This is a genomic window from Rhizobium indigoferae (genome assembly GCF_034554815.1).
Lineage (GTDB): Bacteria > Pseudomonadota > Alphaproteobacteria > Rhizobiales > Rhizobiaceae > Rhizobium > Rhizobium leguminosarum.
The window spans coordinates 2,520,981-2,745,435 of the sequence record NZ_CP140635.1 but is presented as its reverse complement, the minus strand read 5'-3'; the positions used below and the strand labels follow the sequence as shown (position 1 = coordinate 2,745,435).

The following is a 224,455-nucleotide window of genomic DNA, read 5'->3' as shown; positions in this document are numbered from 1 at the left end:
CGTTGCTCACAAGCCATGGCGAACAGCGTCAGGCGACCAGCAGCTGAAGAACGGGGCAAAAGCCGCGAGCGCGGCACTGCTCGCCGACGCACGCCCAACGGAGCAAAATCGCTTCAAGGTGACGCTCGTGGAACGAACGATCGGCTCGGTGATCGCAGAGGCAAGGGGATAACGACCATGAAATTCGACACACCAGCAGTCAACAATCCCATCGATCAAATGAAGGTCGTCGGACAGCCCATCCCCCGCATTGACGGGCAACTGAAGACGACCGGCCGAGCGATGTATGCCTATGAGTGGCATGATCCGAAGGTCCCCTATGCCTACGGTTATCCAGTCGGTTCGTCGATCGCTAAGGGCCGTATCCGGTCAATGAACACCGATGCCGCAAAGCGGTCCCCCGGCGTTCTGGCGGTTGTGACCACTTTGGACGTGGGAAAGCGCGAAAAGGGCAAGTTCAACACGGCCAATCTCTTCGGAGGCGATGAAGTCCAGCACTATCATCAGGCGGTGGCGGTGGTGGTCGCCGAAACCTTTGAGCAGGCGCGCTTTGCCGCTTCGCTCATCAAGATCGATTACGAAACCGCGATGGGGAGTTTCGACCTGGCGAAGGCCAAGGACAGCGCCGTCAAGCCCGACGAGAAGCAGCAGCCCGACACAGCCGTCGGCGATTTCGAGGGGGCCTTCAAGAACGCCTCCGTGACCTTGGACCAGTCCTACACGACCCCCGACCAGTCCCACTCGATGATGGAGCCGCACGCTTCGATCGCCGCTTGGGACGGCGAGAAGGTGACCGTGTGGACTTCCAGCCAGATGATTGATTGGTGGCGATCCGATCTGGCGACCACTCTTGGCATAGACAAGGACAATATTCATCTGATGTCGCCGTTCATCGGCGGCGGGTTCGGGGGCAAGCTGTTTCTGCGAGCCGATGCCGTGCTGGCCGCCTTCGGAGCAAAGGCCGCAGGCAGACCGGTCAAGGTCGCGCTGCCGCGTCCTTTCATGCCGAACAACACGACCCATCGGCCAGCGACCATCCAGCGTATCCGCATCGGCGCGTCTCGGGATGGAAAGATCACCGCGATTGCCCATGAAAGCTGGTCTGGCGACCAGAAGGGAGGCCAGCTGGAAACTGCTGTCAATCAAACCCGGCTGCTTTACGCCGGCGAGAATCGCATGACGGCGATGAGGTTGGCGACACTTGATCTGCCGGAAGGCAATGCGATGCGAGCGCCGGGCGAAGCACCCGGATTGATGGCGCTCGAGATCGCAATCGACGAGATCGCCGAAAAGGTGGGCGTCGATCCTGTCGAATTCCGCATTCTCAACGATACTCAGGTCGATCCTGAGAAGCCCGAACGACCATTCACACAGCGGAACCTGGTCGGTTGTCTAAAGCTTGGCGCGGAACGCTTCGGTTGGAGCCAACGCGGGAAGCCAGGTTCGCGTCGGGAAGGAAGTTGGCTCATCGGCCTCGGTGTCGCAGCGGCATTCCGGAACAATCTTCTACTTCCTTCTGCTGCCCGGGTTCGACTCGGCGCGGACGGGGTTGCAACGGTCGAAACTGATATGACGGATATCGGCACAGGCAGTTACACCATCATTGCGCAGACGGCTGCCGAGATGCTGGGTCTCCCGGTAGATCGGGTGGCCGTTCAGCTCGGCGACTCACGCTTTCCTGTTTCCGCAGGTTCAGGCGGCCAATTCGGGGCGAACTGTTCCACCTCGGGCGTCTATGCCGCGTGTGTGAAGCTCCGTGAGGCGGTGGCACAGAAACTCGGCTTCAACACCGACGAAGTGGTGTTTGAGAATGGACAGGTACGATCGGGCAACCGTTCGGTCGCGCTCGCCGAAGCAGCCGGTCCCGACGGGTTAATTGGCGAAGACAATATGGAATGGGGTGATCTGGCTGACACGCATCAACAGTCGACCTTTGGTGCGCACTTCGTTGAAGTCGGCGTCGATGTCGCCACGGGTGAAACGCGCATTCGGCGTATGCTGGCAGTTTGCGCCGCCGGCCGAATCCTCAACCCCATCACGGCGCGCAGCCAGGTCATCGGTGCCATGACGATGGGGGTAGGTGGAGCCCTGTCAGAGGAGCTGGCGGTCGACACCAAACAAGGTTTCTTCGTCAACCACGATCTCGCGGGCTACGAGGTTCCCGTGCACGCCGACATTCCCCACCAAGAGGTGGTGTTCATGGATGAGGCAGATCCAATGTCGTCGCCGATGAAGGCTAAAGGCGTTGGCGAACTTGGACTTTGTGGTGTTTCGGCCGCCGTCGCGAACGCGATCTATAACGCTAGCGGGGTGAGAGTGCGTCACTATCCTATGACCCTCGACAAAATCATAGGCGGGTTGCCGGATGTTGCATGAGAATATCACCGCACTCTCGGACAGCAATCCGCACGAGGTCGGCGAGGCTACGGTAAGGCCGACGCCGGTTCGATCGTTGCTCACTGATGATGTGGAAGAGATATTTCGCTTTGCGATCAGGGAGCTTGCTCGGGGCAGGGTGGCGCTTGCCACCCTGGTCGAAATCCGGGGAGGAGCCGCGCGCGCACTTGGCTCCCATGTCGTCATTGCGGCCGATGGCCGTTTCTGTGGCTATGTATCTGGCGGCTGCATTGAGGCGGCGATTGCTTTTGAGGCGCTCGACGCGCTCAGCGAAGACAAAGACCGCGAGGTAAAATACGGAGAAGGCTCGTCCTTTTTCGATATTGTCCTGCCATGCGGCGGCGGGATCACGGTGTCGATTCACGTGCTGCGCGACGCTCAAGTGCTAAGCCAGGTACTCACGGAGCTTGGTCACCGCCGGAGCGCGGGCCTTCGCTACTCGAGGTCACTAAAACAGCTTGAGATGGTTGAACCACCGGAAAGGGCCGGCTGTGTTGATGGCGGCTTCGAAACAATTTATCGGCCACGCACGCGCGTTGTGATCTCCGGTCAGAGCGTTGAGGCCGAGCGGGTTGCCGCTATCTCCAATTCATCCGGGTATGAGGTCGTCACACACACGAAGAGAGAAAGAGACCTGCCCGATATCGATCAGTACACCGCGGTAGTTCTTCTCCACCATGACCTCGATGCGGAGCAGGCGGTGCTGCATGCAGCACTGCGCTCGAACGCGTTTTACATCGGTGCGTTGGGCAGTACTCGCACCCACCGCAAAAGAGTAGATAGGCTCGACAGTTCCGGGTTCTCGAAGGCGCAAATCCGTCGGATAAAAGCGCCGATCGGTGTGTTCGGACCAACTCGTGACGCCAACTCACTTGGCCTGTCCGTCTTGGCCGATGTTGCAGCTACGCGCTTGTCCATCTACGCGTGAGGCACCATGGCACCGCTCCAGAATGCGCTGATTTCGGTTGCGGTCGTTGTCCTAGCGGCAGGGAGATCGAGCAGAATGGAGCGCTCCGGACACAAGCTCCTGGCGCGATTTCGTGGCGTGACCCTAGTTCGCTTGGCTGCTTTGGCCGCGACCGGTTGCGAGAGTGGCTCGGTCGTGATGGTGACCGGATATCGAGGTACTGACATCGAGGCCGAAATTGCGGGGCTCGAACTGAGCGTTGTAAGAAATTTCTACTACGCTGATGGCATGGCAAGTTCGATCGTGCTCGGCGTCGGGCGCGCCGCCGATTTCGATCCCGATGGCATCATGATCATGCTTGCAGACATGCCGCTACTCAAAACAAAGGACCTCGATACGCTCATTGGTGTTTTTCGGACGAGCAGTGCCAAGGCCATCGTCCGAGCGGCATGCGACGGGGTCCCGGGCAATCCTGTTATTTTCCCACGCTCGGCCTTTGCGGCACTCCAAGGTCTTCGTGGTGACAACGGCGCTCGTGCGATAATTTCGCAGTCTGCTCTCGACGTAATCGACGTTGAGATCGGCGTGAGCGCAAAGATGGACATCGACACCACAGAGCAACTATTTGCTTTTGGCGCGCAGCCGGAAGCCAACTGATGGACGAGATTTCTTCTCGTCCGAGCGCCTCTGCGTATTCTCTGCCGATTGATGAAATACCCTCATAACGTCAAACGGTTGTGGGCTCTAATCCCAGCCTGTTGTCTTTGCTATTTGTTGTCTGGCCGCCTCCGGATCGCACCGGAGCGAGCGGTTTTTAGTTTTGGGATCTCGTTCGGTGGGGAGGACCGGTAACGAAAGGATTTATTGAATGCCACGTAAGACTTTTGCGGGCTTGGTCTGTGCTGTTGCTGTCGGTTTCGTCGTTTTAGCAGTAGTCTGTATCTCCGGCCCCGCCCTCAATGAAACCACGCCAGCTTCCGCGGCGGAAAACGCCGTCACCTTTCCTCCAGTTGATCAACTGATCCATTACACGACCGTGCGGCGCGGAGTGACAAGAGAACACATGCTCACAAACCCTCAGGCTCTCGCTGCAATCAAGGCTGGCCAGCCGGTGGCGGTCGGGACGCACGTGGTATTGGTCGATTACCAGAGTGATGTGCTGCACCGCTATCTCGTCGCGCAGAAAGTGGGCGAGGGCTCTGCCGATTGGGCGTATCAATGGTTCTGGCCGGACAAGTCCATCAAGGCCGACGAGAACGTAGCACAGTGCTACTCGTGCCATCGTTCGCGCGAGGATCGCCATTTCATGTTCACGTTCACCGACGCGCTGTCGTTCAAGTGATCAGGCACAGAGGCGCTTCATTCTCCATGGTCCAAAGCTTTCTTTTGCAACGTGTGATGCTGCCGTCGTTGATGCTCGCGTTGTTGCTTCTCTCGCTTGCTTACTGGTGGCTGGACAACGTGCCCCACGAAGTCTTTGGAACCGGGCTCTTTGCGTTGCTCTGCTGGCACATCTACGCAAACCGCACTTGGTTCAAGAACCTGACGCGTGGGAAATACGATGCGATGCGAGCAGTCCGCGTATTCCTCCACGCCGGTCTCATGGCGAACATGCTCGTGCTGCTCGTCACCAGTGTGGTTATTTCGAAGTCGGTCTTTGCCGGGCTGCCTATACCGGATTCTGTCTATCTGAGAGAAATACACTGGTTCGCTTCCTACTGGGTCATCATCGTTACCGGCATCCACGTGGGTCTGCATTGGGAGCGTTTGCGAACGAGCTTATTAAACCATTTGGGTTTCAGGCAGACGACTCCGGCACTGCGATTTGTCTTCCTAGCAATGGGCGCTGCCTTTGCCTTGCAGGGGCTGGCGAGTTTTGAGACGCTTGGCGTCTGGACGAAGCTGACGTTCAATTACAGCTTGGATTTTTGGGACTTTACCGCCTCCGTCACGCCGTTCTTCGGCCATTGGCTGGCAGTGTTTATGCTGCCAGCCACTATCACTCACATGCTGATGGCGATCTGGAGAAGGTCGGGCAGAAGAACCTCAACCTCGGTTAGGGGAGCCTCGGTCGATCAGGAAACTTCATGATCGATGGCGCAATGCATCGAGCAGCGCGGCGAACGCGGGTGAGGACTGCCGGCGGCTTGGATAATAGAGGTAGTAGCCATCCCACGGGGGAGAGAACTCTTGAAGGACATGTTCAAGTTTTCCGTCTTTGACGAGAGGCTGCACGATTTCCAAGGGGATGTACGACAAACCGAACCCGTCCAGCGTCGCCTCTAGTGCATTGAATGTGTTGTTGAACACAAGCTGCCCGTCGACCTTAATCCTGATTTCTTGGCCGTCCTCCTCGAATTCCCATGCGTAAAGGCCTCCTGAACTGGGAAGGCGAAAGTTTATGCAGGTGTGGTCCACTAGGTCTTTGGGGTGCGCGGGTACTCCATGCTTCTCGAAATAGGAAGGGGAACCAACCACGGCCAAGCTGAAATCCGGACCGATCCGCGCGGAGATCATGTCTTTCGCAAGATGCTCCCCCATGCGGACGCCCGCGTCGTAGCGCTCGTTGACGATGTCCGTGAGGCCGTTGTCGAGGATCAGTTCAACCTTGATGTCAGGGTAATGCGGTAGGAAAGTCCTTAGCTTGGGCCAGAGAACGTGGGTAATTGCATAATCAGACGCTGAAATACGGATCGTTCCGGCAGGTTTGTCTCGAAGATCACTCAATGCCTCGACCTGAGCATCGATTTCGTCTAGGTGCGGTCCTATGCCGTCGAGAAGCCTCTCTCCGGCCTCCGTAAGGGAAACCGCCCGGGTTGTACGGGTCAACAATCGTACGCCAAGCCTGGTTTCAAGTTGTCGAATGGTATGGCTGAGTGCAGACTGTGACACTCCGACTTTCGCTGCTGCACGGGTAAAACTGCGCTCACGCGCAACCTCTGCAAACGCATTCAAATCACTGATAGACTCGCGAGCCACTCATGAATCCTTCTCATACTACAAGGAGGATTATATCGCGTTATTTCTGAAAATTTCCACTGAACTCATTTCACGCATGCGTGATGACTCATGTTTTCGCCGCGCGACACCACACAGCAATTGGAGTTGTTCGGCCACGGACGCGACGCGAAGTGTCGGGGTATAGCCCGGGCATAATGTCGGTTGCGTCCGCCCCCCGCGAGTTGACCGCCGACACGAGATCGTTGCTGACCATCACATGGGACGGCGTTCCCCTCGTGAGGCGTTCCAGTCTGCTCGCGACATTCACGGTGTCGCCGAGAACAGTGTATTCCAGGCGACGGGTGTGACCAGTGTTGCCGACAACGACCTCTCCATAGTGCAGGCCGATACCGATCTGAATGGGCGCTAGACCTTCGACTTTCCGTTCCTCGTTCCACTTTTCGATCTCGCCGACCATCGCCTCCGCGCAAGCCAACGCCCGGACAGGGTCGTCGTTTCGCGGTTCGGGAGTGCCGAAGTGAACCATGATCGAGTCACCGATATATTTGTCGACGGTGCCGCCGTGTTGAAAGGTCACTTTGGCAAGACGGCTGTGGAACGCCCTGAGCAGCAACATGATCTCGTTTGGCGAAGACTTCTCGGAGATCGAGGTGAAACCAACCATGTCAGCGAATAGGACGGCTGCGTACTGGGTGTTCGATTCGTCGAGATCGGAATGATCGTTGGAAAGTTCGTCGACGATATTAGGTGAAAAATATCTGGCCAGATTGGAGCGCTCCCTCTCGACGGCAACCTGCTTTCTGACAAGCTGCCGTGATCGCCAGACCGTCACGGTCAGCATCACCGTCACCAGAAAAATGAACAGTAGCTGATTGTACCAAATCGTGAGGCTGACGGTATTCCGATCGAGGAAGCTTGCTATCACGGCCTCGGACGACATGCCGGTATCAAGGGTCTTTCTCGAGCTGGACAGCACGGACGCGGGGAGTGAGGCGACCCAAGCGAAGCCGATGCTCCAGGCCACCGCCGCCATGAAACCCGAAAGCAGCACTAACCATGGCGAATAGCTGAGGGCCATACCGATAATGTAAATGCCAACGTAGAGGAAGTTCGGCAGGCGCAGATTTATCTGAGGCGTCCAGTCGTCGACGTAGAATGGGGGAGGCACGATTAGTAGGAACGTCAGGACAGAGACATCTAGAAGGACGAATAAGGCGAGGATGATTTTCTGCTTCAGCCCGTGCTTCACAAGGAGGCGCGGCAATGCACCAAGAAGGCCGAAAAGCAACAATGCCAATAGATAGCCGCCTGAACGCTCGAAGGGTAGGGTCAATGCCCAAAGAGAAAGAATGGCAAGGACTGTCGATCTTCCCAAGAAAATGGTTGTAAGTCCACGCAGCTCTTCCCGGGTGAGTTCGTCTTCGATGGATTGGGCGGTCGGCTCGCTGGCATGGGGAGTCGAGATGTCTTCAATGCGCGGGAAGGGGCTCGCGCGCAACAGAGGTGCCAGCATATTCCGAAATCTCGCCATGTGGATCGCGGCTCCTTGGTGATCGTTCGGCATGGCCGGCGGCTGCTACGTGCTGATCGTCCGCCATCCAGCTCGGGCGAGGACCAAGAAAGATATAAGTACGGCATTTTCCCCGTATTAGGTCGGCTTTTCCGTTAGCTGTTATTGGGATGGCTCATGAATAGGTGGCGCTCTTGGCTACCTGAGAGCGTGCCGGACTCGAAAGACTGTCAGCGCCACTGCCGCTACAACGACTGGGATAGACACCAGCATAGTGAATGGTCCGAGATGTACGCCAGCATGGTCCAGGGTCTCCGCGGTCATCTTCAGCAAACTCAGCAAGTAGTAGCTTATCGCTATGATGGAGAATCCTTCCACCGCGCGCTGGATTTTCAGTTGAACAGCGGCCCGTTCCGCCATCGCGCGTATCTGGACGGTGTTCTGGTATTCGATCTCGAGCTGAATGCGCGTTTGAAGCAAGTCAAGAAGGTGCATCGTGGCATGCGACAGCTGTTCCAGTCGCAGTGCCGTCGCAGCACAAGTTCGAACCGCCGGCTTGAATCTCCTTGCAACGAAGACACCGAACCGCTGAAAGCCGGGGACATGGGATTCGCGCAGCTCGGCTATGCGCTCTTCCACGATGGTTGCGTACGCCGCTGTCGCCCCGAAGCGATTTCGCGTCTCCGCGGTCGCGGAGATCACGTGCGCTGACAGCGTGGAAATCTCGTCGAGGAGCCTCTTGTGCTCGTCGGCGGGAGTGTTCAGATGACGGTTTGTAAGATCGGTTAGCTTCTCGTCGAAGTACTTCAGCACCGGTGCGAGGCGTCGGGCCTCTGGTAGGCCCAACAGGGCCATCGACCGATAGGTTTCAATCTCGCAAATCCGCCGTACCATTCGACCCAGCCGATAAGCGTTGAGTTCGGCGTTGAACAAAAGGATTCGGCTGCTCTCGCCGGGGCCCACGAGGAAATCCGAGCAAACCTGCGCCGCGCTACCACCAATGGCAGATGCGGCCGTGTCGCCGAACCCATACTGTCTGAGGGTCGGAGAGAGATCTTCAGGCGGCGCATCGAGAACCAACACCGAGATCCTACAGATCAATTGAGAGGGTGTAGTGGTAACGCCAAAGTCCTTATGGAAACGCGTTTCCTGCGGCCATGCCTGCACTGGCAGTTTGAGCGGCGTGACCCTCGTCACTGTCGTGAATTCTGTGTGGTGCTCGATTTGCACCCTAATTCCGTCATCGCTCGTCGCGTTCTTCTGCTGGATTTCGACGATTCCTTGCGTCTGCGTTGAAGCGGGCATGAACGCAACATGCTCAACGAGAGAAGGTCCGCTGAAGTAAATTGAGGGGCGCGCATGAAGTTCGGCATTGAAATTCGTCGAAGCACTCACCTTTAGCTCCCCGTCGAGGGTTGTCGTCAATCGTTTCCTTGATAGCTATTTAGCTGCCCTTTCGGAACTCGTTGCTCGGCGGGCGTCCGAGGCTCGCGACGCGACGTCTCTCGTGGTTTGATCTCCGTCGCAGCGCGGACTGCCATAATTCCCACAGGCTTGTATCTCTCGACGAGATTGATTTCCGAATTCTCTTTCCGTTGTGAAGGGGGCACTTTTTCCTCGCTTTGCCGACAGAGAGTTGGGGTTCCGGTCGAGTTAGATTTCGGCCACCCATCATGGCGGCTATCACGTTTGACGATTTCCGTTGTCTGCCAGGGCGGCTGATTGCTCCAGCGTCCTTGCCGGTTGGTCGGTGTCTATTCATATACTTGATGGGCAGCAGACCAGACATACTGTTCAGACATCGGGTATAACCTGTGGCTATTGCTTGGAGACCCGACATCCGCGTTATGGCCAATGCCGATCATCGTTTTTTTCTGAAGCAGGCGAAGGCGCTGCTCAGGCATCACCCGGCACGACCGATCGAAGCAATAAGGGCCTGGAGCCTGTTCCAGGTGCGCGCCCAACCATGAGCGCTGAAATCGCGAGCCAATTAGAGGAGGGGTTGGAGGACGCTTTCTGATTATCGACCCTGTCACGGCGACATTTACGAGCATTCGAGGGGCCGGCCAGCGTGATCAGAAGGATGGCGGCGTCAGTTAGCTCTTCTCAGCGATTGAAATCGACCTGTCGGCGCGAATGACAGGAGTAATGCTTGTGTAGTCGGGGATCGAATAATTGGCAGCCGTCTCTAACTTGTGCCCCGCGTGCTCAATAATCACCACAGCCGATCCGGCGGCGATACCTGCGTTGACACCAGCTTCCACATCTTCGAAGACAAGACATCCGGAGGACGCAACGCCGAGCCGCTCTGCGCCCAAGAGATAGCCCTGCGGATTGGGCTTGCCAATCTTAACATCTTCGCCAGTGACCATGAACCGGGGTACGACAAGCCCCGCGGCCTCCAAGCGACGAAGTGCAAGTGCTTTGCTCGAAGAGGTGACGATGGCCCAGTTGTCGGACGGCAAAGCAGCGAGGAACTCCTGTGCCCCGGGAATAGCGACAACGCCGTCCACATCTTCGATCTCGGCTCGTTCGATCGACGCAGCTTCTTCAATGGGGTTAACGCCCGGAAGCCCCAACTGGCTGATGGTGTCAACGCCGCGCCTTCCATGCATTGTCGGCAGAAATTCCGCGGGAACCAAACCATGGCGCTGCGCCCAAGCTCCCCAAACCCGCTCAGCGGCGGCGGCGGAACTCAAAATAGTGCCGTCCATATCGAAGAGGAACGCTGAGTATCGAACAGAAGGATTAATGGGCACCAGACACCTTTTTTAGGAAGACGGTTTCTTACTGGAGGGGACGCAACTGACCCCGACGCGCGTAGTCGTTGAGGTTCACGATGTCCACCATCCTGTCGGCTTCGTGGGCATCTAGCGTATCGAGGACGATACCATGATATTCCGCAGGCCAACCGGTAAAAAACATCGACGACCGACCAATACTTGTCGGCGGCATTCTTCAGGACCTGGTAGCGAAGATGATGCATCCCAGAGAGGGTAAAGCGTGGATGCGGCAAAACAAGGGAAGGATTGAACCCGCAGCGAAAGTCTCTGTTGTGCGAAACCGACGGACAAAACTCTTTCTTATGCGAAACTGGCAGACATTTAGGTTGATAGTTGTGTTCTTATGCGAAACTGACGGACAAAACTCGCCGAGAACAAAGCCGCCCTCACGTTTGTGGAGGGCAGCTTTACATCAATGTGTGCAACGATTATGGGGTCGGCGGAAACCCGGGGCAGGCGATCGGGTGGAAATCACCGGCGGCCGACAGCAACGAACGTCTTCACCATTCGGGCGGGCAATTTCTCAATGTTTCCTTTGTGATGACCGCGCTGTCGTAGGTTACGAACTGCGCCTTCTGTGATTTCGGATTTGTTGCCGCCTCGTAAAGCACCTTAAAAGTTAGCCGTCCCAAAAGCTCCGGACGCGTACAGACCGAGCCGTCCAGGTCGCCATTGGCGATGGCATTGTTGCCTTCGAGCGATCCACCGCCGGTCGAGACTAACTTTGCGCTTGAACCCGACATGTGCAACGCTTTAGCGCATCCAATCGCCATCGGATCAGCCTGGCTGAATATCAGGTCCAGATCGGGTGTTGTCGACAGCATGTCGTTGCACACAGCCATTCCCTGCGCGGGTGTCCAGTCGGTTTCCTGCGACGCTACGATCTGATATTGGATTCCCGCTTTATCCAGTGCTGTGCGGAAACCTTCAGTTCTTTGAGTGACGGCCGAATAGCCGTGAGCGCCTTCGACAACTGCGATTTTTGCGGAATGGGTTTTAGGCAGGAGCGTCGTCGCCAGTTCGCCCGCGCGTTCACCGATGGCCACATCGTCAGTGGTCACCAGGGCAGACAGACTCGGAAACACGTCTCTCATCTCCCGAGTTTTGCTATCGCCAACCTGGACCGCTACTGAGACGCTCGGGATATTTCGAGCGGCGCTCTTGTCGGCAAAGGTTTCGGCCAATCTCGAATCCATTGGGAGGAAACCAATTCCGTTTACGCCCTGGGAAATGAGGTCGTTGATCGCTGCTGCTTGCTTCCCAGCATTTCCTTCCGGATCCAGGACGATCGTCTTGACACCGGCCTCCGCGGCCGCCTCCTCGAAACCCTTTTTGGTGGCGGCGTTGAAAGGAATTTTGAGGCTCGCCACGACATAGCCCAAGGTCAACTGGCTGGCCGATGAGGAGGTTTCCATAGCAACCAAGAGGCCCATTGATGCGGCTGCTCCGATGGCGGCCTTTTGAAGTCGGATGTTCATAATATTTACCTTTCCGCTAGTGTCGTCTGGCCGCTAGGCTGCGTGAAATCTTGTGTCCGTTGCGCGCCCATGCACACTCACGGTGTTGCGCTTTGGGAGTTGGAACTTCTCGACTTCTTCTGAGAGAACGGTGGCCTGATCCCGCAGCGCGTTACTCATCGCGGCGGTCTCTTCAGCCATGGCTGCGTTTTGCTGAGTGGTGCTGTCGAGAGAATGAATTGCGGCGGAGGTTTCGCGCAGGCCGGTGGACTGCTCTTTAATCCCGACAACAATATCATCGACCTTGATGTCGATAGAGGCGACGAACGAACTGATTTCGGTAAGAGCCTTCCCGGTCTCCCCAACGTGCTTTACGCCTTGACTAACTTCCAGCGTCGAGTTGTCGATCAGGAGCTTGATCTGTTTAGCAGCGCTGGCGGAACGCTGGGCGAGTTCGCGAACTTCGCTCGCGACAACCGCAAACCCCTTGCCGCTTTCTCCTGCGCGTGCGGCTTCCACTCCTGCGTTCAGGGCCAACAGATTTGTCTGGAAGGCGATCTCATCGATTACACTAATGATTTGCGCGATCTCGTTGGCTGAACGCTCGATACGATTCATCGCTTCAACTGCATTCCTCGTGACTTCGGTCGAGGCCTCCGCACGGGCGCGCGCTTGGCCAACGAGTTGACGTGTCGCTTCCGTGCTTTTCGTAAGTTGTCCTATTGTAGCGGTAATCTGCTCGAGTGCCGCGGACGCTTCCTCGAGGGCAGCAGCCTGCTGTTCCGTGCGCCTTGACATTTGAGCTGCGCCGGAACTGAGTTCGCCGCTAGCCCTTCGAACGTCGCTGGTTCCCTCCATTACCCTTTCAAGCGTTACCTGAAGCGTTTCAACCGACCGATTGAAATCATGTCGGATCTGATCGAATTCGGGGCTGAATGCCTCGGAGATTTGTACCTCCAGATTGCTGTTGGCGAGGCCCTCTAAGGCCGCCCCCAGCCGCCCAACGGCCGCGGCGGTATCATTGGCACGCCTCATGGCGTCCGCCTCACGAGCCTGCTGCTCTCTCATCCGCTCGACGCTTGCAGCCTCCACTTCGATTTCGAGGTTTGCCTTTTGAATTCCAGCCAACCGGAAGACCTCTAGAGCCTTCGCAATCATCCCAATCTCGTCGACACGACTTTTGAAGGGGACAGCAACCTGACTCTCCCCGGCTGCAAGTCTTTCCATGTAGGCAGTTATCGACGAGAGCGGTGCAATTGCGCGGATTCGAATGAAGATAACGCCCGCGACGAAGATCAGAACCGCCAGAAGGCCGCCATAGAGTGCGCTCGTGCCCAGCCAATTGGCCTCGTCAACCGCGGTACGTTCGTTGGATGCCGATATCCGAGACACAAGGCCGCTTAGTTCGAGGACAGCCTGTCGCTGATCCTGATAGGCGCGAGCTAAGTCATCCATGATGGCCATCATAGTGTCGTAGCGTTTCCCGACCGCCGGCACGAATTGCTCGAGTGTGACAAACCAAAACCTGTCAGATGCCGGTATTAGTTTTTCATTGAGAATTGCAGCTTCTGAAGGCGGAATGGATGCCGATGTCCAAACCGATTTCCGTTCATCGTAAAGTTTTTTTAGCTCGTAGATTCGAGCGATCGCTCTAGCGCGGCGGTCAGGATGGAAGTTTGCTTCATAAACTGCTGCGTAAGCTTCCACTTCGAACAGCGGAGGCGGGAGGAGATCCGCCAGCAAATCTCTCTGGATCGCTATTTCTTGATAGAGCGGACCTTCAATTTGACCCCGTTTCATCGCGTATGTCTGGACACACAGAGCTACGACGAGGCCTGCGGTGACCAGAAGAGCAAAAAGGAAAAGCAGACGGCTGATTGTCAGTTGTGGCATTTTATGACCCACAGATATTCGGACTAAGACGATCAGAAGTCATTTCCGCTAAACTATTGTCATAATAGTTGTCTTCCGCCGGCCGAGACGATGGAAGGGCAATTTTGGAAATATTGCCCGGAACATTTCTTGTTCCTTAATTCCGGACAGGCAGGCGTCCAATGGGTAAACTGCTTATAATCCTGTCTAATAGGCGGCGTTGCGGACGCCGTAGTTATTCTGTTGTCCGTCTTCTCTTAAATATTGATTTAATCTTTTGCTTTGCGCGAATCGGACGCAAACATGCAAAGCGTTATGCCTTTTCCTGGAAATGCGGCCTGCTTGATAGACGGGCCTTCAGATGGCTCGATGAATAACAGGCGAGAATGAAAGACCATCCTGGCAAGCGCTGCCAGAGCGGACGTGAGGGGTTCGCCTTTCGCGCTTCGCGCAGCGCGGTTTTCGTGGGCCCTACGCACCGGCGGCTAACAACACCCTTATCCGTGCGTTAAAGCGCCAGCGGCAATACCATCCAACGCCTCCTGCAGGGCATCGTACACTTTGGACAGTTGACGACCCGAGAATGCCGGGATCGCGGCTCGCGATGCACTGTAGCTGGAACGCGCCACGTACATCCGCCCCTTCTTCTTGTACACGTATTCCATTTCAGTACCGCTTTCAGAGCCGTTGACGTATTCGAACTTCAGGAGCCAAGCATCCTCGTGGGGAACAAGCGTCACGTTCGATATCGATACGTCTGGAACCTGGAGTTCAGCGCGGCTAATAAATGGCGTCCAGTCGCGATCTTCGAAGAGATCATCCAAGCCTTTCTCGATATCGAGGGAGGCCTTGGGGTCCCAAAGGAGAAGGTTGTCGAATGCCTCCACATATCTCTGAACGCCGTCCTGGATAGTCGCAAGCGACTTCTCGTCGTCGCCAAGTTCCTGCGCGCGATAGCGTAGGGCCGCTTCAGCAGTGTCAAGTTCTTCGGTCGCATCGAATATCTCGATCTCATCATCGAAGCTGAGCGATCTCCGAACGCCCCATTCCCTGTAGCCGTCTGTCGGTCGCTCGTCTTCGCCTGGAAACTCTACCTCGAGACTTCCGTATGACCTCCCGGATTCTGGGATTCGGCGCGCGCCGAAGACTGCCCGCGAGTGAGCCACGCCCCGCGCTATAGCGGGTAGGATTTCGGTGATTGCCATCGAAAGCGTCGGGCCAGCGGCGTCCTTCTCGCCCTCGTCGTACTTGCCGGAGAAGAATAGGGAGAAAGCACATTCCGTTGGAGTTTGGCCGACGGTTGGAACGTTGATAGACGGTTGGACGGCGGTATCGGTCACTGGGCGCTCCTTAGACTTGGTCTAAGAAGATGGTCATTCGGAAAATTTTCGGCCGCAAGTGCCTTTTTCCCGGGAGGAGGTAGTTGACGTTGCCACTCCCGCTCTTGAGGTAGAATGCAGCTGGCCGGCGAGCCCATTTGCCCTGGCCCTTGAGGGAGCGCCGGTAGGCTTGATGAATAACGCGGACCGACAAGTCGCAAGAATAAGGGAGATGATGGCGTCGCTTTCGCCAGGAGTCATTTCAGCGAAACGTCGCCAAGGACAGCAACCTTCCTCCTCAGGCGGTCGGCTGTGGGAGGCCGTCAACCCCGTAGCCCCTGAAGGGGCCTCGAAGCCCATCGTGGCCTATCGAGGGCATTCCCAATGATCGCACATACCAACGGGCTCTCGCTCGACGACTACACATGTGATGCTTCGCCAAGTGCGCTGAATCAGTCGAAATCGTGAAAAAAGAAAGATTCCGCTGCGTCAATTCAAAGACTTCGGGTCTTGCAATACTTTATGTTTCACCCGTGTCGGCTGAGAAGTTGAGAAAAATATCGAAGGTATATTAAAAGAACTCGCATTTTGTTTTGTATCGTCAATGTTAACACGAATACTGCGAAAATTATACTTGACGAATCAGGCGGTGGCGACGATTTTTCTGTGGCCGAGTGAAACTCACTCGGAGGCCATTCACAGATCGACCGCGATGGAGCAGGCGAACCCAGCGAGATCCATGGCAAAAGAAGGGGATGTGTGGCAAATGCTGAAACTTTTTTCTCCATCGGGTGATGGTGTAATGGCTCATTCTTCGCTTGGTCTGTGGCTTGACTCTCGCGTTCCTCCCACCGGTTGGAAGTGCCATGCGATCAAAGACGCAGGCGATGAAGGAGTTGTTTGCGGAATGTGCCAATCCGCAACTGTCCGATTCACGCATCTCATGACACATCCTCAAGTACCTGAAGTCCTTTCGGTTGGTGCGCCGTGCGCTGAGAGGATGGAAGATGACTATTATACGGCATTGAAGCGCGAACGAGTGTTCAGAGACGATATCCGGATCATCAGGGGCTGGCCGCAGCGGCAGTGGAAACAGTCCCAATTGGGAAATCACTACGTCAACGCACGCGGCTTCAATATCACGATATGGAACAAAGGCGGAGCGGGCTTTGGTATCACCATCAAGCTCCAAAACAAGTTTGATCGTAAATTTGAGCTGAACGGCAAAAAGCTCTTCAAGACGGTTGAAGAGGCGAAAGGAGAGGCGTTAACGGCGCTATTGTACGCCCGAAGAAGGCTTCGAGAAGGATTAATATGACATCCGGTTCCGTCCCGTTCTGTTCGGCGGCTTGTAGCGACTCCCGTCGCCTTCGCCACAGCGTTAGCCGATACAAGAGCGTCGGACCTACGGCCGGTTAGAGCGGCACAGCCGACTATCGTGAAACAACCTGGAGGCCCGGTGTTATCAGGCAATGTCCAGGTGACCAAATCAAACGCTGGGTGACATCTCCAGCAGACTCAAGTATTCCGGACACTCAGCAAGCCCCGGACCTAACGTCCGGGGAAAGCGACGCTGTCGATCCTCTTGTCGCGTCAGGACAAGCTTATTTCGACGTGTAGTTTGAGGGCATAGCCGAAATAAGCTTGTCAACGAGATGTCACTGATGATACCGAAATTGCGAATGAGCTTACATTCCGGGAAACCGTTCAATATCGCTTCCTATGCGCTGCTGACGATGATGGTGGCTCAGGTGACCGGACTGAAGCCTGGCGATTTCGTCCACACGCTCGGCGACACCCATCTCTATCACAACCATTTCGACCAGGCGAAACTGCAGCTTGCACGCCGGCCGAAGCCGCTGCCGTTCATGCGCATCAATCCTGAGGTGAAGGACATTTTCGGCTTCACCTTCGACGATTTCGAGCTGATCGGCTACGAGGCCGATGCCAGCATCAAGGCGCCGATCGCTGTCTGATCCAGGATATTCCATGGCCGACATCCGCAGGACCATTATCGCCGCCGTTGCCCGCAACGGCATTATCGGCCGCGACGGCGACATGCCGTGGCGGCTTTCGAGCGACCTCAAGCGCTTCAAGGCGCTGACATTGGGCAAGCCTGTGGTGATGGGCCGCAAGACCTACGATTCGATCGGCAAGCCGCTGCCGGGACGGCCGAACGTCGTCATCTCGCGGCAGGCGGCGATAGACCATCCTGATGTCTCCATGGCCCACTCGCTGCCGGAGGCGATGACGGCGGCCGAAAGGCTGGCGCTCGAAATCGGCGTCGACGAAATCTGCATTCTGGGCGGCGGGCAGGTCTATGCCCAGGCGATCGGCCTTGCCGACCGGATGTGCATCACGCATGTCGAGGCTGATCTCGACGGAGACGCGTCGTTTCCCGTGATCGATCCCGACACCTGGCAGGCGGGGGAGGCGATCGCGGTTCCGGCCGGCGAAAAGGACAGCTATCCCACGCGTTTCATCGTCTACGAACGCCGTCACGCCTGAAAATGAACTATTTTCCAATTAAATTGACCAAGTTTCTCACGCTGCGTTGAAAGCCGATGCGGCGATACCTATAACGGTCACCAACGCGTCCGCCGGTCAGCCCCCACGGTTTCGGATGCGTGGAGACTTAACGAACAACGAGGTTTTGATGCCCTGGAGCAATCAGAATGGCGGCGGCGGCCCTTGGGGCGGCGGCGGCGGTAATAATCAGGGACCATGGGGACAGGGGCCGAACCGGCCGCGCGGTGGCGGCGGCAAGGGCGGACCGCCTGATCTGGAAGATATCATCCGGCGCGGCCAGGACCAACTGCGCAACATCATTCCCGGCGGCTTCAACGGCGGCGTGGCGGTGATCGTCGTGGCGATCGTCGCCGTCTTCTGGCTGATCCAGTGCATCTATGTCGTGCAGCCGGACGAACGCGGCGTCGAACTGCGGTTCGGCAAGCCGAAGGCCGAGATTTCCATGCCGGGCCTGCATTTCCACCTGTGGCCGATGGAGACCGTGGAGACGGTCAAGGTGACCGTGCAGCAATTGAACATCGGGGCGACTTCGGCATCGTCTTCGAACGGCCTGATGCTGTCCAGCGACAAGAGCGTCATCAACGTGCAGTTCGCTGTCTTCTACACCGTCAGCGATCCCAAGGCCTATCTCTTCAACGTCGAAAATCCGGCAGAGACGCTGCAGCAGGTTTCCGACAGTGCCATGCGTGAAATCGTTGGCCGGCGTCCGGCGCAGGACGCCTTCCGCAGTAATCGTCAGCCGATCGAAGTGGATGTGCTCAATATCCTGCAGGACACGATGAACCGCTATGGCGCGGGCGTGACCGTGACCGGCGTGACGATCCAGAACGTGGCGCCGCCGCGGGAAGTCGCCGATGCTTTCGAAGAAGTGCAGCGTGCCGGCCGTGACCGCGATAGCACGATCGAAGAGGCTAATCGCTACACGAACCAAAAGCTCGGCCAGGCGCGAGGCGATGCGGCCAGAATCCGCGAAGATTCAGCCGCCTACAAGGACCGTGTCGTGAAGGAGGCGGAAGGTGAAGCGCAGCGCTTCACGGCGATCAACGACGAATATTCCAAGGCGCCTGACGTGACCCGCAAGCGGTTGTACCTCGAAACGATGGAGCAGGTGCTGAAGAACTCCCGGAAGGTCATCATCGACGAGAAGCAGGGCGTCCTGCCCTATCTGCCGCTCAATGAGCTCGGCAAACCGGCGCAACAGGGAGGTTGAGTCATGACATCGAACAGACTTCCCATCATTCTCCTCATCCTCGCCATTGTGCTGGTCGGGCTTTATTCGTCCATCTTCGTGGTGAATGCACGTGAGCAGGCCATCGTCGTCCGCTTCGGCCAGATCCAGTCGGTCAAGACCGAGCCTGGGATTTATTTCAAGCTGCCTTTCGGCTTCATGGATGCCGACCGCGTTCAGTTGGTCGAAAAGCAGGCGCTGAGGCTCGATCTCGACAATATCCGCGTTCAGGTCCAGGACGGCCAGACCTTCGACGTCGATGCCTTCGTGATCTATAACATCTCGGATGTTCGCCGTTTCCGCGAGACGGTATCGGGCGATCGCGAAGCCGCAGAAGCGCGGTTGAGGGCGCAGCTCGATTCATCGCTTCGCCGGGTCTACGGTCTGCGTGACTACAATGCCGCGCTCTCGGAAGAGCGTGTCGCAATGATGCTGGAGATTCGCGACGATCTGCGCACGGATGCCGAAAATCTCGGCCTGCATATAGACGACGTTCGCATCCGCCGCACCGACCTTTCGCCGGAGGTTGCGCCGAACACATATAATGCCATGCGTTCGGAACGCCTTGCCGAGGCGGAGCGCATCCGTGCTGAGGGCAATGAGGAAGGCCAAAGGCGGCGCGCCATCGCCGACCGTCAGGTTGTCGAGCTCACCGCGGGCGCCCAGCGCGATGCGGAAATCCTTCGAGGCCAGGGCGATGCGGAACGCAACCGCGTCTTCGCCGAAGTCTTCAGCAAGGATCCAGCCTTCTTTGAGTTCTATCGCTCGATGGCGGCCTATTCCTCCGCTCTCTCGTCGCAGGATACGACGCTGGTGCTGTCGCCGAATTCGGAATTCTTCCGCTATTTCGACAATGCCGCCGGCACTCTGCAGCCGTCGCCAGCAAGCCCGGCAGTGCCGGCTCCGGCAGCGCCTGGGGCACCTGCCCAGCCGACGAATTGAAGCAGGGGATACCCCGATAATCCTGGAAGGGCCGGCCCGAGTGCCGGCCCTTTTTTCGTGGAATGGTCGCGATAATTGGGCTTTTGCGAGGCCACGTCACATTGCACGGGGATTTCGCGAAAAGGTGATTTCGCCCTCCATCATTCCGCCTTATGCTGGTGCTCAATGTGCGCATGACCCCTTATGAGGAAGCTTGATGGCCCCCACGATTCGCTCGCCCTTCAGACGAACGCTCGCGCTTATGGCCAGCGCTGCAATTCTTGCGCATGCCGGCATGAACGGGGTCGCCTACGCCCAAACCGCGCCTGAGACGACAGCACCCGGCGTTGCGACGCCCGCTCCGGTTACTCCTGAGCCGGCTGCTCCCGCACCCACACCACCGGCCGCGGCTGCACCGGGAACAGCTGCTCCCGCTCCTACGCCTCCCGTACCCGCCGCACCGCAGCAGGCCGCCGCGAGCCAGGCCGTCGTGCCGAATAACGGCCCGGCTTCGGTCGCCGATCTTGCCGAGGGGCTGCTCGACGCGGTGGTCAACATCTCGACCTCGCAGAATGTGAAGGACGACGAGGGTGCAGGCCCGGCGCCGCGCGCCCCCGACGGCTCGCCTTTCCAGGAATTCTTCAACGATTTCTTCAACAAGCAGCAGGGCAACAAGGGCGGCAACCACAATGTCAGCTCGCTCGGCTCCGGCTTCGTTATCGATCCGGCCGGCTATATCGTCACCAATAACCACGTGATCGAGGGCGCCGACGACATCGAGATCAATTTCGCCAACGGTTCGAAGCTCAAGGCGAAGCTGATCGGCACCGATACGAAGACCGATCTTTCGGTGCTGAAGGTCGAGCCGAAGGCACCGCTGAAGTCCGTGAAATTCGGCGATTCCAGCAAGATGCGCATCGGCGACTGGGTGATGGCGATCGGCAATCCGTTCGGCTTCGGCGGTTCGGTGACGGTCGGCATCATTTCCGGGCGCGGCCGCAACATCAATGCCGGCCCCTACGACAACTTCATCCAGACGGATGCGGCGATCAACAAGGGCAATTCCGGCGGCCCGCTCTTCAACATGAAGGGTGAAGTGATCGGCATCAACACGGCGATCATTTCGCCGAGCGGTGGCTCGATCGGCATCGGTTTCTCGGTGCCGTCGGAGCTTGCCTCCGGCGTTGTCGACCAGTTGCGCGAATATGGCGAGACGCGGCGCGGCTGGCTCGGCGTGCGCATCCAGCCGGTGACTGACGATATCGCCGACAGCCTCGGGCTCGACACTGCAAAGGGCGCGCTGGTCGCCGGCGTCATCAAGGGTGGCCCAGTCGACGACGGCTCGATCAAGGCGGGTGACGTCATTTTGAAATTCGACGGCAAGACCGTCAGCGAAATGCGCGACCTGCCGCGTGTCGTGGCGGAAAGCACAGTCGGCAAGGAAGTCGATGTGGTGGTGCTGCGCGACGGCAAGGAGCAGACCGTCAAGGTGAAGCTTGGCCGGCTTGAGGACAGCGATCAGGCGGCTGCATCCGATGATGCGGCGCCTGATGGTTCGCAGGATGACGGCGTGATCACCCCGGACCCCGGCGAGAACAACGACATGGACCAGCCGGATACCGGCGATCAGGCCCAACCCGCACCTGATACACCCGACCAGCATAAGGGCCAGGTGTCGCCGGATGCGGCGACGCCGAAGAACGTGCTCGGGCTGTCGCTGTCGCTGTTGAGCGCCGAGACGCGCAAGGCCTTCGGCATCGCCGAGAGCGTCGACGGCGTCGTCGTCACAGAGGTGACGCCCGGCTCCGCCTCCGCCGAAAAGGGGTTGAAGCCCGGCGACGTGATCGTCGAGGTGGCGCAGGAGTTCATGAAGTCGCCGGATGCGGTCGCCGCCAAGGTGCAGGCGCTGAAACAGGAGGGCCGCCGCAACGCCCAGCTGATGATCGCATCGGCGAATGGTGATCTGCGGTTCGTGGCGGTGCCGATGGAATAAGGGAGCTACGGCGGTAGTGAATTAGCCGCCGTACTCTCCAACTCTCCCTCATTCCTCTGCTTGTCATAGGAATCCAGTGCGCCTAAGTCCTTGGGCGCAGAAAACTCTTCTCTCCTGACGTAAGTCACTCACCGCGCAGACGCGCGGTGGCTGGTTTCCTGTGACGAGCACAGGAATGAGGGCGGAGAGGGTGTGCCGGGGGGCCTTTCGAAACGGAATCGGTGGCCTAACGGTCCGGAGGTGACAGGCTATTTGGCGGGTTTACGGAGGTTGCCTTCCGTACGAGCCACCAGCGATCAGCCCCGATTGGGAATGTCGCTGGTATCGCGCTCATACCGTCACGAAATCCGTCTTCCGGTAGCCCTGGATGTAGAGCAGTGCGGTCAGGTCGCCGTGGTTGATGCGCATCTGCGCTTCGGCAGCGACTGCCGGCTTGGCGTGGAGGGCGACGCCGGAGCCTGCAAGGTGCAACATGCCGAGATCGTTGGCGCCGTCACCAACGGCGATCGCTTCTTCCGGCGAAATGCCGAGGCGAGCCGAAATCTCGTTCAGCGCATCGACCTTCGCCTGCTTGCCGAGGATTGGTTCGGCGACGAAGCCGGAGAGAATGCCGCCGTCTTCGAGCAGTGTGTTGGCGCGGTTCTCGTCGAAGCCGAGAGTGGCGGCGATGCGGCTGGTGAAGACGGTGAAGCCGCCGGAGACAAGCGCGGTGTAATGGCCTTTCGACTTCATGGTGGCAAGCAGTTCCGGGCCGCCCGGGGTGAGCGTGATGCGCTTGGCGATCACCTCGTCGACGACCGATATCGGCAGGCCCTTCAGCAGCGCGACACGCTCACGCAGGGCAGGCTCGAAGGCGATCTCGCCGTTCATGGCGCGGGCGGTAATGGTCGCGACCTTGTCTTTCAGGCCGACTTCGGCGGCGAGTTCATCGATGCATTCCTGGCCGATCATCGTCGAATCCATGTCGGCGATCAGCAGCTTCTTGCGGCGGGTTTCCTGCTCCTGGATGACGAGATCGATCGGTGCGTTTGATATGACGGCAAGGATATTGGCCTCGGCCGCTTGCGCATCGGTGCCGTCGCGCAGCGCGATGTCGCAGGCAACGCCATCGGCCAGCCAGTAGAGACCGGAAGCTTTCACGGCCTCGGCCGCCTGCTCGGCGATTTCGGGTGTCAGCACGGGATTTGACGGATTGGCAACAAGCGTGGCAACGAGGGCCATGATGGAAAACCTTCTGAGCACAGTGAACGCGATCCTGATAACCGGGCCGACCGCCAGCGGCAAGTCCGCGCTCGCCGTCGAATTGGCCAAGCGCCATGATGGCGTGGTCGTCAACGCCGACAGCATGCAGGTCTACGACACGCTGCGGGTGCTGACTGCGCGCCCGTCGGAAGAGGAGATGCAGGGCGTGCCGCATCATCTCTACGGCCACGTGCCGGCCGGTGCGGCCTATTCCACAGGCGGCTGGCTACGGGATGTCTCGGCATTGCTGCCGACGCTCAGGGCCGCAGGGCGGCTGCCGGTCTTCGTCGGCGGCACGGGGCTTTATTTCAAGGCGTTGACCGGTGGTCTCTCAGATATGCCCGAGATACCGGAGGCCCTGCGGAAGGCACTCAGGTCGCGGCTGCTGGAGGAGGGCACCGACGGGCTCTATGCCGAACTCGCGGTGGCCGATCCCGCCATGGCGGCAAGCCTCAACCGCCAGGATGGGCAGCGGATCGTGCGGGCGCTGGAGGTGATGAAGGCGACGGGGCGGTCGATCGTCGATTTCCAGGGCCAGTCGGGACCGGTGATCATCGACGCCGATGAGGCCCGCAAGATCGTCGTGCTGCCGGATAGGGCGGTGCTGCATCAGCGCATCAACGGGCGTTTCGAAAAGATGCTGCAGCAAGGCGCGGAAGACGAAGTAAGGACGCTGCTTGCGCTCGACCTGCCGGCCGAGGCGCCTGTGATGAAGGCAATCGGCGTGTCGCAGATTACGGCGATGGTCAGGGGTGAGATGACGCGCGACGAGGTGCTGGAGAAGGGGGCTGCGGCGACGCGGCAATATGCCAAGCGGCAAATGACATGGTTCCGCAACCAGATGGACGATAGCTGGGAACGGCTGACAGTTTAGGTTTCAGTTTGTTGCGGGCCTCCCGCTTGAGACATCTGCTGGCTCAACAGTTCGACGAGTTCGCCAACCGCCGCCTGTAGCTGGTCCGCCAGAAATCCGCCGAAGCCCAGCATCAGGCCGGGGCGTGCCGGCCGCGCGGAATACATCGGGGAGATCGCGCGCACGGCAAGGCCGGCCGACAGGGCACGGGCTGCGAGTTGCACGTCATCGACCTCCTCGGGCAGCCATAGAAGAATATGCATGCCCTGGTCGCTCTGCTGGACGCAGCACCCCTCCGGCAAGGCCCGCTCGAGCGCCGAGAGCAGAACAGCGCGGCGTTCGGCATAGAGGCCACGGATGCGCCGGATATGCGCTTCGAAATAGCCTTCCCGCATGTAGGCCGCCAGAACGTGCTGTTCGGCGATCGGCGAATGCCGGTCGAGAATGGCACGGGCGCCGGCAAAGGCTTCTGCGAGTGGAGGAGGGGCGATGACGTAGCCGAGGCGCAGGGAGGGAAAGAGCACCTTGCTAAACGTGCCGAGATAGATGACGCGTGACGGACGCAATCCCTGCATTGAGGGAAATGGGTGTCCGGCATAACGCAGCTCGCTGTCGTAGTCGTCCTCGACGATCCAGGCACGATTTTGGTCGGCCCAGGCTATCAGGGCATTGCGTCGGGCCATGCTGAGCGGCATGCCGATCGGATATTGGTGCGAAGGGGTCACGAATGCGGCGCGCGCCTGGGGACATAGCTCGAGGCCGCGTTCCACGTTCATTCCCTGTGCATCGACCGGCAGGCGGTGCGTCCGGACGCCGAGATCGTCGAGCACTGCCGTCAGGCCGGGATAGGCCGGGTCCTCGGCCCATACCGGATCGTCACGCGAGAGAAGGACCCGCCCCGCCATATAGAGACCTTGCTGAGTGCCTGATGTGACGATGACCTGTTCCGGCTCGCAATGAACGGCCCGCGCACGGCGGACGTGGTCGGCAATGGCAAGCCTGAGTTCGAGCAGACCCATCGGGTCGTGGTAACCCGAGGGTGCGGCCTGTCTCGACGCGCGCACGCGGTTGCCGAGACGGCGCCAGTTGTCGTCGGGCGCAATGCCGGAAGCCGGGACGGCGATGGCAAAGGGAACGGGCGGGTGCGGGGTGAGCGCACGGGCGATGGCGATCAGCCGAGCAGCCTGGGAAGGCAGATCGACGGCATCCACGGCAGACGGCACCGCCGGTGCAGGCGGGGGCGCCGGCGTGGTGTCAATCAGATCAGCGGCAACACGGGTTCCGGCTCCGACCCGCGCTTCGAGATAGCCTTCGGCGGTCAACTGATCGAACACCTCGACGACAGTGCCGCGCGCGATCTTCAGCGAAGCTGCAAGGCTACGCGTCGAAGGAAGGCGTTCGCCTGGCCTCAGATCACTGCAGGCGATTGCGTTCCGCAGGGCCTGCGCAAGCTGGCGACCGACATTGTCCGTTCGGTCGATTGCGTTGAGCGATGGGATTTCGATAGTGCTGCGCCGTTTGGACATCGCAAAATGGTCCATAGAGATTCTTCAAAAATGGCGCTTCATGGTGAACCAATTTTCGAAGAAAAGGAAGCAGATCGTCGGCTTCCCGATGGCGCATTCTTCGTCTTCGCGGTCGTGCCGTGCGCGGGCGCAAACTTCTGGAAAAACGCAAATGCAGGATCTTCTCGTCGTCTACATCGCCTACGCAATCGCTGCAGGCAGTCCCGGACCAAGCAACATGGCCATCATGAACGTGGCGATGCGGCAAGGGCGTCGACCGGCGCTCGCCCTTGCTGCCGGGGTTATAACGATGTCGACATGCTGGGGGCTGGTCGCTGTCACCGGCATTTCCACACTCCTGGTCCGCTATGCCCATGCGCTGCTGTTCCTCAAAGTCGCAGGCGGGCTTTACCTCCTCTGGCTCGCCTGGAGGGCGGCCCGCTCGGCAGCCACCCCGGATAGGCCGGCAAGCGAGGCCGTCCAACCTGCCGCGCAACTCGGCGCGCTCTATCGTCGTGGTATTCTGATGCATCTCGGCAATCCGAAGGCGGTTCTGGCCTGGGTCGCGATCATGTCTCTCGGCCTCAAGCCCGGCGCTTCACCGGAGATGGCCGTCACAGCTTTCGGCGGCTGCGTGCTGTTCGGGATCTCGATATTTACCGGCTATGCCGTGCTCTTCTCGACGGCACCGATGGTGCGCGGCTACGCCCGTGCGCGGCGGTGGATCGAGGGAAGTCTCGCCGTCTTCTTCGCGGGCGCCGGATCGCGCCTGCTGTTCTCACATTGACCGGATTTTCAGGATCGCATCATGTCTGTCGCTTCTCCGTTTCATGGTCTTTCGGCCTTTCCGCCAACGCCCGCCGATAGGGATGGCCGGGTCGACACGGATGCCCTCTGCCGCCTGCTGGAACGCTTGTGTGATGCCGGCGTCGCTTCGATAGGCCTTCTTGGCAGCACCGGGATCTACGCCTTTCTCACACGCGAGGAGCGACGGCGAGCCGTCGAGGCCGCCGTCGAGTGCGTGCGCGGTCGTGTTCCGATCGTCGTCGGTGTCGGTGCTCTGAGGACAGACCACGCCCAGGCCCTGGCGAGGGATGCGGAGGCCGCTGGTGCAGATGCGCTTCTGCTTGCGCCGGTGTCCTACACGCCGCTTACTCAGGAGGAGGCCTATCAGCATTTCCTTGCCGTCACGGAGGCGGCGAAGCTGCCGCTTTGTATTTACAACAATCCCGGCACGACCCACTTCACCTTCAGCCGGGATCTTCTGCAGCGCCTGTCGGACATCGAGACGATCAGGGCGGTGAAGATGCCTCTGCCAGTTGACGGCGATTTCGCAGGCGAACTGGCGGCATTGCGTGAGAGGAGCAAGCTTGCGATCGGCTATAGCGGCGACTGGGGCGCTGGCGAAGCACTGCTTTCAGGTGCCGACGCCTGGTACAGCGTCATCGGCGGCTTGCTTCCGCGCATCGCTTTTGCCCTGACCAAGGCCGCGATTGCAGGCGAGGACGGCGAAGTGCGTCGGCTCGATGGTCTTCTCCAGCCGCTCTGGCAAACGTTCAAGGCGTTCGGAAGCCTTCGCGTGATCTATACGCTGATCGACCTTCTCTCACTCGCCAAGGCCGAGCTCCCACGCCCTCTCTTGCCGCTCGGACCGATGGATCGGCAGCGTGTACTCGAGGCCGTCGAGCCTCTGATCGCACTGGAGAGCGAGTGGAAGGCTTATTCCTTGTTGTAAAGGCTGCTCAGCGGTTTTTTCAAAATGCTTTCGCGCAGCGACGTGCCGGGCTCGCGGCGGGAGATCGCAGGCTGATCCGTCGCCGGTGCCGGCCGGGGAAAGACCGGCTCCTCGCGGCGCATTTCGCGACGCAGCGCGTCCAACCGGGGATCGATCGCCGGCACCGCAGCCGGGTCCAGCCGCGGCGTTTGCGGCAGCAGTTCCCGCCGATAGGTTTCGAGCGGTGCAGCGGAGGAGGCGGGCGGCGCGTACGGCTTGGCGTCGCGATCCTCGTCGGCCGCATCAGCCTCGTCCAAGCTTGCCACGGACGCGGCATAGCTCTGCTGAAAATTCGAAATGTCGGGTCCGACCGTCACCGCCCGCATGCGGGTGACGATCTTGCGCAGATCGACCGTATCCGGATCTTCCTCGCTCTGCTTGCTGTTGGCGCTGCTGGCCTTCGGTAGGAGGTTTTCGTCGACGCGGGAAAAGCGCATGCGCATCGGCACGCTGATCGCTTCGCCGAAAGCGATCGCCTCGCCGTTGCCGATCGAGGAGATAAAGCTCGTCGTCGAGATCGACGAATTCGGAATGGCCGAGCGGATGATTTCCTGGTCTCGGTCGTTGGCGAGGCGCATGGCAAAGAGCGTCGAACACTGCGACAGGATCGTCTGGTCGAGTTCGCCCGGCCGCTGGGTGATGATGCCGAGCGAGACGCCGTATTTGCGGCCTTCCTTGGCGATGCGGGCGATCGCCTGGCGCGTCGGCACGAAGCCGAGGCTCGGATCGGAGGGGATGTAGCGGTGCGCTTCCTCGCAGACGACGAGCATGTGGATGGCGCCCTCGCTCCACAGCGCCACCTCGAAGGCCATGCGGCAGAGCACGGAGGCGACCGAATTGACGACTTCTGAGGGGATGCCGGCAAGCTGGAAGGTGCAGATCGGCCGGTTCTCGCCGGGGATGCGGAAGATCTGCGCGATGGTTTCGGTGATCGTGTCGCTGATCGTGTTGTTGGAGAACATGAAGTGATAGCGCGGATCGTTGATCGCAGCGATGAGGCGCATCTTCAGCGACCGCAGGAAGGGCTTTTCCGAGCGGCCTTCCAGGCGGCCGATGCGCTCGTCGATCAACGCCAGCAAATCGGCCATACGGTAGGGGACCGGCGTATCGGCAGTGATCGAACTCTTTTCGGTCGTGCGGCGCACCAGCGAGTTGTCGCTGCCGCGGAAGGCGCGTTTGGCCTCCGGCAGGATGTCGCGCAACATGTCGAGCTCTTCGGGCACCGGCGGGCGGCCGCGAAACACGACCTCGGCAAATTCCTCCAGCCGCATCAACCAGAAGGGCAGGTCGAGCGTATCGGTATCGATGGTGACGGCGTGCTCGGGAAAGGCGGCAGCGAATTCATTATGCGGATCGAGGATCAGCACGCGCAGCTTCGGATCCGCCGAGATCGCCTTGTGCAGGAGCAGCGACACGGCCGTCGACTTGCCGACGCCGGTGGAACCGACGACGGCGAAATGCTTGGAGAGCATTGAGGGGATGTGGATCGCCGCATCGATGCTTTCGTCCTGCGTCAGCTTGCCGATAACGGCGGTCGTACCCTCGCCGGCGTCGTAGATGCGCATCAGGTCGGCGGATCGGATGCGGTGGGCGATGGCGCCGAGATAGGGATAACGCGAGATGCCGGTCGAGAATTCCTCGCGCCCGTCCTCGTCGACACGGACTTCGCCGAGCAGTTCCGTCTCGATCCTGAACGTATTGTCTTCGCCTTCGCCCCAGGCATGGCTGCCGGTGTTCATCTGATAGACGAGGGCGACGACGCGGTTGCGGCCGACGCTGATCGAAATCAACCGGCCCACGGACCACAGTTCCGTCAGATCGGTGCCGCCCTGTTCGGCGACGGCGGCGATGGTCGCCCGCGAACCGCTGCATGCAACGACGCGGCCGAGAAAGCGGTTCCCCGGTGTATGGCCATCGCGGCGATCCTGTTCACCCGCCTTACCAGGCGCGTGCAAGTCGTTGTTAAGCAAAGGGCCTACTCCTGCAATGGGAAGCGAGAATAAAGCCCTTCCTTTAACAAATCCTTCCGGCCATGGATTTTAGGGATGCGGGGAGCCGGGAGTTTTTTATTGCGGCATGCGTTGACGCTGCGAAATTTTCTGTCTATCACTTCCGACCATGAAAATCGCAACGGCTCTTATCGTGGTGGGAAAGCGCATGGGCAGGATGGTGTAACCATCCGGCGATAGCCACCCATGCGCTAGATGACAGGCTCCTCCGGGGCCTTTTTTTATGCCCGAAATTCGGGCTTCCGGCCACAAACGCAATCCCAGCATCAAACGGAACAGACAGATGAGCACGGACAATCAGGCGGCAGGCAATCGGATGACGGGAGCGGAGATCGTTCTCAAGGCGCTGAAGGACAACGGCGTCGAACATATCTTCGGCTATCCCGGCGGCGCGGTCCTGCCGATCTATGACGAGATCTTCCAGCAGGAGGATGTCAAGCACATCCTCGTCCGCCACGAGCAGGGGGCAGGCCATGCGGCCGAAGGTTACGCCCGCTCCACCGGCAAGGTCGGCGTCATGCTGGTGACCTCGGGTCCGGGCGCCACCAATGCCGTCACACCGCTGCAGGATGCGCTGATGGATTCGATCCCGCTCGTCTGCCTGACCGGCCAGGTTCCAACCTCGCTGATTGGCTCCGACGCTTTCCAGGAATGTGACACGGTCGGCATCACCCGGCCCTGCACCAAGCACAACTGGCTGGTCAAGGACGTCAACGAGCTCGCCGCCGTCATTCACGAGGCCTTCCGCATCGCCCAGTCCGGCCGTCCGGGACCTGTCGTCGTCGATATTCCGAAGGACGTGCAGTTTGCGACCGGTACCTACACGCCGCCCGCCGACTACACGATCCAGAAGAGCTACCAGCCGAAGATCCAGGGCGACCTCAACCAGATCCATGCGGCGATCGAGCTGATGGCGAATGCGCGCCGTCCAGTCATCTATTCCGGCGGCGGCGTCGTCAATTCCGGCCCCGAGGCTTCCAAGCTGCTGCGTGAGCTGGTCGAGCTCACCGATTTCCCGATCACCTCGACGCTGATGGGCCTCGGTGCCTATCCGGCTTCCGGCAAGAACTGGCTGAAGATGCTCGGCATGCACGGCTCCTACGAGGCCAACATGGCGATGCATGACTGCGACGTCATGGTCTGCATCGGCGCCCGTTTTGACGACCGCATCACCGGCCGTCTCAATGCCTTTTCGCCGAACTCGAAGAAGATCCATATCGATATCGATCCATCCTCGATCAACAAGAATGTCCGCGTCGATATCGGCATCCGCGGCGATGTCGGCCATGTCCTCGAAGACATGGTCCGCCTGTGGCGGGCGCTGCCGAAGAAGCCGGAAAAGGGTCGCCTGGACGACTGGTGGACCGATATCGCCCGCTGGCGGGCACGCAACTCCTTCGCCTATACGAAGAGCAATGACGTCATCATGCCGCAATATGCGCTGGAGCGGCTCTTCGCCCACACCAAGGACCGCGATACCTACATCACCACCGAGGTCGGCCAGCACCAGATGTGGGCGGCGCAGTTCTTCGGTTTCGAGCAGCCGAACCGCTGGATGACCTCGGGCGGCCTCGGCACGATGGGCTACGGCCTGCCGGCGGCGCTTGGCGTGCAGATCGCCCATCCCGACAGCCTCGTCATCGACATTGCCGGCGATGCCTCGATCCAGATGTGCATCCAGGAAATGTCGGCGGCGATCCAGCACGATGCGCCGATCAAGATCTTCATCATGAATAACCAGTATATGGGCATGGTGCGCCAGTGGCAGCAGCTGCTGCATGGCAACCGCCTGTCGAACTCCTATACCGAGGCGATGCCCGACTTCGTCAAGCTGGCGGAGGCCTATGGCGCCGTCGGCCTGCGCTGCGAAAAGCCGGATGCGCTCGATGACACCATTCTGGAGATGATCGAGGTCAGAAAGCCTGTCATCTTCGATTGCCGCGTCGCCAATCTCGCCAATTGCTTCCCGATGATCCCCTCGGGCAAGGCCCATAACGAAATGCTGTTGCCGGACGAAGCCACCGACGAAGCGGTCGCCAATGCGATCGACGCCAAGGGCCGCGCGCTCGTCTAAAAAGGGAAGAGGAACCAGGATAATGAACGCTCACCTACAGCCCACGGGCTCCGCTTACTTCATTTCGCCGGAAACGGCGGCCGTCGAAAGCCACACGCTTTCGGTTCTCGTCGACAACGAGCCGGGGGTTCTTGCCCGGGTCATCGGCCTGTTTTCTGGCCGCGGCTACAATATCGAGAGCCTGACGGTCTCTGAGACCGAGCATCAGGCGCATCTTTCCCGCATCACCGTCGTCACACGCGGCACGCCGCAGGTGCTGGAGCAGATCAAGGCGCAGCTCGAGCGCATCGTGCCGGTGCATCGCGTCGTCGACCTGACGGTGCGTGCCCGCGAACTCGGCCAGGACCGGCCGATCGAGCGCGAAGTGGCACTGGTCAAGGTGATCGGCGAGGGCGAAATGCGCGCCGAGACCCTGCGCCTTGCCGATGCCTTCCATGCCAAGGTGGTGGATGCGACGGTCGGTCACTTCATTCTGGAGATCACCGGCAAATCGTCGAAGATCGACCAGTTCGTAGCGATCATGAAGCCGCTTGGCCTCATCGAGGTGTGCCGTACCGGTATCGCGGCGATGAATCGCGGCGTGCAGGGCATGTAAAGATTACAGGCCGGGCATGTAAGGCAGATGCTGTAATCATTGGGAAAGCCGCTGAAGGTCAGAGCATCTCCAGCGGTATTTTCGTTGTAGGCGGCGGAAAGGCGGCGTCGAGGGCATCCCAGTCGTCGTCGGTGATATCGAGCGAGACGCAGTCGCGGTTTTCTGCCGCGCGTTCGGCATTCGAGGTCTTCGGGATGACGATGACGCCGTCGCGTTCCAGCAGGAAGGCGAGCGCCAGCTGGGCGGGTGTCGCCTGATAGGCCTTGGCGATGCGGATCAGTTCGGGATGGTGCAGGATATTTCCCTGTTCGATCGGCGAATAGGCCATGACGGGAATGCCGCGGCTCTGGCACCAGGGCAGCAGATCGAATTCGATGCCACGGCGGGAAAGGTTATAGAGCACCTGGTTGGCGGCGACCTTGGCGCCGTCGGGCACTCTAAGCAGTTCCTCCATGTCGTCGGTGTCGAAGTTAGAGACGCCCCAAGCGCTGATCTTGCCCGATGCCTTCAACGTTTCGAAGGCCGCGACGGTCTCAGTGAGCGGATAGTTGCCGCGCCAGTGCAGCAGATAGAGATCGATGCGTTCGGTGCCCAGCCGTTCGAGACTGCGCTCGCAGGCTTCGACCGTGCCTTTCAGGCTGGCATTCCAGGGATAGACTTTGCTGACGATGAAGACCTCGTCGCGCCGTCCCCTGATCGCCTGACCGACGATCTCCTCGGCGCCGCCGTCGCCGTACATTTCAGCGGTGTCGATCAACGTCATGCCGAGATCTATGCCGGCCTTGAGGCTTTCGATCTCGGCCTTGGCATGGCCGGCATCCTCGCCCATGGCCCAGGTGCCCTGGCCGAGGGCCGGCACCTCGGTGCCGTTCGGAAATGTGATCGATGGAATCGGGTCGTTCTGCATGGGTTTCTTCCTACAGCGCCGCGCGTCCTTGAGATGGACGCTGTAGCACTTTGAATTGCTGCATGATTTTATCCTTAAATCGATGCCGATTTAAGGAATTATACAGTCGGCAAGAGATTGGGCCGGGTCGCCATCTTTCAAGTAATCCTGTCACCATGACAATGATGCAATGGAATCGGCGGTTTAGGACAGTTATGCTGACCTAAATAATGCAGGCCGCGGAAAAGCTGGCTTCGGGAGGTCGCATGCCGCTGGATACATTTCTCGCCCTCGTTCTGTTTGCCTTCACGACCTCGATCACGCCGGGGCCGAACAATATGATGCTCTTCGCATCGGGCGTGAATTTCGGCTTCCGCAGGACGATCCCGCATATGTTCGGCATCGGCGTCGGTTTCTTCTCGCTGCTCATCGGCGTCGGCCTTGGGCTCGGCGCGCTGCTGCACACGGTGCCTGTGGTCTATACCGCGCTGAAATTTGCGGGCGGCGTCTATCTCGTCTGGATCGCTTGGAAGATCGCCGCGTCGCGCTCGCTCAGCGAAGGCAGGAGCGGCGTCGAGCCGATGTCCTTCCTGTCGGCCGCTGCCTTCCAGTGGGTCAATCCGAAAGCCTGGGTGATGGCGGTCACGGCGATGGCCACCTATACCAATCCGCAACTCTACCTCGTGAGCGTGCTGATCGTCGGTCTCGCCTTCGCGGCGGTCAATGTGCCCAGCGTTTCGACCTGGGCAGGCTTCGGCTCGGCGCTGCGGGAATGGCTTTCCGATCCGGTGCGGTTGAAGTGGTTCAATATCAGCATGGCGATACTCTTGGTGCTAAGCCTCTGGCCGATGCTAAAATAGAGTGATCGTCGGCTTCGTCAGCATCAGCCAGAAAATGCCGAGGACGGCTGAGAAGGCTGGAAATCCGAAAGCAAACCAGATGCGGTAGAGGCTGAAATAGGCTGGCGGGAGGGCTTTTCCCGCCGCTGCTGCGGCGCGGGCGAGGTCGCGTAGCCGGATCTGGATCCAGACGACCGGCAGCCAGAACAGGCCGGTGACGACATAGAGCAGCAGCGACAGCGCAATCCAGCCCTCCGACAGGTCCCAGCCGATCGATCGGGCCAGCAGATAGCCGGTCACCGGCTGGAGGATGGCCGCGGTCGCGGTGAAGATCGTGTCGGCGATGACGACGGTGCCGGCGACATGGGCAATCAGTCTGGGATCGCGCGTCCGGTGCGCCATCACCATGAAGAAGGCGATGCCGGCGCCGGTGCCGAAGAGTACGGTCGCGCCAATGACATGGGCGAGCAGTAGCCATTCTTCAAGCATCAGCGTTCATCCAGGGTGGCAAGGGCTACGAGCGTCAACAGGATCGACGGCAGCACCTTGACGAGGACCCCGAGCGGATCAAGCCACAGCGCGGGTTCGAGTAGGCTGGCGCCGGCGAGATAGGCGAGCGATACGGCCAGCATGCCGAGAAGGGCGCGTTTCGCCAGGGGACGGACAAGGACGGCGGCACCGAGGACGACGTCGGTCAGGCAGGTCGCAAGCGTCAGCGCCGTTGCCGAGGCCTCAGGCATGAACGGCAAGAAGTGAGCAGACGTCTTCTCCAGTGCCAGCAGCGGGATCAGACCGGACAGCAGCCAGAAGACGGATAGGCCCGATATGACGAGTGGCTTCAGGAGATAGAGCCTGGCAAACCAGAGATCCTGCACGCCGGAGGGATTGGCCGAGAGCGCTGCGGCCGCGGATGTCGCAGCAAGGCGGCTTCCTGATTTCGAGCTTTGCACGCCTTCCGACATCACTGTCATCGCTGTCGAGCGCAGCGGCGAACGCCAGCCGAGCAGGCCCGATAGATCGGCGAACCACGTCACTGGGCGGGCAAGCCAGGGGGCAAGTGAAAACACGCGGGCGGGCGGCAGGCCCAGCCACTGCCGGTGCAGGCGAACGAGATCGGCGAGCGTCAGGACTTCATTGGCGGCGAGATCGATATCCTTTGAAGGAAGGCCGCCGGAGACTGCCCGCGACACGGCTTCCGCCACATCGTCCACCGAAAGTGTTTCGACCGGGCTTTCGGCATGGATCAGTGGCAGCACCAGGGGAAAGGCGGCAAGCGCCCGTAGCAGCGCCGAGCCGCCGTGGGCATTGCGGCCGAGCACGAGGGCAGGGCGCAGGATGAGGTAAGGCAGGCCGCTTGCCGCGAGCGCCTCGTCGGCGCGGCGCTTGGTGGCGAGAAAGGGAAGGTCGCCGGCCGCTCCTGCCGTCCCTGCCGATATCTGCACGATGAGCGGGCGCGACGAGCACTTTGCAGCAGCATAGAGCGCCAGCATCGCCTCTGCCTGGGTGGCCGCCAGATCGTCCGACAGGCCGTCCTGCAGGGCGCCGGCGCAATTGACGACGACATGCTGGTCCTTGAGGATATCGTCCCAATCCGCGGGTTTCGTCATGCGCGATAGATCTGCGCGCCGCCATTCGATCGCCCGCTGTTTCAAACGGGCACGTACGGGATTGCGGCCGAGCCCGGTTACGACGTGGCCGTCGGCAACGAGCCGGGCCGCGACGACGGAGCCTATAAAGCCGGTTGCGCCGAGAATCAGGATATTCATGGCAGGAGATTAGCGGAAAAGCGCATGAGACATAGAAGGGCTTGGCGGGCCTGCGGCATATGTTAGAAAGAGCGGGCAGTTTCGGGAGGGCATCGCCTTGCACGACCATGACGACGACCATGCTCACGGAGATGAGCACGCCCACGGGCACGATCATGACAATCATTATTCCGACATGCAGGCGCGCGTGAAGGCGCTGGAAACGCTGCTGACGGAGAAGGGGCTGATCGATCCGGCGGCGATCGATGCGATCGTCGATACCTACGAGACCAAGGTGGGACCGAGAAACGGCGCCCATGTCGTCGCCAGGGCTTGGAGCGATGCCGATTTCGCCGACTGGCTGAAGCGCGATGCGACGGCGGCGATATCAAGCCTCGGTTACACCGGCCGGCAGGGCGAGCACATGCGTGCCGTCTTCAACACGGCCGAGACCCATAACCTCGTCGTCTGCACGCTTTGCTCCTGTTATCCCTGGTCGGTGCTCGGCCTGCCGCCGGTCTGGTACAAGGCGCCGGCCTATCGCTCGCGCGCCGTCATCGATCCGCGCGGCGTGCTGACCGAATTCGGGCTGATGCTGCCTGAGAACCAGAAGATCCGCGTTTGGGATTCGACGGCGGAGCTGCGTTATCTCGTCATCCCGGAGCGGCCCGAAGGTACGGAAGGCATGGACGAGCAGTCGCTTGCCGAGCTCGTCAGCCGCGATGCGATGATCGGCACGGCCGTTGCCCGCAAGCCGGAGAGCGCCACATGAACGGACCGCACGATCTCGGCGGGCAGATGGGCTTCGGGCCTGTCGCGCCCGAAAAGGACGAGCCCTATTTCCATGCCGATTGGGAAAAGCGGGCACTCGGCATCACGCTTTCCTGCGGCGCTTTCGGCGCCTGGACGATCGATGAAAGCCGGCATGCGCGCGAGAATATTCCGCCGGCCGATTACCTCGCCGCCAGCTATTACGAGATCTGGATCCGCGGCATCGACAAGCTGATCGAACGGCATGGCTTTGCGACGCGTGCGGAATTGCTGTCCGGTCATGCGCAGCAGGCAGGAGCGGTTCCAAAACGCGTGCTGAAGGCGGACATGGTGCCCACCGTGCTGGCCAAGGGTGGGCCTTGTGATCGTCCTGTCGAGACCGCGCCGCTCTTCGTGGTCGGTGAGACGGTGAGGACGAAGAACTTCAATCCGGCGACGCATACGCGCCTGCCGCGTTATGCCCGCGCCAGGACCGGTGTGGTCGAGGCGGTGCAGGGTTCGTTCGTCTTTCCCGACGACAATGCGCATGGCAAGGGCGAGAACCCGCAATGGCTCTATACGGTCGTTTTCGACGGTGCGGAGATCTGGGGCGAGGATGCCGATCCAACGCTGACGGTGTCGATCGATGCCTGGGAGGGCTATCTTGAGCCGGCATGAGACATCGCCGCTGACGCAATCGTCCGGGCTGCCGAGGTCGCCGAAGGGCGAGCCGGTCTTTCCCGAGCCGTGGGCGGCGGAAGCTTTTGCCATGACCGTGCACCTGCACGCAAAAGGCCTGTTCAGTTGGAGCGAATGGGCTGAAACGCTTTCCGCGCAACTGCACAAGCCTGGCCGGGCCGAAGATGGCAGCGACTATTTTGACTGCTGGGTGGCTGCTCTCTCGGACCTCATCGTCAACCGCGGCATCGCCGATGCGGATACGATCCAGGCACTGCAACAGAGTTGGCAGCGGGCGGCGGAAGCGACGCCGCACGGCCGGCCGATCGAGCTCGGCAACGATCCCTCACGCTGATCCTCACGACGGGAATTGCTTGTAGCACTCTTCTGCTACCTCCCGCAGCGTCTCGCGGGAGATTTCGCCGGTGACGGCATAACCGAGTTCGCCGTCGATCCAGTAAAAGGTCTCGATATTGCCTGATGAGGCGAAGCGGAAGCTCGTCGTGCTATTTTCCGTGTTGCGGCCAACCAGGACAGTCAGGCGCTCGCCAGCCTGGTTCTCGTACATGAACATGGCGCCTGGCCGGCCATCGACCGGCAGCAAGCGGCCGCCAACCAGCTTGAAGCCGAGCGGCTGCAGGTTCGGGATCTTGAGATTCTGGATTGCCAGACGCTTGCCGAGCCAGGTGGCAAGATGAGCCTCCTCGTCGGCGAAGACCTCGACGGGGTGGCGAACCTCGGCGGCATAGACCGTGAAGGCGGTCTCAGCCTGTTTCGGCAGGGTTTCGGAGCCGGCAAGCTGCAGCTCCGGCTTTTCCAGAAGTGCCTGGCCATAATGGCCGCTGAGGGCGCCGAGCGTGAAGACGAGGAGGGCTGATGCGGCGATCGCCCAGCGTTTCGGCCCCGATGAGACGGCGCGCGGTGGGGCGACGAGCAGACGATCGGTGTCCTTCGCCTTCTCATAACCGGCAAACAGCGACCGGATGGCCCCATTCTGCGCCTGCCATTCGGCGAGCATGGCCGCCTCGTCGGGATTGTCGGCCAGGAAGGCCTCGATGCGGGCGCGCGCCGTTTCCGGCAGTTGGCCGTCGGCATAGGCGTGGAGGTCGGCTTCGGTGACGCTCGGATTGGTCTCGTTCATTTCGGTCTCCGAAGCCTAATGATGTTGTCGGCCTTCAATCGCTCGGCGACGCGCCGGCGGGCGCGTGACAGGCGGGACATGACGGTGCCGATCGGGATATCGAGCGCGGCGGCGACCTCGCCATAGGTGTATCCTTCGATGACCACGAGCATCAGCACGGCGCGGTGCTCCTCTGAAAGGCTGTTCAGCGCATCATCTAGGCGGGCGCGCTCGAGCGGATCGGCCGGCGGTTCGGACGCGGCCAGATCCTCTGCGGCGTCAAGCTCGACGAGGCCGTCGCGCGCCTTGCCGCGTCGGCCGTTGCGGTAAAGATTGGTCATGATGGTCAGGACCCAGCCGCGCAGGTTGAGGCCGCGCCATTGGCCGCGGCGTGTGAGAACCTTCTCGACGCAATCCTGGAGCAGATCCTCGCCATCGGTATCCGAGCGTGTCAGGCTGCGCGAATAGCGCCTGAGCGAGGGCAGGAGGGCCAGGATCTGGCCCTCGAAGGTTTCGGGTGCGGGTGTTTTCACGCCGGCAGCTTTCTTGTGATCGGGGTCTTCGCGATCAAGGTTTGGCAAGATCCCAGTTGCCGCCGACGCCATCGCCGGTGATGTCGCCGGCCTTCTTGTCCTTGACCCAGAAATAGAGCGGCATGCCGTCCTTGGCCCATTGTTTCGTGCCATCCTTGCGATCGACGATCGAATATGCACCATCGGCCTTGGCATCACCAGCGGCCATCAGCGGCGGCCAGTTCTTGGCGCAGTCGTCGTTGCAATTGGAAACGCCCTTGACGTCCTTCTTGAAGGTGTAGAGCGTCATGCCGTTTTCGCCAGCAAGCACCTTGCCCTTTTCGGATTCGACTGTTTTGACAGGAGGCGCGGCGAAAGCAGCGGTCGCGGCAAAGGTGGCAGCCGCCACGACGGACAGAAATTTCACGGATTTCATGGTGTCTCTCCTCAGATTGGGCACGCAGTCTTGCGATACCTGAGATGAGACACGAGGCGAGGCGGTTTTATTCCATAGCGCCGGAAAAGTTTTGATGGCGGGCGTGGTAGGCCGAAGCCGGTTTCGTCGCGCACGTCGCGCCCGGCGCCTTGTTGGCTACTCTCCGGTGGCGGCCGCCGCCGCCATGTCGACCCACACTGCTTCGAATATATGGCCATCGGGATCCTCGAAGGCGCGATTATAGAGCCAGCCCATGTCCGTCGGCGCGCGCGGATCGGCCCTGCCGCCGGCCACTCCGGCCGCCTCGACGATGGCGTCCACCTGTTCACGGCTGTCCATCGTCAGCGCGATCAGCATCTCGCTCGCCTTCTGCGCTTCGGCAACGGGTTTCGGCGTGAAGCTCGCGAAGAAATCGCGCGTCAGCAAGTGGAAGATAATTGCCTCGGACCAGACCATGTTCGACGCCTGGTGATCGCTGAACTGGTCGTTCTTGCTGCACCCGATCGCTTCATAGAAGCGGGTGGCAGCGGCAAGGTCTTTCACCGGCAGGTTCACGAAGATCATTTTGGGCATGGCAGTTTCCTCCTCTTCCTTCCCCTTTCGGGGCGACGGTTTCTTCTCACACAAACTCCTGCACGATCGTATCGCTGGCATGAATGCAGACGATTTCGAGCCGTCCCGTGCCGACATTCTCGAAACGGTGAGGAATGTTGGCGGCTACGACGACGATATCGCCGGGAAAGGCGCGGGTTTTGGCGTCGCCTACGGTGAACTCGGCTTCGCCCTTCCTGACCGCCCATGTCTCGGAATAGGGATGGACGTGCAGGTCGGGCCCCTGGCCGGGCTCGTTGTCGACGAGAAAGAGCGATATCTCGCCGCCATAGTCGCGGCCTTCGAAGCGGACAGTGCGGCTCTGATTGGGTCGCACTTCCCGGTGGCGAAGAATCCTGAGCATCACGTGCCTCCCGCTCGTTCTGTCTATGAACACAAAACTATCTTCGCGAGAAGATATATTCTTAAAACTATCTTCTTGTCAAGATATCTTCCGTGACTCGGGTGGAAGGTGTATGTCTCGCGTGTGTCGATATGAGGCAGAGAATGATGAATGGAACTGAAGGGGACCGCGATCGCCCTGGGGACGAGGACCGCCCCGGGGATGACCATGTCGACCGGCTGCGCCGGCAATGGGCGGTGGAACTGCCCGACCTCGACACGGAGCCGATGGCGATCCTGGGGCGGGCCTTTCGGCTGTCGAACCTGGTGCGCCCCAGCATCGAGGCGACCTTTGCCGATTTTGGCCTCGACCGTGGCGAATTCGACGTGATTGCAACGCTTCGCCGTTCCGGACCGCCTTACCGGCTGACCCCGACGGAGATGTATTCGGCGCTGATGATCTCCTCGGGAGGCCTGACCCACAGGCTTGACCGGCTGGAGAAGGCGGGGCTGATCCGCCGGGAGAAATCACCATGCGATGGGCGCAGCGTGCTGGTGGCATTGAGCGAAGCGGGTGCGGCACTCGCCGAAAAGGCTTTCCGCACCGACATGGCGAGCGAAGCTTCTTTTCTGCAGGCTCTTGACGGAAAGGAGCGCGAGGCGCTCGCTGCGCTGCTGCGCAAGCTGATCGCCGGAATTGAAAATGAGCAGGCGCGGGGAGAGGATGAGAACGCGGGCTGAGTGGAGATCGGAGCCCGCATCGCCGTTCAGGCAACAACACGCTGCTTTTGCGGCTCATTTACATCGTGTCGGTTTTCGGATATGATTTGTCCTTAATTCCATTGGCAGAGCCAGCCATCACACGAGTTGCTGAATGATCCTGAAAAGCCAGGTCGAGTGGGCGCTTCACTGCTGCGCCATTCTCGCGGGCCTGCCAGAGGGCAGGTATCTTTCCACCAAGGCGCTCGCCGAGCTTCATGGTCTGCCGAAGGAATATCTCTCCAAAGCACTGCAAAGCCTTTCGCAGGCATCGCTTGTCGAGACCACGCTCGGCCCGAGTGGCGGCTACAGGCTTGCCAAGACCCCCTCGGATATCAATTTTCTCGAGATCGTCGAGGCGGTCGAGGGGAAGGCCCGCAGCTTCACCTGTACGAACATCCGGGCGAACAATCCCTGCCGGCCGGAAGGATACTGCGACAGCAAGCCATGCGCGGTCGCGCGCATCATGTGGGAGGCCGACGAGGCCTGGCGGGATACGCTGAGGCGCGTCCGGCTTTCCGATCTGGTCGGCACCTTGTCCGAGGAAGTGCCGGCCGACATTTGGCGGAGCACGTTCGAATGGGTGCTCAAGCGCGCCGGCTGAGCGGGGGTGCCGATCTCTACGCCTTGAAGATGGTCCTGATGGTCTTCAGGATGGCATGCGCACTGCGGGCATGTTCCGGGGGCAAGGAGGCGCCGTTGCGGAAACGCTCGGCGCGGCTGGCGAGATGGTCGGCGACTTCTTCCGCCAGCGCCGGGCGTTCGCTTAGCAGCGGCGCGAAGGCCTCTTGATCAATCTCATACGCGGTCACGGAGGTCAGAGCTTCCAGGGTGCAGGCTTCCTGCATGCCGGCGAGCAGGCCGGTCTCTCCGAAAAAATCACCCGGAGCGAGGCGCCCGCGCTCCTCATCTCCGTGCCGCGCCGCGATGATGCCCGCCCGCACCATCATCAGCGACGGGAGCATTTCGCCCTCCCGCACGAGGACATCGCCCTTGCGGAATTCCCGCACGGCCGTGGTCTCGGCGAGTTTCTGCTTTTCATCTGATGTCAGCGTCGCAAAGATCGGAATGGCCTCGATCAGTTCGAGCGGCGTTACACGGGGCGGCCGTGCGCTTTCTTCGGTCGGCAGATCGCCCGTCAGGACTGAGGCCGCGGCCGGAACAGCCAAAAGCAGGCCGGCCGATTTGCAGTGACGATAGACGAGATCGAGCACCTCGTTTCGTGCCGGCACCCGTTGGCTCGGGCTCGTCACCCGGAACTGCAGCTCGACCTCCAGCGCCGTGGCATCCAGCCCCTTGAGCGCCACGACCGGCGGCGGCTCGCGCACGATCGAATTGCAGCTCGCCAGCGCCGTTGCCATGACTTGGCGGACCGATGCCGGCATCCGCGTCGGAGCGATGCGGATAGTGAGGACCAGGAGATGGGTCTCGTCCGGCCGGCTTACATTCGTGAGGCCGAGCTTTGCCAGAAAACTGTTCGGCAGAACGACAACATTGTTTGCGCTGGTCAGGATGTGTGTCGCGCGCCAGTTGCTTTCGACGACGCGCCCCTCCGTACCGTCGCTGAGAAGGATCCAGTCGCCGATGATGTAGGGCCGGCCGAGCGTCAGCGCGATGCCGGAGAAGACGTCGGCGAGCGTGTTCTGGAGCGCCAGGCCGAGAATAATGGCGACGACGCCCGAGGTCGCGACGAGCGTGCCGATCGGCACGCCGAAGACGAAAGCCAGAACTGACAGGGCCATGCCGATATAGACGACGCCGATGACGAGATCCTGGAGCAGGCGGGCCTCTCGCGGACTGCCCTCCAGCACCAGATACAGCCTGATGAAACCGATGACGGCCCATGCCAGATGGATCCACCAGAGCGATTTCGCGACGATGACGAGCAAAGCCTGCGGATCCTCGGACTCATACCCTTGAAACCGGTGTGGTTCGATGCCGCTGACGACGAGGATCAACGTCATCATCGCGAAGAAGAGGATTTGCACCACCAGTCGGGTCGTCGGCCGTTGGCGGGAGAGAAGATGCCAGACGACGATACCGGCCAAACCTATCGTAATGAGGGATATCAGAGGTTTACCGAAGAGCGCGTCGTCAATCATCTCTCTGTCTCCGGAATGGGGCGAGCCGCCCATGATTCAGCATCTCGACCGCTTGCGCAAGCATCGGGGCTTGCGCAGGCGGTATCGCATCGGCCCGAAAATCGGAACCGATTTTTGGAAAGCACGACGAGAGGGTTGAAAGTGTTACAGCGTCCTTTGCGCGTCTGAAAGACAGGCGGCGCTGTAATGCGGATCATTACTTCTTGAGCGGATAGGTCAGCTCTTTCTGCTTGGTATCGACGACAAAGACGGCGAGCAAGCGGGCTGGCTTCGTTTTGCTGCCGTTGGCGCTGACACCATGGCGGTCGCCCGGCATTTCGGAGAAGCTCTCTCCGGCCTGATAGACCTTGACGGGGCCGTCGTTGACCTGGCTGCGGATCGCTCCTTCGAGCACGGTGGCGTAGATGAAGGCCGTATCGGGATGGGTGTGGCCTTCGGAGAAGCCGCCTGGACCGTACTCGACCAGCACGCCCTTGATGCTCTTGCCCGGTACGTTTGGAAGTTCGTGTTCATAGACGAGCGTCACCTTGGCAGCTTTGCTGCCCTCATCGGCGCTAGCGCCCGTGGCTGCCAGAAGGGCGAGCGCACCGGCGAGGAATGATGTTCTGATCATCGGAATCTCCATGGTTGCAGGGTGGGGCAGGATGCGCCCGAGTGGCCGCGTCCTCAGGGCAAGTCGGATCGCTTTGGCTGGGCGGACTTTGCGAACCACTGCTCGAAGGTGATCGAGCCGAGCCGCGGGTTGTTGTCGGAAACGAGCGACTGATCGTTGAGTCTCGCGCCGAAATATTTCGCATCGGCATCGGCCTCGACGGTGCGCGGGTCCTTCATGGCCTTCAGATACCGGGCGACGAGTTCGCTGAGGCGCGCCCGTTCCGGACCTGATATCTCTATCGTCGCATTGGCGGGCGGTGCGAGAGCCACATCCGCCATGACATCGGCGACGTCGTCGGAAACGATCGGCTGCACATAGGCCGGCGACAGGCGGACCGTCTGGCCGACCGTCCCCGATTGGGCGATGCCGCCGAGGAATTCCATGAACTGCGTCGAATGCACGATGGTATAGGGAATGCCCGATGCCTTGATCAGCATTTCCTGAGCGAGCTTGCCGCGGAAATAGCCGCTTTCCTGCAGACGCTCGGTGCCGACGACGGAGAGGGCGATATGGTGCCTGACGCCGGCGAGTTTTTCGGCGGCGAGAAGATTGCGGCCCGAGGTCTCGAAGAATTCGAGCACGGCCTTGTCTTCGAAGGACGGCGAATTGGCGAGGTCGAGCACAACTTCGGCGCCCGAGAGCGCCTCCGCCAATCCTTCCCCGGTGATTGTGTTGACGCCGGAGTTCGGCGATGCGGCAATCACGTCATGTCCGCGCTTGCGCAGGCGTTCGACAGTCTTCGAACCGATGAGGCCGGTTCCGCCGATGACAACGATTTTCATAATGGATCTCCGTTCGCCGCCGGGGTGCGGCAGCGTCAAGGTGAATCTTCTCAAGGAATTGCGCGGTTTAGTTCAGGCCGGCCTTATCGAGGCCGTAGGCCTTGTCGGCCGTGCCGGGCACGGTCTTGAAACCGACATTGACGCGGTTCCAGGCATTGATGGCCATGACGACAAAGGTCAGGTCCGAGATTTCCTTCTCGGAAAGCTGGCCGCGAACCCGTTCGTAAATCTCGTCTGGAATGCCGCCCTCGGGAAGGTTCGTCAGCGCTTCGGTCCAGGCAAGGGCTGCACGCTCGCGGGGAACGAACAGGTTCGATTCCCGCCAGATGGCGACGTGATAGAGACGCAGTTCGGTCTCGCCGTGGATCTTTGCCTGCTTGACATGCATGTCGAGGCAAAAGCCGCATCCATTGATCTGCGAGGCGCGGATTTCGACGAGGGCCTGCAGCTTCTCGTCGATCACGCTGCTGCGCAGAGCCATGCTGAATTCCATGAACTTCTTGAAAAGCTCGGGGGACTGCTGGGCGTAGTTCAATCGCTGGGTCATGTCATTTCTCCTCTAATTAAGGATATTAGATATCCTTATGGATAAAAGATATCCTTAATTGCTGGACTGTAAAGCCATTCTCGCATAGTCTGGCGGCATAAAGCCTATGCGCAGAAGTATGAGGGGGCAGGCATGGATATCGTTTCGGCATTGCGGACCTTTCAGCGCGTCGTCGAGACGGGCTCGTTTTCGGCGGCGGCGCACGATCTCGATGTGACGCAGCCGGCGGTCTCGCGACAGGTCGCGGCCCTCGAGGGCCATTTCAACATCCGCCTCCTGCATCGCACGACGAGCGGCCTGTCGCTGACGGCGGAGGGGGAGCGCATGCTGCCGATGGCGCTCCGGATTCTCGAAGCCGTGGAGGAGCTTGGCGATGCCGCCGGATCGGATGGAGCCGTGGCTTCGGGAAAGGTGAGGCTGAGCGTTCCCGCACCGCTCGGCCTCTATCTCAGCGAACGGCTGGGCGATCTTCTTGCCGCCCATCCGAAACTCTCTGTGGAACTGCTCCTCAGGGAACAAAGCTCCGATATGATCGAGGAACGCCTCGACGTCGAAGTGCGTCTGGGTTCCGTCGCAGACAGCAGCCTCGTTTGCCGGCGCATCGGCTGGACGACGGCATTCCTCGTCGCCTCGCCCGCCTATCTCGCGCGCAAGGCGTCTCCGAGGACACCGAAGGACATCAAGGACCATGAATGCCTGTGCTACAGCAGAGCCGGCGATGCCTGTTCATGGTCGTTCTCGAACGGCTCGGAAGACATATCCGTCAGGATCTCGCCGCGGCTGACCGCGTGCAGCGCCGTCGCCATTCACAGGGCGGCCCTTGCCGGCGCAGGACTGGCGGTGCTCTCCCACATCGTCGCCGTGCCGGATATCGTCGCGGGCCGGCTGATCCCTGTCATGAACGACTTTCAACCGACCCGGCTGCCGATCTATGTCGTCTATCCCTCACGAAGAAACATACCGTTGCGCGTCAAAGCGGTTCTGGACTTTCTGACCGATGCCATCGGGCAGGACCCGTCAATGTGCGCGAGCAGCGCGGGCCGGCGGTGGGAGGGATGACTGTCGGCGGGCGGCTTATCGTGCACGGCGGAAGCTGCAGCGGGTTTGGCGCCGGGCGGATTTGCCGTCATTGGCCTTGCCTCGCCAGTTTCCGCCTTGCCTAAAGGCCGCGAATCCTGCCAAGTCCTGCGATCATGCAATTTGCGCCGCAACAAGACGAAGCCCTGAAGGCTGTTTCGAAATGGCTGAAGGAAGGGCGCTCGCCGCTCTTTCGCCTGTTCGGCTACGCCGGGACAGGGAAGACGACGCTTGCCAAGCATTTCGCCGAGAATGTCGATGGCGACGTGCTCTTTGCCGCCTTTACCGGCAAGGCGGCGCAGGTGCTGCGCTCGCGCGGCGCCTCCAACGCCCGGACGATCCATTCGCTGATCTATCGGCCGCGCGGCGAGGAGGCGGTGGAAGACGAGGAAACAGGCAAGACCTCGATCGCGCCGATGTTTTCGATCAACCGGCAGAGCCCGGTCGCGAAGGCGGCGCTAATCATCGTCGACGAATGCTCGATGGTCGACGAGGCGCTCGGCAAGGATCTGATGAGCTTCGGCACGCCGATCCTTGTGCTCGGTGATCCCGGCCAGTTGCCGCCGGTTACCGGTGGCGGCTACTTCACCAATCAGGAGCCGGACTACCTGCTCACCGATATCCACCGCCAGGCGCGCGACAATCCGATCATCAAGCTCGCCATGCAGGTGCGCGAAGGCAATGAGGTGATGTACGGTGACTACGGCACGGCCAAGGTGATCTCGAAGAACGAGGTGACGCAGCAATTGGTCCTCGACGCCGACCAGGTGCTCGTCGGCACCAATAGGACGCGTCGGCGCTACAATCAGCGCCTGCGCGAGCTGAAAGGCTTCAATGCCGATTATCCCCAGACCGGCGACAAGCTCGTCTGCCTGCGGAATGATCCAGCCAAGGGCCTGCTCAACGGTTCGCTCTGGCAGGTAATGACCTCGTCCAAGGAAACGACGAAGCCCGGCATCAATCTGCTCGTCCGCCCCGAAGACGATGACATGGACCGCGGGGCTGCCAAGATCAAGCTGCTGAAACAGGCCTTCGAGGACGTCGAGGGCGAGATCCCCTGGAACACCCGCAAGCGCTATGACGAGTTCGACTACGGCTATGCGCTCACCGTTCACAAGGCGCAGGGTTCTCAATGGAATGATGTCGTGCTCTTCGACGAGAGCTGGGCGTTTCGCGACACGCGGGAACGCTGGCTCTATACCGCGATCACCCGCGCGGCGGAGACGCTGACGATCGTTCGCTGATCCCATCGCACCCGCAGGTCGCATCTGCTGATCGGACAGAAGAAAGAGGAGACGGTGGCGGCCGTCGGGGCGTGATTCAGGCCTGCACGATGCCGAGCAGAACTGCCTTGGCGATAGCCTGGAAGCGGTTGTTGGCGCGGAATTTAAGGATGATTCCGGCCTCCAGGTCACGGGTTTCGTCATGCTTCAGGTCGAGCGCCCGGGCGATGCGTTGGGTGGAATAACCCTCCGCCATCAGTTCCAGGCAACGCCGCTCCTCTGCGGTCAGGCTTGCACTGTCCTGATTGTCGTTTAACGGCGGCTCCTCGACGCTGCCGTCGTAATCCAGGAGGTCGCCGACCTGCTGGAGCTGGCGGTGCAGCGTCGACATCTCCGCCGTCAGTTCGCGCTTGCGTACCTGCAAGGCCTCGCGGAACATCGCCTCGGCCGTTTCCTGCGAATCAGCGTTGCGGAGTTCGTCCATCAGTTCCTGGATGACGGCGATCGGCATGCCTGTATCGCGGCAGACTGTGATGACGGCCATGCGCATCACATCATCCTGGCCGTAGACCCGCATCAGGCCGATGCGGTTGGCTGAAATCAACCCTTTCTCTTCATAGAAATGCAGTGTCCTGTGCGTGACGCCGAATGCGTTTGCCATGTCGGCAATGGGCACCGGACCGTCCGGTAGATCCGGCGGTAGCGCGGCTGAAGGCAGGAACCGATATTTCGATCGGGCCTCCGAAGCGATACCGGCGGTGGCAAACAGGCGTTTGGAACCGTCTGGCATGAACCCTCCTGGGCATGTTGTTGCACCTCATGCGGTTTTGCCAGTTGCTTCCCATGCGCGGCGAGTGGGGTTTCCTCTAGGCGTTCTTCTCAGTGGGAAAGAAGCAGTACGCGGCGTACTCTACGCGATACGATGTCCACGTTATGCGTGAACGATCTTTTTTATAAGTGCTAAAAATAATCTCTTTTAAATGGGATAGCAACTTTACCGGCATATTTTGCCGGGTTCTTGGGTGTGTTGCACAAAAACATGTGCTGCACTGCGGGATCTGGCGGTCCTCTTCAAAGCCGACGGGATTTACTATCTGCGGTACGCGCGCGGCAAATGCTCAGCGTAATTTCGGTGCCCATCAGCGATTGGCATCGCATCCATTTGTGAATCTCGTTGGCCATCGCGGAGCAGTTGGCTTAAAAGCAGGGGCCTCCCATTTCCGTGACCGATGGATCTCGCCATGTCCGCCAAGCTCTCCGTGAACCTCAACGCCGTCGCCATGCTGCGCAACCGGCGCGACCTGCCCTGGCCGAGCGTCGAAGCGCTCGGGCGTATCGCGCTGAAATCTGGTGCGAGCGGCCTGACGGTGCATCCGCGCCCCGACCAGCGGCACATCCGCTTTTCCGACCTGCCTGTGATCCGCAACCTGATCGACGACGAATTCCCCAAGGCCGAGTTCAATATCGAGGGCTATCCCACAGAGGAATTCTTCGAACTCTGCGCCGGGGCGGCACCCGAGCAGGTGACGCTGGTGCCTGACGATCCCGCCCAGGCGACCTCCGATCACGGCTGGGATTTCCGCAAGCACCAGGCGTTCCTGACCGATGCCGTCGCGCGGCTGAAGACGATGGGATGCCGGGTGTCGCTGTTTGCCGATGGTGACGGGGACGCACAGGCGGTTGAGATCGCCAAGGCGGTCGGCGCCGATCGGATCGAACTCTATACCGGCCCCTATGGCGGTTGCTTCGACGCGCCGGAGCGGGCAGGCCCGATTCTTGAAGCGCTTGGACGGACGGCCGATGCAGCCGTCGCAATCGGCCTCGCCGTCAATGCCGGCCACGATTTGACAGTGGAAAACCTGCCAGCGCTGGTGAAGCGCATTCCCGCTCTTGCCGAGGTTTCGATCGGTCACGGGCTGACCGCCGATGCGCTGGAATACGGCATGGCGGAAACGGTGCGGCGCTTTTGCCGGGCCTGCGGGCAGGTGGTCTGATCAGGGCGTCTCTTTCAGTGCTCTGACTGGAATCGAACCGCGACGCTTCTGATCGCGATTCACACAATGCGCCGCGCAGGAAGAGTCTGAAATGAAGAAGTTTTTCGCGTCTAAAGTCCGGTGGCGCTGCATCCCTGCAGCAAGCGCAGGGATGCAGCGAAAGGCTCAATGGGCGGCATAGCCTCAGGCGGTCAGGGCCGCCGTGTGTTCGACGAAGAAATCCTTCAGCGGCTGCGGCTGTTTGCCGGTCAGCTTGGTGAAGTCTTCGGTGACGATGTCGAACTTGCCGGCGCGGGTGTTGGCGTCGGCAGAAACCAGCATGTCGGCGACGAAACCGGGAAGGCCGGCGCCGCGCATGCCCTGGCCGAGTTGTTCATCATTGACGTCGATCACCTCTAGCGGCTTGCCGGCGACCTCGGAAACGATGGCGGCGATCTGTCGGTTGTTCAGCGATTGCGCGCCGGTCAGCGTATAGGTGGCGCTCTCCGAGGTGCCAGAGGCAAGGGCTGCGGCAATCGCCCGCGCGCAGTCGTCACGCGAGATGGTCGAGACCTTGCCGTCGCCCGTGGCGCTATACCATTTGCCACCCTGCAGGTTGTGCGGCATGCCGTGCAGGTAATTGTCGTGATACCAGGCGTCGCGGATGATCGTATGGGCGATGCCGCTTGCCTCGATGGCGTTTTCACTGCCGAGATGATCGGGCGCGAAGGTGACAAGCGAATCCTCGGGCGCCGGCATAGAGGTGTAGGCGATGTGCTTGACGCCAGCCTTGACGGCCGCTGCAACGGCGCCCTTGTGCTGGGCGAGGCGCTTGCCGGGAGTGTCCAGCGCATCGGTGCTGATGATCAGCAGCCGGTCGACGCCGGCGAAAGCCTTCTCCAGGCCTGCCGCGTCATCGAAATCGGCCTTGCGGGTGACGACGCCCTTCTTTTCGAGTTCGGAGAGCTTTTCCGGGCTGCGCGTCGCCGCGACAATGTTGCCGGGAGCGACCTTGTAGGTCTCGATGAGGTGATGGATGACACGCTGGCCGAGCTGCCCGGCAGCGCCGGTGACCAGGATGATTTCGCTCATACGTCGTTTCCTTCTGTGTTGTGCTGGCTGTGTTGTGTAGGTGGTCTCAAAAAGAGAGTAACACTAGAATAGGAATTGACTTAGCGATGTAAAGGAGGCAGTTTTTCGGCTCTACGTTACCAAAAGGGAACCAGCAGATGAGCGGTGCGGTCGTCAGTCTGAAGAACAGGATGCCGGGCGCGCGGCGCGAGATCGATCTCGCCGGCCTCGATTTCGGCAATTGCCCGGTCAGGGACATGATGCAGCAGATCGGCGGCAAATGGTCGACGCTGCTGCTCGAGGTGCTGGCGGATCGGCCTTATCGCTTCGGCGAGCTGCGGCGGATGATCCCCGATATTTCGCAGCGCATGCTGACGCAGACGCTGCGCGACCTGCAGAGGGATGGTTATATCGACCGCGAGGTATTCCCGACCAAGCCGCCGAGCGTCGAATATTCGATGACCGAACTCGGACGCTCCCTCTACCAGCCGCTGTCGCAGCTTCTGAACTGGGCGGAAGCGAACCATGATGCCGTTCGCGCCGCCCGTTCTCAATTTGATTCCGCTGACAAATAGGCCGCTTTCCTCTACTTGCCGCGTCCTTCCGTCAGGAACAGCAGGAAGGCCAACGCCGGGAAGCAGAAGCCGATCCAGGCCGTCATTGTCCAGCCTCCGGTCGCATAGGCCCAGCCGCCGAGCGCCGAGCCGAGCGCGCCGCCGGCAAAGAAGGTTGCCATGAAGAGGCCGTTGAGCCGGCTGCGGTGTTCCGGGTTCAGCGCATAGATGGCGCGCTGGCCGCAGACGAGATTGGTCGTCACGCCGAAATCGAGAAGGATTGCCGCTGCCGTCAAGAGCAGCAAAGCACCAAGCGAGCCATCGCTGGCGAAATGGCCGATCAGGAAGGCAGCCATGCCGAGCAGCATGGCAAGCGTCGAGGCGATCTTCGTCATGCCGCGGTCGGCAAGCCGGCCGGCGATCGGCGAAGCGACGGCGCCGGCCGCACCTGCAAGTGCGAAGAGGGCAATGCCGTTCTGCGTCAGGCCGAAGGCCGGGCTTGCGAGCAGCAGCGGCGTCGTCGTCCAGAACAGGCTGAAGGCGCCGAACATGCCGGCCTGATAGAGCGCCCGGCGCTGCAGGACGCGCGAGGTGAGCGCCAGATGGCCCATGGAGGCGAGCAGTTCGCCATAGCGCAGCTTCGTTTTCGGCACGCGAACCGGCAGGTTGATGCGCAAGACGACGGCGAGCACGAGCATGAGCGCTGCGGTGACGTAATAGACCACGTGCCAGGAGGAGGCCTCGGCGACGAAGCTTGCGAAGGGGCGGGCGAGCATGATGCCGCAGAGCAGGCCGCTCATGACGTTGCCGACGACCTGGCCGCGCGTTGCATCCGGCGCCATGTTGGCGGCGAAGGGAACCAGGACCTGAACTGCGACCGATGAAAGACCGATAGAGAGCGAGGCGATGAGGAAGGTCGTGGGCGTCGACGACAGCGCCGCGCCGATGAGCGCAACGGCGGAGACGGCGATCAGCGTCAACACCAGACGACGGTTTTCGGTGAGGTCGCCGAGCGGCACGATCAGCAGCAGGCCGAGGCCGTAGCCGATCTGCGTCAGCGTGACGATCAGACCGGTAGCGGCAGGCGTGAAGCCGAGATCGGCACTGATCGGGCCGGCCAGCGGCTGGCCGTAATAGAGATTGGCGGCCACCAGCCCGCAGGCGGCGGCGAAAAGGAAGGTTAGCCAGGGGGATAGCGCCCTGGGAATGGCCTCATCCGGCGTGGTGGCTGAAATGCTCATCAGAAACTCCGGTATTCAAAGATTGAAAGGATTGAATGCAAAAGTGCTGGCTGCGGCCACGCGATCCTTGACCGAATGCCGGTATTTCTCTCGTCCACGGTGTGGACTGTTCAGGTCACGAGCTTCATCGCGGCCTCGGCCGCAGACATCATCTCTTCCCTGCTGCGTCCTGTTTTGCCGATGACGCGCAGGCCCTTGGTAAAGCAGAGAAAGGCGAGGGCGGCGGCATCCGGGTCTACTGTCTTCGTAATGGTGCCATCTGCCTGGCCGATGCGGATGAGATCGGCCATCAGCTTTTCGTCCGCGGCAAAGGCCGTCACGACGTGGGCAGCGGCTTCTTCGTCAAGCAGGGCGAAGTCGTTGGCGCCGCCAACGACGAGACAGCCTTTGCGGCCGGCTTCGCCATAGGAGAGTTCGGTATAATACATCACCATCTGGAAGACCTTCTCGCGACCGGTCTTCGCAGACGCGATCATCGCTTCCAGCCGCCGTCGGCCGAGTTTTCGATAATGGGCGAAAGCAGCGAGAAAGATGCCGCGCTTATCTTTGAATGCTTTGTAGATGCTCCCGGAAGCAAGACCCATTGCTTCGGTCAATTCGCTGATGGAGGCGGCATGGTAGCCGCGTTCGGAAAAGACGCGCAGCGCTGCATCGAGTGCTGCGTCCATATCGAACTCACGCGGACGGCCACGGCTGCGGGTCTTTGCTTCTGGTGTGAGAGTGGCAACGGTCATCGCGCTTAATTAGGGAATGAACGTTTCCAAATCAAGTGAAATTTCTGCGACGCAGCAAATTCAGAGATCGAGCACCCAGTTCTGGCCGTTCGCCTCGGGGCCGAACATCTTATGTCTCTCCTCGGAGACAAGACGAAAGCCCGCCTTGACGTAGATGGCGCGGGCGGTCTCCAGCATGTCGTTGGTCCAGAGCGAGAGTTCGCGGTAGCCCTTCTGCCGGGAGAAGTGGATGCATTCGTCGACCAGCAGTTTGCCGAGCCCGAGACCGCGGGCTGATTTGTCGACATAGAGCAGGCGAAGCTTGGCGATGCCGTCGCCGCCATTGGTGACGAGGACCGAACCGACATTGATGCCGCCGCGTTCGGCGATCCAGCAATATTCTTTGGCCGGATCGAAATTGGCGAGGAATTTTCCGGCGACCTCGGCGACCAGCGCCTCGAAGCGCAGATCCCAGCCATACTCTTCTGCGTAGAAGCGGCCCTGGCTCTGAACGATCCAGCCGATATCGCCGGCGCGGTGGGCGCGGATGATGGCCGGCGCGGGCTTCGCCGCCGGGTCGAGCAGCGCGCGGATCGTGTGCATGGCGGAGACGGCGGCCTCCGGTTCGCCAGTCGCCAAGCGATCGAAACGAGCGGCGATCTGCGCATTGGAGCGTCGGCCGAGTTCCTCGAACGTCTCTCGTCCCTGATCGGTGACAATGATGACCTGGCTGCGAAGATCTGCCGGGTCGCGGTTGGTTTCGATCAGCCCTTCGGCGCGAAAACGCTTTAGGATGCGGCTGAGATAGGCCGGGTCGAGCTGCAGGTCGCGGGCAAGCGCTACAGCACTGATGCCCCCATGCGAGCCGATCTCGAAGAGGATGCGGGCATCGGTCAGCGTGAAGGGCGTGTCGAGATAGGCCTTGTTCAAGAGGCCGAGGAAGTTCGTATAGAAGCGGTTGAAATCGCGGGCGGTTTCAATGAGCGATAGGTTAGACATGATGATCTCCAAATGGAGATCTTGTCAGACCGCCGATAAAGTCGGCCAACATCCTCGGGATGAGGCCGAGTCAAGAACGAGGTTTGTCAACAAGCTGACAAGAATCTCCAGATGGAGATCTTGTCCCGCATTTAATGGACTGAGTCAACTAATTCGCTGATGTCAGGCCGCTTCTTCTTCCGCGGTCTCGTCTGCACCGAGCGCGAAATCGACCGCCGCTCGCGCATGGATCGCTGTGGTGTCGAAGCCCGGCAGCGGCAAATGGTCGGGATCGAGGATCAGGCAGATCTCGGTGCAGCCGAGGATGATGCTGTCGGCGCCGTTGTCGATGGAGTGTGCAATCACCGCCATGAGCTTGTCGCGAGAGCTGTCGAGCACCTTGCCGGCGCAGAGTTCGTTGAAGATGATGTCGTGCACGGTCGTGCGGTCGCTAGCATCTGGCACCATGATATCAACACCAAGGCTCTTCATGCGGTCGCTGTAGAAGCCGTGCTCCATCGTGTAGCGAGTGGCGAGCAGCAGCGGGCGCTTCCGGCCGGCCGCATGCAGCGATTTCGCCGTCTCGTCGATGATATGAATCAGTGGCACAGAGATCTTCTCCGCGACCTTGTCGGCAATCAGATGCATGGTGTTGGTGCAGATGAGGATGCAGCCGGCGCCGGCGATCTGCAGGCGCAGAGCCACGTCGGCGAGGCGACGGGCAGCCATATCCCAGTCGCCGGCCTTCTGAAGGGCGACGATCTCCTCGAAGTTGACCGAATGCAAGATGAGTTCGGCCGAGGCGAGGCCACCCTTGCGGTCACGCACCATCTCGTTGACGAGGCGGTAATAGACCGCCGAACTTTCGAAACTCATGCCGCCGATCAGGCCGATCGTTTCCATTTCTTCATGCTCTCCATGCTTCTGAACTTCGAAATGATGCCGCAATCCCGGCGCGGCGTGTTTGCGTTGTTTGTCTCTCGTTTCAGATTGGTGATGGGATTTTGCGTGATTTTATGAAATCATGCAAAAAAGAGGCGAGAGGTTTATGTTTGACACATGCTTGATGATCGCGACAGACGCATTCTGGACATGCTGCAGAAGGATGCGGGCATATCCGTGACCGATCTTGCCGAGCGCGTGGCGCTTTCGGTGTCGGCGTGTTCGCGGCGCATCCAGCGGCTGGAGGAGAGCGGCCATATTGCCCGGCGCATCGTCGTGCTCGATCGGGACAAGATGGGCGTGCCGACAACGGTCTTCGCGCTGGTCAAGACGGCACATCATTCCGACGAATGGACGGAGACCTTCCGCAGGATCATTAGTGACATTCCCGAGATCGTCGAAGCGCACCGGCTGACCGGCAACCACGATTACATCCTGAAGATCGTGCTGCCGCGCGTCGAGCATTACGATGTGATCTACAAGCAGATTGTGCGCAAGATCGAGCTCTTCGACGTCTCGGCCTCGATCTCGATGGAGCTTCTGAAGGGCGGCACGGCAATCCCTGTGGGGTACGCCGATTGAGGCAGCTCCACCGACCGGGATGCAGGGGAGGTATGCCGAAACGGCAGTTGCAACCTTTGCGGCGAAGGCCACATTGGCTTTGAGCGAAATGGCGCAAAGGGGCATGTCATGAGCGATCATCATGTCGTCGTTGTCGGCGGCGGTTTCGGCGGGCTGCAGCTCGTCAACGGGTTGAAGGGTGCCGGCGTCAGGATCACGCTGGTCGATCGGCGCAATCACCATCTCTTCCAGCCGCTGCTCTATCAGGTGGCGACCACCATTCTCTCCACCTCCGAGATCGCCTGGCCGATCCGCCGCCTCTATGCCGACCGGCCTGACGTGACGGTGCTGCTCGGCGAGGTCACGGGCGTCGACAGTGGCGCGAAGACTGTTTCCTTACGCAACGGCATGACTCTTGGTTACGATACGCTGGTGCTGGCTACCGGAGCGACGCATGCCTATTTCGGCCATGACGAATGGGAGCCGGTGGCGCCCGGCCTGAAGACGCTGGAGGATGCGACGACGATCCGCCGGCGGGTGCTGCTTGCCTTCGAGAAGGCGGAGATGGAGAGCGATCCTGCCGTGCGCGATGCGCTTTTGACCTTCACCATCGTCGGGGCCGGGCCGACCGGTGTCGAGTTGGCCGGCATCATTGCCGAGCTTGCCCATTTCACGCTGCCCAAGGAATTCCGCAACATCGATACGCGCAAGACCCGCGTCGTGCTGGTCGAGGCTGGCCCGCGGGTGCTGCCGACCTTCGCCGAAGAGCTTTCGGCCTATGCTCAGAAGGCGCTGGAGAAACTCGGGGTCGAGATCCATCTCGGCAAGCCGGTGACCGAATGCAACGCCGACGGCGTGAAGATCGGCGAGACCTTCGTTGCCAGCCGGACGATCGTCTGGGCAGCCGGGGTCACCGCCTCGCCGGCGGCGCGGTGGCTTGGTGTTGCAGCCGACCGGGCAGGGCGCGTCGTGGTCGAGAAGGATCTGAGTGCGCCGGGGCTACCCGACGTCTTCGTTGTCGGCGATACCGCGTCGGTCATACGTGAGGACGGCAAGCCGGTGCCGGGCATTGCGCCCGCCGCCAAGCAGCAGGGCGGTTACGTCGCCAAGGTCATCCGCGCCCGCATATCCGGCAAACTGGCGCCGGCGCCTTTCAAATATTGGCACCAGGGGAGCCTGGCGACAATCGGCAAGAGTGCGGCGATCATCGATTTCGGCCGGATCAAGCTCAAGGGCTGGATCGCCTGGTGGATCTGGGGCATCGCCCATATCTACTTCCTCATCGGCACCCGCTCGCGCTTCTCCGTCGCCTGGAGCTGGCTGTGGATCTATCTCAGCGGCCAGCACAGCGCCCGGCTGATCACCCAGCGGGAGACGATGCGGGAGGAGGGGTAGACGGGAGATTTTCATTCGCCGTGCAAATACGGTGTTGGATTCCTGTGACATATCTTGGGCAAGCCTTAAGGGCGCGGGCATGACAAAGCAGAGGGGGTATCCCACGGCCCCCCCCCGACACAGGAAACTACTCCCGGCGCGCCCGCATCGTAAATGCAATACACCCAACCTTGACATATCTCCGCACACACATTTAGCATTCCACCCGCGTCTCCCAACCACCGGGAGTTACGCATCCAGCCGTAACAACGGGTAGAGGTTCCAATGCGCCGATTCACTTCTCACGAAAATCACATCCGAATTTCCGAGAAGTTGGTGGTTCATGCGCACTTTGAATCTGGGCATCCTCGCCCATGTGGATGCAGGCAAGACTAGCCTTACCGAAAGACTGCTTTTTAACGCCGGGGTGATCGACAAGCTTGGCAGCGTCGATACCGGCAATACACAGACGGACACTCTCGAACTCGAGCGGCAACGCGGCATCACGATCAGGGCCGCGGTGGTGTCGTTCACGATCGGCGACAGGATCGTCAATCTCATCGACACACCTGGGCATCCCGATTTCATCGCCGAGGTCGAGAGGGTGCTCGGATTGCTGGATGCTGCGGTCGTCGTCGTTTCGGCGGTCGAAGGCGTGCAGGCGCAGACGCGCGTGCTGGTCCGGGCGCTGCGGCGGCTCGGCGTTCCCTTCATCTTCTTCGTCAACAAGGTCGATCGTCCCGGCGCGCGCTATCGGGATGTGATGGAGGCTCTTGCCGCGCAGCTGTCGGTCCGCCCCATCGCCATGTCCTCGGTGATCGACGCCGGAGCCAAGCTTGCCCGCGTGGAGGCGCTCGCTCCGGGAGACGAGCCGCTGTTTTCGGCGCTCGGCGAGACGCTCGGGGAAAATGACGAGGCGCTGCTCGATGACTATGTCGTCGCTCCCGATCGGCTGACGGAGGCAAGGCTCTGGCGCTGCCTGGCTGACCAGGTAGCGAGAGGCCTCGTGCATCCCGTCTTCGCGGGCGCCGCGATGACCGGCGCCGGCATCCCCGCTTTGGCATCGGCCATTGCGACGATCCTGCCCGAGCGGCGCCCCGATCCGGATGGTCCGGTGGCGGGCAAGATCTTCAAGATCGAACGCGGCTGGGGCGGGGAAAAGCTCTCCTACATCTACCTGAACTCCGGCACGGTGCGGCTCCGGCAATCTCTGGGCCTGCCCAAAGGCCTGGAACGGGTTACCGCGATCCATGTGTTCGAGGCCGGCCGGGTTCATGGCGCCGAGAGCCTCCGCGCCGGGCAGATCGCGCGCGTCAGCGGCCTTGCCGGCGCCCGCATCGGTGATGCTGTAGGCGGAAATCCTTTGGGCGAGTGGGCTCACTTCGCGCCGCCCGCGCTCGAAACCCGCGTTCTTGCCCATCGGCCTTCCGACAAGGCGGCGCTCTGGCTGGCGCTTAACCAGATGGCCGAACAGGATCCCTTGATCAATCTGCGCCGGAACGAGGAGGCGGACGAAGTCTACGTGTCGCTTTACGGCGAGGTGCAGAAGGAGGTTATCCAATCGACCCTGCTGACGGATTTCGGCCTCGAGGCAAGGTTCGAGGAGAGCACGGTCATCCTGGTCGAGAGGCCATTAGGGACCGGGAGCGGCCTGCAGATCCTCTTCAAGGAGCCCAATCCTCTTCTCGCGACCGTCGGCCTGCGCGTCGAGCCGCGCGCCCCTGGAGCAGGCAACAGCTTCGCGCTCGAAGTAGATGTCGGCCAGATGCCGGTCGCCTTTTACCGGGCGGTCGAGGAAACCGTGTTTGAGACGTTGAAGCAGGGGATTTTCGGCTGGCAGGTCATCGATTGCCACGTGGCGATGACGGCAGCCCGCCACAGCTCGCCCGCAAGCACCGCTGCCGATTTCCGGCAGCTGACGCCGTGGGTGCTGGCAACGGCGTTATCGGCCGCACAGACCGTCCTCTGCGAGCCGGTCGACCGCTTTCATCTCGTCGCGCCCATGGAGAACTTGAGCGGCGTGCTCACCCTGCTTGCAAAATCGGCGGCGGCGACGACGGATTCGGTGATCGCCGATGGCGTCGCACGGCTCGAGGGCACCATGGCGTCTCAGATGGTCCAAAGCGTCCAGCAGCAATTGCCGGGCCTGACGAGCGGGGCGGGGACCATGGAAACCTCTTTCGATCACTACGCCCCGATCGCCGGCCCGCCGCGCCTGCGGCGGCGTTCGGGGCCAGATCCGTTCAACGGCACCGAATATCTGCTGCGCCTAAGGGTTGTTCCCATTTAAGTACAGTAGTCTGGCGACGCATAGAGAACGTAGATGTAGGGCTATTCCCTCGCCAAAGGTCTCTACATCGAATAACCATAGCTCGCTGGCCGGGAAGAGAGCGTGAGATCTTTGCATGACAAGCGACGTATCTGCTGACGGAAAGCATCGTTTCTGGATGCTCGACTTGTTGCGTGGAGCGTCCGCAATACTCGTGCTTATCTATCACTCCAGCAGTGCGTTTCCCGTCGCTTATGCTGCCGTCGATCTTTTCTTCATGTTAAGCGGCTTCGTTTTGGCGGAAAGATACGGCGAGAGCCTGTTGCAGGCGGACGGCTGCCGAAACTTCATTAGCCACCGTATTGCGCGATTGTACCCCGTCTACCTGGTTTGCACATTGCTGGGCGCTGCTTCGGTTTTCCCACTGATTGGTCATCTTGAAAACTGGAGCTTCAGCACTTTTGCCGTTTCCTCCGTCGCCAGCCTGCTCATGCTTCCCGCGCCGTCGGACACTGTTCTCGGCATTCTGCCCTTGAACGGCCCGGCGTGGTCGTTGTTCTTTGAAGTCGTGGCCAACGCAGTCTTTTTATTCACTGCGGCTCGTCTCCGAGTGGCCGTTTCTATTGTCGCGTTATCGGCGCCGGCGTTCGTCGTTGCGCTGTGGTACTTTCGGTACCCGCCGGGCTCTGTTTGGGGTGATATTGTCGGGGGCTTTCCCCGGGTTCTGGCATCTTTCTATGGCGGAGTGCTTCTCAGTTGTCTTTGGCGACGAGGCTTCCGCATCAGGCTTGCAGCCTGGCCTGGCTGGATTTTGGTGGCTGCTCTTGCGGTGCTTTATTCGGGATTCGTCCTCACCGAGAGAAAATACTATCTGCTCCTGACATTTGCCGCTCACCCAATGATCATATGATTTGGCTTGTGTCTGGCAAGAAATGCACGGTTTGAACGCATCGCCACCTGGATGGGCGAGATATCCTACCCTCTCTATCTCGTGCACGTACCGCTGCTCATTCTTCTCGCAACGTACGGAGTGGGCGATTGTTTTGCTTTGCGCAATTATCTCGGGCTCGGAAACACCTCCTGGGGCGGCGAATGCCATCGAGACGCAATTCCCCTGGTGGCATTCCTTTTACCCCTGTCATCGTTGATGGCGTACCTCATTGCTATCTCGATACAGACCCCTGGTCGAAAATTGTGGCTTCGTTGGAGGCCTATCTAGCCGTCCAGAATTGACGACCTACACTTCGAGACGGCCGTTTGCAGGCAGTCCGGGCCGGATGGACAGGCGGCCCCCGCGGGAGCCGCCCCTCGTTCCTCAAGCCGCCAGCGAGGCGATGTCGATGACGAAGCGGTAGCGGACGTCGCTCTTCAGAACGCGTTCATAGGCTTCGTTGACCTGCTGGATGTTGATCTTCTCGATCTCGGAGACAATGTTGTGCTCGCCGCAGAAGTCGAGCATTTCCTGGGTTTCCTTGATCGAGCCGATCATCGAGCCCGAAATGCTCTTGCGGCCGGGGATGATCGAGAAGGCATGCACGGGGATCGGGTTTTCCGGCGCGCCGACTACCACGAAGGAACCATCCACCTTCAGGAGGCCGAGATAGGCATTCCAGTCGATCTCGGCGCTGACGGTGCAGATGATCAGGTCGAACGTGCCGGCAAGCTTCGTGAAGGTTTCCGGGTCGTTGGTGGCGTAATATTCCTTGGCGCCGAGCTTCAGCCCATCTTCCTTCTTGGAAAGGCTCTGGGAGAGAACGGTGATATCGGCGCCCATGGCGGCGCCGAGCTTGACGCCCATATGGCCGAGGCCGCCCATGCCGACGATCGCGACCTTCTTGCCGGGGCCGGCATTCCAGTGGCGCAGCGGCGAATAGAGCGTGATGCCGGCGCAGAGCAGCGGCGCGGAGGCATCGAGCGGCAGATTGTCCGGAATGGACATGACATAGCCTTCCCTGACGACGATCGAGTCGGAATAGCCGCCCTGGGTGCGTGTCTTGCGGTCGGCTTCGAAGTCATTGTAGGTGCCGGCGAGCCCGGGCATATACTGTTCCCGATCGAGGTCGCGCTCGGCGCAGCCGATGCAGGAATCGACGAAGCAACCGACGCCGACGCGATCGCCGACCTTGAACTTGGTCACATCAGGGCCGACGGCCGAGACGATGCCGGCGATCTCATGGCCCGGCACGATCGGATAGACGGCGTTCTTCCATTCGTTCCGGACAGTGTGGATGTCCGAATGGCAGATGCCGGCAAACTTGATGTCGATAACGACGTCATCGGGGTTCGGATCGCGGCGTTCGAAGGTGAAAGGGGTCAGCGGCTTGGAAGCGTCGGTCGCGGCGTAGCCTCTTGCAATAGGCATGGGAACCATCCTTTTCGATTGTGGGTGGGGGTTGAAAGAGATGGTGGACTATTGCCCGGAACGGCGGCAGAAGGTTAGAGCGATCCTCTCAGCTTTTTGCACGATCCTGCAAAAGTGGGGCGCCAGCCTGTTTGCGAAATGGCGAAGGCACTCTAGATAAGAGCGGTATCGCCGGCGTCAGAGAGTTGACAGAAAGAGTTGCCGCATGACCTTGCCCTTCAGCCCCTATCAGGAAATTGTCGATATCGCGATGCGCTTCGCGACCGGTGACGGCGAGTTCGCGACTGATATCGGCAATCTTCACATCAGCCGTCGGTCCAAGCCCAGCGATCCGCTGCACAGCAGCTATCGGCCCTGTTTTGCCTTTGTCCTGCAGGGGGCCAAGAGCCTACGCCTCGGCGCGGAACTTATCAGCTATGGGACTGGCGACTATCTGCTGACCTCGCTCGATCTGCCGGTCGCCTGGCGCGTCACGGAGGCGAGCCCTGAGGTTCCGCATCTCTGCATGGGGCTGGCAATCGATTCCGAAAAGCTGCTGGAGTTGCTCAGCCGCATCGATATTCCGCGCCCAGCCGCCGATACCGACGGGCAGCGCGGGATGGCGGTGAACGTCGCTCCGCCTGAGCTCCTGGATGCTGCCGTCCGCCTGTTGCGCTTGCTCGATCGTCCAGGCGACATTCCTGCCATGGCGCCGCTGATCGAACAGGAAATCCTCTACCGGGTGCTGACCGGGCCGGATGGCGCGCGGCTGATCAACATCGCCACTGCAGACAGCCACAGCAATAGGGTTGCGCGCGCCGTCGCATGGCTGAAGGAGAATTTCGCGCGGCCACTGCGCATCGAAGACCTTGCCGAGCGCGTCAGCATGAGCGTGTCGTCTTTCCATCATCACTTCAAGTCGGTCACGGCGATGACGCCGGTGCAGTATCAGAAGCAGCTTCGACTGCACGAGGCGCGCCGTCTGATGCTCGTGGAGCGCCTCGATGCGGGCACGGCCGGCCACCGCGTCGGTTACCAAAGCCCGTCGCAGTTCAGCCGCGAATACAGCCGCCTCTACGGCGCCTCGCCGGCTCGCGATGTCGACGGCGCTCGCGACATCATGGCGGCGGAGTAGCGCGGCGGGCGTCTGGAAGCCATGTATTGTCGAGATTTGTCGTCCGATCGGTCGAAGCAAAGCGACTTCCCGCTGGCTGCGGACAGGATAGCCCTGCGACAGGCATCCAATCGTTAAAGGATGTTTGACCTTTCGTCGCTAGTCTGGCGCCACCATCAAGCAGGCGCCGATGTCCGCATGACGCAAATACCATTTCTTTCCATCGTCGCGCCTTGTCATAACGAGGAAGAGGGCCTGCGCGAGTTCTGCCGCCGCGCCGCGGCCGCTGCTCACAGCGTTGCCGGCGACGCCTTCGAGCTCATTCTCGTCGACGACGGCTCGTCCGACCGCACCTGGGAGATCATTTCCAGTCTGGCGGCTGATGTGCCGCAGGTGCTCGGTATACGTCTTCTGCGCAATCACGGCCACCAGTTGGCGTCGACGGCTGGTCTTTCCGCGTCGCGGGGCGAGCGCGTGCTTTTGATCGATGCCGATCTTCAAGATCCGCCTGAGCTGCTTTTGATGATGATACCGATCATGGAGCGCGGCGCCGACGTCGTTTACGGCCAGCGCACGCGCCGCCAGGGCGAAACCTGGTTCAAACTCGCCTCCGCTTCGCTTTTCTATCGCGCTTTGTCCAAGCTCGCTTCCGTGACCATCCCCCGTGATACCGGTGATTTTCGGCTGATGCGCCGTCGCGTCGTCGATATCCTGCTGGCGATGCCGGAGCGCGATCGCTTTATCCGTGGCATGGTCAGCTGGATCGGCGGCAGGCAGGTGGCGCTTCCCTACGAGCGCGACGCCCGTTTTGCCGGCACGACGAAATATCCGCTGCGCAAGATGATCAATTTCGCGCTGGATGCGATCACCAGCTTTTCGACGACGCCGCTGCGCATCAGCACATGGCTTGGCATGATGAGCGCCGGCGTCGCGATCGCCTTGCTTATCTACACCTTCGTTCGCTGGCTCGAAGGCGAAACGGTCACCGGCTGGTCGTCGATCATGGCCGCGGTCAGCGCCTTCAGTGCCATCCAGTTGATCTGCATCGGCATCATCGGCGAGTATCTCGGCCGGCTGGTACAGGAGAGCAAGAAGCGGCCGATGTTCATGGTCGAGACGATCGTGCGCGGCAGTGAACACGCAGAACTGTCGATCGCTTTCTCGGAGATGAGCGCCAGCGACCGGCGCACGGCGCTGGATGCGGCCTTTGCATCCGGTGAGCCGCGGTCGCAAAGGAGCGGTCGGATCGGATAATGGACCGGATTGCTGTGCCTGCCTTGGCCGCTGCCGGGCCTGAGAAATTGATTGCCAGGCAGGATTCCACCGTTGCGATCGTTGCTTTCGTCGGGCTTGCCGCGGCTTTGGTCCTCCTGTTTCCTTTTCCGCCAGTTCTCGATTACGCCAATCACTACGCCCGTATCTGGCTCCTTTCGGGCGGGATAGGCGAGCAACCGTTTCCCAAGATCTATGCGGTCGATTGGAACCGCACCTTCACCAATGTCGGGATCGATGTTCTGGCCACCTGGCTGGGGCCGCTTGTCGGCGCCGACAGGCTTGCGCGGGCTTTGCTTTTCCTGGCGATCGTGCTGCCGCCACTCGGGGCGATCGGCCTGCACCGCGCGCTTTTCGGTGGCCGGTACCACTGGCAGACCGCGATGCTGTCGCTCGGCTGGTGTGCCACCATGATCGGCGGCTTCATCAACTTCCAGATCGGCCTCGGCATGGCGCTCGGCTTTGCCTGCGTCGATCTCCGTCTGCAGGGCGGAAATCCCACGCTGCTTTTTGCCTGGCGGCTCGCCGCCGCGCTGCTGCTGACAGTGATGCACATCTTTGCGCTTGCCTTCTATATGGCGATCGTCTGCGGCCTCGAATATTCCTGGCGCATCGACATAGTGCGATCGAAGGCGGGTCTGATGAGGCTCGCCGGCCGGTTGGTGTTGGCGCTTGGCGCCTGCGTCCTGCCGCCGCTTGCGCTCTACCTTCATACGGCAGCTCTGCCCAACGCCGGCGGCAACGGCCTTGGGCTTGCCTGGAATGACGACGTTGTCCTGATCGTCATGAATCTGCTCTCCGCCATCACAACCTATGTCCCGGTGGTGGATGTCGTTCTGGTTCTGCCGCTGATCCTCATCTGCACACGCGCCATACGTGCGGGCGATATCCGCATGCATGCGGGGCTTGCCGTCGCCGCCTGCGGCCTGCTGCTGCTCTCCTGTGTTTCACCGCGCCACATGCTGGGCACCGGATGGATCAGTTGGCGCTTTCCGATCATGATGGCGCTGGTCGCCATGGCGATGGTGTGCCCCTTTGCCAATCTCACGCGCCGCCATGCGCTGCTGCTAGCGCTGGTCATCAATCTCGCGGTCTTCGGCCGCACCGGCTGGGTCGGCTGGAACTGGTGGCTGGCACAGGAGGACGTTGCTGCCCTCGAGACCGCGCTCAAAAGGGTTCCGGCCGGTGCCGCCGTGCTGCCTTTGGGACACGAACCCGAGAGGGTGAACGGTCTTTCCCATTCCAACCGGCATTTTGCCTGGGGACTGGATACTTTCCGGCACCTGCCGACGCTTGCCGTGCCCTTCTCGCATGCTTTCGTTCCGACGCTCTTCACGGCAAAGGGCAAACAGCCGCTTTCCGTTCTGTCGCCATGGTCCGAGATCGCGGTTCCCGAGGGCAATCTGCTGTCGATTGGTGTGCTTTCATGCCCGACAATGATGCAGCAATATCGAGACTTCACGCCCTATCTGTCGGATTGGCGCAGTCGATTCGATTTCGTCCTCGTCGCCAATGCCGATATTCCCGACCGCTATGTCGGCACCGTCATGCCGGCCGGCCTGACGCAGGTCGAAGATGCGGGTTTCGCGAAGCTTTACGCGATCGACAAGGCGGTGCCGGCAGAGCCTTTCGCCATCCCGGCAGGTTGCGCCACGGCGTTATAAGCTGCGGCTCATCAGCCGGGAAATTTCAGCGCCTTGTCGGCACGGCATTTGGCGAGCTTTAGCTGGCGGAAGGAGAGGATTTTCGTGATGCGCTCCTTGCCATCAGTCTCCACACTCATGCAGGCGCAGGCGTAGCCGTAATTGCCGTTGGTTCTCACATACTCATGTTCGGAGATGTCGGAGATCAGCTCCATGCCTTCCACCTCGCCGGCATCGTCACCCTGGGTCATGATCGTCCAGGTGTTCTCCGCATCCTCCAGCCACCAGTTGGCGGGCGTCGGATTCTCAATCCAGCCGCAGCGCGTTTCGGCGGCCTGTGCGTTTGCGGCGATCGTGAGAGCTGCGGTGATGACTGCTGCTGTTATCTGGTATTTCATCGGCTTTCCCTCATCGCCAGGTTTCAGTTGTTGATCGCGATGATCGCCCAATGGCTCGCCTCGCAGGCGGTGTCGTCGCAGACCGCGCCCATCCAAACGGCGCCGCCGGCCATCATGACGCCGTCGCTGTTGACGAAGAGATCCTCGTATTGCTGGCGTCCGACGGCGCGGCGGGTCTCGGGCGTCACGAGATCGTCGAAATTGTCGATGAAATCCTCAGCGTTCTCGACGTCGTAGGTCTCGCCGTTGGCCTTGACCGTGAGCGGGTATTCGGCAAGGCCGGCGATGGTCTCGGCGTCGCCTGAGCGCATCGCCCGAACAAGTTGGCGCAGCGGCCGGTCGAAGCTTGCGGCATCGCCGTGCAGTTCCTCGATGCGGTTATAGACGTCGCTGTCGGACTGCGCGACAGCGCTTGAGCCGCCAAGGAGGATTGCTCCGAGCAGAAGAGCTGCAGACAGGCGTGACATCGAAGCCTCCGGGCAAATGGTATAGCGCGACATTATGCGGTCGCCGAGGATTCGCGCCTATCCAATTCTGGTGTTTCATCGCGGTTTCCCGTATTAAAAAAATCTATCTGGACTTCTTGACGACCTGATCGGTTTATCGCATAAACCTCGCGAACCGTACCGTACGGTACGTATATGGGAGTCATGACCGTGTCTGTCGATACCGCAGAGCCGAGCGAATTTTCGCCGCGCCAGAACGCCGTTCTGGAGCAGGCGCTGCGATTGCTCGTCGATGGAGGCGAGAAGGCGCTGACGACTTCGGGCGTCGCGCGCGCCGCCAATTGCTCGAAGGAAAGCCTCTACAAGTGGTTCGGCGATCGCGACGGTCTGCTATCGGCGATGATTGCCTATCAGGCGAGCAAGGTGCGCACCTTCGAGCGCAATGGAGAGCGGCTGACGGCGGCGAGCCTGCACGACCATGTCGTCATTTTCGCGCGTGACCTGCTCGAGGTGCTCGCCGGCGACGTCTCGCTGGCACTGAACCGGTTGGCGATCGGCCAGTCGAACCGTGACGGCTCGAAGCTCGGCAAGCTGCTGCTCGAGCGCGGCCGTCGCCAGATCGACCGGCGCGCCATGGCGCTGATCGATGCCGGGAAGAGGGCAGGGCTCCTGCGTTTTTCCGATGCCGACGAGGCTTATCACACGCTTTACGGCTTGATCGTTTCCGACCTGCATGTGCGCATGCTGCTCGGTGAGCCAGGCCTCAAGGATACCGCGCGCCAGGCGGAGAGGGCGGTCACCGCCTTCCTCAGGCTTTATGGCACGGACAAGGTTCTGGCGGAGATGCCGGTTCTCGGTTGATTCCGCTTTAATGACAGTCAACAAGACAAGCAAAGGGAAGGAACTTCAAATGCGCGTCTATTACGATCGTGATGCCGATCTCAACCTCATCAAGTCCAAGAACGTCGTCATCGTCGGCTACGGCTCCCAGGGTCGCGCGCACGCGCTGAACCTCAAGGACAGCGGCCATGCAAACGTGGTCATCGCTCTCAAGGCCGGCTCGCCGACCATCAAGAAGGCAGAGGCCGACGGCTTCAAGGTCATGACCGTTGCCGACGCTGCCAAATGGGGTGACCTCCTGATGATGGCTACGCCTGACGAACTTCAGGCCGACATCTACAAGGCCGACATCGCCGGCAACATCCGCGACGGCGCTGCGATCGCTTTTGCACACGGCCTCAACGTTCATTTCGGCCTCATCGAGCCGAAGGCATCGCTCGACGTCGTCATGATCGCGCCGAAGGGTCCGGGCCATACGGTTCGCGGCGAATACCAGAAGGGCGGCGGCGTTCCCTGCCTCGTTGCCGTTCACCAGAACGCGTCCGGCAATGCGCTTGAACTGGCGCTCTCCTACGCCTGCGGCGTCGGCGGCGGTCGCTCGGGCATCATCGAAACCAACTTCCGCGAAGAATGCGAAACCGACCTCTTCGGCGAACAGGTCGTTCTCTGCGGCGGTCTGGTCGAGCTCATCCGCGCTGGCTTCGAAACGCTGGTTGAAGCCGGCTACGCGCCTGAAATGGCCTATTTCGAATGCCTGCACGAGGTGAAGCTGATCGTCGACCTGATCTATGAAGGCGGCATCGCCAACATGAACTACTCGATCTCGAACACGGCCGAGTGGGGCGAATACGTCTCCGGCCCGCGCATCATCACCGCCGAGACCAAGGCCGAGATGAAGCGCGTGCTCAAGGACATCCAGACCGGCAAGTTCACTTCCGATTGGATGCAGGAATACCGTGCCGGCGGCTCGCGCTTCAAGGGCATCCGCCGCATGAACGACAGCCACCAGATCGAGGAAGTCGGCGCCAAACTGCGCGGCATGATGCCCTGGATCGGCAAGAACAAGTTGGTCGACAAGTCGGTCAACTAAGCGGTTTCAAGATTCTGCGGTTGGAGGCCGGGGCGAAAGCTCCGGCCTTTACCGTTCTGCGCTCACGGTCAGCCAGCGGGTCGGCTTGCCGTCATAGCCGCCGCCGTCGCTCTCGCTGATGGCGATGTTCCCCCAGCCGCCGTTCGTCAAAAGCTCCGACAGCCATTCGGCGGAGGGATAGTTGTAATACCGCCCAAAGCCGTCATGGCCTTCCGCATCGCCTGCCTTGAAGGTCGCATGAATGATGCCGCCTGTCCTCAGGGCGCGCCGGATGCGGGCGAAGACATCGGGCAACTCGCGCCTCGGGACGTGGAGAAGGCTTGCCTGCGCCCAGACACCGTCGAAGGCGCTGTCGGCGTCGAGCTCTTGGAACAGCATGACCCTGACCGGTCTGCCGATCAGAACTTCCGCTTGTCTTGCAAGCTTGGCCGAGCCATCCGTCGGCATAACGTCGAAACCCTGCGACAGCATGTAGGCGCTGTCCTGCCCGCCGCCGCAGCCGAGTTCGAGGATTGCCGCACCGGGTGCAAGGCCAGCGAGGAAGGCATCGAGCCGCTGCTTTGGCAGGCTGCGCGCCCGGTTGACATACGTCTCGGCATTTTCCTCGTAGAAGGCGGAGGTGCAGTCAGGAGGCATGCTGTTCGGCCGATCGCGGGCGTCGGTTGGATTGAAGATGTTTTTCGGGAAGCCGGTCCGCGTCGATGATGTCAATGACGACAATCCCTTCCGATGCCACCCGGTAGAAGGCGACGTGGCGCATGTGGAGGAGCCGGCGAAGGCCAGCGCCGAGTTCGTCGCACTCTTCTCCCATGGAGGGAGCGTGGGAAAGAAGCACGAAAATCCTGTCCCAGTCGAGAAGATAGGCGTCTGCCTGCGCCTCGCCGAAGTTGAGGCAAGCATATTCGTCGATGCCTGATAGCACGGCGTCCGCGGTTCGGGTCAGCCTATAGGTTGTTGTCACGCAGCTTGGCCTTCGTTTCCGACAGGATGTCGGGAATGCGTCGATCGCTCGGGCCGCTTTCCTCAGCCTGCCTCAGGATGTTGCGCAGTTCTTCGTCGTCTAGTTTGTGATGGAGCTGATCCTTCAGAATGAGCTCCGCCAGGAATGCGCCGGCACTGCTGTATCTGCCGCTTGCGACACGATTTTCGACGTATTCCGCCAGATGATCCGGAAGCGAGATCGTCATTTTCGCCATTGGATTCGTGCCGCCCGCACATGCCGGTTTTCAGCCATTTCAGATGCCAGATTACCATTTTCCATTTTGTGATAGAAGCGTTGTGCTGCGCCGTCGAGGGCTTGGGTCACATGAGGATAAGTCTTTTTATCGATAGGGATGGCGCGTTCGAGATCCTTGAAATGGGCGTCGCACGTCAGGATATCGGCATCATGGCGTTCCGCGGTCGCATAAATGATCGCATCGACAGTGGCGAATTTATGAGTTGCCGATATTTCGGCAGCACGGCGGGCAAGTGTCGTGTCGAGCGAAACAACCATGCATGTCGCGGTATAGGCGATGAAGCTGTCGACGGCTTCTTCGTCCTTTTCGCGTGCCAGCCATTTGGAAAGCTCGCGCGGAATATATCGCCAGCCCGACGACTTTGCGGGCGAGGCGGAGAGCGGCGCCCACCATGTGGGTGTTGACGCCGCCGTTCGCGTGGAACGTCTGGAGTTCAGGTCGGGATGAGGCGGGCCCAGCCGTGCTCATCGTTCGTTACGCCCTTCTGCAGACTGACGAGCTGCTGGCGCAGTTCGCTGGTCAACTTGCCGGTCTGTCCGTCTCCGACCAGAAACTCGCCGCCGGCATGTCGAACCAGGCCGATGCCCGCCAGGACTGCGGCAGTGCCGCAAGCGAAGGCTTCGACGAGCCTGCCACTGGCAGCGTCTTCTTGCCATTCCGCGAACGAGTAGGGGCGCTGCTCGACGCGCAAGCCCCTTTCTTCGGCGAGCACGATCACGGAGGCCCGGGTGATGCCCGGCAGGATCGTGCCGCCAAGGGGCGGGGTCACCACTGATCCATCGTTCATCACGAAGAAGACATTCATGCCGCCGAGTTCTTCGACCCAGCGATGCTCTGCGGCGTCCAGGAAGACGACCTGATCGCAACCCTTCTTCGACGCCTCGGCTTGCGCCACGAGGCTGGCTGCGTAGTTTCCGCCGCATTTTGCAGCGCCAGTGCCGCCGCTGGCTGCACGGGTGTATTCGGTCTCGACCCAAAGGGAGACGGCCTTCGCGCCACCCTTGAAGTATGCGCCGACCGGAGAGGCGATGATGCAGAAGACATATTCCAGAGCCGGACGAACGCCGAGAAACGCCTCATTGGCGAACATGAAGGGGCGAAGGTACAGGCTGGCGTCGCCGGACGGAATCCAGGCCTTGTCAACGCGGACCAGTTCTTCGACCGCTTTCAGGAAGAGTTCTTCGGGCACAGGAGGCATCGCCATGCGGGTCGCCGACTGCGCGAAGCGGCGTGCGTTCTCTTCAGGCCGAAAGAGCAGGATCCGGCCATCGTCTGACTTGTAAGCTTTCATGCCCTCGAAGATTTCCTGAGCGTAGTGCAGCACGGCGCTCGCAGGATCGAGCTCCAGGGGCCGCCTGGGCGTAACCTTAGCATCGTGCCAGCCCTTGTCGGCAGTCCATCGTGCCAGGACCATATGATCCGTGAAGACCTTGCCGAAGCCGGGCGTCTCCAGTGCCTGGATGCGATCGGCTTCCGAGACGGGAGACTTGTGGAGTTCGATTTTGATTTCAGGAGAGGCCGACGTCACGGTCATTGCTGGCACCTTGATAGTAAATTGAATAGTGGCGGCGACACTACTGCCGCCGAGCTGGTCTTGGAAAGGTCTGAATCAGCCGGTTTCGGCTTTGACCCGAGGAATAATCACTTGATGCGGCTGACGTCGAGCAGCAAATTCGGGATCGAGCGCCGTCGCAAAGACGTTCGCCAATCTCGCACCAAAGCTTTGGAATATAAGATTTCCAACTTGTCACCATAATAAGAAAATAGGTCAGCATTATTGACATAATTTCCACCGCATGGTTTGTCGACGGTATAGAAAATACGAGGAAACCCCATGCTGAACTGGGACACCATGTTTGCGTCGCGCTCGTCGCGCATGCGCGCATCCGAAATCCGTGAACTCCTGAAGCTTCTCGACCGGCCCGACATCATCTCCTTTGCCGGCGGCATTCCGGATCCGGCGCTCTTTCCGGATCGGGAGTTCAAGCAGGCCTATGCCGATATCTTCGACGGCGCCGCCGTCAATTCGGCGCTGCAATATTCGGTCAGCGAAGGCTACAAGCCGCTGCGCGAATGGCTGGTCGGGCAGATGGCTGCTCTCGGCATTCCTTGCGAACTCGACAATGTCTTCATCGTCTCCGGTTCGCAGCAGGGCCTGGATTATCTCGGCAAGCTCTTCCTGTCACCAAACGACACCGCGCTCGTGACATGGCCGACCTATCTCGGCGCGCTGCAGGCCTTTAACGCCTATGAACCGGCCTACGACCAACTGACGCCGAACGGCAACCGGACGCCCGAGTCCTACCGCGCGGCCGCTTCCGCTGCCGGCGGCAAAGTGAAGTTCGCCTATCTCTCCGCCGACTTCTCCAATCCGACCGGCGAAACCGTCGATCTTGATGGCCGCAAGAAGGTCCTGGCGCTGGCGGAAGATCTCGACATCGCCGTCATCGAGGATGCGGCCTATCAGTCGCTGCGTTACGACGGCGATCCGATCCCGCCGATCCTGGCGCTCGAAAGCGCCGAGAAGGGCCATATCAACGATACGCGCACGATCTATTGCGGCAGCTTCTCGAAGACGCTGGCGCCCGGCCTTCGCGTCGGCTTCATCGTCGCCAATGCGCCCGTCATCCGCAAGCTGGTGCTGATGAAGCAGGCGGCCGACCTGCATTCTTCGACGATCAACCAGATGGCGATATCAGATGTCGCCGAGCGCGGCTTCGATGCGCAGGTCGCCAAGATCAAAACCGCCTACAGCCAACGCCGCGACTGCATGCTGGCCGCACTCGAAAAATACATGCCTGAAGGCATCAGTTGGACGAAGCCGGAAGGCGGCATGTTCATCTGGATTACGCTGCCGGAGGGCATGGACGGCGCCAAGCTGCTGGCGAAATCACTCGAAACCGCCAAGGTCGCCTTCGTGCCCGGCAAGGCTTTCTTCGCCGATGGTTCCGGCGCCAACACCTTCCGCGTCAGCTTCTCCTGCGCCAACGAGCAGATGATCGAGGACGGCATCGGCCGCTTGGGCGCGCTGATCTCAGCCGAAATCGGCGGCTGATCCAGGCTGTCAAGGGGCGGGCGCCGATCAGAAGATCGTCGTCCAGCCTTCGTTCGCCGTCTCGCTCTTGCCGTAGCCGACCCGGTCCGCTACGGCGCCGTCGGCATTGCGCAGGATGATGTCGCCGCCCCTGTTGGCAAGCTGCGGGCCGCCGGCTGCGGCATCGAGCGCTATGGTGCGCAGCTCGCCCGCGCTCAACGACCCCGATAGCGTCTGGGTCCTGCCGTTTTCGTCCTCCAGCTTCCAGCCGTCGAGCGACGCCTGCATGTCGGAGCGGTTGATGATCGTCACTGTTTCGGCCTCGGTGCCGCCTTCACCGTTCACCGGGTTGATCAGCGCGGCGACGATGCGCAACGACGAGGCTACGATCGGCTGCGGCCGGCGTGTGCCTTCGCCGCGGCCCTGGCCGCCGCGACTGTCGGAAACCGGATGGCCGGTCGCCGCATCGGTGTTCCAGTTCTGCGACTGGAAGCAGAGGAAGATCGCCGCCCATTCGTCGGTATCGTTGAAATGGACGAGCAGGGCGCCGTCCTGGTTCGGCCCGTTGGTGGCCTTGAAGCTGCCGCCGTCGCCCTGGTTCATGTGAATGTCGTGGATGCCGTTGCCCGGCTCGAAACGGAAATATTGGTCCGGCTTGTTGTTCTCAGGACCCCAGGCTTCGCCGAAGGCGTAGAAATGCACGTCGGAATCGGCAATGCCTTCCTGGACGATCGGCTCGATGAAGTCACGCAGGTCGTTCTTCAGCCCGGAGAGCTGGAAGGGCGCGACATTCATGTCCTCGCGCTCGATCAACCCGCCGCGGACATAATCGATGGCAAGCTCCGGACGGTCCTTGCGGATGTCGGTCAGGCCCATCGGCAGCGCCTCGAGTGCCTCCGTCAGCGACGAATGCTTGAAGTCGACGATATTGGCGTAGAGCAGGTCGTGCGGCGATTCCTTGGAGCGGACGTTGAGCGCGATACGGTAGCTGATGCCGTTCGCCTCAATGCGGATTTCGATATGGGGATCGTTGTCGTCGTCGAGGGCAAGGGCGCTCGCCGTACCCTTCAGGACCTTGTAATTCTTCAGCATGGAGAACCTCGCAGCGGGTGGCGGGGTTTTACGATAACACGGCGAAAGTGCATCTTTTGTGACGTCTGTCTTTCGCCGTGCAATGCTTGATCCATGATCGGCTATTGCTGGAGATGCGGACCGAAAAGCTCGAGATCGGCTTCACCAAGCCGGTCGCTAACCGTGTTCAGCTGGTGCCAATAGGGATAGATCACTGGCGGCAGGCTGACCGCGTCGAGGCGCTTGCGCTCCTCGTCCGTGAGTTTCAGCTCGGCGGCGGCGATGTTGTCGCGGAACTGGGCTTCCGTGCGGCCGCCGATGATGACCGAGGTGACCGCCTTGCGGCCGATCAGCCAGGCGAGCGCCACCTGTGCGGCCGAGACACCGCGCTCTTCGCCGATCGCGACCAGTGTCTCGACGATGTTCCAGAGGCGGTTCTCATCACGGATCGGCGGTTCGGTCCAACCGGCGAACTGGCGCGTGCCTTCTGGCGCTGCCTGGTTGCGGCGATGCTTGCCGGACAGCAGACCGCCGGCGAGCGGGCTCCAGACCAGTACGCCGAGGCCCTGGTCGATCGAGATCGGCAACAGCTCGTATTCGGCGTCGCGCGCTTCCAGCGTATAATGGATCTGCTGGCTGACGAAGCGTTGGTACCTGTGATCTTTGGCGATGCCGAGCGCTTTCATGATGTGCCAGCCGGAATAATTTGAGCAGCCGACGTAACGCACCTTGCCCTGCCTGATCAGGGTGTCGAGCGCTTCCATCGTCTCTTCCAGCGGCGTCTGGCCGTCCCATTCATGCACCTGGTAAAGGTCGATGACATCGGTCTTCAGACGCTTGAGGCTCGCCTCGCATTCGCGGATCAGGTGGTAGCGCGACAGGCCCTGGTCGTTCGGGCCGTCGCCCATGCCGAAGCGGGCTTTGGTGGCGAGCAGCACGCCCTGCGGCCGCTTGCCGGAGAGCACATCGCCGATGATGTTTTCGCATTCACCCGCTGAATAGGCATTGGCGGTGTCGATGAGGTTGATGCCGGCATCGATGCATATATCGATCATCTTGCGGGCCTCGGAGACGCCGAGGTCGCCGACGGTCTTCGCCCAGCCGACGCCTCCGAAGGTCATCGTGCCCATGGTCAAAGTCGAAATCTTCAGGCCGGAACGGCCGAGTAGACGATATTCCATTGAAATTCCTCCTTCATCGAAACGTGAGTGACGTAGCGCAAAGCCCGGCAATGGCAAATCGCCGGGTGTTCACGCCTGTGTGAGATCGCTTGCGCGCGAGGATACCAGATGATCGCCTCTTTCACAGGGTTGAAGACAACGCCGGCGAGATTGCGGGAAAGGCGATCGCCCCGATTGTGGGCACAGCCGGTGGACATCAACGAGGGTTGTGAAACCGGGGCCCGGTGGGCTGCGGCGCGCTGTCACATCTCTGTCAACGACCCCTAATAAGGGAGGGGTATCGAAATCGAGGATCCTTCCCATGAAAACGATCGTTTCCGCCGCAGCACTTGTCGCTGCGAGCCTCTTTGCCATTCCGGCTTCGGCCGCAAACCTCGTTCTCTATACTAGCCAGCCGAACGAGGACGCGCAGGCGACGGTCGACGGCTTCATGGCCGCCAATCCCGATATCAAGGTCGACTGGGTGCGCGACGGCACGCCGAAGATCATGGCGAAGCTCCAGGCCGAGATCCAGGCCGGCAACCCGGTCGCCGACGTCCTCCTCATCGCCGACGTGGTGACGCTGGAGCGCCTGAAGGAAGACGGCAAGCTCCTGGCCTACAAGTCGCCAGAAGCTGCCCAATACGACGCCGCCCTTTATGACACCGACGGCTATTACTACTCGACCAAGCTGATCACCACCGGCATCATCTATAACACCTCGGCCGCGATGAAGCCTGCGAGCTGGAAGGACCTGACGAAGCCGGAAGCCAAGGGCCTCGTCACCATGCCGAGCCCGCTTGCCTCGGGTGCGGCCCTGATCCACGCCCAGACGCTTGCCGCCGTTCCCGGCCTCGGTTGGGACTTCTACAAGTCGCTTGCCGAAAACGGTGCGATCGCGGCCGGCGGCAACGGCGCCGTGCTGAAGTCCGTCGCCTCGGGCGAAAAGGCCTACGGTATGGTCGTCGACTACCTGCCGATCCGCGAGAAGGCCAAGGGCGCGCCGGTCGAATTCGCGTTCCCGAGCGAAGGCGTTTCGGCCGTCACCGAGCCGGTCGGTATCCTTGCCAGCACCAAGAACGCCGATGCCGCCAAGAAATTCGTCGATTACGTGCTCTCCGAAAAGGGCCAGGAAGGCTTCCTGAAGCTCGGCTACATCCCGGCCCGCAACGGCATGAAGCTGCCGGAAAGCTTCCCCGCGCGCGACACCATCAAGGTCCTGCCGATCAAGGCCGCAGACGCTCTGAAGAATACCGATCAGGATCTCAAGACCTTCTCGGGCATCTACGGCTCGAACTGATCCTTTCATGCACGGATATATCAAAACCGGAAACAGCCAGCCCGCCTGGCTGTTTCCTTTTGTCGTCATCGTCGTCCTGATCCTCAGCGTGCTGCCGCTCGCCCGCCTCGCCATGGTCGGGATAGCGGCCTTTGCCGATGGCGGCGTGATGGCGGTTCTCGGCGACGCCTCGCTGTGGTCGGCGACCTATTACACGGTCGTCACCGCCATTCTGGGCACAATCATCTCGCTCATCATCGGCTGCCTCTTTGCCTTCCTGCTGACGCTGACCGATATCCGCGCCAAGGAGCTGCTCAGTTTCTGCTTCGTGCTGCCGATGATGATCCCGCCGCAAGTAACGGCGCTTGCCTGGGTGCTGATGTCCGGCCCATCCAGCCCGCTGTTGAAGGCGCTGCATATCGCCCCGCCGCTCGGCTCGCCGCAGCCGCTCTATTCGGTGGGTGGCATCGCGCTGCTTTATGGCGTGCAGCATGCGCCGCTGGTCTACCTGGCGCTTCGGGCCGGGCTGATGACGCTGCCCCGCGACGGCGTCGAAGCAGCACGGCTTTCCGGCGCCTCCAGCCTGCGGGTGTTTCGCGACATCATCCTGCCGCTGTCGCTGCCCGGTATCATCGCGGGAGCGGCGATCTCGTTCGTCTCCTGCACCGGCAATTTCGGTATTCCCGCCATTCTCGGCATTCCGGCCTCGATCTTCACGCTTCCGACGTTGATCTTCACCAAGTTTTCCGCCTTCACCAGCCGTACCTTCGGCGACGTCGCCGTGCTCTCGGCGATCATCGCCGTCATCTCGGTCGTCGGGCTGATGATCCAGGACCGGGCGCTGCGCGGCCGTGACTACCGCGTCATCGGGTTATCCGGGGCGAGTGCCGCCTTCGAACTCGGCATCTGGCGGTTTGCCTTCACGCCGCTCGTCTGGGTGATCCTGTTTTTCATGCTGGCCGCGCCGTTCTTCGCGCTCCTTGCCGGTGCGCTGGTGCCGGCCTATGGTGTGCCGCTCACCTTCAAGACGATGTCGCTGCATGCTTTTGAGGAGATCCTGTTCCGGCAGGCGGTGACGCGCACGGCTTTTATCAATTCGCTGTCGCTTGCCGGCGCCACTGCGCTTTGTCTCCTCGTGGTGACGGTGCTTGCGGCCTATGCGCTGACGCGGCGCAAGGATGTGGTTTCCCGTATCGTTTCCAGCCTGATCGAAATACCCTATTCGCTGCCCGGCATCGTCATGGCCGTTTCCTTCATTCTGGTGTTCGCTGCACCCATCCCGATCCTGCACGTCTCGCTTTACGGCACGATCTGGATCATCCTGATCGCCTATTTCTCCTCGTTCTTCGCCGTCAGCCTGAAACCCGTGGTCAGCGCCTTCCATCAGCTCGACCCGGCGCTCGAGGAGGCGGCGCGGCTTTCCGGCGCCGGCTTTTTCCGCCGGCTTGCCGATATCATCGTGCCGCTGATTGCGCCGGCCGCCGGCGCCTCGGTCATCCTGGTCTTCCTGATCGCCTGCAACGAGCTGACGATCTCGGCGCTGCTCTGGTCGGCCGGCACCCAGACGCTCGGCGTCGCCATCTACAATCTCGACGACAGCGGCAGTTCCGACCTTGCTTCGGCGCTCTCGGTGCTCGTCGTCGTCATGGTCGTCGTGCTGATGCTGCTACTTGAGCTTCTGGCCAAACGACTGCCGAAAGGAGTGGTCCCGTGGCGAGGCTGATCCTCAACCAGCTCGGCAAGGATTTTGGCAGCGGGCGGGCCGCCGTCAGCGGCTTTTCGCTGGAGGTGCGCGAGGGCGGCTTCCTGGCGCTGCTCGGGCCTTCCGGCTGCGGCAAGACGACGGTGCTGCGGATGATCGCCGGTTTCGAAACGCCGAGCGACGGCTCGATCCATCTCGGCGAGCGGTTGCTTGCCGATGCCGCGCAGTCGCTGCCGCCGGAAAAGCGCAACATGGCGATGGTCTTTCAGTCCTACGCGCTTTGGCCGCATATGAGTGTCGCCGACAATGTCGGCTACCCCCTCAAGGTGCGCGGCATTTCGGGCGAGGCCTACCGGACGAAGGTGGGCGACGCGCTCGGCACCGTGCGGCTTGCCGATTATGCCAAACGGCGGCCGGCCGATCTCTCCGGCGGCCAGCGTCAGCGCGTGGCGCTCGCCCGTTGCCTGGTGACGTCGCCTGACGTGGTGCTGCTCGACGAGCCGCTTGCCAATCTCGACCGGCACCTGAAACAGGAGATGGAGGAAACCTTCCGCGAATTCCACCAGCGCTCGGGCGCGACGATGATCTACGTCACCCATGACCAGAGCGAGGCGATGGCGCTTGCGACCGATGTCGCCGTCATGTCGGAGGGTCGGCTGTTGCAGGTGGCCCCGCCCGCTGAAATCTATGCCCGGCCGGAAGGCCGCGTCGTTGGCGGGCTGATCGGGCGAGGCGCGATCATGACGCTGCCGCGTCCCTTCGGCGATGGCAGGGCGCTCGACTGGCCTGCGCTGGAGCCGATGTTTGCTGCTGCTGCCGGGGCAGCCAGTGGCGACAGGGTGGATGTCCTCGTCCGGCCGGAGGATGTCGTCTCCGGCGAGAATATCGCCGCCGGCGAGGGGATCGCGGCGACGGTCGAGTCCGTTCTCTTCGAGGGTGAGCGTTACGCGCTGAAGCTGGTCCTCGCCGATAGTCAGGTGCTGCGGGCCTATACCCGCTTTCCCGTCCGAACGGGTGACAGCCTCCGGCTATCGGTGCGCGCGGCGTGGCGGCTTTGAGGCGCCGCACTCAACCAGAATCATTCGTTCTCCGAACATTGCCAGCGGATGACGCGGCAGCTGCCGGTTTGCTTTCGGCAGCTGCGGATTGCCTGACGCTGGGCCTCACGGTTGTCGTAACCCCAGCCGGAGCCCCAGCCGCCGCGATGGCCGACGGCCACCGCGCCGCAGGCATTGCGGAACCAGATGGCGATCCGGCAGTCATTGGCGCTGCTGTCGCAATTGCGCCGGGCAACGATTTCGGCGTCGCCGCGATTGTCATGGGCATAGGACCAGCCGAGAGCGCCTGTTGATGGCGAATAGGCGATGGCACCGTAGCTGTCGGCAAGTGCCGGGCCGGCGCCGGCGAGGACGGTCAGAATCGCCAGCGATGCAGAAATCCGTTTCATGAAATGCCTCCCGCCGGAACTGGTGAATGTCGTCCGGGACGAATTATTCGGGGCTTGCGGGAGAATGTCAGCGGCCTAAGTCACAGGCAATCGCGTCCGGGGCTGCAAGAGGGGTGGTTGTCCGCATATTTCTTGGCCTCGCCATCTTTTCCTGCGGCTTCTGCTGGTTAAGGTACTCCCCGCAACCGGATCCTTCCCATGTCGCTTCGCCTCGCCACCTTCAATGTCGAAAATCTCCTGACCCGTTTCGATTTCACCGGTTTCCGCAACCAGCTGCGCCAGGACCGGGTCATCAAGCTTTTCCAGGTGTCGAGCGAGGGCGTCTATCAGCAGCTCGAGCAGGCCCGCGTGATCGCGGCGACCGACGACACGCGGCAGATGACGGCGCTTGCGATCGCCGACGCGGATGCCGATATCCTCTGCCTGCAGGAAATCGACAATATGGCTGCCCTTCAGGCCTTCGAATACGGCTATCTCTTCCGGATGGTCGGAAATGGTTACCGGCAGAAATACCTCGTCGAAGGCAATGACAGCCGCGGCATCGATGTTGCTGTCCTGATGCGCGAGGAAACGCGCGACGGCCAGAAGATCGAGCTCAGGGACATCAAAAGCCATGCGATGACGACCTATCGCGATCTCGATCTTTTCGACGAGGAGCTGGCGCTCACCAACCGCATCGACGACAAGATCTTCAAGCGCGATTGCCTGGAGCTCGATCTTCTGATCGGCGGCCGGCCGTTTTCGCTCTACGTCGTGCATTTCAAGTCCATGGGCAATCCGCGCGACGGGCTGGACGGGCGGCAATCGACCATGCCGATCCGTCGCGCCGAGGCGCGCGCCGTTCGCCGCATCATCGAGGACCGCTTCGGGGCGGATCAAGCCGGCACGAAGAGCTTCGCTATCTGTGGCGACATGAACGATTATCAGGAGCGCGTCGATGTCATCGGCCGCCGGGGCGCTGGCTATCGTTTCGAGCATCAGGATGAGGCCGAAAGCGCACTCGACGTTTTCAGCCGCGATGGCTTTGCCGAAAATGTGGTGCGCCGTCGCACCGCCCTCGACCGCTGGACGCTCTATCACGCGCGCGGGCCGCAGGAGCAGTGGCTCTGCCAACTCGATTATCTCTGGCTCTCGCCAGCACTCGCCGCCCACAATGTCGGCCGCCTGCCGGAAATCATCCGCAGTGGCCAGCCTTACCGCACCATCTTCCCGCCGGGGCAGGAGGTGGAGCGTTATCCGCGTACCGGCTGGGACAGGCCGAAGGCGTCCGATCACTGCCCCGTCGTCATGACACTGGATCTCCCATGAATGCGAATTTGAACGCGAATTTCAACAACAGCAATATTTCCGATGATTTCGCCGGCTGGCCGCCGGAGGCGACGGTCTTCCCGATTGCCGGCGTGGATCTGCGCATCCTGCCCGGCCCCCATCCTTTGGTCGCCGCCGAGGAAGCAGCGATCCGCGAGAACTGGGCGCGGGAGACCGCCGCCAATCGGGCGCTGTTCGACGGGCGCATGGTGTTTCAGCAACGGCTCTCGCTCAGTGAAAACGGGATTGCGGGCGAGGGCCATGTCATTCCCTTTTCCGCCTTCATGTGGTGGCGCCGACAGCCGCGGCGTCAGGGCGGCGTTCACATCTTCGCCTATCCGGTGCTCGAAACCTCGGACGGCGCGCTGGTGGCGATCCGTATGGGCGCCCATACCGCCAATCCCGGCCAGGTCTATTTCGCCGCCGGCTCGCTGGAACCGGAGGATATCGTCGACGGGCGTTGCGACATCGAGGCGAACATGCGACGCGAGGTCCATGAAGAAACCGGATTGGATCTTGGCCGTTCGGTGGCGGGGCAAGGGCTCTTTGCCAGTCATTCCAACCGAACGGTGACGGTGTTGCGGCTCTTCCGTTTCAATATGACGGCGGACGAGATGGTCGAACGGATCGAGAGCCACATGCTCGTCGCCGAGGATAAGGAGATCGCGGGTGCAGCGGCGATCCGCTCGGCCGATCACTCGGCGCACCCCTATAATATCGCCATGCTGCCCGTGATCGACTGGTATTTCGGCAAGGTCGAGCGGAGTTGATCTATGCCGCCTAAAGCCGTGTAGCGTTTTGGGATAACGACATGCATCACGTAAAGATCGAAAGCGCGACATGTGAATCCGGTTGGCGTGACGCGTTTTAGCGCCTTGCACTCGCTCGTCCGGTCGGGCAGGTTGGCGTCGCGATGACGATTCAGGGAGGCCGATGTGGCGCGAAGCTACAGCGTCTATGACGTGTTCACCGATCGAAAGCTTGCGGGCAACCCGCTGGCGGTGATCTTCGACGGAGACGATCTCAGCGACGAGGCAATGCAGGCGATCACCCGGGAGATCAATCTCTCGGAGACGGTCTTCGTGCAGCCTTCAACCAACCCCGCCTATGCGGCGCGTCTGAGGATATTCACGCCTGGGCGCGAGCTGCCGTTTGCCGGCCATCCCACGGTCGGCACGGCGGTGGCGCTGGCCGAACGGGCGCACGGTGCCGCGACGCGCGATCTCGTCACGGTGCTCGAGGAAAATGTCGGGCCGGTGCGTTGCGCGGTGCGGCTGAGGGAGGGCGAGGCGAGCTTTGCCGAATTCGACCTGCCGCGCAAATCGCAGCCCGCCGTCATGCCGCTCGACAAGCTCGGCATCGCCGATGCGCTATCGCTGAAGGTGACCGAGATCGGCTTCGAAAATCACGTCCCGTCGATCTGGAGCGCCGGCGTTCCCTTCCTGCTCATTCCGGTGCACGATGTCGGAGCCACGCAGCGGGTGGAATTCGATCCGCAACTCTGGGAAAAGATCGTGCCCTTCGTCGATGGCGCCCTTGCCTCGGCTTATGTGTACTGCCGCGGCGGCGTCAACCACGTGGCAAAGTTCCATGCGCGCATGTTCGCAAGCGGCATGGGCATCGTCGAAGATCCGGCCACCGGCTCGGCGGCGGCCGCACTCTCCGGCGCGATCCACCATTTCGACCGGCTGACGGACGGGCATCACCCGATCATGATCGAGCAGGGCGTAGAGATGGGCCGGCCGTCCTTCATCCACCTGCATATCGATGTCGACGGCGGAGCGATCTCCAACGCGCGGATCGGCGGCCAGGCTGTGCGGCTGGCCAGCGGCACGCTCGACCTTTGATTTCACCAGACCGCCGCGCGTGCGATAGGCCGCGCGTCCGACAGGACGCGCTAAGGACGTTCTATCACTTTGAATCGGCGCATAATGCTTTCCGAAAATGGATTCGGATTTTCGGGGTTGTGCGCCGCATTTCAGCCATGCCGAAAAATCTTCGCGATTAACCAAAGAAATTTCGCCTATGCGCTGGACAAGCCTGCCGATCCTGTTTATACGCCCCGTCACACCGCGCAGCCAAGCGCGAACGGGTGATTAGCTCAGTTGGTAGAGCAGCTGACTCTTAATCAGCGGGTCGTAGGTTCGAGCCCTACATCACCCACCAAATGTCTTGAAAAGATTGACATATTTGAACACAGGCCGGATTTTCCGGTCTGCGGGAAACTGTCTCGAAGCAAGCGGCATGGTTCGCGTTGTCCGCAGGACTGGCCGCGTCGATCCGCGCGCCCTATCTCCCTCTCGCGTATCAGGAGGGGTCCATGAGAAGCGTTGTTTTTGCCGTCGCATTGTCTCTGCCGTTGCCTGCCTTTGCCGCAGGCGCAATGGAGGTCAAAGCGGGCGATCATAGCTGCGGCGAGCTCGCGCAGATCATTCGTCAGAATAAAAAGGTCTTTGTCCGCGTCGGCTTCGGCGGTCGCAGCTTCCGCTATCCGCCGGCCCAATGCAGCATGGGCGAAAAACGCACCACGACCAGTTTTCGCGATGCCGAGGGAAAGCAGTGCATTCTCGATTATGCCTGCGTTTTTGATCCTGCGTCGCCTTATAATTTTCCCTAGCGCATCGTCCTTTGTGCGTCCGAAAGGACGCACGGCGTTCTCGGCGCTTCCGGTTGAGACAGGGAGCGAGCGGTACGTGCATGCGGCGGAGCTCAGGCGAACAGTTCGGAGGGTTTCCGGACTGGCGGCATGGGGTGCGATGCCCTAACTTCGCTCTCTCACATTCAGGAGTTTCCATGAAAAGCGTAGTTCTGGCCGTCGCAGTGTTGTTTCCGTCCGCAGCTCTTGCCGTCGAGGCAGTAGAGGTCAATGCCAGGGATCACAGTTGCGAAGAGCTTGCGCAGATCATCCGCAAGGACAAGGCGGTTTTTGTGCGGATGGGCTTTGGCGGCCGCAGCTTCCGTTATCCGCCGGCCAGGTGCAATCTCGGCGACAAGTACGACACCGCACGGGTGAGGGATGCCAATGGCAAGCTTTGCCTCCTCGACTACGAGTGCGTGTACGATCCGCAGTCCTTCTATAACAGGATTCCCAAATAATGTCCCGATCCAGGCGTTGCCAACACGCTGTTTAGCATGGATGCGGGTCAAGAAAAAAGGCCGGGCGAAACTCGCACCGACCTTCCTCGACCGGTCTCGATAACGACTGCCAGTACCTCCGTGGTCAGCCGTCAGAGACAGATTCAATATCCCTTAAATAGGGTTTGCTTCAACATCTTCAAGAGCTCGCAGCAGAAAGGAAGCCGGCATCTGGCCGGCTTCTTTCGGCCGAGCAGGCGTTACTGCTGGGCAGGGGCAGCCGGCGGAGTGGCCGGTGCTGGTGCCGGTGCGGGCGTTGCGCTGTTGTCGGTCGGAGCGATCGGCTTGGCCGGTGCCGGCTCGGATTGGGTCGTGGAGGCTGTCGTATCCGGCGATGTGCCGGGGGTGCTCCACTGCGAATAGGCGAATGCAGCGACAGCGATCACGGCCAATGCAGCGACCCAGACAACCCACGTATTAGTGCTGCGCGCGCTCGGCGTGGTGCGCAGATCGAGATTTGGGTTCAGCGGGCGGTTGGGGTCGTTGGCATTATTGGGGTCGTACGTCATGGTACTTTCTCCTCTTTCGGTGAAACAATAATGGCGGAGCGGGCTTTTTGTTCCATATGGGTGCAGGGAAGCGGTTGTTATCAGGGATTTCCGGGCTGCAGCCGGCCAGAATCGGTAGCCAATGCGGCTCGGCTTCCCGAGGCGAAGGGCCTCCACGGAAGTTCATTTCGTCTCGACATGAACATTGTGTGTGCCCGTTCGATGCAAGCGCGCTTGACACGCCGGGGTCTGTTTGCGCATGATTTCTGCATGGGGTCGCGATCACCCCACGAGGCGTCATGCTGAAGAATCGCGTCCAGTAAAACCGATCAACGGAGGGACGCGTCATGCCGTCATTTCTCGAAATTTCTCCCGACAAGCTGAGCCGCCTCATCGGAACCCCCGGTGCGCCTTGCATTATCGACGTTCGCACTGAGGAGGACTTCGCGCTCGATCCGCGCTTGGTGCCGGGCTCGATCCGGCGCGCTCACGCCGACGTCGCGTCCTGGTGTGGCGGCGTCGATGCCGAAGCCGTCGTCGTGGTCTGCCAGAGAGGCGGCAAGCTCAGTCATGGTGTTGCCGCCTATCTCCGCCATGCCGGGATTGACGCGGAAAGCCTCGAAGGTGGCTTCGAGGCGTGGATCGCAGGCGGACAGGCCGTGCCCGATGCAAAGCTGCCGCAGCGCGACGCTGAAGAGCGCACCGTCTGGGTGACGCGGGCGCGGCCGAAGATCGATCGCATCGCCTGTCCCTGGCTGATCCGGCGCTTCGTCGATCCGAACGCCGTGTTCCTGTTCGTGCCTGCGCCCGAGGTTTTGGCCGTCGGCGAACGCTTCGGGGCGACGCCCTTCGATATCGAAGACGTGTTCTGGAGTCATCGCGGCGAATTCTGCACTTTCGACGTCATGATCGAAGAGTTCGGACTGGCGTCGGAACCGCTTCTGCGCCTGGCGCGGATCGTCAGGGCGGCAGATACAGCAAGGCTCGACCTCGCGCCTGAGGCAGCGGGGCTGCTTGCGGCATCGCTCGGCCTCTCCAGGATGTATTCCGACGATCTGGAGCAACTCGAGGCTGGGATGCTTCTCTACGACGCTTTTTTCCGCTGGTGCCGCGATGCGACCGAGGAAACCCACAATTGGCCCGCGCCAAAGAAGAGGGCATGAGATGGTCGAGATGACGGATAGTGCTCCCGGCGGCAAAATGGCGGAGGAAGACGCCGGAGAGGGGCATCATCACGGCGTTTCGTTCGGCGAGGCCTTCAGGGTCTGGCTGCGCGTTGCCGCCCTGAGTTTCGGCGGCCCCGCCGGCCAGATCGCCGTCATGCACCGGATCATCGTCGATGAGAAGCGATGGATCGGTGAGCACCGTTTTCTGCATGCGCTGAACTATTGCATGCTGCTTCCCGGACCCGAGGCGCAGCAGCTCGCCATCTATATTGGTTGGCTGATGCATCGAACAGTGGGCGGTCTCGTCGCCGGCCTGCTGTTCGTGTTGCCGGGCTTCCTGTCGATCCTCTGTCTCAGCTATATCTACGCGGCCTACGGCAACGTCGGCATCGTCGCCGGCCTCTTCTTCGGGCTGAAGGCGGCAGTGCTTGCTGTCGTCGCGCAGGCCGTCATCCGCATCGGCGGCCGTGCGCTCAAGAATCGCGTCATGGTCGGAATCGCGGCCGCGGCCTTCATCGCCATCTTCTTTCTCCATGTCCCGTTCCCGCTGATCGTGCTCGCGGCCGCCATTGCGGGCTTCCTCGGCGGCAGGTTCGGGCTTGCCGCCTTCCAGACGGGCGGCGGCCACAAGGCCGGGAGCGGCCCGGTGCTGTCGGATGCCGAGTCGGCGCTCGGCGAAGGCATACCGGCGCATGCGCGCCCGAATCTCGCCTGGTCGCTGCGTATGTCGGCCGTGCTGATCGCCCTTTGGCTAGCTCCACTTGCAGCGCTCTACGTAACCTTCGGTGCTGACAATGTCTTTACCGAGATCGGCCTGTTCTTCAGCAAGATGGCGGTCGTCACCTTCGGCGGGGCCTATGCCGTACTTGCCTATGTCGCGCAGGAGGCTGTGCAGCATTTCGGCTGGCTGAAACCCGGCGAGATGCTGGATGGTCTCGGCATGGCCGAGACGACGCCGGGGCCGCTGATCATGGTCGTCCAGTTCGTCGGCTTCATGGGCGCCTACCGGGATCCGGGAGCGCTGAACCCGATGCTTGCGGCAACCCTTGCGGCGATACTGACGAGCTGGGTCACCTTCGTGCCCTGTTTCCTCTGGATCTTCCTCGGCGCGCCGTTCATCGAAAAACTGCGCGGCAACATTGCGCTCGCCGGCGCGATGTCGGCCATAACCGCGGCGGTAGTCGGGGTCATCCTCAACCTCGCTATCTGGTTTGCCCTGCACACGCTGTTTGCCGAGGTTGCCACCGTCCGCCTTGGCGGCTTGCGGCTCGATATTCCCGTGCTGCAATCGGCCGTGCCGGCGGCAATGGCGCTGTCTGCCGCCGCCGCCGTCGCGATCTTCCGCTTCAAGGCTTCCGTGATCGCGACGCTGCTAGCCTGCGCAGCCGCAGGGATGATCTGGACGCTGGCAGTCGGCTAGGCCTCTGTCCCATCCGCGGGAATGCGCGTCGCGAGCATCTTGTCGATGCGCATGCCGTCCATGTCGAGCACCTCGAAGCGCCAATTGTCGAAGACGAAGGTTTCGCCGGCTTCGGGGATGTGCTGGAGCTGATGCAGCGCGAAGCCCGCCAGCGTATGGAAATCGGCATCCGGACGATCGCGCAGGCCCAGCCGTTCGAAGGCGTCGAAGGCCGGCATCATCGCATCGATCAGGAGCGACCCGTCTTCCCTGACGACGATATCGGGCTCTTCATTGGATCCCGGCAGATCGCCGGCGATGGCTTCGAGCAGGTCGGTCTGGGTGACGATGCCTTCGAGGCTGCCATATTCGTCGATGACGATGGCGAGGCGAACGGGTGAGGCCTTGAAACTGTCGAGCACGCGGACGACCGAGGTGCCCTCATGCAGCACCAGCGGCTGCTTGATCACCTCCATCGGCCGGACCTTGCCGCCGTCGAGAACCTGGTCGAGAAGGTCCTTCTTCAACACCATGCCGATCGGCTCGTCGATCGAGCCGCGGGCGACCAGCAATTGCTCGTGGCTGCATTCGCGGATGGTCTTCAGGATCTCGGTCTCGCTGTCGTCGGCATCAAACCATTCGATATCGAGACGCGGGGTCATGATGTCGGAGATCGGCCTGTCGCCGATGTTGAACACCCGCTCGACGAGCTGCTGCTGCACCTGGTTGAGAAGGCCGGCCTCCTGGCTCTCGGCGACCAGCAGCTTGAGCTCCTGCGGCGAATGAAACGACGATTCGCCGGTTCCGGCGCGGAGACCCACACCCCGCAGCACGAGGTTGCCCATGCCGTTCAGGGCAAAGATTGCCGGCTTGAACAGCACCAGGAAGAACCCGAGCGGACGCACCACGGCAAGCGAGGTGGCTTCGCTGCGCTGAAGCGCCAGGCTTTTCGGCGCGAGCTCGCCGAGCACGATGTGCAGCGCCGTGATGATGACGAAGGCAATGACGATGGCGACGGTATGCGCGCCTGTTGTCGCCCATTGCCCCGGCAGCCAGGACAGCAGAGGCTCGATAAGGTGGGCAAGCGCCGGTTCGCCGACCCAGCCGAGGGCGAGCGACGAGATGGTTATGCCGAGCTGGGTGGCTGCAAGGTTGGCGTCGAGATTGTCGACGGCGCGCTGAAGTGCGGAGGCATTCATCCGGCCTGCCGCGGCAAGTTCGGTAACACGGCTGCGTCTCACAGATACCAGCGCGAATTCGGCGGCGACGAAGAAGCCATTGGCGGCCACGAGAAGTAACACGGCTAGTATCCCGACATAGTCGAAGAGCCCGCCCGCGGATTCGGACATATTTCCCTACCTCTGAATTGATGCGAGTCCGACCCTACACGCTCGCACACCGGTGGCAAGGCGCAGCTGGTATTCTCGCGGCGGAGCCCGCCGTGATCGAGATCAAGGCACCGGTCTGCGGATGCGGAGCGCAGTTGTGTCGCGCACCGCATGATCGGGCTTATGCGCGTTGATGTGGAGCGCAAAAATGTGTGGCAAACGACGTGACCGGCGTCGCGCCATTCATCGCTTGGGCGCCTCGAAGAGCTCGATCGGGTTTCCGGCCGGATCGTCGAGCAGGATTTGCTTGCCGCCTATGCCCTGCACGATCTCGTTGCGGAAACGCGCGCCGGCCTGACGCAGCGCGACGACGTCTGCTTCCAAATCCTTGACCTCGATCTGGATGCGATTCCAACCGCCGGGCTCCGGCTTTCTCCCATCTGGCATTGCTTGAGATGCTCCGCCGGGTCCCGTCATGCCGCTGACGAACAGACGAAAACCGTCCCTGGTCAGGATGGCGAAACTCGGCGCGGGACGAAGTGCGACGGAGAAGCCGAGATGTCTCGTGTAGAATTCCACTGCGGCGTCGACGTCGTCGACGATGTAGCGCATGCTGATACCGGGCATGTTTTCCTCCATTGTGGTCTTCGTTGTCTTGATCTGATCGTCCCTTCGCAGGGGCGCATCCAGAACTCTCCTGTTCCTAGGATGTGTCGCTTCGAAACTCGATTATGCGCCCGTTTCAAGTTTTTTATGTATCTCGTTATGCCAAATCGCTGAGCACCTTTGGGGAGACGAGATTGAATGGAGAGCATGCCGCCTGCCGCAGGGCAACCCTCCACGACCGCGCCTTCTAGGCAATGAGCACAGAGGCCGAAGGGCTTCAGAGGAACGAAGCCGGCCGGCCGCGCTAAAACCCCGATCACCGTGTATAAGCTTAACCTAAAACATAAGCTTCGACCCATAGCTATTGGATTCCATTACAAAAGTTAAATTTTTATTTCAGTTTCAGTTCATCTTTTCGGCCCTAGTTTGGTCACGTGCCCAACACGAGGAACCCCACATGAAAAAGATTTTTGCAGCTCTTCTTTCCGCCTCCTTCCTTCTTTCCCCGATGGTTGTTTCCCAGGCCAGCGCCGACGATCATCGCCGTACCCACGTCGTGGTGCAGAAGAAGGTGGTCGTCCGGTCGCATTGGAAGAAGGGATACCGCGTCAATGCCAGCGAACGTCGCCGGTTCTCCGATGTCAACGACTACCGCCGCTACCGGCTGGCGCCTCCGCCCCGCGGTTATCGCTGGGTGCGGGCCGATAATGACTACCTGCTGATCGGCGTCACCAGCGGCATCATCTCCAGCATTATTGCCAGCCGCTGATCGGTCGACAAATGAGGAAAGGGCGGCTTTGGCCGCCTTTTTGACTCTGGGAGGGCGCGTAGCCGTTTCGCGCCCTTCTTCCTCCTTCATTCCTGTGACGAGTATAGGAATTAAAGGGAGGGGGAAGGGCCGGCGGCGGTTATGAACTGATTTAGGATTGCCTGCGTGAAGGCATGACCCGTTCAGCAATGACGCCGAGAAAACCTCTTGGTCTTCCGACTTCAGCGTCGGTGTCCTGCCCGTGCGTCAGCGGATGAAGCCCCTCGATCGGCGGTAGCGGCTCGCATTCGGTGCAGACGCAGAGATAGCGTTTGATTGCCTTCGCCTTCATGCCGCCCGCCGGTTCCAGCTGGCGAAAGGATCGGGCAGGTCGCGCCAGCGCTCGGGCGCGAAGGCATCTGTCCTGATAAGACAGGCGTCGAGTTGCTTCCTGATCCAGGTCTCGTCCATCGGATCGGCGCCGATAAACACGATTTCCTGGCGGCGGTCGCCCCAGACGGGGTCGAGATAGGGGCCGATGGCGCGCATGAAGGCCGGTTCCTCAGGCCATTGTTCGCGCGGCACTGCCGCCCACCAGAGGCCCATCTTGCCGGTGCGCACGATCGCGCCCGCCTGGCTGATCTCGCCGACATGGTGCGGGCGCGTCGCCAGCCAGAAGAAGCCCTTGGCGCGCACGACGCCCGGCCATACGCTATCGAGGAAGGCCTGCAGCTTTGCCGGATGGAAGGGCCGCTTCTCGCGATAGACGAAGGAGCGGATGCCGTATTCCTCGGTCTCCGGCAGGTGGTCGCGGAAGCCGTGCAGTTCCTTGTACCAGAGCGGATGGGTCTCGGCCTTGTCTATATCGAAGCGGCGAGTGCCGAGCACGTCTTTCAAGGCGACCTTGCCGAAATCCACCTCGATCAGGCGTGCATCCGGGTTGAGACCGGTGACGATCTTGCGCGCGGCGTCGCGCTCCTCCTTGGCTGCCGTGCCGATCTTGTTCAACACCACGACATCGGCGAATTCGATCTGCTCGACCAGCAGGTCGACGATGGTTCTGTTGTCGCCATCGCCTGCCGTTTCACCGCGGTCGGCAAGGAAATCGGCCGAAGCATAATCGGCAAGCAGATTGGCGGCGTCGACGACGGTCACCATGGTGTCGAGCCTTGCGACGTCGGAAAGGCTTTGGCCATTCTCGTCGCGAAATTCGAAGGTGGTGGCGACGGGCAGGGGCTCGGCGATGCCGGTCGATTCGATCAAGAGGTAATCGAAGCGGCCCTGATCGGCGAGTTGGCGCACCTCCTTCAGCAGATCGTCGCGCAGCGTGCAGCAGATGCAGCCATTGGTCATCTCGACGAGCTGTTCCTCGGTGCGGGAGAGATTGGCGCCGCCGTCGCGCACCAGGGTGGCATCGATATTCACCTCACTCATGTCGTTGACGATAACGGCGACGCGTAAGCCTTCGCGATTGGTCAACACATGGTTGAGCAGTGTCGTCTTGCCGGCGCCGAGGAAGCCTGAAAGCACCGTGACGGGAAGTCTGTTGTCCATGGGAACCTCATAAGATCATAGTTTATGTTATATCATTACCTTTGATGCCGAAAAAAGGCGGAACGGGGTTGTCCGCCTTTTTCCGGTCTCTCCGGAGCGGCGCGTGTCCGGCAGGACGCGCGGAGCGCGCATGAGAGTCATGTGCTCGAGAGGCAGTCCTTCATGCTGTCGGCGATGCCGCGCATGAGGGTGAAGTAAAGATCGGGGCCGGCCTTCAGTGTTGCCGCTTCGGGATCGAGCACGCCTGACTTGGCGCGTGTGCCTTCGATGACCACATTGACGAGGCGCGGCTCGAACTGCGGCTCGGCAAAGACGCAGGTGGCGCCGAGTTCACCGACCTTGTGGCGGATTTCCGAAACACGCTCGGCACCGGGAATGGTTTCGGGGCTGACGGTGATCGAGCCGGCGACGCGGATGCCATACCGGTGCTCGAAATACTGGTAGGCGTCATGGAAGACGATGAAGGGCTTGCCCTTGACGGGAGCGACGATACCCTTGATCTCGGCGTCGAGCGCATCCAGCCTGTCGTTTAGCGCCTTGGCGTTGCCCTGATAGGTCAGTGCATTGGCGGGATCGGCGGCAACCAGTGTCGTGGTGATCAGTGCCGCCATTGCCTTTGCATTCATCGGGTCGAGCCAGAGATGTGTGTCGAAGGCGTCGTGGTCGTGGTCAGCCTCGGCGTGATCGTGTTCGTGCTCCGGGGCGTCGGAAGCACTGTCGTGCTGACCGGAAGCACTTTCGTGCTCCGGGGCGTCATCATGCGGCTCGAAGGCGCCGCCTTCGCGGAACGGCAGCTTGACGAGGCCGGGGGCATTGTCGAGTTCGGCGATGCTGGCATCCCGACCCAGCGCCTGCAGCGGCTTTTCGAGAAAGGCCTCGAGGCCGGGACCGACCCAGAAAATCACCCTGGCATCCTGCAGGGCGCGGGCGTTGGACGGCTTGAGATTGTAGGTATGCGGGGAAGCGGCGCCGTCGACGATCAGCTTCGGTTCGCCGACACCCTGCATGATCGCCGAAACCAGCGAATGGATCGGTTTGATCGAGGTGACGATGACAGGCGCATCGGCTGCACGCATAGTGCTGCCGAAGAGCAGGACGGGGATCGCCAGGGCCGGGATTGCGAGGGTGGGCATTCTGAGGGCCAAAATTTTAAGGGCAGGCCCCAAGGCGCGTTTCATCAACATGCTCCGCTTGAATTGCAACTGTTATGTTATTACATCAATTGCGTTATGCTATAACGTGTGCAATAGCAGGACGCAACAGCACTTTCGGAAAATTTGATGCTCTCTCCCGCAAAGACCGCCGCTGGTATCAGGGCCGAACCGCTGGTTTCGCTTGAAAATGTCGGCATCCTGCGCAATGGCCGGTGGCTGGTGCGCGGCGTCGATTTTTCCGTCTCGCGGGGCGAAATCGTCACGCTTATCGGGCCGAACGGCTCGGGCAAGTCGACCAGTGCCAAGGCGGCGATCGGCGTGTTAAAGGCGGATGAGGGCAGGGTGGAGCGCAAGGCCGGCCTCAAGGTCGGCTATGTCCCGCAGAAGCTGTCGATCGACTGGACGCTGCCGCTTTCGGTGCGCCGGCTGATGACGCTGACAGGACCGCTGCCGGAGCGCGACATGCTCTCTGCGCTCGAATCCGCCGGCATTGCCCATATGCTCGATGCCGAGGTCCAGCACCTCTCCGGTGGGGAGTTCCAGCGGGCGCTGATGGCCCGGGCGATTGCCCGCAAACCCGATCTGCTGGTGCTCGACGAGCCGGTGCAGGGGGTCGACTTTTCCGGAGAGATCGCGCTCTACGACCTCATCAAATCGATCCGCAATGCGACTGGCTGCGGCATCCTGCTGATCTCGCACGATCTCCACGTCGTCATGGCCGAGACCGACACGGTCATCTGCCTCAACGGCCATGTCTGCTGCCGCGGCACGCCCGAAGCCGTCAGCCGCAGCCCGGAATATGTGCAGCTGTTCGGCAGCCGGGCGGCGCAAACACTTGCCGTCTATAGCCATCACCACGATCATACGCACCTGCCGGACGGCCGCGTGCAGCATGCCGACGGCACGGTGACCGATCATTGCCATCCCGATGATGGCCATCACGCGCACGGGGATGGGCATGATGGTCATGAACATGGTCACGATCATACCGACCATGCCCATCCGCACGCGCATGCAGCGGGAGAGCGCCATGCTTGATGATTTCTTCGTGCGCGCCATTCTTGCCGGCGTCGGCCTGGCGCTGACGACGGGGCCGCTCGGCTGCTTCATCATCTGGCGGCGCATGGCCTATTTCGGCGATACGATCGCCCATTCGGCGCTGCTCGGCGTCGCACTGTCGCTGCTCTTCGAACTCAATCTGACACTGGCTGTCTTTGCCGTCGCCGCCCTCGTGTCGGTGCTGCTGCTCTTCCTGCAGAAGCGCCAGGCGCTGTCGGCCGATGCTCTCCTTGGCATCCTCTCGCATGCCACGCTGGCGATCGGCCTCGTCATGGTCGCCTTCATGAGCTGGGTGCGGATCGATCTCATCGCCTTCCTGTTCGGCGATATTCTTGCTGTTTCCACGACCGACATAGCGCTGATCTGGGGAGGCGGGCTCTTCGTGCTCGTGGCAATGGTATGGCTCTGGCGGCCACTCTTGGCTGCGACCGTCAATGCCGAGCTCGCCGAGGCCGAGGGGCTGAAGCCAGAGCGGGCGCGGCTGTTCTTCATGCTGCTGATGGCCGTCGTCATCGCCATTGCCATGAAGATCGTCGGCATCATGCTGATCACCTCGCTGCTGATCATTCCGGCGGCTGCGGCCCGGCGCTTCTCGCCGACGCCGGAGATCATGGCGGTGCTCGCTTCGCTGATCGGGGCGGTCGCCGTCGTCGGCGGGCTGTTCGGCTCGCTTACCTACGACACGCCCTCGGGCCCCTCGATCGTGGTCGCGGCGCTGATCCTCTTCATGCTCAGCCTGCTTCCCGTCAGGCGCCACCGCGCGGTCATGCAAGGACAAGGCTCATGACGACACCGCAATTGACCAAGAACCAGTCGCTGGTCTTCGACGTGCTCGAAAAGGCCGAAGGGCCGCTCAGCGCCTACACCATCCTCGACAAGCTGCGCGACCACGGTTTTCGCGCGCCCCTGCAGGTCTACCGTGCACTGGAGAAGCTGCTTGAATACGGCGTCGTGCACCGGCTCGAAAGCATCAACTCCTTCGTCGCCTGCGCCCATCCGGGCGACGACTGCCACAGCCACGGCATCGTCGCCTTCGCCATCTGCGAAAGCTGCGGCCAGGTGACGGAGTTCCACGACCATGAGGTCGACCACAGGCTGATGGAATGGGTGCGCGGGCAGAAGTTCAAGCCTGAAAAGACGACGATCGAGATCCGCGGATTGTGCGAGGCCTGCGCGGCGTAAGCTTCCTCGCGTTCGCTAGGCGATCGCCTCGGGTCTATTGAGATGGCAGAGCCCGCCGGGTCCCGACGGTATTAGAGGCGATCAAAAAGCGATCGGGTTAGTCCGGCTTAGATTCAGAGCCGCCCTTGCCGGGACCGTCATTACCGCCCTTGCCGGGCGTGCTATGCGAGTTCTCTTGAACTGAATCTCTCGAGGCGGCACGCTCGCCGCTGGCAAGTGGAGATCCCGGCGCTATCTTTGCCGCAGAACTAAAGCCAGGGACGATCGCGTGACGAAAACCGAACTCGCGGAGATATATCGCGGCTACATCGCCTGCCTGAACAGGCAAGACTGGCCCGATCTCGGGCAGTTCGTCGGCGACGATGCGGTTCATAACGGCCGGCGGCTCGGGCTGCCGGGGTACGTCGCCCTGCTCGAACAGGACTTCGATGAGATTCCCGATCTCTATTTCAAGGTGCTGATGCTGCTTTGCGATCCGCCATACATCGCCTGCCGGCTCGGCTTCGATTGCAGGCCGAGGGCAAAATTCTTCGGCCTCGATGTGAACGGCAGGCGCCTTTCCTTCACCGAGAATGTCATCTACGAATTTCGCGGCGGCAAGATCGTCGAGGTCTGGTCGGTCATCGACAAAGTGGCGATCGAAGCCCAGCTTCGAGGTGGGTAGCGGCCCAACGAGATGGAGTGATTGGCGTGTTCGATGCAGAGAGCCTTGTCCCTCGTGACAAGCACGACATTACCGCTCTTTCTGCTATCGAGAGCGCTGGTTATCCTGCGATCGCTCCGATCCTGGATGACTTGCTGGCGTGGACCGCGGACGGCAACTGGCCTATTGCGCGCCCCCTGGCTCGCTTTCTAGTCACACTTGGAACGCCAATTGTTGATCCGCTGTTGCGCGTTCTCCGAGGAAAGGACTCCTCTCAAAAGTATTTCTGCTTTCAACTGATTGTCGAAAAACTGTCGGTCGAAGTTCTTCGAGCGCTTGAGAACGACCTCCAGAGGCTGGTAGATCGACCGAGCAAGACGGACCAGTTGGAAGGGGTGGACGAGTTGGCCCGCGAAGCGCTGCAGCGCTTGCATTCATAGCGTCTGGCAGCTGATCGTATTCTCGGACCAGGTTGAGGATGGATGCCATCAATGTGATGTGGAGGCGCGATTTTGGTGCGCTCTTGATCAGACGATGGCGACGCGTTCACCGAAGGGCGTGTCGTCGTCGAAATTGCGAGTGCCGATCCGGTCGCTTTCGCCTGACAAGACCGGCTCTTCCGCCTGTTCGCCAGCCTCTTCCCCTTCTTCCAATGCCGCATGCCCGTGCCGCTTTTGCGGATGCGCCTCGTTTTCGACGATCAGATCCGCGTGCGGGATGAGATCGCTTGCGGCTTCCTTCTCCACGGCCCTCTTCGCTGCCAGTTGATCGGCGGTGATCTGCGACTGGCGGGCAGCGACCCAGGCATTGTCGGGTTCGGAGCCGATCGAGGTGCTGGTACCGACCTTGGTGGGTTCGGACGGGGCGGTGGCGGAGATGGGGTTGATCGCGTCGACCATGAAACTCTCCTGCGGTGACCAACTGGCGAAACAGCCGGCTGTTTCGTGGGATGAAAAACGGCGCGGTCTTGGGACCAATCAGGGAGACATATCGAGCCCGCGCCGAAAAACACAAGGGGACATTGACGTGACTGCCACCTTGGACAATGACGAAATCGGTAGCAGGTTGCGGGAAATTCGAGGAAGAATTGTGTGCACAAGGGGGTGCTCGGCGCGTGGTTAATGTAAGAATCGGAAACACTTTGTGACTAAGTGTCTCCAAAAGCAGCGTTTTTTGACTTGCTGCGCGCGAAGACATGACGGATATTGTTTAAACGTTGAGGAAGCCGTCATGATTAGAATGATTGAAAACCCTGCCGAACTGGCTGGCGAGGATATCACCGGCAAATATATTCTCCGGAGGTTGAACTATCATTGGTTCGCTTACGGCAAGGCGGCTATCGTGACCGCCTGCAAGGGAACGATCCTGCAGCTCGAGCGGGAAGAGACGGTCTATTCCGAGCGTTGGGGCCGCCGCGCCTATACGGGCACCGGCAAGCGTTATCCCGGCGGCATCTGTCCCATTTCGGCGGTCGCCTGCGTTTGCGATACGCCCGACGACGTCAATGCCGTTATTCAACTGGATGTCGAAGCGCAGGACGAATTTTATCAGCTGATCGCCAAGGCCGAAGCCAGAGTTCAGGCTCTTGCCTCTTCCTCACGAAACAGCCAGTTTCTGGAAGCTGCCGAGTAGGCGGCTCTTTACCGAAATCCGCCCTGAGCCGTTGTTGCGGCAACGGCAGAATTTCTCCGACATCTCGAATCCTGGATGCAAAGGCGTCGCTGCGATCAAGGCAGCTTTCGTCGCTACGCTGCCATTGGGGAGCGTTCCGTCTCCTCAATCCGGTGCGGTAGTGTTAGACTCGGGCGGCAGCCGTTGGGATGCAGACAGCTTGTTCCAGGTTGAACGGAAAGCGGTAATGACAGAACAAGACACTCGGCCCAATCACTCGTTCGCAGCGACGGCGCCATCGCTCGGCTCGCTCGCCATCACCATTGCCGTGATGTTTGCCGCGCTATTCTGGCCGGCCGGTACGCTCGACTGGCCGCGTGGCTGGATCTTTCTCGGCCTCTTCCTTGCACTGACATGTGTCGCGATCGTCTGGATCTGGCGGACAAATCCGGAGCTGTTTGCGGCGCGCAGCCGATATCAGAAAGGCACCAGGCCCTGGGACGCGGTGGTGGCGACGCTGACAATCATTCTCTTTGCCGCCATTCTTCCGGTCGGCGCGTTCGACGATGGGCGTTTCCATTGGGCGCCGCAGCCCGGTTGGATCGTCCTCATCGGCTATCTCCTGATGACATCAGGTTATCTCGGCCTAACCTGGGCGCAATCCGTCAACCGGCATTTCGAGCCGACGGTGCGCATCCAGACCGACCGCGACCACAAGGTAATCGACACCGGACCCTACGCCGCCATCCGCCATCCCGGATACGCAACCGCTATCGTGCTCAGCGTCGGCATGGCACTGTCGCTTGGATCGCTCTACGCGCTGATCCCCGCCGGCCTGCTCGTTATCGTCCTCTTCGGCCGCACGCTCGGCGAGGAAGCCGAACTGCGCAAGGGCCTCGAAGGCTATGCGGACTACATGGCGCGTGTGCGTTGGCGCTGGATTCCGGGCGTGTGGTGAACGCCTTGGCGGGCGCAAAGGGCGCCTGACCACCAGCCTCGCGTTATCCTATCAACCGATTTGCCTGAGATCGCGCGCGAAGCGTTGCCAGTTGGCGACGTAGTTTTTTGCCGAGCGGCGGATGGCTTCGATTGCCGCCTCGTCGAGCACGCGCACCGCGCGGGCAGGTGTTCCGACGATCAGGGAGTTGTCGGGGAATTGCTTGCCTTCGGTCACCAGCGCATTGGCGCCGACGAGGCAGTTGTTGCCGATCTTCGCACCGTTCAGGATGGTCGCACCCATGCCGATCAGCGTGTTGTCGCCGATGGTGCAGCCGTGGAGGATGGCGTGATGGCCGATGGTGCAGTCTTTGCCTATCGTCAGCGGGAAACCCATGTCGGTATGGGCCATCACGCCTTCCTGGATGTTGGTGCCTTCGCCGACGGTAATCGGCTCGTTGTCACCGCGCAGCACGGCGCCGAACCAGATGCCGACATTCTCGCCGAGCTCTATTTGGCCGATGATATTGGCGTCCGGTGCGATCCAATAGAGGCCGGCGGCGGGCAGTTTCGGCGTCGATCCGCCAAGTGCGTAGACGGGCATCGCTTTCTCCTCACACGACCTCGACCGATAGGGTGGCGACGCCGTCGATGCCGCAGTTGATGCGATCGCCCCTGGCCACCGCGCCGACGCCGGCGGGCGTGCCGGTCATGATGATATCGCCCGGTGCGAGGGTGAAGAGCTTCGACAGTTCTGAGATGATCTCCGGCACCTTCCAGATCATCTGGTTGAGATCGCCATCCTGCACGCGCTTGCCGTTCTGTTCCAGCCAGATCTTGCCTTCAGCGGGGTGGCCGAGGCGGCTTGCCGGAATGATCGACGAGACGGGGGCGGAATGTTCGAAGGCCTTGCCGACTTCCCAGGGACGGCCGAGCTTCTTTGCCTCGCCCTGTAGGTCGCGGCGGGTGAAATCGATGCCGACGGCATAGCCGTAGATGCAGTCGAGCGCGTCGGCGGCCTCGATGTTCGCGCCACCCGATTTCAGCGCCAGCACGCACTCGACCTCGTAATGCACGTCGTTCGACAGCGGCGGATAGGGAAAGGCCTTGCCCGCCGGCAGCAGGTTGTCGGCATTCTTCTGGAAGAAGAAGGGCGGCTCGCGGCTGGGATCATGGCCCATCTCGATTGCATGGTCGGCATAGTTGCGCCCGACACAATAGACGCGGCGCACCGGAAAACGCTCGGCGCTGCCCTCGACCGGCAGCAACACCGGTTGCGGAAGCGGGATAACGGTGACGGGATCGGACATTGGCGGGTTCTTCCTGTTTACGAGTCTTGCGCCATCTTAGACGGAAAACATCGCGCCGGGAAAGCCGTCCTTGGCGTCCGGCTTCGGTGCATTGACGCTCTCACGGTGGCGGGTTAACCTTAGCCATGAGCAGGATTTTTGCAATTTCGACGACGTCTACGACCACCGCGCCGCGGTGGGTGGTAGACGCGTGAACTGAATTCCGTTCATCGCTGCTAAGACCAACCCGCCGGAGACGAGCGGGTTTTTTGTTCCCGCCCGTGTCCGCATTCGAGGACGAGATCGTGGACGATATCCAGAAGCATATTCTTGCGGAGCGGGCGCTGGCCGCTGCCCGCACCTGTGTCGCCAGCCGCTTTGCCGGGGCTGCTTTCACTTATTTAGCCGGCTCCCTCATGCGCGGCGAAGGGACCGCCTTTTCGGATATCGATCTGGTCGTCGTGTTCCCGTCTCTCGAAAGAGCCTGGCGGGAATCGTTCACTGAGGACGGTTTCCCGGTCGAGGCCTTCGTCCATGATCCGCAGACGCTCGCGCATTATCTCCATCAGGATGCCGACAGCGGCTATCCGATCATGGCCAACATGGTCGCGACGGGCTGTATAATGGGATCGGATATCGACAGCGCGCGCGTCATCCAGGCAAAGGCGGCAAGGATGCTTGCGGCGGGGCCGAAACCTCTTGCCGGGGTAGATTACGACTTGCTGCGCTATCAGGTCACCGATCTGGCCGACGACCTGCGCGGAACGCGCCCGCCCGAAGAGATCGCCGCCATCGCCGCGCTGCTCTATCAGAAGCTCGCCGACCTGATCCTCCTCGGGCGTGGCGCGTGGGCTGGCCGGGGAAAGTGGGCGCCGCGTCTGATGAGAGAGCTCGACGCGCAATTGGCGGCCGAATTCGACATGGCATTCGGGCTGGCGGCAGCGGGTGACGGCGCTCGATTCCTGGCTTTGGCCGACCGAGAGCTTGCCGTGCATGGTGGCCGTTATTTCGAGGGATTCAGGCAGAACGCGCCGCTGGAAGCGCGCCGCCTGGAATAGTTTGGTATCGGTCACATTGCCGCGTTTTGAAAATTGGATGGAAGATGCTTGAGTATGAATTCAAGGGTGCCTTGCCGTCGGCGGTAAGGCGTACCGCCAGATTGCGTCTCAGAATTCCCGTGGAAGGGGATATCGATTTCCTGACCCGACTTTTTTCGCAGCCGGAATTGGTCGCGCACCGACCGGTACCACGGCCGGACTCGCGCGAGGAAAGTGCAGCGCGGCTTGCGCGCGACATCGGGCATTGGAAAGATCACGGGTTTGGGCGCTGGGCCGTCGAGGCGAACGGTGCGCTGATCGGTTTCGGCGGCGTAACCCTTTCCAAGGAATTCGACGGCCTCAATCTTTCCTATCATCTGCAACCCGAAAGCTGGGGGCAGGGATATGCCACGGAATTGGTCAGGGAAGCCCTGGTGTTTGCCTTTGATGATCTGCATGGGGAGCGGGTGATCGGATTGGTTCGTACCGCCAATGCCGCTTCCAGACGTATTCTTGAGAAGTGTGGCTTCAACTTCGAGCGGGAGGTGATGCTGCATGGCGCGCCAACCAACATGTACGCCTTTGGCAAAACGAGCGGCTTATGAACGAACATCCGTGCGCAATTATCAGGCGTGACGAGACGTCGTCGCCGGTCATTCCTCGCCGGATTCAGCCAGCGCATCGCGGACGATCGCGTAATAGGGGGCAAGCTCGGGGATATCGGCGGCCAGCCTGTCGAAGGCGGAGTCGGATGGCGCAAGGGTGCCGGCGTATTTCGCTTGCGTGAAGGCCCGATGGGCAGCAAGGGCTTCGGCCTCGGCCTTGTGCACGACGGTATAGACGGGCGAGGGGACAGTGCGGCCTTTGACGATGATGCGATCGAGCTCGACGACGGTGTAGGTGCCGGCGACCAGCCTTGCGGTCTCCTCGCCGAGCAGCAGTGCTACGCCATAATTCTTCGAGGCGCCTTCGAGGCGGGAGGCGAGGTTGACGCTGTCGCCGAGGCAGGAATAGTCGAAGCGGCGGGTCGAGCCCATGTTGCCGACGATGCATTCGCCGGTGTTGATGCCGACTCCCATCTTCAGCACGTGCGGCTTGCCGCGGCGCGCCGCCGCCTCCCGTTCCAGCTCACGGTTCAGGCTCGATATCGCCGCCTGCATGGCGAGCGAGGCGGTGACCGCGTGGAGCGCATGGTCGGGATCGTCGAGCGGGGCGTTCCAGAAGGCCATGATGCAGTCGCCCATATATTTGTCGATCGTGCCGCCATGATCCATCACGACGTCGGAAAGCGGCGTCAGCAGCCGGTTGATCAGGCCGGTCAGTTGCTCCGGATCGTCCTTCAGCGTCTCGGCGATGGTTGTGAACCCACGCACATCCGAAAACAGCACGGAGAGCGTGCGCCGCTCGCCGCCAAGCTTCAACTGCGAGGGATCGTTCGACAGGCGCCGGACCAGATCGGGCGAGATATATTGGGCGAAGGCGCGGATGATCTGCCGCTTGTTGCGGCGCTCCTCGGCATAATCGAAGGCGGCCTGGCCGAAGGCGACCGAGACATAGGCAACGACTGGCCCGAGTGGCGAGACGAAGACATGGGCAAAGCGGATACCCGCAAAACTCGCCGCTGCGAAGGCAAGCACTGCCGCGGCGCTGGCGACGATCGTCAACCATCCCGTCGAGCGCCAGACGGTGGCGGCGGCAAGCAGCACGGTGATCAGGATGCAGGCGGCGACCAGCGGCAGGCGGGCTTCCGCGATCGACAGGCCACGACGGATATTGTCGTAGATCGTCGCCTGGATCTCGACACCGGAGACCAGCTTGCCGGTGTGAACGGTATAGGGCGTGGCAAAGGCATCGACGCCACCCTTGTCGATGGCAGGCGCATTCTGCAGGCTGAGGCCGACCAGCACCACGCGGCCCTTGAAATAATCCGGTGGCAGCAGGTTCTCAGGGTCTAGCGCCTGGTAGTAGGAGACGGTGGGATAGCTGCGGGCCGGGCCGAAGGATTGGATGAGTCGGCCGGCCGACAACACCTCGGCCGGACCTCCGGACGCCTTTGCCAGCATAGCGGCGAAGCCGTCCTTATAGCCGGGAATACGCCGGAACGTGCCGTCGCCGCTGAGATCGATCGAGGCAATGCCGGTCACAGCACCCGCTTCGGTCAGTTGCGGCAGCGGCGTCGCGCGGATCAGCTGCGAAGCCTGTGGCGTCTCGATTAGTGTTTCGTCGCCGGCGAGCACGACATCGGGGCCGACGGCCTTGGTGATCGCATCGTCGTTGTCGGGGTTCGAGGGTTCGGCCATGATGATGTCGAGGCCGATGACACGGGCGCCGGCCGCGCGTAACTGCCTGATGAGTTCGGCATGCAGGCTGCGCGGCCAGGGCCATTGCGCATTGATATCGGCAAGCGAAGGTTCGTCGATCGCGACGATGACAGGCCCGCCTTGCGGTGGGCGTGGATCGTCGACGGTCGAGAGATAGTCGAAGCTTCTGAGTTCCAGCAACGACCATGCCGGCAGGCGCGACAGCAGCGAGATGGTGACGAGGGTGGCGAGCGCCAGCACCAGCAGCCTGAGATGACGGCTTTCAGCTTGCCCGCCGGCCGGCCGAGGCTTGCCTCGCACCGGCATCAGAAGCGGACTTTGAGCGTGCCCTTGAAGGCGCGGCCCCAGCCGGGCACGCCGGGCGTGAGCTCGAAATCCTCATCGAGCAGGTTATAGGCGGCCGCTTCCAGCGCGATGCGTTTGTCCAGGGGTTCCCAGATCAGGTGGGCATCGAGACTCCAATAGTCGTCGAGTTTCGTGCCGAGGTCGTCACCATCGCGCTCGCCGACATAATTGGCCGCCACAGTCGCCTTGACCTTGGCCTCATTGACCCAGGTCAGCGCGATCTGGCCAGAGTTGCGGGGAATGAACGGCAGCGAGCCGCCGTAGTTCGGCTCCAGCGGGTCCTTGTTCTCCGATTCCATGTAGGCATAAGTGGCGGAAAGGCCGAAACCATAGCCGAGCGCGACGTTGGCAGTCACGGCGGCGCGGTCGACGCTGCCGCGCGACAGCGGCAGGCTGTCGGCCGCCGGAAGCGAGATCAGCGGAAAGTCGATCGAGAAATCATGCAATTCCTGGTGCTGGTATTCGACCGAGGTGAAAAAACGATCAGTCCACTCGGCATCCCATTGCAGCGCGACCGTATCGCTATAACCTTCGATACCGACCGAGAACTGGTTCGGCTGCAGGCCGAGGATGCCGATCGGGGCGAGGGTGGGAACGCCGGTATCGACGCTCTGACGCATGAAGGCGGCGCGCAGCCAGTGGTTCTGAACGGGCGACCAGGCAAGGCCGAAGCGCGGCTCCAGCCGGCTGACATCGACGCCGTCGCCTGACATGCGCGTGCCGAACAGCGCATATTCGCCCTTCAGATCAGGCGCGATCTCGTGCAGCACGTCGACATAGGCGCGGGCGATATCGACGCGATTGTCGGCCTCCGTGGGGCCAAGCGTCGTGCCGTCGAGGAAGCCCGGAACGATATCCTCGATGTGCAGGAAGCTGCTGTTGTGGGCATCGATCCAGCCGCCCTCGATGCCGTAGCGGAAGGTCAGCGGTCCCGCCCCAATGTCGTGATTGAGGGCTGCGACATAGGTCTTCGAGCTCTGGTCCTGGCTGATCTGCGCGAAAGGGCGGATATCGGTGCCGGGACCGCCAAGGAACGGCACAGTCTCCCAATCGAACGCCAGTTCGTCGGTGGTCTTCGTTCGCGTGCCGGAATAGAGCAGCGCTGCATTCAGCACGTTTTCGTAGCCAAATGTGTGGCTCCAACCGATGCCGGCATTGGTCGCCGTAATGATGTCGCGCCGGGTCTGATAAAGCGGCAATTCGTCGGGTGCCAGAGGGAAGCCGAGCAAGGGAATGAACAGCCCGTCGTTCAAAATGGTCGACAGCTGGGAATTGCTGCTCAAGGTATCGAGGTCGAAATCGCGTTTGGCGCCGTTGAAATAGGCGACGACACGATCATCAGGGGTGATCGTCGCTGTGAGATAACCGTTGCCGCTCAGGATCTTGTTCTCGGTGGAGAAGCCGCCGAAATCCGTATAGTCGCCATCGCGGGCGATCTCCTCCCAGTTCAGGTTGCCGTAGAAGCTGAGCGGGATGGTCTCGTTAGAGAAGCCCTGGATCTCGGCCTCACCGATGCGCCTAGTATGGCCATCGACGCTGTTGATGCCGCCGCCGAGTGAACCTTCGATGAAGGGGGTGCGCAGAAGCGTTGCCGAGCGCGAACGGCCCGACAGCATGTGCGGATCGAGCAGCAGTCCCTGGAACAGCGAGGAGAAGCTCGACGTGTTGACGCGATACTGGCTGATGTTGTCGTCGCCGAAATCGGTCGCATTATTGAAGGGGAAGATGCTGCCCTTGATCGACTGGTCGGTATAGCCGCTGCCTTCGAAGGGACTGAAGACGGCATCGCCATAATAACGGCCCCACGCGTCTAGGCCCTGCAGGCGGAAGGCGTTGTTCAGCGTCGAGCCGGCATCCTGGTTGGCGCCGAGCGCGCTGTAGTCGCCGCCGCGCGCCCTGGAGCGGCGGAGAAATTCCTGGGCGTTGCGGATCGCGCCGTCGGCGTCGTAGTCGTCGATGTCGACGGCGGTGCGGAAGGAGGAGATGACGGGATCGTTCTTGTCGAGCCTGTCAGCATTGTCGACCGCCTGTGCGGAGGGGATGCGGTCACCCTTTTCGTAATGGGCGGCGGCGAGCATCAACTGTGACTGCGAATGGGCCGGATTGGCGGTGCTGGCGGCCAGCAGGTCCGCCAGCGCCTTGTCGCGTTCGCCGGTCTGCAGGTAGTAGCGGCCGCGGGCGAGGAGAGCAATGTCGTAGGACGGATCGACCGCGAGCGCCGCATCGATCTCGCGCTTGGCATCCTTCATCCTGGACTGGTCGAGATAGAGAATGGCAAGATTGCCGTGGGGAACCGGGTCCTGCGGATCGAGCGCGATCGCCTTCAGGAAGGCCGCCTCGGCCTCGCCATTGGCGTCGCGGGCGCTTTGCAGCAGGCCCATCGAGTTCAACGATCCTGATGCACCGGGCGCAAGCTCGATGGCGCGGTTCAGATCGGCCAGGGCGCCGTCGATGTCGCTTTCGTAGCTCGCCTTGTAAGACGCGCGCGCGGCAAGGGCGATCGGATGGTTCGGATCGAGCGAGAGGGCGCGGTTCACCGCCTCCTGCATCTGGGCGCGGTCATCGATCAGCTGCGCCAGCTGGGCGCGGATCGCGGGCAGGGTGGGATCGTCGGGAAAACGCTTCTCCGCGTCCCTGATCACATCGACAGCGGCGCGCGGGTTTTGCAGAAAGCCGGCGGTGTAGGCCTGCATGATCGCGCCATAGGGGCCGACAGCTGATGACGGCGGCTTTTCGACATGGGCGGGATCGGCAAGCGAACGGGCGAAATAGCCGCCATATTGCGCCATGTTCCGGCGGTTGGCGTCGAGATGCGGCAGTGCTGCCGCAAATAGCCTTGCGGCTTCGTCGTAGCGTTTTTCGGAGCCGGCGATCGTGGCATCGATCAGGTCGACGCGGGCCTTCTGGGCGGTCGTCAGCTTACGGCCCCGAACTTCCTGAAGCGTGGCGGCTGCAACCTGCCGGCCATCGAAGGCGCTCTGGACTTCGGCAAGCTCCAGCCAGTCCTCGGTGGTGCGACGCTCCGGCGGCAAAGCCAGCAGCCGGCGGCGCTCGTCGGCCATGTGGCCTGCCGGCAGCGGCGAGGTCGGCATCAGGCCGAAGCCGTCACGCAGGTTCAGGTAGAACAGCATCTGCTCGCGATCGTCGGGTGTGACGATGACGAGCTTGCGCGGCGCCTGGCCGATCGTGGCGACCGCTCCTTCCCCCTCGTTCACCTCGATGCTGCCCTGCGGGTTGGTGAGCGCGACGCGGCCTTCGAGCACGATCATCGAGGTCTTGGCGCCCTCGACGGTCATCGTCCAGTCGGTGCCGCGGATGGCGGCTGCGGCCGCCGGCGTTTCTACCGTCAGGCCCTGGCCGCCGCGCTCGGCGCGCGCCCAGATCGTTCCCGATTGCAGCTCCAGCGTCGTGTCGCCACTCGCGGCCATCTTCTTGACCTGCAGCGAGGAATTGCGGCCGAGACGGACCTGGGTGTGATCGGAAAAGACGATGGCGAGCTGGCCGTTGGCATTGGTGCGCAGCACGTCGCCAGTCAGGAGATCCTGATTGATGTCGACGACACGCCAGTTCGACACGTCGATGAAGCGGACCTCCTCTCCGGTCTTGCGGGCAATGACGGATCCGGCAACCGGTGTTGCACGCTGAACGGGGTCGGCCGCCGCCGGCGGCGAAAAGCCTAGCAAGACGAGCGCAAGCGCCACCCCGGCGCGACAGATGTTTTTCCAGCGACCCAGCATGACCCAACCCCAACTCCCACATCCCCTTTGTCCATGTAGAAAAGAAAAGTCAAGCGCATTGCACACGTGTTCTTGAATTCGCTGTGCAGTGTAATATCAGGGAAACACTTTGTAGATGGAGTATTCAGGTGAGCGATTTCGAAAATGCAACTGATCTTATGCTGAGCGCCCCGTCGAGCGGCGATATCAGTTCCGAGTATTTCGACCATATCAAGAAAATCAACGACATATTCTACGACCAAGTCAAGATATCTGACCAGAAGGCGGCCTATATCTTTACTTTCATGTTAGCCTTCCTGGTGAGTTCGAGCGAGGTGAGGGCAGTCTTCAGCCCGGCACGCTACGCGAGCGGGGCGCCGGGGAGCATGCTGTTCTCGGGCCTGCTTGCTGCAGCCTCGGTCTTTTCCATCCTGTCGGCGATCCTCGTCGTGTTGCCGCGCCGTTTGGACAGCTCGACCTCGCTGTTTTGGGGCGCCTGGCAGAACCACCGCGACCTGTTCTTCGAGGCAGCACTGCGGCGCGACGAACGCTATCTCTTCGACCAGTATCTCGAAAACGCCAACATCCTCTCCGCCATCGCCCGCAGCAAATATCGTTGCGTCACCTTCGCGTTCCGCGGGCTGATGGTGAGTGTGATCGCTTACGTGCTGCTGTTGGTGGCGGTGTGAGCGCAACATGGCTCAAGAGAGCCTCGCCCTGAGGTGGCCCGGAGGGGCCTCGAAGGGTGAGGCATGCTTTCGCCGGGCACGCAGAAACGTGCCCGGCTACTTTCAATCCTCGACTTCGAGGATGAGTTCAAGTTCGATCGGCAGGCCGAGGGGCAGGCTGGCGACGCCGAGCACGACGCGGCCTGAGAGTTTTTCCCCGCCGAAGACCGCAAGCAGCATTTCGGATGCTCCGTCCGCAACCTTCGGATGGTCGCGGAAATCGCCTTCGGTCGCGATATAGACGCCCAGCTTGACGACCCTGACGACCCTGTCCAGTGAACCGAGAAAGTCCCTTGCTGCTGCGAGCGCGCTCAGCGTTGCCGTTTCGGCCGCCTTCTTGCCGTCTTCGGCCGTCAGAGCACCGCCGACGCGGCCGATATAGCGCGGCTCATGGCCGACGACCGGCAGCATCCCGCTGAAGAAGACCAGGTTACCGGTCCTTATCGCTTCGACATAGGCCCCAAAGGGTGTCGGTGGCGGGGGAAGCGTGATGCCGAGTTCCTGCAGCCGCCGTTCCGCGCCGGCTGCCTGCGCTTTCGCATGGTCTACCATCTGCCCAGATGTGCGCCGCCGTCGACGTGCAGCACCTCCCCGGTTACGCGCGGCGCTTCGGTGAGGAAGACGACTGCGTCGGCGATCTCCTCGACGTTCGATATGCCTGCCATCGGCGACAACGTCTTCAGGAAACCCTTCGGATTATCCTTGTGCAGCGGCGTGTCCACCACACCGGGAGCTACAATATTGAAGCGAATTCCTTGGTTCGCATATTCCATCGCCAGGTTCTTGGAGATGGCGTTGATACCGCCCTTTGTCATCATCGACACCGAAGCGGAGAAACCGGCGATCGGATGATCGGTCAATGGCGTGGTGATGCTGACGACGCTGCCGCCCGTTTTCTGTGTGAGCATCTGCCTGACGACCAGTTGGGTCAGGTGGATGAAGCCCTCGAGATTGGTCGAGGACAATTTTTTGAAGTCGTCCATGGTGAAATCGACGAACGGCTTGGCCAGGAAAATGCCGGCATTGTTGACGAGGCCGTCGATCGAGCCGAACCGGTCGATTGCGGTCCTTGCCACCAGCGCTGCGGTTTCGGCATCGCCAATGTCACCGTCGACGAGCGCCAGCTTGTCGGAGGCTTGGAAAGCGTTCGAAGTGCTGACCTGGCGCGAGGTGGCGACCACATTATAGCCGCGCTCGATGAAGGCGTTAACGAGGCCGGCTCCGATACCCTGCGAGGCGCCCGTGACGATGACTGTTTTTTTCGTAGTCATGCTGATCTCCATAAACTGGTTCGGGCAACGCGGGCCTTGCATTTGCGAAGGCCGGGTCGCTCGAGATGGGGCTGCTGCGAATGCGCCTCCATCGGGTTGTCTTGTTTTCGCAAGGTGAATATGGCGAAAACTCCATTACCCGATTAGATGGAAATATCTGGATTCTCTTTTGCATCCATGCAAAAATATCGCGATGGCTGATCTGAACGATATCGCAGTCTTCGTGAAGGTGGCGCAGTACGGCAGCTTCAGCCGTGCTGCCCATTCCCTCGGCATGCCGGTATCGACGGTCAGCCGGAAGGTGACGTCGCTGGAGGAGCAGCTCGGCGTGACGCTGCTGCAGCGGACGACCCGCAAACTGAGCCTGACCGCCCAGGGCCGGGCCTATTACAACAGGTGCAGCGAACCGCTCGCCCATCTCCTCGACGCCGAGCAGGTACTCACCGAGACACAGAGAAAACCGGAGGGTTTGCTGAAGATCTCCGTGCCTGTCATCTTCGGACAGGAGGTCTTTTACGAATTCGTCTCGGCCTTCCTGAAGGCATATCCGAAGATCCAGGTCGATCTCTTCGTCACCAACCTGTTCCTCGATCTGATCGCGGAGAACATCGACCTCGGCATCCGTTTCGGCGAACTCAAGGATTCGACCATCGTCGCGCAGCGGCTCGGGAAGAGCGTGCGCTATCTGGTCGCTGCGCCCGACTATCTGAAGAGCAGGGTGCTTCCCTTGAAGCCCGAAGACCTGAAGGACCATCAGTGCATTCTCTTGAACGGCCGCAACGGCGAAGCGGAATGGGATCTCGTGAACGGGCGCAAAACGGTTCGCCTGCATGTGTCGGGGCCGGTATCGAGCCGGGATTTCGATGCGGTGAGCGCCTTCACCTATCGCGGACACGGCATCGGCCTGCTGCCTTCGACCTATTGCGACGAACAGATCAGAAGTGGCGAACTCATCCGCCTGCTGCCGGACTGGTCGTCCGAGGAAATTTTCGTGCACGCCGTCTATCCCACCCGCCGCTTCCTGCCTTCCCGGTTGCAGGTCTTTCTCGATGCGCTGAAGGCATGGAAGAACCCCTTGTGGCTTCCCTTGCATTGAAGGCCTTCCGATCCATCACCGAAAATTGAAGCCGTGCGCGTGGGCGAGCGTCCTGCGTCGGCCAAGCTGTGTTAGAGTTTGCTGGCTTGGATGGCGCAGGGATTGGACTACCAATGCTGACGACACTTGCGGTGCTTATGGGGCTTACAGGCATTACCCCGGCCGCGCAGGCGGGGGGAAGCGAGGTCGACGTGACGCTGGTGCTCGCTGTCGACACCTCGCGGTCGATGGATTTCGAGGAGATCGGCATCCAGCGCGAGGGCTATGTCGAGGCGCTCAAGCACAAGGAATTCATCGACGCGGTGAAGGGCGGGCTGACCGGCCGCATTGCCATCGGCTATTTCGAATGGGCAGGCTATGTCGTCCAGGATTCCGTGATCGATTGGCAGGTGATCGAGACGGAAGAGGATGCGATCGCGTTTGCCGACAAGCTCGAAGCCCGACCGATTGCCACGCAACGGCGCACATCGATCTCCACCGCGATCGCCCAGGGCGCCAGCATGATCGTTTCCAGTCCCTTTCAGTCCAGGCGACAGGTGATCGATGTCTCCGGCGACGGGCCGAACAACTCAGGCGATCCCGTCACCCCCGCCCGCGACAAGGCGGTGGAAGCAGGCATGATCATCAACGGCCTGGCCATCATGCTGCGGCCCTCCGATGCGCCGAACGGGCTCGACAAATATTATGCGGATTGCGTGATCGGCGGCCCCGGCGCCTTCGTGCTGCCGGTCCGCAAGATCGAGGATTTCGCCGTTGCCGTGCGCCGCAAGCTGGTGCTGGAGATCAGCGACCTTTCCCGGCCGGCGACGGTGCAGAAGATCGCTGGCGCTGAGGCGGGCACTGACTGCCTGATCGGTGAGAAGCAGTGGCGGGACATCTTCGACCGCTGATGCCAGAACAGGATGATTTTAGGCCGGGTCGGCCTGAAATCTCAATCCTGTCCTGAATTACATAGTTAGAGCATGATGTCGTCCGAAAACCGCGCACACTTTTCGGCATCATGCTCTACCGGGTCAGCGCGCCGAAGTTATATCCGTCAGTATTTGGTAAGCGGCAGAGACTCGATCCTCGTTGGGATAGTTTTTATTGGCCAAGATGACGATGCCAACTCGCTCTTTCGGGATGAACGCGACATAGGCGCCGAAACCATTCGTTGAGCCGGTCTTATTGATCCATACATCGTCGCGCGGTTCCATTGCGGGCTTCAGTTGCTTGACGGGAATGCTTTTCAGCATCGCGCTGGAATTGTTTTCCATCAACGTCGTCAGCTTCGCGGGATAAGAATACTGCTCCCAAATAAGGTCTTGGGTCATTGCGCCGACATCGAAGTATTCCCTATGCGTATTCGTGATCGCCTGCCGGAGCTTTTCGTCCAGGTCGACGAGGCCCATGTTCGCGTCGATGAACCGGATCATGTCGCTTGCTGTGGATTTCACTCCATAGGCTTCGGACGAAAGAATGGCGGGTGTCATTCTAGCCGGTTCACCGCTTCGCTTGTAGCCTTGGGCATAGTCCGCCACCCGCGATTTCGGCACATTGATATATGTGCTCTTCAACCCGAGAGAGGGAAACAATTCGTCCTGCATAAGCGCCGCGAAATCCCGCTGCATGCTTTTCGCCGTTATATAGCCAAGCATCCCGATGCTTGGATTGGCGTAAGTTCGATGGGTTCCAGCCTCGTATGAAGGACGCCAGGCTTCAAAATAGTCCATTAGTTGTTTTTCGGTTTTGACGTCATCAGGAATTTGCAGCGGAAATCCGCCAGCCGTGTGCGTGCCCAAATTCATCAGCGCGACATCGCCGAAGGGGCTTCCCTTCATCGATGGAAGATATTTGCTTGCCTTGTCCGACAGCGAAAGTCGGCCGGTCACCTCAGCGTAGGATGTGAGGGTCACTGTAAACGTTTTGCTGATTGACCCGAGTTCGAACATGGTGGCCGCAGTGACGGGCTTGTTGGTGTCCTTCGACACGACGCCGTAGTTGTAGATGTGGTCCTCTCCGTCAACGGTAATGGCAACTGCCATGCCCGGGATGCCGTATTTATCCATGATCGGTTTGATCGCGTTGTCCGAGATGGCTTGCAGTTTCATCTCGTCAGCCGCAAAGCCATTTGAGGAAATGCATGTCGCGACCAGGGCGGCTGATAGAATTCCTATCCAATAAAGCTTCATTTTTTCATCCTCCATACGCAGCTCAATCAGCGCAAAGGCGCATGAGGACGGCATTTAATGGCACTGTTTTGCGGCAGCAAACGATGATATCTCGGAGGAGATACAAGAAAATCTAGGGCTAAGATGGTTCGGCAATTCCTCCCTTTGAATGGCTTGAGAGCCTTCGAAGCTTCGGCGAGACATCTCAGCTTCACCCGCGCCGCAATCGAACTTTGCGTTACTCAGGCCGCCGTAAGCCAGCAGGTCAAAAGCCTGGAGAAGCGATTGGGCGTTGCGCTTTTCCAGCGCCTCCCAAAGGGTTTGAAAATCACCGCGGAAGGTGAAGCTCTTTTGCCGACGTTGACCAATTCCTTCGATCAAATGGCAATCACGCTGGACAGGATTGAAGCCGGGCAAGTTCGGGAATTGCTGTTTTTGGGCGTGGTTGGAACCTTTGCTGTCGGCTGGTTATTGCCAAGGCTTCCGGATTTTCAACAGCAGCATCCATTCATTGACGTGCGCATTTCGACAAACAATAATCGCGTCGATATGGCCGCTGAGGGGCTGCATTTTGCCATTCGCTTCGGCAGCGGCTCCTGGCACGGCACAGAAGCACTGCGTCTGTTCGACGCTCCGCTTTCGCCTCTGTGCACCCCCAGACTGGCAGACCGTTTAAGCTCGCCCGCAGATCTTGCCGAAGCGACGCTTTTGCGGAGCTATAGGGCGGACGAGTGGAGTACCTGGTTCGCGGCAGCTGATGTTCCGCCTGCGGCACAGGTCAACGCAGGGATCGTTTTTGACTCTTCCCTCGCCATGATGGAGGCGGCCATGCAAGGATTGGGAATTGCTCTGGCGCCGCCGTCGATGTTTTCCAGGCATCTGTCATCAGGGGCTATATTACAACCTTTTCCCACGACCATATCATTGGGCAGTTATTGGCTGACTCGACTTCAATCAAGGCCGCCAACGGCAGCCATGCTCGCATTTTCCGATTGGATAACGTCGCAGATCTCTTCCGCATCTCAATGACAGCTTCTGGCGGATCGCGATCCTCGACCTGACGTCGGCAAGGAGATCAGTGAATTTGGTGAGGCATAGACACGATAAAACATTTCGGTATGGCGCGCGCCATACCGAAATGCCCTTGCTTCTCAGAGGATGTTGCCGCCTTTGCCTATAAGGGCAGCTGCTTGCCGGCCTGTTCGCTGACCATGTATTCGGCGTACCAGTCCGGCCAGCCTTCGTCGTGCTTGCCGCCGTTTCGCTTCTCGTGTTCACCATGGGCAGTTGCCGCACGGCGGAGTGCTGACGCAAGCTCGGTCGACGTCGTGAATTTCGTCTCGTCGGCGTCGATGCGCCCCGGCAGCCGCGTGGTGACTTCCTGGAACAGCCAGCCGTTGCCGTCGGGATCCTTGAATGAGGCGAAGGAGCGATAGCTGCGATGATCGGGATCGCGGCCGGCGATCCGCAGGCGGCCGAACAGATAGGGTTCGTCCTTGCCGGCATAGACGCCGGCAGCGTCATGGAACACTTCGCTGACCTCGATGCCGCGGGCGATGAGATCGCGGCGAGCGGCCTCGATGTCGGAGACGATCAGGTAGAGCCCCTGGGCGGAACCGGGGGCCGCGGCGGTGACGTTCTTGCCGAAGATGATCGCGCAGCCGGAGCCGGGCGGGGTAAACTGGATTACACGGAAATCGGCATCATTGGCGAAGTCGGCGTCGAGCCGCCAGCCCAGGCCGTCGTAAAAGCGTTTGGCGCGATCGACGTCGGAAACGGGGATCACGACCACCTCGAGCTTGGTGTCGACGGGCTGTGTTCTCGGGGTCTCAATGGGGGTTTCACTGCGCATTGCATTGCTCATCTTCAGCTCCTTGGGGTTTTGGATGCGTTAAGAATGGCGATACATGTCAGTGGCCAGTGGACCACAGTGCGGTGAGGCCGTCGAATCAATTATTCTGTCTGATTTGGCCGTGTAGCGGAGTTGTATCGAAGCGGCGGGACTGTTCCCGCCGTCTTCTGTTCGTCGAACCGCTGACTACGCGGCAAGAGCGGCGCGGGTTTTGCCGATCGTCAGAGCTGCCTTTGCCGCTTCACGGCCTTTCTCGACGAAGTGCGCGCGGTAGATCTGCTTGTGATGCTCGGTTTCCTGATACTGGTGCGGCGTCAACGACACCGACAGGACCGGCACGCCCGTATCCATGCCGGCGCGCATCAGCCCATCGACGACGGCCTGGGCGACAAATTCGTGGCGGTAGATTCCGCCGTCGACGACGAAGGCGGCGGCAATGACGGCGCCGTAACGCCCGGTTGCCGCAAGATCGCGGGAAAGCAGCGGCATCTCGAATGCGCCGGGAACATCGAACACGTCGACCTGCTCGGGCGGAACGAGCTGGTAGAAGCCATCAAGGGCGCGGTCGACGATGTCGGCGTGCCAGCTGGCTTTGACGAAGGCGTAGCGGGTGGGTGTCACGGTAATCTCCTTTGGCGAACAGACACATCACCCAAGGCGATCACGAACGTTCCCGACGGCCGCAAGGGCGGCAGGAACGCACGTTCTCTTTCATCCGGACTATGACCGTCGGCTCAGGCATCTCACCTGATCTGCTGACCCTTCCTGAGAAGGCGCTCGCGGGCTCGCAATCAAAATTGCATACCGCCGGTAGGGACTTTCACCCCGCCCTGAGAACGGCACGAACAATAGGGGGAAGGCGGCGGGCTGGCAATAGGTCGAAATACTTTCGCGGCCGGAGCTGGATCAGGGCTCTCCAAGTGGCGATTTCGCTCGTTCGTCGATGGCGACGGGCAATCCCTCTTGCGGCGGAGGGGCATGCGCCTACATGCTCTCTGTGAGGACATCTAGGTCAGAAATACCACGACAAGACAGGACGCGCTGTCTCCGCCTGGGCGGGGCCGTGACAACCATGGGAGAGAGTGATGCCAGAATCTTTCGTCGTTCACCGCGAGGCGCATATCGCGGCGCCGCCGGCCGCGGTGTTTGCGCTGATGACCGATCCGGAGAAGATCCTGCGCTGGATGGGAACGGAAGCGCAGGTCGAGCCGCAGCCCGGCGGGCTCTATCTCGTCAACGTCACCGGCGCCCGCTTTGCGCGCGGCTCGTTTCGTGAAGTGGTGCCGGTTCATCGCCTTGCCTACAGCTTCGGCTGGGACGGCAGCGAGGTGGTGCCGCCGGGGTCGAGCCTGGTCGAGATCGACCTGATCGAGCAGGGAGGCGGAACGCTGTTGCGGCTCACCCATAGCGGTCTGCCCAGTGCTGATCAATGCGCCGGCCATGCGGAAGGCTGGGCCCATTACCTCGGGCGGCTGACCGAAGTCGCCGCCGGGCGTGATCCAGGTCCTGACCCTTTTTACGGCAGGACGTAGCCCAGCTTTCCGCCTTCAACATCGCCCGCTGCCAGAACAGGATGATTATAGGCTGGATCGGCCAAAAGTCTGAATTCTGTTCTAAAGCAAAGAGTTGGGGCATGAGGTCGTCCGAAAACCGCTCACACTTTTCGGCATCATGCTCCAGCGCCAAACATGAACGCGCAGTTCATCTCCAGTTCAATTTAGCGGCCATAAAGTGGGGACGGCTGGATTGAAAATGGAGTTCTCGATGAAAGCGCTTTCTATCGCGGCCGCCTTGCTCGTTGGCGGCCTCTCGATCGGCACAGCTGAGGCGATGCCGATGGGGACAATTAATGTCCAGAGCAATGTCACAAAGGTCGACTACGCCTGCGGTCGCGGCTGGCATCTGACGCGCTGGGGCGAATGCCGGCGAAACTGGAGACGCCCGCCGCCGGTAGCTTTCTACGGTGGTCCGCCCCGCTGGGGCTGGGAGCGGCGTCACCGGGATTGGGATGGCCCGCGCTGGCGCCATGAGAGGCGCTGGGATCGCGACCGGCGTTGGCGGGATGACGACTAAGGGTCTCGCTTAGATGTAATGGATGAAGGCCGGAGCGATTTTCGCCCGGCCTTTTCTAATGAACAGCTTCACCGACGCTGACAGCCAGCGTTCTCCCGATTTGCCCGAGAGGGTCAGATGCTGCCGACGAGCCAGTGCTTGTCGTCGATCAATTCCTCGAGCTCGATGGGATCCTTGACGCCGAATTCGAACCATTCGACGAGTTCTTTCGCCTTGCGGCTGCTCTCCTCCGCCGTCAGCTCGACCTGATACCTTTCGCACCATCGCCGAAGGATCGACGTCAGCAGCGTCATGTCATTCCCATCCAGCGGATCTTTCGGCCAGAATATCGTGCCCATCGTACCCCTCAATCACACGATGACGAACGGCCCTATAATGGAATCAAAGTCGCGCAAGTTTAAAGTGTTTATTTTTTGTTTTCCACCGTGGCGAATGGTATTCGACAGGGGAGCGGACGTCCTTTTTCGAACCCGGGGATGACCGCAAGCGGTCACACCGGGGATGTCCTTGCGGCCGCCCCGGCGAGCGTGCGATGTTAAGCCATGGATCTGCCGTCCCCCCTTGCCTGGCTGGTTGACGAGGCCGGCGCCTCGCCCGGTCCCGAACGGTTTCTGGCCGAACTCGGGCGCCGGCTGCTGGCTGATGGCCTGCCGATTTCCGGCGGCGCGCTGACACTTTCGGTGCCGCATCCGATCATCGCGCGGCGCACCTGGCTGTGGCGGGCCGAGACCGGTGCTGTCATCGAGGCGTTGGCCTTCGCCGCGGCTCCGCAGAGTGAGGCCGGGCGCGAGTGGCTGGCCGGGCTGGGACCGGTATGGGAGGACAGGATCGGGCTTGCACAGGACAATCAGATATCTGACAGACCGGTGCTCGGCTGGGCGGGTATCGCCAATGGGGCAGGGGCCGGTGCATTCGGCCCGGCTGAGGCTGGCCTGCTGCGCGAGGTCGCGCGTTTTGCTGGAGCGCCGCTCGCCGCATTGGCGGCGCGGGAGGCGAAGGCCGCGCTGCTTGAAGCCTATCTCGGCCGGCGCAGCGCCGCCCGGGTGCAGGCCGGCGCCCTTGCCCGCGGCACCGGCGAGACCATCCGCGCAGCCCTTCTCTGCGCCGATCTGCGCGACTTCACCGCGCTCTCCGAGGTGACAGAGCCTCATGTGATGATCACTGCACTAGACGCCTGGTTCGACCGTGTCGCAGGCGCCGTGCATGCCTTCGGGGGCGAGGTGCTGAAGTTCATCGGCGACGGCGTGCTGGCGATCTTTCCGGTCACGGCCACGTCGAGCGAGGGCGACGCCGCCCGAGGGGATTGCGAGGCCTGCGAGGCAGCACTGCGCGCGGTCGCCGCCAGCCGCGCCGGCATGGCCCATCTCGATCAGGTGCGCCATGCGCAGGGGCTGGCGCCGCTGCCCTTCGGCGCAGCATTGCATTTCGGCGAGATCCTGTGGGGCAATATTGGTGCTGCCGACCGGCTGGACTTTACCGCCATCGGCCCCGCCGTCAATCTGGTCAGCCGGCTGGAAGGGCTGTGTAAGCCGCTCGGCCGAAGCGTGCTGATCTCGGGCGCGGTTGCGGCGAATACGGCGACGGCACTGATGCCGCTCGGAGAGCACAGCTTGCGTGGCATCGCCGACCCTTGCGCGGTCTTCACCCTGCCTGAGGATTGAGCTGCGGATAGGACACTTGCATTTATGCAAAGAAAGCTTTGCAAAGATATCTTTGCAATAGTAGGCTTCCGGCATGAAAAATCCGCGCCCGCAGCCTGGTCAATCCGCCACCGCACCCCGCACCCTCAGCCGTGTCGTGCCCGATCCAACCGCGCTGAAGGCGCTGACGCATCCTGTCCGGCTACGCATGCTCGGCATGCTGCGGGTCGATGGACCCGCCACCGCGACGCAGCTTGCGGCGCGGCTCGGGCTGAATAGCGGCGCGACCAGCTATCACCTGCGTCAGCTCGCCCAGTACGGCTTCATCGAGGAAGCGCCGCATGCTTCGCGGCGCGACCGCTGGTGGCGCGCCAGCCACGAGCTCACCTCGGTGCCGGCAAGCGAGGTTGAGGGCGAAGCGCTGGATCTCGATCTCGCCTTCAACCAGGCGATACTCTCTCTGCAGGTCGGCCATATGCAGCAGGCGCTGGAGGAATATGCCGAGCTGCCGGCGGAATGGCGCAAGGCGAGTACAGCCAGCGACATCATCATCCCGATGACGGCGGAACAGGCCGAAGCCCTGACCAGGCGGCTGACCGATATCATTCTCGAAGCGATGCGGGTGGCTCCGCCTTTGGGAGAGCTCGCACCCCCGGATATGGTTCCTTTCTCGATCATGCTGCACGCCTTTCCCTATCCGGGCCGGCTCCCGCATCGCGAGGGGGATGATGGGTCATGAAGAAGGGCGGGCCATTCCTGGCGCTTGCCGCGGCCGAGACGCTTTCGCTTTCCGGCACGCGGCTGTCGACCATCGCTATTCCCTGGCTGGTGCTGAGCACGACGGGCAGCCCCGTTTTAACAGGGCTGACGGCGATGATGGAGATGCTGCCCTATGTCGCCGCCAAGGCGCTCAGTGGGCCGCTGATCGACCGCGTCGGCCCGAAGCGCATCGCTGTCGTCTGCGACATCGCTTCGGTGGCCGTGGTGATGCTGGTGCCGATGCTCGACTGGTTCGGCCTGCTTGGTATGCCGCTGCTGCTGCCTGTTGTCTTTGCCATGGGTGTGCTGCGCGGTCCATCCGATGCTGCCAAACAGGCGATGGTGCCGGATATTGCCGAATTGGCGGCCGTGCCGATCGAACGGGTGACCGGCGTCGTCGGCGCCATCGAGCGGCTGGCCTCAACGGCGGGTGCTGCGGGTGCCGGAGCGCTGATCGGCTTGATCGGCCCGGGCCAGGCGCTCGTCGTCAATGCCATTACCTTCGCTGCCGCGGCGCTGATCGTTGGAGTGGGCATCCCCGGGCTCAGGAGTATGTCTGAGCTACGCGACGCGCCCGAGGCCCGGCCGGGCGGGATGTCGTCCTATCTCGGCGATCTCAGGGAAGGCTGGCGCTTTCTGCGCGGCGACGCGGTCCTCGTCAGCATTGTCATCATGGTGGCGACCACCAACCTGCTGGACCAGGCCTATCACGCGGTGCTGCTGCCCGTCTGGACGCAGAGCTCAGGCCATGGCCCGGAATTGCTGGGGGCGATGTTTTCGGCCTTCACCGGCGCCTCGATCGCGGGTGCTGCGATTGCCGCTGCGATCGGCGAGCGGATGCCGCGCCTGATGGTTTATACCGTGGCCTTCCTGCTGACCGGATTTCCGCGCTTTCTCGTTATTGCGCTGGATGCGCCGCTCTCCCTCATCTTCCTCACCCTGACAATCGCGGGATTTGCCTCGGGCTTCCTCAATCCGATCCTGTCGGCAGTGATCTTCGAGCGCATCCCCAAGCCGCTGACCGGCCGTGTCACCGCGATGAACGCCGCCCTCTGCTTCGCGCTCATCCCCTTCGGCGGCCTCGTCGGCGGCGCACTGATCAGCATGATCGGCCTTGCCGCGGCGCTCTCGCTCACCGGGCTCGCCTATCTCGCCGCAACGCTCTTTCCCCTGGCGCTGAAGAGCTTCCGCGGCTTCTACAAGCCTATCACCCAGAGCTAGCGTCGCGGTTGCTTGCCTGGCCCAGGTGCCCAAGCTCCTCGACCATCAGATCGATGAAACGGCGGACACGCGGTTCCAGCAGGCGTTTGTCGGGATAGAGAGCGACGATCTTTGCGTCGTCAGTTTCGAGGCCGGGCAGGACCTGCCGGAGGCGCCCGGCGAGGAGATCATCGGCGACGAGAAAATCGGGAAGGAGGGCAATCCCTAGTCCCGCCAGGGCGGCGTCGCGGATCGCCTCTGCGCTGTCGAGCCTCAGACGGCTGCGCCCTTGCGCTTTGACCCAGGGACCGCCTTCCCCGCGAAAGCGCCAGCCCTGCCTTTGATTGCGGCTGGCAAAGATCAGGCAGTCGTGGGCCGTGATATCGTCGATATCGCCCGGCTCCCCGCGCTCTGCGAGGTAAGACGGCGAAGCGCAGAGCCGCGCCTTGTATCTGGCGACCGTGCGCGCGATCAGGCCGGTGTCCGTCGCCGTCGCGCCGATCCGGATTGCCAGATCGAAGCCGTCCTCGACGATGTCGGCCGGGCGATCGGTGAAGCTCACTTCGACCTGGATGTCGGGCCAGGCCCGAAGATATTTTTTAAGCAGGGGCAGCATGACGAGCCGCCCGAAGGCATCGGGAACAGTGAGCCTGAGAACGCCTCGCGGCGTGCTGTTCTGCCCTGCCACGCTCGCCTCCGCCTCGTCGACCGATGTAAGAATCTGCAGCCCGCGCTCGTAGAACATCCGGCCTTCGTCGGTCAGGCTCAGCGTCCTCGTCGTGCGGTTGAGCAGGCGCGCGCCGAGCCGGTCTTCCAGGCGGATGACCGCCTTGCCTGCCGCCGAACGGGAAAGGCCCATGGCTTGGCCGCCGGCGATAAAGCTCCCCGCATCGACGACGGCCATGAAGATCAGGATATCGTTCAAGTTTGTACGCGGCATGAGGCAACTCGAGCGGTTCGGCTAGATCAATAAGGTCGGGCAGTCATGGGATCGTTCAAGGCCCGGACCATCAACGCCCATCGCGGCAGTAAGGTCCCCTACGCTTCGCTTCTATGTAGACGTCCTTTCGCCAATCAACCTGCTATAGCAGCCATTGCACCGGATCGCAGGCAAAGATGGGCACTGGAAAGCCGGGCTACAGCATGTCGCCGAGGCTCCAGTGGTTGTTCCATCGGACGTCGATCTCGTCGTCGACATTCTGATATCTTATGTCGGTGGAGAGGCGCAGCCGCCGGCTGCGGTCCTGATTGATGGTCGAGGCGTGGATCATGTAGGGCGAGTGGAGCACCACGTCACCGGCCTCATAATCGGCCGCGAGCCAGCGGGTGTCGAAGCGCTCCGCCATATCCGGGAGATCCTTCGAGACCCAGCCGCCTTCCGCCATGTGGCTGTTATAGGCGCTGATCCGCTCTTCCGGAGAAAGATCGCCACTCATGGCCCGGAACTCGGCTTCCATCTTGACGCCCAGCGCATGCGAGCCTTCGAGGTAAACCAAGCCGCCCATCTCGGTGGGGATGTCGCCGATTGGAATCCAGGCCGTCACCAGGCGGCTGGTGCCGCCGCGGAGATAGACGAGATCATAGTGGGCGGGCGTGGCCGTCGGCGATCCCGGCTGGATGAAACGCATGAGCTTGCGCTTATGCAGATAGGAAATGCCCTGCAGGAAATCGTCCATGAAGCGGGCGAGCGGCGGTTGCGCACAAAAGCCTTCATAGGCGGCTGAGCGGACGAGCGACATCAGGCGCCGGTCCGCCAGGCTCTTGTCGAAGCCACCGGCAGACGCAATGCCAAGGGAAAAATCGCTGCCGGACTCGACCAGTCCGGTTTCGGCGAGATGTTCGAAGACCCAGCGGCGGAAGTCGATCACGCCAGCCTTCGGCAGAAGGCTTTTCAGCCAGACATAGCCATCGTCCTGGTAGCGGCGGCGGATGGCGTCGACGCCGATGGCGGGATCGGTCGGCGTGAGCCAGCCCGTTCGCTCCGCAGGCAAGGTCCTGCCATGGGCGGCAAGGGAAAATTCCGGCTTTTGGACCTGCATGACCTCCGCAGCAATTGACATTTCACTCCTCCGTCGCTTGAGTTGGCTTGTCATCAATTACCTGATCCGGCGGGCCAACCGACATAGAGGAAATTCATACCTAGACTTTTCGCTCATCATGAGAAACGCCGAAGCCATCTATAGAACGCCGCCTGCCGCTGCCGGCGGACTTGCTGTCACCGGCAGCGGCAGGCAGCAGGCCCGCCGCGCGGTGACGGAGCGGAAACTGCCGAGTTTCGCCGTTGTCCTGGTAGAGCGCGGGCAGGGCTGGCTGGAAACCGCCGCCAGCGGCCGCCTCAGCCTGACTGGACCTGCATTGTTCTGGCTGTTTCCCAACCGGGTGCATTCCTATGGCCCCGACGAAGGCGGCTGGGACGAGCGCTGGGCGCTTTTCGAAGGATCTTTCACGCGGGACTTCGTGAGGCTGAGGATCATCTCCGAGCGACATCCCGTCGTGGCTTTGCATCATCTCGATGAGGTGGTCCGGTTGTTCGGCAAGCTTCATGCCGATCTGCTTGACGATACCAATCTCGGGCAGGCATCGTCGGCATTGATGCTGCATCGCATTGTCATATCGGCCGCCAGACAGGTAAGCGGCGCGGCCGATCGACGCCAGGAAAGGCGCGACATGGCCGACATCGTGGAAACGCTACGGCGGCGGGCGATGAAACCATTGGACCTCGCAGCCTTTGCTGCCGAGCACGGTATGTCTCCGGCCACGCTGCGCAGGCGGTTCACGCTCGAAACCGGATTGCCTCCCAAGGCATTTCAGCTACGGGCGCGCATGGATCATGCCAAACAACTCTTGGCAACCACCGACGAAAAGATCGAAACGGTGGCCGCCATGATCGGCTTGGACGATCCGTTTTATTTTTCGCGTGTTTTTCACGAACGCGAAGGCTGCAGTCCTCGCGAATTCCGCGAGAGGTATCCGCGAGTTTGAGAGGCCGGCAGCTGTGGCCGGAGCGTCAGCGCCAACCCATCGCAGACGCGACATGGGTCAGGATAGCTTCGATGACATGAGCGTTGTAGTCGACGCCGAGCTGGTTGGGGACGGTGAGCAGCAGCGTGTCGGCTTCGGCGATTGCCTCGTCCTCGGCGAGCTGCTTGATCAGGGCATCGGGTTCGGCGGCATAGCTGCGACCGAAGATCGCCCGGGTCTTCTCGTCGATGAAGCCGATCTTGTCCTCACCGTCGTTGCCGTAGCCGAAATAGGCGCGGTCGCGATCGTCGACGAGCGCGAAGATGCTGCGGCTGACCGAGACGCGAGGCTGGCGCGTGTGGCCGGCTTCTTTCCAGGCCTCGCGGTATGCCCGGATCTGGTCGGCCTGCTGGACGTGGAAGGGCTCTCCCGTCTCATCGTCCTTCAGCGTCGAGCTCTGCAGGTTCATACCAAGTTTGGCTGCCCACACGGCGGTGGCATTGGAGCTGGCGCCCCACCAGATCCGTTCACGCAGGCCCTCGGAATGCGGCTCGAGGCGCAGCAGGCCAGGCGGGTTCGGAAACATTGGCCGCGGGTTCGGCTTGGCAAAACCTTCGCCGCGCAACACTTCGAGGAAGACTTCGGCATGGTGGCGGGCCATGTCGGCCTCGCTCTGGCCTTCGGGCGGGGCATAGCCGAAATGGCGCCAGCCATCGATCACCTGTTCGGGCGAACCGCGGCTGATGCCGAGCTGCAGACGGCCGCCGGCGATGAGGTCGGCCGCACCGGCATCTTCGGCCATGTAGAGCGGGTTTTCGTAGCGCATGTCGATGACGGCAGTGCCGATCTCGATGCGGCTGGTTCTTGCGCCGACGGCTGATAGCAGCGGGAAGGGTGCTGCCAGCTGTCGGGCGAAGTGGTGCACGCGGAAATACGCCCCGTCAGCACCGAGCTCCTCGGCCGCGACGGCAAGGTCGATCGACTGCAGCAACGCATCGCCGGCCGAGCGCGTCTGCGATTGAGGCGAGGGCGTCCAGTGCCCGAACGAGAGAAAACCAATCTTCTTCATGCCGATGCCGCACCTTGATCCGTTGTATCTGGGTTCGACCGGTCATCGCACAGTTTCGGCCCGGAAGACAATCGGAACCGAAAGGGTGCGCGTGCCAGGCGGGCTGGACACTTGCTGCATGATGACTCGCGCCGGCCGATTTCCTCTAGCAGAAGCAGAGGCAATCGCCGTAAGCGGCTGAGAGAGAGCCGGTTCCGCTCGTGTCGATGAAGTGCCCGAGATCAATAATAGGTCGATTCGAACGGGGGGCGCGGCGCCCATGGCAGAGGCGTCGCTTGCTATCTCGGAGATGATCAGCTTCGGGCGGGGGCGCGGGGGACGCTTTACGGAATTCAATAATGCCACCAACTGCCTCGAAGAGTCTGGCGGTAAGTTGCACCATTTGCGACCGTCAGGAATTTGCCAAGCGATTGGGGATGAGTTCCGACTGCATCCAATGCGTTTCACTCTGAACGTGGTTGTCCCGCACATACTTGCCCATCCGAACTGGCATTTCGGTTTCCAGGAACGCATCAGCGATCCGAACGACAAACCCCTCCTGCTTGGTCTTATCCAGTGATGCCGCCGTATCCTCGAACAGGCCGGCTTTGTATGGTCCCCGATATAGTGTCGACACCGGAACGATGCCCAGTTCTTCGAACCGGGCTTGCGTCAGGTCCCAGGATTGGACCTCATCGTCGATAATCCATGCAAAGCCGAGGAAGTACGACGGCAGATCATCATAACCGATCGAGTGCCGGGCATAGAGGTTCTCACCCACGATGCGTTCGCCATCTGCCAGTTGCGGGCTGATGCTGGCAGCAAAAGCCTTAAGCCAATCGCGCGACGAATGGTAACGGCTATCGGGACTACGCGCATGAGACCCGCCCCGATAAATGGTCGTGTTCTCACCATCCATTTTCTCGGTGATGACAAGATCGCCAATCATCAACCCGTCAAGCATCGCCATGACTTTGTCATCGCTCGTCGCTCCGGGAGAAATCGGTAGGTGATAGGTTCGTCCGTATTTCTTCATGGTGATGAAGGCATAGCCGTTGGCGATTGCACAATGCAATGCCGTATCCATCCGCGGATCGGCATCCTCGGCGGCCGATGCGCCGATCAATATGCGAACTCAAGCCAAAGGCGAGGCAATCGCCGCAAGTGCTGGGAAATGAGTCGTATTTTCTGTCGGCAGTATTGAGATCCGCCGCGGCGATCCGGACTTCACCTGACCCCCGACAGGCGCTAAAAATGAGACATGCGCTACACGTTCGCCATAGGTGATATCCACGGCTGTATCGATCCGCTGAACAGGATGATCGATCGGGTCGAGGCTTATGCGCCAGAAGGCACGGTCGTCTTCCTTGGCGACTATGTCGATCGCGGGCCTGACAGCAAAAGTGTCCTCGACCGGATCATTGCCGGTCCATCGGACTCGCGGCGATGGATCTGCCTGAAAGGCAATCATGAGGACCTGATGGTCGCTGCCTATGCCGATAGCGACAGCAGAGACGTGTGGATCGGCATCGGCATCGGCGGACTTGAAACCGAAATGTCCTACGGCGGCAGAGTTCTGCCCCAGCATCTGCAATGGGCGGCCGATCTTCCCTTCATGCACATTGATCGATATCGGATCTTCGTCCATGCGGGCGTCGATCCAGCATTTCCGCTGGAGCAGCAGAGCGAGCACGATCTTCTCTGGTTACGGTTCCCTCCCGGTGAGTCCGGCGACTATTGGGGCAAGCACCTGGTCCACGGCCATACACCGTCGCTGTCCAACCCGGTGACGACAGGAAACCGCACCAACATCGACAGCGGCTGCGTCTTCGGCGGCAAGCTTTCCTGTGCGGTCTTCGACGACGATGTTGCCGGCGGGCCGATCGACTTTATCGAGGTGAGGGCATGAACTTGGTCGCGCCGGTAAGGAGGTAAAGCCGGACGCGGCCGAGCGGGAGTGCGGCTTGCTCCCTCTTCTCCGCGCTGGGGAGAAGAAGGAGCATCGTCGTCGCGGAGCGTTATCGGGGGCTTATGCCCCGCCAGCCGGCGGCGAGCCGCAGCCAGGGCGCCAGGTGGAAGCCGCTCATCAGCAGGTACATCGGCACCATTCCGCCGATCGGGAAGGCATCCGGCGTCGTCATGCAGATCATGACGGCGCTGCCGGTCGTGGCTGTCAGCACCGCCATGATCGCGAATGTCGGAGCGGCTGCAAGCGACAGCCAATCGGCGGCGCGGCCGGTGATCCGGCTGCCTGGACTAGCCATGCCACCGCTCGGTTTCCCAGCTGATCCATCCGCGGCGGCAGCCAGCGAGAGCCACTCGGCGGCGTTGAGAGCGACGTTGCCGTCGCCTCTGCTTGGAGTGTGGGCGGAGAACAGCATCGGCGTCACTCCTTGCCGTACCGGTCGTGGTGGCGCCACCAGATGCCGGTTTCGTTGCGGCCCTTGGGGGCGCGGTCGAGCCATTGATACATGCCCCATAACCCGTCCAGCCCGCGCGCATAGCTGGAATAGCTGTGGTAGACGGCACCGTCGATGAGCTCGAAGGCGCTGACACCCGGCCGGTCGCGGGTATAGGTGGGGACATCGGTGCCGGTCATGGCGGCGATCTGAGTGATCGGCGCCTCGCTATCGCGGGGCTGCCGCTCCTGGACAGTCCTTGCGGCGAGCGGTTGGGGGGCGGGCGGTTCGCGGCGGTAATTATAGTCTACATCGCCCTGGTGCTGCTGCTCGGCGGAGAACCAGACGCTGAAATCGCCGTTGAAGTCGCTGCCAAAGGACGACGCCCAGGGAAAGCTCCAGTGCATCCGTCGCTTGAATGCTTCGAGCTTTGCCAACGGCGCGCGGGAGACCGCCCAAAAGGCGACGTCGTGGTTCTCCAGGTGAACGAAGAAGCCGTTGAAGCCATCGGCGATCGACGAGCAGGACGGGCATCCCGCGGTATAGTCCGGCCCGAACATGAAGTGATAGACGAGAAGCTGCGAGCGGCCACCGAAGAGGTCCTTCAGCGAGACGTTGCCGCCGTCGGTGTCGAAGCGGTATTGCTTGTCGATCCTCACTCGCGGCAATCGCTGGCGCTTCATCGCCAGCGCGTCGCTCTGCCGGGTCAGGTCCTTCTCCTCCTCGAGCAGATCGAGCCTTGCTGCCAGCCACTGCTGGCGTGTTGCGTTCAGCTGTTCCGTCATGGGTCTTCTCCTTTGCCTGTCTCTCGTCGTAGCATCCGGCGCAGGCTTGCTTGCCGGTCGACGACAAATCTAAGGCCAGGTGGGAAATGGTGGGAGTGACAAGTGTGACGGGATTTGAATGGACTCGCTGATCACGGCGGCGGCGCGGGCGCTGGCAGCGGGCGATGCGCTTGGCGCGCTAAAGCGGGTGGCGCTGCGCGACGATGCGCCGGCGCTGGCGCTGCGCGGCATTGCGATGGCGCAGCTCGGCGATCTCGTCCGCGCCAAGGCGCTGTTGAAGAGTGCGGCGCGTGCCTTCGGCCCGCGGGAGGCGATGGCCCGGGCCCGCTGCGTGGTCGCCGAGGCCGAGATCGCGCTCGTCTCGCGCGATCTCACCTGGCCGCCCAAGGCGCTGGAAGCGGCGCGCAAGGTGCTCGAAGCGCATGGCGACAGGGTCAATGCCGCCCATGCCAGGAATGTCGAGCTTCGCCGGCTGGTGCTGATCGGCCGGCTCGACGAGGCCGAGCGGGCGCTGGAAACGCTCGATCCAACGCCGCTGCCGCCGGCGGCAAGGGCCGCTCATGAGCTGGTGGTCGCGGGCATCGCGATCCGGCGCCTGCAGACGAATACGGCGCACGAGGCTCTCGACCGGGCGAGGCGGGCTGCACGCGAGGCCGGTATGCCGGTATTGACGGCGGAGGTGGAAAATGCCGCCCACGTGCTCAGCGCGCCGGTGGCGCGGCTGATCTCGCGCTGGCGGGAAAGCCCGCTGTTGCTCGAGGAGGTGGAAGAGCTGCTGGGTTCGGGCACGCTTGTCGTCGATGCCTGCCGCCACGTCGTGCGCGACGACCAGCTGTCGGTGTCGCTGGCAAAGCGGCCCGTGCTCTTCACGCTCGCCCGGACGCTTGCCGAAGCCTGGCCGACGGATGTGGCACGCGGCACGCTCATCGCGCGCGCCTTCCGCGGCAAACATGCCGATGAATCGCATCGCGCCCGGCTGCGCGTCGAGATCGGCCGGCTGCGCGCCGAACTGCGGGGACTGGCGGAGGTTTCGGCGACGAAACGCGGCTTTGCGCTTTCGCCGCGGCGTGCCGAAGAGACCGCCGTGCTGGCGCCGCTGGTCGAAGGTCAACACGGGGCGGTGCTCGCCTTTCTCGCCGATGGCGAGGCGTGGTCGAGCTCGGCGTTGGCGATCGCGCTCGGCGCCAGCCCGCGCACCGTGCAGCGGGCGCTGGATTCGCTCGCCGATGAAAGCAGGGTGCAGTCCTTCGGGCGCGGGCGGGCGCGGCGCTGGATGAGCCCGCCGTTACCAGGTTTCCCGACGATCTTGTTACTCCCGGGACCGTTGCCAAGCGATTAGTATGGCCTGACTGATGAGGATGGCCCTACGGGCGAATAGGATGGAAGAGATGAAAAAATCGGCTGCGACGATCATCCGTGAATATGGACCTTTTCCCGGTGCCGAGCGCGTCAACGGCGTCACCTTCGACGGTGAACACGTCTGGTTCGCCTCGGGCGACAGGCTGAATGCGCTCGATCCCGCAAACGGCGAGGTGGTGCGCTCGATCGAGGTCGCATCGCATGCCGGCACGGCCTTCGATGGCGAGTTCCTCTATCAGATCGCCGAGGATGTCATTCACAAGATCGACCCGAAGTCCGGTCGTATCCTTTCCACCATCCCGGCGCCGGGCAATGGTGGCGATTCCGGCCTTGCCTGGGCCGAAGGCTCGCTTTGGGTCGGCCAGCACCGCGGCCGTAGGATCCATCAGATCGACCCGGAAACCGGCAAGATCCTCCGCACCATTGAATCCAACCGCGTCGTGACAGGCGTCACCTGGGTCGACGGCCAGCTCTGGCACGGCACCTGGGAGGGCGATGACAGCGACGTCAGGCGCATCGACCCGGAAACCGGAGAGGTGCTGGAGCGGCTGGAGATGCCCGAGGGCACCGGCGTCTCCGGTCTCGAATCCGACGGCGGCGACTGCTTCTTCTGCGGCGGAGGCGGCAGCGGCAAGATCCGCGCGGTGCGCCGGCCGGGTTGAGCGCGATGCGCCACCGGGGTGAGCGCGATGCGCCACCGTGGTGAGGCCCGGTCCCGCGAAGCGGGAGCAATCGATCCAGTGAATCGATTGCAGGGCCGAACGCCCTGAGCCATGCGAAGGGCCGGAAGGGGCAAGGTTGAGGGGAAGTAGTCGATGCGGCGTATCTTCCCCCGGCGACAGTCAACTCGCCAAGCCGGACGTCGATATCAAGGTCAGTCGTAAGAATTTCGATCAAGTGAGCGATTGATTTCATCACGTCACGATCTACTTTCGCGGCAGTGTCGAGGCTTGGGTCGAAGGCTGTACGCAAAGCCGGTATGATCGCGGGGGAGAGACTTTGAAATATCTGCGCACGACGCTCGGGCCTAAGAGCAGATCCGAACTTGGGATGATCCTCCCGCATGAGCACGTTTTCGTCGACCTCAGGACGCCGGACCAGCCCGGTTATGCCGAAGCGGAGACCGAAGACGTCGTCCGGCTGATGGCCCCCGAAATCGAGCGGATCAAGAAGCTCGGGGTGACGGCACTGGTCGAATGCTCGACGGGTGGCGTTGGACGCCGTGCGGATATCGATCTTGCCGTGTCGCTCGCGACGGATTTTCCGATTGTCGTGCCCACCGGCAATTACCGTGAACCCTGGATTCCCAAATGGGTCCGTCAGGCTTCCGAGAAAGAGCTGGAGGCATGGATGCTTCGCGAGCTGACGGAGCAGATCGACGAGACCGGGTTCCAGGCGGGCTGGATCAAGCTCAGCGCCGGCGATGACGGCATGACGGCGCTCGAGACGAAAATCCTGCGGGCAGCCGCGCGCGCCGCGGCGCAGACAGGCGCCGTCATCGGCAGTCATACGATCAGGGGACGGGTCGTCATGGATCAGCTCGATGTCATCGAGGCAGAGGGCTACAGGGCTGACAGGTTCATCTCGATCCATACGCAGGAAGAGAAGGACTTTGCCTATCATGTCGCCGTCGCCGAGCGAGGCGCTTGGATCGAGTACGACCATGTCGGCCGGGGCGGAGACAACGAGGTGGCGGAGCTGGTGATCAAGGCGCTGGAGGCGGGCTGCGGCGATCGCCTATTGTTGAGCCATGACCGTGGCTGGTTCGATCCGGCGCTGCCGATGGGCGGGATACCCAAACCGTACACCCATCTTTCCACCGTCTTGCTGCCCGAGCTGAAACGGCGGGGCGTAGACGACGGAACCCTGATGCGCCTGACCCACGACAATCCATTCGAGGCATTCGCCCGATAGGGGAGTGCCTGGCCTAATTGCTCGAAAGGGCATTTGTTTCAAGTTCAGGCCGAAATGTTGATCAGCCGGGCTCGCGGGGGCCCATTCAGAAATCGACGCGATACCTGGATCTATGCCGCGCCGCGCTCGTCGAACAAAAGCGCCATGCTGATCGCATCGATGAACTGACCGTCGATGCGTGCCGCACGTCGGACGATGCCTTCGCGTGCAAATCCCATCTTTTCGTAGAGAGCGATAGCACGGGCGTTGTCTTCATAAACATCGAGTTCAACCCTTGCAAAACCGCTTTTCTGCGCGGCTCTCAATGTCGTCTCGATGAGCCTTCGTCCCAGACCCTTGCCCCGATAGGCGGGAAGAATCCCCATTCCGAGTTTTCCGCGATGCGCGTGGGACGGGAAAAAATGTCGGCTGATGTCGCACCAGCCGAGGACCTGGTTTTCAGCGGTGGCAACGAATTGCGGATTGCCTTTTGCTATCATGCCCATCACGAACTCCCGTGTTTGCGGCAGCGGCGTTGCTTCCAGCATGGACAGGTATTTTTTCTCCCGTGCGACCACGTCGAGCGCATGATGAAAGCTGTCGATATGGACGGCGGCGATCGGCTCGATCCTGATGCCTGATGTATCCGACGATGCTGCATCCATGTGCTTCTCCTTCAACGATTGCGATGCCTATGGGGGGACCTGCCGCAGACCCGCACGGGAGCGCATAATTCACGGTCCGTCAACCTTTGCGTGTCAATTTCTCGGCAGCGGGCGCCATCAAAAGGTTGCAGGTATTGAAGGTCGGGCTCACATCGCACATTACGTTCGTCCTGGTGACGCTCACCTGCGCGGCGGCTGTCGTGTTGTGCGGATTTGCGTGGCTCGCAGCGGTGAAGGTCGATGATCTCTCGCTCCGTCGGCAGGCCGATTTCGTCCGGCAGGGGCTGGAAGAGCAGATCGCGGCACTTCCCCGGGAGCAGGAAAGCGTCACCAAATGGGACGATGCCTTCCTCTATACCAAACAGCGGAACCATGAGTGGCTGCTCGACAATGTCGGCCAGTGGACCAACCGCTATTTCGGGCACGACAGAACCTACATCTTCGACGACACCAATCGCCTGATGTTCGCCTTCCGTGACGGCGCCGATGCCATGCCGCCGCGGCCCGGTGACGACGACGGCCAAGAAATGACTGCTCTCGCCGGAGAGATGCGCGCCGTTCTCGTCGAGCGGGCTGCAAAGCCCGGCGCTGAAGCGCTTGGTCAACTGGCCAAGGTTCGGACGATTATGATCGGCAACAGACCGGCAATTGCCAGTGCGCGTCCCATTCTGCCGAGCTCGGCCAGGATGCAGATCGAGGCGGGCCAGGAGTTCATCGCCATCTCGGTCAAGTTCATCGATGGAAAAACTGCCGAAAACATCGCCCATCATGCGCTGCTCGAAGGGTTGCATTTCGCGCCTTCGAAAGGTGAGGACGAGCGGGCGCAAGTGTTGGTGTCGTCCCATAACGGCGGCACGATCGGCTATCTCGTGTGGCCGCCTATCCTGCCCGGTTTTATGCTGCTTCATCAAATCGCGCCGGCAGGGCTCGGTTGCCTGGCGCTGCTGATCACCGTGGTGTTCTGGCTCGGACGAGGTCTGCATCGCACCTCGCTGACCCTGCTGGACAGCCAAGAGCAGCTCACGCACCACCGCAACCATCTGGAAGAGATGGTGGCCGATCGAACGGCCGAGATCGAAAGGCAGAGAGAGGAACTGGACCGCCTGCTGGTGCACGAACGCCAGGTGAATGCGCTCCAGCGCCAGTTCGTCGCCATGGCCTCGCACGAGTTTCGCACGCCGCTCGCCATCATCGACGCCGCTGCGCAGCGGCTCTGCCGCTCGACCACCAACGTCAGCGGCGATTACGTTCACGAAAAGGCCGGCGTGATCCGCAGTGCGGTGGTGCGCATGGTCGATCTGATGGAGAGTATCCTCGCCAGCGGGCGGCTCGAAACCGGACAGATCACACTGAAGCGGAGCGAAGGTGACCTGAAAGCGGTGCTCGTCACGTGCTGCGACAGGCAGCGCCATCTCAGCCGCACGCATGTGTTCCATCTCGATCTTGAGCCCATACCGGATGTATTGACGTTCGACCGCAGCGCGATGGAACAGGTCTTCACCAACCTGATTTCGAACGCCGTCAAATATTCACCCGACGCGCCTGACATTCATGTTCGCGCCCGGGCCGACGACAAGACGGTGGAGATCGCCATCTCCGACAGCGGCATCGGCATGGATGCGGAGGATCTGCCGAAGCTGTTCCAGCCCTATTATCGCGCCCGCAGCGCGACGGGCATTGCCGGGACGGGCATCGGTCTCAACGTCGTCAAGCAGGTTATCGAACTACACGGCGGCACCGTCGAGGTGACGAGCGAGCTTGGCAAAGGCACAACATTCACCATTCTTCTGCCAATAGAGTTTCTATTGTCGGATCAACAAGTCGCAGCTTAAGGAAGAGCTCATGGTTACAGTCCTGTGCATAGAAGACGAAGTCGAGATCCGGAACCTCCTCGTCGAAGAGTTGAGCGAAGCCGGCTACAGGACGCTCGAGGCCTCGAACGGCGCCGAGGGACTGGAAATGATCCTGTCGAAATGGCCCGATATCGTCATCAGCGACATTTCGATGCCGGTCATGGATGGGCACCAGCTTCTGGCGGAAATTCAGATCAACCACCCCGAGCTCTCCAACATTCCCTTCATCCTGCTGACGGCACTGACCGATCGGGAAAACACGCTAGCCGGCCTGCGCGGCGGAGCGGCGGACTATCTGACGAAGCCGCTCGACTTCGATCTGCTGCTCGCCAAGCTCGAAGGCTGCGTGACCCGTCTTGCCAACGACAAGGCGGTTCACCGGTCGTTCTGATGATCGATGGCGTTAGGGGTGTCTGCGTCAATTCCACGCCTCGCGCGATTTTGACATTGGCGGCTCAGCCGGCAATGGTTCCCTGATGGAAGACGATTTTCCAGCTCCCGCCAGAGCTTTGCCAGATGGTGGTTCTGAGCGTCGTCCTGCCGGGTTCGTCCAGCGTGTAGTTCAGCAGATAGAGGTTTTCGGCGAGTCGGCGGATCGAGAAGTCCCGGCAGGGCCAGTCATGCCTTTTCCGGCTGCTGGTAGCGCTCCAGTAGGTTGGCGATGACGAAGTCGCGCCGATAGATCCTGCCGCTTGCGCCGATCTCGAAGAAATCCTCCGCCGTCATCGAAACCAGATCGTCGCAGCTCGTGCCGAGGCGCGGCGATGGAATATCGGCTCCCTCTGCCGGAGTTCATCGAGGATGGTTTCCAGATCGAGATCGGACATCGTCAAATTCCGTGAGAGCGAATGTCGAACAATATCAATTTTGTTCTGTCGCGATGTTATCGCGACGTTCCGCCTGCTCAGCAACCTCAGTTTGGACCGACGACCGATGATCATGCAACGACGCTGCGGCCCGCATTCCTGTTCGAGGCCGATAGACCCCGTGTTTTGCGTGCCGATCGTTCCTTCGGCTCAAGCCGTTCTGCGAAGGGCGTAGGCGCTTTCCTGCGCGGTCTCGTTCAGATTGAACTGCCTGATCAACTGGCGAAGCGTGGCGCCTTCGTCGGCAAGCGATGCGGAAGCGGCGCTCGCCTCCTCGACCATGGCTGCGTTTTGCTGCGTGGTCTGGTCTAGGCTGTTGACGGCCGTATTGATCTCCGCCAGGCCGACGGATTGTTCCCGGGCGGAGACGGCGATTGCCTCGACATGGCGGTTGATGGCAACGATCAGCTCGCCGATGGTTTTCAACGCTTCGCCGGTTTTCGAGACCAGTCCGACGCCGGCTGCGACTTCTCCCGCCGATGCATGGATCAGCGTTTTGATTTCCTTGGCCGCCTGTGCGGAGCGCTGCGCCAGTTCGCGGACCTCCTGCGCCACCACGGCAAATCCCTTGCCTGCCTCGCCGGCGCGCGCGGCCTCGACACCGGCATTGAGGGCCAAGAGATTGGTCTGGAACGCGATCTCGTCGATCACGCCGATGATGTTGGAAATCTGGCTGGAGGATTGCTCGATCCGACTCATGGCCTGGACCGCCTGGCTTACGATCTCACCTGATGTCGTCGCACCGGCATTCGCCTGCGCGGCCACCTCGCGGGCTTCCTCGGCGCGCTTGGAGGCGGATGCGACATTGGCTGTGATTTCATCGAGAGCAGCGGCTGTCTGCTCGAGCGCCGCTGCCTGTTGTTCGGTTCGTTTCGCCAGGTCGTTTGCGCTGTTGGCGATTTCATTCGAGCCGCCGTCGATATTGACGGCTGATCCCGCCACTTTGGCGAGGGTCTGGCAGAGTTTTGCGACGGCGCCGTTGAAATCCCCGCGCAGGCCCTCGAAATCCGCATCGAAAGGCTCGCTGATCTGAACGGTGAGATCGCCGCCGGCAAGTTGTTTCAGGCTCTCTGCCAATCCGTTCGTGGCTTGCGCCATCGCTGCAGCCCGCGCGCGCTCCGTCTGCTCGCGGCGCTGCCGCTCAGATTCCGTCAGCACCCGATTCGTTTCGATATTTTCGTCGGCTCTGATCTTGGCGAGCGCGGTCTGCCGAAAGACCTCAACCGCTGCCGCCATCGCACCGATTTCGTCCGTGCGGCTGGAATAGGGAATCTGCGTGCCGGTGTCGCCAGCGGCCAGCCCGGTCATCGATTGCGTGATCTTCTTGATCGGACGCGAGATCTGGATCGCCACATAGGAGATTGCGCCAGCAACGATTGCAATCACGAGTGCCGTGAACACCGAGGTTGTCCAGAGAATGCCCAAGTACGTGGATTGACTATTTTCGTATGACGCCTCGGAGCCATTGACGTTTATCGTCAGCAATTCATTGGCCAATTCTTCCGCGCGATCGACGAATGGCTCCATGTCGGAATAGAAGATCGTCTTGGCAACATCGTTGTCGTTCTTGCGGGACTTTTCCAGCATAGGCGCGGACGATTTCTGGTAGCTGGCGGCCTGCTCCTCGATCTGCTGCAGCAATTGGCCTTCGCGCGGCGAGGATATAAGCGGCTTATAAGCTGCAATCGCATCGTCAAGCTCAGTGCGTTGAGAGGTAATCTTTGCTTCTGCGGCGGCGATAGCCTGGTCGCTGATCGACATGATATGGTTGGCGTAGGCAAACTTCATGCGTTCCAGCTCGAAGCCGATATTGCGGGCTACCGAAACACTCGGCAGCCAGTTCTTGGCGATTGCCGTCGTGTCCTGGTTAACCTGCTGCACGCTCCTGAGGGAAAACAGCCCAAAGCTCAAGAAGATGAACGCAAACGTTACATTGATGATTGTCAGCGAGGTTCGAACCTTTGGCTTGCGCATGCAATACCTTCTTCGGAGCAATGATCAGGCCAAAGTTCTAGACTTGGTGATCGTTTGGCGTCTCCGAATTTTAACTCTCTGCATTTAAAGAAAAATGAATACATGTATGAGGCATACGGGCAGGCGGCTGTGTTCCGCGCGTCTTACGCGGATGACCACTAGTACGAGGACGGTTGCCGCCGAAGAGCCCCCTTGTGTCTAATGCCTCTCTTTCGCCAAGAAGTTGCGGAGCGCCTCGAAGACGCGTGGGTCGAGCGTTTGAGACACGTTGAAGCGCATGAAATTCGTTGCCGATTGCGACAGGCTGAATGCATTTCCGGGCGCCAAAACGATCCTCTTTTCGAGTGCGGCCCGCGCCACGTCAGCCGCATCGATGCCATCGGGTAGCCGGCACCAGAGGAACATTCCAGCCTGGGGCTCCAGCCAGGGCGTTATGCCGAGATTCTTCAGCCGGGCCGAGACCTCGCTCATCGCTCGGGAGAGCCGGTGTCTCAGCGTCTCCATGTGTTTGCGATAGCTGCCGTCGCTCAAGACGTTCAGCACCAGTTCCGCCGTCAGCCGGCCGCCGCCGAAGGAGGTGGCGATCTTGAGGTCTGTCAGGCCGTCGATCCATTCCGGTTTCGCCACGACGAAGCCGCAGCGGGCCGAGGCCGACAGGGTCTTCGAGAAGCTGCCGATGTGGATAACCCGCTCGAGCCCGTCGAAGGCTGCAAGGCGGGGAGCCGGCGAATATTCAAAATCGGCGAAGATATCGTCCTCGATGATGGTCAGGTCGAACTGGTCGGCGAGTTTTAGAACGCGGTGGGCGGTAACAGGAGACAACGTCGCGCCTGTGGGATTGTGGATGGCGGAGTTGGTGATGTAGAGCCGCGGACGCTCATCGGCGACGACTTGCGCAAAGGCTTCGATATCGGGACCGGACGGCGTGTAGGGCACACCAACGATCTTTGCCCGATGGGCGCGCAGGAGCGCATGGAAATTGAAATAGCAGGGATCGTCGACCAGCACCGTGTCGCCGGGTTCCAGCAGGAAACGGCAGAGCAGATCGATTGCCTGCGTGCCGGAATCGGCCAGCATGATTTGGTCCGGGGAGGCTTCGATCCCCCGTTCGCCCAGGCGGCGGGAAATCAGCTGGCGCAGTTGCGGCAAGCCGAGCGGCGAGCTGTAATCGGCGAGCGCCGGCCCGTCGGCGCGGGCAAGCGTTCTGAGCCCGCGGCGCATGCCGTCCCCCGGTAGCCAGGAGGGCGGCAGCCAGCCGCAGCCGGGCTTCAGGTCGGCTTCGGCTGCCTCCAGCGATTGCCGCGATATCCAGAACGGATCCACCGCGCGGTCGAGCTTCGGTCCGGTCTCGGCAAGCGCAAAGGGCGCTGCCTGGTTGGCGACGTAGAATCCCGAGCCTGGTCTTGCCAGGATCGCGCCTTCGGCGACTAACCGCTCATAAGCGTCGACGACTGTCGATGTTGACAGCTTCAACGTCGCCGCCAGCCCCCGCACAGAGGGTAGCTTTGCGCCCGGCGTCAGGCTGCGCCCGGCGATGCGCTGCCTGATCGTCGCGGCGACCATCTCCACACGCGTGCGTCCTTCGTTCATCCGTATTGCTTTCCGCACCATTACAGTTTCGCGAAATTGTATCAGACTGTGACTGTCATAACCATCCGTGTTGGCCGATAAGAGCGAGAGAATGAAGGAGTCAGTGCATCATGGAGCGCGAGATGGACCGCATGGCATCGGGATGGATCAATGGTTTTATCGGGGTGGTGATCTTCAGCGGATCGCTGCCGGCGACGCGCGTGGCGGTGATGCAGTTCGATCCGGTCTTTCTCACCGTAGCGCGCGCGGCGATCGCCGGCATTCTCGCCCTTGGCCTGCTGATCGCTTTCAGAGAGAAGCGACCGAGCCGGCGTGACATCTTCTCCCTTGCCGTCGTGGCGCTGGGCGTCGTTGTCGGCTTCCCCCTGCTAACGGCGCTGGCGCTGCAGCATGTCACGTCAGCCCATTCGATCGTCTTCATCGGCCTGCTGCCGCTCGCAACGGCGATCTTCGGCGCGGTCCGTGGCGGAGAACGGCCGAAGCCGGCATTCTGGCTCTTTTCGGTTCTCGGCAGTGCGCTGGTGGCGGGATTCGCACTGACGCAGGGGCTGACGGCCTCGCCGGTCGGCGATCTCCTGATGCTGGCGGCAGTCGTCGTCTGCGGCCTCGGCTATGCCGAAGGCGGCAGGCTTTCGCGCACGCTCGGCGGATGGCAGGTGATTTCCTGGGCGCTCGTGCTGTCGTTGCCGGTGACAGTCGCGGTCGCGCTTTTCCATAGGCCGGAGACCTTCTCTGGCATCGAAGTGCCCGCGCTGCTCGGCCTTGCCTATGTCTCGCTGTTTTCCATGCTGATCGGCTTCATCTTCTGGTATCGCGGCCTGTCGCAGGGCGGCATCGCCGCCGTCGGCCAACTGCAGCTGCTCCAGCCGTTCTTCGGGCTGGCGCTCGCCGCAACCCTGCTGCACGAGCCCGTGACCTGGGCCATGCTCGCCGTGACCATTGCCGTCATCCTCTGCGTCGCCGGTGCCCGCAGGTTTGCACGGTAGGCTTGTCCGTCGCTTTACAGAGGATACGTTTTAGGGGGCAAGCTTCTTCAAGGAGCCAACTCATGTCTCTTCAATATTGAATCCATAGGTTCGTGTGACGAGCGCAACACGGATTTCGTACCGAGTATACCAGTCTGACCGACCGCGATTTTGCGCCTGAATGTGATCGACGACTGATTTCCAGGCTCGAATGCTATCCTCATCCTTCCAATAGGAGATGAGTATTCCGAAACCGTCTGCCCCGCGAGCACTTTCGAAGCCGAGATAACCTGGCTGCTGTTTTGCAAGTTCCGTCATCGCATAACCCATCTCGCCATAGCCGTTGTCGAGCTTTGTTCGTTGAGAGGAAAAACTGACCATATAGTATGGCGGTTCAGGCAAAGCGGCGGTGGACATTTGGGCTCCGATCGATTGCTATGTGTGTGGCTTATCGCCGCGATCGCAATGACTGCTGTCGGCATACTGCGAAAGCGAGCAATCTTAGGCGCGGCGGATTGCCCCTCATCGTGAGTCATCCATCTGCCGTGACAGCTCGATGCCGTTTCGCCATCGCTGCGCCGGGGCTTCGGACTGAATACCATCCATCATGGTTCGACAAGTTCTCTTTGATCGGTACCAGCGATCCGTGGTGACGGCTGGGCCCTCGCTCGCTCAATGTCGGGAAAGCGCAAGAGTTGCTCTTATGGCTATGGCCCCCGGCCAGGTCTGCCAGCGGCAGGTGCTGGCCTCGACAATTTCGCTCACCCGTTTTCGTCGACCGTGGCAAACTGCGATGGCGGTGATTGCGGCATTTCTCGCGAGGTCACCATCCACCCGCTGAATTCAGACGGAGGCACCGCAATGACCCGTCGAAGCTCCAAGCAGGCGTTGGTCTCCGCTTTGCGCGACGCCGACATTGCGACAAGCAATCACTCTGGCCGATCTATTCGCTGTTTCCGCGCCCCTTTGCTTCCCGCACCAGGTCCGGCATTCCATCGTGGGGACCGAGGGCGTGGGTGGGATGGCCATCCCACCAATCATCGTGCAGCGGTCGGCGGTGAGGGTGGAGCGGATAGAAAATGCGGTTCTCGGCCTTGTGGCGCTCGCCGACGACGAGGAGATGCACCTCGGCTTGCGTATTGTTGAGGAAACTATGGGCGATGCCGGTGCCGGCCGGAAATCCGACGGCGTCGCCCTGTTTCAGGCGATAGAGATGGCCGTCAAGCCAGACATCGGGCTCGCCTTCGAGAACGTAGACGAATTCCTCCTCGGCGCTCTCGGCGTGCGGAAAGGAGGTGCGCCGGCCAGGCGGCAAGCGCTCGTGATGAATGCCCAATTTTGCCAGACCGAAATATCGTCCGAAAGGCGCACCAATGCTCATCAGTTCGTCGTCATCGTCATAGTGCGAGTCGTCCGGCCGTTCGATCTCGCTCCAATGGACGATAAAGGACGGCCGCTCCAGCGTTGCCATGGTAATCCTCCTGAGTGTGAGAGGTTCAGATGACTGGGGATGCGAATTCCATCAATCCGTATGGCGATGCTGCCGTGAATGGAAAGCGACCGCAAGGGCGAAACGGCGCTCCCACGCAAGCGGCGCGGTCCTGAAGGTTCTGGGGCCAGCGCTTCGTGCAGCGGCGGCTCCCGATCCAGACGCGGGTTTCTACGACTGACTCACTTCGCAGGCACGACGAGCGTCTCTCCCTTGCGGACGATGTAGGTTGCCAATTCCGAAGCCTTGCCGCTGCCGACGTTCTTCGCCGAGTGAACGACGCCTGATGGAATGAAGAGGGATTGGCCGGCTTTAAGGGTAACCGGCTGTCTGCCTTCGAGCTGGTATTCCAGCGTTCCCTCAATGACGAAAGCGATCTCCTCGCCAGGATGTGAGTGATCGGGGGCGAGAACGCCCGGCGCGAAATCGACGCGGACCTGAATGGCCTCGTGGCCGGGCACGTCGATATCGTTCCTGATGAGATCGGTGCGCTGCAGCGGTTGTTCTGCATGTGCTGTTGCTGCGCCGCCGAGAGCAAAGGCGAGCGCGATAGCCTGGATCATTTTCATGTGGTCATCCTTTCTGGATTTAAACCAATCTCGACCATTGGGTCGCGTCCGGATTTCACCTGAGGATTGAACCAGGGATGTGTCTGAAACCTCCTATTTTTGTAATCCAGTGTATCACTACGCTGCCGACGACGAGTCCACAGGTCTGACGCCGGCGAGATTGGCGATGTCCGTGATGCCGCCGGAGGATTCGAAGTCGAATATTTTCTGGGTGACGAGGGCAGCGGCGCCCCGAGCCCAGGAATTGTCCTCCCAGTCGGGCAAGAGGGGCGGGGCGGTTCGGAAGGTCCGGGCAGCGAGGGCTTCACGCAGTGGCGTCAGGAAAGGCTCGCCGAGGGAGACGGCTTCGCCGCCGGCGACGATGACTTCGGGATCGGTGATGTTGACGAGATTGGCAAGGGCGGTGCCGATGCCGCGGCCGGAATTGGCGACGAGGGCGAGGGCGGCGGCATCGCCTGATGCGAGCGCAGCCGACAATTCCGGCAGTCCCAGCTCCTCGCGGCCGGTCGCTTCCCGCCAGCGTCTCAGCATCGATGCTTCGGAGTGATAGGCCATCAGGCAGCCGCGCTTGCCGCATTCGCAGAGCCGGCCGTTCTCCTCGTAGAGGGTGTGGCCGAACTTGCCGGCCGCGCCGTTTGCGCCGCGGTAGAGCTTACCGTCGATGACAAGCGCGCAGCTGATGCCGACGCCGACGGCGAGGACGGCCATGTTGCGATGCTGGCGGCCGAGCCCGAAGAGCTGCTGGGCAATGGCATAAGCGTTGGTGTCGTCCTCCAGCCAGACCGGTACATGGACACGGCTGGCGACGAGCGAGGCGAGGGGGACGTTGTTCCAGCTGAAGCGGTGGCTGCGCACGCAGGCCGTCTGTTCGTGATTGATGACACCGGGCATGGAGATGCCGATGCCGGCGAGCTTCGCATCCGGCCGGCCGGCGAGCTTTACCAGTTCTGGCACGGTGCCCGCCAGCAGGTCGGCGACCTTATCGGGGTCGTGGCCGTCGAGGTTTACTCGCATGGCGGCGACGGGGTTGGTGGCAAGGTCGGTTGCCACGCACTCCACCGAGCCGACCATCAGTTTGAAGCCAACGGCGAGTGCGTGTTCATAGTTGATATCTACCGGGATCGGGCGGCGGCCGGTGAGGCCGGGCACGGTCTTCCCTTCGATGACGATGCCTTCCTCCAGAAGGTCGGCGACGACAAAGGTGACGGCGGCAGGACTTAAACCAATCACCGTCGCGATGTCGGCGCGGCTCCTCGGCCCCTCCCGCCGGAGAAGGTTGAGGATGAGGCGTCGGTTCATGGCTCTCGCCGTGGTCTGGTCGCCTTTTAACTTCACGATGCATTCCTTAATTTTGTAAATTAATTATTGCGGGCTGCAACGATCTATGCATAAGTTCGGCCGCGGATCAACTCAGCCAGGCGGATTATCGCTGGAATCGCCGAGCGGATCGCAGCGTTGAATGCCTGGTCGGTCGTTTCATGGAGGAGGCGACGGTCGGGAGATGTTGATCGATCAACTGGGAGGAATTCAATGACATTTTTGAAGCAATTTCCGACGACCACCCGCAGACGCTTCCTGAAGGGCGCGGGGCTGGTTTCCGCCGCAGCGGTCACCGGCAGCTTTCCGATCCCGGCGATCGCGCAAGCCCAGGAGGTCACGATGATCTCCGCCGAAAACAATGGTGCCGCACTTGATGCGCTGAAGGCGATTGCCGAGGGCTTCAGCAAGGAAGCCGGCGTCAATGTCGTCATCAACAATATGGACCACGAGGCCCACAAGACGGCCATTCGCAACTATCTCGTCGCCGGCGCGCCCGACGTCTGCTCCTGGTTTTCGGGCAACCGCATGCGCGCCTTCGTCAAGCGCGGCCTGTTCGACGACATCTCCGACCTTTTCGAGAAAGAGAAATATAAGGACGTCCTCGGCGCGACGGCAGGCGCCGTCACCGACGACGGCAAGCAGTATGGCCTTCCCACCGGAGGCACGCTCTGGGGCTTGTTCTATCGCAAGGATGTGTTCGAGCAACATGGTCTGACCGTGCCGAAGACGGCCGAAGAGTTCATGGCCTATGGCGACAAGTGCAAGGCCGCGGGCATCACGCCGGTTGCGATCGGCACCAAGGAATTGTGGCCGGCGGCCGGCTGGTTCGACCAGATGAACCTTCGCATCAACGGCCTCGACAAGCATATGGCGCTGATGAACGGCGAGATGAGCTATCTCGATCCCGCGCTGACAGCGGTTTTCGACCAGTGGGAGGCGATGATTTCGAAGGGGTTCTTCACGGAGAACCACACGTCCTTCGGCTGGCAGGAGGCCGCGGCGCTCTTGGCGCAGAAGAAGGCCGGCATGATGAATCTCGGCGCTTTCCTGCGCTCGGCTTTCACTGCCGAAGATCTACCGCAGCTCTCTTACGCGACCTTCCCGGTGCTCGACGCCAAGGTCGGCCACTACGAGGAATTCTCGGTCAACTCGATCCACATTCCCGCCAAGGCCAAGAACAAGCAGGGCGCGCGTGAATTCCTTGCCTACTTCTACAAGCCCGAGAATCTGGCGGCCTATCTGGAGCCGGGCGGCAACGTGCCGCCGCGCCACGACCTGCCGGCAAGCAAAGACCCGCTGGTCAACGTCGCCGTCGAGACGATGAAGACGGTGCAGGGCACGTCGCAATATTACGACCGCGACAGCGATCCCGATATGGCGCAGGCCGGCCTTGTCGGCTTCCAGGAATTCATGGCCAAACCCGACCGGCGCAAGGCCATCCTGACGCGCCTCGAGGGTACGCGCAAGCGCATCTACAAGATCTAGCAGCTCTCCCAGGGGCGGCGGCGAACCGCTGCTTCCAAGGGGTGGAGGCTGTTTGCCTCCACCCTTGGAGGAGGTGCGCCTCTGCTCCCGGAGCACGCATGAGTCTGCTCCTGTATTAATGAGGTTCTTGAGATGTTGATGTTATGGCGCCGCCAGCGCTGGTGGCTCACCCCGACTTTACTCATCGCGCCGGCGATATTGCTGTTCTTCACCGTCATCCTGCTATCGGCCGTCAGGAGCCTCTGGATCAGCCTGCACGACTGGGACGGCTTCGGCCCGATGGTCTGGATCGGCTTCGGCAACTACGTCGAGCTTTACAACGATCCGCAATTCTACGTGTCGCTGAAGAACAACCTGATCTGGCTGGTAATGTTCATGGCGGCACCGCCGATCGGGCTCGCCATCGCGCTGCTGGTCAACCAGAAAATTCGCGGTATGCGCTTCCTGAAGTCGCTGTTCTTCATCCCGCTGGTGCTCGCCTCGGTGACGGTCGGTGTGGTGTTCACCTGGGTCTATACGCCGGAGTTCGGGTTGCTTGCGCTGATCTTCAGGGCCTTCGGGGCGACGGCGCCAGCGGTTCTCTCCGACGAGCATTTCGTCACCTTCGCCATCGTGATTGCAGCACTCTGGCCGCAGATCACCTTCTGCATGGTTCTTTATCTCGCCGGGCTCAACAATCTCAGCGAAGAGCTGATCGGTGCCGGGCGCGTCGATGGGGCGAGGGGCTGGAACATGTTGTGGCACATCGTGCTGCCGCAGCTGACCCAGGTCACTTTCATCGCCATTGCCGTCACCGTGGTCGGGGCACTCAGGTCCTTCGATATGGTATCGGTGATGACGAATGGCGGCCCTTTCGGTTCGTCCTCGGTTCTCGCCTACCAGATGTTCGAACGGTCGATCTTCTCCTATCGCTTCGGTTACGGCGCGGCGATCGCGTCCGTGCTGTTTGTGATCATGGCCGCCTTCATCGTCTGGTACCTCAGCCGCATCATCCATACAGAAGAAAGGGGAGGCTGATGTATCCTCGTCCCATTCCCGAAGCCGACGTCTGGCAGCGCCGCCTCTATGTGCTCGCCGTCGTCATCGTCCTTCTGCTCTGGCTCTGCCCGCTGTTTGCGATCATCCTCACCTCGTTCCGTTCGACCGAGGATGTCATGGGCGGCAATCTGTGGGGATGGCCGACCGGCATCGGCGTGGTCGACAATTACACGGCTGTCTTCACGCAGACACCGATGGCCCGCTACTTCCTCAACAGCCTGACGATCACCATTCCCTCGGTGATCGGCGTCCTGGTGCTGAGCACGCTCGCCGGCTATGTGTTGTCGCGCTACCGCTTTCCCGGCAACATGCTGATCTTCGCGCTGTTCGTCGGCGGCAATTTCCTGCCGCACCAGATCATGATGATCCCGGTGCGCGACCTGATGGTCCGGCTCGATCTGATCGACACCACGGCGGCGCTGATCATCTTCCACGTCGCCTTCCAGACCGGCTTTGCAACACTGTTCATGCGCAATTTCATTGCCGCACTTCCCGACGAGCTGTTCCAGGCGGCGCGAGCCGAAGGGGCCTCTCCCTTCCAGACGCTGGTGCATGTGGCGATCCCGCTGGTGCGGCCGGCGCTGGCCGCACTTGCCATCCTGATCTTCACCTTCATCTGGAACGATTATTTCTGGGCCGTGGTGCTGACCGTCAGCGACTCCGTCAAGCCTGTTACCGCCGGCCTTGCCAATCTCCGCGGCGAATGGGTATCGGCCTGGAACCTGATTTCCGCCGGCACCATCGTCGTCGCCGTGCCGCCCGTCGTCATGTTCTTCCTGATGCAGCGCCACTTCATCGCCGGCCTGACGATGGGAGCGGTGAAGGGATGAGCCATCTCCTAACGTTCCAAGTTTCAACAGCAGAGAGCCAGGACGCATGACCAGTCTCGAACTCCGACAGATCAACAAGAATTACGGTGCTTATCACGCGCTGCGCGGCATCGATCTTTCCGTGGCGCAGGGTGAGTTCATCGTCATGGTCGGCCCCTCCGGCTGCGGCAAGTCCACGCTTTTGAAGTCGATCGCCGGCCTGGAGGAGATCTCCTCCGGCCAGATCCTGATCAACGGCCGCGACGTCAGCAAACAGGAGCCTGGGGACCGCGGCATCGCTATGGTCTTCCAGTCCTACGCACTCTATCCGCATATGACGGTGGCGGAGAACATGGGCTTCGGTTTGCGCATGGCCAAGCGCCCGAAGGCCGAGATCGAGGCGGCGGTGGCCCGCGCCGCCAAGATCCTGAGGATCACCGACCAGCTGGAAAAGCGGCCGAAGCAGCTCTCCGGCGGCCAACGGCAGCGCGTGGCGATCGGCCGGGCAATCACCCGTTCGCCCGACGTCTTCCTCTTCGACGAGCCGCTGTCGAACCTCGACGCAGCACTTCGAACCCAGATGCGCGTCGAGCTCAGCAGCCTGCATGCCGAACTCGGCGCCACCATGGTCTACGTCACCCACGACCAGGTGGAGGCCATGACCATGGCGAGCCGGATCGTCGTCTTGAACCAGGGAATAATCGAGCAGGTGGGCTCACCGCTCGAACTCTACCGCAACCCTGACAACCTCTTCGTCGCGGGCTTTCTCGGTGCCCCGCGGATGAACTTCCTCGGCGTTACCGTCGATGAGGTGTCCGGCCGCAATATCACGGTTTCGGCACCCGGCCTTGTGCCGGTGACGGTGGAACTGGCGGAGGCCGCGGTGCTGCCGAAGGGCGCCAGCCTGACGCTGGGTGTAAGGCCGGAAAACATATCGGTGGTCGCCGACGCTGCCCAAGGCGGGGCGATCAGCGGTGCGGTCCGACTGGTCGAGCATCTCGGGCGCGAAACCATCCTCTATATCGACGCCGGCAATCTCAGGACCATCGCCTCGGAAAGCGGCACCGGCAACATCACGGTGCAGCTGAGCTACGTCGCGCCCGTTACCGCCGACCAAAACGTGGCGCTGAAGCTCGACGCCAGCGAACTTTATCTCTTCTCGCCCGACGGCGGACGCACGATCAGCGCCCGCAAGACGATCCTCGACAGATAATCACAGGAAACATCACCGTGTCCGACAAGACCGCAAACCTTTCCGTATGGAACTCCGTCAAGACCGACCGCTTCCTCGTCGGCGCCCCGCATTATCCCGAGCACGTCGACGAAAGCTACTGGGAGCGCGACGCCGAGCGCATGGCAAAGGCCGGCTTCAACGTGGTCAGAATGGCCGAATTCGCCTGGCATATTCTCGAGCCGAAGCTCGGCACCTTCGATTTCGATCTGTTCGACCGTGCCATCGCCATGCTCGGGCGCTTTGGCATCGACACGATCATGTGCACGCCGACGGCAACGCCGCCGCGCTGGCTGACCGTGGCGCATCCAGAGATTCTAAGGGTCGACGGCAAGGGCCGACCGATGAGCCATGGCTCGCGGCAGCATTGCGACACGGCGAGCCCGGTCTTTCGCGAACACAGCCGGCGCATCACCAAAGCGATGGCCGAGCACTATCGCGACAATCCCTTTGTCGTCGGCTGGCAGACCGACAACGAGCTGAATACCAGCATGCCGGAGAGTTTTTCGAAGGCGACGCTCACCGAATTCCAGGCCTTTCTGGCCGGCAGATATGGCGAAATCGACAAGCTCAACACGGCGTGGGGCGGCGATTTCTGGGCGACGGCCTATGACAGTTTCGACCAGGTGGTGCTGCCGATCGAGTTCGGCCCGACCTTCCCGAGCCCCGGACATCTCCAGGATTATCACCGTTTCCTGGCCTTTTCGACGGCGCGCTTCCAGCACGACCAGGTCGAGATCCTGCGCGCCGTGAAACCCTCCTGGTTCGTCTTCCACAATCTCGGGGGTCTCAGAGATATCGACTTTCGCGGCCAGTTCACCACCGATCTCGATTTCGTCGGCTACGATATCTATCCGATGCTCTACGACGAGTTCCAACGGCTCGGAAACCACGCCAAGGTCCAGGCGCTGCACCTCGATATCTGCCGCGGTTTTTCCGGCAACTACATCGTTCCCGAGCAGCAATCGGGCTTCGGCAGCCAGCCGGGTTTCTGCACGCTGACGCCGGAGCCGGGCGAACTGCGCCGCATGGCGCTCTCCTCTGTCGCCCATGGCGCTGACGGTCTGATGTTCTTCCGCTGGCGCCCCGCGCATTTCGGCGCCGAGATCTATTGGATGGGCATCATCGACCACGACGACGTCGCCCGCCATCGCTATGACGAGGCGAAACGCTTCGCAACCGAGATGACCGCGCTAGCGCCCAAGATCCTCGGCACCCATGTGCGTATGGATGTCGGCATCGCCGGATCCGACTTCGACAATCAGGAAGCCCACAAGACCTATCCAATCGGCCTGCCGAGCCCACAGGACGATGCGATCCTGCTGCACCAATATTGCTACGACCGCGGCATTGCCTGCGGCTTCATTCATCCCGAGGACGATCTTTCCAAGCTCAAGCTGCTCTATGTTCCCCATTGGGTGATGTGGAAGGACGAATGGACAGAAAGGCTGAAATCCTTCGCCGAGCAAGGCGGCACTGTCGTCATCGGCGCGCGCACCGGCACGCGCAACGAAGACAACCACGTGATCCGCGAGACCGCGCCCGGCACCTCGCTGTCTCAGCTCACAGGCGTGCGCGTCGAGGATTTCGGCCGTCTTGCTGCCCCCGGCGCCAACGGGCTGTTCGATGTGATGGAGCGTTCGGGCGGGCTTGTCATTCCTCCGAACAAGCCGGCGGAATCGCACCGGCGCGAGCGCCGCTTCAAGATTGGCAACCGCGAACTGGCTGCCGGCTATTTTTATGAAAACCTTGCGACCGACGGCGATGTCGAAGTGGTCGCGGCCTGGTCGAACCGCTATGCCGAGGGCCAGCCGATGGCGACGTCGCGCAAGGTCGGTAAAGGGCAGGTGGTCTATGTCGGCACCTATCTCACGCCGGATCTGACGGCAGCGCTTGCCGGGCGGCTATTTGCGCCCGTCGGCATCGAGCCGCTGATCGGCGAGCTTCCCGAGGGTGTCGAGGTGACCATGCGGATGAATGACGACCGTCGGCTGCTGTTCATCCAGAACTACACCGACCAGCCGGCCGCCATCGGCGGCGTCCCCGCAGGCTGCGATCTCCTGAATGATGAAAACCCCGTTGCCGGCCGGCTCGATCTCGAAGGTTATGGCTGCGCGATCATCGAATTGGAGGGATGAGCTTGCGCGCGCCGTCGAAGCCCAAGAGCTGCCTCACACCAACCCTCTCCCCCAAATGGGGCGAGGGAACGTGTCTGAAGCCCCTTCGGCTCAAAACCGGTCATCATCGGGGAGTACCAGTCTGGCGAAGGAAGGCGGGAACGCAATGAATTTACAGCTCGTCGTTTAATGCAGTTTCGTGGAACTCATGTCCTCGACATGGGCGGCAGGTGATGATCTACGCTTATCCTCGCTTGGATCAGGTCACGCGCAAAGATGTGAAATCGAAGATTTTGCAAACAGCTCTTGAGCTTTTCTCGAGCCAAAGACGTGGATTCGCCCCGGAGAACGCCCCCGGCAATTTCGGCTTCCTGGACCGCGATCTGGATTCGATCATCGGTGACCCGTCGCGTGGCTGCTTCAAGTGCGGAGAACTCTGCCATTGCTCATCATAGCACAGTCCGAAGATCGAAACTGAGATAGTTTAAACGCGCCTTCATGAGTGCTGCGCGCGCCTACACAAGCTCCCTGTTTACGAAAGGTCGAGCGGTCGCACCGGGTGGAAATGTGCTGCCACCTGCAAATACGGGGTTCCGCCTCGAGGTTTGCTATATCCCCTGCATTCGCCGAAGTGCCGGCGGCAAAAGATCGTCTCGACGTTTCAGCGCCGACAACAATTCGTTTTCCGAGGATACGCCATTTCGAAACTCCGATTTGAGAAAGGTAAGCGCGGCACGCTTTTCTTCGGAGTCTGCAAAGCGTGGCTGCCCCGAAAGCCGGCACTTCGAAGGACTGTCCTGATAAGGCCGATGTCGGTTGGATCATCAATTTCTGACAAATGAGTGGAAGACACGACGTCCTCCTTGCTGGGGCTAGGGTAATTGCCCTCAAACAGCAGCGCCCGTGACATGACTGCCGTCAGCTTTAAGGTGGTTACGACACCTTCAGTTTGCGATGATGCCCGCGGGCGGTGAACGTGGCATCACGCCGCCCGCCGATGCATCGAGAGCGACCGGGGCGCTATTCGATGAGTTCCGCCGTGGGGATACCGGCGAGGCAGAGCCATAACCGGTTTCAACTCAGCTGTTCTAGGAACTCGTTTTGATCCGCCTTCGTTCCAAATCAGGCGTGAAGCCTAGAAAACACTGCTCGCAACAGCTGGAATGCTCGAAAGTTCTTTATGCGTTCACGTAAGTATCAGTAAGTCTGCATAAAGAAAAATAGTGAAATTATCGAACCGTTGAAATAAAATTTATAAAATACCTGAATAATTCATCCTTTTTCAATCCATTGTATTCCGGATTCAATAGTATTATAATTCGTTGCGTCAACAATTCACTTGGCTCTTAACCGAAGGATTGGAATTCAACGCGATCAAGCGCCGAAATATCCGGCCGCGATCCGCTTGAGATGACCAGGCGCACTTTCGAGAAAATTACGACCAGCGAAATCGCAGAACGCGCCGCAAAAACCGTTCGCCTTAAAGCATGGGCGGCTGACCTCCACTGTGGTCATCCCGCGTTAAAGCCGGATGATCCTACATCCAGCAAGGTGAGCTCAAGCTTGGGCCGGAAGTTTGGGAAGGGTCTCATGATTCAGTGGGAGTGTCGCTTTTGGGTCGAGCGCAGCGTCGACGGCATCTGGGCTATGAGCGACAGCAGAACCGGTCTGCCTGCCCGGCCTTCTGATAAATAGGGAATAACGATGATGACTTGGCGTCGTGAAATTGTTCGATGAACTGGGCTGATAGAGGCGCATTCATCTTGGAGCAGTTTCAACAGAGGGTTCTGTGTCTGCAAAAAAAAGAGCATATCCGTACTCAAACAAAACGGAAATGCTCTTTCGTAGTTTAGTGCGGAGCCATACTTATCAGCTCCACACCGCTCGCACCTGAATTCTCGGCTATTCGTCTGATGTCACCGGCGCCGCGTTCTCCAGAGAGGTGCGGATTTGATCGATCTTCCCGTTTGCGTCGCCAACCCCCAAGATGGTTTTGGCTTCGTCCAAAACCGCCGGGCTGACTTCTCCGGTTTTCGTCGCTGAAGCCAATGCGTCCTCCAGCGCCTGATCCCCCAACAGAGGGTCATCGGCTGCGGGCTCGATTCCATTGTCGAGTTCATATTGGGCATAAGCCACGGCATAGGCCGCGATAGCGGTCATGCGTGGATCCGACGTATGCATCAGTGCCTTATAGTTCCGCTTCAAGGAGTTCAGACCCGCAAGCTGCGCCGACAGGTTTTTTTCTTTCGTGCCGATTTTAGTCTCGTCTGCCTTCGCGGACTTCGACTTGCTTGTCGCCTCGGTGGATTTGCCTTTCACGCCTTGAGATTTGGAGTTGCCGTGGTTTGAACTGCCACCCTGGCTGTTGCTGCCATGGTTGCCACTGCCGCCGCCGTGACCGCCACCATTGCCTCCACCATTGCCTCCACCGTTGCCGCCACCGTTTCCACCGTTCTTCGCCAGTGCCGTCATATCGATTCCGACAATTGTTGCCGGGCTCGTCGCAAGAGCCAGCGAGAGCGCGGTCAGGGACGCTAAGGTTGCGATCCGCATTGTTTTCCTCCAAATCAGATCAAGCGCCGCGCAGATACACGGCTTGAGCAGATAGGAGAGGTTAGACGGTGATCGCGCATTGCACATCGGACCGAGGTCCGATGCCGCTCCGGCAATGGTCTTAGACGACCTGAAATGCTTAACGATTCCCTCTTCGCGCGAAGCGGCCATCGGTTGAGCTCATTGCTGCTCAGTATTTTCCGGCTGTCTCGTCTGCGGACGCATCGCGGGACGGGTGCAACATAGCGGCGGCGAGCTCCTGTCGGGCGTAAGCGGCCTGGTGATACCGGCCGACGAGTGCGCTGAAGTCGGCGGCCTTCATCCCTTTAATCCCCAGGGCACCCAGCGTGATGATGCGCTGCCGGCGGTCGATTTTACTATAGATCGCACGCCAATGTTTTTTTGGCACTGGCGCATCCTGATTGAGCCAGAGGCGCAGGGCAAAACGGCTCGATGCGTAGACCGCGTAGCCCGCAACATCCGTCCAGGCAACCGGCTTGTCCAGTCTGGAGGCGAGCAATGCATCCGGGGTCAGCACCATGAGCGGTCGTGCCGCGCTCCGATACAGAAAGGCCGCGTAGAGAAGGGAGGTGACAGCGCCGAAGGCGGTGATCGCGGCGATCAGTGACTGTGCGAATTCATCGTAGCCGAGGCCCAGTTGGCCGCTGAGAAAGACGACCGTCAGGCCAAATCCGGCGAAGATCATGGCGACGATCACCATCGTCCAGATCATCGGCTTGATGTTGTCGTAGACAACGGTTTCCTGCGACACCCCAGCAACCACCTTCTCGAGCACTTCGCGCCGCCGGTCACGCATCATGCGCGCGTCATCGATGAAATCCCTGCTCAACAGACGGCATAGTCCGGCCCAATTCGAAAACAGATCGTCCGCAAAGGAGCGAGCGCCCGGCTCCGGCGAACGCATCGCTCGTTGCAGGAGGTCATCGCCAATTTCCACACCGAGGGCCGATATCCGCTGGATCGTCGGCGGATGGCTGTCGGTCGGATGCGGTTGCCGATCTCCCAAAAGGGGCATCGGATCGCTCCATCCATTGGCGGTGACCAGTTCCGTCGTCTGCGCGACGAGGTCAGGCCGCGTATCGCCGGAAGCGGTGTCATCCGATCCGGCATATGCGCGCTCAAGAACATAGGCGACGGCGGGAGCGATAATCCCCGTGCGGATGAGAGCCGAGGCGGCGTCCGCCGGCGTCGCCAGCAGGCTGCCGCTACGGTCAGCATCGAATTCTCGCAGCCGGCTCCAGTGCGCGACGGCATGATCGAACCGCTGCATGGCGTGAAAGCCGAGCTTCACCGCCGGATACAGGACGAAGCGACCACCGTCGGCGCGTCCCAGAGCTGCAAGAGCACGCCAGAGGCCCGCATAAATCGGGGTGAACTGCTGGCTGTAGGTGGTGTCTTCGCCGGAAAAATGGGCGAGCTCATGGCCGATGATTGCCGCGATTTCGGCCTGGTCGAGAAGATCAAGATAGGCCGCAGGCAGATAGAGCGACCGTCCGGTCACCAGCCTGTCCTCAGGCCAGAGACGCAGCAGGCTCTCGGTTACGAAAAAGCCCTGTCTGAGGCCGACGATGATCGTGTCAGGCAACAAAGCCTTTTGCCGCTCGGCCAGGCTACGCACGAAACGCCAAAGTTTCGGAGCCTCCGTTTCTTCGATGACTCGTCCCGAGGCGACAAGCGGCTCGGGTGTGAACAGGGCAAAGACATCCTTCAAGCCGCGCAGCGCCATGAAGGCGCTGTAGGCTGCGATGACGGCGAGGACGACGGGGACCGCGAAAAGCTTGGCACTGCCCGTGGTGAAATCGGCCCAAAGGCCCATGCTGACTGCTTCGAAGAGGGTCGCCGAAATGACGCCGATAGAAAACCCGATCACAACGGTCGCAAGAATGAACGGAAGCAGCGACCGCAGACGTTGAAAGCTCGTGATCAGTTGGCGTTGGGAGGCGCGCGCGCGGATCCCGGAAATGCCGGCCGCCATCAGTCCAAACGCACCGCCAAGAAACGCAAGCACGGCTCCGCCGATCGTTCCCCAAACCAGTGGCCGGCGGATCTGGGAGGTTTCCAGCTCCTCGTCGGCTTGAGAAAGAGCTTCCTCGATTTGCGAAACGGCGACCAGGGCGGCAAGGGAGGTGGGCTCGCCCGCTCCCTGGAAGGTCAGAATGGCTGTAGGATCGGATGCCGCGATGTTTTTCACCTGAGCCAGGGTCGTCGAGAGTTCGGCTGAAGAACGGCGCGCATGTTCAAGCGTTTCGGCTGCACGCTGTGTCTGCCAAACCCCCAAAGAGACCAGTGCGATCGGTAGGAGCAGCACCCATGCCGCCAAGCCAAGGCTTGCAATTTTGCGGGTTCCTTGTTGGCGGCTGGTTTGGCCCATGCTTGTTCCCCCAAATTTTCCTCCCCCATCTGCGAGGTCAAAAACTTGGCCGCGCGCCCGTTATCGAAAGGATGTCGACTTCATGCAAGATGCCTTGCTGAGTTTCACGAGAGTGTCAAACGACAGTTGCAAAATTTCCAGCGCCATCACGCAATCATCGTGGCGTCAGATGGATGGCTGCGAGCGTGCAGCGGACCGATCCGCCGGCGCGCTCGATCGTCGGGATATCAAGCGCGACCAGTTCGGCGCTTTCTTCGATCGTGTTGCGTTGATCCCGGCTCAGGGATGCAAACGCCGTGGTCGAGAGCGCAAGGATACGCCCCGCATTCGCCTGGAGTTCGAGAGCGTTGCCGGCGAAGGAGGCGATCTGATCGTTGGTGAGTGCGATAACGCCGCGGCCGGAGCGCTGCAGTCTCAGAACGACCTCCCGCCGTCTTGCTGCATCGGTCATCATCTCCAGTCCGATCATGGCGAAGTCGGTGGCGATGCACATCAGGACATTGGTGTGATAAACGGCGACGCCGTTTCCATCGCGTGCGTCGAATACCATCGGCTCGAAGTTGAAGTGGGTCGAGAAGCGTTCCAGCGCGATCGGATCGGTGCGATCGGAGCGGACGGCATAGGCCACCCGATCGATGTGATCGAGAACCATGGCGCCGGTGCCCTCGAGAAACAGTCCGTCCGGCTCGAGGCCCGAATAGTCGATCACCTCCTGCACCCGGTACTGGTTCTTCAGCATTTCGATGACGTCGCTGCGCCGCTCGCGCCGGCGACTGACGGCCTTCATCGGATAGATCGCCACATGACCGCCGGCATGGGTGGAAAACCAGTTGTTGGGAAAGACCGAATCCGGTGTCTCGGTTCCGGTGTCGTCGAAGAGATGCACGTTCACGCCATGGCTTCTGAGCACATCGGCGGCCTGAGTGATTTCGTCATAGGCCGCCATTGAAAGGTCTTCCGTCGTATCCGGGCTGGACTGAAACAGGTTGTCGATGGCCGTCTCGGTATTCACGGTGAAGTGGTGCGGCCGGACCATGACGACTGCAGAGGGCGCCTGGACGGAATATGTGACGTGTCTTGGCATCGTCGTGCTCTTATGCCTGCCTTGCTCGCTGCAACATGCCGAACAGGTCGCGCGGATCGTCCGGATCGGCGATGATATCGAGGTCCTGGTAGAGCCCGGTCCCCCTCAGCCTGTCACGGATATAACGAAGAGCGGAAAAATCCTCGATCGCGAAACCGACGCTGTCGAACAGGGTGATTTGACTGGCATCGCGGCGACCGGTCGCCTGTCCCGTCACAACCTGCCAGAGTTCGGTGACGGGATAGTCGGCATCCATCTGCTGGATCTCGCCCTCGATGCGGGTCTGTGGCGGATATTCGACAAAGGTGTCGGCGCGCAACAGGATGTCGCGGTGCAGCTCGGTCTTGCCCGGGCAGTCGCCGCCGATGGCATTGATGTGGACGCCGGAGCCAACCATGTTGTCGGTCAGGATCGTCGCGTACTGCTTGTCGGCGGTGCAGGTCGTAATGATATCGGCATTTTCGATAGCCGATTGGGACGAGCTGCAGGCGGTCACCGTCAGCCCCGTGCCTGCAAGGTTGCGGACCATCTTTTCCGTTGCCAGCGGATCGATGTCGTAGAGCCTGATGTGATCGATGCCGTAGACGGCTTTCATGGCAAGCGCCTGGAATTCCGCCTGGGCGCCATTGCCGATCATGGCCATCGTGCGGGCACCCCTGGGTGCGAGGTGCCGCGCAGCCATGGCTGAAGTTGCGGCCGTTCTCAGCGCCGTCAGCAGGGTCATTTCGGTGAGCAGCACCGGATAGCCGGTCGAAACTTCCGCCAGAAGGCCGAAAGCCGTCACTGTCTGCAGGCCTTGCGCCATGTTCTTCGGATGGCCGTTCACATATTTGAAGCTGTAGATTTCGCCGTCCGAGGTCGGCATCAGCTCGATCACGCCTTCGCCGGAGTGAGAGGCAACGCGCGGGGTTTTATCGAAGGATCCCCAGCGGCGGAAATCCGCCTCGATGACGTCGGTAAGTTCGGTCAGAACGGTTTCGATGCCGATGTGGTGGACAAGACGCATCATGTTCTCGACGCTGACGAAGGGTACGAGAGCTTTTTCCGATGGAAGGGGCGATGACATGCTGAGTTCCTCCTGCATATGCTCGAGGAGAAAGACTAACTGTCCTGCATGTTGGCCGAAAGCTCAAATCTGTGCTAATTCCGGCAGGAAATTGTACAATTCGTTCAGCCAATTTGCGCGAATTTATCAGGGAGGCAATATGACCATCGCGAAATACGCACCCGACGATCTGGATCGCCGGATTATCGCTCACCTTCGCGCCGATGGGCGCGCTTCCTTGAGCAAGCTTTCCGATGCACTCGGTGTCGCACGCGGCACCGTTCAGAACCGCCTGGATCGCCTGATGGAGACGGGTACGCTGCTCGGCTTCACCGTCCGGGTGCGGGAGGACTACGACGTCAACGCCGTGCGTGCCGTGATGATGGTCGAGGTCGTCGGCAAATCGACGACCCAGGTCATACGAAAGCTCCGTGGCCTGACGGAGATTTCAGCGCTGCACACGACCAATGGCAACTGGGACCTTGTCGCCGATATCCGGGCCGCAAGCCTTGCCGACTTCGACCGGGTTCTACGCGAGGTGCGCATGATCGACGGTGTCGCAAACAGCGAGACCAGTCTCCTCCTCAGCAGCGTCTGAGGGCTGCCAAGCGTGGTCGACGCGGAGCGCCATCACGACGGGCCGGCGCTGCGGGGGATGGCGAAGACGCCGAAGGATGCTGTTCAAATTCGGCGGCTGTTGGCGTGGCTTCGAATTATGATGGCGCGTCGAGGTGTGAATTGGCACTTCCCCCGAAAGAGAATCACGCCAAGCGTAAATCGAGAAGCGGGTGTAGCTTCTTGAGATTCGGGAGGGACTTCGCTTGCCAAGGATATTGATTGGTGCCTTTGACAACGAGCAGGAGGTCGCCCATCTTTCTGGCTTCAATAGTCAGCTTAGCCAAGAGATTTATGCCGGAGGAATTGAGGAATTCGAGACCCGTCAGGTTGAACGTCACCTGTTTGTGCCCCTCATGGAGCAGGCTGAATACCAATGAGTAAATCGGCGCATAGGCGTCCGGTCCCGCCAGCCGGAATACGCCATCGAAATACACCTCGTTTTTCTCAGCCCATACGCGGAAGTTTTCGTCGCTGATTTCCATTCTTCGCTCACAGATTGGAGGAGGGTGGCATCGCCACAGCTGCAGTTGTCGTCAGTATGATACGCTGGTCATTATTCCCTTCGAATGCCCATGCCATTTTTGCGTCGTAGTCGCTCAGAAGGGTGAGCAACCCCAAGCCCGAACCGCTTGCTGCCGATATTGCATTGGTTTCGATTTGCTCAAGAAGAAGTTCCCCAGGGTCCTTCGATTGGAGGCGATGCAGCAGTTGCTGAAAGCGAAATGATGTCACGCCATCGATTGTGTTCTTCACCCTTATCAAAAAGGCTCCCTCGAATATGCCGGCTTCAATGAGGATCTCTCCAGGCTGTCGAAACTTAACGGCATTTTCGATCAGCTCATTGCTGAGGTATCCGATGTCATGATGGGCCTGCATGTAGTCTTTTCTTGAACGTGAATAGGGCAGAGCCATGACTTCCGCTATGAAGTCCGCAGTCATTCCTGAGTGCTTCCATCCAAGCTGAAGCGGTCCATCGCTTAACGTGAGGCGAGTGCCCGAACCCAGGCTTATGCCCGCCAGAGATTCCATACCGTATACCGTTGGCGTCATGTCTCACCTATGTCGCACTGCGAGCAGCGTGATGTCGTCGTAAATCTTCTGCGATCCGATAAAGAGCATTAATGTCGCTACAATTCCGGAAACGACTTTCTCAGCGCTCTGATCCTTCATGCGAAGTGCTTCGCGGCACAGACGTTCGATGCCAAACAGTTCTCCCGCGTCGTTTTCGGCTTCTGTTACGCCGTCCGTATGCAGGAGTATGAGGTCCCCCTTCTCGAACGCTATTTCACGGGTTTTAATGAAGGCAGAAATATCGGCTTCCAGCCCGATCGGTATGCCCAGATCCATGGTGTCTATGCGCTCGACCTTGCCGTTCGCCCGCACGACGACAACTTCCTCGTGTTGTCCCGAAAGGATCATCTCTTTTCCGTCGTAGTCAAGAAACGCCAGAGTGAGATGCTTGTCGATTTTGGTCCTCACTATGTTTTTAAACAGGGCGCTGTTCAGGTCCGTGAGAAATTTGACTGCATCGGTGTTTCCGGCTTCCTGCAGGGCGCGGGCGACGGACTGCACCATCAACATCAAGACGCCGCTTTCGAGCCCGTGTCCGGTGACGTCGCCGATGCCAATCTTCAACCGATTTCCGCTCTTCAACACGTCATAATAATCGCCGCCGACTTCTTCCGCCGGTCTCATATAGGCTGCGATCTCGAGGGCCTGAAACTCCTCAAGCTCTTGATGCAGCGGAAGAACCATGAGCTGGATTCTCTCGGCGACGGCGAGCTCTGTTCCGAGACGTCGATTTTCTCGCTGGAGCTGTGCGTTCAGGGTCGAAATCTCTTCCTTTGCATCTTCGATTTGAGCGGTTCGCTCTTCGACGAGTTGCTCGAGATTTTCGGTATGATAGCTGATCTCTTCGGCCATGCGATTGAAGGCTTCACCGGCCTCACCGACTTCGTCCCTGCTTGTGATGGCCACTCTGACGGAATAATCCTTCGCCTGAATCCGTTTGGCGGCCCCTGCCAGGGCGCTGATTCCGCTGGTTATTCGTTTCGAGGCCGCAAAGACCGCGATCGTTACGATCAGCAGGGACATCAGGATCGCCAGAATTTGGTAGAGCACGATCCGGTTCGTCGCTTCGGAAATCTTGGCCTGGGCCGCATAGAGGGAGGCCTGGATTTCTCGTTCAGGCACAACCACCCCCAGCAACATCGCCTCTTGCCGAGCCGGGCCACTGACCCAGAGATTGGTCGCCGGCAGTTTCTTGACGATAGCGATATAGGGGACCTCGTTGCCGTCCTGCTGCAACAGCAGGTGCTGAATGCCCTGTTCTCGGTCAAGAGCCAGTTTGGCGATGGCAGGCTGGGAGCTTCCCTTTAGGGAGCGCTCCAGGCCGGTCAAGGCGCCGGCTCCGCTCGCATCGCTCGCAGAACGCAGACCGAGGGTTTTTTCTCCTGTGCTGTTGATCGCCACAACGTTTCCGTCGGACATTGCGAGAAATCCAAAGCCGGACTGGGCCACTTTCACATTCTCAACAATCTGCGCGAGCTGGTCGAGTGTGATGTCCGCGCCAGCCGTTCCGGCGACATCCTGGCGGTCGGCTGTCCACAATGGATGAAAGAAACTGACGATCAGCTTTCCGGTAATGGCATCGGTATATGGAGCGGTCTGCGTGATATCGTCGGCGACCGGTCGCGTTTTCGCGTCCTTGGCCCAGCTCTGCCAGGACTCGTAAAGCCCGGGGAAAAAGAAGTCCCAGAAATCGGCTTCGTTGTGCCCCGAATAAAGGCGATCGAAGGTCTGAGCCTGGTCGGTGTAAGGCGCCGTCCTGAAGATTGGCCGTTCTTTCGGTCCGATGTAGTACATCTGCAGCTTGGAAGCGCCGTGCTGCAGCAGGCTCGGCGCAACGATGTCGAGAACCGCGCTCGTCTCTAGATCGCGCTGGATGTCGGGTTTCGGCCGATGGTCAGGTCCGAGCAAGTAACCCCAGACGCTCACAACCGAAGCGGAGCCGGGCAGGTTCTGAGACCATTTTCCCTTCTCGTCGTAAACAAGGCTGACGCTGCCAGGCGATGTGCGCGCGATCGCCGCGCCGACATCGGAATTACGCTCGGGATCGTCGATTTGCGCCTGGAGCACACCTGCCAAGGTGCCGACGTCGCTATGAACCTGCCGCAGGAGCAAACTCACCTGGGCTGCGGTGGAATCGGCATATGTGCGGATGTATTCCTGGCTTGCTGCTTCCAGACCCTGTCCGACTTCGAGGGTGGCATCGCGCGACAGCCTCTGAACATTCCAAAGTGCTAGTCCGCCGCTGACCAGCAAGTCAAAGAGCACAGCTCCACCGACGACCAGAATGAATTTCGCCCGAAATGAGCCTAGTCTTGTCGGTCTTTTCGATGATCTCCCGTCCATCATAGCGGCTTTCGGCCGGAGGCTGCCCAGATCGGCCAGCCTGCATAACCCTTGGGGTGAAGAGCAGCAAAGACATGATCTTTGAATCCCTGCCGGAACCTGCGAATGAAATCCAATGAGTCGCCCCTTCGAACGGCCATCTCACCTGCGTAGACATTTTCCCAAGCTTCGATGATGTCTGCGAAGTCTTGGGGATCCCCGTCCAGGTTGGTGACCATAAAGGAATCGACCCTGATACTATCGAACCCCGCGTCGGCGAGGAGATGGCGGCTTTTCGGCCCCATCTCGACATCCATGTCGAAGTACCTGAACAGTTTGGCGACCTCCTCGTAAGTCCATCTTATTGTTTCAGCATGTGGTTCGCCCAGGCAATGCGAATTTTTTTCGTTCGTGATGTAGACACGGCCGCCAGGCTTGCAGATGCGATAGAGCTCCCGCAGCAGCATCTCGGGACGGTTGAAGATCTGCAGCGAATGTCGGCAGGTCACAAAGTCAAATTGATTGTCTCGCAGCAGCATTTGGGAGGCGTCACCATAGGTGTACTCGATTCCCTGCAGATCGAAGTCGGCAGCGACCCTGCGCGCATATTCGAGGCTGCGCACGGAATGATCCAGCGCGACAAGGCGTGCCGGTTTAAATTCCCTCTGAACCAAGGCCGCGAAATCCCCAATTCCGCAACAGATATCCGCGATGACAAGACCGCTGCGCAGGCCGTGGCGAGGCAACAGTTCACGTTCGTGCCTCCATGTCATTTTCGTCTGGGTACGCAGAATGGGGATGAAAGTCTCGTCCTCGACAAAGCTCTGGCCCGGATAAAATGCCGAATCGTAGACTTCAACCGACAAGTTTGGTTGTGATGCCGCCAGCGTCTCGAACAAAGAGGTCGACCATGCCACCACGCTCGACGTGATGATGACAATCTTCCGTTCTGGCCTGGTCCGACAGCTTGCCGCGAGGACATCGGACAGGGTTACGAAGGCAGTCATGTTAATGTGCGTCAGACGTTTGACATTGAGGTAAACGATCCCGCTGTATTTTTCCAAACTTTGCTGCACCAGCTTGAGGGCATCGGCAATCTCAGTGGCGCTTTCCGGTCGCATCTTGCCAGACAGCAAAAGCTCCTGATTTGTCGGATCAAAATGAACAGTGAAGGGCTGCGGCAGCAGGCTCATCGGAAGTCCTCGGCCGAGGGGAAATCCGCAATGATCTGTATCCCTTGTCCGCCGTCTTTCTCAATCCGGATCGTCGCGCGGAATATTGCTGCCAAATCGCTGAGCAAAACCGTCCCGTCGGACTTCATCACCAAGTATCCAGAGCCGGCGCCGGGGACCGGCTGGCGTTCACTTGATCTTGCATTGGCGTGCTTTCGGCCAAATGCTTCCTCGCCGGGAAACACAATTCTCAGCCGATTGACTGTCGCGCTCCGATAGAGACTGAAACTTATCCTTCCTGGCTCGCTCGTTGAACGGAAAGCAAGTTCAATGAGCTCATTCGTCGCGACGGAAAGAAAATTGGAATATCGAGCGGGATCGCTGTGACCTTGGCCGAGAATGTCTGAGAGGTATTCGGTAATCCTGTCGCAAAACTGCCATCGGGATTTGAACATCGCAACGTTCAGTTCCAGCGATACCATCGGCGCAAATGCATGGTCATCGAAGCTAGCTGCTTCCTGTTCCAATACACCCTCCTTTCGTTTGCCTGGGGCGTCAGGTTGATGCACGCGATAGCTAAAGGCGCGGCGAAAATCGGTTGTTCACTGTGGTAGCGCGGGTCTTACGGATGTTTCCGCCCGGGTGATGAACTCGCCAATCGCCTCGACCGGAAGCGGCCTGCTAATCAAATAGCCTTGAAGTCTATCGCAGCCCACACCGCGCAACCATTCCGCCTGACCTGGCGTCTCAACCCCTTCGGCTGTCACCTGCATGTCGAGGTCATGGGCGAGGTTAACGATGCAGCGGACGATTGCCTGGCCTTTCAGATCGCTTTCGAGGTCGGTGATAAAGTATTTGTCGATTTTGATCGTGTCGAAAGGGAATGTCTTCAGATAGCTCAAGGAAGAATATTCTGTCCCGAAATCATCAAGCGAGATTCGTATCCCTAGCACGTTGAGAGTATTCAGGGTGTCGATATTGTTGACGGTCCGCTCAAGGAGCACGCTTTCGGTTATCTCAAGCTCCAGACGGTCGGGTGGCAACCCGATCAGGTCTAGCGTTTGGGATACCCGATCAGTGAGGCCGCTTGTCAAGAATTCAGCCGCGGACACATTGACCGCGACGATGTAGTTCTGCGGCCACTTCATTGCCTCGCGACATGCCTGCTCCAAAACCCATGCACCTATTTCCGGCATGATTCCATCGGCCTCGGCCATCGGAATAAATGCGGTTGGTGGGATTTTTCCAAGTAGAGGGTGGTTCCATCTGAGCAAGGCTTCGAAGCCGACAATGCTGCCGCCCTCGGCGATGGGTTGGTACTCGATAGAGAATTGTTGTTGGACCAGGGCCATGCGAAGGCTGCGGCGCAGCAGTTCGCGTTGTTCCAGCAACTCAAGCATTGAGGGATCAAACGGTCTTGCGCGACCGCGTCCGTCTTTCTTCGCGGCGTAGAGTGCGACGTCGGACGCCTTCATCAGCTGCTCCGGATTTGTACCGTCCGGTGGAGCAGCAGATATGCCGATGCTGGCACCCACAAATAGCGCGATGCCATCTATCGTGAAGGGCTTTTTGAATGCATCAACCAAAGCTTCTGCTAGCTGGTGTCCTTTGGCGGGATGTCCCGGGCCCCTTGATATGACGGTGAATTCGTCACCCGCCAGTCGATAGGCTCTGTCGTCGCTGGTAAGGCACTCTTGAATGCGGCTTGCGGCAAGCTGAAGGAGCTTGTCGCCGGCTGGATGCCCAAGCGTGTCGTTAACGGGTTTGAAATCGTCAAGATCGAGTTGCATCAGGGACAGAGTCTCGTTCGAGCCTGCTGTCTCCCGTAACAACACAGCGAGGTCCTCGCTGAACTGGCGTCGGTTCGGCAGTCCAGTGAGCGGATCGTGGGTGGCCAGATGCAAAAGGGTCGCCCGCTCATCGTCGATAGATTCCTCGGACCGAACCACGGCAAACAGATCTCCGATCCGATAGATCGTCAGTCCGTGCGACGCTGGCGCGCCAAAATCCCCCGATATTTGCAAAGGCTGGGCACTGTCGCCCAATGAACGGAGGGCGAGTGTGATCGCCGATTTGTCCAATTCTGGAAAATGTTCCCAAAACGACGCTGCTGGTTTGACAGAATCAGGCAGCTCAGTGCCCAGCAAATTCTCGACGGGATTGAAATCGCGGTCAAAGAACAAAAGCCGGTCGATCGAGCTCGAAGCTCTCGCCTCTGTTTGTCCGAGCGCCGAGGGGGCCGCACGAATTTTCTGCATGTCCGAGGCCCTCCTTAGTCTCATGTCATAACCAGATATTGTAGCAAATTAGCTCCCACACAACTTGTGCACGCCAAGATTTACATTAGGCATTTCTGATTAACAATCCCCAACCTCGGCCCAACTCGCTCACGGATGGGCTTATGCCACATCTTTATTTTCGCGACCCATTTGCATCCATCGTCTCGGCGGCGACCCTTCGATAAATTGCGGGCAGGGGATCTCACGCGCCCGATCCGCACTCCGTCATGAACCAGTCGATAAAGCGGCGCACCGGCTTTTTCGCCCAGCTGTTCGATATGACGTAATAGCCTTGGTTTTCTGCCGTCGCGATGTCGGAAAGCACCAGCAGATCGCCGCGTTCGATCTCGCGGCGGAACACCTCGACCGGGCAGAGCGCCACGCCATGGCCGGCGACTACGGCCGTCGCCAGCATGTTGAAATCCTGGAATATCGGACCCCGGAGCGGCTCCGGCGCTTTCTGGCCGGCCTTGCGGAACCATTCCTTCCAGCCGTCGGCGGATTCGTCGTGCAGCAGATCGGCGCCGGCGAGCGAGACGTCGTCGATCGTCCAGTTGCGTTTGGCAAGGTAATGGCCGCTGGCGACGGGCTGGTTGCGGCGGGAGAAGAGCAGTCGGCTTTCCCTGCCGCCGCTCAGATCCTCGCCCATGGTAATCAGCACGTCCAGGCTTTCGTCGTCGAAGCGTTCTTCGGCGCGTGCATAGACGATCCTGACGTCGAGATCGGGGTCGCTCTCCTGGAAGGAGGGCAGGGCCGGGACGAGCCAGCGGGAGGCGATCGAGGGAATGCAGCCGACGGTGATGGCCCGCATGTTGTGATCGCGCCGCATGTTGCCGGTCGCATGCGCGATCGCCGCCAGCGATCCTGACACGGCGCGGTAATATTCGCCGCCGGCTGCGGTCAGCGCGACACCGCGGCCCGATTTCTGCAACAGCTTGCGACCGAGCCAGGTCTCCAGATGCTTGATCTGATGGCTGATCGCCGCATGGGTAACGTGCAGCTCGTCGCCCGCTTTCGAAAGGCTCATCAGGCGGGCCGTGGCTTCGAAAGCGCGCAGGGCGTTCAACGGCGGCAATTGCATTTGTAAAATTTCCTCACAGATGACGCAAGAATCATCATTTGAAAATGCCAGCCATTTCAATAGCTAATTGTCGTGAGCGATAAAAAAGAATCATCGCTGCATCTTCAATAATTTATCAGGAGAATCGGCGATGTTCGTCAGAAATCTGAAGGAGGTGGAGCTCACCGAGCGTTTCGTCGACTGGGGCAACGGCACGAGCCACCGCTTGCTGACCAAAGACGACGGCATGGGTTTTACGGTGTGCCATACCGTCGTTCGCGCCAATAGCGAAGCACTGCTTCAGTACCGCAATCATCTGGAGGCCTGCTATTGCATCAAGGGCGAGGGCGAAGTGGAGGATATGGACGGCAACGTCTTTCCGATCCGCGCCGGTGATATCTATGTGCTGGACAAGCATGACCGCCATTATCTGCGCGGCGGCAAGGATCAGGATCTCATTCTGGTCAGCATCTTCAACCCGCCGCTGACGGGCACCGAACGGCACGACCTGAACAACAAGAGCGGGTCGCAATACTGAGCCAGAGCATGATGCGAAAAATGTGAGCGGTTTTCGGACGACATCATGCTCTCACTATATAATGTAGAACAGGATGATATTAGGCCGACCCGGCCTAATATCATCCTGTTCTAGCCGATCATTTCGTCGACTTCTTAGGTGGAAAGCAGAGCCCAGCAAATGGCGGGCACTGCTTCCGGCGCGAACGGCAAGACGTCCGCGGCCTGTTCGTGGCGACTTGCAGCGCCGCGCGCAGCCTATTGCTGCGGCTGCTGCTGCTGTTGGCCCGGCGGTGGCGTGCCGATTTTTTCCAGAACTTTCTTGGCCAGAGCCGGGTCGCTCTGCGCGGCCGTCAGGATCGACGAGTATTCCTCGACGGAGATGTCGGGAGAAGCCTTGACGGTGTCGACCATCTGCTTCTTGGCCTCCTCCTGCAGTTGTTGCTTGGCAGTCTCGTCCTTCGTCGCGCCGATCTTGGCCGAATATTCCTGCCTCACCTTGTCGACCTGCAGATAGGCAACGGCGAAGGCCTCGATTTTCTGATCGCTGACGGCTGCTGTCGCACCGGTGCCGCCCTGCTGTCCCTGCATCGGCGTCTGGCCTTGAGCCGGCGGCTGCGCCTGTGCCGGCTGCTGTTGCGCCTGGGCCATGTCGACAGCGGATGCCGGGCTGAAAGCAAGCAGACTGAAGACCACAGTGCTCAATGTTGCGACAGATGTGTAACGATTGATCATATTCATTCCTCTTCAAGTGCATGATTTGATCGGCAGCAAGACCGCCTCGGTCGATCGCTCAGCCGCTCAAAGGCCGGCGAGGTCGCGACGATGGAACCTTTAAGAGGGCACGGTGCGGCGGTAACGGGGCGATTTGCTGACGATTGAGCGGCGGCTTTGTGACCGCCGGCATGTCGACTGGTGCGGGAAATTCCAGCGCGAGCCGGTCAGCCCGGGGTCTCACGCTGCGCTTTTCCAGCGCGGGTCTTGGTCGGCTCAGCCCAGACAAACGGATGTCACGCGCGACCTCCGTTTGTCTGGTTATGCTTCGGCAAAAGCAATTCTAGCAAACACCGCGCGGGAGAGCTTGTTTCGCAGAGCAGCCGCTCTATGTCCTCTCCCGTTTCAGCATGAGATCTGCAGGCAGTATTCACCGTAAAACCGGGCGCCGACGGTGTTGTCCGCCGGCTGGCTTGAAGGAGCTGAGCAATGAAAATTCTAATGGTTCTCACATCGCATGATCAGTTGGGAAACACCGGCAAGAAGACGGGATTCTGGCTCGAGGAGCTTGCTGCTCCTTATTTCGTTTTCCGCGACGCCGGGGTCGATATTACACTCGCTTCGCCGAAGGGCGGCCAGCCTCCGCTCGATCCGAAGAGCAATGAGCCGGCGTTCCAGACGGAAGATACGAGACGGTTTGAACGAGACGCGGCGGCAATGGCTGCGCTCGCAAACACCATCAAGCTTCCTGAAATCGACCAGGCAGACTATGACAGCGTGTTCTTCCCGGGCGGGCACGGCCCGCTTTGGGATCTGACGAACGATCGCAATGCGCTGTCGCTTATCGAGGATATGCTTTCGGCGGGAAAACCCGTGGCGCTCGTGTGCCACGCACCCGGTATCCTGACGAATGTGAAAGCGCCGGATGGAAAGCCCATCGCCAAGGGCCGGGCCGTCACGGGGTTCACCGATTCCGAAGAAGAGGCCATGCACCTAGTCGAGGTCGTTCCCTACCTGCTCGAAGACGTCCTGAAAGAGCAGGGCGCAAAGTTTTCGAAGACCGCGGATTGGGGCGTGCATGTCGTCCAGGACGGCCTGCTGATCACCGGCCAAAACCCGGCTTCGTCAAAACAGGGCGCCCGCACGCTGCTTGATGCCTTGGGAAAAAAGGCCGCGGCTTAAGCACTTCAGCCCCTGGGCACGATTGCTGCCCGGGTGGCGAGATCTCCTCATTCGGCTTGTGCCGACGCCGGCCGCAGGCGCGTTTCGACGACCTCTGCGGCACCTGCGCATCGGCCCAAAAATCGGAATCGCTTGTCGGGCTGATGCGCGGATTGAAAGAGTTAGAGCGTCCTTTGTGCGTCAGAAAGGACGCGCGGCGCGCTGAGGCGGTGGAGTGCCAATCGCACGACGTTCGAACACGGGATGGGAGGCATCTGACATGACCAGGAAGTATACCGGGCAATGCGCCTGCGGCGCAGTAAGATTTGCCTTCGACACGGACCCGAACTTTGTCGCCAATTGCCATTGCCTAGACTGCAAGAGGGCAACGGGCGGCGAAGCCGCCACGTTCTTCGCGGTGCCGCAGGAAGATTTCACCGTGATCAGCGGCAGCCCGAAGGCGTTTCATTACATCGCCGATTCAGGCAAAGGGCTCGACCGCAACTTTTGCCCCGATTGCGGCGCCAGATTATTCAGCAGCAACCTCGAGAGCTTCCCCGGCCTCGTCTTCGTGACGCTTGGCAGCCTCGACCGGCCCGAGCTGATCAAGCCGGGGGTCGAAATGTTCACCCGGCGCCGGCTGGCCTGGGCAAGGCCGCTCGATCTTCCGCAGTTCGATGGCATGCCTGGTTGAGCCGCGACGCCGGATCGAATTCTTCTTGAAGAAAAATTCGATCCGGTGTCGGATCGGCCAAGCCACGTCCGTCCTAGGTTCGTCCATTCCGTAAATCCAAAAAGGATCACGACTATGCCGAGTACCATACGCCTGCACCGCGTTCTGGCGACCACCCCGGAGAAAGTCTATCGCGCATTCCTGGAGGCGGACGCGCTTGCCAAGTGGCTTCCGCCGAACGGCTTCCTCTGCACTGTGCACCATTCGGAGCCGGTTGTCGGCGGCACGTTCAGAATGTCCTTCCGCAACTTCACGACGGGCAACAGCCACGCCTTCGGCGGCGAATATCTCGAGCTCGTCCCGGGCGAACGTCTGCGCTACACCGACAGGTTCGACGATCCCAACCTGCCGGGCGAAATGGAAGTCACCGTGACGCTGAAGAAGGTTTCGGTGGGCACCGAGGTGGATATCGTACAGGCAGGCGTGCCCGACGTCATTCCGCCCGAGGCTTGTTATCTCGGCTGGCAGGAGTCGCTGCGAAACCTTGCCAGGGTCGTCGAACCCGACATCCAGGAATAGCGCACGATCGCGCCTGCCGGGCGGCAACCGCCCGGCGCCTGCGACATCAATTACTGCCGATGCCGCGTTTGGCCAGGGCGTTGCGGGCGGCCGCAGCGCCCCAGTCGTCGGAAAGGTCCTGCCCCTCGATTTCGGCTTCCTTGATCGGCGTTGCCAGGATCAGCGGCTCGGAGCCGAAAGGCAGGCCGTCGATCCGGCATGCGTCACGGCTGAGCACGATCCGGGTCATCGGGCGGTAATCCTCAGTCAGCCGGCAGAACAGGATGGCGCCGTGCTTCTCGACATCGCGGGCGACACGATAACCGTCTGCCACGAGGTCGCCGATGTTGATCAACAGGTTCGCCCAGTTTTCGATCCCGGCCGCATCCAGTGTCGCGGCGTCGAATTCCATGAAAAGCTCGCATTCGACGCCGTTTTCCGGCTCGGATATGCCGGCCCAGGGGGTCGACAGCCCGTCGGTGGCAAGCGTCAGCCTTCCCGGCGCATGGATGGCGAGGATCCGGCGGTGCGGGCCGAACCATTTCGTCTGGGCGTGAATGTTGGCCGTTCCGCGCTCTGCGGCAAAATCCTCCTGGACTGTACCGCGGCTCTGCCAGAAGACGCGCCGCGTAGCGGCAGCGGTTTCGTAGATCGGGTCGTCGGGGCCGCGCGGCACGATCGTCCGGTCATAACTCGTTTCGAGCGTGATCTCTCCCCGCATGAGGGGGAACTTCGGCTTCCTCCAGCGGATTATCACCTTGTTGAAGCGGGGCATCCCTGATGCACCGAGCTTTTCAACGACATCAGAGATGATATCGAGCGGATGCCTGGAGGCCTCAGGGACATAGTTTCCCTCGGCATCGCGGTAGCCGCCCGTCCGGGAGGAATGCCCTGCCTGCATCGTGGTGGCTGTCCATTCGCCGCCGACCGCGCCCGCCGGCGCCTTGTCGAGAGCCGGTGCAAGTTCCCGGATCGCATCGTCAATCGAATAGAATGCCACGTCGCCCTCCGCCTTCGCCCAAAGATCGTATCCCCCGCGGTCGCTCGGCCGCGAGCAGAAGCTAGCGCGGAGGCGTCGCCGATCAATAGCGAGGTGGACGTCGCGAGCAGGGGAGGCGCCCAGATCCCTGGGCGCAGGAGAATTCCTCACCTAGGTGAGGTGAGGCCTGCGGCGCTATTTGCTTCCGTTGTTCGGGCGCGCCTTGGCGCTGTCGTTGTTGGTCGACGAGGCGGTTTTTCCGTCTGGTTGCTGCCCGAAATATGTCCCGCCGAGATGGCCGCCGGCGCTGGTGTTCCTCACCTGCCGTTCGGCGCGTTTCTGGAGTTCACGAACGTTGGTCTTGCTCATTTTCGGCTCCATGTTTGAGGTGGACATCTGGTCAACCGATGGCGGACGACACGGTTCCATATTTTTGCGGAGGGCGGTGTCCTTTACGTCGGCGGCGGGCTTGGGGGAAACGTTTGCTCACCCGTCGTCGGTGTCCCGCTTCGCTGCCGCTGACCCGATGGAAATATTCGCACGTCGGACATTTGGAGCTCCTTCTTTTGGCTTCGTTGTAGAAAGCCGATCCGGGACAACATCCCGATGAACGACGTGGAGCAGCCGGTGCCGACCTAAGCGAGGAAAAGCGGAAAGGCTCTAAAGTTTGGGCCTGCGCTTCGCAAGCGCCTTGCGCGCCGCCATCCCACCCCACTGCTGGTCGGGATCGAGGTCTGCGACTTCGGCGTCTCTCGCAGCGAATTCCTGGATAAATTTACCATCGCAAGAAAATCGTCTTTCATTCCACAGTATATGTGTTAACACTTTATTAGGGATGGGGAGTATTCCGGTTCTGATTTAAGAAATATGGGCATTGTTGCCGATAATATCGGCACGATAGCATGTTCAACTTGTGTCATGCTGGTTTGCTAATCTTGAATCAATTCCGGGTTACTTGTTTTGTATTATGGGGGGTTATTTTTATGGGTACGCAAAGCACCGGCGGCGGCAGCACGACTTCTTTCTCCAATACGCCGCAGGCGAAGGATGACTCTTACATCTGGACAGAAGACCAACTGCTCAGTCTCCAGCTCTACAATGCGGCCACCAAAACCATAACCCTCGACGTCATGTCGAATGATCTTGGCGGGAATGCCAAATCCCTCTTTTCGGTCGACGACGGTGATGGCAATCCAATTACCGCCGACTACGAGCTTCTTGCGAAAGACGTCGGAGCGAATGGGGCATCTGCCTGGGAGAAGTCCCTGCTCGGCAATTGGGTCAGGATCAATAATGGAAAGATCGAATACCGTCTTAGTGACGGAAGCGGCATCGCGGGCTCGGGCGCGGATATCAACACGCTGTCTGCCGGTGAAATCCTCAAAGATAGTTTCGTCTACGCGATACGGCTCGGCAATGGCACGCTGAGCGAGGCAAATGTCTCGATCTCGCTCACCGGCGCCAACGATGCGGCTTCGATCGTCGTCGATGCGACGGTCACCGACGATCGGGCGACGGTCGAGGCGGGTGCGGCCGGCAGCGGCGATCCGAATGCCTCCGGCAAGCTGACGGTCAGCGATGTCGACGACGGCGAGGCGGCGTTTGCCGCCCCGGCCTCCCTCAACGGCATCTATGGCAGCTTCACCTTCAATGCCGCCAGCGGCAGCTGGACCTATACGCTCGACAATAACCGGGCCGCGACGCAGGCGCTCAACCAGGGCGACGCCGTCAGCGACACGCTGAGCGTCAGCTCGCTCGACGGCACGGCCAGCCACAACATCGTCGTCGCCATCACCGGCGCCAACGATGCGGCTTCGATCGTCGTCGATGCGACGGTCACCGACGATCGGGCGACGGTCGAGGCGGGTGCGGCCGGCAGCGGCGATCCGAATGCCTCCGGCAAGCTGACGGTCAGCGATGTCGACGACGGCGAGGCGGCGTTTGCCGCCCCGGCCTCCCTCAACGGCATCTATGGCAGCTTCACCTTCAATGCCGCCAGCGGCAGCTGGACCTATACGCTCGACAATAACCGGGCCGCGACGCAGGCGCTCAACCAGGGCGACGCCGTCAGCGACACGCTGAGCGTCAGCTCGCTCGACGGCACGGCCAGCCACAACATCGTCGTCGCCATCACCGGCGCCAACGATGCGGCTTCGATCGTCGTCGATGCGACGGTCACCGACGATCGGGCGACGGTCGAGGCGGGTGCGGCCGGCAGCGGCGATCCGAATGCCTCCGGCAAGCTGACGGTCAGCGATGTCGACGACGGCGAGGCGGCGTTTGCCGCCCCGGCCTCCCTCAACGGCATCTATGGCAGCTTCACCTTCAATGCCGCCAGCGGCAGCTGGACCTATACGCTCGACAATAACCGGGCCGCGACGCAGGCGCTCAACCAGGGCGACGCCGTCAGCGACACGCTGAGCGTCAGCTCGCTCGACGGCACGGCCAGCCACAACATCGTCGTCGCCATCACCGGCGCCAACGATGCGGCTTCGATCGTCGTCGATGCGACGGTCACCGACGATCGGGCGACGGTCGAGGCGGGTGCGGCCGGCAGCGGCGATCCGAATGCCTCCGGCAAGCTGACGGTCAGCGATGTCGACGACGGCGAGGCGGCGTTTGCCGCCCCGGCCTCCCTCAACGGCATCTATGGCAGCTTCACCTTCAATGCCGCCAGCGGCAGCTGGACCTATACGCTCGACAATAACCGGGCCGCGACGCAGGCGCTCAACCAGGGCGACGCCGTCAGCGACACGCTGAGCGTCAGCTCGCTCGACGGCACGGCCAGCCACAACATCGTCGTCGCCATCACCGGCGCCAACGATGCGGCTTCGATCGTCGTCGATGCGACGGTCACCGACGATCGGGCGACGGTCGAGGCGGGTGCGGCCGGCAGCGGCGATCCGAATGCCTCCGGCAAGCTGACGGTCAGCGATGTCGACGACGGCGAGGCGGCGTTTGCCGCCCCGGCCTCCCTCAACGGCATCTATGGCAGCTTCACCTTCAATGCCGCCAGCGGCAGCTGGACCTATACGCTCGACAATAACCGGGCCGCGACGCAGGCGCTCAACCAGGGCGACGCCGTCAGCGACACGCTGAGCGTCAGCTCGCTCGACGGCACGGCCAGCCACAACATCGTCGTCGCCATCACCGGCGCCAACGATGCGGCTTCGATCGTCGTCGATGCGACGGTCACCGACGATCGGGCGACGGTCGAGGCGGGTGCGGCCGGCAGCGGCGATCCGAATGCCTCCGGCAAGCTGACGGTCAGCGATGTCGACGACGGCGAGGCGGCGTTTGCCGCCCCGGCCTCCCTCAACGGCATCTATGGCAGCTTCACCTTCAATGCCGCCAGCGGCAGCTGGACCTATACGCTCGACAATAACCGGGCCGCGACGCAGGCGCTCAACCAGGGCGACGCCGTCAGCGACACGCTGAGCGTCAGCTCGCTCGACGGCACGGCCAGCCACAACATCGTCGTCGCCATCACCGGCGCCAACGATGCGGCTTCGATCGTCGTCGATGCGACGGTCACCGACGATCGGGCGACGGTCGAGGCGGGTGCGGCCGGCAGCGGCGATCCGAATGCCTCCGGCAAGCTGACGGTCAGCGATGTCGACGACGGCGAGGCGGCGTTTGCCGCCCCGGCCTCCCTCAACGGCATCTATGGCAGCTTCACCTTCAATGCCGCCAGCGGCAGCTGGACCTATACGCTCGACAATAACCGGGCCGCGACGCAGGCGCTCAACCAGGGCGACGCCGTCAGCGACACGCTGAGCGTCAGCTCGCTCGACGGCACGGCCAGCCACAACATCGTCGTCGCCATCACCGGCGCCAACGATGCGGCTTCGATCGTCGTCGATGCGACGGTCACCGACGATCGGGCGACGGTCGAGGCGGGTGCGGCCGGCAGCGGCGATCCGAATGCCTCCGGCAAGCTGACGGTCAGCGATGTCGACGACGGCGAGGCGGCGTTTGCCGCCCCGGCCTCCCTCAACGGCATCTATGGCAGCTTCACCTTCAATGCCGCCAGCGGCAGCTGGACCTATACGCTCGACAATAACCGGGCCGCGACGCAGGCGCTCAACCAGGGCGACGCCGTCAGCGACACGCTGAGCGTCAGCTCGCTCGACGGCACGGCCAGCCACAACATCGTCGTCGCCATCACCGGCGCCAACGATGCGGCTTCGATCGTCGTCGATGCGACGGTCACCGACGATCGGGCGACGGTCGAGGCGGGTGCGGCCGGCAGCGGCGATCCGAATGCCTCCGGCAAGCTGACGGTCAGCGATGTCGACGACGGCGAGGCGGCGTTTGCCGCCCCGGCCTCCCTCAACGGCATCTATGGCAGCTTCACCTTCAATGCCGCCAGCGGCAGCTGGACCTATACGCTCGACAATAACCGGGCCGCGACGCAGGCGCTCAACCAGGGCGACGCCGTCAGCGACACGCTGAGCGTCAGCTCGCTCGACGGCACGGCCAGCCACAACATCGTCGTCGCCATCACCGGCGCAGATGATGGTCCAGCTAGGCAGGCGCCGACCGACATTAAGCTGACGCCTGTCGTTCCGGCGGATAGCGTTAACTTCAATAGTTTTGAGTTCAGTGGGCTGCTGACGGCGACTGATCCCGACGCAGGTGGATTCAGCTTCAGCATTGCCTCGCAGTCGAATCCGGGCTTGTTTTCGATTACCGACAATACGCTTCATTCGGATGCGCTATCGACGAACGGTACATTTTCAGTGACGGTAACGGCAACGCAGACCGGTGATCCTATAGGCCCGGCCTTCGAAAAGACCGAGACGTTCACGATTATCACCGGTGGCAATGGCAACTCGGTGGACAATCCGACCGGTGGAACGGGCGACGATATGCTCTACGGCGGTGGCGGTAACGATATGATGTTCGGGCTCGGAGGTGACGACACTCTTTTCGGCCAAGACGGCAACGACACCCTAAACGGTGGTGCTGGCAACAACACCCTGACCGGAGGCGTGGGAAATGATACCTTCTTTTTCCAAAAGTTTGCCACCACCACGAACCATATGACTGACTTCAACGCTGGGACGAATAGCACAACCGTGGACAGGTTCCAGTTGGACGTCGGAGGCGGCACGTTCGAGTTCGCCGTCGGCAACAACAATACAAGCGTGGACAATGTGAAGGTGGGAAACAACGGCACGATCAATGTTGCCGGAACGGAGGTTGCCGTCAAAACGGACGTGAGCGTCACGAACGCAACCGTCCAGAGCACCATCAATGGTTACAGCAACATAACCACAGGGGCATTGTTCGTGTTCCACAACACGGATCTCGGCCATGCGGCGGTCTACTACGATCAGAACCCAAGTTCAGCCGGCGGCGCGGTGCTGGTTGCTGAATTCGACAACATCACCACCCTCAGCGGGCTTACAAATTTCAACTCGGGCGACTTCTTGTTTAGCTGAGGCGGTCTGTGATCGCGACCAGCATTCACCGCAGACGCAGCCCAATGGAGACCTCGCCTGCGGCGTACGTACTCGGGCCTGACGGGGAGGTCCCGGACGTTTGTGCGCCCAGCGCGCTGGGCGCGACGGATTCATCGGATGGTGGATAGCATCAGGTCACACGCGTTGCGGCAGCCTGCCGACCTCAATTGCCGTCGTTGGGCCGTGCCTTGGCGCTGTCATTGCTGCTGTCCGAGGCGGTTTTTCCGTCCGGCTGTTGGCCGAAATAGGTGCCGCCGAGGTGGCCGCCGGCGCTGGTGTTCTTGACCTGCTGTTCGGCGCGTTTCTGAAGTTCACGGGCGTTGGTCTTGCTCATTTTCGGCTCCATATTTGAGGTCGACCTGTGGTCAATGGAGGCCGACACTGTTCCATATTTTTCTGCGCCAACCGCCGGGGCCGGCTGTTCGGTGAGAGCAAAAGATCGGCCGACTGGCTGGCATTTGTGAGACTGGGCGGGAACAGTTCAGGGTTTTGCCTGTTGTTCGAATTCAACATGGAGAAACGAACATGGGCATGACGACACCGAAAGACGGCGCCCCCGGCACGACCGACCAGTCACCCCGCTGGGAAGGGCCGAGGGGGAATAAGCCTCGCGGCTACATGAAGGCCAAGGATGATCCGGATCGCGACCGTGACGCGCATGGCGAAAACAATCGCGACCCCGAGACCAGAGATCTCGGCGATGCGCTGAAGCAGAAGGGCGATTGACATGGCCAGCCCCGAGAAAGACGCGACCGGCCAGTTCGCCAAGTCGCGGGCCGACCGGAAGAGCACCGGCGTCGCCAGCGCCAAGCCGACCGTCATCACCGGCTCCGAGGATGCGACGGTAAACAAGAACCCGCCCGGCAAGAAAAAGCCTGAGAAGGATTGGGACATTAATTACGATCCCGCCGATAGGAACGAGAGCCGGTCGCACTAGCTCGGGCTGTCGCTGGTTCTCCTCACGAGCCAAACCGGGAGGCATTTCCGTTTTCTCCAGTCACGGAAATGCTCCATTTTTATATGCGGGCACGGTTACGCTACCCACCGAAATAGGCCGGATGGTCGATATCGGCGAGGAGGCCGGGCTGTTGCGGCTGCCAGCCGAGCAGTGCGCGGGTATGCTCGCTCGAGGTCGGGATGTCGAAGCCGGCGAACATGCCGAACCAGCCGAAATGCTCGGCCGCTTCTTCCCGTGAGAGCGAGACGGCGGGCACATCGAGCCGCCGGCCGATGACCTCGGCGATCTGCCTGAAGGGAACTCCCTCTTCCGCGACTGCCAGGAACGGGCCGCCGACGGCGCCGCGCTCCAGCGCCAGGCGATAGACACGGGCGGCATCGAGCCGGTGCACGGTCGGCCAGCGGTTCTGCCCTTCGCCGATATAGGCCGAGACGCCCTTGCGCCGGGCCAAATCGATCAGGATCGGCACGAAGCCGTGGTCGCCATGGCCATGCACCGAGGGCGGGAGCCGGACGGTGGAGGCGCGCACGCCGCGGGCGACAAGCGATACCGCGGTGATTTCAGAGGCGCGAGGGTAGGTCTCCGACGTCGGCATGGGCGGATCCTTCTCGGTGCCGACACGGCCGGGGGCAAAGCCGAGGCCGGCCGTGACCAGCAGCGGCCGGCCGGATCCTTGGTGGGCTTCGCCGAGCGCCTCGATGGCGCGTCGGTCGGCGGCGCAGTTCTCGGCGAATTTCGAGAAATCGTGGTTGAAAGCCGTGTGGATCACGGCGTCCGCCTCAGCGGCACCGCTCTTCAGGCTCTCCAGATCGTCAAGCGTGCCGTGATGGACTTCGGCACCGGCTGCCGCCAGTTGATCCGCTCCCTTGTCGGAGCGGGTGAGGCCGAGCACCTTGTGGCCGGCGGCGATCAATTCATCGACGACGGCCGAGCCGACCCAGCCGGTGGCTCCAGTGACGAATATGCGCATCTGATATCTCCAGTTTTTGTCGGAGACACATATCGGCTCTGCCTTTATCATGGTAAAGTAGTGACATTATCATGGTATAAAGGCTAACAGGATGGGTGAATTCGTCACCTCGGACAATCGGCTCGGCGCCTATCTGAAGGGTCGCCGTGTCAGGCTCGATCCAGCCGCCCTCGGCTTTGCGGGGGAGCGGCGGCGCACGCAGGGTCTGCGGCGCGAGGAGGTGGCGAGCCGCGCCAATATCAGCCCGACCTGGTACACCTGGCTGGAGCAGGGGCGCGGCGGTGCGCCGTCTGCCGACGTGCTCGACCGGATCTCTCGGGCGCTGATGCTGACCGATGTCGAGCGCGAGCATCTCTTCCTCATCGGCCTCGGCCGCCCGCCCGAGGTGCGCTACCACAGGCAAGAGGGCGTGACGCCGAGGTTGCAGCGCGTGCTCGATGCGCTCGACCCGAGCGCGGCGCTGATCCGCAACGCCATCTGGGACGTGATTGCCTGGAATAGGGCGGCGACGGTGCTTCTGACCGATTACGGCGCGCTGCCGCCGGAGGAGCGCAACGTGCTGCGCTTCATCTTCCTCGATCCGCGCGTTCGCGCCGCCCAGTATGACTGGGAAAGTGTTGCCCGTTTCGTCGTCGCCGCCTTCCGGGTGGATGCCGCCCGCGCGGGTGCCGCGGCCGAGGTCGAGCCCCTCGTCGACGAACTCTGCCGCAAGAGCCCCGAATTCCTGGCGATGTGGCGCGACAACGACGTGCGCAGCCACGGCGAGGGCGCCAAGCACATCAAACACCCCATCCTCGGCCCACTCGCTTTCGAATATTCCGCCTTCCAGGTGGATGGCCGGCCGGATCTCAGCATGGTGGTGTACAACCCGGCGACGGCGGAGGATACGGCGAAGATCAAGGGGTTGGTGGGCTGAGGCGAGGGCAATTGGTCGATCGATGATATTGCGGTCTTCATCGCCTCAGTCCCGACAAATCTGCAGTCATTCTGTGGATAGGCGCGCCCAAGATTTGAGCCGCGCGGATGGGGGATTTCAATGAATTCATATCTGCCGCGGTCTTGGGCGCCGCTTCGGGCTTGCTAGCATGACAAAGCTGTGAAAGGCTAAAATACCACTCCTGCTAGAAAAATTATTGACCGACCCGGTTTCAGCTGCTTTCCTCCCGATAGACCAAGGCGAATGGAGCTTGAAGGAGATATCCATGGCAGTGCTTGCAAAACCTTTGGCGGTCGATGATGTCAGGAGCGCTTCCGAGAATGATGTGATCTCAGGCAATCTGCTGGATAATGATCTGGCAGGGGGCTCCGGCAACATGTTTCTCAACTTCTTCGACGGCGAGAGGGTGCTTGCCAAGAAGGATGGTGCGATTACCGATATCGAGGGTGAATACGGCACGTTCCACGTCAAGGCAGACGGCTCTTACACCTATACGCTGAACGAGGCGGCCAAGGCGGGCTTCGTTGACGGAATGACGCTGACGGAGACGATCGGCTACAAAATCTCCGACGGCGCCGGCAATACCGATGTCGGCCATTTCACGCTCGACATTCACGGGGTCACGAGCCCGCCGGTCGCGGTCGACGACGCCTTCTCGTTCCGCGAAGGAAGCGAGATGGCCGGCAACGTGCTTGCCAATGATCACGATGGAGAGGCGGGCACGCTTTTCCTGCGTTCGGTCGAGGGCACGAGCATTCCTGCCGGTCAGGGGCAAGGGCAGACAACCGACGTGGCGGGTGAATTCGGCACCTTCCATTTCGCAGGAGATGGAAGCTTCACCTACGATCTCGATCCGGCCGTAAAGGCGGGCCTCAACGACGGCGAGCATATCACGGAGAAACTCCAATATTACAAGGTCTCCGACGGCGCCGGTCACGCGGATGCCGGCGTGATCACGCTGACCGTCGACGGCGTGACGGACGGGAAGTCGTTGAACACCAATCATGTCGAGGCCCAGGCGGATGTGGTGCGCCCCTTCCTGGACCATTACGAACTCCAGGGGGTCGCGATCGATCCGCTAACCGGCAAGTATTACGTCAGTTCCGGCCATGGTTTCCCAGATGGTTCCATGGTGAGCATTTACGACAACGCAGCCGCATTTGAAGCCGACAACGCCAGCGGCGCCATCTCTCTCGGCGACTATGACAAGGGCGAATATGACATCGGCGGAACCTATTTTTCGGTCCGCGGCGGCGAGATCATCGGAAGAACCAACGAGGCGAGAGGCGAGGAGGACCCTTTCCCCGATCAGACCTATCTCGCAAAGTGGGATGCCGCCGACGGATCGCTCGATCAGAAGGGCGACCCGATTCCCGGCCTTATCGGTAAGAACGGGGCGGGTACGTTCGACTGGGGTGGATACACGGCCGTCAATACGATGCAGGATTCGACCGGCATTTACGTCGTCGGCCGCATCGATGATGCTACCTGGCAGGTCTCCAAGATCGATCCCGACACGCTCAACCCGATCGAATCCAAGACCTTCGCGGCCGGCGGGCTCGGCTACGGCTTTGCCGTCGACGGCACGTTCTTCTTCGGCGATTCCTCCAGCAGCGACATATCGGCACGGCCTTCGACTTCGAAACCGGGGTCAAGACAGCGGTCGACGTCAACATCGCCATACCGGGAGACGACTTGATCACCAACGTGGTCTATGATTCAGCGGCGGATAATCTCTACATCACCAACACCGGGATCGACGAAATCTCCGTGGTGCACAATATCTCGGACATACTCTTCGTCTGACGGTCTTTGCTGGCCGAATGCCGACGCCACCCCGCCCGTTCTCTTTACGGCGGGGCGTTTAACCGGCCGGAGCCTTGGCAAACACAAATCAGCGAATTGCAGCCACGCTACTGCATCGTGCGCGTCTGGATCTGCTCGGCGGTGTGAGCCGCTGATGCGGGCAGCGGGCTGCCTTCCAGGCCGGTCGCTACCACTGAGACGCGGAACTTACCGTCGAGGCAGCGGTCGAGATCACCCCGACGTATGCAGTCTTGCCGTTGCGGACAAGGCCGCTCTCCTGCCAGTACGAGGCGTCTCCGGCTGTCCTGGCAGCAAGAGCGGCGGGCCGTGCGGAACATAGATGGCGACCGACGCCTTCAGCCGGCCGCGTAGACCGGTCTCGGCCGATGATTTGGAACCATGATCCCGCCGTACTGTTTAACAGGAAGGCGCGGAAGCGCCGATAACGGGGATGCCGATTGCCGGCCAACCCGGTAATGACGATCGGCCTTTCGGTTCGCCTATGGAGGAGCACGACATGCAAACGACCCGATCGAAAGAACTGGCGGACGAATACCTGCGGCTTGGCGGCAAACGGCTGGCCAAAATCGATGACAATATTGTCAAGATCCGCCACTGGGATGATGACACGCCGGAGGCCGAGGCCTTCTGGCAGAAGCACATTGAGCCGTTGGATGACAAGCGCCGCGTAGAGGTCGAAACGCACCTTCCGACGATCAACGACCGGTGATCGCGGCGATTTCGCCGGAGCGCAGGACATTGAAGCACGACAGCGCCGCGCGTCTGAAAAGACGCGGCAGGCTGTCGTGCTCGGATATGTCGCGCCGCTGCGCTTACTGCAGCGTGCGCGTCTGGATCTGTTCGGCGGCGTGAGGCGCGGATGCGGGCAGGGGGCTGCCTTCCAGACCGGTCGCTACCACCGAGACGCGGAACTTGCCGTCGAGGCTGCGGTCGAAGATCGCGCCGACGACGATATCGGCGTCTTCCTGCACTTCGTCACGAATGCGGCTTGCCGCCTCATCCACTTCGAACAGCGTCATATCCGAACCGCCGGAGATCGAGATCAGTACGCCCCTGGCGCCCCGCATCGAGATATCGTCGAGAAGCGGGTTGGCAATTGCCGCTTCCGCCGCCTTCATTGCGCGGCTTTCACCGGAGGCTTCGCCAGTGCCCATCATGGCGCGGCCCATGCCTGACATGACCGACTTCACGTCGGCAAAATCTAGGTTGATCAGGCCTTCCTTGACGATCAGGTCGGTGATGCAGCCGACGCCGGCATAGAGCACGCGGTCGGCGGTCATGAAAGCATCGGCGAACGTCGTTTTTGCATCAGCAATTCGGAAGAGGTTTTGATTGGGAATAACGATGACCGTATCGGCCGCCTGGCGAAGCGCCTCGATGCCGATTTCCGCCATCCGCATGCGGCGGTTGCCTTCAAAGGTAAAGGGCTTGGTGACGACGCCAACCGTCAGGATGCCTGCGGCACGCGCAGCGCGGGCGATGACTGGTGCAGCACCCGTGCCTGTGCCGCCGCCCATGCCGGCGGTGACGAAGCACATGTGCGAGCCGGCCAGGTGATCCATGATCTCATCGAGCGACTCTTCGGCAGCCGCATGGCCGACCTCCGGCAACGAACCGGCGCCGAGACCCTCCGTCACATTCGCGCCAAGCTGGATGCGGCGCGTCGCCTTGGAGGTGGCCAGCACCTGAGCGTCCGTGTTCGCAGCGACGAATTCGACGCCCGCCAGCTTTTCCGCGATCATATTGTTGATCGCATTGCCACCACCGCCGCCGACGCCAATGACTGTAATATGCGGCCGTAGTCCAGAAATGCCGCTCTTGGCGTCCGTCATCGCGCTCTCCTTTGATGCTTCGTTCATGCCCACCCTCGTTTGCGGACGGCGAATCGGGCGTCAGGATACGCGAGCAACAAGGCAGAGGCGAGGCGAAAGACGTCTCAGCAGGAGTGGTGATGATCGGGAAGGGGCTTGGTTGCGGCTTTGAGGGAGGGAGCGTTGTGCCGGGAACTGACAACGACGCTTCAGGGATAGATCGCGAAGGTAGTTTTGCGCCGCCGATGGCGGCTATCAGATTGACACTTGCAGTTTGCGCCAGGTGTCACTCTGCCGCGATCACAATATCCAGGTCACCGCCCATCGACCCAGCCCCGAACCTTACCCCGCCGACCTCACCACCAACGGCAAACACAACACACTCCGCAACCCCACCGCCCCATTCGCCTCCAACACCAAAGACCCGCCGTAAAGCCCCGCAAGTTCGTTGACGATGCTCAGCCCGAAGCCGTTGCCCGGCACGTGTTCGTCCTCCCGCACCCCCGGCAGCAACACAGCATCCAGCCGGTCTGCCGGTATCCCTGGCCCGTCGTCCTCGATGGTGATGCGGGCGATCGGGCCGTCGCGGCGGGCGCGGAGGGTGACGCGGGAGGAGGCCCATTTGAAGGCGTTGTCGATCAGGTTGCCGAGCATTTCCTCGACATCGCTTTCGTCGCAGGCGACCCGCAGGCCTTGGGCGATATCGGTGTCGAAGGCGATCTTGCGTTCGGCATGAATCTGGCCGATCGCCCGGTGCAGATCGGCGACCGAGACCGCCACGTCGGTGCTGGCGACATTGTCCGAGGAGGCCATCACCCGGCGGGCGGCGGCGAGGTGATGCTTGATCCTGTTATCGATCCGGGCGGCGAGGCCGCGTAACGCGCCTTGTGGATCGTTTTGCTCGTCGAGTGCCAGCAGCAGGCTCGCCACCGGCGTCTTGAGGCCATGAGCAAGGTTGGCGAACTGTATGCGCGTTGCCGCGAGCCTCTCCTCATTGGTTGCCTGCAGCGTGTTGGTTTTGAGCGCTAGCGGAGCAAGCTCAACGGTTGCCTCATCCGGCAGGCGGGCGCGTTCGCCCCGGTTGATGGCATCGATATTGGCCGCCATGGATTTCAGTGGGCGCAGGCCGAAGCGGATCTGCCAGAGCGTACCGGCCATCAGCACGAGGCCGAGCAGCAGCATACAGGGCACAAGCCAGAAGAGCGCGCGGAGCGCCGGACCGACGAGGGCGATCACTGGTGCCGTCGCGGTGATCGTCAGCGTCATGCCGTCGATGCTGCGCACCGCCTGGCGAAGATAGAGCGGCCCTCTTCCCCGATCACCGCCGCTGCCTGATGTCGGCATGCCCATCAGCACATGACGCAAATCCTGCCGTGGCGGCGGTGCGTCTATCGTGCCATTCATCAGGGAGCGGGAGGTCAGGCGTTGCCGCCCGTCGTCGATCTGCCAGTACCAGCCGGAGGAGGGGCGATCGAAGGGCGGCGCATCGAGCGGCGTGGAGAGGGCGATCCTTCCCTCAGCGTCGCGAGTCACCGCGCCGGCAAGGGCACCGATCTGGATGTCCAAACGCTGGTCGACCTGCTCGCGCACCACCGTTTTCAGCGCCAGCCAGAGCACGATGGCGGCCACAGCGAGCGCCAGCGTCACGAAGATGCCGGAAAACATCAGCAGCCGGCCGGCGATCGAACTTGGCTTGAGGGACGGGGCCTTCATGGCGCCACTGCCGCCGTCAGCATATAGCCGCGGCCGCGCACCGTCTCGATCCGATCGGCTCCGAGCTTCTTGCGCAGGCGAGCGATGATGACTTCGATGGAATTGGAGTCGACTTCGGCATCGCCGTCATAGACGCGCTCGGTGAGTTCGCGCCGGTCAACGATCATCTCCTTGCGCAACATCAGACAGGAGAGCACCCGCCATTCCAGCGCCGTCAGCTTCAGCGGCAGGCCGTCGAGCTCGAAGGTGCCGAGCTGCGCATCGAAGACCAGTGCGCCGCAGACGAGCCGTGCGGCGGCGTGGCCGGCTGCCCGGCGCACCAGGGCGCGCAGGCGCAGCACCAGTTCCTCCACCTTGAACGGTTTGGCGAGGAAATCGTCGGCGCCGGCCTTGAAGCTCGAGACCTTATCCGGCCAGCCGTCGCGGGCCGTCAGCACCAGAACCGGCAGGTTGCGTTCGCCCTCGCGCCAGCCCTTCAGCACGCTGACGCCATCGATCTTCGGCAGGCCGAGGTCGAGGATTGCGACATCGAAGAGTTCGGTCAGCCCCGCATGGAGGGCGTCCTCGCCGTTGCGCGCGATATCGACGACGAAGTTTTCCGATCGCAGCACGGCGGCGATCCGGCCGCTGAGGTCTTCGTCATCTTCGACGAGCAGTACGCGCATGGGGGCAGGGCTTTCATCGAAGGGTATCTCTGGGGACGGGCCAAAACTATCGGGCCGAGCTTAACTCAATCTGAACGGAGAGGTTCAGGCAGGCGAGGGGGTGTGGCGGTTAGATTGCGGCCATTACTGAAGCAAGGAGCAGATATATGCCTGATGAAGACCAGGACAACGGACATCCCGAAGGCGCCGCCACGCCTATGCCGCCAGGATACCGCCGGCGCCGGCTGGCGATCCCCGTGATCGCGGCCGCCGTGGCGCTTGTCATCGGTGCTGCCGGGGGCGCCGGCACCGTGAAGATGATGCGTCCCACGCCTGAAATGGCGCCGCTGACGCCGGTGGCGATTTCGGCCATGCCGGCCACCAGCCTCATCACCATCAAGGGCAAGGTCGCCGAGGTCTATGGCAACAAGTTCGTGCTGCAGGACGAGAGCGGCAAGGCGCTTGTTGAAACGGGCCCGGCCGGCGAGGGTCGCGCCCTCGTCACCCGGGATGAAGCTGTCACCGTTCAGGGACGCTTCGACGATGGCTTCGTGCATGCAAGCTACCTCGTTCGCCAGGACGGACGAACCGAAGCGCTGCGTCCGCCGAAGGGTCCGCCGCACAGACGATTTGCCGATTTCGATCATAGGCCCTGACGGGCGTGAACCAAAGCCGCGCTGCGGTGTTTACAGACACGCCTCATAACTCCGAAAGGAAAGCTTCTCATGCAACGACTTCTCCTATCAGGCCTTGCCCTTGCCGCACTGGCTGGCACCGCCTTCGCCCAACAGCCGCCCGCTCCGCCATCCGCCGGAACTCCACCGGCAGCGGCCGAACCCGGCTCGCCGCCTCCGCCGCCATCTCCGTCTGCCTCTGATGACGATGAGCAGATGACGGACCGGCCGGATGCGCGGCCGGGAGATCGCCCCGATTACCGCTGGCATGGTCGGAGAGGCGACATGGGCTTCCGTGGTTTCCGCGGTCATCGCCCGCCGCCACCACCGCCGTCCAAGGCAGCCCATTTCCGGATTGAAGACGGGAATACCCAGATCGATCTCAAATGCGCCGAGGATGAACCGATGAAGGCCTGCGCCGATCTGCTGCTCCAGGTGATGGACCGCCTGCAGAGCCAGGACTGATCATCCGCGCCTGAGGCGGGTGCCACACGATGATGCAACCGTCCGCGATTTCTCGCGGGCGGTTTTGCGGGTTTCTCGAAGACGTCAGCGACTGGGGGCCAACGGGCATTGGCCTTCGGCTCACCGCGTGACGCGGGCTGCCGATGTTGCGGAGTAGCGATCGCCGTGGACCTCGATGCCTGAGAAGACCGCGTCGATCTCGGCCAGTTCCTCCGATGTGAAGGTGATGTCGGCGGCGGCGATATTCTCTTCCAGCCGGTGCAGCTTGGTGGTGCCGGGAATGGGGACGATCCAGGGCTTGCGCGCCATCAGCCAGGCGATGGCGATCTGGGCCGCAGTCGCGTTCCTGCGGCCGGCAATCGCCTCGATCGCATCGACCACCGGCTGGTTTGCCTTGCGGTTTTCGGCCGAGAGGCGCGGATTAGTCTTGCGGTGGTCGTTGCCGCCTTCGAAACTGGTGTTCTCATCCATCTTGCCGGTGAGGAAGCCGCGGCCGAGCGGGCTATAGGGCACGAAGCCGATGCCGAGTTCTTCGACGATGGCCAGGATTTCCCGTTCCGGGTTACGCCACCACAGCGAATATTCGCTTTGCAACACGGTGACGGGCTGCACGGCATGGGCGCGGCGGATAGAGTCGGCATCGGCTTCGGAGAGACCGAAATGCAGCACTTTGCCGGCGCCAATCAGATCCTTGACCGTGCCTGCCACCTCTTCGATCGACACGGCAGGGTCGACCCGATGCTGGTAGAAGATATCGATGCGATCGGTGCGAAGCCGCGTGAGGGCTTCTTCGACGACCACTCGGATGCGTTCCGGCCGGCTATCCAGGCCCACATCAGGCCGGCCCTCCTTGAAGCCGAATTTCGTCGCGATCACCACCTCATCACGGATCGGCGCCAGCGCCTCGCCGACGAGATCTTCGTTGGTGAACGGCCCGTAGGCCTCTGCCGTGTCGAAGAAGGTCACGCCCCGCTCATGCGCCGCCCGCAAGAGCGCAATGGCATCGCCACGCTCCATCGCCGGCCCGCGATGATAGTTCAGCCCCATGCAGCCGAAACCGATCGCCGAAACGTCGGGGCCTCTTTGGCCGAGCTTGCGTTTGATCATGCGGATGTCCTCCTCAGGTTTGATCGTAACCTAAGGGCAAAGGCTGGTATCGATTAGCCGGTGATATCGGCATGGGCTTATGAATTGGGTTCATGAATGTCGCCCGACGAACTGGAAAGCGGCGAATTGCAAAGGGCGGGCGAGGGCTGGTTTGCGCTGAAGGCCGATGGCGTGACGTCATGACGCCAGCCGGAAGGCTCCGCTCTGCACGGCTTCGATAACCGCGCCCAGCGTCTCTTTCCTGTCGTGCCCATCCGTCGACAGAACATGTCGCTCAAACGCACCCAGCGATGAGAACTGTCGATGGAGCTCTGCAATAGGGCCGGGATCGGTCAGCGTATCGCCGCCACGCTCCCGGCAGCGCCGGATGGCGACATCGAGCGGCGGACGCAGAATGAGGTAGTGGAGGGGTGCCGCGATTTTCCGGAACGGTTCCAGGAACCACGGCCCGACAATGCCGTCCACGACCACGAAGTAGCCGCCGCCGGCATAGCCCGCCGCCGCCTTCGTCAACACGTCGACGACAACGATATTCTGTTCATGAGCTTCCGGCAGATAGGGCGGGATCACGCCGTTCTTGATGAAATGCCAGAAGTCGTCGGAATGAAGATGGACCTTCGGCGAGCCGGGCTCGCTGGCAAGCGCCTCGGCCGTCGTGGTTTTTCCCGAGCCCGGCGGCCCGGTGAGAATGAGAACTTCGCCCGTGTGATCCATCGCGTGGCAATTTCGCACGAAGCAGCATCGTTTCGCAATTAGCCGATAGGCGGTGGGTAATAGCTCGGTATGCCCCCTTCGTTCCGATGACGCCGCTGAAGCGGCAGCTACTCCGGCAGTCCCGCCATCCTGAGAGCCTCAATATATCGATTGCGATCGTCCGGTCGCCGGAATGGTGGCAGCACGTCGGCGAGATTGGAAAGCCGGAGGGCGGGGTCCATCAGGCACAGGCGAGTGATCGTTTCCCCGGCTTGCGCAAGCCGTCCGGCCATGGCCTGGCCCGCCGCCATCACGCGCATGGCGCTCGGGTAGTTCGGCTGGTGCCGTAGCGATTTTCCCGCCCAAGCGGCGGCGTCGTCATAATGGCCAGCGCAAAAATGCGCGAGGCCGGTGTTGAACTGCCAGGCGAACAAGCGCGGATCCAAAGGGCTGAGGCGCATGGCAAGAGCTGCGTGTTCGACGGCCTTATCGGGCTCACCGAGGCAGGCCTTCACCCAGCTGCTGACGCCGAGCGCAGCGGCCAGGTTCGGGTTGAGAAAGACTGCGCGATCGATGCAGGCCGCACTGTCGTCAAGGTCACCGCCGACATAACCGATGACATATCCGCCGTAAGTGAGCGCAACCGCATCGTCCCAGCCGAGTTCGACCGCTCTGCGGGCCAGCCGGGTGGCTTCGGCGGTTTCCTCTGCGGGATTGAGCATCCAGCCGTTGCTCTTTCGGGTGGCGTAGCAGCGCGCCGCTCGGGCATGGGCTATGGCGAATTCCGGGTCACGCTCGATCGCCTTCATAAAAAGCCGTAGGGCCTCGTCGATGACCGATCTGTTGGTGATCGTCCGGTCGAAGGCCGCCAGGCCGCGGAGATAGTAGTCGTAGGCGTCGAGGCTCTCGGTCGGCTTGCGTTTGGCGCGCTCGATCTCAGCCTCCTCCACTTTCGGCGTTATGGCGCCGACGATGCTCGAGGCGACCTGATCCTGAAGATCGAATACATTCGCCAGGGTTCCGTCAAAACGATCGGCCCAAAGATGTGTACCGGTCGACGTATCGATGAGCTGCCCGGCAATGCGGAGGCGGTCACCCGTCCGGCGCACACTTCCTTCGACCACATAGCGTACGTCCAGCTCGCGTCCGACCTGCTTTATGTCGACCGCCTGACCTTTGTAGGTGAAGCTCGAATTCCGTGCGATGACATAGAGGTGGCGGAATTGAGCGAGCGCGATGGTGATGTCCTCAACGATGCCGTCGGCAAAATATTCTTGCTCCGCATCACCGCTCAGATTCTGAAACGGCAATACGGCAACCGATGGCCGGTCGTGATGTTTCGCCGGGGCTGGGAAGACCTGCGGCTGTAAGGCCACGTCGAGGCTGGGTGCCGTCCGCTGATGTTCGGATCCCTGGCGCGTTTGCAGCGAAGCGGCCAGGGAAAAGGTCTCTGCCTCGGGTTCTGCCTGAAGATGCTTCTTCAAGAACGCCCGACAGGCTTCGAACTGGCGCAAGGCCGCGTTTTCGTGACCCCTGAGAGCGTGGATCCGCATCAGCGCCCGATGGGCGGCCTCCACGGTCGGGTCCACAGCCAGCAGCCTCTCGGCGAGCCCTTCGCAAGCCGATTCTTCCGCGGAGCCCGGCTCGGAGAACGCGAGGCTCAACCGCTCCACCAGCTGCAGCGCCTTGCGTTGATATGTGCTCCGATAGGGTCCAAACCACTCATCCAGCCCGTCCGGAATGGCCTCGCCTGCGAGCACCTCGCCGCGGTAGAGGTCGGCGGCGAAGGCGAGATCGGCCGTCCGGCCGGCCTCCAGTTTACGGTCGAAGATCGAAATGTCGGTTTCATCAGGACCTGTTATCAGCGCAACGGTCTCCTGATCCCCGTCGATGTAGACGGCGGCATCTCCCCCGCTCGGGAACGATCGTCTGATATCCACCAGCGCCTGCCGCAGGCTATTGCGGGACTGCTCACTGCCTCGTCCCGGCCAGAAGGCTTCGGAAAGCAGTTCCCTGCGATGGCCACGGCGGCCCGCAAGCGCCAGGGCAGCAAAAAGAAGTGACGTCTTGCGCGTGGTGAAGCGGATTTGCCGGTGCTCCCGGGACGTCACTTCAAGGCCACCCAGCAACCTGATGCGCACAGATCGTCTCCCAGATTTCGGCCGCCACCGCAGAATAGCATTTCGGCAGATAGATTTAACACCGATTTAGCGGCGGCTTGTCGAAGTTTTCCTGGCCGTTCACGCTGAACCGAACAGCCGCAATACGTCCGCGTGTCAGGCTCCCATCTGCAAATCTCACACATGGGAGACTGAAAATGGCTCACACGGAAACTCACGCCGGCATCAGCGCGCCGAAAGGACAGTTGTTCGGGTTCAGGTCCAACAGCGTCGCAATGATCGTCGCTGCCCTGAGGAAGTGGCAGCGGAGCGTCGCAAGACGGAATGCATTGGCAGACATGACGCCCGACCAACTGAGGGACATCGGTCATCCCCGGGTCAATCGACCTGTGCTCGAAATCAAAGCAGGGCTGATGACGGAATTGATGTCGATGCGATAGTCGGAACGTGCGCGAACGCGTCGGCTGTCGGTCGACAAGCCGAGGATCCGAGGCGCAAGCTTTGACCGAAGGCAATCATTGATTCCTCCGAGGATGTAATGCCGATCGATTTTCAGCATGCACAGCCCCGTCAATGATTGGCGGGGTTTTTTGCTGTTCGGCGGCAGGTGGGCTGCGGGTGTGGGCGAGTTCGCTCTGTCGGGGCAGGGGACTGCTGATCTAGCATTCACCCTTCGCCATCAGTCGTCTGTTTTTCCGCCGAGGCGATTTCGACTATGATGGGGCGCTGGAACGATAGGGAGGGCACGGCATGATCGATCATATCACCATCGCAGTGGGTGACCTTGAGAAGAGCAAGCTGTTCTATGAACGCGCTTTCGAACCTCTGGGTTATCGCCTCTCCTTCGGGAAGGAGGGCGTGTTCTGGGCTTTCGATGTCGGCGGCAGCCTGTTCGAGATCCAGCACACCGACGACAAGCCGCCTCTGACGCGTGTGCACGTTGCCTTCCGGGTTCGGAGCAGGGCGGAGGTCCAGGCGTTTTATCGGGCCGCGCTCGACGCCGGCGCCCGGGACAATGGCGCGCCAGGCCCGCGGCCGGAATATGAAGAGAACTATTATGCCTGCTTTGTTCTCGATCCCGACGGATACAATATCGAAGCAATGCTCAATGAGCCGGCGCCGCAAGGGTGAGGCGCAGGGCTCCGCCCAAAGACTGCAATCGAGGGGGAGGTGGATATGTCGAGTTTCAGGAACGCCGTCGTCTCTTTGCCCGGCAAGGAGCGCGTGGCGAGGACGCCCTTTGGCGCGAGGATCGTCATCCATGCCACGGCCGCCGAGACCGGCGGCGCGTTCGGGATGTGGGAAACCTTCACACCGCCCGGTCATGGCCCGGCCCCGCACACGCATACGCGGGAGACGGAAGTCTTTCGGGTCATCCGCGGGCTCTATCGATTCCAATGCGGCGACGAGGCGTTCGACGCGCCTGTGGGAACCGTCGTCGTTCTGCCGCCACATGTGCCGCACAGCTGGCGAAACATAGGCGACGAACCCGGCCAGATGTTCGGCACGGTCACGCCAGGCGGCTGCGAGCAATTGTTCATCGATATCGAGGCTTTTGGTGCCGATACGCCCGAGAAAATCGCGGTGATCGAAGCGCGACTGGGGATCATCAACGACATCACGCTTGCCCTCGGATTGACAGGCCTGCAACCGCGCTGATCGTCCATCAGGGTGTCGATCGGATCCAGTTCAGACCTGCGCCATCGCCCGCCACAACAAGTCTCATTGGAGCGGCTCTTGGACTTGGGCATCGGCCCTCTTGCATCTCAGCCTTCAGTTTCGATGACAGCGGCAAGATCGGCAGTTGTGAACGGCTTGGTCAGCACCGGTCGGCCGGCAAAGGCGGGATCGATACCCGCTGGCCCATATCCGGTCGCGAAGGCAAACGGGATACCGCGCTGCTGAAGGACTGCCGCCACCGGGAATGACTGATGCCCGGCGAGGTTCACATCGAGAATGACGAAATCAAGATTACCGTCGCCGGCAACCTCCAGCGCCGTGGGCAAGCGCGCGGCTGTCGCGACCACTTCGTGACCGAGGTCCATGAGCATGTCCTCGATCATCATGGCGATGGTCATTTCATCTTCAACGACAAGGACGCGTTTGGCCATGTCATTCATTCCGCAGACGGTCTGCGGGAGCGTCGAGACGGAAGGAAAAACCCGTTTCGGCGAACGAGATATCCACACTGCCTCCGGTCTCCGCGGCAAGGCCGCGCTGGATGAGGACCGTGCCGAATCCCTTCCTTTTCGGCTGCTCGACACGCGGTCCGCCATGTTCGTCCCAGTCTATGCGGTAGCGTTGCGTTCCGTCGTCGATGATTTGGAGGGAGCATTTGACGCTGACGGCGCCGCCATCATTCGACCATGCGCCATGACGGACAGCGTTTGTGCCGAGTTCGTGAAAGGCCATGGTCAGCGCCAGGGCCGTTTTTGCGGAAACCCGGATATCGTCTCCGGTCAGCTTCCATCGCTCGCCGTCCGGCCGATGCGGAACGGTCGCCTGGTCGAGCGTCTGTTTCAACGACGCGCTGCTCCACAGTTCGCCTGTCAACAGATCATTGGCACGGCCGAGCGACACCAGCCGCGCCGTGAAACTGTCCAGTGCACGAGGGATGTCTTCGGCATCGCGGAAGGTGCGGTACGCAAAAGCCTGCACCATCGCCAGATTGTTCTTAACGCGATGGTTGAGCTCATGAACGATAAGTTCCAGCTGTTGCTGCTTGTGTCGCCGCTCGGTGATATCGGTCGCGGCCCCAAACCATTCGACGATTGCGCCTGCGTCATTCAAGACTGGAACCGCTCGTGACAGCACCCAGCCGGTACTGCCGTCGGCCCGCCGGACGCGATGCTCGCATTCGAAAACACCCTTGCTTGCGATGGCCTCGTCGATCACCGCCTGGATCGCGGGAATGTCCTCGGGAAACAGATAGGCCTCCTGCCACGCGACAGTTGGATTGGCCGTGTCTGCGAGAACATTGCGCCCGTCGAGCTGCTGCATCTCCTTCCAGTCGGCGCTCATACGGTAGACGATGTCGGTCGTCGCGGTCGTGAACGCCCTGAACCTCTCTTCGCTCTCGCGCAGCCGACGCTGGGCAAGGACGCTTCTCGTGGTTTCGACGACGATCGCGATGACGCCGGCGGGTTTTCCGCTTTCGTCGAGGACGGAGGAATAGTCGAGGTTCATCCAGGCAGGAGCCGGACTGCCGTGGCGCAACAACGTCAACTCCTGATTCTCGTAGGCGAGTGTTTTCCCTGACAGTCCGACCTTCATCACATTGTCATTAAAGTCGGCAATTTCGCTCCAGCCCTCGCGGACCTTCGAACCGAGAAGATCGGGATGACGGCTGCCTGCGAACACGGAGTAGGCGTCGTTATAGATCATCACGCCGTCTTCGCCCCATAGAAGAACGATTGGCACGGGTGAAAGCAGGAGCATATTGGTGGCCGTCTTCAGACTTTGCGGCCAGAGGTCGAGAGGACCGAGCGGCGTTTTGCTCCAGTCGCGGGTCTGGATCAGCCGGCCAATTTCTCCGCCACCGACAGGAAAGCGAGCTGTGAGTGGCTGAGGGGATTCGGAATCCAAGGCTCGCTCCAAATTTTGATGGTGTTTCTAATTAGCGCATCCCTTGATTTTTTCCACCCACGGATGTCGTGGCTTCTTCCTACCAACCTCTCTTGAGCATTGGCGCCTATTGAACCGATCAGCCTCTACGCCTGCGCCATCGCCCGCCACGCGGCCGGCGGGGTGGCGAAGGCGCGGGAGAAGGCGCGGTTGAAGGCGGCTTCGGTGGCATAGCCGGCCTCATAAGCTATCGCCGCGATCGGCTGGCCCGATGTGGCGAGTGCGACGCTTGCGAGGTAAAGCCGCCAGTCCCTGATATAGCGGATCGGCGAGGTCGAGAGCACCGTCTGGAAGCGATCGGCGAGGGCGCTGCGCGAGAGGCCGGAGGCCGCCGCCAGTTGCTCCAGCGACCAGTCGCGTCTGGGATCGTCATGAATGAGGGAGAGGCAGCGCGAGAGCGCGGGGTCGCCGAGCGCTGCCAGCCAGCCGACGGAACGCGACTCGGCCATCATGATCTGATGGCGCAGGATCTCGATGAAGATGATTTCGGTCAGCCGCGGCAGCATCGAGACGCCACCGGCGCGCGGCCTGTCGACCTCCTCGACCATCTGGCGGATGGTGGCGCGCAGCCAGTCGCCGTCATTGGCTGCCCGTGTCCTGACATGGATCAGCCTGGGCAGCGCCTGACGCAGCGGCGCAAAGCTCAGCCCGTCCCATTGCAGATAGCCGCAGAGCAGCCGCACGCCTTGCGCGGCCTCGCCATAGCGCAGCACGGGAATCTCACGCCACGGCTTTTGCGGCAGGTCGCGGGTCGGCAGCACCAGCTTGCCGTCTCTTCCCGCGCCGAGCTGATGTCCGGTGCCGAAGGGAAAGACTAGCACGTCGCCCGCCTCGAGATCGGCCTCTTCACCTTCCGTCTTCAGCCAGCAGCGGCCCTCCACAACGATGTGAAACGGCATCGTGCCCGAAGCCTTCGCCGAAAGGCTCGCCAAGGCCGGCGTGGCATCGGTCCGCCAGTCGCCCGTCGGCATGAAGCAGAACTGCAGTGATCCGATCCCGACAGGCGGATGGTCGACAGCAGCGCCGACAGCACGTCGTCACGCGCGACACCCGCAGCGCCTGGATTTTCGGACAAGGCTTCACGCATTCCGGCCAAATACGCGCCCCGCGCACCCTCCTATCATCAGCTCGTTCAAACCGGGTGAACGCTGTTCACCCTGACAAACGGGAGAATATTATGCAAACCCAAAGCGACAAACTGGTCGTGCTCGTCACCAAAGGCATCGAATCCGAACTGTCCTCCGTCGCCTTCACCATTGCCAATGGCGGCATCACCGCCGGGCTGAAGGTCTCGGTGTTCCTCACCAGCACCGGGATCGACCTGGTGCGCAAGGGCGGCCAGCGCATGACGCATGTGCCGCCGCTCGATCCGCTGTCGAGCCTGATCGAGAATTTCCAGCAGCGCGGCGGCACGATCTGGGCTTGCCCGCCCTGTGTGACCTCGCGCGGTTATACGCAGGAAGACTTGCTCGACGGCGTCGTCATCGTCGGTGCCAGCGCCATGCATGCCGAGATCAAGGAAGGTGCTGCGACGCTGTCGTTTTGACGATACTCGGCCGGGATGGGCGGGAGTTTGGGCGGCGTCTCCCGCCGGTTTCTTCAGGCTTTGCGGATCGGCGACAGGTGCTGAGAAATACCAAGCGCCTATTCTTGCATTCGGCAATATACTTGTGAGATTGTATCGATATACGTGCGATAATGCCTGGTGCGGGCAGCGCGGGGGCTTCGATGACATCCGTGAGGGTCAATGAGCTGATATCGGTGGCGGGGCAGCCCGAGGCCGCAGGTTTTGCCGCCTTCGCGGCTGATGGCTTTGCCGCCGTCATCAATGCCCGGCCGGATGGCGAGGAGCCGGGGCAGCCGGGCAATACCTCGGAAAAGGCTTCCGCCGCCACCGCCGGGCTCGCCTACAGCTTCGTGCCCGTGAAGGGAACCGAGATCACCGAAGCCGATATCCGTGCCTTCCAGGCAGCGATGGCCGAGGCCAAGGGACCGGTCGTCGCCCATTGCAAGAGCGGCACGCGGGCGCTGACGCTCTATGCACTGGGCGAGGTGCTCGACGGCCGGATGAAGCCCGGAGATGTCGAGGCCTTCGGTCAAGGCCTCGGTTTCGATCTTGCTGGCGCGCGCCGCTGGCTGGAAAAGCGGTCAGGGCAGGCGGCTCATGTGAAGGCCTTCTTCGAGCCCCGCACCTGCAGTGTGCAATATGTCGTTTCCGACCCGGCGACGAAACGCTGCGCCATCATCGACCCAGTGCTCGATTTCGACGAAATGTCGGGGGCGACGGGAACGGCCAATGCCGACGCCATCCTCGCTCATATCAAAAGTGAAGGGCTGACGGTCGAGTGGATCCTCGACACGCATCCGCATGCCGATCATTTCTCCGCCGCGCACTATCTGCATGAGAAGACCGGTGCGCCGACGGCGATCGGCGCCCATGTCACCGACGTGCAGACGCTCTGGAAGGAGATCTATAACTGGCCGGCGCTTAAAGCCGACGGTTCGCAATGGGACCAGCTGTTTGCCGATGGCGACACCTTCGAGATCGGTGCGCTTAAAGCCCGCGTGATGTTTTCGCCCGGGCACACACTCGCCTCAGTGACCTATGTAATCGGCGACGCCGCCTTCGTGCACGACACAGTGTTCACGCCGGATTCCGGCACGGCGCGAACCGATTTTCCGGGCGGCAGCGCCAGTGCCCTCTGGCACTCGATCCAGGCCATCCTATTGCTGCCCGAGGAGACCCGGCTCTTTTCCGGCCACGACTACCAGCCCGGCGGCCGCCACCCCCGCTGGGAAAGCACGGTGACCGCCCAGAAAAGCGCCAATCCTCATATCACAGGCATCGACGAGGCCGGCTTCATCGCGCTGCGCCAGGCGCGCGACCGCACGCTGCCGAAGCCGAAGCTGATGTTGCATGCGCTGCAGGTCAATATCCGCGGCGGGCGGTTGCCCGAGCCGGAGGAGAACGGCCGGCGGTATTTGAAGATACCGCTGGATGCGTTGTAGGGGCGGCCGGGGCTGGGAGTGGGCGCCTTTGCCCCAGGTGCGGTAGGCTTCGGCGATGCGGCGGGCGGAGGCGATCGCAACATATTTATCCGCTGGTGGGATGGCTCCTTCGGAATCATCATTGACGTCGTGCAGGTCTGCGACGTAACTGGGTGCGACGGTTCCCTGAAGATGACTCCAAGGGGATTAATAGGGAACACGGTGAGGACGACCCAGTAGGGACCGAGACCGTGGCTGCCCCCGCAACTGTAAGCGGATTGTCGATCATCTCAGGAATGGCCAGCGACTGGCCATCTCTGAAGGGCCCATGGCCCTGCCACTGCGGATATCGCGGGAAGGCGGATGTAACGACGGATATCCGCAAGCCAGGAGACCTGCCGTCAATCACGATCCAATCAACCGGGCGGGGATGCCCGGACAAGGAACAGATATGATTGACCTGCTGAACCTTCGCCGAATTTCGGCATGCATCCGTCTCGATTGGGCCTCCTGCGGCTAGGGCACGCCTAAGCGTGCTTTCGGTCCGCGCACATGCGCGGAACGGCCGTGATTTTTTCCTTCATCGAGGTTTTCCATGCGCCAGATTCTCGCCGCCATGACATTTGCCTTCGGGCTCGCCGGCCTTGCGGCACCAAGCCTTGCCGCGACGCACTACCCCCTGACCGTCAGTAATTGCGGCCACCAGGTGACTTTTCAGAAGGCGCCCGCCAGGATCGTTTCGATCGGCCAGGGTATGACCGAAATTCTTTTCTCGCTCGGCCTTGCCGACAAGATCGCCGGGACGGCCGTCTGGGTCGGTCCAGTCCTGCCGCAATATGCCGAGGCCAACAGCAAGATAAAGCGGCTTGCCGACAACGATCCGAGCTTCGAATCCGTCGTCGGGCAGGAGCCCGACCTGGTGGCGGCCGAGTTCGAATGGCATGTCGGCGCGCAGGGCTCCGTCGGTAAGCGGGAACAGTTCAAGGATCTCGGGATCAATACCTATCTCGCGCCGGCCGATTGCGTCGCCAAGGTCAACACAGATGGCGGCGACGGCGTGCGTGGGGAATTGTTCACGATGGACCTGATCTACCGGGAAATCGCCGAGCTCTCGGAGATTTTCGACGTGAAGGACCGCGGCGATGCGCTGATTTCGGCGCTGAAGAAGCGCGAGGCGGATGCTGTCGCGTCGATATCGGGCGCATCGGGCAAGAACCTGCCCGTCGTCTTCTGGTTCTCCAGCAAAGAGGTCAGCGGCGACGCCTTCATCGCCGGCAAGAACAGCGCGCCCGCCTATATCCTGAAGACGATCGGTGCGAAGAACGTTGTCACCACGGAAGAGGAATGGCCGCTGGTGGGTTGGGAAACCATCGCCCAGGCGAACCCTGCCGTCATCGTGCTCGCGACCATGGACCGCCGCCGTTATGCGGCTGACGATCCTAAGGTCAAGGTCGATTTTCTTGAGAACGACCCTGTGACCAAGGAGCTCGACGCGGTCAAAAACAAGCACTTCGTGATGATGGACGCGCAGTCGATGAACCCGACGATCCGCACGATCGATGGCATCGAGACATTGGCGAACGGCATCAAGTCCTTCGGCCTGGCGCAGTGAAGGCAATGTCGGTCAGGCAACAGGGATGGTGGGCGCTTGCCGCGCTCACCATTGCCGCACTTCTCCTGCTCGGGCTGATGATCAGCCTTGCCGTTTCCATTGGCGAGATCGCAATTCCCGTTGCGACCACGGCGGAGGCGGTCTCGAACCGGCTGTTCGGAACGAATTTCGAGATCAGCCGCATCCACCAGGGCATCGTCTGGGATTATCGTCTGAGCCGCGCGCTCGTCGCGGCCAGCGCCGGCGCATCGCTCTCGCTTTGCGGTGCGATCCTGCAGGCGCTGCTGCGCAATCCGCTGGCCGAACCCTATGTGCTCGGCATCTCCGCCGGCGCCTCGACGGGCGCCGTCTGCGTGATGATCCTCGGTTTCGGCTACGGCATTCTCGGCCTCTCGAGCGGCGCCTTCATCGGTGCGGTGATCGCCTTTCTGCTGGTCGGCTTCCTGGCAACGGGTGCGGGAGGAAGCGGCGAGCGCATCATCCTTTGCGGCGTCGCCGGTTCGCAGCTCTTCAATGCGCTGACCTCCTACATCGTGACGACATCGGCGAATGCCGAGCAGGCGCGCGGCATCCTGTTCTGGCTTTTGGGTTCGCTCAGTGGCGTGCGCTGGCCCGATGTCTATCTGTCGGTGCCGATCGCGCTTGCCGGCTTCATCATCTGCATGGCCCATGTGCGGGCGCTGGACGCCTTCGCTTTCGGCACGGATGCTGCCGCCTCGCTCGGCATTGCCGTACGCCGCGTCCAAATCGTGCTGTTCGGCATGACGGCGGCGATGACGGCAAGCGTCGTCAGCATGGTGGGTTCGATCGGCTTCGTTGGCCTCGTCATCCCTCACGCCGCCCGCTTCCTCGTCGGGCCGGGGCATGAGCGGCTGCTGCCGGCAACAGCGCTCGGCGGTGCGATTTACATGGTCGGCGCCGATATTGTTTCGCGCGTCATCATACCGCAGCAAATCCTGCCGATCGGCGTCGTCACCGCACTCTTCGGCGCGCCGGCCTTCGCCATCATCCTCTATCGCGTGCGAGGGAATGCATGAGCATCAGCGTCGACGAGGTAAGCTTTGCCGCCGGCGATACCGTCATCGTCAACGGCGTCAGCCTAACGGTGGAAAGGGGCAAGGTGTTCGGCCTGCTTGGGCCGAACGGTTCCGGCAAATCGAGCCTTCTCAGATTGATTTGCCGGCTGCGCAAGGTTCGCAGCGGCGTCATCCGGCTGGGTGATGACGATATATCCTCGCTGTCGCGCGCAGCGCTTGCGCGGCGCGTCGCCTTCGTCGAGCAGCAGACGACGACGGATACGCAATTGACGGTGCGCAACGTGGTGCGGCTCGGCCGCACGCCGCATCGCGGGCTGTTGTCGTCCTGGGGCGCCGGAGACGACGCAGCCGTCGACGAGGCCCTGTCGCGGACGGGCATGCGGGAGAGGGCGGGCCAGCTCTGGCAGACGCTGTCGGGCGGTGAGCGCCAGCGCGTCCATATTGCCAGATCGCTGGCGCAGGCGCCGAGCGAACTGCTGCTCGACGAGCCGACCAACCATCTCGATATCCAGCATCAGCTCGACATTCTCTCGCTGATCTCGAAGCTCGGCATCACCTGCATCGTCGCACTGCACGATCTCAATCTGGCGGCGATGTTCTGCGACAGGCTGGCGGTGCTTCAGAAAGGCGAGGTCGTCGCCTCGGGGGCGCCGGAGGAGGTGCTGACGGAGGATATGATCGGCCGGGTCTTCGGCGTTCGCGCCCATGTCCAGAAATCGGCCGTGCACGGCCGCCATCATATCCAATACGTCATGGATTGAGGAATGGCGGGGAAATTCGATCTCAAGAGGAGGTATGGCCTCGCTAGCCTTTTTCCCGGACTGGCGTATTATTTCCTGCGGTCGAATGGAGTTTCGAGATGCTCGAACGAAATCAGCTTCCCCTGCGCCCTGTCGCACCCGGCTTCGCTGTCGCCTGGGTCGTCGTCATTTCAGGTGCGAGCGTCGCTCTCAGCCTGCTTTTCGCCTGCATAACGCCCTTCGTGGCCTTGGCGGCGGTATCGGCTGTCATTCTTCCCCGGCGGATGGCGGTGACGGCGGTTCTGCTGGCCTGGCTTGCCAACCAGATGGTCGGATATCTCGTACTCGGTTATCCCCAGACCTGGGACAGTTATGCCTGGGGTCTGGCGATCGGTATCGCGGCATTTGCGTGCCTGGCTACGGCGCTCGGGGTACTTCGTCTCTCGACAGATCTTACGGTTACGATGGCCGGCGCCTTCCTGGCCGGGTTCGTTGCCTATGAAGGCGCGCTGTTTGCTGCAACGGCGGTGCTTCCGTCAGGTGAGGGAGCGTTTTCGGCAGCGGTGGTGGCTGATGTTCTGCTGATCAATTCTCTCGCGGCGATCGGACTCATCTGCCTGCATGCCGGCGCGGCGGCCAGCCGGGCGCTTATCGCAAGACAGCAGGGAACGGTGTTGTCTTAGGCTTCAGGCGCCGAAAACCGCATTGTCTCCCGCAGCAGCTCGATGGCTTCTGAGACCGATGGCCCTTTGAACGGTGGCGGCTCTGCGCGTTCGCAGAACTCACGCCAGACAAACAGCGTCAGTTCCGCGCCATCCGTTGCGGTTTCCCCTGGTCCCTCTGCGAAATTCTCGAGCAGACGATAGCGAGCGTCCTTCCAGAACAACTCCTCCACCCAGTCATATATCGGGATCACATGAAAATGGATCGGGTAACCAGGCGTGTGCCCGTATCGGCCGATATAGACGCGCTGAGCTTTCAATTGCTGTTTCAAAGCACTCTGAGCTCTTGCGAGCAATGGGCCGAATTCAACCAAAGCATCTTCGGACAAATCCGACAGATCGTTGGTGTCGGTCTTGGAGCTGATCATGAGGTAACCGGGAAGGGCAGAATTGATGCGGTGGTTCACAAGCCATCCTGCCGTCTCGGCGACATGAAAGTGCTGGGGAATCTCCACGGACTTACTCCTGATGCACCCTTCAGGGGCTTCGATGAATCCCGCTAGAGGCCGGTATCGCGGTGACGTCAGAACGGACGCTGTAACACATTGGATTGCTGCATCATTTTATTCTTAAATCGACTCCGATTTAAGGTATGGGTTGAGATAGCAGCCGGCAACGGTTATTTGGTGCCGACCTGCAAGCGGACTCTCCGCGAACGACAAGGCGCATAGCTCCCATGATCCCCGATTTCCTCGTCACCCATTCCGGTGGCTTTCATGCCGACGAATTGCTGTCGAGCGTCATCCTGACCCGGCTTTTCCCACAGGCGCGTATCGTCCGCAGCCGGGCGCCGGAGTGGATCACGCCGGGCGAAGACCGGATCATCTATGATGTCGGCGGAGCCTATGACCCTGCTGCCGGGATGTTCGATCACCACCAGCGCGGCGCGCCGCTGCGCGACGATGGCCAGCCCTACAGCTCGTTCGGCCTGATCTGGAAGCATTACGGCCGTGATTATCTCACAGCCTTCGGCCTTCCCGAAGCACATGTGGAAGCGATGCACGGCTCTTTCGACGCCAGCTTCGTGCTGCCGGTCGATCTGACTGATAATGGCGCGCTCAGCCCCTCGGGGCCGTTGGCCGGGTTGACGCTGCCGGCGCTGCTGGAGACCCTGAAACCGGTTTTCGACGAAGCGGACCCTGAGGCCGATAACCGCGCCTTCCACGCGGCCCTTGCCATTGCCCGCAGTTTCGTTGAGGCCAGGATCGCCCAGAGTGCCGCAAAATTGCGGGCCGAGGCGATTGTGCATCGGGCAATCGAAGCTGCGGGGCAGGGGCGTGTTTTGGAATTGCCGAGGGGCATGCCTTTCCGTCCCGCCATCGTCAAGGCGAGCGCCGATCACCTGCTGTTCGTCGTTCATCCGCGCGAAAAGGACTGGTGCGTGACCGGCATCCGGCGCGCCGAGGAGGGGTTCGAGCGCAGGGCTGATCTGCCGGCGGCCTGGGCCGGGCTCACCAATGGCGCACTGGAGGCGGTTTGCGGCATAGAGGGCGCAAGCTTCTGCCACAACGGCCGCTTCATCGCCGCCGCCAGGACCCGCGAGGCGGTGCTTGCCATGGCCGATTTGGCGGTAAAGGAGGCGCTTTCAATCGGGGCGTAGTTAAATGGCGGCGGTTGAGGTTGCGCGAGGCCAGTATCATATCCAGTCCCGGCGGCAGGTCGCTGATCCTGTTGCCGCCCTCCGGACGTTCGCCCAGCCTTTCTGTGACGAAGGCGGTTTGCCCGTCTTCGCTATCCGGCCTGCAATGTCGCCATCTTGGCGCCGAAGCCGATGAAGACCACGCCTGTCGCGGCTTTCAGCCAGCGCTGGAAGCGCTGGTTGCGCGCAGCTCTGGCGAGCCTCGCAAAGAGCAGGACCATTGAGCCGAACCAGATGACGTTGAGGCTCGCATGGACGGTGACCAGAAGGAAAGCCTCGCCGATCGCGGCCCGGCCATTGGCATCGTGATAGATGAACTGCGGGAAGACCGCGAGGTAGAACATCGACACTTTCGGATTCAGGGCGTTGGTGAGGAACCCCTCGAGGAAGGCGCGGGGGAGGTGCCTTACCTTACGGGAAGGGGCCACTGACGTTACGGAAGCATAACCGCGCCAAGCACCGACCAGCGCCTTGATACCGATCCAGCAGAGATAGGCGGCGCCAATCAATTTGACGACGAGGAAGGCCTGCGCCGACTGCGCCAGCAGCAGGGAGATGCCACAGATCGACAGGGTGCCGTGCACATAGAAGGCGGCGACGAAGCCGGCAATATTGGCGAAACCGGCGCCACGCCCCGAGGCCGGCACCGTCCTGGCGATGAGGATGCCGTTGGGCCCGGGGGAGATGATCAGCAGCGCGGTGACGAAAGCAAAAGACAGAATTTCAGCAATCGACATTGCGCGCCTTTCCTGGGCTGGTTTCGAGGGCGGCTTTGAAGCCGACGGTCAAGTATGTCGTCGCCGATACCCGCGTCAATATCCAATCCTCGAGGGTGACGGACCCTCCCGGGAGGACTGGACCAGGCCTGGCCCGCGTCCCAATTGTGGAAGCGATTGACTTGCTATCGTGAAGGACTAAGCTTTACGCCATACAACCACCACTCACACGCGAGAGATAAAGGAGGGTGTGAGTGGCTGGCAACCTTGAGGAGGATGAGGTTTGCCATGGATTACCGTGTTGTTCTGCTGATCGGCGCATTCGTGATTGCTCTTTTCCCTGGTAACGCCGGGGCGCAGGAGGGCGATGCGACGGCGGGTGCCACCGTTTTCAAGAAATGCGCGACCTGTCATGTCGCCGATACCGATACGAACAAGGTCGGCCCGTCGCTGAACAAGCTGTTCGGCAGAAAGGCCGGGACGCATCCGAATTTTGCCTATTCGGCCGGAATGAAGGCTGCCGGCGAGGGCGGTCTCGTCTGGGACGAGACAGTGCTGCGCGACTATCTCCACAATCCGAAAGCGAAGGTGAAGGGCACGAAAATGGCCTTCGTCGGCGTGAAGGACGACAAGGAGATCACCGATCTCATCGCCTATCTCAAGCAGTATTCCCAATGATGGGCAGCAATACTCCAAACGACGGTTCGCGGCCGGCGGCGCATGCCTAAATTGCCGTAATTGCCGATATTTTCTATCTGTGCGATAATAAAACAGACTTTTTTGCGGAATGCGGTTTCACGGGTCGACTGCTCAGGGAGGAGCGGAAATGGCTGTCGTGCTGATCCTCGTCCTGATTGTCGTCGGCTCCGTGCTGTTCCATGTGCTGAGCCCGTGGTGGTGGACGCCGATCGCGTCCAACTGGACCTATATCGACAGCACCCTCGTCATCACCTTCTGGATCACCGGCATCGTCTTCGTGGCGGTGGTTTCGTTCATGGCCTATTGTGTCTTCCGCTTCCGGCACAAGCCGGGCAACAAGGCGCATTATGAGCCCGAGAACCGCAGGCTGGAATTGCTGCTGGGAGGAGGAACGGCGCTCGGCGTCGCGGCGATGCTGGCACCCGGCCTCATCGTCTGGAACCAGTTCATCACGGTGCCTGCCGATGCCGCATCGGTTGAGGTCGTCAGCCAGCAGTGGCTATGGAGCTTCCGCCTGCCCGGAGCCGACGGAAAGCTCGGCCGCGCCGAGACGCGCGACGTCACCCCGGAAAATCCGCTCGGCCTCGATAAAAACGATGCAAGCGGTCTCGACGACGTCATCATCGAGGGCGGCGAGCTGCATCTGCCGATCGGCAAGCCGGTGCACATCTTGCTGCGCTCGGTCGATGTGCTCCACGATTTCTATGTGCCGGAATTCCGCGCCAAGATGGACATGATCCCCGGCATGATCACTTATTTCTGGTTCACGCCGACGCGGACGGGGACCTTCGAGATTCTCTGCGCCGAACTCTGCGGCGTCGGCCATCCGCAAATGCGCGGCACCGTCGTCGTTGACGAGGATGCGGACTACCAGACCTGGCTCGGGCAGCAGCAGACATTCACCCAGTTGACGGCGTCATCGGAAGCGTTGCCGCCGGCAAACTGAACCGGTCAGGCGGCGTGCCGGTTCAAGGAACCGGCGGGAAAAGGGAGGAGAGAGATCATGGTCGAGATTCCATCCGGAAGCATTCCATCCGGTAGTGCTGGCGCCATCCCCTCCGCCGAAGTCGAGGATGTCGAGCTTTATCATCCACATAGCTGGTGGACGAAATATGTGTTCAGCCAGGATGCCAAGATCATCGCCGTGCAATATTCGATCACCGCCATCGCAATTGGCCTGGTGGCGCTGGTGCTCTCCTGGCTGATGCGGATTCAGCTCGCCTTTCCCGGCTATTTCGCCTTCATCGATGCCGATCACTATTACCAATTCATCACCATGCACGGCATGATCATGGTGATCTATCTCCTGACTGCGCTCTTCCTCGGCGGCTTCGGCAATTACCTCATTCCGCTGATGGTCGGCGCGCGCGACATGGTCTTCCCTTACGCGAACATGCTGAGCTACTGGATCTATCTGCTTGCGGTGCTGATCCTCGCCGCCGGATTTTTCGCGCCCGGCGGCCCGACAGGGGCGGGCTGGACGCTTTATCCGCCGCAATCGGTTCTGTCAGGCACGCCTGGCGGCAAGGACTGGGGCATCCTCTTGATGCTGTCCTCGCTGATCGTCTTCATCATCGGCTTCACCATGGGCGGGCTGAACTATGTGGTGACCGTGCTGCAGGGGCGGGCGCGCGGCATGACGCTGATGCGGATGCCGCTCACCGTCTGGGGCATCTTCACCGCGACCGTGATGGCGCTGCTTGCCTTTCCCGCGCTCTTCGTCGCCTGCGTCATGATGATGTTCGATCGCCTGCTCGGCACGAGCTTCTTCATGCCCGCCATCGTCGAAATGGGCACGCAGCTGCAGCACGGCGGCGGCAGCCCGATTCTGTTCCAGCACCTGTTCTGGTTCTTCGGGCATCCGGAGGTCTATATCGTCGCACTCCCGGCCTTCGGCATCGTTTCGGATCTGATCAGCACGCATGCGCGCAAGAACATCTTCGGTTATCGCATGATGGTCTGGGCGATCGTCATCATCGGGGCGCTGAGCTTCGTCGTCTGGGCGCACCACATGTATGTCAGCGGCATGAACCCGACCTTCGGCTTCTTCTTCGCCACCACGACGCTGATCATCGCCGTGCCGACGGCGATCAAGGTCTACAACTGGGTGCTGACGCTCTGGCGCGGCGACATCCACCTGACGCTGCCGATGCTCTTTGCGCTCGCCTTCATCGTCACCTTCGTCAATGGTGGTCTGACCGGCCTCTTCCTTGGCAACGTCGTCGTCGACGTGCCGCTGTCGGATACGATGTTCGTCGTCGCGCATTTCCACATGGTCATGGGTGTGGCGCCGATCCTCGTCATCTTCGGGGCGATCTATCACTGGTATCCGAAGGTCACGGGACGCATGCTGAACGACGTGCTCGGCCATATCCACTTCTGGATCACCTTCCTCGGCACCTATGCGATCTTCTTTCCGATGCACTATCTCGGCCTGCTCGGCGTGCCGCGCCGCTACTTCGAGATGGGAGAGACGGCCTTCGTTCCGCCTTCGGCCCATACGCTGAACATCTTCATCACCGTCATGGCGCTGATCGTCGGGGTCGGGCAGATGGTCTTCCTGTTCAATCTGGTCTGGAGTCTTTTCCGGGGCAGGGAGTCCGGTGGCAATCCATGGCGGGCAACGACGCTCGAATGGCAGACGCCGCAGACGCCGCCCGCGCATGGCAACTGGGGCAAGGATCTGCCTGTCGTCTACCGCTGGGCCTATGACTACAGCGTGCCGGGGGCGGCCGAGGATTTCATTCCGCAGAATGTGCCGTCAGGCGGCGGCGTAACCCGGGAGGTCCACGCATGAACGTCATCCTGGTCTTCCTTGCCGCCATCGGCGCCGTCATCATCTGGTGGCTGGCAGGGCAACGGCTGACCTCGAAGCCCTGGCTGGAAACCGGGTCAGTACAGCTGCCGGCTCATGACGGCGTCGACCGGCAACAGTCGCCCGCGCCGGCAGTGAAAATCGGTCTCTTCGTGTTTCTCGGCGTCGTCGGCGCCGTCTTCAGTCTTGCCGTCAGCGCCTATTTCATGCGCATGGCGTCCGCCGACTGGTGGGCAATGCCGGTTCCTCGGCTGCTGTGGGTGAACACCGCAGCACTCGCCTTGAGCAGCGCCGCGCTGCAATGGGCCAAACGAGAAGCGGGGCATGGCCGCATGGAAAACCTGCGGCCGGCGCTTGCCGCCGCGTTTGTTCTTGCCGTCGCTTTTCTCGTCGGACAGGTCCAGGCATGGCGGGAGCTGGTATCAGCCGGCTATGTGCTTGCCGACAATCCTTCCAACAGCTTCTTCTATATGCTCACCGGCCTGCACGGCCTGCATATCCTCGGCGGGCTTGCCGTGCTTTCGCACGCGACGGTCAGGGCATTCTCTATCGACATTGCGCCGGAGAGGCTGCGCCTCAGCGTCGATCTTTCCGCCATCTATTCGCATTTCATGTTCGCCGTCTGGCTCTTGCTCTTCGCGCTCTTTGCCGGCTGGGCGAATGACTTCGTCGATCTCTGCCGCACATTGCTCAACTAGGGGATTGCAGATGGCACACTCTGTCCAGACACACGGCGAGGCAGACCTCCGGCCGGCCGGCCTGCGCGGTGTGGCCGCCGATTTCAGCTCGGATCAGCGTGCCTTCAAGACCGCCTCCTGGGGCAAGGCGATGATGTGGATCTTTCTGCTCAGCGACACCTTCGTCTTCGGCTGTTTCCTGATCGCCTATATGACCGCCCGCATGTCGACGCCCGTTCCATGGCCCAATCCGAGCGAGGTCTTCGCGCTGCATATCGGCGGCCAGGACGTGCCGCTAATCCTGATCGCGATCATGACCTTCGTGCTGATCTCGAGCAGCGGCACCATGGCGATGGCGGTCAATTTCGGCTATCGCCGCGACCGCCGCACGACGGCGATCCTGATGCTGCTGACGGCCGTTCTGGGCGCATGTTTCGTCGGCATGCAGGCCTTCGAATGGACGAAGCTGATCACCGAAGGCGTGCGTCCCTGGGAGAACCCGTGGGGGGCGGCACAGTTCGGATCGACCTTCTTCATGATCACCGGCTTTCACGGCACCCACGTGACGATCGGCGTCATCTTCCTCCTCATCGTCGCCCGCAAAGTCTGGCGCGGCGATTTTGACCAGGAACGGCGCGGCTTTTTCACGAGCCGGAAAGGCCGCTACGAGGCCGTTGAGATCATGGGCCTCTACTGGCACTTCGTCGACCTGGTCTGGGTCTTCATCTTCGCGTTTTTTTATCTGTGGTAGGGCTTCTATCTGTGGTGAGGTCGTCATGAGCGAAACAACGGCGCATGCACAAAGCCAAACGGTGCACGCACAAGCACACACCGGACAGCAGCACCCGATCCGGCTCTATCTCCTGGTCTGGGGCCTGCTCTTCGTGCTCAGCGCAGCGTCCTACATGGTCGATTATCTCGGCGTCCAGAGCTACTTGAGGTGGACGCTGATCCTGCTGTTCATGATGCTGAAGGCCGGTCTGATCGTCGCCGTCTTCATGCACATGGCCTGGGAACGGCTGGCGCTCGTCTATGCCATTCTGCTGCCGCCGCTGCTGGTGCTGGTTTTCGTGGCGCTGATGGTATCGGAAGCGGACTACACGATCTTCACTCGGCTCGCCTTCTTTGGGGCTGGGCCGTAGGGTCTGTTGGACAGGATCGATAGATCGGAGCGGACTTCGGCCATGACCCAGGAAATCCGGCTCTTTGGCGCTATTGCGGTTCGACCCGCCGTCCTTGCTCTCATATCCCAGTTCGAAAAGGCCACTGGATTCACCGTTGCGGTCAAGTGGGAGCTCAATCCTGTCGTCAAAAAGCAGATTGAAGCCGGGGAATCTTTTGACCTCGTCATCACCAATCCGAACCTGATCGAGGATCTGACCGCCTTGGGAAAAGTCAAGGCGGGGAGCGAGGTCGCATTCGGCCGGACAGCAATGGGGGTGGCGGCCAAGGCGGGCGGTCGGCCGCTCGACATTGGGTCGGTGGAAGCATTCAAACATGCGTTGAAGAGCGCCAGATCGATCGCCTACGCCAGTGAAGGAAGCAGCGGCGGCTACTTCTCCGGTTTGCTGGAACGCTTGGGAATAGCCGATGAGGTGAAGCCCAAGCTGGTTGCCATATCAGGAGGGCAGACAGCGCCGGCCGTAGGCCGTGGGGAGGCCGAGTTGGGCGTCGTTCCCGTGACATCGATTATCGCCGCCGCTCCCGAGGTCATGCTTGTCGGTCGGTTTCCGGCAGAACTCCAAAGTTACATCGACTTCGCCATTGGCATCAGCGCCGATTCAACGGACTCAGAAGCTGCCAGGCAGCTGTCGGAATTTCTGACCTCGACAGCCGTTGATGACACCCTGGCGGCAAAGGGCGTCGAGCGCCGCCATCGGGCAGGCGCAACGCCCAAGGGAGCCTCACCCTGAGTTGCCCCGGCGTTAGATACAATGGCGCAAGAAGCGACGCTGCGGCGCGTCCTTCGAGGCGATCCTGCGGATCGCACCTCAGGAATGAGGGACGTTGGCCGCGCTTTGGCGTGGGCAGCAATCGGGCGATCTCCGTTGCCGTGCATCTTCGATCAACGTCTCGAAGATAGGTGGTTTCCTTTCTTCTCCCAGGACCGCAGCGCACGCCAGAGCACTGTGTTGTCTGCATAACCCAACACACGCGCAATCTCGGACATCGGTGCGACTTGTTGGTCGCCGAGATAATGGGCGGCGAGTGTCCGGCGGTGCTGGCGAACGAGATCGCGAAGCGACACGCCTTCCTCCGACAGTCGGCGCTGCAGGCTTCGCGGCGACATCTTCAGTTCGACGGCGAGGGTTGCGACCGTGATCGGCCTTTGGCCGAGATAGATGCTGATCAGAGCCTGGACCTTTTCCGTGACGACATCACCGGCCGCTGGCTCGTTGACCAGATCGCCGATATGCCGTTCCAGGATTTCGATCAGGCTTTTGTCTTCCGAACGGTACACACGATCGGCATCCGCCTTGTTCATGACGATCCGGTTGCCGGATTGGCCGAACAGGATGGGCGCGCCATAGATGCGTTCCAGCACGCTGGCGTCGCGCGGGGCCTGGTGCTCAAGCTGGATTTCGATCGGCCGCCAGCCACGGCGGAAGCACGACCGGACGAGCTGACACGAGGCGGCAATCGTGAATTCGCTGTCCTGCCGGCGTGGCCACATGCTGGGATCGACGATCCGGTAGGTCCAGACAAAATCGCCATTCTCCTCGAACACGCCGGAACTGGTCGCGCCCTGGACCGCGTTGACATATTTCGACAGCCGTTCGAAAGCGCTGCGAATGGTCGGCGAGAGCGCAAAGAGCATGCCCATAGGGCCGATGTCGGCGGGCTTGAATCCGGTGCCCATGCGGGCTCCCAGTGCCGGTTCGCCGGTTATGGTCGCCGCATCCTCGAACAGCGCGACATAACGCGCCATGGGCAGGACAGCGTAGGGGTCTTCCAGTTGCGAGCGCAGAATGCCGTGCGAAGCCAGAAGAAGGTCGGTTTTCCCGGATCTTTTATCGATTTGTTGCACCAGCGGGATCAAAACGGAGGCTCGAATTGAAGCAACTGCGGGCATGCGGCTGATCAAATGCGATGCAACTGCCATTTTCAGCGTCTCCGGTGACCTTCGTGGCGCGAATTATCGATTCATTGGCATAAACTGCAATTTCGGGGCCAGATCGCCGCGCTTACCTTCTTCGCAACAGACAAGCAAAGAGGGGTTCTCCATGACACTGGAAGCAAGCATGCCCGCACCATCATCGCCGGAGCGTCGTCTGGCCAAGGACTCGGTGGGCCTCGCCCACATCGTGTTCTTCGTCGTTGCTGCGGCCGCGCCGCTCACAGCCGTCGTCGGCGCTTCGCCGGCCGCCTTCGCTTTTGGCAATGGCGCAGGGGTCCCCGGCGCTTTCGTGCTTGCCGGCCTGCTCTACCTGCTCTTCTCGGTCGGCTTCACCGCCATGAGCCGGCATGTGGGCGGGGCAGGAGCCTTCTACACCTATATCACCCATGGCATCGGCAAGCCGGCTGGCGTGGGTGGCGCCTTCATGGCGCTGGTCACCTATAGCGCGGTTCAGATCGCCATTTATGGCCTGTTCGGTTTCTTCATGGCCAATGCCATAGCGCCGCTTGGGCTGGTCCTGCCCTGGTGGGCTTGGGCCTTCGCAGCACTCGTCGTCGTGCTGGTCTGCGGTCAGCGCAACATCGCCTTCTCAGGCGCGATCCTCGGCGTCTGCATGATTGCCGAAATCGCCATATTGCTGGTTCTGGATCTTGCCATCGTCGTTTCAGGCGGCGGGCCAGAAGGCATCAGCTTCTCCTCCTTTGCGCCATCGTCGGTCTTCGCGCCCGGTCTTGGTGTGGCGCTGGTCTTCGTCATCGGTTCCTTCATCGGCTTCGAAGCTACGGCCATTTTCGGCGAGGAAGCCGAAGATCCGGAAAAGACCATTCCCCGCGCCACCTATGTTGCCGTGCTGCTCATCACCCTCTTCTATGCTTTCTCCACCTGGGCAATCGTGCAATTCTACGGTCCGGGCAAGGTGCAAGCCTCTGCGGCTGCCAGTCTCGACAGCTTCTACTTCACCGCCGCCAATTCCGTGCTTGGCGCATGGTCGAGCCAGGCGATGAACGTGCTGCTGATCACCAGCCTGTTTGCCTGCATCCTGTCCTTCCACAATACGCTCAACCGCTATTTCTTCGCCCTTGGCCGTGAAGGCCTGGCCGCACAGGTGCTTGGCAAGGTTCACGCCAGGCATGGCTCACCCTATGCTGCAGGTCTGCTGCAAAGCCTGATCGCGGCCGTCGTCCTTGGCCTGTTCGTGATCTTCGGCGCCGATCCTTACACCGTCGTGTTCTCGTGGATGGCGGCGCTTGCGGGTATCGGTATCCTGCTGGTGCAGGTGCTTGTCTCGGTCGCGATCATCATGTTCTTCCGCAAGACGCCGAACAGCTACAGCGCATGGACCACGATGATCGCTCCGACGCTCGCGCTCCTCGGCCTCATGGGTTCTCTGGTGCTGGTCAGTTCCAATCTTTCACTCCTTTCCGGCAGCGAAAGCCTGATCGTCAAGGCTTTCCCCTATGCCATGGTGCTGGTGGGCATTCTTGGCGCGCTATTTGCGATCCGGATCAAGAGATCCAAGCCCGCTCTCTACGCCTCGCTCGGAAAGGTCTTCGAATGAGTGCCGTTGCTGAATTTGCACCCGTCGATCGCCTTCTGGTTCTCGCGGTCGCGATCCTTGCCGGCGCAACATTGCTGGTTGCCGTCGAGGCCCACGCCTTCTGCTCGGTGTTCTGCATTCATGCAAACCAGATGATGATCGATACGCAGATCTGTTCCGGTCGATCCTGATCACCGCAGCTTGCGACGCGCCATGGTGCGTCGTCTCTCCCGAAACCAAGAGGCCCGAAACCAAGAGGTATTTCAATGGACGCCGTTGTCGCAGTCCCCCATCCGCTCGATCCCCTGAGCCTCGCTGAGATCGCTTCTGCCGTTGCCGTACTCAAGGATAGGCAGACACTCGCACCCACCTTCCGCTTTCCGATAACCCGGCTGGAGGAGCCGACCAAGGCGGATCTTGCCGCCCAACGCCTGGGCGACAGGCTGCCGCGCCTCGCCTTCATCCTGGCAATCGACATCAGCAATGGCGAAACCTTCGAGGGCATCGTCGACCTGACTACCGGCACGGTGTGCTCCTATATCCGGCTGCCTCTCGATGTACTGCCCTATGGCCAGCCGCCGATCATGCTGTGCGAATTCGAAACCGTTGAAGGCACCGTCAAATCCGATCCGCGCTGGATCGCTGCCGTCAAGAAACGCGGCATTACCGACGAGGATATTCCGCTCATCCAGATCGATCCTTTTTCCTCGGGCTATTTTGGCCGCGAGTTCGAGAAGGGAAAGCGCATCGTCCGCGCGGTGTCCTATTGGCGCGAGGATATCCGTGACAACGGCTACGCGCATCCGATCGAGGGCGTGGTGGCTGTGGTCGATCTGATCACCAACCGAGTGGTCGATCTCGTCGACGACGAGAAGATCATTCCGGTCCCGAGGAGGAAGCGCAATTATGGCCGCGAAACCTTCCCGGAACCGCGGCCCGATCTCAAGCCGCTGAATATCGTTCAGCTGCAAGGGCCGAGCTTTACTGTCGACGGCTGGAAAGTCGAATGGCAGAACTGGAGTTTCCGTGTCGGTTTCACCCCGCGCGAGGGCCTCGTTCTGCATGAACTCGGCATCAAGGATCAGGGTAGGCTTCGGCCAGTCGTCTTTCGCGCCAGTGTCACTGAAATGGTCGTGCCTTACGCCGACCCGACCGCGAACCACTATTGGAAGAGCGCCTTCGATGCCGGCGAATATGGCCTCGGACGCCTGGCCAATTGCCTCGAACTCGGCTGCGACTGCCTCGGCCATATTCACTATTTCGACGTGCCGGCGGCGGATGATTTCGGCCAGCCCTTCACCATGAAGAACGCCATCTGCATGCATGAGGAAGATTACGGCATCCTCTGGAAGCATTACGAATTCCGCAACGGTATTTTCGAAGTGCGCCGTTCGCGCCGCCTCGTCATCTCCTTCTTCGCAACCGTCGGCAACTACGATTACGGCTTCTACTGGTATCTCTACCAGGACGGCACGATCCAACTCGAAGCCAAGCTCACCGGCATCATCCAGACGGCGGCGGTCGCGACCGGCGAAACCTATCCATGGGGCGGCATGGTCGATGACAATCTCGGCGGTCCGACCCACCAGCATTTCTTCAATGCGCGCCTGCACATGGATGTCGACGGCGGCGACAATACCGTGACCGAACATGAGTTCGTGCCGCGTCCCTGGGGTGAAGACAATCCCTATGGCAATGTCTTCGATACCAGGACCCGTGTGCTGAAGCGCGAACTCGACTCCCCGGCACTCGCCAATGGCGAGACCGGCCGTTACTGGAAAGTCTCCAACCCCAACATCCAGAACAGTGTCGGCAAGGCGCCAGGCTACAAGATTGTCGTCATGCCGTCGCCTGTCATGCTTGCCCAGCCGGATTCGACCGTTGCCCAGCGCGGCGGCTTCGCCAAGAAACACATCTGGGTCACCGCCTTCGATGCCAGGGAAAAATATGCGAGCGGCGATTACCCAAACGTGCACGCCGGCGGCGACGGTCTGCCTGGTTATGTCAAGCAGAACCGTAATATCGAGAATGCCGATGTCGTGCTCTGGCATTCCTTTGGCCATACCCATGTCTGCAAGCCCGAGGATTTTCCGATCATGCCCGTGGAATATGCCGGCTTCACGTTGAAACCGAACGGCTTCTTCGCGTCCAACATCGGCATGGACCTGCCGCCGGAAGGAAACGGCCAAAGTGTCGACAGTCGCCTGCAGCCTTCGCCCGACGACATCGGAAACGGTTCCTGCTGCCACACATAGCTGTAATACTACGGCTGTTCCTTTTTAAATTGCTTTTTGATAGTCCGACGGATTGTAAGAAAGGCAAGGAACAGAATGCAGTGGCTTCTCCAGCAGTTCGAAGATACCAACAAGCTGGCCGAGGCGCTCGACCAGCTCGAAATCTCCTACACATGGCACAAGGTCGTACCGTTTGTCGGCGAGCTCATCCCCGAGCCGGTCGTTGCTGATGCGGGTTCAGTGGTCATGTTCGGCTCCTACACGCTGTGGAAGAACGCCGAGGCGAACGGTTACCGGCCGGGTGTTTTTAAACTGCGTCCTTTCGTTCACGAACAGGCGTGGCACCCTTACCTCCTCAACGGTGCTGATGCGCTGTTCCTGACACTCCAGGATGTCCCCCAGCGTCTGGCGGATGACGGCAGGGACTGGTTCCTGCGCCCGGTCGACGACAGCAAGGAGGAGCCCGGAAATGTTAAATCGACCGGCGAGATCATCCGCATGGCAGAGAGGGTGCTGGCGCTCGACGAAGATGAAATCCCCAAGGGTTCACTTCGTCACGACACGCTGCTGATGCTCACCGAGCCCGTTCGCATCCTGCGCGAATGGCGTCTCTGGGTCGTCGACGGTCGGATCGTCACCTATTCGCTCTACAAAGACGGATCGCGTGTCGTCCATCGCCACGAGATTGATGACGATGCGCTGGACTTCGGGCAGCGCATGGTCGACATCAACCCCGGCTACTCCCAAGCTTATGTCATCGATGTCTGTCGGACAGAAGAGGGACTGAAGCTGCTCGAGACGAACTGTCTCAATGCCGCCGGGTTCTACGCCGCAGATCTCGTGAAGCTGGCGAGGGCGATCGACGGCCTGGCCCGCACCTGACGTCTTTCCGGCGAGGGAATGACGCTGTAGAGTTGCAGAATGTTTGCCCGACTATCCCACCCGGAGGCTCCGTATGGCTGAGGTCCTGTTGTTTCACCACGCACAAGGGCTGACCCCGGGTGTGCGCGCGTTCGCCGATGACATCAGGGCAGCCGGCCATATCGTGCACACGCCTGACCTGTTTAACGGACGCACATTCCCGAGCATCGAAGAGGGTCTCGCCTACATCGGGGAGATCGGATTCGACGAAGTCAGGGAGCGCGGTGTCCGGGTCGCCGACGAATTGCCGCCCGGGCTCGTCTATGCCGGGTTCTCGTTCGGCGTGCTGCCGGCGCAGAAGCTGGCGCAGACACGGCCCGGCGCCCGAGGGGCGTTGCTCTTCTATTCCTGCCTGCCGATCAGCGGCGAGTGGGCCTTCGGACCCTGGCCGGACGGCGTCGCGGTGCAGATCCACGGCATGGACAACGATCCGATTTTCACAGGTGAGGGCGACATCGACGCCGCCCGCGAGATCGTCGCGAAGGTCGAAGACGCGGAGCTTTTCCTGTACCCAGGCGATCAGCACTACTTTGCCGATAGCTCGCTGCCGTCCTATGACGCCGATGCGACCGCGCTGCTCACCCTCCGCGTGATCGAGTTCCTGAATCGCGTCTGATCCAGACATTCCGCGAGAGATCCGGTTTGGCTCCGGCAAGCCGTCCTGAGATGGGTGCCGTTCATCCTGCGTCGCGGCTTCGGCGCGGCGCGGACTATTCGGACGCCACGCAGAAATTGTTGCCTTCGGGATCATTCAAGACCGTGTAGCCGTCTGCTTCCCGGACGAAGGTCGCTCCGAGGGATAAAAGCCGCTCTACCTCCCTGGCCCGATCGGGGGTGGCAATATCGAAATGAAGCCGGTTGCGGGCGGGACGTTCCCCCTGGCGGAGGTGGAAGCAAAGGCGGGTTCCGGGACCTTCGACCATCACGGTCGGGTCAGTTTCTGGCGTCAGTCCGAGAGCGGCCAGGCGGGCCAGTTCGTCGTCGTCATATGGCATCACTTCGTAGCCATCGAGCGCCTCCGCCCAGAACTGGGCGACACGCGAGGGAATGTCGCAGTCAATGACGATTTCTTTCAGCCTTGCCATGGAGCTCTTCAAGAATTGTTCGGCCGGCGATGGCAAACGCGTTCAACGACCGCGCCGCCGACTGCCGGCAGCAATGCAAAAAGCACGAGCTGCGGTGTCTCCGTCAGCCCCAACAGGCCAGACATGAGGAAGGCGACCAGCAAACCTGCCAGCGCCCCGGCTGCATAGGGCAGATAATCTTTCAAGAGAGCCTCGGTCTTGTGCTGATATCAAACATTAGCTGCGTCATTCGCTTGAGATAGAGATCTTTGCGTTATCGGCAATGGTTGGCTGCGGTCGAACCTCACGCCGACCGATCGGCCTATGCGGAATGTCACAACGTTGGTAGGGGGCAGATCGATCAAACGATGTGACCCGGTGCGCCTGATTTTGCAGGAGACGGCCATTTTCTTTCGCGCTATGAAGACTGACCGCATATCCCGCCACATCCGACACCGAGGTCCTTCCCATGGCTTTGAAAATCCTTTTCGTTGGCGGTACCGGCCAGATTTCATATCCGTGCGTCGAGCGCGCTGTGGCCCAGGGTCACCATGTCAGCGTCTACAACCGCAGTTTGAGAGGCGACCCATTGCCTGCGGGGGTTACCTCGATCGCCGGCGATCTCGCGGCACCCGCCTATGTGGACTTGTCCAAAGCCAATTATGACGTTGTCTGCCAGTTCATTGCCTTTACACCCGATCAGATCGCGCGCGATATCGATGTGTTTGCGGGGCACTGTAGCCAGTACATCTTCATCTCTTCGGCCTCGGTCTATGAAAAGCCACCGCGCCACTACGTGATTACCGAGCAGACACCGGCGATCAACCCCTACTGGCGCTATAGCCAGGACAAGATTGCCTGCGAGACGCTGCTCAAGAATTCCCAGAATCTCGCCTGGACCATCGTCCGTCCCAGTCACACCGTTCGCACGGGCCTGCCCATCATGATGGGCGACAGCGATGTCATGGCGAGACGCATGCTGGATGGTGAGCCCACCATCGTGGCGGGCGATGGCCATACGCCCTGGACGCTGACCCGCTCGGTTGATTTTGCGGTGCCCTTTGTCGGACTTTTCGGCAAGCCAGCGGCGCTGAACGAGATCTTCCACATCACCTCGGACCGCGCCCACATCTGGAACGATATTCAAACGGCGATCGCCAGATTGCATGATGTCGAGGCCAGGATCGTACACGTGCCGACGGACACCTTGGTCCGCTACAATCCGGAGTGGGTTGGACCCCTCCGGGGCGACAAGGCGTGGTCGGCAATCTTTGACAATTCAAAGGTCAAAAGCGTGGCAGGCGACTTCACCTGCGCCGAGAGCCTTGATGAAATTCTGGCGGAGCCGATCATGCATCTCAAGCAGCGCCTGGCCAAGAACCGCCCGCCAAGGGGCGATCTTGATGCTTTGGTCGATCGGATTTGCGCTGCGCAAAGCGCTCTCGGCTAGGCAGGTCTCGTAGAGCAACTTTCCGAAAGACACGGCGCAGGCGGTCGTGCCTGCGCTGATCACCCGGACTTGCAATGTCGCCGATCTCGACAGCCTGTCGGGTTGGCTGGAAAACATCCATGCAGACCTCAACGGCGGATTGAGAGTTGTGGCCGGCGGCCCAAAGGATCGGACGAGGTATCACGGCAGGCATTCAAAAAAATCCCAGCCTAAAACGCGTCCTAAAACATGATGGAGGTCGCGCCGGGTGAGGATCTCGGCAATGATGGCCATCTATTCGCCACTCCGATCCTACCAGGCCATGCTGTTCGTTCCGCTTCCCTTCGTCGTTGCCATTCTGCTGCTTGTCCTCTTCGTCACCGTCCTCCGGCGCGACGAGGAGACGCAGCCCAACCGGCCGTTTCTGGCACTGATCCTGCTCGCCGTGCTGCAATCTGTCCTCTCCGGGCTGCGCTGGGGCTACGGGGTGCAGGCTGTGGGCGTGATCGCGCCCGTCACCGCGGCGATGGTGCCGCCGCTTGCCTATGCCGGGGTTTCCAGGCTGGTGAGGACGAGTTGGCGGCCGCTGGCGGTGCGGATTGCGCTGCATGCCGTGCCCGCTGCCGTCATCCTCTTGTTGATGGTGGTCTGGCGGGATGTGATCGATATCGCGCTGGTGCTTGTTTTCGTCGGTTATGCCCTGGCGATCCTGCTTCTGATGCGGCCGGGCGCGGATGCGCTTCGGCTTGCGCCCTTCGAGGGAGCGGTGCCGGCCTATCGGGCAATCATCTTCGCGGCGGTGGCGCTGTGTCTGTCGGCCTCAGTCGATATCTTCGTCTTTCTCGATTTCACATGGACGCATGGCGAGCATGCGCTGGCTGATCAGCGTCAGCAACCTTGCCGTCCTTGTCATCCTCGGCATTGCGGCCGCCGCCGCCAGCCGAAGCCGGGCGCCGGCCGAGACGATGGAGGCGGCGCTGAAGCTCGAAACGACCGAGGACAAGGAGACGATCGCCACGGTCGATGCGCTGATGGAGGCAAAGAGGCTCTATCGCGACGCCAATCTCAATCTCGACCGGCTGGCCCGCAAGGCCGGCATTCCCACCCGCCAGATCTCGACGGCGATCAACAGGGCGATGGACAAGAACGTCTCGCAATATGTCAATGATTACAGGATCGGCGAGGCCTGCCGGCTGCTTGCCTCTACCCAGAAATCGGTGACCGAAGTGATGTTCGAGGTAGGCTTCCAGACCAAGTCAAATTTCAACCGCGAATTCCGCCGAGTTACGGATATGACGCCGCTTGCCTGGCGGCAGAAAAAGGGCGGCGCGGGCTTCCCTCCAGTGTCATCCTGAAGTGACGCCAGTCCTCTTCCGCCTCGTCCTGAGGCGCCCCTAAGGGGCATCGAAGGACGGGGCTGGCCACCGGCACTTCATCCAGCCAGCATGCAGCCTGCACCCACACAATCACCCGCCCTCGTGGTTCGAAACGGCCCTTCGGGCCTCCTCACCATGAGGGCTGATCCGGATGCCCCGCGCTGCCACGTACACAATCGCGATCGAGGACTGCCAGAAACGTGTTCGAGGTCGCGATTTCAGCCGGGTCGGCGATGCTTGCGGCATGAATACGACATCAGAACATGACCGAGACCTTGCCGCCAAGCTGAGATCGCTTTCGATCGAGCCCGCGGCCTTCAAGACAGAGCCGCCGGAGCGCCGTGCCCGGCGGCGAGTGATCCCTCGAGCAATGCTGGCCCTTGCTGCGACGGCATCGCTGGCGGTGGTTCTTTTCTATCGGCCGGAGACGCTGGAGCGCATCGAGACCATGCTTGCAGGCTTCGAGGACAGCGACTCTGCGATATCCGCTGGTGGAGCGAAGGCGCCGACCGAGGGCGGCGCTGCTGCCGAGCGCGGACGGGCGTTGCCTGCCGATGAAGCAGCGAGCCCGGCCTTGCCAATCCGGGAAGTCACCGGCTCCGGCTACGTCGTGGCACCCGATATCGCCACCGTCTTTTCCAAATATGAGGGCCGGATCATCGCCGTCGAAGTCGAGGCGGGCGGCAGGGTCGCGGCGGGGCAGGTGCTGCTGCGGCTCGATGATGCGGGAGCCCGCTTTGCGCTTCAGGGGGCCGAGATCGCCCGGCAATCGGCGGGGTTGACGCTGGCGGCGAAGACTATCGAATTGGCGCAGGCGCGGTCTTCCCTTACGCGCGCCGTGCGGCTGGCCAGGCGCGATGCGATGTCCGCGCAGACGCTGGAGGAGGCGAAGACGGCGTTCGACACTGCCGAAAATGCCGCCCTCCAGGCACGGCAGGATGTGGCCAAGGCGGATCTCGATATCGAGAGGGCGCGCGAGCAGGTGGAGGCACTGGCCGTCCGGGCGCCGATATCAGGCACCGTCACGCGGCTTGACGCGCATGTTGGTGACACCGTGCTGTCGCGCGAAGACAGCGTGCGGGAGAATGAAAGCCTGCTTGCGATTGCCGACATGACAAACATGGTCATCGATGCCGATGTGGCCGAGGCCAACATTGCCCTGATGCGGCCGGGCTTGCGTGGCGAGGCGGTGCTCGACGGCTTTCCCGACCAGCCGTTTGCGGTCGAAGTATCGAAGATCGCGCCCATGATTTCGCGGGAGAAGGGGACGGTGATGCTTCGCCTGTCGCCCTCCTCGCCGCCGCCAGACATGCGCCCCGCCATGGCCGCGCGCATCCGCCTTGTGGTGGACGAAACAACAACTTTCGGCCCGCAGGCGGGCGGACCTGCGACCTTTCGGCCGCAGGCCGCGGATATCACAGACCATCAGTAAGGAGCAGAGCGATGATCGACTCTCAAGAACCCTATATCGCGCTTCGCGGCGTCCGGAAGGCATTCAGGATCGGCGCGGAGACGATCCCGATCTTTTCCGGGCTCGACCTTTCCATCGCGCGCGGCGATTTCATCGCCGTCATGGGGCCGTCGGGTTCGGGGAAATCGACGCTTCTCAACATGCTCGGCGGCATCGACAGCCCTGATGCCGGAGAAATCAGGATCGGCCGCAGCCATCTCGAGCAGATGGGCGAGGGCGCCAGAGCCGCATGGCGGGCGCATGGCATGGGCATCGTCTTTCAGTTCTACAATCTGCTGCCGATGCTGAATGCCGGCGAGAATATCGAGCTGCCGCTGCTCTTGAAGCCGCTCGGGCGAAAGGAGCGGCACGCCCGCGTCGAGACCGTGATGGAGCTCGTCGGTCTTGCGGGCCGGCAGCGGCAGTTTCCATCGAGCATGTCCGGCGGGCAGCAGCAGCGCGTCGGTATCGCGCGCGCCATCGTCGGCGATCCCGACCTTTTGCTCTGCGACGAGCCGACCGGCGATCTCGACCGGAAGTCGGCCAACGATATCCTGGAGATGCTGGGCTTTCTCAATCGCGAGCTTCATAAGACCATCATCATGGTCACGCATGATCCCGAGGCCGCCGCCTTCGCCCGGCGCACGCTGCAACTCAACAAGGGCGAATTCGTCGAGCAGCAAGGGAGGGGACGATGACCTTCTTCCAGCTCATGCGGCGCAATGCCTGCCGCAAGCGGTTCAGGGCAACACTACTGATGTTCTCGGTCGGCATCGCCTTCCTGATCTATGCCCTGACGGCGAGTTTCCTCGGCGGCAGCCAAGGGGCGGCCGGCGCCGGCGACAATCTGCTCGGCGTCTTCAACAAATCGGGCCGGGGGCTGCCGCTGCCGTTCGCCTATCTCAACCGGATCGCCGCGGATGGCGATGTCGCCGCGGTCGCCTATACCGCGCGCATGCGTGGGTTCGTCGAGGTGGAGAAGAATGTCGTCATGACGAGCGCGGTCGATCCACGCTCGATTGCCGCTGCCAATGGCGACGAGCTTGGGCTGACGTCCGCGCTCATCGCAGCGCTCGAAGAGGGCCGCGACCGGGTGCTCGTCGGCCGGGCGTTGGCGGAGGCGCAGGGCTGGTCGGTCGGCCAGCGCATCAGCGTCACCAGCCAGCTGATAAAGGCCGATGGCAGTCGTGACTGGAGCTTCGTGATCGCGGGTATCTTCGAGGGTGCGAATGCCAGCACCGACACTTATTTCATGCTCGCCCGCTACGACACGATCAATGCAGCCCGCGCGCGCGACAAGGATACGGTCGACGCCTTCGTGGTGCGCCCGCGCCAGGGCGTGTCGCCGGGCGTGCTGGCGGCGCGGATCGATGCACTGTTTGCCAACTCGGCGGCGCAGACGCGGACGCAATCGGAAAAGCAGTTCCTCGAAGCCTTCCTGCGTCAGTTCGCCGACGTTGGCCTGATCGTCAGCCTCGTCGTCAGCGCGGCCTTCGTGACCATCCTGATGATTACGTTGAACACCATGCTCTTTGCCGTGAGGGAACGCAGCTTCGAGATCGGCGTCATGAAGGTGCTGGGCTTTTCCCAAGGCCGGATCATGACGCTGGTGCTCGGCGAGACGCTGTTCATCTTCGCCGCCGGTGGGGCGGGCGGGCTCCTTCTCGCCAGGCTTGCGACGCTGTTGATCGGCCCCGAGTTCGGCCTCGCCTTCAGTCTGTCGGTGCTGTTGAAGTCCGTCGCCATCCTCGCTGGTCTCGGGCTCCTGACCGGGCTGTTGCCCGCCCTCAACGCCATGCGCCTGCCCATCGTCAACGCCTTCAGATCGAGATAGTCCAATGTCATCAGCGCTCAAGCAGATATTTCTCATGATCAGAGTCAATCTCGGCAGCCTGCCGCGGCGGCTCTGGATCTCGCTGTCGATGGTGCTGTCGGTCGCCCTCGTCGTGGCGGTGCTGTCGGGGTTTCTCGCCATGGCGCGCGGTTTCGAGAGTGCGCTGGAAGGCGCCGGCTCACCCGGCATCGCGGTCGTCCTTGGCGGCGGCACCAACCAGGAGACCGGCTCGGACGTGCCGGCCGAGGCGATCCGCAGCCTAAGTGCCATGACCGGCGATATCGGTGTGGCGCGCGACGCGGTGGGTGGATTGGCGCTGTCGCGCGAGGTCATTGTTCCCGTCGATGTCATCAGGGCAAGCGATGGCGCCGAGCAGACATTGTCGCTACGCGGCATGGATCCGGCCGGCTCTGGCTTGCGCGATCGAGCGATGCTTTCGCAGGGGCGGCTGTTTTCCCAAGGCGCCCGTGAAATCGTCGTCGGTGCCCAGATTGCCGATGAGTTCTCCGGCTTCGCTGTCGGCGACAGGGTGCAGCTCGGCGCGGTCGATTGGATTGTCGTCGGGCATTTCACATCAGGCGGCAGCGCCTTCGAATCCGAGATCTGGGCGGATCTGGAGGCGGTGCAATCGGCCTTTGATCGGCAGGGGCAGGTGCAGAGCCTGCGTATGCGCCTTGATCGGGCGGGTGGTCTGGGCGCGCTGAGACAGCATCTTTCCGCAATTCCCGGCGCCCCACTCACCGCGGTCTCCGAGGCCGATCTCTATGCCGCGCAATCCGAGCGCACCAGCCGCCTCATTCGCCTGTTCGGCTGGCCCCTCGCGCTGCTGATGGCGGTGGGCGCAACGGCCGGCGCTTTGAATACGATGATGAGTTCGGTCTCCGACCGCACCGTCGAAATCGCCACACTGCGCCTGCTCGGCTTCGGGCGCCTGCCGGCCTTCACGGCCACCTGGGTCGAGGCCATGCTTCTCTCGGTCGCCGGGGCAGCGCTCGGCATCCTCGCCTCATGGCTCGCCTTCAATGGCTGGCAGGCAAGCACGATGGGCGCCAACAATACCAAGATAGCCTTCCAGCTCGACGTCACCACCGACGTGGCGCTGACCGCCGGCCTACTGGGCCTCGCCATCGGCGTGATCGGCGGCGCGTTGCCGGCGCTTGCGGCGACACGATTGCCGCTGACCTCGGCTTTGAGGGCGAGGGGGTAGAGGCTGGCTGTCTGAACCTTCCGGGCGGCTCACATCATCACGGCGACCCGTCCTGATCGGCCCGATGGAGACATCCGCAACAGGCGGAGCGCCGCAGCCTCATCTGTGCAGCCCACGGAAACTATGGCATAACTAAGCCATGGCAATGAATGTCTTGGCGGTCCATCGCGACACGGTCGGGACGGAACAGGGGGCAGGCAATTCGCTTGCCGCCGCCTATTCCGTGGGCGTTCTCTGCTGGCTGCTGTCGGCCGGCGTCTATATCGCGGCTAAATGGGTTTCTGCCGAGATGCCGCCCTGGGCGCTCTGCTTCTGGCGCGTGCTGATCGCCTTCGCGATCCTGATGCCGATCGTGCGCCGGCATTTCGCCGACATGGTCGCACTGGTGCGGGCTCGCGCTCTCGAACTGCTTGCGATTGGCGGCATAGGACTCGCGATCTGCCAGGGCATGATTTTTGTCGGCCTCGAACATGCCGATGCCACCACCGCCGGCATCATCATCGCGCTGATCCCGATCATCACCATGATCCTTGCCCGTTTGATGCTGGCCGAGCCGATGGGACGCTGGCAGGTGATTGGATCGATCCTGGCCTTTCTCGGGATCGTGGTCATTATCATCAAGGGCAGTCCGGCCGCGCTGATGCGGCTCGATTTCAACCCGGGTGAACTGTGGATCGTCGCCGGCGCGTTCTGTTTCAGTCTCTACACCGTCCTGCTCCGCCGCGCGAAATTCGACATGAATCGCCTTGCGCTCCTGGTGCTGCTGCTCGGTGCGGCGGTGCTGACGGCGCTGCCCTTCTACTTGTTCGAGCTATTCTCAGACGAACGCTCGACGCTCAATGGCAGCGGGCTCATCGCGCTCGCCTATGTCGCGATCCCTGGCGGGGCGGTCATGTACTATCTCTTCAATCGCAGCATCGAGGCACTTGGGGCGGCTCGGGCCGGCGTCCTCCTCTACATTCAGACCATCTTCATCGCCGTGCTCGCCTATCTGATCCTCGGCGAGCAGTTGCAACGCTATCACCTCGAAGGCGCGGCACTCATCATCGCCGGCTTGCTTCTCATCATCCTGCTGAAGCCGAAGATCAAGGCCGAAGCGGCTAGGGCCTGAGGTCCCACCATCGCTGCGACATGGTTGCCGCTGACCTCGGCTTTGAGGGCGACGGGGTAGGGTTTCACCTTGGAGTGCGCCTTTCGCTTACGCTCAAGGCGTTCGTCGCTGGCGCTCCTCCCCCTGAGCGCAAGCGAAGGCACGAATCACATGGCGCACAGACCGAAGGCGACGTACGCCTCGCGCAAACACGCCGCGATTTATTCACCTCGAAGTCGCCGATTTCTTGGCCCAAGTTGTAACTTTCGTCACACCAGGCCATTGCCTGTGGAATAAGGCCTGCGAGGCGCTCATTGCCCCATTGACAACATCTTGTCGCCTTTTTGCCGTGGCCGGTTGCCCCCGCCGCATCCGATCGGCCGATCCTGGACGATCCCGGCGGCGACATTAGCGATCCGACGAACAGGGCAACATGGCGATATGACAGTCTACTATGTGAACTCAGCGACTGGCTCCGACCGCAACGGTGGAACGGGCCAGAACTCGGCTTTTGCGACTTTGTCCAAAGTGGAATCCTTGAAACTGAAACCCGGCGACAGCGTGCTTCTTGCCAAGGGGAGCGTGTTCAACGAGCAGTTCGATATCAAATATTCCGGCAGCGACAGTGCGCCGATCAAGATCGGCAGTTACGGGACGGGTGCTGCACCCGTCATCCACAGCAGCGGCGACGGCATCCACAGTCTCTATGCCTCGAACATCGTCATCGAGAACCTGAAGATATCGAACACCGGGACCGCCGGTATTTATGGCGGCAGCGTCACGAACTGGACGGTCCGTAATGTCGAGATCGCCAAGACGGGAATGTCGGAAAATGCCGGCGCCGTCACCTTCCGCAACAGCACGAACGTCACGGTCGAAGACAGCAAGATAACGGGCGTCAAGGGCGACGGCTTCTGGATTGAAAAGGTCGCCGGCGTCAAGCTTCTCGACAACACCGTGACCAGCGCGAACGGCTCGACCGCCGATGCCGTGCAGGTGAACGACAGCAGCAATATTCTGATCAAGGGCAACCATCTCGACCAGACGAACGCCGATAGCCCCAAGGGCGTGATCGCGCTGGTGCGGGCCACCGATGCCGTGATCGAGGACAATGTTCTCAACGGCGGCGGCTTCGGTATCAGCGCGCCGGCCGGCAAGAATGTCGCCATCCGCGACAACGACATATCCGGATTTCACGGCTACGACTGGTCCTTCGGCGTCGGCCTTGGCGATCAAGGCAATGCGCGGGACTATGATATTTCAGGCAACCACATTCATGACGGCGCATGGGGCGTTGCCGTCAGCGGCGCGAGCGGCACCAGCTATACCCGCACGAATATCAAGGTGCACGACAATGTCTTCGACGACCTCTCGCAGGCGGCGCTGAAGGTCGATAGGCCGGCCTCCGGCTCCTTCACCCACAATACGATCGAGACCGGCACCACGGCCACCGCCATATCGCCGTCCATCGTCGACGCACACACCTTCACCGTTAGTAACAACCATACGGTCGCCAATGTCGAAACGGTGCTGGCGAGCCCGGTTGCCAAGACTGCCGCAGTCACGGAGGCGTCCGCGGATCCGGCTGTTGTCGCCGTCCATGACAATTTGAAGATCTTTACCGATACGGGCGAGGCCCATCGCGGCAATCTTCTCGAAAACGACAGCTCTGACAACGACACCCTGGTTCTGCGCCGATTCGGCGACGAAAACGTCGGCAAGCACGGCCTGACGCTGACCGGCGACTACGGCGTCATCCACGTGGACCGGGAAGGCAACTATGCCTACACGCTCGATGAAACGAAGCTTCCCGACCATGACGGCCATGTGAGCGAGTCCTTCAGCTACGGGATCAACGACGGAAACTCGCACCACACCGACGGCGATACGCTGACCGTCTACATCCATATGGATAACTTGCTGGGCTGAGGGTGCGAGGCTGCAATGACACAAGGAGAAATCCCGGAAAGTTTCCGGGATTTCATGAGCAGCCGTCAGCCCCGTGCGGAGCGCGGACGCGTTTTTTCATGCTCAACCGCAAGTTTTCGCCGGCCGCTTCGTTGCCGCGGGATCGGATTCAGGCAACGACGGAACGAGCACAACCTTCGCCGCAGCTGCAACCCGGTCGTGCATTGGCGGAGCAACGCCTTCCTGGATGCGCACCTCGTCCTTGCCCGCGGAACGTTGCGGTGTCTCATAATGAACCGCAGCTGCATTCAAATGCACCGGAAAGCCTGCAAAAGCGTGTTCACCGTCAGCTCCGGTGACCATTGGTCGCGGGCTGCGATACGGCTCATTCACCTTTCGGTCGTTGTTCTGTAGATTATTTTCTTATAAGTTGTAGCCTCTAATATACCGCCACCGCCAGGCGTTTCTCGGGACCAAGGCAGGCCCACAGGGTCTGCCAACCGCCGTGAAGGCAATACCGAAGGCCCTCTTGATGGCCTTTAACCCCGACCGCATCCGATCCACGCGTTGCAGCCGATGCAGACGGCTGCGCGGCAATTCGAGAACAAGGCGATATGACAATCTATTATGTGAATCCGGCGATAGGCTCCAACGGCAACAGCGGAACGAGCGAGGACACGCCGTTTTCGTCGTTCTGGGCGGTGGAAAACTTGAAGCTGCAGCCGGGCGACAGCGTGCTGCTCGCCGCCGGAAGCGTGTTCAACGACCAACTCGATCTGAAATATTCCGGCACAGTGAGTGCCCCGATCACCATCGGCAGCTACGGGGTCGGCGATGCGCCAGTCATCCATAGCCCTGGCGATGGTATTCACAGCCTTTATGCATCGAACATCGTCATCGAGAATATCAAGATCTCGGACACCGGCGGGGCAGCCATCTATGGCGGATATGTTTCGAACTGGACCGTGCGCAATGTTGAGGTCGATCATACCGGCTTGGCAGGCAAGGCCGGTTCGATCACCTTCCGGACCGGCTCGAACATCACCATCGAAAACAGCACGATCAACGACGTGAACGGCGACGGCGTCTGGATCGAGAAGATCAACGGCGTCAATTTTCTCAACAACACCGTCACGAACAGCCATGGCACCACGGCAGATGCCGTCCAGATGAACGACAGCAGCAATATCCTGATCAGCGGGAATTATATCGACCAGACGGGTGCTGCCAGTCCAAAAGGCGACATCACGCTCATCCGGGCGGTGAATGCCGTGGTCGAGGATAATATGCTGGTCGGCGGCGGCTTCGGGGTCAGCGCGCAGGCGGGCACGAACATCGCCATCCACGACAACGATATCTCCGGATATGGCGGTTACAGCTGGTCCTACGCAATCGGCCTTGGCGACACGGGCGACACGCGGGACTACGATATATCAGGCAACTATATCCATGATGGCGTATGGGGCGTGGCGATCAGCGCTGTCGGCACCCCCACTTACG

At 61.1% G+C, this 224,455-nt stretch carries 218 protein-coding genes, 1 tRNA gene, 6 pseudogenes and 2 riboswitches (2 of these 227 only partly in view); of the genes and pseudogenes, 125 read left to right on the top strand and 100 right to left on the bottom strand.

Features of this window, described 5'->3' with window-relative positions; genetic code table 11:
• The 6 genes from U5G49_RS14030 to U5G49_RS14005 form a co-directional block, all read left to right on the top strand.
• Positions 1-172 carry the 3' portion of an FAD binding domain-containing protein gene (locus tag U5G49_RS14030; protein ID WP_193445608.1) on the top strand. Its footprint begins 779 nt before the window's first position, so only the last 172 of its 951 coding nucleotides appear in the window; the start codon falls outside the window, past its left edge; the stop codon is at positions 170-172.
• Between the two features lie 5 nt (positions 173-177).
• Positions 178-2,376, top strand: a complete 2,199-nt coding sequence (gene paoC / locus U5G49_RS14025) for an aldehyde oxidoreductase molybdenum-binding subunit PaoC (RefSeq protein WP_193445609.1) — start codon at positions 178-180, stop codon at positions 2,374-2,376.
• A complete protein-coding gene (locus U5G49_RS14020) occupies positions 2,366-3,325 on the top strand; it encodes an XdhC family protein (protein ID WP_193445610.1) in 960 nt (319 codons plus the stop codon). The genes paoC and U5G49_RS14020 overlap by 11 nt, the downstream gene beginning before the upstream one ends.
• 75 nt (positions 3,326-3,400) lie before the next feature.
• A complete protein-coding gene (locus U5G49_RS14015) occupies positions 3,401-3,961 on the top strand; it encodes a nucleotidyltransferase family protein (protein ID WP_246289272.1) in 561 nt (186 codons plus the stop codon).
• Positions 3,962-4,172: 211 nt separating this feature from the next.
• Positions 4,173-4,646 (top strand): hypothetical protein, encoded by a 474-nt coding sequence (locus U5G49_RS14010; protein WP_193445612.1) that lies wholly within the window; start codon positions 4,173-4,175, stop codon positions 4,644-4,646.
• Positions 4,647-4,672: 26 nt separating this feature from the next.
• The gene (locus U5G49_RS14005) at positions 4,673-5,395 is read left to right on the top strand and encodes a DUF4405 domain-containing protein (protein ID WP_193445613.1); all 723 of its coding nucleotides are present in this window, start codon (positions 4,673-4,675) and stop codon (positions 5,393-5,395) included.
• On the opposite strand, the gene U5G49_RS14000 is transcribed toward U5G49_RS14005, so the two are convergent.
• From U5G49_RS14000 to U5G49_RS13970, 7 genes are all read right to left on the bottom strand, one after another.
• Positions 5,390-6,283, bottom strand: coding sequence for a LysR family transcriptional regulator (locus U5G49_RS14000; protein WP_193445614.1), 894 nt, complete (start codon positions 6,281-6,283; stop codon positions 5,390-5,392). The genes U5G49_RS14005 and U5G49_RS14000 overlap by 6 nt on opposite strands.
• An 88-nt stretch (positions 6,284-6,371) precedes the next feature.
• On the bottom strand, positions 6,372-7,778 hold the full coding sequence (locus U5G49_RS13995) for an adenylate/guanylate cyclase domain-containing protein (protein ID WP_284200515.1): 1,407 nt from the start codon (positions 7,776-7,778) through the stop codon (positions 6,372-6,374).
• Between the two features lie 195 nt (positions 7,779-7,973).
• On the bottom strand, positions 7,974-9,200 hold the full coding sequence (locus tag U5G49_RS13990) for a DUF3422 domain-containing protein (RefSeq protein WP_193445615.1): 1,227 nt from the start codon (positions 9,198-9,200) through the stop codon (positions 7,974-7,976).
• 671 nt (positions 9,201-9,871) lie between these two features.
• On the bottom strand, positions 9,872-10,489 hold the full coding sequence (locus U5G49_RS13985) for an HAD-IA family hydrolase (RefSeq protein ID WP_193445693.1): 618 nt from the start codon (positions 10,487-10,489) through the stop codon (positions 9,872-9,874).
• A gap of 569 nt (positions 10,490-11,058) precedes the next feature.
• Positions 11,059-12,036 (bottom strand): sugar ABC transporter substrate-binding protein, encoded by a 978-nt coding sequence (locus tag U5G49_RS13980; protein WP_193445616.1) that lies wholly within the window; start codon positions 12,034-12,036, stop codon positions 11,059-11,061.
• Positions 12,037-12,069: 33 nt separating this feature from the next.
• A complete protein-coding gene (locus U5G49_RS13975; RefSeq protein WP_193445617.1) occupies positions 12,070-13,908 on the bottom strand; it encodes a methyl-accepting chemotaxis protein in 1,839 nt (612 codons plus the stop codon).
• A gap of 476 nt (positions 13,909-14,384) precedes the next feature.
• The gene (locus tag U5G49_RS13970; protein WP_193445618.1) at positions 14,385-15,227 is read right to left on the bottom strand and encodes a hypothetical protein; all 843 of its coding nucleotides are present in this window, start codon (positions 15,225-15,227) and stop codon (positions 14,385-14,387) included.
• A 613-nt stretch (positions 15,228-15,840) separates the two neighbouring features.
• Here U5G49_RS13970 and U5G49_RS13965 point away from each other — a divergent pair.
• The 6 genes and pseudogenes from U5G49_RS13965 (at position 15,841) to U5G49_RS13940 (ending at position 21,877) form a co-directional block, all read left to right on the top strand.
• Positions 15,841-16,524 carry a hypothetical protein gene (locus U5G49_RS13965; RefSeq protein ID WP_193445619.1) on the top strand — a complete coding sequence of 228 codons (684 nt, stop codon included), beginning with the start codon at positions 15,841-15,843 and terminating at the stop codon, positions 16,522-16,524.
• Between the two features lie 379 nt (positions 16,525-16,903).
• A pseudogene (gene thyA / locus U5G49_RS13960) lies at positions 16,904-17,182 on the top strand (thymidylate synthase); the annotation flags it as partial.
• Positions 17,183-17,195: 13 nt separating this feature from the next.
• Positions 17,196-17,714, top strand: coding sequence for a dihydrofolate reductase (locus U5G49_RS13955; protein ID WP_193445620.1), 519 nt, complete (start codon positions 17,196-17,198; stop codon positions 17,712-17,714).
• 148 nt (positions 17,715-17,862) lie between these two features.
• Positions 17,863-18,945 (top strand): FtsH protease activity modulator HflK, encoded by a 1,083-nt coding sequence (gene hflK, locus U5G49_RS13950; RefSeq protein WP_018242813.1) that lies wholly within the window; start codon positions 17,863-17,865, stop codon positions 18,943-18,945.
• 3 nt (positions 18,946-18,948) lie between these two features.
• Positions 18,949-19,905, top strand: a complete 957-nt coding sequence (gene hflC, locus U5G49_RS13945) for a protease modulator HflC (RefSeq protein WP_018242812.1) — start codon at positions 18,949-18,951, stop codon at positions 19,903-19,905.
• Between the two features lie 196 nt (positions 19,906-20,101).
• Positions 20,102-21,877, top strand: coding sequence for a Do family serine endopeptidase (locus tag U5G49_RS13940; protein WP_131704278.1), 1,776 nt, complete (start codon positions 20,102-20,104; stop codon positions 21,875-21,877).
• A 330-nt stretch (positions 21,878-22,207) separates the two neighbouring features.
• Here the strand turns inward: U5G49_RS13940 and serB are convergent, their stop codons facing one another.
• The gene (gene serB / locus U5G49_RS13935; protein WP_182563415.1) at positions 22,208-23,098 is read right to left on the bottom strand and encodes a phosphoserine phosphatase SerB; all 891 of its coding nucleotides are present in this window, start codon (positions 23,096-23,098) and stop codon (positions 22,208-22,210) included.
• On the opposite strand from serB, the gene miaA reads away from it, so the two are divergent.
• Positions 23,097-23,993, top strand: a complete 897-nt coding sequence (gene miaA, locus U5G49_RS13930; protein WP_193445621.1) for a tRNA (adenosine(37)-N6)-dimethylallyltransferase MiaA — start codon at positions 23,097-23,099, stop codon at positions 23,991-23,993. The genes serB and miaA overlap by 2 nt on opposite strands.
• On the opposite strand, the gene pdxR is transcribed toward miaA, so the two are convergent.
• A complete protein-coding gene (pdxR, locus tag U5G49_RS13925) occupies positions 23,990-25,498 on the bottom strand; it encodes a MocR-like pyridoxine biosynthesis transcription factor PdxR (RefSeq protein ID WP_182563543.1) in 1,509 nt (502 codons plus the stop codon). The genes miaA and pdxR overlap by 4 nt on opposite strands.
• 151 nt (positions 25,499-25,649) lie before the next feature.
• On the opposite strand from pdxR, the gene U5G49_RS13920 reads away from it, so the two are divergent.
• Positions 25,650-26,264, top strand: a complete 615-nt coding sequence (locus tag U5G49_RS13920) for a LysE family translocator (RefSeq protein ID WP_193445622.1) — start codon at positions 25,650-25,652, stop codon at positions 26,262-26,264.
• Between the two features lie 21 nt (positions 26,265-26,285).
• A complete protein-coding gene (locus U5G49_RS13915) occupies positions 26,286-27,212 on the top strand; it encodes a dihydrodipicolinate synthase family protein (protein WP_130652748.1) in 927 nt (308 codons plus the stop codon).
• Here U5G49_RS13915 and U5G49_RS13910 read toward each other — a convergent pair.
• Positions 27,197-29,221 carry an ATP-binding protein gene (locus U5G49_RS13910; protein WP_193445623.1) on the bottom strand — a complete coding sequence of 675 codons (2,025 nt, stop codon included), beginning with the start codon at positions 29,219-29,221 and terminating at the stop codon, positions 27,197-27,199. The two genes, U5G49_RS13915 and U5G49_RS13910, sit on opposite strands and share 16 nt — an antisense overlap.
• A 322-nt stretch (positions 29,222-29,543) precedes the next feature.
• Between U5G49_RS13910 and U5G49_RS13905 the strand changes: the two genes are divergently transcribed.
• Positions 29,544-31,334 (top strand): acetolactate synthase 3 large subunit, encoded by a 1,791-nt coding sequence (locus U5G49_RS13905; protein ID WP_028732805.1) that lies wholly within the window; start codon positions 29,544-29,546, stop codon positions 31,332-31,334.
• A gap of 22 nt (positions 31,335-31,356) precedes the next feature.
• Positions 31,357-31,929 carry an acetolactate synthase small subunit gene (gene ilvN / locus U5G49_RS13900; protein WP_003560902.1) on the top strand — a complete coding sequence of 191 codons (573 nt, stop codon included), beginning with the start codon at positions 31,357-31,359 and terminating at the stop codon, positions 31,927-31,929.
• 58 nt (positions 31,930-31,987) lie between these two features.
• Here ilvN and U5G49_RS13895 read toward each other — a convergent pair whose 3' ends face one another.
• Positions 31,988-32,836, bottom strand: coding sequence for an aldo/keto reductase (locus U5G49_RS13895; protein ID WP_193445624.1), 849 nt, complete (start codon positions 32,834-32,836; stop codon positions 31,988-31,990).
• Positions 32,837-33,081: 245 nt separating this feature from the next.
• On the opposite strand from U5G49_RS13895, the gene U5G49_RS13890 reads away from it, so the two are divergent.
• Positions 33,082-33,675 carry a LysE family translocator gene (locus tag U5G49_RS13890; RefSeq protein ID WP_193445625.1) on the top strand — a complete coding sequence of 198 codons (594 nt, stop codon included), beginning with the start codon at positions 33,082-33,084 and terminating at the stop codon, positions 33,673-33,675.
• Here the strand turns inward: U5G49_RS13890 and U5G49_RS13885 are convergent.
• Positions 33,667-34,143, bottom strand: a complete 477-nt coding sequence (locus U5G49_RS13885; RefSeq protein WP_018446507.1) for a DUF2269 family protein — start codon at positions 34,141-34,143, stop codon at positions 33,667-33,669. The two genes, U5G49_RS13890 and U5G49_RS13885, sit on opposite strands and share 9 nt — an antisense overlap.
• Positions 34,143-35,420, bottom strand: coding sequence for an SDR family oxidoreductase (locus tag U5G49_RS13880; protein WP_193445626.1), 1,278 nt, complete (start codon positions 35,418-35,420; stop codon positions 34,143-34,145). Before U5G49_RS13880 ends, U5G49_RS13885 begins: the two co-directional genes overlap by 1 nt.
• Before the next feature lie 97 nt (positions 35,421-35,517).
• Here U5G49_RS13880 and nthA point away from each other — a divergent pair, with 97 nt between their 5' ends.
• Genes nthA through U5G49_RS13865 form a run of 3 tightly spaced genes read left to right on the top strand, consistent with a single transcriptional unit; the run spans position 35,518 to position 37,182 of the window.
• Positions 35,518-36,171, top strand: a complete 654-nt coding sequence (gene nthA, locus U5G49_RS13875; protein WP_193445627.1) for a nitrile hydratase subunit alpha — start codon at positions 35,518-35,520, stop codon at positions 36,169-36,171.
• Entirely contained in the window at positions 36,168-36,827 is a 660-nt protein-coding gene (nthB, locus tag U5G49_RS13870) for a nitrile hydratase subunit beta (RefSeq protein WP_193445628.1), read from the top strand. Before nthA ends, nthB begins: the two co-directional genes overlap by 4 nt.
• Complete coding sequence (locus tag U5G49_RS13865) at positions 36,814-37,182, top strand: nitrile hydratase accessory protein (protein WP_018446503.1); 369 nt, start codon at positions 36,814-36,816, stop codon at positions 37,180-37,182. Before nthB ends, U5G49_RS13865 begins: the two co-directional genes overlap by 14 nt.
• A 3-nt stretch (positions 37,183-37,185) precedes the next feature.
• Here U5G49_RS13865 and U5G49_RS13860 read toward each other — a convergent pair whose 3' ends face one another.
• The 5 genes from U5G49_RS13860 to U5G49_RS13840 all read right to left on the bottom strand — a co-directional run bounded on the left by U5G49_RS13860 (position 37,186) and on the right by U5G49_RS13840 (position 39,850).
• A complete protein-coding gene (locus tag U5G49_RS13860) occupies positions 37,186-37,968 on the bottom strand; it encodes an anti-sigma factor family protein (RefSeq protein ID WP_193445629.1) in 783 nt (260 codons plus the stop codon).
• Positions 37,965-38,480, bottom strand: a complete 516-nt coding sequence (locus U5G49_RS13855) for an RNA polymerase sigma factor (RefSeq protein WP_193445630.1) — start codon at positions 38,478-38,480, stop codon at positions 37,965-37,967. Before U5G49_RS13855 ends, U5G49_RS13860 begins: the two co-directional genes overlap by 4 nt.
• Positions 38,481-38,514: 34 nt before the next feature.
• Positions 38,515-38,895 carry a COG4315 family predicted lipoprotein gene (locus tag U5G49_RS13850; protein WP_018242793.1) on the bottom strand — a complete coding sequence of 127 codons (381 nt, stop codon included), beginning with the start codon at positions 38,893-38,895 and terminating at the stop codon, positions 38,515-38,517.
• A 156-nt stretch (positions 38,896-39,051) separates the two neighbouring features.
• Positions 39,052-39,468 (bottom strand): VOC family protein, encoded by a 417-nt coding sequence (locus tag U5G49_RS13845; RefSeq protein ID WP_193445631.1) that lies wholly within the window; start codon positions 39,466-39,468, stop codon positions 39,052-39,054.
• Between the two features lie 46 nt (positions 39,469-39,514).
• Positions 39,515-39,850, bottom strand: coding sequence for a cupin domain-containing protein (locus U5G49_RS13840; RefSeq protein WP_193445632.1), 336 nt, complete (start codon positions 39,848-39,850; stop codon positions 39,515-39,517).
• A gap of 143 nt (positions 39,851-39,993) precedes the next feature.
• On the opposite strand from U5G49_RS13840, the gene U5G49_RS13835 reads away from it, so the two are divergent.
• Positions 39,994-40,569 carry a MarR family winged helix-turn-helix transcriptional regulator gene (locus tag U5G49_RS13835; protein WP_193445633.1) on the top strand — a complete coding sequence of 192 codons (576 nt, stop codon included), beginning with the start codon at positions 39,994-39,996 and terminating at the stop codon, positions 40,567-40,569.
• A 133-nt stretch (positions 40,570-40,702) separates the two neighbouring features.
• Positions 40,703-41,191, top strand: a complete 489-nt coding sequence (locus U5G49_RS13830) for an RrF2 family transcriptional regulator (RefSeq protein WP_012758212.1) — start codon at positions 40,703-40,705, stop codon at positions 41,189-41,191.
• Between the two features lie 16 nt (positions 41,192-41,207).
• On the opposite strand, the gene U5G49_RS13825 is transcribed toward U5G49_RS13830, so the two are convergent.
• The 4 genes from U5G49_RS13825 to U5G49_RS13810 all read right to left on the bottom strand — a co-directional run bounded on the left by U5G49_RS13825 (position 41,208) and on the right by U5G49_RS13810 (position 44,673).
• On the bottom strand, positions 41,208-42,689 hold the full coding sequence (locus tag U5G49_RS13825; protein ID WP_193445634.1) for a mechanosensitive ion channel family protein: 1,482 nt from the start codon (positions 42,687-42,689) through the stop codon (positions 41,208-41,210).
• A gap of 196 nt (positions 42,690-42,885) precedes the next feature.
• On the bottom strand, positions 42,886-43,302 hold the full coding sequence (locus U5G49_RS13820; RefSeq protein WP_018446497.1) for a cupin domain-containing protein: 417 nt from the start codon (positions 43,300-43,302) through the stop codon (positions 42,886-42,888).
• Between the two features lie 53 nt (positions 43,303-43,355).
• On the bottom strand, positions 43,356-44,126 hold the full coding sequence (locus tag U5G49_RS13815; protein WP_193445635.1) for an SDR family oxidoreductase: 771 nt from the start codon (positions 44,124-44,126) through the stop codon (positions 43,356-43,358).
• 67 nt (positions 44,127-44,193) lie between these two features.
• On the bottom strand, positions 44,194-44,673 hold the full coding sequence (locus tag U5G49_RS13810; protein ID WP_018242786.1) for a carboxymuconolactone decarboxylase family protein: 480 nt from the start codon (positions 44,671-44,673) through the stop codon (positions 44,194-44,196).
• A 132-nt stretch (positions 44,674-44,805) separates the two neighbouring features.
• On the opposite strand from U5G49_RS13810, the gene U5G49_RS13805 reads away from it, so the two are divergent.
• Positions 44,806-45,732, top strand: a complete 927-nt coding sequence (locus tag U5G49_RS13805; RefSeq protein ID WP_130729238.1) for a LysR family transcriptional regulator — start codon at positions 44,806-44,808, stop codon at positions 45,730-45,732.
• A 134-nt stretch (positions 45,733-45,866) separates the two neighbouring features.
• Complete coding sequence (locus U5G49_RS13800; protein WP_018074216.1) at positions 45,867-46,994, top strand: ATP-dependent DNA helicase; 1,128 nt, start codon at positions 45,867-45,869, stop codon at positions 46,992-46,994.
• Between the two features lie 76 nt (positions 46,995-47,070).
• Here the strand turns inward: U5G49_RS13800 and U5G49_RS13795 are convergent, their stop codons facing one another.
• Positions 47,071-47,763 carry a MerR family transcriptional regulator gene (locus U5G49_RS13795; RefSeq protein ID WP_018446495.1) on the bottom strand — a complete coding sequence of 231 codons (693 nt, stop codon included), beginning with the start codon at positions 47,761-47,763 and terminating at the stop codon, positions 47,071-47,073.
• A 451-nt stretch (positions 47,764-48,214) separates the two neighbouring features.
• On the opposite strand from U5G49_RS13795, the gene U5G49_RS13790 reads away from it, so the two are divergent.
• Entirely contained in the window at positions 48,215-48,967 is a 753-nt protein-coding gene (locus U5G49_RS13790; protein WP_193445636.1) for a pyridoxine 5'-phosphate synthase, read from the top strand.
• A gap of 183 nt (positions 48,968-49,150) precedes the next feature.
• Here U5G49_RS13790 and U5G49_RS13785 read toward each other — a convergent pair whose 3' ends face one another.
• The gene (locus U5G49_RS13785) at positions 49,151-50,038 is read right to left on the bottom strand and encodes an SDR family oxidoreductase (protein ID WP_193445637.1); all 888 of its coding nucleotides are present in this window, start codon (positions 50,036-50,038) and stop codon (positions 49,151-49,153) included.
• A gap of 137 nt (positions 50,039-50,175) precedes the next feature.
• Between U5G49_RS13785 and U5G49_RS13780 the strand changes: the two genes are divergently transcribed.
• Positions 50,176-50,592 (top strand): winged helix-turn-helix transcriptional regulator, encoded by a 417-nt coding sequence (locus U5G49_RS13780; RefSeq protein WP_115157216.1) that lies wholly within the window; start codon positions 50,176-50,178, stop codon positions 50,590-50,592.
• An 11-nt stretch (positions 50,593-50,603) separates the two neighbouring features.
• Here the strand turns inward: U5G49_RS13780 and U5G49_RS13775 are convergent, their stop codons facing one another.
• The 4 genes from U5G49_RS13775 to U5G49_RS13760 form a co-directional block, all read right to left on the bottom strand.
• Positions 50,604-51,812, bottom strand: coding sequence for an MFS transporter (locus U5G49_RS13775; protein ID WP_193445638.1), 1,209 nt, complete (start codon positions 51,810-51,812; stop codon positions 50,604-50,606).
• Positions 51,813-51,922: 110 nt separating this feature from the next.
• A complete protein-coding gene (locus U5G49_RS13770; RefSeq protein WP_193445639.1) occupies positions 51,923-52,546 on the bottom strand; it encodes a TetR/AcrR family transcriptional regulator in 624 nt (207 codons plus the stop codon).
• Positions 52,547-52,606: 60 nt separating this feature from the next.
• Complete coding sequence (locus tag U5G49_RS13765; RefSeq protein WP_018242778.1) at positions 52,607-53,524, bottom strand: bifunctional helix-turn-helix transcriptional regulator/GNAT family N-acetyltransferase; 918 nt, start codon at positions 53,522-53,524, stop codon at positions 52,607-52,609.
• Between the two features lie 162 nt (positions 53,525-53,686).
• The gene (locus U5G49_RS13760) at positions 53,687-54,406 is read right to left on the bottom strand and encodes an aspartate/glutamate racemase family protein (protein ID WP_193445640.1); all 720 of its coding nucleotides are present in this window, start codon (positions 54,404-54,406) and stop codon (positions 53,687-53,689) included.
• A gap of 156 nt (positions 54,407-54,562) precedes the next feature.
• Between U5G49_RS13760 and U5G49_RS13755 the strand changes: the two genes are divergently transcribed.
• The 4 genes from U5G49_RS13755 to U5G49_RS13740 all read left to right on the top strand — a co-directional run bounded on the left by U5G49_RS13755 (position 54,563) and on the right by U5G49_RS13740 (position 59,559).
• The gene (locus U5G49_RS13755) at positions 54,563-55,027 is read left to right on the top strand and encodes an Lrp/AsnC family transcriptional regulator (RefSeq protein ID WP_018446488.1); all 465 of its coding nucleotides are present in this window, start codon (positions 54,563-54,565) and stop codon (positions 55,025-55,027) included.
• A 108-nt stretch (positions 55,028-55,135) separates the two neighbouring features.
• Positions 55,136-56,401 carry an NAD(P)/FAD-dependent oxidoreductase gene (locus U5G49_RS13750; protein WP_193445641.1) on the top strand — a complete coding sequence of 422 codons (1,266 nt, stop codon included), beginning with the start codon at positions 55,136-55,138 and terminating at the stop codon, positions 56,399-56,401.
• Positions 56,402-56,723: 322 nt separating this feature from the next.
• A complete protein-coding gene (locus U5G49_RS13745; RefSeq protein WP_193445642.1) occupies positions 56,724-58,670 on the top strand; it encodes an elongation factor G in 1,947 nt (648 codons plus the stop codon).
• A 115-nt stretch (positions 58,671-58,785) separates the two neighbouring features.
• On the top strand, positions 58,786-59,559 hold the full coding sequence (locus tag U5G49_RS13740; RefSeq protein ID WP_246289279.1) for an acyltransferase family protein: 774 nt from the start codon (positions 58,786-58,788) through the stop codon (positions 59,557-59,559).
• A 405-nt stretch (positions 59,560-59,964) separates the two neighbouring features.
• On the opposite strand, the gene U5G49_RS13735 is transcribed toward U5G49_RS13740, so the two are convergent.
• Positions 59,965-61,011: an NAD(P)-dependent alcohol dehydrogenase gene (locus U5G49_RS13735; RefSeq protein WP_193445643.1), complete on the bottom strand. Its 1,047-nt coding sequence runs from the start codon at positions 61,009-61,011 to the stop codon at positions 59,965-59,967.
• Positions 61,012-61,216: 205 nt separating this feature from the next.
• Between U5G49_RS13735 and U5G49_RS13730 the strand changes: the two genes are divergently transcribed.
• The 3 genes from U5G49_RS13730 to U5G49_RS13720 all read left to right on the top strand — a co-directional run bounded on the left by U5G49_RS13730 (position 61,217) and on the right by U5G49_RS13720 (position 65,040).
• The gene (locus U5G49_RS13730; protein WP_130729226.1) at positions 61,217-62,125 is read left to right on the top strand and encodes an AraC family transcriptional regulator; all 909 of its coding nucleotides are present in this window, start codon (positions 61,217-61,219) and stop codon (positions 62,123-62,125) included.
• Between the two features lie 177 nt (positions 62,126-62,302).
• A complete protein-coding gene (locus U5G49_RS13725; protein ID WP_193445644.1) occupies positions 62,303-63,358 on the top strand; it encodes a glycosyltransferase family 2 protein in 1,056 nt (351 codons plus the stop codon).
• Positions 63,358-65,040 carry a hypothetical protein gene (locus U5G49_RS13720; RefSeq protein WP_193445645.1) on the top strand — a complete coding sequence of 561 codons (1,683 nt, stop codon included), beginning with the start codon at positions 63,358-63,360 and terminating at the stop codon, positions 65,038-65,040. The genes U5G49_RS13725 and U5G49_RS13720 overlap by 1 nt, the downstream gene beginning before the upstream one ends.
• Positions 65,041-65,051: 11 nt before the next feature.
• Here U5G49_RS13720 and U5G49_RS13715 read toward each other — a convergent pair whose 3' ends face one another.
• On the bottom strand, positions 65,052-65,417 hold the full coding sequence (locus tag U5G49_RS13715) for a DUF4087 domain-containing protein (RefSeq protein ID WP_193445646.1): 366 nt from the start codon (positions 65,415-65,417) through the stop codon (positions 65,052-65,054).
• A 23-nt stretch (positions 65,418-65,440) separates the two neighbouring features.
• Positions 65,441-65,917 carry a hypothetical protein gene (locus U5G49_RS13710; RefSeq protein WP_183619154.1) on the bottom strand — a complete coding sequence of 159 codons (477 nt, stop codon included), beginning with the start codon at positions 65,915-65,917 and terminating at the stop codon, positions 65,441-65,443.
• Positions 65,918-66,058: 141 nt separating this feature from the next.
• On the opposite strand from U5G49_RS13710, the gene U5G49_RS13705 reads away from it, so the two are divergent.
• Complete coding sequence (locus U5G49_RS13705) at positions 66,059-66,724, top strand: TetR/AcrR family transcriptional regulator (RefSeq protein ID WP_183619152.1); 666 nt, start codon at positions 66,059-66,061, stop codon at positions 66,722-66,724.
• Positions 66,725-66,773: 49 nt separating this feature from the next.
• Positions 66,774-67,793, top strand: coding sequence for a ketol-acid reductoisomerase (ilvC, locus tag U5G49_RS13700; RefSeq protein WP_026188461.1), 1,020 nt, complete (start codon positions 66,774-66,776; stop codon positions 67,791-67,793).
• A gap of 48 nt (positions 67,794-67,841) precedes the next feature.
• Here the strand turns inward: ilvC and U5G49_RS13695 are convergent, their stop codons facing one another.
• The 5 genes and pseudogenes from U5G49_RS13695 to U5G49_RS13675 all read right to left on the bottom strand — a co-directional run bounded on the left by U5G49_RS13695 (position 67,842) and on the right by U5G49_RS13675 (position 70,565).
• Positions 67,842-68,429, bottom strand: a complete 588-nt coding sequence (locus U5G49_RS13695) for a class I SAM-dependent methyltransferase (RefSeq protein ID WP_193445647.1) — start codon at positions 68,427-68,429, stop codon at positions 67,842-67,844.
• Positions 68,419-68,754 (bottom strand): type II toxin-antitoxin system RelE/ParE family toxin, encoded by a 336-nt coding sequence (locus U5G49_RS13690; RefSeq protein ID WP_018242766.1) that lies wholly within the window; start codon positions 68,752-68,754, stop codon positions 68,419-68,421. Before U5G49_RS13690 ends, U5G49_RS13695 begins: the two co-directional genes overlap by 11 nt.
• The gene (locus tag U5G49_RS13685) at positions 68,738-68,989 is read right to left on the bottom strand and encodes a ribbon-helix-helix domain-containing protein (RefSeq protein WP_018242765.1); all 252 of its coding nucleotides are present in this window, start codon (positions 68,987-68,989) and stop codon (positions 68,738-68,740) included. Before U5G49_RS13685 ends, U5G49_RS13690 begins: the two co-directional genes overlap by 17 nt.
• A 122-nt stretch (positions 68,990-69,111) precedes the next feature.
• Positions 69,112-69,489, bottom strand: a pseudogene (locus U5G49_RS13680) (PIN domain-containing protein); the annotation flags it as partial.
• Complete coding sequence (locus tag U5G49_RS13675) at positions 69,465-70,565, bottom strand: branched-chain amino acid aminotransferase (RefSeq protein WP_193445648.1); 1,101 nt, start codon at positions 70,563-70,565, stop codon at positions 69,465-69,467. The gene U5G49_RS13675 and the pseudogene U5G49_RS13680, both read right to left, overlap by 25 nt.
• 300 nt (positions 70,566-70,865) lie before the next feature.
• Between U5G49_RS13675 and U5G49_RS13670 the strand changes: the two genes are divergently transcribed.
• Entirely contained in the window at positions 70,866-72,086 is a 1,221-nt protein-coding gene (locus U5G49_RS13670) for an aminotransferase-like domain-containing protein (protein ID WP_193445649.1), read from the top strand.
• 27 nt (positions 72,087-72,113) lie between these two features.
• Here U5G49_RS13670 and U5G49_RS13665 read toward each other — a convergent pair whose 3' ends face one another.
• Together U5G49_RS13665 and U5G49_RS13660 are read right to left on the bottom strand one after the other, a co-directional pair.
• Positions 72,114-73,157 (bottom strand): DUF2278 family protein, encoded by a 1,044-nt coding sequence (locus U5G49_RS13665; protein WP_193445650.1) that lies wholly within the window; start codon positions 73,155-73,157, stop codon positions 72,114-72,116.
• A gap of 101 nt (positions 73,158-73,258) precedes the next feature.
• Positions 73,259-74,317, bottom strand: a complete 1,059-nt coding sequence (locus tag U5G49_RS13660) for an aldo/keto reductase (protein WP_018242758.1) — start codon at positions 74,315-74,317, stop codon at positions 73,259-73,261.
• A gap of 301 nt (positions 74,318-74,618) precedes the next feature.
• On the opposite strand from U5G49_RS13660, the gene U5G49_RS13655 reads away from it, so the two are divergent.
• The 3 genes from U5G49_RS13655 to U5G49_RS13645 are packed head-to-tail and all read left to right on the top strand — an operon-like array spanning position 74,619 to position 78,335.
• Entirely contained in the window at positions 74,619-75,596 is a 978-nt protein-coding gene (locus U5G49_RS13655; RefSeq protein ID WP_193445651.1) for an ABC transporter substrate-binding protein, read from the top strand.
• A gap of 7 nt (positions 75,597-75,603) precedes the next feature.
• A complete protein-coding gene (locus U5G49_RS13650; RefSeq protein WP_193445652.1) occupies positions 75,604-77,298 on the top strand; it encodes an ABC transporter permease in 1,695 nt (564 codons plus the stop codon).
• Positions 77,286-78,335, top strand: a complete 1,050-nt coding sequence (locus U5G49_RS13645; RefSeq protein WP_193445653.1) for an ABC transporter ATP-binding protein — start codon at positions 77,286-77,288, stop codon at positions 78,333-78,335. Before U5G49_RS13650 ends, U5G49_RS13645 begins: the two co-directional genes overlap by 13 nt.
• Before the next feature lie 20 nt (positions 78,336-78,355).
• On the opposite strand, the gene U5G49_RS13640 is transcribed toward U5G49_RS13645, so the two are convergent.
• Positions 78,356-78,724: a DUF4189 domain-containing protein gene (locus U5G49_RS13640; protein WP_193445654.1), complete on the bottom strand. Its 369-nt coding sequence runs from the start codon at positions 78,722-78,724 to the stop codon at positions 78,356-78,358.
• A gap of 198 nt (positions 78,725-78,922) precedes the next feature.
• Between U5G49_RS13640 and U5G49_RS13635 the strand changes: the two genes are divergently transcribed.
• The 6 genes from U5G49_RS13635 to U5G49_RS13610 all read left to right on the top strand — a co-directional run bounded on the left by U5G49_RS13635 (position 78,923) and on the right by U5G49_RS13610 (position 83,128).
• Complete coding sequence (locus tag U5G49_RS13635) at positions 78,923-80,032, top strand: endonuclease/exonuclease/phosphatase family protein (protein ID WP_018446467.1); 1,110 nt, start codon at positions 78,923-78,925, stop codon at positions 80,030-80,032.
• Positions 80,029-80,802, top strand: coding sequence for an NUDIX hydrolase (locus tag U5G49_RS13630; protein ID WP_193445655.1), 774 nt, complete (start codon positions 80,029-80,031; stop codon positions 80,800-80,802). The genes U5G49_RS13635 and U5G49_RS13630 overlap by 4 nt, the downstream gene beginning before the upstream one ends.
• A gap of 165 nt (positions 80,803-80,967) precedes the next feature.
• Positions 80,968-81,879, top strand: a complete 912-nt coding sequence (locus U5G49_RS13625) for a PhzF family phenazine biosynthesis protein (protein WP_018242751.1) — start codon at positions 80,968-80,970, stop codon at positions 81,877-81,879.
• A gap of 243 nt (positions 81,880-82,122) precedes the next feature.
• Positions 82,123-82,198, top strand: a tRNA-Lys gene (locus U5G49_RS13620).
• 154 nt (positions 82,199-82,352) lie between these two features.
• A complete protein-coding gene (locus tag U5G49_RS13615; RefSeq protein ID WP_018242750.1) occupies positions 82,353-82,649 on the top strand; it encodes a hypothetical protein in 297 nt (98 codons plus the stop codon).
• 176 nt (positions 82,650-82,825) lie between these two features.
• Positions 82,826-83,128, top strand: coding sequence for a hypothetical protein (locus U5G49_RS13610; protein WP_130652722.1), 303 nt, complete (start codon positions 82,826-82,828; stop codon positions 83,126-83,128).
• 239 nt (positions 83,129-83,367) lie between these two features.
• Here the strand turns inward: U5G49_RS13610 and U5G49_RS13605 are convergent, their stop codons facing one another.
• Positions 83,368-83,676 carry a hypothetical protein gene (locus tag U5G49_RS13605; RefSeq protein WP_080764175.1) on the bottom strand — a complete coding sequence of 103 codons (309 nt, stop codon included), beginning with the start codon at positions 83,674-83,676 and terminating at the stop codon, positions 83,368-83,370.
• A gap of 326 nt (positions 83,677-84,002) precedes the next feature.
• Between U5G49_RS13605 and U5G49_RS13600 the strand changes: the two genes are divergently transcribed.
• Entirely contained in the window at positions 84,003-84,818 is an 816-nt protein-coding gene (locus U5G49_RS13600; protein WP_193445656.1) for a chromate resistance protein ChrB domain-containing protein, read from the top strand.
• A 1-nt stretch (position 84,819) separates the two neighbouring features.
• Complete coding sequence (gene chrA, locus U5G49_RS13595; RefSeq protein ID WP_130652720.1) at positions 84,820-86,241, top strand: chromate efflux transporter; 1,422 nt, start codon at positions 84,820-84,822, stop codon at positions 86,239-86,241.
• Here chrA and U5G49_RS13590 read toward each other — a convergent pair.
• Both U5G49_RS13590 and U5G49_RS13585 read right to left on the bottom strand, forming a co-directional pair.
• On the bottom strand, positions 86,238-87,569 hold the full coding sequence (locus U5G49_RS13590; RefSeq protein ID WP_115157230.1) for a hemolysin family protein: 1,332 nt from the start codon (positions 87,567-87,569) through the stop codon (positions 86,238-86,240). The two genes, chrA and U5G49_RS13590, sit on opposite strands and share 4 nt — an antisense overlap.
• A gap of 222 nt (positions 87,570-87,791) precedes the next feature.
• Positions 87,792-88,175: a VOC family protein gene (locus tag U5G49_RS13585; protein WP_026188460.1), complete on the bottom strand. Its 384-nt coding sequence runs from the start codon at positions 88,173-88,175 to the stop codon at positions 87,792-87,794.
• A gap of 436 nt (positions 88,176-88,611) precedes the next feature.
• On the opposite strand from U5G49_RS13585, the gene U5G49_RS13580 reads away from it, so the two are divergent.
• Entirely contained in the window at positions 88,612-88,923 is a 312-nt protein-coding gene (locus tag U5G49_RS13580) for an RcnB family protein (protein ID WP_193445657.1), read from the top strand.
• A gap of 151 nt (positions 88,924-89,074) precedes the next feature.
• Here the strand turns inward: U5G49_RS13580 and U5G49_RS13575 are convergent, their stop codons facing one another.
• The 3 genes from U5G49_RS13575 to U5G49_RS13565 all read right to left on the bottom strand — a co-directional run bounded on the left by U5G49_RS13575 (position 89,075) and on the right by U5G49_RS13565 (position 91,634).
• The gene (locus tag U5G49_RS13575) at positions 89,075-89,254 is read right to left on the bottom strand and encodes a hypothetical protein (RefSeq protein ID WP_130652719.1); all 180 of its coding nucleotides are present in this window, start codon (positions 89,252-89,254) and stop codon (positions 89,075-89,077) included.
• Positions 89,251-90,456 (bottom strand): zinc metallochaperone GTPase ZigA, encoded by a 1,206-nt coding sequence (gene zigA / locus U5G49_RS13570; protein WP_193445658.1) that lies wholly within the window; start codon positions 90,454-90,456, stop codon positions 89,251-89,253. The genes U5G49_RS13575 and zigA overlap by 4 nt, the downstream gene beginning before the upstream one ends.
• A gap of 137 nt (positions 90,457-90,593) precedes the next feature.
• A complete protein-coding gene (locus tag U5G49_RS13565) occupies positions 90,594-91,634 on the bottom strand; it encodes a zinc ABC transporter substrate-binding protein (protein ID WP_193445659.1) in 1,041 nt (346 codons plus the stop codon).
• Between the two features lie 102 nt (positions 91,635-91,736).
• Here U5G49_RS13565 and znuC point away from each other — a divergent pair, with 102 nt between their 5' ends.
• The 5 genes from znuC (at position 91,737) to U5G49_RS13540 (ending at position 94,934) form a co-directional block, all read left to right on the top strand.
• Positions 91,737-92,648: a zinc ABC transporter ATP-binding protein ZnuC gene (znuC, locus tag U5G49_RS13560; RefSeq protein ID WP_193445660.1), complete on the top strand. Its 912-nt coding sequence runs from the start codon at positions 91,737-91,739 to the stop codon at positions 92,646-92,648.
• On the top strand, positions 92,641-93,456 hold the full coding sequence (gene znuB, locus U5G49_RS13555; protein WP_193445661.1) for a zinc ABC transporter permease subunit ZnuB: 816 nt from the start codon (positions 92,641-92,643) through the stop codon (positions 93,454-93,456). The genes znuC and znuB overlap by 8 nt, the downstream gene beginning before the upstream one ends.
• Positions 93,453-93,851, top strand: coding sequence for a Fur family transcriptional regulator (locus tag U5G49_RS13550; protein ID WP_011652680.1), 399 nt, complete (start codon positions 93,453-93,455; stop codon positions 93,849-93,851). The genes znuB and U5G49_RS13550 overlap by 4 nt, the downstream gene beginning before the upstream one ends.
• A 268-nt stretch (positions 93,852-94,119) precedes the next feature.
• The gene (locus U5G49_RS13545; RefSeq protein WP_193445662.1) at positions 94,120-94,515 is read left to right on the top strand and encodes an ester cyclase; all 396 of its coding nucleotides are present in this window, start codon (positions 94,120-94,122) and stop codon (positions 94,513-94,515) included.
• 26 nt (positions 94,516-94,541) lie between these two features.
• Positions 94,542-94,934 (top strand): DUF5071 domain-containing protein, encoded by a 393-nt coding sequence (locus U5G49_RS13540; RefSeq protein ID WP_193445663.1) that lies wholly within the window; start codon positions 94,542-94,544, stop codon positions 94,932-94,934.
• 87 nt (positions 94,935-95,021) lie between these two features.
• Here U5G49_RS13540 and U5G49_RS13535 read toward each other — a convergent pair whose 3' ends face one another.
• Entirely contained in the window at positions 95,022-95,393 is a 372-nt protein-coding gene (locus U5G49_RS13535) for a hypothetical protein (protein WP_193445664.1), read from the bottom strand.
• Positions 95,394-95,724: 331 nt separating this feature from the next.
• Here U5G49_RS13535 and U5G49_RS13530 point away from each other — a divergent pair, with 331 nt between their 5' ends.
• Both U5G49_RS13530 and U5G49_RS13525 read left to right on the top strand, forming a co-directional pair.
• Positions 95,725-96,126 (top strand): hypothetical protein, encoded by a 402-nt coding sequence (locus U5G49_RS13530; protein WP_032980478.1) that lies wholly within the window; start codon positions 95,725-95,727, stop codon positions 96,124-96,126.
• A 226-nt stretch (positions 96,127-96,352) separates the two neighbouring features.
• Positions 96,353-97,063: a methyltransferase family protein gene (locus U5G49_RS13525; RefSeq protein WP_193445665.1), complete on the top strand. Its 711-nt coding sequence runs from the start codon at positions 96,353-96,355 to the stop codon at positions 97,061-97,063.
• 51 nt (positions 97,064-97,114) lie between these two features.
• On the opposite strand, the gene U5G49_RS13520 is transcribed toward U5G49_RS13525, so the two are convergent.
• The gene (locus U5G49_RS13520) at positions 97,115-97,645 is read right to left on the bottom strand and encodes a gamma carbonic anhydrase family protein (RefSeq protein WP_193445666.1); all 531 of its coding nucleotides are present in this window, start codon (positions 97,643-97,645) and stop codon (positions 97,115-97,117) included.
• 10 nt (positions 97,646-97,655) lie between these two features.
• Entirely contained in the window at positions 97,656-98,351 is a 696-nt protein-coding gene (locus tag U5G49_RS13515) for a fumarylacetoacetate hydrolase family protein (RefSeq protein ID WP_018446346.1), read from the bottom strand.
• A gap of 284 nt (positions 98,352-98,635) precedes the next feature.
• On the opposite strand from U5G49_RS13515, the gene U5G49_RS13510 reads away from it, so the two are divergent.
• Complete coding sequence (locus U5G49_RS13510) at positions 98,636-99,388, top strand: nucleotidyltransferase domain-containing protein (protein ID WP_284200514.1); 753 nt, start codon at positions 98,636-98,638, stop codon at positions 99,386-99,388.
• A 44-nt stretch (positions 99,389-99,432) separates the two neighbouring features.
• Positions 99,433-99,972: a GNAT family N-acetyltransferase gene (locus U5G49_RS13505; protein WP_018242730.1), complete on the top strand. Its 540-nt coding sequence runs from the start codon at positions 99,433-99,435 to the stop codon at positions 99,970-99,972.
• 48 nt (positions 99,973-100,020) lie between these two features.
• Here U5G49_RS13505 and U5G49_RS13500 read toward each other — a convergent pair whose 3' ends face one another.
• Positions 100,021-101,994, bottom strand: a complete 1,974-nt coding sequence (locus U5G49_RS13500) for a CHASE2 domain-containing protein (protein WP_193445668.1) — start codon at positions 101,992-101,994, stop codon at positions 100,021-100,023.
• Positions 101,994-105,770, bottom strand: a complete 3,777-nt coding sequence (locus tag U5G49_RS13495) for a FecR domain-containing protein (RefSeq protein WP_193445669.1) — start codon at positions 105,768-105,770, stop codon at positions 101,994-101,996. Before U5G49_RS13495 ends, U5G49_RS13500 begins: the two co-directional genes overlap by 1 nt.
• A 128-nt stretch (positions 105,771-105,898) precedes the next feature.
• On the opposite strand from U5G49_RS13495, the gene U5G49_RS13490 reads away from it, so the two are divergent.
• Positions 105,899-106,438, top strand: a complete 540-nt coding sequence (locus tag U5G49_RS13490) for a Pycsar system effector family protein (RefSeq protein ID WP_018242727.1) — start codon at positions 105,899-105,901, stop codon at positions 106,436-106,438.
• Between the two features lie 102 nt (positions 106,439-106,540).
• Here U5G49_RS13490 and U5G49_RS13485 read toward each other — a convergent pair whose 3' ends face one another.
• Together U5G49_RS13485 and U5G49_RS13480 are read right to left on the bottom strand one after the other, a co-directional pair.
• On the bottom strand, positions 106,541-107,029 hold the full coding sequence (locus U5G49_RS13485) for a RidA family protein (RefSeq protein ID WP_018446341.1): 489 nt from the start codon (positions 107,027-107,029) through the stop codon (positions 106,541-106,543).
• Positions 107,023-107,748 (bottom strand): SDR family NAD(P)-dependent oxidoreductase, encoded by a 726-nt coding sequence (locus U5G49_RS13480; RefSeq protein WP_193445670.1) that lies wholly within the window; start codon positions 107,746-107,748, stop codon positions 107,023-107,025. Before U5G49_RS13480 ends, U5G49_RS13485 begins: the two co-directional genes overlap by 7 nt.
• A 193-nt stretch (positions 107,749-107,941) precedes the next feature.
• Here U5G49_RS13480 and U5G49_RS13475 point away from each other — a divergent pair, with 193 nt between their 5' ends.
• A complete protein-coding gene (locus U5G49_RS13475) occupies positions 107,942-108,844 on the top strand; it encodes a LysR family transcriptional regulator (RefSeq protein WP_193445671.1) in 903 nt (300 codons plus the stop codon).
• A 113-nt stretch (positions 108,845-108,957) separates the two neighbouring features.
• Positions 108,958-109,734 (top strand): DUF1194 domain-containing protein, encoded by a 777-nt coding sequence (locus U5G49_RS13470; RefSeq protein ID WP_018242723.1) that lies wholly within the window; start codon positions 108,958-108,960, stop codon positions 109,732-109,734.
• A 123-nt stretch (positions 109,735-109,857) separates the two neighbouring features.
• Here U5G49_RS13470 and ampC read toward each other — a convergent pair whose 3' ends face one another.
• Complete coding sequence (gene ampC, locus U5G49_RS13465) at positions 109,858-111,015, bottom strand: class C beta-lactamase (RefSeq protein ID WP_193445672.1); 1,158 nt, start codon at positions 111,013-111,015, stop codon at positions 109,858-109,860.
• Between the two features lie 123 nt (positions 111,016-111,138).
• On the opposite strand from ampC, the gene U5G49_RS13460 reads away from it, so the two are divergent.
• Positions 111,139-112,023 (top strand): LysR family transcriptional regulator, encoded by an 885-nt coding sequence (locus U5G49_RS13460; RefSeq protein WP_018242721.1) that lies wholly within the window; start codon positions 111,139-111,141, stop codon positions 112,021-112,023.
• 145 nt (positions 112,024-112,168) lie between these two features.
• On the opposite strand, the gene U5G49_RS13455 is transcribed toward U5G49_RS13460, so the two are convergent.
• Both U5G49_RS13455 and U5G49_RS13450 read right to left on the bottom strand, forming a co-directional pair.
• Positions 112,169-112,858 (bottom strand): VOC family protein, encoded by a 690-nt coding sequence (locus U5G49_RS13455; protein ID WP_028732774.1) that lies wholly within the window; start codon positions 112,856-112,858, stop codon positions 112,169-112,171.
• Between the two features lie 174 nt (positions 112,859-113,032).
• Positions 113,033-113,467 (bottom strand): 6,7-dimethyl-8-ribityllumazine synthase, encoded by a 435-nt coding sequence (locus tag U5G49_RS13450; RefSeq protein WP_018242719.1) that lies wholly within the window; start codon positions 113,465-113,467, stop codon positions 113,033-113,035.
• Positions 113,468-113,545: 78 nt separating this feature from the next.
• Positions 113,546-113,688, bottom strand: a riboswitch (FMN riboswitch).
• 243 nt (positions 113,689-113,931) lie between these two features.
• On the opposite strand from U5G49_RS13450, the gene U5G49_RS13445 reads away from it, so the two are divergent.
• Together U5G49_RS13445 and U5G49_RS13440 are read left to right on the top strand one after the other, a co-directional pair.
• Positions 113,932-114,378: an SRPBCC family protein gene (locus tag U5G49_RS13445; protein WP_018242718.1), complete on the top strand. Its 447-nt coding sequence runs from the start codon at positions 113,932-113,934 to the stop codon at positions 114,376-114,378.
• A gap of 232 nt (positions 114,379-114,610) precedes the next feature.
• Complete coding sequence (locus U5G49_RS13440; RefSeq protein WP_018517469.1) at positions 114,611-114,919, top strand: GCG_CRPN prefix-to-repeats domain-containing protein; 309 nt, start codon at positions 114,611-114,613, stop codon at positions 114,917-114,919.
• A gap of 113 nt (positions 114,920-115,032) precedes the next feature.
• Here U5G49_RS13440 and U5G49_RS13435 read toward each other — a convergent pair whose 3' ends face one another.
• Positions 115,033-115,257 (bottom strand): hypothetical protein, encoded by a 225-nt coding sequence (locus U5G49_RS13435; RefSeq protein ID WP_018242716.1) that lies wholly within the window; start codon positions 115,255-115,257, stop codon positions 115,033-115,035.
• A 204-nt stretch (positions 115,258-115,461) separates the two neighbouring features.
• Here U5G49_RS13435 and U5G49_RS13430 point away from each other — a divergent pair, with 204 nt between their 5' ends.
• The 3 genes from U5G49_RS13430 (at position 115,462) to U5G49_RS13420 (ending at position 118,539) form a co-directional block, all read left to right on the top strand.
• Positions 115,462-116,580 carry an adenylate/guanylate cyclase domain-containing protein gene (locus tag U5G49_RS13430; RefSeq protein WP_018242715.1) on the top strand — a complete coding sequence of 373 codons (1,119 nt, stop codon included), beginning with the start codon at positions 115,462-115,464 and terminating at the stop codon, positions 116,578-116,580.
• A 73-nt stretch (positions 116,581-116,653) separates the two neighbouring features.
• On the top strand, positions 116,654-117,298 hold the full coding sequence (locus U5G49_RS13425; protein WP_018242714.1) for a winged helix-turn-helix domain-containing protein: 645 nt from the start codon (positions 116,654-116,656) through the stop codon (positions 117,296-117,298).
• The gene (locus U5G49_RS13420; RefSeq protein ID WP_018242713.1) at positions 117,295-118,539 is read left to right on the top strand and encodes an MFS transporter; all 1,245 of its coding nucleotides are present in this window, start codon (positions 117,295-117,297) and stop codon (positions 118,537-118,539) included. The genes U5G49_RS13425 and U5G49_RS13420 overlap by 4 nt, the downstream gene beginning before the upstream one ends.
• Here the strand turns inward: U5G49_RS13420 and U5G49_RS13415 are convergent.
• The gene (locus tag U5G49_RS13415; protein ID WP_018242712.1) at positions 118,526-119,458 is read right to left on the bottom strand and encodes a LysR family transcriptional regulator; all 933 of its coding nucleotides are present in this window, start codon (positions 119,456-119,458) and stop codon (positions 118,526-118,528) included. The genes U5G49_RS13420 and U5G49_RS13415 overlap by 14 nt on opposite strands.
• 196 nt (positions 119,459-119,654) lie before the next feature.
• Complete coding sequence (locus U5G49_RS13410) at positions 119,655-120,578, bottom strand: phytanoyl-CoA dioxygenase family protein (protein ID WP_193445673.1); 924 nt, start codon at positions 120,576-120,578, stop codon at positions 119,655-119,657.
• Positions 120,579-120,675: 97 nt separating this feature from the next.
• Here U5G49_RS13410 and U5G49_RS13405 point away from each other — a divergent pair, with 97 nt between their 5' ends.
• Positions 120,676-121,500, top strand: a complete 825-nt coding sequence (locus tag U5G49_RS13405; RefSeq protein ID WP_018242710.1) for a helix-turn-helix transcriptional regulator — start codon at positions 120,676-120,678, stop codon at positions 121,498-121,500.
• A 25-nt stretch (positions 121,501-121,525) separates the two neighbouring features.
• Here the strand turns inward: U5G49_RS13405 and U5G49_RS13400 are convergent, their stop codons facing one another.
• Together U5G49_RS13400 and U5G49_RS13395 are read right to left on the bottom strand one after the other, a co-directional pair.
• Complete coding sequence (locus U5G49_RS13400; protein WP_018242709.1) at positions 121,526-122,548, bottom strand: LLM class flavin-dependent oxidoreductase; 1,023 nt, start codon at positions 122,546-122,548, stop codon at positions 121,526-121,528.
• A gap of 391 nt (positions 122,549-122,939) precedes the next feature.
• On the bottom strand, positions 122,940-123,563 hold the full coding sequence (locus tag U5G49_RS13395) for an RNA ligase family protein (RefSeq protein ID WP_026188455.1): 624 nt from the start codon (positions 123,561-123,563) through the stop codon (positions 122,940-122,942).
• Between the two features lie 225 nt (positions 123,564-123,788).
• Between U5G49_RS13395 and U5G49_RS13390 the strand changes: the two genes are divergently transcribed.
• On the top strand, positions 123,789-124,436 hold the full coding sequence (locus U5G49_RS13390) for a metallophosphoesterase family protein (RefSeq protein WP_193445674.1): 648 nt from the start codon (positions 123,789-123,791) through the stop codon (positions 124,434-124,436).
• Between the two features lie 109 nt (positions 124,437-124,545).
• Here U5G49_RS13390 and U5G49_RS13385 read toward each other — a convergent pair whose 3' ends face one another.
• Together U5G49_RS13385 and U5G49_RS13380 are read right to left on the bottom strand one after the other, a co-directional pair.
• Positions 124,546-124,908 (bottom strand): hypothetical protein, encoded by a 363-nt coding sequence (locus U5G49_RS13385; protein ID WP_018242706.1) that lies wholly within the window; start codon positions 124,906-124,908, stop codon positions 124,546-124,548.
• Positions 124,909-124,913: 5 nt separating this feature from the next.
• Entirely contained in the window at positions 124,914-125,711 is a 798-nt protein-coding gene (locus U5G49_RS13380; protein ID WP_193445675.1) for a DUF899 domain-containing protein, read from the bottom strand.
• Positions 125,712-125,829: 118 nt separating this feature from the next.
• Here U5G49_RS13380 and U5G49_RS13375 point away from each other — a divergent pair, with 118 nt between their 5' ends.
• From U5G49_RS13375 to U5G49_RS13365, 3 genes are all read left to right on the top strand, one after another.
• Positions 125,830-127,050 carry a hypothetical protein gene (locus U5G49_RS13375; protein WP_018242704.1) on the top strand — a complete coding sequence of 407 codons (1,221 nt, stop codon included), beginning with the start codon at positions 125,830-125,832 and terminating at the stop codon, positions 127,048-127,050.
• Positions 127,051-127,099: 49 nt separating this feature from the next.
• On the top strand, positions 127,100-127,732 hold the full coding sequence (locus U5G49_RS13370; protein ID WP_026188454.1) for a Vgb family protein: 633 nt from the start codon (positions 127,100-127,102) through the stop codon (positions 127,730-127,732).
• A gap of 337 nt (positions 127,733-128,069) precedes the next feature.
• Complete coding sequence (locus tag U5G49_RS13365; protein ID WP_130717051.1) at positions 128,070-128,984, top strand: phosphotriesterase family protein; 915 nt, start codon at positions 128,070-128,072, stop codon at positions 128,982-128,984.
• Between the two features lie 110 nt (positions 128,985-129,094).
• Here the strand turns inward: U5G49_RS13365 and U5G49_RS13360 are convergent, their stop codons facing one another.
• Entirely contained in the window at positions 129,095-129,628 is a 534-nt protein-coding gene (locus tag U5G49_RS13360; protein ID WP_018242701.1) for a GNAT family N-acetyltransferase, read from the bottom strand.
• 86 nt (positions 129,629-129,714) lie between these two features.
• Here U5G49_RS13360 and U5G49_RS13355 point away from each other — a divergent pair, with 86 nt between their 5' ends.
• Together U5G49_RS13355 and U5G49_RS13350 are read left to right on the top strand one after the other, a co-directional pair.
• Positions 129,715-131,460 (top strand): sensor histidine kinase, encoded by a 1,746-nt coding sequence (locus tag U5G49_RS13355; RefSeq protein ID WP_193445676.1) that lies wholly within the window; start codon positions 129,715-129,717, stop codon positions 131,458-131,460.
• A gap of 10 nt (positions 131,461-131,470) precedes the next feature.
• Positions 131,471-131,872: a response regulator gene (locus U5G49_RS13350; RefSeq protein WP_018242699.1), complete on the top strand. Its 402-nt coding sequence runs from the start codon at positions 131,471-131,473 to the stop codon at positions 131,870-131,872.
• 625 nt (positions 131,873-132,497) lie between these two features.
• Here U5G49_RS13350 and U5G49_RS13345 read toward each other — a convergent pair.
• Together U5G49_RS13345 and U5G49_RS13340 are read right to left on the bottom strand one after the other, a co-directional pair.
• On the bottom strand, positions 132,498-134,321 hold the full coding sequence (locus U5G49_RS13345; protein WP_018242696.1) for a HAMP domain-containing methyl-accepting chemotaxis protein: 1,824 nt from the start codon (positions 134,319-134,321) through the stop codon (positions 132,498-132,500).
• Positions 134,322-134,519: 198 nt separating this feature from the next.
• Positions 134,520-135,932, bottom strand: a complete 1,413-nt coding sequence (locus U5G49_RS13340) for an aminotransferase-like domain-containing protein (protein ID WP_130729198.1) — start codon at positions 135,930-135,932, stop codon at positions 134,520-134,522.
• A gap of 101 nt (positions 135,933-136,033) precedes the next feature.
• Between U5G49_RS13340 and U5G49_RS13335 the strand changes: the two genes are divergently transcribed.
• On the top strand, positions 136,034-136,897 hold the full coding sequence (locus U5G49_RS13335; RefSeq protein ID WP_130729487.1) for a DMT family transporter: 864 nt from the start codon (positions 136,034-136,036) through the stop codon (positions 136,895-136,897).
• A 60-nt stretch (positions 136,898-136,957) separates the two neighbouring features.
• Here U5G49_RS13335 and U5G49_RS13330 read toward each other — a convergent pair whose 3' ends face one another.
• From U5G49_RS13330 to U5G49_RS13315, 4 genes are all read right to left on the bottom strand, one after another.
• Positions 136,958-137,293, bottom strand: coding sequence for an antibiotic biosynthesis monooxygenase family protein (locus U5G49_RS13330; protein ID WP_113544274.1), 336 nt, complete (start codon positions 137,291-137,293; stop codon positions 136,958-136,960).
• A gap of 526 nt (positions 137,294-137,819) precedes the next feature.
• Positions 137,820-138,347: a cupin domain-containing protein gene (locus tag U5G49_RS13325; RefSeq protein ID WP_130729197.1), complete on the bottom strand. Its 528-nt coding sequence runs from the start codon at positions 138,345-138,347 to the stop codon at positions 137,820-137,822.
• Between the two features lie 200 nt (positions 138,348-138,547).
• Complete coding sequence (locus tag U5G49_RS13320) at positions 138,548-138,934, bottom strand: cupin domain-containing protein (RefSeq protein ID WP_130729196.1); 387 nt, start codon at positions 138,932-138,934, stop codon at positions 138,548-138,550.
• Positions 138,935-139,051: 117 nt separating this feature from the next.
• A complete protein-coding gene (locus U5G49_RS13315) occupies positions 139,052-140,269 on the bottom strand; it encodes an ROK family protein (RefSeq protein ID WP_193445677.1) in 1,218 nt (405 codons plus the stop codon).
• Positions 140,270-140,464: 195 nt separating this feature from the next.
• Here U5G49_RS13315 and U5G49_RS13310 point away from each other — a divergent pair, with 195 nt between their 5' ends.
• From U5G49_RS13310 to U5G49_RS13285, 6 genes are all read left to right on the top strand, one after another.
• Positions 140,465-141,739, top strand: coding sequence for an ABC transporter substrate-binding protein (locus U5G49_RS13310; RefSeq protein WP_193445678.1), 1,275 nt, complete (start codon positions 140,465-140,467; stop codon positions 141,737-141,739).
• Between the two features lie 132 nt (positions 141,740-141,871).
• Positions 141,872-142,756 carry a carbohydrate ABC transporter permease gene (locus U5G49_RS13305; RefSeq protein ID WP_193445679.1) on the top strand — a complete coding sequence of 295 codons (885 nt, stop codon included), beginning with the start codon at positions 141,872-141,874 and terminating at the stop codon, positions 142,754-142,756.
• On the top strand, positions 142,756-143,607 hold the full coding sequence (locus U5G49_RS13300) for a carbohydrate ABC transporter permease (RefSeq protein WP_115157262.1): 852 nt from the start codon (positions 142,756-142,758) through the stop codon (positions 143,605-143,607). The genes U5G49_RS13305 and U5G49_RS13300 overlap by 1 nt, the downstream gene beginning before the upstream one ends.
• A 46-nt stretch (positions 143,608-143,653) precedes the next feature.
• Positions 143,654-144,799: an ABC transporter ATP-binding protein gene (locus tag U5G49_RS13295; RefSeq protein WP_115157263.1), complete on the top strand. Its 1,146-nt coding sequence runs from the start codon at positions 143,654-143,656 to the stop codon at positions 144,797-144,799.
• Between the two features lie 17 nt (positions 144,800-144,816).
• Positions 144,817-146,955, top strand: coding sequence for a beta-galactosidase (locus U5G49_RS13290; RefSeq protein WP_115157264.1), 2,139 nt, complete (start codon positions 144,817-144,819; stop codon positions 146,953-146,955).
• A 212-nt stretch (positions 146,956-147,167) separates the two neighbouring features.
• Complete coding sequence (locus tag U5G49_RS13285; protein ID WP_018242684.1) at positions 147,168-147,389, top strand: hypothetical protein; 222 nt, start codon at positions 147,168-147,170, stop codon at positions 147,387-147,389.
• Positions 147,390-148,836: 1,447 nt separating this feature from the next.
• Here U5G49_RS13285 and U5G49_RS13280 read toward each other — a convergent pair.
• The 4 genes from U5G49_RS13280 to U5G49_RS13265 form a co-directional block, all read right to left on the bottom strand.
• Positions 148,837-149,487: a hypothetical protein gene (locus tag U5G49_RS13280; RefSeq protein ID WP_130729486.1), complete on the bottom strand. Its 651-nt coding sequence runs from the start codon at positions 149,485-149,487 to the stop codon at positions 148,837-148,839.
• 190 nt (positions 149,488-149,677) lie between these two features.
• Complete coding sequence (locus U5G49_RS13275; protein ID WP_193445680.1) at positions 149,678-151,879, bottom strand: M48 family metallopeptidase; 2,202 nt, start codon at positions 151,877-151,879, stop codon at positions 149,678-149,680.
• 154 nt (positions 151,880-152,033) lie between these two features.
• Positions 152,034-152,963 carry a citrulline utilization hydrolase CtlX gene (gene ctlX / locus U5G49_RS13270; protein WP_193445681.1) on the bottom strand — a complete coding sequence of 310 codons (930 nt, stop codon included), beginning with the start codon at positions 152,961-152,963 and terminating at the stop codon, positions 152,034-152,036.
• Positions 152,964-152,973: 10 nt separating this feature from the next.
• Entirely contained in the window at positions 152,974-154,029 is a 1,056-nt protein-coding gene (locus U5G49_RS13265) for an ornithine cyclodeaminase (protein WP_193445682.1), read from the bottom strand.
• Between the two features lie 139 nt (positions 154,030-154,168).
• Here U5G49_RS13265 and U5G49_RS13260 point away from each other — a divergent pair, with 139 nt between their 5' ends.
• Positions 154,169-154,606 (top strand): Lrp/AsnC family transcriptional regulator, encoded by a 438-nt coding sequence (locus tag U5G49_RS13260; RefSeq protein ID WP_018242678.1) that lies wholly within the window; start codon positions 154,169-154,171, stop codon positions 154,604-154,606.
• Positions 154,607-154,769: 163 nt separating this feature from the next.
• On the opposite strand, the gene U5G49_RS13255 is transcribed toward U5G49_RS13260, so the two are convergent.
• The 7 genes from U5G49_RS13255 to U5G49_RS13225 all read right to left on the bottom strand — a co-directional run bounded on the left by U5G49_RS13255 (position 154,770) and on the right by U5G49_RS13225 (position 162,551).
• The gene (locus tag U5G49_RS13255) at positions 154,770-155,108 is read right to left on the bottom strand and encodes a slr1659 superfamily regulator (RefSeq protein ID WP_193445683.1); all 339 of its coding nucleotides are present in this window, start codon (positions 155,106-155,108) and stop codon (positions 154,770-154,772) included.
• A gap of 7 nt (positions 155,109-155,115) precedes the next feature.
• Positions 155,116-155,676, bottom strand: coding sequence for a slr1658 superfamily regulator (locus U5G49_RS13250; RefSeq protein ID WP_193445684.1), 561 nt, complete (start codon positions 155,674-155,676; stop codon positions 155,116-155,118).
• 3 nt (positions 155,677-155,679) lie between these two features.
• Positions 155,680-158,043: a SpoIIE family protein phosphatase gene (locus U5G49_RS13245; RefSeq protein WP_193445685.1), complete on the bottom strand. Its 2,364-nt coding sequence runs from the start codon at positions 158,041-158,043 to the stop codon at positions 155,680-155,682.
• Positions 158,040-159,212, bottom strand: coding sequence for a class I SAM-dependent methyltransferase (locus U5G49_RS13240; RefSeq protein WP_130717031.1), 1,173 nt, complete (start codon positions 159,210-159,212; stop codon positions 158,040-158,042). The genes U5G49_RS13245 and U5G49_RS13240 overlap by 4 nt, the downstream gene beginning before the upstream one ends.
• Positions 159,209-159,718, bottom strand: a complete 510-nt coding sequence (locus U5G49_RS13235; protein WP_047623318.1) for a hypothetical protein — start codon at positions 159,716-159,718, stop codon at positions 159,209-159,211. The genes U5G49_RS13240 and U5G49_RS13235 overlap by 4 nt, the downstream gene beginning before the upstream one ends.
• 75 nt (positions 159,719-159,793) lie before the next feature.
• A complete protein-coding gene (locus U5G49_RS13230; protein ID WP_130729189.1) occupies positions 159,794-161,449 on the bottom strand; it encodes a putative bifunctional diguanylate cyclase/phosphodiesterase in 1,656 nt (551 codons plus the stop codon).
• A gap of 223 nt (positions 161,450-161,672) precedes the next feature.
• On the bottom strand, positions 161,673-162,551 hold the full coding sequence (locus U5G49_RS13225; RefSeq protein ID WP_047623316.1) for a LysR substrate-binding domain-containing protein: 879 nt from the start codon (positions 162,549-162,551) through the stop codon (positions 161,673-161,675).
• Between the two features lie 130 nt (positions 162,552-162,681).
• Between U5G49_RS13225 and U5G49_RS13220 the strand changes: the two genes are divergently transcribed.
• Entirely contained in the window at positions 162,682-163,068 is a 387-nt protein-coding gene (locus tag U5G49_RS13220; protein WP_018242671.1) for an ectoine synthase, read from the top strand.
• A 236-nt stretch (positions 163,069-163,304) separates the two neighbouring features.
• On the opposite strand, the gene U5G49_RS13215 is transcribed toward U5G49_RS13220, so the two are convergent.
• Positions 163,305-163,787, bottom strand: a complete 483-nt coding sequence (locus U5G49_RS13215; protein WP_113544230.1) for a DUF4168 domain-containing protein — start codon at positions 163,785-163,787, stop codon at positions 163,305-163,307.
• 462 nt (positions 163,788-164,249) lie between these two features.
• On the opposite strand from U5G49_RS13215, the gene U5G49_RS13210 reads away from it, so the two are divergent.
• The 3 genes from U5G49_RS13210 to U5G49_RS13200 all read left to right on the top strand — a co-directional run bounded on the left by U5G49_RS13210 (position 164,250) and on the right by U5G49_RS13200 (position 166,173).
• The gene (locus U5G49_RS13210) at positions 164,250-164,942 is read left to right on the top strand and encodes a type 1 glutamine amidotransferase domain-containing protein (protein WP_018446289.1); all 693 of its coding nucleotides are present in this window, start codon (positions 164,250-164,252) and stop codon (positions 164,940-164,942) included.
• Between the two features lie 259 nt (positions 164,943-165,201).
• Positions 165,202-165,615: a GFA family protein gene (locus U5G49_RS13205; RefSeq protein ID WP_047623313.1), complete on the top strand. Its 414-nt coding sequence runs from the start codon at positions 165,202-165,204 to the stop codon at positions 165,613-165,615.
• A gap of 114 nt (positions 165,616-165,729) precedes the next feature.
• Positions 165,730-166,173, top strand: a complete 444-nt coding sequence (locus U5G49_RS13200) for an SRPBCC family protein (protein ID WP_018242667.1) — start codon at positions 165,730-165,732, stop codon at positions 166,171-166,173.
• A gap of 46 nt (positions 166,174-166,219) precedes the next feature.
• Here the strand turns inward: U5G49_RS13200 and U5G49_RS13195 are convergent, their stop codons facing one another.
• Together U5G49_RS13195 and U5G49_RS13190 are read right to left on the bottom strand one after the other, a co-directional pair.
• The gene (locus tag U5G49_RS13195) at positions 166,220-167,152 is read right to left on the bottom strand and encodes a hypothetical protein (protein ID WP_113544228.1); all 933 of its coding nucleotides are present in this window, start codon (positions 167,150-167,152) and stop codon (positions 166,220-166,222) included.
• A gap of 174 nt (positions 167,153-167,326) precedes the next feature.
• A complete protein-coding gene (locus tag U5G49_RS13190) occupies positions 167,327-167,500 on the bottom strand; it encodes a hypothetical protein (protein WP_018446286.1) in 174 nt (57 codons plus the stop codon).
• A gap of 614 nt (positions 167,501-168,114) precedes the next feature.
• On the opposite strand from U5G49_RS13190, the gene U5G49_RS13185 reads away from it, so the two are divergent.
• Positions 168,115-172,578: a beta strand repeat-containing protein gene (locus U5G49_RS13185; protein WP_322790892.1), complete on the top strand. Its 4,464-nt coding sequence runs from the start codon at positions 168,115-168,117 to the stop codon at positions 172,576-172,578.
• A 184-nt stretch (positions 172,579-172,762) separates the two neighbouring features.
• Here the strand turns inward: U5G49_RS13185 and U5G49_RS13180 are convergent, their stop codons facing one another.
• Positions 172,763-172,933, bottom strand: a complete 171-nt coding sequence (locus tag U5G49_RS13180) for a hypothetical protein (RefSeq protein WP_018242662.1) — start codon at positions 172,931-172,933, stop codon at positions 172,763-172,765.
• Positions 172,934-173,124: 191 nt separating this feature from the next.
• On the opposite strand from U5G49_RS13180, the gene U5G49_RS13175 reads away from it, so the two are divergent.
• On the top strand, positions 173,125-173,325 hold the full coding sequence (locus tag U5G49_RS13175; protein ID WP_018242661.1) for a hypothetical protein: 201 nt from the start codon (positions 173,125-173,127) through the stop codon (positions 173,323-173,325).
• Position 173,326: 1 nt separating this feature from the next.
• The gene (locus tag U5G49_RS13170) at positions 173,327-173,536 is read left to right on the top strand and encodes a hypothetical protein (protein ID WP_130729184.1); all 210 of its coding nucleotides are present in this window, start codon (positions 173,327-173,329) and stop codon (positions 173,534-173,536) included.
• 100 nt (positions 173,537-173,636) lie between these two features.
• Here the strand turns inward: U5G49_RS13170 and U5G49_RS13165 are convergent, their stop codons facing one another.
• The gene (locus U5G49_RS13165) at positions 173,637-174,527 is read right to left on the bottom strand and encodes an SDR family oxidoreductase (RefSeq protein ID WP_130729183.1); all 891 of its coding nucleotides are present in this window, start codon (positions 174,525-174,527) and stop codon (positions 173,637-173,639) included.
• A gap of 91 nt (positions 174,528-174,618) precedes the next feature.
• Here U5G49_RS13165 and U5G49_RS13160 point away from each other — a divergent pair, with 91 nt between their 5' ends.
• Entirely contained in the window at positions 174,619-175,443 is an 825-nt protein-coding gene (locus U5G49_RS13160; RefSeq protein WP_193443593.1) for a helix-turn-helix transcriptional regulator, read from the top strand.
• 286 nt (positions 175,444-175,729) lie between these two features.
• Positions 175,730-177,270 (top strand): annotated as a pseudogene (locus U5G49_RS13155) (Ig-like domain-containing protein).
• A 107-nt stretch (positions 177,271-177,377) separates the two neighbouring features.
• Here U5G49_RS13155 and U5G49_RS13150 read toward each other — a convergent pair.
• A pseudogene (locus U5G49_RS13150) lies at positions 177,378-177,497 on the bottom strand (cell division protein FtsZ); the annotation flags it as partial.
• Positions 177,498-177,721: 224 nt separating this feature from the next.
• On the opposite strand from U5G49_RS13150, the gene U5G49_RS13145 reads away from it, so the two are divergent.
• Positions 177,722-178,000, top strand: coding sequence for a hypothetical protein (locus U5G49_RS13145; RefSeq protein ID WP_018074348.1), 279 nt, complete (start codon positions 177,722-177,724; stop codon positions 177,998-178,000).
• 103 nt (positions 178,001-178,103) lie between these two features.
• On the opposite strand, the gene ftsZ is transcribed toward U5G49_RS13145, so the two are convergent.
• The 3 genes from ftsZ to U5G49_RS13130 form a co-directional block, all read right to left on the bottom strand.
• Positions 178,104-179,123 carry a cell division protein FtsZ gene (gene ftsZ, locus U5G49_RS13140; RefSeq protein WP_012758070.1) on the bottom strand — a complete coding sequence of 340 codons (1,020 nt, stop codon included), beginning with the start codon at positions 179,121-179,123 and terminating at the stop codon, positions 178,104-178,106.
• Between the two features lie 321 nt (positions 179,124-179,444).
• Entirely contained in the window at positions 179,445-180,815 is a 1,371-nt protein-coding gene (locus tag U5G49_RS13135; protein WP_193443595.1) for a sensor histidine kinase, read from the bottom strand.
• Entirely contained in the window at positions 180,812-181,480 is a 669-nt protein-coding gene (locus tag U5G49_RS13130) for a response regulator transcription factor (protein ID WP_130729179.1), read from the bottom strand. The genes U5G49_RS13135 and U5G49_RS13130 overlap by 4 nt, the downstream gene beginning before the upstream one ends.
• Before the next feature lie 146 nt (positions 181,481-181,626).
• On the opposite strand from U5G49_RS13130, the gene U5G49_RS13125 reads away from it, so the two are divergent.
• Complete coding sequence (locus tag U5G49_RS13125; protein WP_193443597.1) at positions 181,627-182,115, top strand: hypothetical protein; 489 nt, start codon at positions 181,627-181,629, stop codon at positions 182,113-182,115.
• Positions 182,116-182,184: 69 nt separating this feature from the next.
• The gene (locus tag U5G49_RS13120) at positions 182,185-182,598 is read left to right on the top strand and encodes a hypothetical protein (RefSeq protein WP_047621180.1); all 414 of its coding nucleotides are present in this window, start codon (positions 182,185-182,187) and stop codon (positions 182,596-182,598) included.
• Positions 182,599-182,718: 120 nt separating this feature from the next.
• Here U5G49_RS13120 and U5G49_RS13115 read toward each other — a convergent pair whose 3' ends face one another.
• The 3 genes from U5G49_RS13115 to U5G49_RS13105 all read right to left on the bottom strand — a co-directional run bounded on the left by U5G49_RS13115 (position 182,719) and on the right by U5G49_RS13105 (position 186,539).
• Entirely contained in the window at positions 182,719-183,705 is a 987-nt protein-coding gene (locus tag U5G49_RS13115; RefSeq protein ID WP_193443599.1) for an aldo/keto reductase, read from the bottom strand.
• 177 nt (positions 183,706-183,882) lie between these two features.
• On the bottom strand, positions 183,883-184,419 hold the full coding sequence (locus tag U5G49_RS13110) for an ATP-binding protein (RefSeq protein WP_193443601.1): 537 nt from the start codon (positions 184,417-184,419) through the stop codon (positions 183,883-183,885).
• A gap of 107 nt (positions 184,420-184,526) precedes the next feature.
• Complete coding sequence (locus U5G49_RS13105; RefSeq protein WP_193443603.1) at positions 184,527-186,539, bottom strand: BTAD domain-containing putative transcriptional regulator; 2,013 nt, start codon at positions 186,537-186,539, stop codon at positions 184,527-184,529.
• Between the two features lie 176 nt (positions 186,540-186,715).
• On the opposite strand from U5G49_RS13105, the gene U5G49_RS13100 reads away from it, so the two are divergent.
• The 3 genes from U5G49_RS13100 (at position 186,716) to U5G49_RS13090 (ending at position 188,177) form a co-directional block, all read left to right on the top strand.
• Positions 186,716-186,958 (top strand): DUF1127 domain-containing protein, encoded by a 243-nt coding sequence (locus U5G49_RS13100; protein ID WP_193443605.1) that lies wholly within the window; start codon positions 186,716-186,718, stop codon positions 186,956-186,958.
• A gap of 310 nt (positions 186,959-187,268) precedes the next feature.
• Positions 187,269-187,649, top strand: coding sequence for a VOC family protein (locus U5G49_RS13095; RefSeq protein ID WP_193443607.1), 381 nt, complete (start codon positions 187,269-187,271; stop codon positions 187,647-187,649).
• A gap of 45 nt (positions 187,650-187,694) precedes the next feature.
• Positions 187,695-188,177 (top strand): cupin domain-containing protein, encoded by a 483-nt coding sequence (locus U5G49_RS13090; protein WP_193443610.1) that lies wholly within the window; start codon positions 187,695-187,697, stop codon positions 188,175-188,177.
• Between the two features lie 107 nt (positions 188,178-188,284).
• Here the strand turns inward: U5G49_RS13090 and U5G49_RS13085 are convergent, their stop codons facing one another.
• The 3 genes and pseudogenes from U5G49_RS13085 to U5G49_RS13075 all read right to left on the bottom strand — a co-directional run bounded on the left by U5G49_RS13085 (position 188,285) and on the right by U5G49_RS13075 (position 191,229).
• Entirely contained in the window at positions 188,285-188,629 is a 345-nt protein-coding gene (locus U5G49_RS13085) for a response regulator (RefSeq protein ID WP_018242640.1), read from the bottom strand.
• A 1-nt stretch (position 188,630) separates the two neighbouring features.
• On the bottom strand, positions 188,631-190,103 hold the full coding sequence (locus U5G49_RS13080; protein ID WP_193443612.1) for a sensor histidine kinase: 1,473 nt from the start codon (positions 190,101-190,103) through the stop codon (positions 188,631-188,633).
• Positions 190,104-190,228: 125 nt separating this feature from the next.
• A pseudogene (locus tag U5G49_RS13075) lies at positions 190,229-191,229 on the bottom strand (AraC family transcriptional regulator).
• Positions 191,230-191,319: 90 nt separating this feature from the next.
• Here U5G49_RS13075 and U5G49_RS13070 point away from each other — a divergent pair.
• From U5G49_RS13070 to U5G49_RS13045, 6 genes are all read left to right on the top strand, one after another.
• Positions 191,320-191,688, top strand: coding sequence for a DsrE family protein (locus tag U5G49_RS13070; protein WP_018242638.1), 369 nt, complete (start codon positions 191,320-191,322; stop codon positions 191,686-191,688).
• 182 nt (positions 191,689-191,870) lie between these two features.
• Positions 191,871-193,151 carry a bifunctional sulfur transferase/dioxygenase Blh gene (gene blh, locus U5G49_RS13065; RefSeq protein WP_193443614.1) on the top strand — a complete coding sequence of 427 codons (1,281 nt, stop codon included), beginning with the start codon at positions 191,871-191,873 and terminating at the stop codon, positions 193,149-193,151.
• Between the two features lie 141 nt (positions 193,152-193,292).
• Positions 193,293-193,547, top strand: a riboswitch (cobalamin riboswitch).
• A 178-nt stretch (positions 193,548-193,725) separates the two neighbouring features.
• The gene (locus tag U5G49_RS13060; RefSeq protein ID WP_193443616.1) at positions 193,726-194,742 is read left to right on the top strand and encodes an ABC transporter substrate-binding protein; all 1,017 of its coding nucleotides are present in this window, start codon (positions 193,726-193,728) and stop codon (positions 194,740-194,742) included.
• 5 nt (positions 194,743-194,747) lie between these two features.
• Positions 194,748-195,779 (top strand): FecCD family ABC transporter permease, encoded by a 1,032-nt coding sequence (locus U5G49_RS13055; protein ID WP_210262138.1) that lies wholly within the window; start codon positions 194,748-194,750, stop codon positions 195,777-195,779.
• Positions 195,776-196,540: an ABC transporter ATP-binding protein gene (locus U5G49_RS13050; protein ID WP_193443620.1), complete on the top strand. Its 765-nt coding sequence runs from the start codon at positions 195,776-195,778 to the stop codon at positions 196,538-196,540. Before U5G49_RS13055 ends, U5G49_RS13050 begins: the two co-directional genes overlap by 4 nt.
• 98 nt (positions 196,541-196,638) lie before the next feature.
• Positions 196,639-197,202, top strand: coding sequence for a hypothetical protein (locus tag U5G49_RS13045; RefSeq protein WP_193443622.1), 564 nt, complete (start codon positions 196,639-196,641; stop codon positions 197,200-197,202).
• Here the strand turns inward: U5G49_RS13045 and U5G49_RS13040 are convergent.
• Complete coding sequence (locus U5G49_RS13040) at positions 197,199-197,696, bottom strand: HIT family protein (RefSeq protein WP_193443624.1); 498 nt, start codon at positions 197,694-197,696, stop codon at positions 197,199-197,201. The genes U5G49_RS13045 and U5G49_RS13040 overlap by 4 nt on opposite strands.
• Before the next feature lie 221 nt (positions 197,697-197,917).
• On the opposite strand from U5G49_RS13040, the gene U5G49_RS13035 reads away from it, so the two are divergent.
• Positions 197,918-198,841: an MYG1 family protein gene (locus tag U5G49_RS13035; protein WP_193443627.1), complete on the top strand. Its 924-nt coding sequence runs from the start codon at positions 197,918-197,920 to the stop codon at positions 198,839-198,841.
• A 131-nt stretch (positions 198,842-198,972) separates the two neighbouring features.
• Here U5G49_RS13035 and U5G49_RS13030 read toward each other — a convergent pair whose 3' ends face one another.
• Positions 198,973-199,617, bottom strand: a complete 645-nt coding sequence (locus U5G49_RS13030; protein WP_193443629.1) for a LysE family translocator — start codon at positions 199,615-199,617, stop codon at positions 198,973-198,975.
• 267 nt (positions 199,618-199,884) lie between these two features.
• Between U5G49_RS13030 and U5G49_RS13025 the strand changes: the two genes are divergently transcribed.
• The 7 genes from U5G49_RS13025 (at position 199,885) to U5G49_RS12995 (ending at position 205,700) form a co-directional block, all read left to right on the top strand.
• Complete coding sequence (locus tag U5G49_RS13025) at positions 199,885-200,274, top strand: c-type cytochrome (protein WP_018242629.1); 390 nt, start codon at positions 199,885-199,887, stop codon at positions 200,272-200,274.
• Positions 200,275-200,422: 148 nt separating this feature from the next.
• On the top strand, positions 200,423-201,241 hold the full coding sequence (locus U5G49_RS13020; RefSeq protein ID WP_018242628.1) for a cytochrome c oxidase subunit II: 819 nt from the start codon (positions 200,423-200,425) through the stop codon (positions 201,239-201,241).
• A 57-nt stretch (positions 201,242-201,298) separates the two neighbouring features.
• Positions 201,299-203,092 (top strand): cytochrome c oxidase subunit I, encoded by a 1,794-nt coding sequence (gene ctaD / locus U5G49_RS13015; RefSeq protein ID WP_193443631.1) that lies wholly within the window; start codon positions 201,299-201,301, stop codon positions 203,090-203,092.
• The gene (locus U5G49_RS13010) at positions 203,089-203,808 is read left to right on the top strand and encodes a cytochrome c oxidase subunit 3 (protein ID WP_193443633.1); all 720 of its coding nucleotides are present in this window, start codon (positions 203,089-203,091) and stop codon (positions 203,806-203,808) included. The genes ctaD and U5G49_RS13010 overlap by 4 nt, the downstream gene beginning before the upstream one ends.
• 10 nt (positions 203,809-203,818) lie before the next feature.
• Complete coding sequence (locus U5G49_RS13005; protein WP_193443636.1) at positions 203,819-204,538, top strand: heme-copper oxidase subunit III family protein; 720 nt, start codon at positions 203,819-203,821, stop codon at positions 204,536-204,538.
• Between the two features lie 25 nt (positions 204,539-204,563).
• A complete protein-coding gene (locus tag U5G49_RS13000; RefSeq protein WP_018242624.1) occupies positions 204,564-204,929 on the top strand; it encodes a cytochrome C oxidase subunit IV family protein in 366 nt (121 codons plus the stop codon).
• 42 nt (positions 204,930-204,971) lie between these two features.
• Positions 204,972-205,700, top strand: coding sequence for a molybdate ABC transporter substrate-binding protein (locus U5G49_RS12995; RefSeq protein ID WP_193443638.1), 729 nt, complete (start codon positions 204,972-204,974; stop codon positions 205,698-205,700).
• A 152-nt stretch (positions 205,701-205,852) separates the two neighbouring features.
• On the opposite strand, the gene U5G49_RS12990 is transcribed toward U5G49_RS12995, so the two are convergent.
• Complete coding sequence (locus U5G49_RS12990; RefSeq protein WP_193443641.1) at positions 205,853-206,890, bottom strand: AraC family transcriptional regulator; 1,038 nt, start codon at positions 206,888-206,890, stop codon at positions 205,853-205,855.
• A gap of 121 nt (positions 206,891-207,011) precedes the next feature.
• On the opposite strand from U5G49_RS12990, the gene U5G49_RS12985 reads away from it, so the two are divergent.
• From U5G49_RS12985 to U5G49_RS12965, 5 genes are all read left to right on the top strand, one after another.
• The gene (locus U5G49_RS12985) at positions 207,012-208,463 is read left to right on the top strand and encodes an APC family permease (protein ID WP_193443643.1); all 1,452 of its coding nucleotides are present in this window, start codon (positions 207,012-207,014) and stop codon (positions 208,461-208,463) included.
• Positions 208,460-208,633: a hypothetical protein gene (locus U5G49_RS12980; RefSeq protein WP_165419709.1), complete on the top strand. Its 174-nt coding sequence runs from the start codon at positions 208,460-208,462 to the stop codon at positions 208,631-208,633. The genes U5G49_RS12985 and U5G49_RS12980 overlap by 4 nt, the downstream gene beginning before the upstream one ends.
• A gap of 75 nt (positions 208,634-208,708) precedes the next feature.
• Positions 208,709-210,697, top strand: a complete 1,989-nt coding sequence (locus tag U5G49_RS12975; RefSeq protein ID WP_193443645.1) for a primary-amine oxidase — start codon at positions 208,709-208,711, stop codon at positions 210,695-210,697.
• 75 nt (positions 210,698-210,772) lie between these two features.
• Positions 210,773-211,558 (top strand): ATP-grasp domain-containing protein, encoded by a 786-nt coding sequence (locus U5G49_RS12970; protein WP_193443647.1) that lies wholly within the window; start codon positions 210,773-210,775, stop codon positions 211,556-211,558.
• A gap of 73 nt (positions 211,559-211,631) precedes the next feature.
• Positions 211,632-212,213 (top strand): dienelactone hydrolase family protein, encoded by a 582-nt coding sequence (locus U5G49_RS12965; protein WP_018447120.1) that lies wholly within the window; start codon positions 211,632-211,634, stop codon positions 212,211-212,213.
• Between the two features lie 94 nt (positions 212,214-212,307).
• Here the strand turns inward: U5G49_RS12965 and U5G49_RS12960 are convergent, their stop codons facing one another.
• Both U5G49_RS12960 and U5G49_RS12955 read right to left on the bottom strand, forming a co-directional pair.
• Entirely contained in the window at positions 212,308-212,682 is a 375-nt protein-coding gene (locus U5G49_RS12960) for a VOC family protein (RefSeq protein WP_018242616.1), read from the bottom strand.
• Positions 212,683-212,690: 8 nt separating this feature from the next.
• Positions 212,691-212,867, bottom strand: coding sequence for a hypothetical protein (locus U5G49_RS12955; protein WP_018242615.1), 177 nt, complete (start codon positions 212,865-212,867; stop codon positions 212,691-212,693).
• A 263-nt stretch (positions 212,868-213,130) separates the two neighbouring features.
• On the opposite strand from U5G49_RS12955, the gene U5G49_RS12950 reads away from it, so the two are divergent.
• From U5G49_RS12950 to U5G49_RS12910, 9 genes and pseudogenes are all read left to right on the top strand, one after another.
• On the top strand, positions 213,131-214,111 hold the full coding sequence (locus tag U5G49_RS12950; protein WP_193443650.1) for an SDR family oxidoreductase: 981 nt from the start codon (positions 213,131-213,133) through the stop codon (positions 214,109-214,111).
• A gap of 262 nt (positions 214,112-214,373) precedes the next feature.
• A pseudogene (locus U5G49_RS12945) lies at positions 214,374-215,445 on the top strand (helix-turn-helix domain-containing protein).
• Between the two features lie 172 nt (positions 215,446-215,617).
• Positions 215,618-216,898, top strand: coding sequence for an efflux RND transporter periplasmic adaptor subunit (locus U5G49_RS12940; protein WP_193443652.1), 1,281 nt, complete (start codon positions 215,618-215,620; stop codon positions 216,896-216,898).
• Positions 216,899-216,909: 11 nt separating this feature from the next.
• Positions 216,910-217,614: an ABC transporter ATP-binding protein gene (locus U5G49_RS12935; RefSeq protein WP_130716973.1), complete on the top strand. Its 705-nt coding sequence runs from the start codon at positions 216,910-216,912 to the stop codon at positions 217,612-217,614.
• Positions 217,611-218,750, top strand: coding sequence for an ABC transporter permease (locus U5G49_RS12930; protein ID WP_193443654.1), 1,140 nt, complete (start codon positions 217,611-217,613; stop codon positions 218,748-218,750). The genes U5G49_RS12935 and U5G49_RS12930 overlap by 4 nt, the downstream gene beginning before the upstream one ends.
• 4 nt (positions 218,751-218,754) lie before the next feature.
• Positions 218,755-219,957 (top strand): ABC transporter permease, encoded by a 1,203-nt coding sequence (locus U5G49_RS12925; RefSeq protein WP_193443656.1) that lies wholly within the window; start codon positions 218,755-218,757, stop codon positions 219,955-219,957.
• 139 nt (positions 219,958-220,096) lie between these two features.
• On the top strand, positions 220,097-221,068 hold the full coding sequence (locus tag U5G49_RS12920) for a DMT family transporter (RefSeq protein WP_193443659.1): 972 nt from the start codon (positions 220,097-220,099) through the stop codon (positions 221,066-221,068).
• A 420-nt stretch (positions 221,069-221,488) separates the two neighbouring features.
• Positions 221,489-222,976, top strand: a complete 1,488-nt coding sequence (locus U5G49_RS12915; protein ID WP_193443661.1) for a right-handed parallel beta-helix repeat-containing protein — start codon at positions 221,489-221,491, stop codon at positions 222,974-222,976.
• A 593-nt stretch (positions 222,977-223,569) separates the two neighbouring features.
• A protein-coding gene (locus tag U5G49_RS12910; RefSeq protein WP_193443663.1) for a right-handed parallel beta-helix repeat-containing protein crosses the window boundary here: on the top strand, positions 223,570-224,455 show its 5' portion. It continues 608 nt past the right edge of the window; the window shows 886 of its 1,494 coding nt (coding positions 1-886); it begins with the start codon at positions 223,570-223,572; its stop codon lies off the right edge, out of view.

Excerpts from the sequence above, each read along its gene's own strand:
- U5G49_RS13255 (WP_193445683.1), bottom strand. The coding sequence starts at position 155,108 with ATGGAAATCAGCGACGAAAACTTCCGCGTATGGGCTGAGAAAAACGAG.
- U5G49_RS12990 (WP_193443641.1), bottom strand. The coding sequence starts at position 206,890 with ATGGCAGTTGCATCGCATTTGATCAGCCGCATGCCCGCAGTTGCTTCA.
- U5G49_RS13035 (WP_193443627.1), top strand. The coding sequence starts at position 197,918 with ATGATCCCCGATTTCCTCGTCACCCATTCCGGTGGCTTTCATGCCGAC.
- U5G49_RS13220 (WP_018242671.1), top strand. The coding sequence starts at position 162,682 with ATGTTCGTCAGAAATCTGAAGGAGGTGGAGCTCACCGAGCGTTTCGTC.
- U5G49_RS13720 (WP_193445645.1), top strand. The coding sequence starts at position 63,358 with ATGGACCGGATTGCTGTGCCTGCCTTGGCCGCTGCCGGGCCTGAGAAA.
- ctlX (WP_193445681.1), bottom strand. The coding sequence starts at position 152,963 with ATGCCAAGACACGTCACATATTCCGTCCAGGCGCCCTCTGCAGTCGTC.
- U5G49_RS13405 (WP_018242710.1), top strand. The coding sequence starts at position 120,676 with ATGAGAAACGCCGAAGCCATCTATAGAACGCCGCCTGCCGCTGCCGGC.
- ampC (WP_193445672.1), bottom strand. The coding sequence starts at position 111,015 with ATGAAGCTTTATTGGATAGGAATTCTATCAGCCGCCCTGGTCGCGACA.
- serB (WP_182563415.1), bottom strand. The coding sequence starts at position 23,098 with ATGGCCCTCGTTGCCACGCTTGTTGCCAATCCGTCAAATCCCGTGCTG.
- U5G49_RS13810 (WP_018242786.1), bottom strand. The coding sequence starts at position 44,673 with ATGACCCAGCGATTGAACTACGCCCAGCAGTCCCCCGAGCTTTTCAAG.
- U5G49_RS13830 (WP_012758212.1), top strand. The coding sequence starts at position 40,703 with ATGATCCTGAAAAGCCAGGTCGAGTGGGCGCTTCACTGCTGCGCCATT.
- U5G49_RS13775 (WP_193445638.1), bottom strand. The coding sequence starts at position 51,812 with ATGAGCATTTCAGCCACCACGCCGGATGAGGCCATTCCCAGGGCGCTA.
- U5G49_RS13000 (WP_018242624.1), top strand. The coding sequence starts at position 204,564 with ATGAGCGAAACAACGGCGCATGCACAAAGCCAAACGGTGCACGCACAA.
- U5G49_RS13580 (WP_193445657.1), top strand. The coding sequence starts at position 88,612 with ATGAAAAAGATTTTTGCAGCTCTTCTTTCCGCCTCCTTCCTTCTTTCC.
- U5G49_RS13820 (WP_018446497.1), bottom strand. The coding sequence starts at position 43,302 with ATGATCAGAACATCATTCCTCGCCGGTGCGCTCGCCCTTCTGGCAGCC.
- U5G49_RS12925 (WP_193443656.1), top strand. The coding sequence starts at position 218,755 with ATGTCATCAGCGCTCAAGCAGATATTTCTCATGATCAGAGTCAATCTC.
- U5G49_RS13710 (WP_183619154.1), bottom strand. The coding sequence starts at position 65,917 with ATGTCGCGCTATACCATTTGCCCGGAGGCTTCGATGTCACGCCTGTCT.
- U5G49_RS13250 (WP_193445684.1), bottom strand. The coding sequence starts at position 155,676 with ATGACGCCAACGGTATACGGTATGGAATCTCTGGCGGGCATAAGCCTG.
- U5G49_RS13520 (WP_193445666.1), bottom strand. The coding sequence starts at position 97,645 with ATGCCCGTCTACGCACTTGGCGGATCGACGCCGAAACTGCCCGCCGCC.
- U5G49_RS13010 (WP_193443633.1), top strand. The coding sequence starts at position 203,089 with ATGAACGTCATCCTGGTCTTCCTTGCCGCCATCGGCGCCGTCATCATC.
- U5G49_RS13350 (WP_018242699.1), top strand. The coding sequence starts at position 131,471 with ATGGTTACAGTCCTGTGCATAGAAGACGAAGTCGAGATCCGGAACCTC.
- ilvN (WP_003560902.1), top strand. The coding sequence starts at position 31,357 with ATGAACGCTCACCTACAGCCCACGGGCTCCGCTTACTTCATTTCGCCG.
- U5G49_RS13005 (WP_193443636.1), top strand. The coding sequence starts at position 203,819 with ATGGCACACTCTGTCCAGACACACGGCGAGGCAGACCTCCGGCCGGCC.
- U5G49_RS13160 (WP_193443593.1), top strand. The coding sequence starts at position 174,619 with ATGGGTGAATTCGTCACCTCGGACAATCGGCTCGGCGCCTATCTGAAG.
- znuC (WP_193445660.1), top strand. The coding sequence starts at position 91,737 with ATGCTCTCTCCCGCAAAGACCGCCGCTGGTATCAGGGCCGAACCGCTG.
- U5G49_RS13635 (WP_018446467.1), top strand. The coding sequence starts at position 78,923 with ATGTCGCTTCGCCTCGCCACCTTCAATGTCGAAAATCTCCTGACCCGT.
- U5G49_RS13120 (WP_047621180.1), top strand. The coding sequence starts at position 182,185 with ATGCAACGACTTCTCCTATCAGGCCTTGCCCTTGCCGCACTGGCTGGC.
- U5G49_RS13125 (WP_193443597.1), top strand. The coding sequence starts at position 181,627 with ATGCCTGATGAAGACCAGGACAACGGACATCCCGAAGGCGCCGCCACG.
- U5G49_RS13375 (WP_018242704.1), top strand. The coding sequence starts at position 125,830 with ATGGACTCGCTGATCACGGCGGCGGCGCGGGCGCTGGCAGCGGGCGAT.
- U5G49_RS13225 (WP_047623316.1), bottom strand. The coding sequence starts at position 162,551 with ATGCAATTGCCGCCGTTGAACGCCCTGCGCGCTTTCGAAGCCACGGCC.
- U5G49_RS13360 (WP_018242701.1), bottom strand. The coding sequence starts at position 129,628 with ATGGATGCAGCATCGTCGGATACATCAGGCATCAGGATCGAGCCGATC.
- U5G49_RS13530 (WP_032980478.1), top strand. The coding sequence starts at position 95,725 with ATGATTAGAATGATTGAAAACCCTGCCGAACTGGCTGGCGAGGATATC.
- U5G49_RS13165 (WP_130729183.1), bottom strand. The coding sequence starts at position 174,527 with ATGCGCATATTCGTCACTGGAGCCACCGGCTGGGTCGGCTCGGCCGTC.
- U5G49_RS13795 (WP_018446495.1), bottom strand. The coding sequence starts at position 47,763 with ATGCCAGACGGTTCCAAACGCCTGTTTGCCACCGCCGGTATCGCTTCG.
- U5G49_RS13995 (WP_284200515.1), bottom strand. The coding sequence starts at position 7,778 with ATGCTGGCACCTCTGTTGCGCGCGAGCCCCTTCCCGCGCATTGAAGAC.
- U5G49_RS13215 (WP_113544230.1), bottom strand. The coding sequence starts at position 163,787 with ATGAATATGATCAATCGTTACACATCTGTCGCAACATTGAGCACTGTG.
- U5G49_RS13880 (WP_193445626.1), bottom strand. The coding sequence starts at position 35,420 with ATGAATATCCTGATTCTCGGCGCAACCGGCTTTATAGGCTCCGTCGTC.
- U5G49_RS12940 (WP_193443652.1), top strand. The coding sequence starts at position 215,618 with ATGCCCCGCGCTGCCACGTACACAATCGCGATCGAGGACTGCCAGAAA.
- U5G49_RS13320 (WP_130729196.1), bottom strand. The coding sequence starts at position 138,934 with ATGAAAATGATCCAGGCTATCGCGCTCGCCTTTGCTCTCGGCGGCGCA.
- U5G49_RS13305 (WP_193445679.1), top strand. The coding sequence starts at position 141,872 with ATGTTGATGTTATGGCGCCGCCAGCGCTGGTGGCTCACCCCGACTTTA.
- U5G49_RS13605 (WP_080764175.1), bottom strand. The coding sequence starts at position 83,676 with ATGACGTACGACCCCAATAATGCCAACGACCCCAACCGCCCGCTGAAC.
- U5G49_RS13245 (WP_193445685.1), bottom strand. The coding sequence starts at position 158,043 with ATGATGGACGGGAGATCATCGAAAAGACCGACAAGACTAGGCTCATTT.
- nthB (WP_193445628.1), top strand. The coding sequence starts at position 36,168 with ATGAACGGACCGCACGATCTCGGCGGGCAGATGGGCTTCGGGCCTGTC.
- U5G49_RS13655 (WP_193445651.1), top strand. The coding sequence starts at position 74,619 with ATGAAAACGATCGTTTCCGCCGCAGCACTTGTCGCTGCGAGCCTCTTT.
- U5G49_RS13500 (WP_193445668.1), bottom strand. The coding sequence starts at position 101,994 with ATGCCGGTGCGAGGCAAGCCTCGGCCGGCCGGCGGGCAAGCTGAAAGC.
- U5G49_RS13380 (WP_193445675.1), bottom strand. The coding sequence starts at position 125,711 with ATGACGGAACAGCTGAACGCAACACGCCAGCAGTGGCTGGCAGCAAGG.
- U5G49_RS13730 (WP_130729226.1), top strand. The coding sequence starts at position 61,217 with ATGACCTTGCCCTTCAGCCCCTATCAGGAAATTGTCGATATCGCGATG.
- U5G49_RS13340 (WP_130729198.1), bottom strand. The coding sequence starts at position 135,932 with ATGGTGCGGAAAGCAATACGGATGAACGAAGGACGCACGCGTGTGGAG.
- U5G49_RS13415 (WP_018242712.1), bottom strand. The coding sequence starts at position 119,458 with ATGCCGCGTACAAACTTGAACGATATCCTGATCTTCATGGCCGTCGTC.
- U5G49_RS13370 (WP_026188454.1), top strand. The coding sequence starts at position 127,100 with ATGAAAAAATCGGCTGCGACGATCATCCGTGAATATGGACCTTTTCCC.
- U5G49_RS13565 (WP_193445659.1), bottom strand. The coding sequence starts at position 91,634 with ATGAAACGCGCCTTGGGGCCTGCCCTTAAAATTTTGGCCCTCAGAATG.
- U5G49_RS13920 (WP_193445622.1), top strand. The coding sequence starts at position 25,650 with ATGCAGGATCTTCTCGTCGTCTACATCGCCTACGCAATCGCTGCAGGC.
- U5G49_RS13525 (WP_193445665.1), top strand. The coding sequence starts at position 96,353 with ATGACAGAACAAGACACTCGGCCCAATCACTCGTTCGCAGCGACGGCG.
- U5G49_RS13240 (WP_130717031.1), bottom strand. The coding sequence starts at position 159,212 with ATGAGCCTGCTGCCGCAGCCCTTCACTGTTCATTTTGATCCGACAAAT.
- U5G49_RS13725 (WP_193445644.1), top strand. The coding sequence starts at position 62,303 with ATGACGCAAATACCATTTCTTTCCATCGTCGCGCCTTGTCATAACGAG.
- U5G49_RS13615 (WP_018242750.1), top strand. The coding sequence starts at position 82,353 with ATGAGAAGCGTTGTTTTTGCCGTCGCATTGTCTCTGCCGTTGCCTGCC.
- U5G49_RS13410 (WP_193445673.1), bottom strand. The coding sequence starts at position 120,578 with ATGTCAATTGCTGCGGAGGTCATGCAGGTCCAAAAGCCGGAATTTTCC.
- U5G49_RS13515 (WP_018446346.1), bottom strand. The coding sequence starts at position 98,351 with ATGTCCGATCCCGTCACCGTTATCCCGCTTCCGCAACCGGTGTTGCTG.
- U5G49_RS13385 (WP_018242706.1), bottom strand. The coding sequence starts at position 124,908 with ATGCTGTTCTCCGCCCACACTCCAAGCAGAGGCGACGGCAACGTCGCT.
- U5G49_RS13665 (WP_193445650.1), bottom strand. The coding sequence starts at position 73,157 with ATGCTGAAGAATTACAAGGTCCTGAAGGGTACGGCGAGCGCCCTTGCC.
- ftsZ (WP_012758070.1), bottom strand. The coding sequence starts at position 179,123 with ATGACGGACGCCAAGAGCGGCATTTCTGGACTACGGCCGCATATTACA.
- U5G49_RS13755 (WP_018446488.1), top strand. The coding sequence starts at position 54,563 with ATGCTTGATGATCGCGACAGACGCATTCTGGACATGCTGCAGAAGGAT.
- U5G49_RS13260 (WP_018242678.1), top strand. The coding sequence starts at position 154,169 with ATGACCATCGCGAAATACGCACCCGACGATCTGGATCGCCGGATTATC.
- U5G49_RS13390 (WP_193445674.1), top strand. The coding sequence starts at position 123,789 with ATGCGCTACACGTTCGCCATAGGTGATATCCACGGCTGTATCGATCCG.
- U5G49_RS13745 (WP_193445642.1), top strand. The coding sequence starts at position 56,724 with ATGCGCACTTTGAATCTGGGCATCCTCGCCCATGTGGATGCAGGCAAG.
- U5G49_RS13600 (WP_193445656.1), top strand. The coding sequence starts at position 84,003 with ATGCCGTCATTTCTCGAAATTTCTCCCGACAAGCTGAGCCGCCTCATC.
- U5G49_RS13030 (WP_193443629.1), bottom strand. The coding sequence starts at position 199,617 with ATGTCGATTGCTGAAATTCTGTCTTTTGCTTTCGTCACCGCGCTGCTG.
- U5G49_RS13455 (WP_028732774.1), bottom strand. The coding sequence starts at position 112,858 with ATGAGCAATGCAATGCGCAGTGAAACCCCCATTGAGACCCCGAGAACA.
- U5G49_RS13975 (WP_193445617.1), bottom strand. The coding sequence starts at position 13,908 with ATGCCACAACTGACAATCAGCCGTCTGCTTTTCCTTTTTGCTCTTCTG.
- U5G49_RS13275 (WP_193445680.1), bottom strand. The coding sequence starts at position 151,879 with ATGGGCCAAACCAGCCGCCAACAAGGAACCCGCAAAATTGCAAGCCTT.
- U5G49_RS13020 (WP_018242628.1), top strand. The coding sequence starts at position 200,423 with ATGGCTGTCGTGCTGATCCTCGTCCTGATTGTCGTCGGCTCCGTGCTG.
- U5G49_RS13480 (WP_193445670.1), bottom strand. The coding sequence starts at position 107,748 with ATGACTACGAAAAAAACAGTCATCGTCACGGGCGCCTCGCAGGGTATC.
- U5G49_RS14015 (WP_246289272.1), top strand. The coding sequence starts at position 3,401 with ATGGAGCGCTCCGGACACAAGCTCCTGGCGCGATTTCGTGGCGTGACC.
- U5G49_RS13145 (WP_018074348.1), top strand. The coding sequence starts at position 177,722 with ATGCCGATTGCCGGCCAACCCGGTAATGACGATCGGCCTTTCGGTTCG.
- U5G49_RS13550 (WP_011652680.1), top strand. The coding sequence starts at position 93,453 with ATGACGACACCGCAATTGACCAAGAACCAGTCGCTGGTCTTCGACGTG.
- U5G49_RS13610 (WP_130652722.1), top strand. The coding sequence starts at position 82,826 with ATGAAAAGCGTAGTTCTGGCCGTCGCAGTGTTGTTTCCGTCCGCAGCT.
- U5G49_RS12930 (WP_193443654.1), top strand. The coding sequence starts at position 217,611 with ATGACCTTCTTCCAGCTCATGCGGCGCAATGCCTGCCGCAAGCGGTTC.
- U5G49_RS12915 (WP_193443661.1), top strand. The coding sequence starts at position 221,489 with ATGACAGTCTACTATGTGAACTCAGCGACTGGCTCCGACCGCAACGGT.
- U5G49_RS13840 (WP_193445632.1), bottom strand. The coding sequence starts at position 39,850 with ATGCTCAGGATTCTTCGCCACCGGGAAGTGCGACCCAATCAGAGCCGC.
- hflC (WP_018242812.1), top strand. The coding sequence starts at position 18,949 with ATGACATCGAACAGACTTCCCATCATTCTCCTCATCCTCGCCATTGTG.
- U5G49_RS13175 (WP_018242661.1), top strand. The coding sequence starts at position 173,125 with ATGGGCATGACGACACCGAAAGACGGCGCCCCCGGCACGACCGACCAG.
- U5G49_RS13695 (WP_193445647.1), bottom strand. The coding sequence starts at position 68,429 with ATGCCTCCTGACTGCACCTCCGCCTTCTACGAGGAAAATGCCGAGACG.
- U5G49_RS13740 (WP_246289279.1), top strand. The coding sequence starts at position 58,786 with ATGACAAGCGACGTATCTGCTGACGGAAAGCATCGTTTCTGGATGCTC.
- U5G49_RS13310 (WP_193445678.1), top strand. The coding sequence starts at position 140,465 with ATGACATTTTTGAAGCAATTTCCGACGACCACCCGCAGACGCTTCCTG.
- U5G49_RS13915 (WP_130652748.1), top strand. The coding sequence starts at position 26,286 with ATGTCTGTCGCTTCTCCGTTTCATGGTCTTTCGGCCTTTCCGCCAACG.
- U5G49_RS13400 (WP_018242709.1), bottom strand. The coding sequence starts at position 122,548 with ATGAAGAAGATTGGTTTTCTCTCGTTCGGGCACTGGACGCCCTCGCCT.
- U5G49_RS13985 (WP_193445693.1), bottom strand. The coding sequence starts at position 10,489 with ATGGACGGCACTATTTTGAGTTCCGCCGCCGCCGCTGAGCGGGTTTGG.
- U5G49_RS13285 (WP_018242684.1), top strand. The coding sequence starts at position 147,168 with ATGATCTACGCTTATCCTCGCTTGGATCAGGTCACGCGCAAAGATGTG.
- U5G49_RS13850 (WP_018242793.1), bottom strand. The coding sequence starts at position 38,895 with ATGAAATCCGTGAAATTTCTGTCCGTCGTGGCGGCTGCCACCTTTGCC.
- U5G49_RS13085 (WP_018242640.1), bottom strand. The coding sequence starts at position 188,629 with ATGGCCAAACGCGTCCTTGTCGTTGAAGATGAAATGACCATCGCCATG.
- U5G49_RS12985 (WP_193443643.1), top strand. The coding sequence starts at position 207,012 with ATGACACTGGAAGCAAGCATGCCCGCACCATCATCGCCGGAGCGTCGT.
- U5G49_RS13790 (WP_193445636.1), top strand. The coding sequence starts at position 48,215 with ATGTCCGCCAAGCTCTCCGTGAACCTCAACGCCGTCGCCATGCTGCGC.
- U5G49_RS13660 (WP_018242758.1), bottom strand. The coding sequence starts at position 74,317 with ATGGAATATCGTCTACTCGGCCGTTCCGGCCTGAAGATTTCGACTTTG.
- U5G49_RS13430 (WP_018242715.1), top strand. The coding sequence starts at position 115,462 with ATGGATCTGCCGTCCCCCCTTGCCTGGCTGGTTGACGAGGCCGGCGCC.
- U5G49_RS13060 (WP_193443616.1), top strand. The coding sequence starts at position 193,726 with ATGCGCCAGATTCTCGCCGCCATGACATTTGCCTTCGGGCTCGCCGGC.
- U5G49_RS12995 (WP_193443638.1), top strand. The coding sequence starts at position 204,972 with ATGACCCAGGAAATCCGGCTCTTTGGCGCTATTGCGGTTCGACCCGCC.
- U5G49_RS13640 (WP_193445654.1), bottom strand. The coding sequence starts at position 78,724 with ATGAAACGGATTTCTGCATCGCTGGCGATTCTGACCGTCCTCGCCGGC.
- U5G49_RS13210 (WP_018446289.1), top strand. The coding sequence starts at position 164,250 with ATGAAAATTCTAATGGTTCTCACATCGCATGATCAGTTGGGAAACACC.
- U5G49_RS13445 (WP_018242718.1), top strand. The coding sequence starts at position 113,932 with ATGCCAGAATCTTTCGTCGTTCACCGCGAGGCGCATATCGCGGCGCCG.
- U5G49_RS13585 (WP_026188460.1), bottom strand. The coding sequence starts at position 88,175 with ATGCCCGGTATCAGCATGCGCTACATCGTCGACGACGTCGACGCCGCA.
- U5G49_RS13130 (WP_130729179.1), bottom strand. The coding sequence starts at position 181,480 with ATGCGCGTACTGCTCGTCGAAGATGACGAAGACCTCAGCGGCCGGATC.
- U5G49_RS12965 (WP_018447120.1), top strand. The coding sequence starts at position 211,632 with ATGGCTGAGGTCCTGTTGTTTCACCACGCACAAGGGCTGACCCCGGGT.
- U5G49_RS13800 (WP_018074216.1), top strand. The coding sequence starts at position 45,867 with ATGCAATTTGCGCCGCAACAAGACGAAGCCCTGAAGGCTGTTTCGAAA.
- U5G49_RS13115 (WP_193443599.1), bottom strand. The coding sequence starts at position 183,705 with ATGATCAAACGCAAGCTCGGCCAAAGAGGCCCCGACGTTTCGGCGATC.
- U5G49_RS13295 (WP_115157263.1), top strand. The coding sequence starts at position 143,654 with ATGACCAGTCTCGAACTCCGACAGATCAACAAGAATTACGGTGCTTAT.
- U5G49_RS13575 (WP_130652719.1), bottom strand. The coding sequence starts at position 89,254 with ATGAAGGCGAAGGCAATCAAACGCTATCTCTGCGTCTGCACCGAATGC.
- U5G49_RS13885 (WP_018446507.1), bottom strand. The coding sequence starts at position 34,143 with ATGCTTGAAGAATGGCTACTGCTCGCCCATGTCATTGGCGCGACCGTA.
- U5G49_RS13460 (WP_018242721.1), top strand. The coding sequence starts at position 111,139 with ATGGTTCGGCAATTCCTCCCTTTGAATGGCTTGAGAGCCTTCGAAGCT.
- U5G49_RS14010 (WP_193445612.1), top strand. The coding sequence starts at position 4,173 with ATGCCACGTAAGACTTTTGCGGGCTTGGTCTGTGCTGTTGCTGTCGGT.
- U5G49_RS12980 (WP_165419709.1), top strand. The coding sequence starts at position 208,460 with ATGAGTGCCGTTGCTGAATTTGCACCCGTCGATCGCCTTCTGGTTCTC.
- U5G49_RS13090 (WP_193443610.1), top strand. The coding sequence starts at position 187,695 with ATGTCGAGTTTCAGGAACGCCGTCGTCTCTTTGCCCGGCAAGGAGCGC.
- U5G49_RS13055 (WP_210262138.1), top strand. The coding sequence starts at position 194,748 with ATGTCGGTCAGGCAACAGGGATGGTGGGCGCTTGCCGCGCTCACCATT.
- U5G49_RS12970 (WP_193443647.1), top strand. The coding sequence starts at position 210,773 with ATGCAGTGGCTTCTCCAGCAGTTCGAAGATACCAACAAGCTGGCCGAG.
- U5G49_RS13760 (WP_193445640.1), bottom strand. The coding sequence starts at position 54,406 with ATGGAAACGATCGGCCTGATCGGCGGCATGAGTTTCGAAAGTTCGGCG.
- U5G49_RS13750 (WP_193445641.1), top strand. The coding sequence starts at position 55,136 with ATGAGCGATCATCATGTCGTCGTTGTCGGCGGCGGTTTCGGCGGGCTG.
- U5G49_RS13735 (WP_193445643.1), bottom strand. The coding sequence starts at position 61,011 with ATGCCTATTGCAAGAGGCTACGCCGCGACCGACGCTTCCAAGCCGCTG.
- U5G49_RS13860 (WP_193445629.1), bottom strand. The coding sequence starts at position 37,968 with ATGAACGAGACCAATCCGAGCGTCACCGAAGCCGACCTCCACGCCTAT.
- U5G49_RS13330 (WP_113544274.1), bottom strand. The coding sequence starts at position 137,293 with ATGTCCACCGCCGCTTTGCCTGAACCGCCATACTATATGGTCAGTTTT.
- U5G49_RS13095 (WP_193443607.1), top strand. The coding sequence starts at position 187,269 with ATGATCGATCATATCACCATCGCAGTGGGTGACCTTGAGAAGAGCAAG.
- U5G49_RS13670 (WP_193445649.1), top strand. The coding sequence starts at position 70,866 with ATGCTGAACTGGGACACCATGTTTGCGTCGCGCTCGTCGCGCATGCGC.
- U5G49_RS13835 (WP_193445633.1), top strand. The coding sequence starts at position 39,994 with ATGATGAATGGAACTGAAGGGGACCGCGATCGCCCTGGGGACGAGGAC.
- U5G49_RS13135 (WP_193443595.1), bottom strand. The coding sequence starts at position 180,815 with ATGAAGGCCCCGTCCCTCAAGCCAAGTTCGATCGCCGGCCGGCTGCTG.
- U5G49_RS13805 (WP_130729238.1), top strand. The coding sequence starts at position 44,806 with ATGGATATCGTTTCGGCATTGCGGACCTTTCAGCGCGTCGTCGAGACG.
- U5G49_RS13890 (WP_193445625.1), top strand. The coding sequence starts at position 33,082 with ATGCCGCTGGATACATTTCTCGCCCTCGTTCTGTTTGCCTTCACGACC.
- U5G49_RS13325 (WP_130729197.1), bottom strand. The coding sequence starts at position 138,347 with ATGGCAACGCTGGAGCGGCCGTCCTTTATCGTCCATTGGAGCGAGATC.
- U5G49_RS13495 (WP_193445669.1), bottom strand. The coding sequence starts at position 105,770 with ATGCTGGGTCGCTGGAAAAACATCTGTCGCGCCGGGGTGGCGCTTGCG.
- pdxR (WP_182563543.1), bottom strand. The coding sequence starts at position 25,498 with ATGTCCAAACGGCGCAGCACTATCGAAATCCCATCGCTCAACGCAATC.
- U5G49_RS13895 (WP_193445624.1), bottom strand. The coding sequence starts at position 32,836 with ATGCAGAACGACCCGATTCCATCGATCACATTTCCGAACGGCACCGAG.
- U5G49_RS13420 (WP_018242713.1), top strand. The coding sequence starts at position 117,295 with ATGAAGAAGGGCGGGCCATTCCTGGCGCTTGCCGCGGCCGAGACGCTT.
- U5G49_RS13280 (WP_130729486.1), bottom strand. The coding sequence starts at position 149,487 with ATGCGGATCGCAACCTTAGCGTCCCTGACCGCGCTCTCGCTGGCTCTT.
- U5G49_RS13170 (WP_130729184.1), top strand. The coding sequence starts at position 173,327 with ATGGCCAGCCCCGAGAAAGACGCGACCGGCCAGTTCGCCAAGTCGCGG.
- hflK (WP_018242813.1), top strand. The coding sequence starts at position 17,863 with ATGCCCTGGAGCAATCAGAATGGCGGCGGCGGCCCTTGGGGCGGCGGC.
- U5G49_RS13435 (WP_018242716.1), bottom strand. The coding sequence starts at position 115,257 with ATGGGCACGATATTCTGGCCGAAAGATCCGCTGGATGGGAATGACATG.
- U5G49_RS13705 (WP_183619152.1), top strand. The coding sequence starts at position 66,059 with ATGGGAGTCATGACCGTGTCTGTCGATACCGCAGAGCCGAGCGAATTT.
- U5G49_RS13685 (WP_018242765.1), bottom strand. The coding sequence starts at position 68,989 with ATGGCGAAAATGACGATCTCGCTTCCGGATCATCTGGCGGAATACGTC.
- paoC (WP_193445609.1), top strand. The coding sequence starts at position 178 with ATGAAATTCGACACACCAGCAGTCAACAATCCCATCGATCAAATGAAG.
- U5G49_RS12950 (WP_193443650.1), top strand. The coding sequence starts at position 213,131 with ATGGCTTTGAAAATCCTTTTCGTTGGCGGTACCGGCCAGATTTCATAT.
- zigA (WP_193445658.1), bottom strand. The coding sequence starts at position 90,456 with ATGGACAACAGACTTCCCGTCACGGTGCTTTCAGGCTTCCTCGGCGCC.
- U5G49_RS13785 (WP_193445637.1), bottom strand. The coding sequence starts at position 50,038 with ATGAGCGAAATCATCCTGGTCACCGGCGCTGCCGGGCAGCTCGGCCAG.
- U5G49_RS13940 (WP_131704278.1), top strand. The coding sequence starts at position 20,102 with ATGGCCCCCACGATTCGCTCGCCCTTCAGACGAACGCTCGCGCTTATG.
- U5G49_RS13205 (WP_047623313.1), top strand. The coding sequence starts at position 165,202 with ATGACCAGGAAGTATACCGGGCAATGCGCCTGCGGCGCAGTAAGATTT.
- U5G49_RS13825 (WP_193445634.1), bottom strand. The coding sequence starts at position 42,689 with ATGATTGACGACGCGCTCTTCGGTAAACCTCTGATATCCCTCATTACG.
- U5G49_RS13345 (WP_018242696.1), bottom strand. The coding sequence starts at position 134,321 with ATGCGCAAGCCAAAGGTTCGAACCTCGCTGACAATCATCAATGTAACG.
- blh (WP_193443614.1), top strand. The coding sequence starts at position 191,871 with ATGACATCCGTGAGGGTCAATGAGCTGATATCGGTGGCGGGGCAGCCC.
- U5G49_RS13440 (WP_018517469.1), top strand. The coding sequence starts at position 114,611 with ATGAAAGCGCTTTCTATCGCGGCCGCCTTGCTCGTTGGCGGCCTCTCG.
- U5G49_RS13535 (WP_193445664.1), bottom strand. The coding sequence starts at position 95,393 with ATGGTCGACGCGATCAACCCCATCTCCGCCACCGCCCCGTCCGAACCC.
- U5G49_RS13395 (WP_026188455.1), bottom strand. The coding sequence starts at position 123,563 with ATGAAGAAATACGGACGAACCTATCACCTACCGATTTCTCCCGGAGCG.
- U5G49_RS13230 (WP_130729189.1), bottom strand. The coding sequence starts at position 161,449 with ATGCAGAAAATTCGTGCGGCCCCCTCGGCGCTCGGACAAACAGAGGCG.
- U5G49_RS14020 (WP_193445610.1), top strand. The coding sequence starts at position 2,366 with ATGTTGCATGAGAATATCACCGCACTCTCGGACAGCAATCCGCACGAG.
- U5G49_RS13590 (WP_115157230.1), bottom strand. The coding sequence starts at position 87,569 with ATGTCCGAATCCGCGGGCGGGCTCTTCGACTATGTCGGGATACTAGCC.
- ilvC (WP_026188461.1), top strand. The coding sequence starts at position 66,774 with ATGCGCGTCTATTACGATCGTGATGCCGATCTCAACCTCATCAAGTCC.
- U5G49_RS14005 (WP_193445613.1), top strand. The coding sequence starts at position 4,673 with ATGGTCCAAAGCTTTCTTTTGCAACGTGTGATGCTGCCGTCGTTGATG.
- U5G49_RS12975 (WP_193443645.1), top strand. The coding sequence starts at position 208,709 with ATGGACGCCGTTGTCGCAGTCCCCCATCCGCTCGATCCCCTGAGCCTC.
- U5G49_RS12960 (WP_018242616.1), bottom strand. The coding sequence starts at position 212,682 with ATGGCAAGGCTGAAAGAAATCGTCATTGACTGCGACATTCCCTCGCGT.
- U5G49_RS13770 (WP_193445639.1), bottom strand. The coding sequence starts at position 52,546 with ATGACCGTTGCCACTCTCACACCAGAAGCAAAGACCCGCAGCCGTGGC.
- U5G49_RS13905 (WP_028732805.1), top strand. The coding sequence starts at position 29,544 with ATGAGCACGGACAATCAGGCGGCAGGCAATCGGATGACGGGAGCGGAG.
- U5G49_RS13470 (WP_018242723.1), top strand. The coding sequence starts at position 108,958 with ATGCTGACGACACTTGCGGTGCTTATGGGGCTTACAGGCATTACCCCG.
- U5G49_RS13630 (WP_193445655.1), top strand. The coding sequence starts at position 80,029 with ATGAATGCGAATTTGAACGCGAATTTCAACAACAGCAATATTTCCGAT.
- U5G49_RS13110 (WP_193443601.1), bottom strand. The coding sequence starts at position 184,419 with ATGGATCACACGGGCGAAGTTCTCATTCTCACCGGGCCGCCGGGCTCG.
- U5G49_RS13070 (WP_018242638.1), top strand. The coding sequence starts at position 191,320 with ATGCAAACCCAAAGCGACAAACTGGTCGTGCTCGTCACCAAAGGCATC.
- U5G49_RS13780 (WP_115157216.1), top strand. The coding sequence starts at position 50,176 with ATGAGCGGTGCGGTCGTCAGTCTGAAGAACAGGATGCCGGGCGCGCGG.
- U5G49_RS13845 (WP_193445631.1), bottom strand. The coding sequence starts at position 39,468 with ATGCCCAAAATGATCTTCGTGAACCTGCCGGTGAAAGACCTTGCCGCT.
- U5G49_RS13300 (WP_115157262.1), top strand. The coding sequence starts at position 142,756 with ATGTATCCTCGTCCCATTCCCGAAGCCGACGTCTGGCAGCGCCGCCTC.
- U5G49_RS13045 (WP_193443622.1), top strand. The coding sequence starts at position 196,639 with ATGCTCGAACGAAATCAGCTTCCCCTGCGCCCTGTCGCACCCGGCTTC.
- U5G49_RS13505 (WP_018242730.1), top strand. The coding sequence starts at position 99,433 with ATGCTTGAGTATGAATTCAAGGGTGCCTTGCCGTCGGCGGTAAGGCGT.
- U5G49_RS13190 (WP_018446286.1), bottom strand. The coding sequence starts at position 167,500 with ATGAGCAAGACCAACGTTCGTGAACTCCAGAAACGCGCCGAACGGCAG.
- U5G49_RS13265 (WP_193445682.1), bottom strand. The coding sequence starts at position 154,029 with ATGTCATCGCCCCTTCCATCGGAAAAAGCTCTCGTACCCTTCGTCAGC.
- U5G49_RS13980 (WP_193445616.1), bottom strand. The coding sequence starts at position 12,036 with ATGAACATCCGACTTCAAAAGGCCGCCATCGGAGCAGCCGCATCAATG.
- U5G49_RS12935 (WP_130716973.1), top strand. The coding sequence starts at position 216,910 with ATGATCGACTCTCAAGAACCCTATATCGCGCTTCGCGGCGTCCGGAAG.
- U5G49_RS13485 (WP_018446341.1), bottom strand. The coding sequence starts at position 107,029 with ATGGTAGACCATGCGAAAGCGCAGGCAGCCGGCGCGGAACGGCGGCTG.
- U5G49_RS13650 (WP_193445652.1), top strand. The coding sequence starts at position 75,604 with ATGCACGGATATATCAAAACCGGAAACAGCCAGCCCGCCTGGCTGTTT.
- znuB (WP_193445661.1), top strand. The coding sequence starts at position 92,641 with ATGCTTGATGATTTCTTCGTGCGCGCCATTCTTGCCGGCGTCGGCCTG.
- U5G49_RS13675 (WP_193445648.1), bottom strand. The coding sequence starts at position 70,565 with ATGACCGTGACGTCGGCCTCTCCTGAAATCAAAATCGAACTCCACAAG.
- U5G49_RS13025 (WP_018242629.1), top strand. The coding sequence starts at position 199,885 with ATGGATTACCGTGTTGTTCTGCTGATCGGCGCATTCGTGATTGCTCTT.
- U5G49_RS13200 (WP_018242667.1), top strand. The coding sequence starts at position 165,730 with ATGCCGAGTACCATACGCCTGCACCGCGTTCTGGCGACCACCCCGGAG.
- ctaD (WP_193443631.1), top strand. The coding sequence starts at position 201,299 with ATGGTCGAGATTCCATCCGGAAGCATTCCATCCGGTAGTGCTGGCGCC.
- chrA (WP_130652720.1), top strand. The coding sequence starts at position 84,820 with ATGGTCGAGATGACGGATAGTGCTCCCGGCGGCAAAATGGCGGAGGAA.
- U5G49_RS13475 (WP_193445671.1), top strand. The coding sequence starts at position 107,942 with ATGGCTGATCTGAACGATATCGCAGTCTTCGTGAAGGTGGCGCAGTAC.
- U5G49_RS13100 (WP_193443605.1), top strand. The coding sequence starts at position 186,716 with ATGGCTCACACGGAAACTCACGCCGGCATCAGCGCGCCGAAAGGACAG.
- U5G49_RS13180 (WP_018242662.1), bottom strand. The coding sequence starts at position 172,933 with ATGAGCAAGACCAACGCCCGTGAACTTCAGAAACGCGCCGAACAGCAG.
- U5G49_RS13955 (WP_193445620.1), top strand. The coding sequence starts at position 17,196 with ATGGCCGACATCCGCAGGACCATTATCGCCGCCGTTGCCCGCAACGGC.
- U5G49_RS13050 (WP_193443620.1), top strand. The coding sequence starts at position 195,776 with ATGAGCATCAGCGTCGACGAGGTAAGCTTTGCCGCCGGCGATACCGTC.
- U5G49_RS13815 (WP_193445635.1), bottom strand. The coding sequence starts at position 44,126 with ATGAAAATCGTTGTCATCGGCGGAACCGGCCTCATCGGTTCGAAGACT.
- U5G49_RS12920 (WP_193443659.1), top strand. The coding sequence starts at position 220,097 with ATGGCAATGAATGTCTTGGCGGTCCATCGCGACACGGTCGGGACGGAA.
- U5G49_RS13425 (WP_018242714.1), top strand. The coding sequence starts at position 116,654 with ATGAAAAATCCGCGCCCGCAGCCTGGTCAATCCGCCACCGCACCCCGC.
- U5G49_RS13765 (WP_018242778.1), bottom strand. The coding sequence starts at position 53,524 with ATGTCTAACCTATCGCTCATTGAAACCGCCCGCGATTTCAACCGCTTC.
- U5G49_RS13335 (WP_130729487.1), top strand. The coding sequence starts at position 136,034 with ATGGACCGCATGGCATCGGGATGGATCAATGGTTTTATCGGGGTGGTG.
- U5G49_RS13715 (WP_193445646.1), bottom strand. The coding sequence starts at position 65,417 with ATGAAATACCAGATAACAGCAGCAGTCATCACCGCAGCTCTCACGATC.
- miaA (WP_193445621.1), top strand. The coding sequence starts at position 23,097 with ATGATGGAAAACCTTCTGAGCACAGTGAACGCGATCCTGATAACCGGG.
- U5G49_RS13185 (WP_322790892.1), top strand. The coding sequence starts at position 168,115 with ATGGGTACGCAAAGCACCGGCGGCGGCAGCACGACTTCTTTCTCCAAT.